The 230,045-nt window shown below is 70.2% G+C and carries 207 protein-coding genes, 2 tRNA genes, 6 pseudogenes and 2 riboswitches (2 of these 217 only partly in view); of the genes and pseudogenes, 125 read left to right on the top strand and 90 right to left on the bottom strand.

What is annotated here, in order from left to right:
• The 5 genes in view from paaA to paaE are tightly spaced (at most 14 nt apart) and all read left to right on the top strand, a layout consistent with a single transcriptional unit that may run on beyond the window.
• Positions 1-655: the 3' portion of a 1,2-phenylacetyl-CoA epoxidase subunit PaaA gene (gene paaA, locus QRX50_RS48590; protein WP_285969794.1), read on the top strand. It extends 356 nt beyond the left edge of the window; 655 of the gene's 1,011 nt are visible here — the last part of the coding sequence; the start codon falls outside the window, past its left edge; its stop codon occupies positions 653-655.
• On the top strand, positions 652-936 hold the full coding sequence (gene paaB, locus QRX50_RS48585) for a 1,2-phenylacetyl-CoA epoxidase subunit PaaB (RefSeq protein WP_285969793.1): 285 nt from the start codon (positions 652-654) through the stop codon (positions 934-936). Before paaA ends, paaB begins: the two co-directional genes overlap by 4 nt.
• A 14-nt stretch (positions 937-950) precedes the next feature.
• The gene (paaC, locus tag QRX50_RS48580; RefSeq protein WP_285969792.1) at positions 951-1,808 is read left to right on the top strand and encodes a 1,2-phenylacetyl-CoA epoxidase subunit PaaC; all 858 of its coding nucleotides are present in this window, start codon (positions 951-953) and stop codon (positions 1,806-1,808) included.
• Positions 1,802-2,293, top strand: coding sequence for a 1,2-phenylacetyl-CoA epoxidase subunit PaaD (paaD, locus tag QRX50_RS48575; RefSeq protein WP_285969791.1), 492 nt, complete (start codon positions 1,802-1,804; stop codon positions 2,291-2,293). The genes paaC and paaD overlap by 7 nt, the downstream gene beginning before the upstream one ends.
• Before the next feature lies 1 nt (position 2,294).
• Positions 2,295-3,371, top strand: coding sequence for a 1,2-phenylacetyl-CoA epoxidase subunit PaaE (paaE, locus tag QRX50_RS48570; protein ID WP_285969790.1), 1,077 nt, complete (start codon positions 2,295-2,297; stop codon positions 3,369-3,371).
• Here the strand turns inward: paaE and QRX50_RS48565 are convergent, their stop codons facing one another.
• From QRX50_RS48565 to QRX50_RS48555, 3 genes are all read right to left on the bottom strand, one after another.
• On the bottom strand, positions 3,372-4,475 hold the full coding sequence (locus QRX50_RS48565) for an adenylate/guanylate cyclase domain-containing protein (RefSeq protein ID WP_285969789.1): 1,104 nt from the start codon (positions 4,473-4,475) through the stop codon (positions 3,372-3,374). It abuts the gene before it with no gap.
• Positions 4,476-4,478: 3 nt separating this feature from the next.
• Positions 4,479-4,928, bottom strand: coding sequence for a universal stress protein (locus QRX50_RS48560; protein ID WP_285969788.1), 450 nt, complete (start codon positions 4,926-4,928; stop codon positions 4,479-4,481).
• A 589-nt stretch (positions 4,929-5,517) separates the two neighbouring features.
• Positions 5,518-6,687, bottom strand: coding sequence for a coiled-coil domain-containing protein (locus QRX50_RS48555; protein WP_285974757.1), 1,170 nt, complete (start codon positions 6,685-6,687; stop codon positions 5,518-5,520).
• Between the two features lie 251 nt (positions 6,688-6,938).
• Here QRX50_RS48555 and QRX50_RS48550 point away from each other — a divergent pair, with 251 nt between their 5' ends.
• A complete protein-coding gene (locus QRX50_RS48550) occupies positions 6,939-7,307 on the top strand; it encodes an SPW repeat domain-containing protein (RefSeq protein ID WP_285969787.1) in 369 nt (122 codons plus the stop codon).
• Between the two features lie 10 nt (positions 7,308-7,317).
• Complete coding sequence (locus QRX50_RS48545; protein WP_285969786.1) at positions 7,318-7,896, top strand: TetR/AcrR family transcriptional regulator; 579 nt, start codon at positions 7,318-7,320, stop codon at positions 7,894-7,896.
• A 213-nt stretch (positions 7,897-8,109) separates the two neighbouring features.
• Here QRX50_RS48545 and mce read toward each other — a convergent pair whose 3' ends face one another.
• A complete protein-coding gene (gene mce / locus QRX50_RS48540; RefSeq protein WP_285969785.1) occupies positions 8,110-8,568 on the bottom strand; it encodes a methylmalonyl-CoA epimerase in 459 nt (152 codons plus the stop codon).
• 139 nt (positions 8,569-8,707) lie between these two features.
• Here mce and QRX50_RS48535 point away from each other — a divergent pair, with 139 nt between their 5' ends.
• Positions 8,708-9,898, top strand: coding sequence for an acetyl-CoA C-acetyltransferase (locus QRX50_RS48535; protein ID WP_285969784.1), 1,191 nt, complete (start codon positions 8,708-8,710; stop codon positions 9,896-9,898).
• Between the two features lie 67 nt (positions 9,899-9,965).
• Here the strand turns inward: QRX50_RS48535 and QRX50_RS48530 are convergent, their stop codons facing one another.
• Complete coding sequence (locus tag QRX50_RS48530; RefSeq protein WP_285969783.1) at positions 9,966-10,976, bottom strand: trypsin-like serine peptidase; 1,011 nt, start codon at positions 10,974-10,976, stop codon at positions 9,966-9,968.
• A gap of 124 nt (positions 10,977-11,100) precedes the next feature.
• Here QRX50_RS48530 and QRX50_RS48525 point away from each other — a divergent pair, with 124 nt between their 5' ends.
• Positions 11,101-11,811, top strand: coding sequence for a peptidylprolyl isomerase (locus QRX50_RS48525; protein ID WP_285969782.1), 711 nt, complete (start codon positions 11,101-11,103; stop codon positions 11,809-11,811).
• Between the two features lie 191 nt (positions 11,812-12,002).
• On the opposite strand, the gene QRX50_RS48520 is transcribed toward QRX50_RS48525, so the two are convergent.
• From QRX50_RS48520 to QRX50_RS48470, 11 genes are all read right to left on the bottom strand, one after another.
• Entirely contained in the window at positions 12,003-13,634 is a 1,632-nt protein-coding gene (locus tag QRX50_RS48520; protein WP_285969781.1) for a monocarboxylic acid transporter, read from the bottom strand.
• A complete protein-coding gene (locus QRX50_RS48515) occupies positions 13,631-13,990 on the bottom strand; it encodes a DUF485 domain-containing protein (RefSeq protein ID WP_285969780.1) in 360 nt (119 codons plus the stop codon). The genes QRX50_RS48520 and QRX50_RS48515 overlap by 4 nt, the downstream gene beginning before the upstream one ends.
• A 71-nt stretch (positions 13,991-14,061) precedes the next feature.
• Complete coding sequence (locus QRX50_RS48510) at positions 14,062-15,804, bottom strand: sodium/solute symporter (protein ID WP_285969779.1); 1,743 nt, start codon at positions 15,802-15,804, stop codon at positions 14,062-14,064.
• A 121-nt stretch (positions 15,805-15,925) separates the two neighbouring features.
• Complete coding sequence (locus QRX50_RS48505) at positions 15,926-16,276, bottom strand: DUF485 domain-containing protein (RefSeq protein ID WP_285969778.1); 351 nt, start codon at positions 16,274-16,276, stop codon at positions 15,926-15,928.
• Between the two features lie 115 nt (positions 16,277-16,391).
• Complete coding sequence (locus QRX50_RS48500; RefSeq protein WP_285969777.1) at positions 16,392-17,147, bottom strand: LytR/AlgR family response regulator transcription factor; 756 nt, start codon at positions 17,145-17,147, stop codon at positions 16,392-16,394.
• A complete protein-coding gene (locus tag QRX50_RS48495) occupies positions 17,144-18,208 on the bottom strand; it encodes a sensor histidine kinase (protein WP_285969776.1) in 1,065 nt (354 codons plus the stop codon). The genes QRX50_RS48500 and QRX50_RS48495 overlap by 4 nt, the downstream gene beginning before the upstream one ends.
• A 106-nt stretch (positions 18,209-18,314) precedes the next feature.
• Positions 18,315-19,313, bottom strand: coding sequence for an ABC transporter substrate-binding protein (locus QRX50_RS48490; protein WP_285969775.1), 999 nt, complete (start codon positions 19,311-19,313; stop codon positions 18,315-18,317).
• Positions 19,314-19,356: 43 nt separating this feature from the next.
• Positions 19,357-20,400 (bottom strand): ABC transporter permease, encoded by a 1,044-nt coding sequence (locus QRX50_RS48485; RefSeq protein ID WP_285969774.1) that lies wholly within the window; start codon positions 20,398-20,400, stop codon positions 19,357-19,359.
• The gene (locus QRX50_RS48480) at positions 20,397-21,161 is read right to left on the bottom strand and encodes an ATP-binding cassette domain-containing protein (RefSeq protein WP_285969773.1); all 765 of its coding nucleotides are present in this window, start codon (positions 21,159-21,161) and stop codon (positions 20,397-20,399) included. The genes QRX50_RS48485 and QRX50_RS48480 overlap by 4 nt, the downstream gene beginning before the upstream one ends.
• A gap of 5 nt (positions 21,162-21,166) precedes the next feature.
• Positions 21,167-22,204, bottom strand: a complete 1,038-nt coding sequence (locus QRX50_RS48475; RefSeq protein ID WP_285969772.1) for a class I mannose-6-phosphate isomerase — start codon at positions 22,202-22,204, stop codon at positions 21,167-21,169.
• On the bottom strand, positions 22,201-23,184 hold the full coding sequence (locus QRX50_RS48470) for a LacI family DNA-binding transcriptional regulator (RefSeq protein ID WP_285969771.1): 984 nt from the start codon (positions 23,182-23,184) through the stop codon (positions 22,201-22,203). Before QRX50_RS48470 ends, QRX50_RS48475 begins: the two co-directional genes overlap by 4 nt.
• Before the next feature lie 322 nt (positions 23,185-23,506).
• Between QRX50_RS48470 and QRX50_RS48465 the strand changes: the two genes are divergently transcribed.
• The 3 genes from QRX50_RS48465 (at position 23,507) to QRX50_RS48455 (ending at position 29,892) form a co-directional block, all read left to right on the top strand.
• The gene (locus QRX50_RS48465; RefSeq protein WP_285969770.1) at positions 23,507-26,743 is read left to right on the top strand and encodes a GH92 family glycosyl hydrolase; all 3,237 of its coding nucleotides are present in this window, start codon (positions 23,507-23,509) and stop codon (positions 26,741-26,743) included.
• A gap of 75 nt (positions 26,744-26,818) precedes the next feature.
• Positions 26,819-29,218 (top strand): GH92 family glycosyl hydrolase, encoded by a 2,400-nt coding sequence (locus tag QRX50_RS48460; RefSeq protein ID WP_285969769.1) that lies wholly within the window; start codon positions 26,819-26,821, stop codon positions 29,216-29,218.
• Between the two features lie 302 nt (positions 29,219-29,520).
• Positions 29,521-29,892: a DUF3817 domain-containing protein gene (locus QRX50_RS48455; protein ID WP_285969768.1), complete on the top strand. Its 372-nt coding sequence runs from the start codon at positions 29,521-29,523 to the stop codon at positions 29,890-29,892.
• Between the two features lie 148 nt (positions 29,893-30,040).
• Here QRX50_RS48455 and QRX50_RS48450 read toward each other — a convergent pair whose 3' ends face one another.
• Positions 30,041-30,541 (bottom strand): MarR family winged helix-turn-helix transcriptional regulator, encoded by a 501-nt coding sequence (locus QRX50_RS48450; protein ID WP_285969767.1) that lies wholly within the window; start codon positions 30,539-30,541, stop codon positions 30,041-30,043.
• Positions 30,542-30,628: 87 nt separating this feature from the next.
• On the opposite strand from QRX50_RS48450, the gene QRX50_RS48445 reads away from it, so the two are divergent.
• Positions 30,629-30,934 carry a thiamine-binding protein gene (locus QRX50_RS48445; RefSeq protein ID WP_285969766.1) on the top strand — a complete coding sequence of 102 codons (306 nt, stop codon included), beginning with the start codon at positions 30,629-30,631 and terminating at the stop codon, positions 30,932-30,934.
• 4 nt (positions 30,935-30,938) lie between these two features.
• Here QRX50_RS48445 and QRX50_RS48440 read toward each other — a convergent pair whose 3' ends face one another.
• Complete coding sequence (locus tag QRX50_RS48440) at positions 30,939-31,343, bottom strand: hypothetical protein (RefSeq protein WP_285969765.1); 405 nt, start codon at positions 31,341-31,343, stop codon at positions 30,939-30,941.
• 165 nt (positions 31,344-31,508) lie between these two features.
• Here QRX50_RS48440 and QRX50_RS48435 point away from each other — a divergent pair, with 165 nt between their 5' ends.
• A complete protein-coding gene (locus QRX50_RS48435; RefSeq protein WP_285969764.1) occupies positions 31,509-32,438 on the top strand; it encodes a tetratricopeptide repeat protein in 930 nt (309 codons plus the stop codon).
• 87 nt (positions 32,439-32,525) lie between these two features.
• Positions 32,526-33,272 (top strand): SDR family NAD(P)-dependent oxidoreductase, encoded by a 747-nt coding sequence (locus QRX50_RS48430; protein ID WP_285969763.1) that lies wholly within the window; start codon positions 32,526-32,528, stop codon positions 33,270-33,272.
• 86 nt (positions 33,273-33,358) lie between these two features.
• Here the strand turns inward: QRX50_RS48430 and QRX50_RS48425 are convergent, their stop codons facing one another.
• Entirely contained in the window at positions 33,359-34,783 is a 1,425-nt protein-coding gene (locus QRX50_RS48425; protein ID WP_285974756.1) for a neutral zinc metallopeptidase, read from the bottom strand.
• Between the two features lie 98 nt (positions 34,784-34,881).
• On the opposite strand from QRX50_RS48425, the gene glgP reads away from it, so the two are divergent.
• Entirely contained in the window at positions 34,882-37,425 is a 2,544-nt protein-coding gene (glgP, locus tag QRX50_RS48420; RefSeq protein WP_285969762.1) for an alpha-glucan family phosphorylase, read from the top strand.
• A gap of 104 nt (positions 37,426-37,529) precedes the next feature.
• Here the strand turns inward: glgP and QRX50_RS48415 are convergent, their stop codons facing one another.
• Together QRX50_RS48415 and QRX50_RS48410 are read right to left on the bottom strand one after the other, a co-directional pair.
• Positions 37,530-37,925, bottom strand: coding sequence for a rhodanese-like domain-containing protein (locus QRX50_RS48415; RefSeq protein ID WP_285969761.1), 396 nt, complete (start codon positions 37,923-37,925; stop codon positions 37,530-37,532).
• Positions 37,922-38,467 (bottom strand): cysteine dioxygenase, encoded by a 546-nt coding sequence (locus tag QRX50_RS48410; protein WP_285969760.1) that lies wholly within the window; start codon positions 38,465-38,467, stop codon positions 37,922-37,924. The genes QRX50_RS48415 and QRX50_RS48410 overlap by 4 nt, the downstream gene beginning before the upstream one ends.
• 328 nt (positions 38,468-38,795) lie before the next feature.
• On the opposite strand from QRX50_RS48410, the gene QRX50_RS48405 reads away from it, so the two are divergent.
• From QRX50_RS48405 to QRX50_RS48385, 5 genes are read left to right on the top strand one after another with little or no spacing between them, the layout of a single operon-like run.
• Positions 38,796-39,608: an ABC transporter ATP-binding protein gene (locus QRX50_RS48405; protein ID WP_285969759.1), complete on the top strand. Its 813-nt coding sequence runs from the start codon at positions 38,796-38,798 to the stop codon at positions 39,606-39,608.
• 55 nt (positions 39,609-39,663) lie between these two features.
• Positions 39,664-40,443, top strand: coding sequence for an enoyl-CoA hydratase/isomerase family protein (locus QRX50_RS48400; RefSeq protein ID WP_285969758.1), 780 nt, complete (start codon positions 39,664-39,666; stop codon positions 40,441-40,443).
• Positions 40,440-41,405, top strand: coding sequence for a class I SAM-dependent methyltransferase (locus QRX50_RS48395; RefSeq protein ID WP_285969757.1), 966 nt, complete (start codon positions 40,440-40,442; stop codon positions 41,403-41,405). The genes QRX50_RS48400 and QRX50_RS48395 overlap by 4 nt, the downstream gene beginning before the upstream one ends.
• Position 41,406: 1 nt before the next feature.
• Positions 41,407-42,603: a THUMP-like domain-containing protein gene (locus QRX50_RS48390; protein ID WP_285969756.1), complete on the top strand. Its 1,197-nt coding sequence runs from the start codon at positions 41,407-41,409 to the stop codon at positions 42,601-42,603.
• Positions 42,604-42,657: 54 nt separating this feature from the next.
• Positions 42,658-43,419, top strand: a complete 762-nt coding sequence (locus tag QRX50_RS48385) for an HAD family acid phosphatase (protein WP_285969755.1) — start codon at positions 42,658-42,660, stop codon at positions 43,417-43,419.
• A 53-nt stretch (positions 43,420-43,472) separates the two neighbouring features.
• Here QRX50_RS48385 and QRX50_RS50220 read toward each other — a convergent pair whose 3' ends face one another.
• From QRX50_RS50220 to QRX50_RS48360, 4 genes are all read right to left on the bottom strand, one after another.
• Complete coding sequence (locus tag QRX50_RS50220) at positions 43,473-45,038, bottom strand: EamA family transporter (RefSeq protein WP_353074077.1); 1,566 nt, start codon at positions 45,036-45,038, stop codon at positions 43,473-43,475.
• Positions 45,039-45,139: 101 nt separating this feature from the next.
• Positions 45,140-45,535 (bottom strand): MmcQ/YjbR family DNA-binding protein, encoded by a 396-nt coding sequence (locus QRX50_RS48370; RefSeq protein ID WP_285969754.1) that lies wholly within the window; start codon positions 45,533-45,535, stop codon positions 45,140-45,142.
• A gap of 372 nt (positions 45,536-45,907) precedes the next feature.
• Positions 45,908-46,537, bottom strand: coding sequence for an SAM-dependent methyltransferase (locus tag QRX50_RS48365; RefSeq protein WP_285969753.1), 630 nt, complete (start codon positions 46,535-46,537; stop codon positions 45,908-45,910).
• A 2-nt stretch (positions 46,538-46,539) separates the two neighbouring features.
• The gene (locus QRX50_RS48360) at positions 46,540-47,544 is read right to left on the bottom strand and encodes an NAD(P)/FAD-dependent oxidoreductase (protein WP_285969752.1); all 1,005 of its coding nucleotides are present in this window, start codon (positions 47,542-47,544) and stop codon (positions 46,540-46,542) included.
• Between the two features lie 90 nt (positions 47,545-47,634).
• On the opposite strand from QRX50_RS48360, the gene QRX50_RS48355 reads away from it, so the two are divergent.
• The 3 genes from QRX50_RS48355 to QRX50_RS48345 are packed head-to-tail and all read left to right on the top strand — an operon-like array spanning position 47,635 to position 49,112.
• Positions 47,635-48,228, top strand: coding sequence for a helix-turn-helix domain-containing protein (locus QRX50_RS48355; protein WP_285969751.1), 594 nt, complete (start codon positions 47,635-47,637; stop codon positions 48,226-48,228).
• A 31-nt stretch (positions 48,229-48,259) separates the two neighbouring features.
• Positions 48,260-48,667 carry an ArsR/SmtB family transcription factor gene (locus QRX50_RS48350; protein WP_285969750.1) on the top strand — a complete coding sequence of 136 codons (408 nt, stop codon included), beginning with the start codon at positions 48,260-48,262 and terminating at the stop codon, positions 48,665-48,667.
• Positions 48,618-49,112: an SRPBCC family protein gene (locus QRX50_RS48345; RefSeq protein ID WP_285969749.1), complete on the top strand. Its 495-nt coding sequence runs from the start codon at positions 48,618-48,620 to the stop codon at positions 49,110-49,112. The genes QRX50_RS48350 and QRX50_RS48345 overlap by 50 nt, the downstream gene beginning before the upstream one ends.
• Positions 49,113-49,316: 204 nt before the next feature.
• Here the strand turns inward: QRX50_RS48345 and QRX50_RS48340 are convergent, their stop codons facing one another.
• The 6 genes and pseudogenes from QRX50_RS48340 to QRX50_RS48320 all read right to left on the bottom strand — a co-directional run bounded on the left by QRX50_RS48340 (position 49,317) and on the right by QRX50_RS48320 (position 53,154).
• Complete coding sequence (locus QRX50_RS48340; protein ID WP_353074076.1) at positions 49,317-49,829, bottom strand: SDR family oxidoreductase; 513 nt, start codon at positions 49,827-49,829, stop codon at positions 49,317-49,319.
• Positions 49,830-49,899: 70 nt separating this feature from the next.
• Positions 49,900-50,037, bottom strand: a pseudogene (locus QRX50_RS50215) (SDR family NAD(P)-dependent oxidoreductase); the annotation flags it as partial.
• Between the two features lie 116 nt (positions 50,038-50,153).
• Entirely contained in the window at positions 50,154-50,975 is an 822-nt protein-coding gene (locus tag QRX50_RS48335; protein WP_285969748.1) for a helix-turn-helix domain-containing protein, read from the bottom strand.
• Positions 50,976-51,180: 205 nt separating this feature from the next.
• On the bottom strand, positions 51,181-51,537 hold the full coding sequence (locus tag QRX50_RS48330) for a GatB/YqeY domain-containing protein (protein WP_285969747.1): 357 nt from the start codon (positions 51,535-51,537) through the stop codon (positions 51,181-51,183).
• Between the two features lie 84 nt (positions 51,538-51,621).
• Complete coding sequence (locus QRX50_RS48325) at positions 51,622-52,524, bottom strand: carboxymuconolactone decarboxylase family protein (RefSeq protein ID WP_285969746.1); 903 nt, start codon at positions 52,522-52,524, stop codon at positions 51,622-51,624.
• Positions 52,525-52,542: 18 nt separating this feature from the next.
• Complete coding sequence (locus QRX50_RS48320) at positions 52,543-53,154, bottom strand: TetR/AcrR family transcriptional regulator (protein ID WP_285969745.1); 612 nt, start codon at positions 53,152-53,154, stop codon at positions 52,543-52,545.
• 84 nt (positions 53,155-53,238) lie between these two features.
• On the opposite strand from QRX50_RS48320, the gene QRX50_RS48315 reads away from it, so the two are divergent.
• Both QRX50_RS48315 and QRX50_RS48310 read left to right on the top strand, forming a co-directional pair.
• Positions 53,239-53,898 carry a TetR/AcrR family transcriptional regulator gene (locus QRX50_RS48315; protein ID WP_285969744.1) on the top strand — a complete coding sequence of 220 codons (660 nt, stop codon included), beginning with the start codon at positions 53,239-53,241 and terminating at the stop codon, positions 53,896-53,898.
• A 52-nt stretch (positions 53,899-53,950) separates the two neighbouring features.
• Positions 53,951-55,551, top strand: a pseudogene (locus QRX50_RS48310) (FAD-dependent oxidoreductase).
• 3 nt (positions 55,552-55,554) lie between these two features.
• Here QRX50_RS48310 and QRX50_RS48305 read toward each other — a convergent pair.
• A complete protein-coding gene (locus QRX50_RS48305; protein ID WP_434533393.1) occupies positions 55,555-56,634 on the bottom strand; it encodes a C40 family peptidase in 1,080 nt (359 codons plus the stop codon).
• A gap of 374 nt (positions 56,635-57,008) precedes the next feature.
• Entirely contained in the window at positions 57,009-57,956 is a 948-nt protein-coding gene (locus tag QRX50_RS48300) for a nucleoside hydrolase (protein ID WP_285969742.1), read from the bottom strand.
• A 53-nt stretch (positions 57,957-58,009) separates the two neighbouring features.
• Here QRX50_RS48300 and QRX50_RS48295 point away from each other — a divergent pair, with 53 nt between their 5' ends.
• Positions 58,010-58,765, top strand: coding sequence for an acyltransferase (locus tag QRX50_RS48295; protein WP_285969741.1), 756 nt, complete (start codon positions 58,010-58,012; stop codon positions 58,763-58,765).
• A gap of 118 nt (positions 58,766-58,883) precedes the next feature.
• Here QRX50_RS48295 and QRX50_RS48290 read toward each other — a convergent pair whose 3' ends face one another.
• Both QRX50_RS48290 and QRX50_RS48285 read right to left on the bottom strand, forming a co-directional pair.
• On the bottom strand, positions 58,884-60,218 hold the full coding sequence (locus QRX50_RS48290; RefSeq protein WP_285969740.1) for an APC family permease: 1,335 nt from the start codon (positions 60,216-60,218) through the stop codon (positions 58,884-58,886).
• Positions 60,215-61,096 carry a carbon-nitrogen hydrolase family protein gene (locus QRX50_RS48285; RefSeq protein ID WP_285969739.1) on the bottom strand — a complete coding sequence of 294 codons (882 nt, stop codon included), beginning with the start codon at positions 61,094-61,096 and terminating at the stop codon, positions 60,215-60,217. Before QRX50_RS48285 ends, QRX50_RS48290 begins: the two co-directional genes overlap by 4 nt.
• 77 nt (positions 61,097-61,173) lie before the next feature.
• Between QRX50_RS48285 and QRX50_RS48280 the strand changes: the two genes are divergently transcribed.
• The 3 genes from QRX50_RS48280 to QRX50_RS48270 all read left to right on the top strand — a co-directional run bounded on the left by QRX50_RS48280 (position 61,174) and on the right by QRX50_RS48270 (position 63,851).
• Entirely contained in the window at positions 61,174-61,899 is a 726-nt protein-coding gene (locus QRX50_RS48280; RefSeq protein WP_285969738.1) for a FadR/GntR family transcriptional regulator, read from the top strand.
• Positions 61,900-61,999: 100 nt separating this feature from the next.
• Entirely contained in the window at positions 62,000-63,460 is a 1,461-nt protein-coding gene (locus tag QRX50_RS48275) for an alpha/beta fold hydrolase (protein ID WP_285969737.1), read from the top strand.
• A gap of 46 nt (positions 63,461-63,506) precedes the next feature.
• Entirely contained in the window at positions 63,507-63,851 is a 345-nt protein-coding gene (locus QRX50_RS48270) for a nuclear transport factor 2 family protein (protein ID WP_285969736.1), read from the top strand.
• A 45-nt stretch (positions 63,852-63,896) separates the two neighbouring features.
• Here QRX50_RS48270 and ilvA read toward each other — a convergent pair whose 3' ends face one another.
• Complete coding sequence (gene ilvA / locus QRX50_RS48265) at positions 63,897-65,153, bottom strand: threonine ammonia-lyase IlvA (protein WP_285969735.1); 1,257 nt, start codon at positions 65,151-65,153, stop codon at positions 63,897-63,899.
• A gap of 192 nt (positions 65,154-65,345) precedes the next feature.
• Here ilvA and QRX50_RS48260 point away from each other — a divergent pair, with 192 nt between their 5' ends.
• Positions 65,346-65,645: a hypothetical protein gene (locus QRX50_RS48260; protein WP_285969734.1), complete on the top strand. Its 300-nt coding sequence runs from the start codon at positions 65,346-65,348 to the stop codon at positions 65,643-65,645.
• On the opposite strand, the gene QRX50_RS48255 is transcribed toward QRX50_RS48260, so the two are convergent.
• Positions 65,640-67,067: a short-chain fatty acyl-CoA regulator family protein gene (locus QRX50_RS48255; protein WP_285969733.1), complete on the bottom strand. Its 1,428-nt coding sequence runs from the start codon at positions 67,065-67,067 to the stop codon at positions 65,640-65,642. The genes QRX50_RS48260 and QRX50_RS48255 overlap by 6 nt on opposite strands.
• A gap of 229 nt (positions 67,068-67,296) precedes the next feature.
• Between QRX50_RS48255 and aceA the strand changes: the two genes are divergently transcribed.
• Entirely contained in the window at positions 67,297-68,586 is a 1,290-nt protein-coding gene (gene aceA / locus QRX50_RS48250) for an isocitrate lyase (protein ID WP_285969732.1), read from the top strand.
• 65 nt (positions 68,587-68,651) lie between these two features.
• Positions 68,652-70,259 carry a malate synthase A gene (gene aceB / locus QRX50_RS48245; RefSeq protein ID WP_285969731.1) on the top strand — a complete coding sequence of 536 codons (1,608 nt, stop codon included), beginning with the start codon at positions 68,652-68,654 and terminating at the stop codon, positions 70,257-70,259.
• Between the two features lie 492 nt (positions 70,260-70,751).
• On the opposite strand, the gene QRX50_RS48240 is transcribed toward aceB, so the two are convergent.
• The gene (locus QRX50_RS48240) at positions 70,752-71,285 is read right to left on the bottom strand and encodes a TetR/AcrR family transcriptional regulator (protein ID WP_285969730.1); all 534 of its coding nucleotides are present in this window, start codon (positions 71,283-71,285) and stop codon (positions 70,752-70,754) included.
• Positions 71,286-71,379: 94 nt separating this feature from the next.
• Between QRX50_RS48240 and QRX50_RS48235 the strand changes: the two genes are divergently transcribed.
• Positions 71,380-71,838: a nuclear transport factor 2 family protein gene (locus tag QRX50_RS48235; RefSeq protein ID WP_285969729.1), complete on the top strand. Its 459-nt coding sequence runs from the start codon at positions 71,380-71,382 to the stop codon at positions 71,836-71,838.
• A 58-nt stretch (positions 71,839-71,896) separates the two neighbouring features.
• Positions 71,897-72,679, top strand: coding sequence for a class I SAM-dependent methyltransferase (locus QRX50_RS48230; protein WP_285969728.1), 783 nt, complete (start codon positions 71,897-71,899; stop codon positions 72,677-72,679).
• 51 nt (positions 72,680-72,730) lie between these two features.
• Here QRX50_RS48230 and QRX50_RS48225 read toward each other — a convergent pair whose 3' ends face one another.
• Together QRX50_RS48225 and QRX50_RS48220 are read right to left on the bottom strand one after the other, a co-directional pair.
• Entirely contained in the window at positions 72,731-73,309 is a 579-nt protein-coding gene (locus QRX50_RS48225; protein WP_285969727.1) for a metallophosphoesterase family protein, read from the bottom strand.
• Between the two features lie 152 nt (positions 73,310-73,461).
• Complete coding sequence (locus tag QRX50_RS48220) at positions 73,462-74,094, bottom strand: phosphoribosyltransferase (protein WP_353074075.1); 633 nt, start codon at positions 74,092-74,094, stop codon at positions 73,462-73,464.
• 276 nt (positions 74,095-74,370) lie between these two features.
• On the opposite strand from QRX50_RS48220, the gene QRX50_RS48215 reads away from it, so the two are divergent.
• On the top strand, positions 74,371-74,499 hold the full coding sequence (locus tag QRX50_RS48215; RefSeq protein ID WP_285969726.1) for a hypothetical protein: 129 nt from the start codon (positions 74,371-74,373) through the stop codon (positions 74,497-74,499).
• Positions 74,500-74,511: 12 nt separating this feature from the next.
• On the opposite strand, the gene QRX50_RS48210 is transcribed toward QRX50_RS48215, so the two are convergent.
• Entirely contained in the window at positions 74,512-75,765 is a 1,254-nt protein-coding gene (locus tag QRX50_RS48210) for a glycosyltransferase family 4 protein (RefSeq protein ID WP_285969725.1), read from the bottom strand.
• Positions 75,766-75,844: 79 nt separating this feature from the next.
• On the opposite strand from QRX50_RS48210, the gene QRX50_RS48205 reads away from it, so the two are divergent.
• Positions 75,845-77,647, top strand: a complete 1,803-nt coding sequence (locus tag QRX50_RS48205; RefSeq protein ID WP_285969724.1) for a glycoside hydrolase family 2 protein — start codon at positions 75,845-75,847, stop codon at positions 77,645-77,647.
• Positions 77,648-77,724: 77 nt separating this feature from the next.
• On the opposite strand, the gene QRX50_RS48200 is transcribed toward QRX50_RS48205, so the two are convergent.
• Genes QRX50_RS48200 through QRX50_RS48190 form a run of 3 tightly spaced genes read right to left on the bottom strand, consistent with a single transcriptional unit; the run spans position 77,725 to position 80,531 of the window.
• Entirely contained in the window at positions 77,725-78,213 is a 489-nt protein-coding gene (locus tag QRX50_RS48200; protein WP_285969723.1) for a glutathione peroxidase, read from the bottom strand.
• 15 nt (positions 78,214-78,228) lie between these two features.
• Positions 78,229-79,761, bottom strand: coding sequence for a 1,4-alpha-glucan branching protein domain-containing protein (locus QRX50_RS48195; RefSeq protein ID WP_285969722.1), 1,533 nt, complete (start codon positions 79,759-79,761; stop codon positions 78,229-78,231).
• A complete protein-coding gene (locus QRX50_RS48190; protein ID WP_285969721.1) occupies positions 79,758-80,531 on the bottom strand; it encodes a class I SAM-dependent methyltransferase in 774 nt (257 codons plus the stop codon). Before QRX50_RS48190 ends, QRX50_RS48195 begins: the two co-directional genes overlap by 4 nt.
• 53 nt (positions 80,532-80,584) lie before the next feature.
• Here QRX50_RS48190 and QRX50_RS48185 point away from each other — a divergent pair, with 53 nt between their 5' ends.
• Complete coding sequence (locus QRX50_RS48185) at positions 80,585-81,010, top strand: hypothetical protein (protein WP_285969720.1); 426 nt, start codon at positions 80,585-80,587, stop codon at positions 81,008-81,010.
• Here the strand turns inward: QRX50_RS48185 and QRX50_RS48180 are convergent.
• Complete coding sequence (locus QRX50_RS48180; RefSeq protein ID WP_285969719.1) at positions 80,991-81,827, bottom strand: DegV family protein; 837 nt, start codon at positions 81,825-81,827, stop codon at positions 80,991-80,993. The two genes, QRX50_RS48185 and QRX50_RS48180, sit on opposite strands and share 20 nt — an antisense overlap.
• Before the next feature lie 243 nt (positions 81,828-82,070).
• On the opposite strand from QRX50_RS48180, the gene QRX50_RS48175 reads away from it, so the two are divergent.
• The 4 genes from QRX50_RS48175 to QRX50_RS48160 all read left to right on the top strand — a co-directional run bounded on the left by QRX50_RS48175 (position 82,071) and on the right by QRX50_RS48160 (position 85,710).
• The gene (locus QRX50_RS48175; protein WP_285969718.1) at positions 82,071-82,856 is read left to right on the top strand and encodes an electron transfer flavoprotein subunit beta/FixA family protein; all 786 of its coding nucleotides are present in this window, start codon (positions 82,071-82,073) and stop codon (positions 82,854-82,856) included.
• Positions 82,857-82,884: 28 nt separating this feature from the next.
• Positions 82,885-83,844, top strand: a complete 960-nt coding sequence (locus QRX50_RS48170) for an electron transfer flavoprotein subunit alpha/FixB family protein (protein WP_285969717.1) — start codon at positions 82,885-82,887, stop codon at positions 83,842-83,844.
• 163 nt (positions 83,845-84,007) lie between these two features.
• Positions 84,008-84,790 carry a GNAT family N-acetyltransferase gene (locus QRX50_RS48165; RefSeq protein ID WP_285969716.1) on the top strand — a complete coding sequence of 261 codons (783 nt, stop codon included), beginning with the start codon at positions 84,008-84,010 and terminating at the stop codon, positions 84,788-84,790.
• Complete coding sequence (locus tag QRX50_RS48160) at positions 84,787-85,710, top strand: lysophospholipid acyltransferase family protein (RefSeq protein WP_285969715.1); 924 nt, start codon at positions 84,787-84,789, stop codon at positions 85,708-85,710. Before QRX50_RS48165 ends, QRX50_RS48160 begins: the two co-directional genes overlap by 4 nt.
• Before the next feature lie 525 nt (positions 85,711-86,235).
• Here the strand turns inward: QRX50_RS48160 and QRX50_RS48155 are convergent.
• Complete coding sequence (locus QRX50_RS48155) at positions 86,236-87,141, bottom strand: NADP-dependent oxidoreductase (RefSeq protein WP_285969714.1); 906 nt, start codon at positions 87,139-87,141, stop codon at positions 86,236-86,238.
• A gap of 149 nt (positions 87,142-87,290) precedes the next feature.
• Here QRX50_RS48155 and QRX50_RS48150 point away from each other — a divergent pair, with 149 nt between their 5' ends.
• From QRX50_RS48150 to mnmA, 4 genes are all read left to right on the top strand, one after another.
• A complete protein-coding gene (locus QRX50_RS48150; RefSeq protein WP_285969713.1) occupies positions 87,291-88,577 on the top strand; it encodes a helix-turn-helix transcriptional regulator in 1,287 nt (428 codons plus the stop codon).
• Between the two features lie 45 nt (positions 88,578-88,622).
• The gene (locus QRX50_RS48145) at positions 88,623-89,993 is read left to right on the top strand and encodes an MFS transporter (protein ID WP_285969712.1); all 1,371 of its coding nucleotides are present in this window, start codon (positions 88,623-88,625) and stop codon (positions 89,991-89,993) included.
• 64 nt (positions 89,994-90,057) lie between these two features.
• The gene (locus tag QRX50_RS48140; protein ID WP_285969711.1) at positions 90,058-91,254 is read left to right on the top strand and encodes a cysteine desulfurase family protein; all 1,197 of its coding nucleotides are present in this window, start codon (positions 90,058-90,060) and stop codon (positions 91,252-91,254) included.
• A gap of 3 nt (positions 91,255-91,257) precedes the next feature.
• Positions 91,258-92,349, top strand: coding sequence for a tRNA 2-thiouridine(34) synthase MnmA (gene mnmA, locus QRX50_RS48135; protein ID WP_285969710.1), 1,092 nt, complete (start codon positions 91,258-91,260; stop codon positions 92,347-92,349).
• A gap of 9 nt (positions 92,350-92,358) precedes the next feature.
• Here the strand turns inward: mnmA and QRX50_RS48130 are convergent, their stop codons facing one another.
• The 4 genes from QRX50_RS48130 to QRX50_RS48115 form a co-directional block, all read right to left on the bottom strand.
• On the bottom strand, positions 92,359-93,642 hold the full coding sequence (locus tag QRX50_RS48130; protein WP_285969709.1) for a DUF222 domain-containing protein: 1,284 nt from the start codon (positions 93,640-93,642) through the stop codon (positions 92,359-92,361).
• A 162-nt stretch (positions 93,643-93,804) separates the two neighbouring features.
• The gene (locus tag QRX50_RS48125) at positions 93,805-94,257 is read right to left on the bottom strand and encodes a GNAT family N-acetyltransferase (RefSeq protein ID WP_285969708.1); all 453 of its coding nucleotides are present in this window, start codon (positions 94,255-94,257) and stop codon (positions 93,805-93,807) included.
• Positions 94,258-94,312: 55 nt separating this feature from the next.
• Positions 94,313-95,356, bottom strand: a complete 1,044-nt coding sequence (locus QRX50_RS48120) for an MBL fold metallo-hydrolase (RefSeq protein ID WP_285969707.1) — start codon at positions 95,354-95,356, stop codon at positions 94,313-94,315.
• A 106-nt stretch (positions 95,357-95,462) separates the two neighbouring features.
• Complete coding sequence (locus QRX50_RS48115) at positions 95,463-96,167, bottom strand: LURP-one-related/scramblase family protein (protein ID WP_285969706.1); 705 nt, start codon at positions 96,165-96,167, stop codon at positions 95,463-95,465.
• A gap of 131 nt (positions 96,168-96,298) precedes the next feature.
• On the opposite strand from QRX50_RS48115, the gene QRX50_RS48110 reads away from it, so the two are divergent.
• Genes QRX50_RS48110 through QRX50_RS48095 form a run of 4 tightly spaced genes read left to right on the top strand, consistent with a single transcriptional unit; the run spans position 96,299 to position 100,778 of the window.
• Positions 96,299-97,336, top strand: coding sequence for a methionine synthase (locus QRX50_RS48110; protein ID WP_285969705.1), 1,038 nt, complete (start codon positions 96,299-96,301; stop codon positions 97,334-97,336).
• 46 nt (positions 97,337-97,382) lie between these two features.
• Complete coding sequence (locus QRX50_RS48105; protein WP_285969704.1) at positions 97,383-98,105, top strand: hypothetical protein; 723 nt, start codon at positions 97,383-97,385, stop codon at positions 98,103-98,105.
• Positions 98,106-98,116: 11 nt separating this feature from the next.
• A complete protein-coding gene (gene ligA, locus QRX50_RS48100; protein WP_285969703.1) occupies positions 98,117-100,294 on the top strand; it encodes an NAD-dependent DNA ligase LigA in 2,178 nt (725 codons plus the stop codon).
• A complete protein-coding gene (locus QRX50_RS48095) occupies positions 100,287-100,778 on the top strand; it encodes a GNAT family N-acetyltransferase (RefSeq protein ID WP_285969702.1) in 492 nt (163 codons plus the stop codon). Before ligA ends, QRX50_RS48095 begins: the two co-directional genes overlap by 8 nt.
• Before the next feature lie 435 nt (positions 100,779-101,213).
• On the opposite strand, the gene QRX50_RS48090 is transcribed toward QRX50_RS48095, so the two are convergent.
• Positions 101,214-101,867, bottom strand: a complete 654-nt coding sequence (locus tag QRX50_RS48090; protein ID WP_285969701.1) for an ACT domain-containing protein — start codon at positions 101,865-101,867, stop codon at positions 101,214-101,216.
• Between the two features lie 221 nt (positions 101,868-102,088).
• On the opposite strand from QRX50_RS48090, the gene gatC reads away from it, so the two are divergent.
• The 4 genes from gatC to QRX50_RS48070 are packed head-to-tail and all read left to right on the top strand — an operon-like array spanning position 102,089 to position 105,923.
• Positions 102,089-102,388, top strand: a complete 300-nt coding sequence (gene gatC, locus QRX50_RS48085) for an Asp-tRNA(Asn)/Glu-tRNA(Gln) amidotransferase subunit GatC (RefSeq protein WP_285969700.1) — start codon at positions 102,089-102,091, stop codon at positions 102,386-102,388.
• Positions 102,385-103,902 carry an Asp-tRNA(Asn)/Glu-tRNA(Gln) amidotransferase subunit GatA gene (gatA, locus tag QRX50_RS48080; RefSeq protein ID WP_285969699.1) on the top strand — a complete coding sequence of 506 codons (1,518 nt, stop codon included), beginning with the start codon at positions 102,385-102,387 and terminating at the stop codon, positions 103,900-103,902. Before gatC ends, gatA begins: the two co-directional genes overlap by 4 nt.
• Positions 103,899-105,404: an Asp-tRNA(Asn)/Glu-tRNA(Gln) amidotransferase subunit GatB gene (gatB, locus tag QRX50_RS48075; protein WP_285969698.1), complete on the top strand. Its 1,506-nt coding sequence runs from the start codon at positions 103,899-103,901 to the stop codon at positions 105,402-105,404. The genes gatA and gatB overlap by 4 nt, the downstream gene beginning before the upstream one ends.
• A complete protein-coding gene (locus QRX50_RS48070; protein WP_285969697.1) occupies positions 105,405-105,923 on the top strand; it encodes a hypothetical protein in 519 nt (172 codons plus the stop codon).
• A 650-nt stretch (positions 105,924-106,573) separates the two neighbouring features.
• Here QRX50_RS48070 and QRX50_RS48065 read toward each other — a convergent pair.
• Positions 106,574-107,788 carry a PQQ-dependent sugar dehydrogenase gene (locus QRX50_RS48065; protein ID WP_285969696.1) on the bottom strand — a complete coding sequence of 405 codons (1,215 nt, stop codon included), beginning with the start codon at positions 107,786-107,788 and terminating at the stop codon, positions 106,574-106,576.
• A gap of 58 nt (positions 107,789-107,846) precedes the next feature.
• Between QRX50_RS48065 and QRX50_RS48060 the strand changes: the two genes are divergently transcribed.
• Together QRX50_RS48060 and QRX50_RS48055 are read left to right on the top strand one after the other, a co-directional pair.
• Positions 107,847-108,755 carry a 2-hydroxyacid dehydrogenase gene (locus QRX50_RS48060; protein WP_285969695.1) on the top strand — a complete coding sequence of 303 codons (909 nt, stop codon included), beginning with the start codon at positions 107,847-107,849 and terminating at the stop codon, positions 108,753-108,755.
• A 66-nt stretch (positions 108,756-108,821) separates the two neighbouring features.
• Positions 108,822-109,394 (top strand): DoxX family protein, encoded by a 573-nt coding sequence (locus tag QRX50_RS48055; protein WP_285969694.1) that lies wholly within the window; start codon positions 108,822-108,824, stop codon positions 109,392-109,394.
• Between the two features lie 168 nt (positions 109,395-109,562).
• Here the strand turns inward: QRX50_RS48055 and ilvD are convergent, their stop codons facing one another.
• Both ilvD and QRX50_RS48045 read right to left on the bottom strand, forming a co-directional pair.
• Complete coding sequence (gene ilvD / locus QRX50_RS48050; RefSeq protein WP_285969693.1) at positions 109,563-111,407, bottom strand: dihydroxy-acid dehydratase; 1,845 nt, start codon at positions 111,405-111,407, stop codon at positions 109,563-109,565.
• A 72-nt stretch (positions 111,408-111,479) separates the two neighbouring features.
• Entirely contained in the window at positions 111,480-112,016 is a 537-nt protein-coding gene (locus tag QRX50_RS48045; protein ID WP_285969692.1) for a PH domain-containing protein, read from the bottom strand.
• 333 nt (positions 112,017-112,349) lie between these two features.
• Here QRX50_RS48045 and QRX50_RS48040 point away from each other — a divergent pair, with 333 nt between their 5' ends.
• From QRX50_RS48040 to QRX50_RS48025, 4 genes are all read left to right on the top strand, one after another.
• Positions 112,350-114,254, top strand: a complete 1,905-nt coding sequence (locus QRX50_RS48040; protein WP_285969691.1) for an acetolactate synthase large subunit — start codon at positions 112,350-112,352, stop codon at positions 114,252-114,254.
• The gene (gene ilvN, locus QRX50_RS48035; RefSeq protein WP_285969690.1) at positions 114,251-114,757 is read left to right on the top strand and encodes an acetolactate synthase small subunit; all 507 of its coding nucleotides are present in this window, start codon (positions 114,251-114,253) and stop codon (positions 114,755-114,757) included. The genes QRX50_RS48040 and ilvN overlap by 4 nt, the downstream gene beginning before the upstream one ends.
• Positions 114,758-114,808: 51 nt before the next feature.
• Entirely contained in the window at positions 114,809-115,822 is a 1,014-nt protein-coding gene (gene ilvC, locus QRX50_RS48030) for a ketol-acid reductoisomerase (RefSeq protein ID WP_285969689.1), read from the top strand.
• A gap of 110 nt (positions 115,823-115,932) precedes the next feature.
• On the top strand, positions 115,933-116,208 hold the full coding sequence (locus tag QRX50_RS48025; protein WP_220237610.1) for a DUF397 domain-containing protein: 276 nt from the start codon (positions 115,933-115,935) through the stop codon (positions 116,206-116,208).
• 21 nt (positions 116,209-116,229) lie between these two features.
• On the opposite strand, the gene QRX50_RS48020 is transcribed toward QRX50_RS48025, so the two are convergent.
• Both QRX50_RS48020 and QRX50_RS48015 read right to left on the bottom strand, forming a co-directional pair.
• The gene (locus QRX50_RS48020; RefSeq protein WP_285969688.1) at positions 116,230-117,123 is read right to left on the bottom strand and encodes a nuclear transport factor 2 family protein; all 894 of its coding nucleotides are present in this window, start codon (positions 117,121-117,123) and stop codon (positions 116,230-116,232) included.
• Between the two features lie 79 nt (positions 117,124-117,202).
• Positions 117,203-118,543, bottom strand: coding sequence for an ankyrin repeat domain-containing protein (locus QRX50_RS48015; RefSeq protein ID WP_285969687.1), 1,341 nt, complete (start codon positions 118,541-118,543; stop codon positions 117,203-117,205).
• Between the two features lie 1,173 nt (positions 118,544-119,716).
• On the opposite strand from QRX50_RS48015, the gene serA reads away from it, so the two are divergent.
• From serA to QRX50_RS47975, 9 genes and pseudogenes are all read left to right on the top strand, one after another.
• Positions 119,717-121,315: a phosphoglycerate dehydrogenase gene (gene serA, locus QRX50_RS48010; RefSeq protein ID WP_285969686.1), complete on the top strand. Its 1,599-nt coding sequence runs from the start codon at positions 119,717-119,719 to the stop codon at positions 121,313-121,315.
• A gap of 271 nt (positions 121,316-121,586) precedes the next feature.
• Positions 121,587-124,928 carry a S8 family serine peptidase gene (locus tag QRX50_RS48005; RefSeq protein WP_285969685.1) on the top strand — a complete coding sequence of 1,114 codons (3,342 nt, stop codon included), beginning with the start codon at positions 121,587-121,589 and terminating at the stop codon, positions 124,926-124,928.
• A gap of 291 nt (positions 124,929-125,219) precedes the next feature.
• The gene (locus tag QRX50_RS48000; RefSeq protein ID WP_285969684.1) at positions 125,220-126,260 is read left to right on the top strand and encodes a 3-isopropylmalate dehydrogenase; all 1,041 of its coding nucleotides are present in this window, start codon (positions 125,220-125,222) and stop codon (positions 126,258-126,260) included.
• Positions 126,261-126,388, top strand: a riboswitch (cobalamin riboswitch). It begins immediately after the preceding gene.
• A 1,007-nt stretch (positions 126,389-127,395) separates the two neighbouring features.
• Positions 127,396-127,788, top strand: a complete 393-nt coding sequence (locus tag QRX50_RS50210; RefSeq protein WP_353074073.1) for an iron chelate uptake ABC transporter family permease subunit — start codon at positions 127,396-127,398, stop codon at positions 127,786-127,788.
• Positions 127,785-128,395, top strand: a pseudogene (locus QRX50_RS50205) (FecCD family ABC transporter permease). The gene QRX50_RS50210 and the pseudogene QRX50_RS50205 overlap by 4 nt, the downstream one beginning before the upstream one ends.
• Positions 128,388-128,555 (top strand): hypothetical protein, encoded by a 168-nt coding sequence (locus QRX50_RS47990; RefSeq protein WP_285969683.1) that lies wholly within the window; start codon positions 128,388-128,390, stop codon positions 128,553-128,555. Before QRX50_RS50205 ends, QRX50_RS47990 begins: the two are co-directional and overlap by 8 nt.
• 347 nt (positions 128,556-128,902) lie before the next feature.
• A complete protein-coding gene (locus tag QRX50_RS47985; RefSeq protein WP_285969682.1) occupies positions 128,903-129,553 on the top strand; it encodes an ABC transporter substrate-binding protein in 651 nt (216 codons plus the stop codon).
• A 210-nt stretch (positions 129,554-129,763) separates the two neighbouring features.
• The gene (gene cimA, locus QRX50_RS47980; RefSeq protein ID WP_285969681.1) at positions 129,764-131,386 is read left to right on the top strand and encodes a citramalate synthase; all 1,623 of its coding nucleotides are present in this window, start codon (positions 129,764-129,766) and stop codon (positions 131,384-131,386) included.
• Positions 131,387-131,654: 268 nt separating this feature from the next.
• On the top strand, positions 131,655-132,428 hold the full coding sequence (locus QRX50_RS47975; protein ID WP_285969680.1) for a fumarylacetoacetate hydrolase family protein: 774 nt from the start codon (positions 131,655-131,657) through the stop codon (positions 132,426-132,428).
• A gap of 1,258 nt (positions 132,429-133,686) precedes the next feature.
• Here QRX50_RS47975 and QRX50_RS47970 read toward each other — a convergent pair.
• Complete coding sequence (locus tag QRX50_RS47970; protein WP_285969679.1) at positions 133,687-134,928, bottom strand: FAD-dependent oxidoreductase; 1,242 nt, start codon at positions 134,926-134,928, stop codon at positions 133,687-133,689.
• Positions 134,929-135,271: 343 nt separating this feature from the next.
• Between QRX50_RS47970 and QRX50_RS47965 the strand changes: the two genes are divergently transcribed.
• The 3 genes from QRX50_RS47965 to QRX50_RS47955 all read left to right on the top strand — a co-directional run bounded on the left by QRX50_RS47965 (position 135,272) and on the right by QRX50_RS47955 (position 136,404).
• The gene (locus QRX50_RS47965) at positions 135,272-136,108 is read left to right on the top strand and encodes an HAD family hydrolase (protein WP_220237619.1); all 837 of its coding nucleotides are present in this window, start codon (positions 135,272-135,274) and stop codon (positions 136,106-136,108) included.
• Positions 136,109-136,158: 50 nt separating this feature from the next.
• A tRNA-Gln gene (locus tag QRX50_RS47960) sits at positions 136,159-136,230 on the top strand.
• A 101-nt stretch (positions 136,231-136,331) separates the two neighbouring features.
• Positions 136,332-136,404, top strand: a tRNA-Glu gene (locus QRX50_RS47955).
• A gap of 2,673 nt (positions 136,405-139,077) precedes the next feature.
• Here the strand turns inward: QRX50_RS47955 and QRX50_RS47950 are convergent.
• The 3 genes from QRX50_RS47950 to leuC all read right to left on the bottom strand — a co-directional run bounded on the left by QRX50_RS47950 (position 139,078) and on the right by leuC (position 141,978).
• Positions 139,078-139,680 carry an HU family DNA-binding protein gene (locus QRX50_RS47950; RefSeq protein ID WP_285969678.1) on the bottom strand — a complete coding sequence of 201 codons (603 nt, stop codon included), beginning with the start codon at positions 139,678-139,680 and terminating at the stop codon, positions 139,078-139,080.
• A gap of 241 nt (positions 139,681-139,921) precedes the next feature.
• Entirely contained in the window at positions 139,922-140,524 is a 603-nt protein-coding gene (gene leuD, locus QRX50_RS47945; RefSeq protein ID WP_285969677.1) for a 3-isopropylmalate dehydratase small subunit, read from the bottom strand.
• 26 nt (positions 140,525-140,550) lie between these two features.
• Positions 140,551-141,978, bottom strand: coding sequence for a 3-isopropylmalate dehydratase large subunit (gene leuC / locus QRX50_RS47940; protein WP_285969676.1), 1,428 nt, complete (start codon positions 141,976-141,978; stop codon positions 140,551-140,553).
• 143 nt (positions 141,979-142,121) lie between these two features.
• On the opposite strand from leuC, the gene QRX50_RS47935 reads away from it, so the two are divergent.
• The 3 genes from QRX50_RS47935 to QRX50_RS47925 all read left to right on the top strand — a co-directional run bounded on the left by QRX50_RS47935 (position 142,122) and on the right by QRX50_RS47925 (position 145,167).
• On the top strand, positions 142,122-142,823 hold the full coding sequence (locus tag QRX50_RS47935) for an IclR family transcriptional regulator (protein WP_220237623.1): 702 nt from the start codon (positions 142,122-142,124) through the stop codon (positions 142,821-142,823).
• Positions 142,824-143,076: 253 nt separating this feature from the next.
• A complete protein-coding gene (locus QRX50_RS47930) occupies positions 143,077-143,607 on the top strand; it encodes a cysteine dioxygenase (RefSeq protein WP_285969675.1) in 531 nt (176 codons plus the stop codon).
• Positions 143,608-144,498: 891 nt separating this feature from the next.
• On the top strand, positions 144,499-145,167 hold the full coding sequence (locus QRX50_RS47925) for an HU family DNA-binding protein (protein ID WP_285969674.1): 669 nt from the start codon (positions 144,499-144,501) through the stop codon (positions 145,165-145,167).
• A 2,144-nt stretch (positions 145,168-147,311) separates the two neighbouring features.
• On the opposite strand, the pseudogene QRX50_RS47920 reads toward QRX50_RS47925, so the two are convergent.
• The 3 genes and pseudogenes from QRX50_RS47920 to cofC all read right to left on the bottom strand — a co-directional run bounded on the left by QRX50_RS47920 (position 147,312) and on the right by cofC (position 151,439).
• Positions 147,312-148,264, bottom strand: a pseudogene (locus QRX50_RS47920) (NUDIX hydrolase).
• Complete coding sequence (locus QRX50_RS47915) at positions 148,261-150,750, bottom strand: RNA degradosome polyphosphate kinase (protein WP_285969673.1); 2,490 nt, start codon at positions 150,748-150,750, stop codon at positions 148,261-148,263. Before QRX50_RS47915 ends, QRX50_RS47920 begins: the two are co-directional and overlap by 4 nt.
• 56 nt (positions 150,751-150,806) lie before the next feature.
• Positions 150,807-151,439 carry a 2-phospho-L-lactate guanylyltransferase gene (gene cofC / locus QRX50_RS47910; RefSeq protein WP_285969672.1) on the bottom strand — a complete coding sequence of 211 codons (633 nt, stop codon included), beginning with the start codon at positions 151,437-151,439 and terminating at the stop codon, positions 150,807-150,809.
• A gap of 112 nt (positions 151,440-151,551) precedes the next feature.
• On the opposite strand from cofC, the gene QRX50_RS47905 reads away from it, so the two are divergent.
• From QRX50_RS47905 to QRX50_RS47895, 3 genes are all read left to right on the top strand, one after another.
• Positions 151,552-152,256, top strand: a complete 705-nt coding sequence (locus QRX50_RS47905; RefSeq protein WP_285969671.1) for a lysophospholipid acyltransferase family protein — start codon at positions 151,552-151,554, stop codon at positions 152,254-152,256.
• Positions 152,256-153,281 (top strand): NAD(P)H-dependent glycerol-3-phosphate dehydrogenase, encoded by a 1,026-nt coding sequence (locus QRX50_RS47900; RefSeq protein ID WP_285969670.1) that lies wholly within the window; start codon positions 152,256-152,258, stop codon positions 153,279-153,281. Before QRX50_RS47905 ends, QRX50_RS47900 begins: the two co-directional genes overlap by 1 nt.
• Positions 153,282-153,469: 188 nt before the next feature.
• Entirely contained in the window at positions 153,470-153,949 is a 480-nt protein-coding gene (locus QRX50_RS47895; protein WP_285969669.1) for a cysteine dioxygenase, read from the top strand.
• Positions 153,950-153,955: 6 nt separating this feature from the next.
• Here the strand turns inward: QRX50_RS47895 and QRX50_RS47890 are convergent, their stop codons facing one another.
• The 7 genes from QRX50_RS47890 to QRX50_RS47860 form a co-directional block, all read right to left on the bottom strand.
• Entirely contained in the window at positions 153,956-154,954 is a 999-nt protein-coding gene (locus QRX50_RS47890) for an asparaginase (RefSeq protein WP_285969668.1), read from the bottom strand.
• Positions 154,955-154,963: 9 nt separating this feature from the next.
• The gene (locus QRX50_RS47885) at positions 154,964-155,785 is read right to left on the bottom strand and encodes a class I SAM-dependent methyltransferase (protein ID WP_285969667.1); all 822 of its coding nucleotides are present in this window, start codon (positions 155,783-155,785) and stop codon (positions 154,964-154,966) included.
• Positions 155,782-156,159, bottom strand: a complete 378-nt coding sequence (locus QRX50_RS47880; RefSeq protein WP_285969666.1) for a VOC family protein — start codon at positions 156,157-156,159, stop codon at positions 155,782-155,784. Before QRX50_RS47880 ends, QRX50_RS47885 begins: the two co-directional genes overlap by 4 nt.
• Positions 156,160-156,235: 76 nt before the next feature.
• On the bottom strand, positions 156,236-157,678 hold the full coding sequence (locus QRX50_RS47875; protein ID WP_285969665.1) for an outer membrane protein assembly factor BamB family protein: 1,443 nt from the start codon (positions 157,676-157,678) through the stop codon (positions 156,236-156,238).
• Between the two features lie 174 nt (positions 157,679-157,852).
• Complete coding sequence (locus QRX50_RS47870) at positions 157,853-158,611, bottom strand: FAD:protein FMN transferase (RefSeq protein ID WP_285969664.1); 759 nt, start codon at positions 158,609-158,611, stop codon at positions 157,853-157,855.
• Positions 158,611-159,018, bottom strand: a complete 408-nt coding sequence (locus QRX50_RS47865) for an FMN-binding protein (protein ID WP_285969663.1) — start codon at positions 159,016-159,018, stop codon at positions 158,611-158,613. The genes QRX50_RS47870 and QRX50_RS47865 overlap by 1 nt, the downstream gene beginning before the upstream one ends.
• A 10-nt stretch (positions 159,019-159,028) precedes the next feature.
• Positions 159,029-160,384: a ferredoxin reductase family protein gene (locus QRX50_RS47860; protein WP_285969662.1), complete on the bottom strand. Its 1,356-nt coding sequence runs from the start codon at positions 160,382-160,384 to the stop codon at positions 159,029-159,031.
• Between the two features lie 139 nt (positions 160,385-160,523).
• Between QRX50_RS47860 and QRX50_RS47855 the strand changes: the two genes are divergently transcribed.
• On the top strand, positions 160,524-161,225 hold the full coding sequence (locus QRX50_RS47855) for a response regulator transcription factor (RefSeq protein WP_285969661.1): 702 nt from the start codon (positions 160,524-160,526) through the stop codon (positions 161,223-161,225).
• Positions 161,222-162,676: a sensor histidine kinase gene (locus tag QRX50_RS47850; protein WP_285969660.1), complete on the top strand. Its 1,455-nt coding sequence runs from the start codon at positions 161,222-161,224 to the stop codon at positions 162,674-162,676. The genes QRX50_RS47855 and QRX50_RS47850 overlap by 4 nt, the downstream gene beginning before the upstream one ends.
• Here the strand turns inward: QRX50_RS47850 and QRX50_RS50200 are convergent.
• Positions 162,648-163,348 (bottom strand): annotated as a pseudogene (locus QRX50_RS50200) (pyridoxamine 5'-phosphate oxidase family protein). The gene QRX50_RS47850 and the pseudogene QRX50_RS50200 sit on opposite strands and share 29 nt — an antisense overlap.
• Positions 163,349-163,437: 89 nt before the next feature.
• Between QRX50_RS50200 and pdxR the strand changes: the two are divergent.
• The gene (pdxR, locus tag QRX50_RS47835) at positions 163,438-164,808 is read left to right on the top strand and encodes a MocR-like pyridoxine biosynthesis transcription factor PdxR (protein ID WP_285969658.1); all 1,371 of its coding nucleotides are present in this window, start codon (positions 163,438-163,440) and stop codon (positions 164,806-164,808) included.
• An 825-nt stretch (positions 164,809-165,633) separates the two neighbouring features.
• A complete protein-coding gene (locus QRX50_RS47830; RefSeq protein ID WP_285969657.1) occupies positions 165,634-166,731 on the top strand; it encodes a D-alanine--D-alanine ligase family protein in 1,098 nt (365 codons plus the stop codon).
• A gap of 46 nt (positions 166,732-166,777) precedes the next feature.
• Here QRX50_RS47830 and QRX50_RS47825 read toward each other — a convergent pair whose 3' ends face one another.
• Complete coding sequence (locus tag QRX50_RS47825; protein ID WP_285969656.1) at positions 166,778-167,302, bottom strand: hypothetical protein; 525 nt, start codon at positions 167,300-167,302, stop codon at positions 166,778-166,780.
• A gap of 391 nt (positions 167,303-167,693) precedes the next feature.
• On the opposite strand from QRX50_RS47825, the gene QRX50_RS47820 reads away from it, so the two are divergent.
• Positions 167,694-169,043 carry an MFS transporter gene (locus QRX50_RS47820; protein WP_285969655.1) on the top strand — a complete coding sequence of 450 codons (1,350 nt, stop codon included), beginning with the start codon at positions 167,694-167,696 and terminating at the stop codon, positions 169,041-169,043.
• On the opposite strand, the gene QRX50_RS47815 is transcribed toward QRX50_RS47820, so the two are convergent.
• Positions 169,024-169,569: a DUF3515 domain-containing protein gene (locus QRX50_RS47815; protein ID WP_285969654.1), complete on the bottom strand. Its 546-nt coding sequence runs from the start codon at positions 169,567-169,569 to the stop codon at positions 169,024-169,026. The two genes, QRX50_RS47820 and QRX50_RS47815, sit on opposite strands and share 20 nt — an antisense overlap.
• Before the next feature lie 19 nt (positions 169,570-169,588).
• The gene (locus tag QRX50_RS47810; RefSeq protein WP_285969653.1) at positions 169,589-169,822 is read right to left on the bottom strand and encodes an Lrp/AsnC family transcriptional regulator; all 234 of its coding nucleotides are present in this window, start codon (positions 169,820-169,822) and stop codon (positions 169,589-169,591) included.
• Between the two features lie 138 nt (positions 169,823-169,960).
• On the opposite strand from QRX50_RS47810, the gene QRX50_RS47805 reads away from it, so the two are divergent.
• The 5 genes from QRX50_RS47805 (at position 169,961) to QRX50_RS47785 (ending at position 173,519) form a co-directional block, all read left to right on the top strand.
• On the top strand, positions 169,961-170,923 hold the full coding sequence (locus QRX50_RS47805; protein ID WP_285969652.1) for a thiamine-phosphate kinase: 963 nt from the start codon (positions 169,961-169,963) through the stop codon (positions 170,921-170,923).
• 10 nt (positions 170,924-170,933) lie between these two features.
• Positions 170,934-171,407 carry a GNAT family N-acetyltransferase gene (locus tag QRX50_RS47800; RefSeq protein ID WP_285969651.1) on the top strand — a complete coding sequence of 158 codons (474 nt, stop codon included), beginning with the start codon at positions 170,934-170,936 and terminating at the stop codon, positions 171,405-171,407.
• Positions 171,408-171,423: 16 nt separating this feature from the next.
• Positions 171,424-171,954, top strand: a complete 531-nt coding sequence (locus tag QRX50_RS47795; RefSeq protein ID WP_220237650.1) for a gamma carbonic anhydrase family protein — start codon at positions 171,424-171,426, stop codon at positions 171,952-171,954.
• A 31-nt stretch (positions 171,955-171,985) separates the two neighbouring features.
• Positions 171,986-172,663 (top strand): uracil-DNA glycosylase, encoded by a 678-nt coding sequence (locus tag QRX50_RS47790; protein WP_285969650.1) that lies wholly within the window; start codon positions 171,986-171,988, stop codon positions 172,661-172,663.
• 64 nt (positions 172,664-172,727) lie between these two features.
• Complete coding sequence (locus tag QRX50_RS47785; RefSeq protein WP_285969649.1) at positions 172,728-173,519, top strand: alpha/beta fold hydrolase; 792 nt, start codon at positions 172,728-172,730, stop codon at positions 173,517-173,519.
• A 72-nt stretch (positions 173,520-173,591) separates the two neighbouring features.
• Here the strand turns inward: QRX50_RS47785 and rpmB are convergent, their stop codons facing one another.
• On the bottom strand, positions 173,592-173,783 hold the full coding sequence (gene rpmB / locus QRX50_RS47780; protein ID WP_091623274.1) for a 50S ribosomal protein L28: 192 nt from the start codon (positions 173,781-173,783) through the stop codon (positions 173,592-173,594).
• A gap of 133 nt (positions 173,784-173,916) precedes the next feature.
• Between rpmB and QRX50_RS47775 the strand changes: the two genes are divergently transcribed.
• The 3 genes from QRX50_RS47775 (at position 173,917) to QRX50_RS47765 (ending at position 178,444) form a co-directional block, all read left to right on the top strand.
• Positions 173,917-175,512, top strand: coding sequence for a DAK2 domain-containing protein (locus QRX50_RS47775; protein ID WP_285969648.1), 1,596 nt, complete (start codon positions 173,917-173,919; stop codon positions 175,510-175,512).
• A 2-nt stretch (positions 175,513-175,514) separates the two neighbouring features.
• Positions 175,515-177,668 (top strand): ATP-dependent DNA helicase RecG, encoded by a 2,154-nt coding sequence (recG, locus tag QRX50_RS47770; RefSeq protein ID WP_285969647.1) that lies wholly within the window; start codon positions 175,515-175,517, stop codon positions 177,666-177,668.
• Positions 177,669-177,868: 200 nt separating this feature from the next.
• The gene (locus QRX50_RS47765; RefSeq protein WP_285969646.1) at positions 177,869-178,444 is read left to right on the top strand and encodes a GNAT family N-acetyltransferase; all 576 of its coding nucleotides are present in this window, start codon (positions 177,869-177,871) and stop codon (positions 178,442-178,444) included.
• Between the two features lie 900 nt (positions 178,445-179,344).
• Here QRX50_RS47765 and QRX50_RS47760 read toward each other — a convergent pair.
• On the bottom strand, positions 179,345-179,983 hold the full coding sequence (locus tag QRX50_RS47760; RefSeq protein WP_285969645.1) for a TetR/AcrR family transcriptional regulator: 639 nt from the start codon (positions 179,981-179,983) through the stop codon (positions 179,345-179,347).
• 31 nt (positions 179,984-180,014) lie between these two features.
• On the opposite strand from QRX50_RS47760, the gene QRX50_RS47755 reads away from it, so the two are divergent.
• The gene (locus QRX50_RS47755) at positions 180,015-181,232 is read left to right on the top strand and encodes an erythromycin esterase family protein (protein ID WP_285969644.1); all 1,218 of its coding nucleotides are present in this window, start codon (positions 180,015-180,017) and stop codon (positions 181,230-181,232) included.
• Here QRX50_RS47755 and QRX50_RS47750 read toward each other — a convergent pair.
• Both QRX50_RS47750 and QRX50_RS47745 read right to left on the bottom strand, forming a co-directional pair.
• Positions 181,229-182,226: pseudogene (locus tag QRX50_RS47750) on the bottom strand (IS481 family transposase). The gene QRX50_RS47755 and the pseudogene QRX50_RS47750 overlap by 4 nt on opposite strands.
• Positions 182,227-182,341: 115 nt before the next feature.
• Positions 182,342-182,665: a DUF4288 domain-containing protein gene (locus QRX50_RS47745; RefSeq protein ID WP_285969643.1), complete on the bottom strand. Its 324-nt coding sequence runs from the start codon at positions 182,663-182,665 to the stop codon at positions 182,342-182,344.
• Positions 182,666-182,803: 138 nt separating this feature from the next.
• On the opposite strand from QRX50_RS47745, the gene QRX50_RS47740 reads away from it, so the two are divergent.
• The 3 genes from QRX50_RS47740 (at position 182,804) to QRX50_RS47730 (ending at position 188,175) form a co-directional block, all read left to right on the top strand.
• On the top strand, positions 182,804-183,736 hold the full coding sequence (locus QRX50_RS47740; protein WP_434533221.1) for a S8 family peptidase: 933 nt from the start codon (positions 182,804-182,806) through the stop codon (positions 183,734-183,736).
• A gap of 142 nt (positions 183,737-183,878) precedes the next feature.
• Entirely contained in the window at positions 183,879-187,256 is a 3,378-nt protein-coding gene (locus QRX50_RS47735; protein ID WP_285969641.1) for a pyruvate carboxylase, read from the top strand.
• A 121-nt stretch (positions 187,257-187,377) separates the two neighbouring features.
• Positions 187,378-188,175 (top strand): arginase family protein, encoded by a 798-nt coding sequence (locus tag QRX50_RS47730; protein WP_285969640.1) that lies wholly within the window; start codon positions 187,378-187,380, stop codon positions 188,173-188,175.
• 150 nt (positions 188,176-188,325) lie between these two features.
• Here the strand turns inward: QRX50_RS47730 and QRX50_RS47725 are convergent, their stop codons facing one another.
• The 4 genes from QRX50_RS47725 to QRX50_RS47710 form a co-directional block, all read right to left on the bottom strand.
• A complete protein-coding gene (locus tag QRX50_RS47725; RefSeq protein ID WP_285969639.1) occupies positions 188,326-188,712 on the bottom strand; it encodes a GntR family transcriptional regulator in 387 nt (128 codons plus the stop codon).
• Positions 188,713-189,435 carry a hypothetical protein gene (locus QRX50_RS47720; RefSeq protein WP_285969638.1) on the bottom strand — a complete coding sequence of 241 codons (723 nt, stop codon included), beginning with the start codon at positions 189,433-189,435 and terminating at the stop codon, positions 188,713-188,715.
• A gap of 162 nt (positions 189,436-189,597) precedes the next feature.
• Positions 189,598-190,593: an LLM class flavin-dependent oxidoreductase gene (locus tag QRX50_RS47715; protein ID WP_285969637.1), complete on the bottom strand. Its 996-nt coding sequence runs from the start codon at positions 190,591-190,593 to the stop codon at positions 189,598-189,600.
• 868 nt (positions 190,594-191,461) lie between these two features.
• The gene (locus QRX50_RS47710; RefSeq protein WP_285969636.1) at positions 191,462-193,582 is read right to left on the bottom strand and encodes a HelD family protein; all 2,121 of its coding nucleotides are present in this window, start codon (positions 193,580-193,582) and stop codon (positions 191,462-191,464) included.
• Positions 193,583-193,703: 121 nt separating this feature from the next.
• Here QRX50_RS47710 and rsmD point away from each other — a divergent pair, with 121 nt between their 5' ends.
• The 15 genes from rsmD to QRX50_RS47635 all read left to right on the top strand — a co-directional run bounded on the left by rsmD (position 193,704) and on the right by QRX50_RS47635 (position 204,497).
• Positions 193,704-194,270: a 16S rRNA (guanine(966)-N(2))-methyltransferase RsmD gene (gene rsmD, locus QRX50_RS47705; protein ID WP_285969635.1), complete on the top strand. Its 567-nt coding sequence runs from the start codon at positions 193,704-193,706 to the stop codon at positions 194,268-194,270.
• A 52-nt stretch (positions 194,271-194,322) separates the two neighbouring features.
• Positions 194,323-194,805, top strand: coding sequence for a pantetheine-phosphate adenylyltransferase (gene coaD, locus QRX50_RS47700; RefSeq protein WP_285969634.1), 483 nt, complete (start codon positions 194,323-194,325; stop codon positions 194,803-194,805).
• A gap of 215 nt (positions 194,806-195,020) precedes the next feature.
• On the top strand, positions 195,021-195,734 hold the full coding sequence (locus QRX50_RS47695) for a ribonuclease domain-containing protein (protein ID WP_285969633.1): 714 nt from the start codon (positions 195,021-195,023) through the stop codon (positions 195,732-195,734).
• Positions 195,735-195,903: 169 nt separating this feature from the next.
• The gene (locus QRX50_RS47690) at positions 195,904-196,632 is read left to right on the top strand and encodes a DivIVA domain-containing protein (RefSeq protein ID WP_285969632.1); all 729 of its coding nucleotides are present in this window, start codon (positions 195,904-195,906) and stop codon (positions 196,630-196,632) included.
• A 68-nt stretch (positions 196,633-196,700) separates the two neighbouring features.
• Positions 196,701-197,318, top strand: a complete 618-nt coding sequence (locus QRX50_RS47685; RefSeq protein WP_285969631.1) for a YceD family protein — start codon at positions 196,701-196,703, stop codon at positions 197,316-197,318.
• 75 nt (positions 197,319-197,393) lie between these two features.
• On the top strand, positions 197,394-197,576 hold the full coding sequence (gene rpmF, locus QRX50_RS47680) for a 50S ribosomal protein L32 (RefSeq protein ID WP_220237671.1): 183 nt from the start codon (positions 197,394-197,396) through the stop codon (positions 197,574-197,576).
• A gap of 14 nt (positions 197,577-197,590) precedes the next feature.
• Entirely contained in the window at positions 197,591-198,346 is a 756-nt protein-coding gene (rnc, locus tag QRX50_RS47675) for a ribonuclease III (RefSeq protein WP_285969630.1), read from the top strand.
• A gap of 48 nt (positions 198,347-198,394) precedes the next feature.
• Positions 198,395-199,258, top strand: coding sequence for a bifunctional DNA-formamidopyrimidine glycosylase/DNA-(apurinic or apyrimidinic site) lyase (gene mutM, locus QRX50_RS47670; protein WP_285969629.1), 864 nt, complete (start codon positions 198,395-198,397; stop codon positions 199,256-199,258).
• A gap of 51 nt (positions 199,259-199,309) precedes the next feature.
• The gene (locus QRX50_RS47665; protein WP_285969628.1) at positions 199,310-199,741 is read left to right on the top strand and encodes a helix-turn-helix domain-containing protein; all 432 of its coding nucleotides are present in this window, start codon (positions 199,310-199,312) and stop codon (positions 199,739-199,741) included.
• Positions 199,742-199,744: 3 nt separating this feature from the next.
• Positions 199,745-200,287 carry a hypothetical protein gene (locus QRX50_RS47660; protein ID WP_285969627.1) on the top strand — a complete coding sequence of 181 codons (543 nt, stop codon included), beginning with the start codon at positions 199,745-199,747 and terminating at the stop codon, positions 200,285-200,287.
• Positions 200,284-201,480 carry an MAB_1171c family putative transporter gene (locus tag QRX50_RS47655; RefSeq protein ID WP_285969626.1) on the top strand — a complete coding sequence of 399 codons (1,197 nt, stop codon included), beginning with the start codon at positions 200,284-200,286 and terminating at the stop codon, positions 201,478-201,480. Before QRX50_RS47660 ends, QRX50_RS47655 begins: the two co-directional genes overlap by 4 nt.
• 102 nt (positions 201,481-201,582) lie before the next feature.
• Complete coding sequence (locus tag QRX50_RS47650; protein ID WP_220237677.1) at positions 201,583-201,906, top strand: PadR family transcriptional regulator; 324 nt, start codon at positions 201,583-201,585, stop codon at positions 201,904-201,906.
• Entirely contained in the window at positions 201,903-203,168 is a 1,266-nt protein-coding gene (locus tag QRX50_RS47645; protein ID WP_285969625.1) for a DUF1700 domain-containing protein, read from the top strand. Before QRX50_RS47650 ends, QRX50_RS47645 begins: the two co-directional genes overlap by 4 nt.
• Positions 203,169-203,349: 181 nt before the next feature.
• Positions 203,350-204,099, top strand: coding sequence for a DddA-like double-stranded DNA deaminase toxin (locus QRX50_RS47640; RefSeq protein WP_285969624.1), 750 nt, complete (start codon positions 203,350-203,352; stop codon positions 204,097-204,099).
• Positions 204,087-204,497 (top strand): Imm1 family immunity protein, encoded by a 411-nt coding sequence (locus QRX50_RS47635; RefSeq protein ID WP_285969623.1) that lies wholly within the window; start codon positions 204,087-204,089, stop codon positions 204,495-204,497. The genes QRX50_RS47640 and QRX50_RS47635 overlap by 13 nt, the downstream gene beginning before the upstream one ends.
• Positions 204,498-204,578: 81 nt before the next feature.
• Here QRX50_RS47635 and QRX50_RS47630 read toward each other — a convergent pair whose 3' ends face one another.
• A complete protein-coding gene (locus QRX50_RS47630) occupies positions 204,579-205,100 on the bottom strand; it encodes a YflT domain-containing protein (RefSeq protein WP_285969622.1) in 522 nt (173 codons plus the stop codon).
• Positions 205,101-205,324: 224 nt separating this feature from the next.
• On the opposite strand from QRX50_RS47630, the gene QRX50_RS47625 reads away from it, so the two are divergent.
• The 11 genes from QRX50_RS47625 (at position 205,325) to QRX50_RS47575 (ending at position 218,459) form a co-directional block, all read left to right on the top strand.
• Positions 205,325-206,692, top strand: coding sequence for a glutamine synthetase family protein (locus QRX50_RS47625; protein ID WP_285969621.1), 1,368 nt, complete (start codon positions 205,325-205,327; stop codon positions 206,690-206,692).
• Entirely contained in the window at positions 206,673-207,413 is a 741-nt protein-coding gene (locus tag QRX50_RS47620) for a gamma-glutamyl-gamma-aminobutyrate hydrolase family protein (RefSeq protein WP_285969620.1), read from the top strand. The genes QRX50_RS47625 and QRX50_RS47620 overlap by 20 nt, the downstream gene beginning before the upstream one ends.
• A gap of 5 nt (positions 207,414-207,418) precedes the next feature.
• The gene (locus QRX50_RS47615) at positions 207,419-208,777 is read left to right on the top strand and encodes an aldehyde dehydrogenase family protein (RefSeq protein WP_285974752.1); all 1,359 of its coding nucleotides are present in this window, start codon (positions 207,419-207,421) and stop codon (positions 208,775-208,777) included.
• Between the two features lie 5 nt (positions 208,778-208,782).
• A complete protein-coding gene (locus QRX50_RS47610) occupies positions 208,783-209,550 on the top strand; it encodes a 3-oxoacyl-ACP reductase (protein ID WP_285969619.1) in 768 nt (255 codons plus the stop codon).
• A 132-nt stretch (positions 209,551-209,682) separates the two neighbouring features.
• Positions 209,683-210,144 carry a hypothetical protein gene (locus QRX50_RS47605; RefSeq protein WP_285969618.1) on the top strand — a complete coding sequence of 154 codons (462 nt, stop codon included), beginning with the start codon at positions 209,683-209,685 and terminating at the stop codon, positions 210,142-210,144.
• An 82-nt stretch (positions 210,145-210,226) separates the two neighbouring features.
• Positions 210,227-210,320, top strand: a riboswitch (glycine riboswitch).
• Positions 210,321-210,458: 138 nt separating this feature from the next.
• Positions 210,459-213,290, top strand: a complete 2,832-nt coding sequence (gene gcvP, locus QRX50_RS47600) for an aminomethyl-transferring glycine dehydrogenase (protein WP_434533391.1) — start codon at positions 210,459-210,461, stop codon at positions 213,288-213,290.
• 6 nt (positions 213,291-213,296) lie between these two features.
• Positions 213,297-214,403 (top strand): glycine cleavage system aminomethyltransferase GcvT, encoded by a 1,107-nt coding sequence (gcvT, locus tag QRX50_RS47595; protein ID WP_285969616.1) that lies wholly within the window; start codon positions 213,297-213,299, stop codon positions 214,401-214,403.
• A gap of 14 nt (positions 214,404-214,417) precedes the next feature.
• Complete coding sequence (gene gcvH / locus QRX50_RS47590; protein WP_285969615.1) at positions 214,418-214,795, top strand: glycine cleavage system protein GcvH; 378 nt, start codon at positions 214,418-214,420, stop codon at positions 214,793-214,795.
• Positions 214,796-216,070 (top strand): serine hydroxymethyltransferase, encoded by a 1,275-nt coding sequence (gene glyA / locus QRX50_RS47585; RefSeq protein WP_285969614.1) that lies wholly within the window; start codon positions 214,796-214,798, stop codon positions 216,068-216,070.
• The gene (lipA, locus tag QRX50_RS47580) at positions 216,067-217,071 is read left to right on the top strand and encodes a lipoyl synthase (RefSeq protein WP_285969613.1); all 1,005 of its coding nucleotides are present in this window, start codon (positions 216,067-216,069) and stop codon (positions 217,069-217,071) included. Before glyA ends, lipA begins: the two co-directional genes overlap by 4 nt.
• A 17-nt stretch (positions 217,072-217,088) precedes the next feature.
• On the top strand, positions 217,089-218,459 hold the full coding sequence (locus QRX50_RS47575; RefSeq protein ID WP_285969612.1) for an L-serine ammonia-lyase: 1,371 nt from the start codon (positions 217,089-217,091) through the stop codon (positions 218,457-218,459).
• Between the two features lie 702 nt (positions 218,460-219,161).
• On the opposite strand, the gene QRX50_RS47570 is transcribed toward QRX50_RS47575, so the two are convergent.
• Together QRX50_RS47570 and QRX50_RS47565 are read right to left on the bottom strand one after the other, a co-directional pair.
• Positions 219,162-219,383 carry a hypothetical protein gene (locus tag QRX50_RS47570; RefSeq protein ID WP_285969611.1) on the bottom strand — a complete coding sequence of 74 codons (222 nt, stop codon included), beginning with the start codon at positions 219,381-219,383 and terminating at the stop codon, positions 219,162-219,164.
• Complete coding sequence (locus QRX50_RS47565) at positions 219,380-219,979, bottom strand: ArsR/SmtB family transcription factor (protein WP_285969610.1); 600 nt, start codon at positions 219,977-219,979, stop codon at positions 219,380-219,382. The genes QRX50_RS47570 and QRX50_RS47565 overlap by 4 nt, the downstream gene beginning before the upstream one ends.
• An 85-nt stretch (positions 219,980-220,064) precedes the next feature.
• On the opposite strand from QRX50_RS47565, the gene QRX50_RS47560 reads away from it, so the two are divergent.
• Positions 220,065-220,772: a FadR/GntR family transcriptional regulator gene (locus QRX50_RS47560; protein WP_434533220.1), complete on the top strand. Its 708-nt coding sequence runs from the start codon at positions 220,065-220,067 to the stop codon at positions 220,770-220,772.
• Positions 220,773-220,833: 61 nt separating this feature from the next.
• A complete protein-coding gene (locus QRX50_RS47555; RefSeq protein WP_434533219.1) occupies positions 220,834-222,813 on the top strand; it encodes a transglycosylase domain-containing protein in 1,980 nt (659 codons plus the stop codon).
• 50 nt (positions 222,814-222,863) lie between these two features.
• Here the strand turns inward: QRX50_RS47555 and QRX50_RS47550 are convergent, their stop codons facing one another.
• Both QRX50_RS47550 and QRX50_RS47545 read right to left on the bottom strand, forming a co-directional pair.
• Positions 222,864-223,520 (bottom strand): O-methyltransferase, encoded by a 657-nt coding sequence (locus QRX50_RS47550; protein ID WP_285969609.1) that lies wholly within the window; start codon positions 223,518-223,520, stop codon positions 222,864-222,866.
• A 262-nt stretch (positions 223,521-223,782) separates the two neighbouring features.
• Positions 223,783-224,610, bottom strand: a complete 828-nt coding sequence (locus QRX50_RS47545) for an ABC transporter ATP-binding protein (protein WP_285969608.1) — start codon at positions 224,608-224,610, stop codon at positions 223,783-223,785.
• A gap of 126 nt (positions 224,611-224,736) precedes the next feature.
• Between QRX50_RS47545 and QRX50_RS47540 the strand changes: the two genes are divergently transcribed.
• Positions 224,737-226,074 carry an aminotransferase-like domain-containing protein gene (locus tag QRX50_RS47540; RefSeq protein WP_285969607.1) on the top strand — a complete coding sequence of 446 codons (1,338 nt, stop codon included), beginning with the start codon at positions 224,737-224,739 and terminating at the stop codon, positions 226,072-226,074.
• Between the two features lie 4 nt (positions 226,075-226,078).
• On the opposite strand, the gene QRX50_RS47535 is transcribed toward QRX50_RS47540, so the two are convergent.
• Positions 226,079-227,857, bottom strand: a complete 1,779-nt coding sequence (locus tag QRX50_RS47535) for a hypothetical protein (RefSeq protein WP_285969606.1) — start codon at positions 227,855-227,857, stop codon at positions 226,079-226,081.
• A gap of 306 nt (positions 227,858-228,163) precedes the next feature.
• Complete coding sequence (locus QRX50_RS47530; RefSeq protein WP_285969605.1) at positions 228,164-228,367, bottom strand: hypothetical protein; 204 nt, start codon at positions 228,365-228,367, stop codon at positions 228,164-228,166.
• A gap of 193 nt (positions 228,368-228,560) precedes the next feature.
• Between QRX50_RS47530 and QRX50_RS47525 the strand changes: the two genes are divergently transcribed.
• A complete protein-coding gene (locus tag QRX50_RS47525) occupies positions 228,561-229,787 on the top strand; it encodes an NAD(P)/FAD-dependent oxidoreductase (RefSeq protein WP_285969604.1) in 1,227 nt (408 codons plus the stop codon).
• 3 nt (positions 229,788-229,790) lie between these two features.
• On the opposite strand, the gene QRX50_RS47520 is transcribed toward QRX50_RS47525, so the two are convergent.
• Positions 229,791-230,045: the end of a T6SS phospholipase effector Tle1-like catalytic domain-containing protein gene (locus QRX50_RS47520; RefSeq protein ID WP_285969603.1), read on the bottom strand. Its footprint extends 789 nt past the window's final position; only the last 255 of its 1,044 coding nucleotides appear in the window; its start codon lies off the right edge, out of view — the gene reads right to left on this strand; it ends in the stop codon at positions 229,791-229,793.

The following is a 230,045-nucleotide window of genomic DNA, read 5'->3' as shown; positions in this document are numbered from 1 at the left end:
GCTGACCTTCGCCGACGTCGGCGTGATCGGCTGGCTGGTCGACGGCGCCGCGATCTGCAACCAGGTGCCGCTGTGCCGCAGCTCGTACGGGCCGTACGCGCGGGCGATGATCCGGATCTGCAAGGAAGAGTCGTTCCACCAGCGGCAGGGTTTCGAGCTGCTGATGACGATGATGCGCGGCACGCAGCAGCAGCGGGACATGGTGCAGGAGGCCGTGAACCGCTGGTGGTGGCCGTCGCTGATGATGTTCGGCCCGCCCGACGCCGAGTCGCCGAACACCGCGCAGTCCATGGCGTGGAAGGTCAAGCGGCACACCAACGACGAGCTGCGGCAGCGCTTTGTCGACATGTCAGTGCCGCAGGCGGAGGCGCTGGGCGTCACGTTCCCGGACCCGGACCTGCGCTGGAACGCTTCACGGGAGCACTACGACTTCGGGGCGGTCGACTGGGACGAGTTCAAGAACGTGCTGCAGGGCAACGGTCCGTGCAACAAGACGCGCGTTTCTCATCGAAAGCAGGCGCACGACGAGGGAGCCTGGGTGCGGGAAGCTGCTGTTGCGCATGCTGCCAAATCGCAGTTGGGGGGTCCAGGGGGGCTCGCCCCCCGGCCGGGGCCTGGGGCTCGGCCCCAGAACACAGAGGAGGGTTCGCTGTGAAGCACGATTGGCCGTTGTACGAGGTGTTCGTGCGGGGCAAGCGCGGGCTGAACCACGTGCACGTGGGCTCGCTGCACGCGGCGGACGACCAGATGGCGCTGCACAACGCCCGTGACCTGTACACGCGGCGCAACGAGGGTGTCTCGATCTGGGTCGTCCGTGCCGACGACATCACCGCGTCCTCGCCGGACGAGAAGGACCCGTTCTTCGCGCCCAGCGGCGACAAGGTCTACCGGCACCCGACGTTCTACGACATTCCCGACAACGTTCCGCACATGTAAGGGGATGTCCTGCTGTGTCTTTTGACAACGTCTATGAGGCCATCACCGATGACAACGACGCCCGGTGGGCCTTCGGCACCGGCTTCGCAGACCCGCTGTCCGGTGTGGACATCACGGTGCCCACGGGCGTGGACGCCGCTGAGCTGGCCGCGTACTGCCTGATGCTGGGCGACGACGCGCTGGTGTTCTCCCACCGCCTGCAGGAGTGGGTCACGAACGCGCCGGAGCTCGAGGACGAGGTGGCGATCGCCAACATCGGCCTCGACCTGCTCGGCCAGGCCCGGCTGCTGCTGGCGCGCGCCGGCAAGGCCGACGGCACCGACCGCTCGGAGGACACGCTCGCGTTCCTGCGGGCCGAGCACGAGTTCCGCAACGTCCGCCTCGCCGAGCTCGGTGGTGGTCACTTCGGGCACCTGATGGCCCGCCTGCTCGTGTTCTCCACTTGGCGGCTGGCGTTGCTGCAGCAACTCGAGTCCAGTGTGGACCCGGTGCTCGCGGCGATCGCGGCCAAGGGCGTGAAGGAGCTGGCCTACCACCGCGACTACGCGGCGCAGTGGGTCGTTCGGCTCGGCGACGGCACCGCGCTGTCGCACGAGCGGATGCAGGAGGGCCTCGACGCGGTGTGGCCGTACGTCGACGAGCTGTTCAAGACGCACTCGCTGGAGCTGGTGGACGCCGCTTCGCTGCGGCCGGAGTTCGACGTCGTGCTCGACCAGGTGCTCGCCGCGGCCACGCTGGAGCGGCCGACTTCCGGGGCCGTGGCCGGCGTGTCCGGGCGGACCGGACGCGACGGGATCCACACGGAACAGATGGGCTTCCTGCTGGCGCAGCTGCAGAGTGTGGCGCGAGCGATGCCGGATGCGACATGGTGAGCCCGCTGGCCGTGGCAGCCACCGTGACGGACCCGGAGCTGCCGATGCTCACGCTCGCCGACCTCGGCGTGCTGCGCTCGGTGTCCGAAGAGGACGGTCGCGTGACGGTGGCCATCACGCCCACCTACACCGGCTGTCCGGCCATGGACACCATGCGCGACGACCTGGAGCACGCGCTGCTCGGCGCCGGCTACTCGGACGTCGAGATCCGCACGGTGCTCGAACCGGCGTGGACCTCGGACTGGATCTCGGCCGACGGGCGCCGCAAGCTCGCCGAGGCCGGCATCGCGCCGCCGGGTGCCGCCCCGCAGCGGGCGAGTGGACCGGTGCCGCTCACGTTGTCACCGCCCGTGTCGCGCGTCGCCTGCCCGCACTGCGGTTCACTCGACACCGAGGAGCAGTCGCGGTTCAGCGCCACCGCGTGCCGGGCGCTGCGCCGCTGCCGCGCGTGCCTGGAACCGTTCGAACACGTCAAGGAGATCTGAGTTGACCAGCACGATTTCCCGGCGCACCGGCTTCCACTCCCTGCGGGTGGCCGACGTCGAGCGGCTGTGCGACGACGCGGTCGCCGTGACCTTCGACGTGCCGGAAGAGCTGGCCGAGACGTTCGCCTTCGCGCCCGGCCAGTCGCTGACGCTGCGCCGCACCGTCGACGGCCGCGACGAGCGCCGGTCGTACTCGATCTGCGCTCCTGCGGGCCAGCGGCCGCGCGTGGGCGTGCGCCTGGTTCCCGAAGGTGTGTTCTCGTCGTGGCTCGTGCAGGACGTCCGCCCGGGTGACGTCGTCGAGGTCTCCGCGCCGACGGGGACCTTCACGCCGGATCTGACCGCGGGCGGTCACCACGTGCTGATCGCGGCCGGTTCGGGCATCACGCCGGTGCTGTCGATCGTCGCGTCGCTGCTCGCCACGCCGGACGCCACCGTCACTGTACTGTACGGCAACCGCCGCACGGACACGGTGATGTTCGCCGACGAGCTGGCCGATTTGAAGGACCGCTACCCGGCGCGGCTCGAGCTCATCCACGTGCTGTCGCGGGAACCGCGCGAGGCCGAGCTGTTCACCGGCCGCCTCGACGCCGACAAGCTGCGCGCGCTGTTCGGCTCGCTGGTGCCGGTGGAGTCGGTGGACCACTTCTGGCTGTGCGGTCCGTTCGGGCTGGTCACGGGCGCGCAGGAAGTGCTGGCGTCCCTGGGGGTGCCGGAGTCGAGTGTCCATCAGGAACTGTTCTACGTGGACGACGTGCCGCCGGAGCCGGTCAAGCACGTCGATCCGGCGGTGGCCGGCGCCGCGTCGGAGGTCACGCTGATCCTCGACGGCCGTTCGACGACGATGAGCCTGCCGCAGGAATCGTCCATTCTGGACGGTGCGCAGAAGTTCCGGCCGGACCTGCCGTTCGCGTGCAAGGGCGGGGTGTGCGGCACGTGCCGGGCGCGCGTGACCGACGGTGCCGTGGACATGCGGCGGAACTTCGCGCTGGAGAAGGCCGAGGTGGACGCGGGGTTCGTGCTGACGTGCCAGTCGCATCCGGCGAGCGAGCGCGTGACGGTGGACTACGACGCTTGATCAGCGCTTGCGACGCCGGCGCCGGGAACCCAGCGTGAGATCTTCGGGACCGTCCGGCTCATCGGCGGGACGGATCGTCTCGGGCAGCCCCATGGCCTCGGCCGCGCGCTCCTGCGCCTCCGCGAACTTCCCCGACGGCCCGTCCTGCGCCCGCCGCAGCACCGAGGTCCGTAGCCGGTTGTATCCGCGCACGGCGACGGGCCGGCGTGACCGCAGCTCGTACTCCGGCAGGGGCTCCAGCTCGGCCGCCAGCTCGCGGTCGACGAGCACAGTGCCGGGGCGGGCGACGGACGTGAGCCGCGCGGCGAGGTTCACCACGGAGCCGTAGACGTCGCCGAAGCGGGACAGCACCCGCCCCGAAGCCAGCCCCGCGCGGACGGCGGGCAGGTCGTCCGACGCCGACGCGCGCTCGGTGAGGGTGAGGGCGATCTCGGCGCCCGAGCCGGGGGAGTCGGTGACGAAAAAGACCTCGTCGCCGATCATCTTCACGATCCGGCCGCGGTGGTCGGCGATCACACCCGCGGCCAGTGACTCGAACGCGTCGAGCACGTGGCTGAGCTCGTCCTCGTCGACCTCGCGGGTCATTTTGGTGTAGCCCACCATGTCGACGAAACCGACGACCTGCGGCCGCGCCTCCAGGTCCTCGTCGGTGGCGAACGCGCGCCCGGCGTACGCCACGAGGTGGCGGCGCCACACGAAGCTCTGCACCTGCTCCAGCTCGGGCAGCAGCCGCGCGACGAGCTTGGTGACCTGGCTGTCGTCGAGGCCCGGTTTTCCGGCGATGAGCGACCACAGCATGTGCACCTGCCACTCGGCCAGGCGCGACAGGTGCTGGCCGAGCGCGCGCGTCACGGCGACCTCGAGGTTGCGCGCCACGAGCCCGGACGCGATGAGCTGGTCGGCCGTGCGCATGGCGGCGACGTCGGCGTCGGTGAACACCACCTCGTCGTCCTCGGCCGCCGCGAACCCGAGAGCGCGCCACAACCGGCGCGAGCGTTCCTCGGGCACCCCGGCCTTTTCCGCGACCTCCAGGCGGGTGTACCTGCGCGGCCCGCCGAGGAGGAGCTTCTCGAGCTGGTGCTGCACCTCAGAGGATTCGGCCACGGCTCAGGTGGTGTGCACGATCAGCACGTCGACACCCGACTTGCGCGCCACCTCCGCCGGCACCGAGCCGAGGATCCGCCCGGCGAGCGTGTTGAGGCCGCGGTTGCCCACCACGAGCAGGTCGGCCGACGTCTCGTGCACGACCTTGCGCAGCGCGTGCACCGGCTCACCGGTCATGGCGATGGTCTCGATGTCCTTCGCCCCGGCCTTCACAGCCCGATCACGCGCGCTCTGCAACGTGTCCTCCGCCGGCGCCGACCCGACAACCTGGTAAGCCTCGTCGCCGAGCTCGTCCTGCGCCTGCTCCACGTCGTGCTTACTGGCGGGGTAATACGCGCACACCACGACCAGCTTCGCCCCGGCATCCGCGGCCACCCCCGCCGCCCGATCCACCGCGGCGAACGACGAGTCCGACCCGTCCGTCCCCACCACCACGGTCCGATAGACAGCCATCCGAAACCTCCCGGCGATCCCGAATCGGGGCGCCTGGCGCCCCGCTTGTCGGGGGAAGGTTACTCGCGAGTTGGCTCTCCCGCCGTTCGCCTCGGCTCCGCCGGGGCGAACGGCGGGATCGCTGTGTTGTCTGCCTCGGCTCCGCCGAGGCGTGCGAGATCGCCTCGCAGCCGGTGTGGGGAGCGAGCGGTCGGATCGGCCTGGCGGCCGATCGCACCGCTCGCTCCCCACACCGGCGCGATCTCGCGCTGTGGTCGCCTATAGGGCCCGGTGGTTCGGTTCGAATGCTGGTGCGGTCTTGCGTGGTGGCTGCTGCCGGGAGAGCTGGCCGGTTTGCGACGCGTTGGCTTCGCTCCAGGCCGAGGTTTCGCCGGTCAGGCCCGGTTGCGCTGGCGGACGTGGGTCGGTGGTCGAGACCGAGCGCCAGCGGCGGTCAAAGGCGGCGTCGGCGCGTGGGGCCCCTTGAGTTGCTCAAGGGAAGAACTTCGTGGGTGCGCCGTCGGCCGGGCATCAGCGCGAGCGCGCTGACCACGAAAACAATCGAGCCGCGGCTCGACTGGATCTGGAGGTTGCTTGCCTTCGCCGAAGGTCAGTCGCCGGTGGGTTTGTGGGACTGGCCGGATGAGGACTGGGCCTTCGGCTTGGGGACGTCGCTCGTGCGGAGGCGGACCGTCTTCTCGACGTCGCCTTCGGCGGAGCCCGAACCCGAGCCTGAGCGCGAAGCAGCGGGAGCAGCGGCCGCGACCGGAGTCTTCGGCTCGGTGGAAGCCTTGATGTCCGTCGGCACCAGCGTGTCCGTCTCGCCGAGCACGTGGTGGGCCTCGGCCAGCACCGTGCGCGCCTGTCGGACCTGTTCGGCCAGGCTGGTCCGGACGTTGCGCAGCGCCTCGACGCGTTCGTTGGCCTGGGTGATGCGGCGGTTCGACTCGTCGGTGGCCGTGCGGACGCGGCGGCGGGCCTCGTCGGCGGCTTCGGCGAGGCGGGCGTTGGCCTCGGTGATCGAGTCCTGCTTGCGCTTGTTCGCGTCGGCGACGGACTCGCGCTGGCGGCGCTCCATGTCGGCGCGAGCCACTGTTTCTTCTTCGAGCACCTTGGCGCGGATGGCGGCGGCGTCCTCGGCGGCTTCGCGCACGCGGCGCTCGGCTTCGGCCTTCGACGCGGCCTCCTGCTCGGCCAGCACCCGCATCGCCTCGGTGCGGCGGGCGGCCATGGCGATCTCGAAGTCCTCTTCGACCTGCGTGCGGCGGGCCTCGGACTCCGCGTCGAGCTTGTTGCGCTCGGCCTCGGCCTTGTCGGTGATCGACTTCGCCTCGGCGCGGGCGTCCTCGAGGACCTTGCGGTGCTCGGCTTCCATCTCCTTGCGGCGCAGATCGAGCTCGGTGAGCAGCTGCTCGTACCGAGCGCGCATGGCGCTCGCGTCGGTCTCCGCCTTGGCGCGGATGTGGCCGGCCTCGGCCTCGGCGCGTGCCCGCGTGTCGGCGGACTCGTCCTGCGCCAGGCGCAGCATCCGCTGCAGGCGCTCGGACAGGCCCTCGACGCTCGTCGGCGGCTGCGCCAGCCGGTCGACCTGCCCGCGCAGGTCGGCGATCTCACCGCGCGCGATCTCCAGCTGCCGGGCCAGATCGCCCGCCTGGGCGATGGCGGCGTCGCGGTCGCCGGTGAGCATCTTCAGGTCGGCGTCCAGCCGTTCCAGATGTTCGTCGACCTGCGCTCGGCTGTACCCGCGCTTCGCCACGTCGAAGCCGGCTCCCAGCGGCACAAGCTCCCGTTCCTCGCCAAGGCTCATGGCCCTACCGTAGCCGCTGCGGGGTCACGGACGGGTGAGCACCCACGGTGTCCCGACGAGCCTGCGCCGAGCGGCGGAACACAGTAGCCCGATGGCTGAAAACCACGCCGGAACCGGTTGTGCGCAACTGTGACCCACAGACCTTGACCGGCCGGCCAATCAAGGCGCATGATCGACGCACGGAAACATCCTGAACAGCAGGTTCTCTGCGGAGGTGAGCACGAATGAGTGAAGTCTCGACGCGCGCCTGGACCCGGCCCCACGACTGGGCCGAGGTCGTCATCGGTGTTGTCGCCGCTCTTTCACCCCTTTGGCTGAGCACGGACACGATGACGATGTGGACGATGGTGATCCTCGGTGCGCTGATCGCCATCGACGGCCTGGTGTCGCTCGCGGTGCCCGGTGCCGTCTACGGCGAGGGCATCCAGATCGTCCTCGGGGTGTTGCTGTTCCTCGCGCCGTGGGTGATGGGGTACACCGAGTTCAACGGGGCGTCCTGGACGTCCTGGGTCGCCGGTGCGCTCACGATCATCGCCGGCGCCGCCGCGATGCCGATGGCCACCGCCGCCCACCGGACGGCGATGCCGCACTGAAGGAGCTGACATGACGGATGACTCGGCGAAGGAGCGGATCCTCTGCGCGGCTGAAGCGCTCTTCGCCGAGTCCGGCTTCGACGCCACCCCGACGTCCCGCATCGCGGAGCGCGCCGGGGTGCCGAAGGGTCTGGTCCACTACTACTTCCGCCGCAAGTCCGACCTGCTGGCGGCGCTGGTCGCGCGGCTGCCCGACGAGAACATCGAGCCCGCCGCGGTGGTGGTGCCCGGCGACCTCGCCGGGTCGCTGCGCCGGCTCGTCTCGGAGCTCGACCGCCGCTTCACCGGCTCCCTCGGCCTGTCCCACCTGCTCTGGCGCGAGGCCGACACCCACCACGTCGTGCGCGACGCGCTCGGAGAACGCTTCCAGCACCTCGTGCGCCTCGTCCGCTCGGTGATCGTGGGCGCCACCGGCGGCCGCCTCGCCGTCGCCGACCTCGACAACGCCTCGGGCCTGCTCGCCCGTGCCGTCACCCACCGCCACGCCACGGCCCGCCACTCCGGCGACGACCGCCCCGCCGAGTTCGACGGCGAGCTCACCTTCTTGGCCAACGCGTTGTCGGCGAAGGCGAAAACTCGCGAACCCTAGTGTGCTCCCGGACGAGGTCGTGCCTGGACGGGATCTGTCCGGCACGGGCATCCGCGTGCCGTTCCAGAGGACGGTCTGAGGAAGCCGCCCTGTCTTGGGCAGTTCGAGCAGGGCCTCGGTGAATTGGTCGAGCGGGATGGCGACGAACTCGTCGACCCGCTGCCGGCCTCCAGCAGCCAGGGCCGGGCGTCGCGCGCCCAAAACCCGCGAACCCTAGTGCGCAGCCGGCTCCACCAGCTCCACCAGCACACCACCGGCATCCTTCGGGTGCACGAAGTTCACGCGGCTGTTCGACGTCCCCCGCTTGGCGTCGTCGTACAGCAGCCGTAGGCCCTGCTCGCGCAGTGCGGCCGCGGCTGCGTCCACATCGGACACCCGGAAGGCGAGCTGCTGCAGGCCGGGACCGTTGCGGCCGAGGAACTTCGCGATCGTCGAGTCGTCGCGCAGGGGCGCGAGGAGCTGAATCATCGTCTCGGTGCCCGCGGTGCCGGGCGCGCGCAGCATCGCTTCGCGGACGCCCTGCTCCTCGTTCACCTCTTCGTGCGCGACCTCCAGGCCGAAGTGCTCCTTGTGGAACGCGATCGCTTCGTCGAGATCGGGAACCGCGATCCCGACGTGGTCGATCGCGGTCACGAACGGGGTGAGCACGGCTTGGATGGACTCAGTGTTCATGGGGGCAGGATAAGGGTCACCACCCTGGTGAAGCCCCCTGAAAACCAACGTGCGCCCCCTCACACTGGCTCCATCAAGAAGCCGCGGGCCCGGGTACAGTCGTGAGACTGTAGGTGTTCAGAATTCTTGGGAGGACGACGTGTCCGGTTCCGTGATCCTGGGTGCGGCCCGTACCCCCATCGGGCGGCTGCTCGGCTCGCTGAAGGACTTCACCGGTGCGCAGCTCGGCGGCATCGCGATCAAGGCCGCGCTGGAGCAGGCCGGGGTTTCGCCGTCCGAGGTCGAGTACACGATCATGGGCCAGGTCCTCACCGCGGGCGCGGGCCAGATCCCGGCGCGCCAGGCCGCGGTCGCCGCGGGCATCTCGATGGACGTCCCGGCGCTCACGATCAACAAGGTGTGCCTCTCGGGCCTCGACGCCATCGCGCTCGCCGACCAGCTCATCCGTGCCGGCGAGTTCGACCTCGTCGTGGCCGGTGGCCAGGAGTCGATGACGCAGGCGCCGCACCTGCTGCCGAAGTCGCGCGGCGGGTTCAAGTACGGCGACGTGACGATGCTCGACCACATGGCCTACGACGGCCTGTTCTGCGCCTTCGACCAGGTCGCCATGGGCGCCTCGACGGAGAAGCACAACGCCCGCTACGGCATCACGCGCGAGCAGCAGGACGAGTTCTCCGCGCGCTCGCACCAGCGCGCCGCCGCCGCCATCGAGGCCGGCTTCTTCCGCGAGGAGATCGCGCCGGTCACCATCCCGCAGCGCAAGGGCGACCCGATCGTCTTCTCCACCGACGAGGGCGTCCGCGCCGACACCACCGTCGACGGCCTCGCCAAGCTGCGCCCCGCCTTCGCCTCCGACGGCACCATCACCGCCGGCTCGTCCTCCCAGATCTCCGACGGCGCCGCGGCCGTGATCGTCGCCAGCCCCGAGAAGGCCGCCCAGCTCGGCCTCACGCCCCTGGCCGAGATCGGCGCCCACGGCGTCGTCGCGGGCCCCGACGCGTCGCTGCACGAGCAGCCGTCCAACGCCATCCGCAAGGCCCTCGCGAAGGCCAAGCTCGACGTCGCCGACCTCGACCTGGTGGAGATCAACGAGGCGTTCGCCGCGGTCGGCGTGGTGGCCGGCGAGAAGCTCGGCCTGGACCCGTCGAAGGTCAACGTCAACGGCGGCGCCATCGCCCTGGGCCACCCGATCGGCGCCTCGGGCGCTCGCCTGGCGGTGCACCTCATCCACGAGCTGCGCCGCCGCGGCGGCGGCCTCGGTGCTGCCGCGCTGTGCGGCGGTGGCGGCCAGGGTGACGCGCTGCTGCTGCGGGTTCCGGCGGCGAAGTAGTTCCTGGTTTCGGCTGAAGGCCGGGCAGCCCGTTGTGGCTGCCCGGCCTTCGTCGTCTGCGGCTGCGTCAGGCGTGCTGTGCCGCTTCGAACAACGGTTTCGTCACCGCCGTGCTGAACTGCGGCCCCACGAGGTACCGCGTGCAGCCGTCGGTCGAGCCCAGAGCGCACGGGGTGCCGGTCGCGTCGAAGAAACCCGCGTGGGTGTTGTCGCCGACGACGGTGCCGACGCCGGTGGTCGCGTCGAAGTCGCGCACGCGGGGGCCGCCGCTGGAGCCGCCACCCATGATGCACGCGGTGCCGTACTGGTCGGGGGAGTCGGGGGCGTCCGCGGTGCCCACCCAGTGGCGCGCGGGGCCTTCACAGAACGCGAGGCGCGCGCCCGTGTACTCGGGCAGGCCTTCGCGCGCAGGGTCGGCCGAGGCGCGGGGGTAGCCGAACTGGTGGACGTCGGCGTCGCCGGGCAGGTCGAAGCCGATCTTCTGCGCCGCGTCCACCTTGTCCTGCAACGAGGTGCCGTCCGCACCGGGGTTGAGGACCACGAAAGCCTGGTCGAAGGTGTCGAACTTCTGCGCGTCGATCTGGTCGTTCGCGAGCCACGAGCTGTTCGCGACGCCGAAGCGGCCGACGAACTTCCCGTACGGCGTCTGCCCGTCGTGGTAGCCCGGGACGAACATCGAGTGGGCGTTCCACTGGTTGTCCTCACCGAGAAGGTCGGTGTTGTTCACGCAGTGCCCGGCCGTGACGACGGTGCTGCCGTTCGCGCTGTCCACCACGGTGGCCGTGCAGCTGGAATCCTCGCCGTGGTCGGTGAAGAACAGCCGGCCGACCGTCTTGGCCACGGCGTTGTCGGTGGTCCAGGGCGCGCCGTCCGGGCCGGCGGTCGCCGGGTTGTCCGACGACGGCTGCGTGAGCGCGTTGATCCGTTCGGGGGCCCAGTAGTCGAGCACGGCCTGCTGTTCGGCCGCGGACACGGCCAGGGGCTGCACGACCGGTCCGGTCGCGGCGGACGCGACGGCGGGCAGCGCGAAGGCCACCGCGGCGGCCGCCACCGCGCTGAGGAAGAGGCGAGTGATCATGACCCGGGACGCTAGGGAACAGTTGTCAGGAGCCCGTCAGCGTTTCGTGAGCGCCAGACTTTCGCGGGAAGCCGAATGGTCCGGACCGTTCGTATACTGCCCTCCTCACCGGGAGGGATACCGCATGAAGAGGCTCCTCGTCACCACACTGGCCGTCGGCGCGCTGTGCGCCGCGTTCACCCCGGCCGCGCAAGCCGCGTCGCCGACCGCCACCCACGGCGCCTGCCAGTACACGGAAACGCCCGACGAACCCGCCGCCCGTCCCGTGCCCCTGCCGCCCGACCCGCAGCACACCCCCGACCGCGGCAAGGTCGACGTCCCCGTGATCACCAACCAGGGGCTGCTGCCGCTGAAACTCGACCGCGCCGAAGCCCCGTGCACGGTGCAGAGCTTCCTGCACCTGGCCCGCCACGGCTTCTTCAACAACACGACCTGCCACCGCCTCACCGCGTACCCGACGCTGCAGGTCCTGCAGTGCGGCGACCCCACGGCCACCGGCGAAGGCGGCCCGGGCTACCGCTTCCGCGACGAACTGCCCACCGACCTGCCGCCGTCGACCACCAACCCGTCGGGCCCGGGCCGGATCTACTCCCGTGGCCTGGTCGCCATGGCCAACGCCGGTCCGGACACCAACGGCTCCCAGTTCTTCCTCGTCTACGGCGACTCCACCCTGCGGCCCGACTACACCGTGTTCGGCACCGTCGGCCCCCTCGGCCTGCGCACCCTGGACCGGGTCGCCGCCGGCGGCATCCAGCCGAACGAGGACGGCACCACGGTCGACGGAACGCCGGTCCGCAAGACCGATCTGGAACTGGTGCTGCCACTCGGCTTCTAGCTCGAGACTTGTCGCAGCGCCCGCACCGCACCGCCGCGGGGTTGGCCGGACGGTGCTCGCGCTCGTCAAGTGCGTCTACCCGATCACTGCTCGCAGACATCCTGGGCGACCTGGCCGCCGGGAAACTGCCGTACTGAACCAAAAAGCGGGCCGGGACCAAACCGGCCCCGGCCCGCTCGAAGCACACAACCTCAGTGCTTCACAGCCTTCTCCGCACCCACACCCGTGAGGGCACGGACCTCCATCTCCGCGTACTTCTTCTTGTTGCGTTCCTTCGACAGCACCGTCCCGAGCCAGCCGAGCAGGAAAGCGGCTGGAATGGACACCAGGCCCGGGTTGTCGAGCGGGAACCAGTGGAAGTCCACGCCCTGGAGCATCGACGGGCTCTTGCCCGTCTTCGCGTCGATCGGCTTGCCGGACACCGCCGGCGAGAAGACGATCAGCACGATCGAGATGATCAGGCCGCCGTAGATGCTCCACAGGGCGCCCTGCGTGTTGAACCGCTTCCAGAACAGCGAGTACAGGATCGTCGGCAGGTTGGCCGAGGCCGCGACGGCGAAGGCGAGCGCCACGAGGAACGCCACGTTCTGCCCGTTGGCCAGGATGCCGCCGATGATCGCGACCGCACCGATCACCACGGCGGTGATCCGCGCGACGCGCACCTCCGAGCCCGGCTTCGTCTTGCCCCGCTTGATCACGTTCGCGTACACGTCGTGGGCGAAGGAGGCCGACGCGGTGATCGTCAGGCCGGCCACCACAGCGAGGATCGTGGCGAACGCGATCGCCGAGATCAGGCCCAGCAGCACGGGCCCGCCGAGGGTCAACGCCAGGAGCGGTGCCGCCGAGTTCACGCCACCCGGGGCGGCCTTGATGTCGTCGGGCCCGACCAGCGCGCCGGCGCCGTAGCCCAGCACCAGCGTGAACAGGTAGAACACGCCGATCAGCACGATCGCCCAGACCACCGAGCGGCGGGCGTCGCGGGCGGTGGGCACGGTGTAGAAGCGCATCAGCACGTGGGGCAGGCCCGCCGTGCCGAGCACCAGCGCGATGCCGAGCGAGAAGAAGTCCAGTTTGGACGTTCCCGTGGCGCCGTACTGCTTGCCCGGCCCGAGCAGCGTCTCGCCGGCCGCACCCGCCTTGTCGACGGCTCCCTGCAGCAGCGACGAGAAGTTGAAGCCGTACTTGGCGAGCACCCACAGCGTCATCACGAGCGCGCCGATGATAAGCAGCGCCGCCTTGATGATCTGCACCCACGTGGTGCCCTTCATGCCGCCGATGAGCACGTAGGCGATCATGATCACGCCGACGATGGCGATGACCACCGACTGCGCGGTCTTGCCCTCGATGCCCAGCAACAGGGCGACCAGGCCACCGGCGCCCGTCATCTGCGCCAGCAGGTAGAAGAACGACACGATCAGCGTCGAGATCGCCGCCGCGGCGCGCACCGGGCGCTGCTTCATGCGGAACGCCAGCACGTCGCCCATCGTGAACCGGCCGGTGTTGCGCAGCAGTTCCGCGACCAGCAGCAGCGCGACCAGCCAGGCGACGAGGAAACCGATCGAGTAGAGGAACCCGTCGTAGCCGTAGATCGCGATGGCGCCCGCGATGCCGAGGAACGAAGCGGCCGACAGGTAGTCACCGCTGATCGCGATGCCGTTCTGCGGGCCGGAGAACGCGCGTCCGGCGGCGTAGTAGTCGGACGCAGTCTTGGTGTTGCGGCTCGCGCGGAACACGATCACGAGCGTGATTGCCACGAACACCGCGAAGATGATGATGTTCAGCGTCGGGTTGCTGCCTTCGACGCCTGCGGCGAGGGTGCTCATTCGGACTCCTTCGCGGCCGGGTTCTCGATGTCGTCGCGGATCCGCTTGGACAGCGGGTCGAGCCTCCGGTTGGCGTAGCGCACGTACAACCACGTGATGAGGAACGTCGACACGAACTGCAGCAGGCCGAACAGCAGGCCCACCGTGAAGTTGCCGGCGATCTTCGTGCTCATGAAGCCGTGGGCGTAGTCCGCCAGCAGCACGTACAGCAGGTACCAGATGAGGAACAGCGCGGTCATCGGGAAGACGAAGGTGCGCAGGCGGTGGCGTAGCTGCCTGAACTCAGCGCTCTCCTGGACTTGCTCCCAGTCCATGTCCGGCGGGTCACCGGGCAGGTCGGTGTCGGTGGGACTCATCGTCACTCCCTCGCGACGCTGCGAATTGTGGTCCGCGCCACAGTAGGGAGGCTTGCGCCGGGGAGGAAGCGTCAGCGGTTCAAACGCCGGGCGACACGACGAACGGTTGACGAGCGGTACACGGGTGCGGACGAATGGGGCGGCTCCGGACCGGGCGCTCGCTCGTCGAGGTGCAGGCGGAGCATCGCCGCGCCGGCCCAGGACGGCGGGCGGCCGCGCAGGGAGACGGCCGCCATCACGCCGAACGCGAGGGGTACCGACCAGGGTGCCGGTTGTGACACCAAGATCGCCACCCAGCCGTCGAGCCGCGGCCCGGCCAACGAGAAGAGGATCGAGCCGGACGACGCGACGAGCCCCGTGACCACGCCACTGATCGCGCCCGCGGCCGTGAGCCGCGGCCACCAGATGCCGAGCACGAGCAGCGGGCAGAACGTCGACGCGGCGACGGTGAAGCCCCACGTCACGAGCACCCCGGCGTCGAGCTGCGCCGACGGGAGCGCCAGCACCACCATCGCCGCCGCGACGAACACCACGGTCACCCGCAGCCGGCGCAGGCCGCCGGGCATGAGGTCGTAGGCGATGGCGCCGGACATCACCAGCAGCAGCCCCAGCGACGTCGCCAGGAACGCCGCGAACGCGCCCGCGGTGAGCAGCGCCGTGAACAGCTCGCCGGCCCAGCCGGTGTCCACTTGCGCCGGCAGCGCGACGACGACCGTGTCCGTGTCTCCGGAGAGGTAGATCTCGGGCACCAGCACCCGTCCGAGCACGCCGTAGACGCCGGGGAACAGGTAGAACACGCCGAGCAGCGCCACGGTGATCGCGGCGGTCCGGCGGGCGGCGCGGCCGTCCGGGCTGGTGTGGAAGCGCATCAGGATGTGGGGCAGGCCCATGGTGCCGAGCATCGTCGCGATGAGCACGGCCCACGTCGCCAGCAGCGGGTAGCCCTTTTCGACGTCGAGCAGCGGCCGCTGCCAGTCGGGGCCGCCGAGCGCCGCGCCGTCGCTGACGTCGGGCACGGGCGCGTTGGTGGCGAAGACCAGGCGCTCTCCACTGTGGATGGTCAGCTCGCCCGGCGCGAGCGTGCGCGGCCCGGTCGCGGTGACGATGGTGGTGGGCTCGCGCAGGACCACGGTCACGTCGTGCTCGAAGTCCACCGGCGTTTCGTGCGTGAAGCGGGTGAACTCGACGGGCGTGAGCGCGGCGTCGCGGTCGGCGTCGCTCACTTGCAGCACGAGCCACAGGGCGGGTACGAGGAACAGCAACAGCTTCAGGAAGAACTGGAACGCCTGCACGTACGTCGCCGCGCGCATGCCGCCGAGCGCGAGCGTGACGCTCACGGCTGTGCCGGCGATGACCACCCCGACCCAGTACGGCGTGCCGCCCACGGCCGTGAGCACCAGCCCGGCCGTGCGGAACTGCGGGACGACGTAGATCGTGCCGATCACCAGGACTACGACCGCCGCGATCCGCCTGAGGGCGGGTGAGGCCAGGCGCGCCTCGGCGAAGTCCGGCACCGTCAGCGCTCCGGACCGCCGCATGGGTGCCGCGACGAGCACGAGCATCGCGATGTAGCCCGCCGTGAACCCGACCGGGTACCACAGCGCGCCGACGCCGTCCTTCACCACGAGCCCCGCCACCCCGAGGAACGACGCGGCCGACAGGTACTCCCCGGACACCGCCGCGGAGTTCACGAACGGCGAGATCCGCCGCGACGCCACCAGGAAGTCCGACGTCGTGCGCATCGCGGCCACCCCGCGCACGCCGATGAGCAGCGTGATGAGCACGACGGGCGTCACCGCCAGCGCGAGGTCCATCAGCGCACCCCGCCCTTCTCGGCGCCCTGCGCCCCAATGCGGCGTTGGGTGCGCTGAACGCACCGAACGCCACATTGGGTGCGCTGGGCGCAACCAACGCCACATTGGGGGAGGGGCGGGGTCACCGGTCGTCCTCGGCCTTCTCGGCGCGTCGCAGCTGCCAGCGCGCCAGGCCGGCCATCACGGGGTAGGGCAGCAGCGCGATCATCAACCAGGACAACGGGATGCCCCACACCCGCACCGCGTCCAGCCCCGGCGCCACGGCGAAGACCACGGGCAGCCCGAGCACGAGCGCGAACATGGCGACCAGTGCGGGAATGCCGCGTTTGCGCTGCGTGCGGTAGAGCACGGCGGCGCGCTCGGCGTCGGAGGCCCTCAGCCGGGGCATCCGCCACCGCCCGCGCGCCTGCCTGCGGGAGCGGGCGAGGCGCGTCTGCGGGCTCATCACGGCGACCCGCCGGACCCGGCTCACCGGACCGCCCTCGTCAGCCCGGTCCGCCTCGACGAGGTCCGCGGCAGCGCGGCCCGCACCAGCACAGCCGTCGCCGGCGCCGCCCTAACCAAGACAGCCCTCACCAAGACGCGCCTCACCAAGACGACCCCAGCTGCCCCTGCTGCGCCGCCTCCAGCAACCGGTCCCGCAGCTCCCGCGCGTGCCGCCGGCTCACCGGGACGTCTCCGACGGGCGTGTGCGCCAGCAGCCCGCCCGTGGTGTCGCTGCGCAGCTCCAGCACGGCGGACACCGAGAGCAGATAACCCCGGTGCACCCGCGTGAAACCGGTTCCCTCCCAATACTCCTCGAGCCGCGAGATCGGCATGCGCACAAGGTGCACCCCACCGCGGGTGTGGAGCCGGACGTAATCCCCGTGGGCCTCCACGAACAACACGTCGTCGCGGCGGACGTACCGCGTGCGCCCGCCCGCGTCGACCGGGAGGGCGGCCATCGCGTCGGGCGCCGCGCGCTGGGCCTCCGAAGGCGCCATGCGCACGACCTTCGCCAACGCGGCCGCCAGCCGCTCCGTCCGCACCGGCTTGAGCAGGTAGTCCACCGCGCCGATGCCGTACGCCGCCACGGCATGGCCGTCGTGCGCGGTCACGAACACGATCACCGGCGGCTCCGACAGGCGAGCCAGCAGCGTCGCCAGCTCCAGCCCGTCGAGGCCCGGCATGGAGATGTCGAGGAACACCGCGTCGAAGTGGTCCGCCTGCAAGAGCTTCAGCGCGTGCAACGCATCACCGGCGCCCACGACCTCGCCGACCTCCGGGGCCTCGCGCAGCATCCGGCACAGCTCGTCCAGCGCCGGCGGCAGGTCGTCGACGGCCAGCACCCGCAGCCCGCTCACGGCAGCACCCCCGGCTGGAACCGCGGCACCCGCACGACCACACGCGTGCCGGCACCCACTTCCGTCTCCACGGTCAGCCCGTACCAGGCGCCGTAGACGTTGCGCAGTCGTCTGTCCACATTGGCCAGACCGAGGCCGCCGCGAGAGCCGTCGGAAGCCCTCCCTGCGAGGATGTCAGCGGCCAGCTTCGGGTCCATGCCGACCCCGTCGTCCTCCACGCTGATCACGCAGTCGTTCCCTTCCGCCTGCCCGTGGACCTGCACCAGCCCGGTGGTCGTGCGCGGCTCGATGCCGTGACGGATGGCGTTCTCCACCAGCGGCTCCAGCACCAGGTACGGCACGGCCACCGCCAGCACCTCCGGCGCCACGCGCACCTGCACCTTCAGCCGCTCGCCCAGCACCGCGCGCTGCAGCGCCAGGTACGTCTCCACCGCGCGGAACTCCTCGGCCACCACGGTGTACTCGCCGTGGCGCGCGAGGCTGTAGCGCGTGTAGTCGGCGAAGTCGAGCATCAGGTCCCGTGCCCGGTCCGGCTCCGAGCGCACCAGCGAAGCGATCACCGTGAGCGCGTTGTACACGAAATGCGGCGACATCTCCGCCCGCAATGCCCGCAGCTCGGCCTGCGCTGCCTGGTCCGCCGACGCCTCCAGCCGCCCGCGTTCCAGGGCTTGCACCACGACGTCGGCCGCCTGCCGGACCACTTCCGAACCCCGCGCGCCCACCACGAGCAGCGCGCCCGCCAGCTCGTCGTGGACGTGCAGCGGCACCGCTTCCACCCCGTCGACGGAAGCGGGCTCCTCGCTGTGCAGCACCTCGTCGAGCACGTGGGCCACGGTGGCGTCCGGCCCGGGCCGGCCCGACCACAGCAGCGAGCCCGACAGGTCCGTGAGCCCCAGCCCGGCCACGCCGAACAGCCGCCGCAGCCCGTGGGCCGCGCGCCGGACGTGGGTGCCGGCCAGCCCGTCGATGAGGTCGTCGGTGATCTTGCGGGCCGCGGCCAGCACCGGTACCGGGTCGGCGCGCGCGGCGGCCCGCCACGGCAGCCGGACACCCTCGGTCATCGGCGGCCTCCCCTCGGCGACGGAGTCTGGGGGTGTAGATCCTAGCCCCGAACACGGCGAAGGGGACTTTCCGCGCGGGAAAGTCCCCTTCGAGAACGCGAGGAACTCAGCAGTTCTGCTTGTAGAAGTACTTCGAGTTCGCGTCCATGTCGTCCTTGGTGATCGAGTGCAGATCCGCGGTCAGATTGCGCGTCACGGGCTTGCCTTCCAGCGCCGCCACGGCCTGCTGCACGCCCTGGGTGCCGATCGCGGCCGGGTCCTGGGCGATGAGCGCCTGGTACTCGCCCTTCTTCAAGCCGTCCACTTCGGACGGGCTGGCGTCGAAGCCGACGAGGTTGACCTGGCCGATCTTGCCCGCGTTGCGCAGGCCGGTCGCCGCGCCCTCGCCGGTGTTGAGGTTGGTGGCGAAGATGCCGATGAGGTCCGGCGTCGAGGCCAGCGCCGCCGTCACCTTGGACGCCGCCTGGTCCGGCTCGTTCTGCGTGAACTGGATGCCGGCCGACTTGAGGTTCGGGTGGTTCTTCAGCTCGTCCTCGAAGCCCTTCGCGCGCGCCGCCGTGGTCGACGTACCCGCGATCGTGTCGAGGATCAGCACCGAACCCGGCTTGTCGCCCGCGAGCTTCGCCATGGTCTGCGCGGCGAGCTTGCCGCCCGCCGTGTTGTCCGACGAGATCGACGACGCGGCCACGCTCTTGTCCTGCAGCGACGTGTCGACCTCGACGATCTTCGTGCCGCGGTTCTTCACCTGCTGGATCGGCGCGAGCATCGCCTGGTCGTCGGTGGGCGCGATGAGCAGGGCGGCCGGCGGGTTCGAACCCAGCGCGTTGACGATCGTGGTCTGCATGGCGGCGTCGAACTTCTGCGGCGCCTGCGTGGTGAGCTCGTAGCCGAGCTTCTTGGCCTCGTCCTGCGCGCCGCACTGCATCGAGATGTAGAACGGCTCCGCCTGCACGCCCGGCACCAGTGTGAGCTTCTTGCTGGTGATGGTGTTGTTCGACGTGTCGCCCGAGCCGCTCTGGCCCACCTGTCCGGAGCCGCACGCCGCCACCAGCGAAGCAGCCGACGCCAGCGTGCCGGCCGCGATCAGGGTCTTGGTCAGTTTCATCGTCAGCACCTCTTTGTACTCTCGGAAACCGATGGGAGGGGATTCAGCGGGAATTGCGGTGCTTCCGGCGTCGCTGGTCGAACCAGACGGCCGCGATCAGCACCGCGCCGACCGCGATCATCTGCCAGAAGTCCTGCACGTGAATGATGTTGAAGCCCTTCTTCAGCACGGCCGGGATGAACACGCCGATCACCGTGCCCAGCACCGTTCCGACACCGCCGAAGAGGCTCGTACCGCCCATCACCGTGGCGGCGATGGCGTTCAGGTTGTCCGTGGAGTGCGACGCGACCGTGGTCGACGAGTAGTAGGCCAGCGAGAGGAAACCGGCCACCCCGGCCAGGAACCCGGTCAGCGTGTACACCTTGAGCAGGTGAGCGGTCACGCCGATCCCCGAGCGCCGCGCGGCTTCGGCGTTGGAGCCGATCGCGAAGGTGTAGCGGCCGAACTTCGTGGTGTGCAGCAGCCACGCGCCGATCAGCGTGATCACCGCCGCCACCAGCACGAGGTTCGGGATCCCGCCGAACGACGTGCCGTAGCCCAGGGTCTTGTTCAGCGCGGTCGGCACACTGCGCACGTCCGAGCCGCTGCCGAGCAGCAACGCCGCGCCGAGCGCCGCGCCCAAGGTGCCGAGCGTGACGATCAGCGGCGGGATGTCCGCCACGGCGATGAGCCAGCCGTTGATCAAGCCCCAGATCGTGCCCGCGATCACCGCCGCGACCAGCCCGACGATGATCACGCCCCAGCCCGCGTTCGTCGCGTTGCCACCGCTGAGCGCTTCCATCGTCTTGCCGGCGACCATGCCGGAGAAGATCAGCACGGACCCGACGGACAGGTCGATGCCGGAGGTGATGATCACGAACGTCATGCCCACCGAGAGCACCAGCAGCACCGAAGTCTCGATCAGCGTCGTCTGGAGCGTGAACAGCGTCGCGAACTCGGCCGGCGCGAGCGCCGTGAACACGATGATCAACGCCAGCAGCACCAGCGCGATCCAGAACGTGTTGGCGCCCACCAGCCGCTTGCCCAGCGGCACCTTGCCGAACCCACCGTCCACAGTGGTCTGGATGTCCTTCGTGGGCGTGCTCATGCCGCCTCCTCCTGAACGAGGGCGCCGGTCATGGCCGCCACGAGGTCTTCGAGCTTCGTGTCCCTGCCGACGAACCGAGCTACGCGCTTGCCGAGCCGCAGCACCTCGATGCGGTCGGACACCGACAGCACCTCGGGCATGTTGTGGCTGATCAGCACCACGGCGATGCCCTTGTCCCGCACCTTCTTGATCACGTCGAGCACGCGTTCGCGCTGCACCACACCCAGCGCCGCCGTCGGCTCGTCCATGAACACGACCTTCGACGCCCACACCACCGACCGCGCCACGGCCACGCTCTGGCGCTGCCCGCCCGAAAGCGAGCCGATGGGCACGTCGGTGCTCTGCAGCGTCACACCGAGCCGCTGGAACTCCGCCACGGCCTGGCGGCGCATCTCCGCCTTGTCGAGCATGCCCAGTTTGCCGAGGAAACCCTTGCGGTGGATCTCCCGGCCCAGGAACAGGTTCGCCGCCGGGTCGAGCTCCGGTGCGACGGCGAGGTCCTGGTACACCGTCTCGATCCCGAGCCGCCGCGCGGTCACGGGGGAGTCGAGCCGCACTTCGGAGCCGTCGAGCAGGATCCTGCCGGACGTCGGCTGCTCGGCGCCGGAAAGGCACTTCACGAGCGTCGACTTGCCGGCACCGTTGTCGCCGATCAGGGCCGTGACCTCACCCGCGCGGGCCTGGAAGGAAGCGCCGCGAAGGGCTTCCACCGAGCCGTAGTGCTTCGTGAGGTCCACCGCGTCCAGCAGGATCTCGCTCATGGGGCCTACCTCTTCTCGGGTGCGGGCGGGCGGCAGCGGATCGCGGTGAGCGTGCCCGACGCCTCGACCTGCCCGGCATCGAACGGCACCACGTAGGTCTCGCCCTTGGCCAGGGAGAACTCGCCGCCGTGTTCCGTGCGCAGCGTGCCGGCGCCGTCGAGCACCACGAGCACCGCGAACGACGGGTCGAGCGCCAGCGAGCTGCCGGTCAGCTGCACGCGGTCGGCGCGGAAGAACTCGTCCGACCCCGCGGCGAGCAGGTCCACCGAGGTGTCCTTGTCGTCGGCGGTGTGCGTCACGATCGTGGTGAGCCGTTCGGCGTCCCAGCCGGACGTGTCGAGCGCGTCGAGCGCGGTGTCGAACCCGAGGCCGAGGTGGCCCTTCTCCGGCGAGGCCAGGAAGTCGCGCCACTCGATCGTCAGCGAGAAGTCGGTGGGCTGCTGCAGCTCCACCACGAACACGCCTTCGCCGATCGCGTGCGGCAGGCCCGCCGGGATGTACACGGTGTCGCCGGCCTGCACGGAAACGCTGTTGAGCGCGCCCAGCATGCTCGGCGTGTCCTGCTCCCGCGTCCACTCGGCGACGGTGTCCTTGCTCAGCGTCTCCTTGAACCCCGGGTACACCCGCGGGTCGTCACCGTAGGTGCCGATCACGATCCACGCCTCGGCCTTGCCGAAGTGCGAGTCGAAGTGCTGCTTCGCGAACGCGTTGCTCGGGTGGAAGTGCACGGGCAGCCGCTGGCCCGCGTCGAGCAGCTTCACCAGCAGGCCGGTGGAGTCGCCGAGCTTGGCCACGTGCTCGGCGCCCAGCCACGCCTCGGCGTTCTCGCGCACGGCGTCGCGCAGCCAGACGCCGCTGGGCAGCTTCGTGAGGCCGTTGGTGTCCTGGCCGAACATCGTGGTGACGGAGCCGACCCAGTCCTCCGGGCCGAACTTCGAGTCCGTACCGGTGGCACCGCGCAGCGCGGCGATCGCGTCGCCACCGCGGTAGAACTGCGGCGGCTGGTTGGCCGGGAGCCGGATCGGTTCGAGGTGCGTGCTCACGGGGCGACCTCACCGGAACCACGGGCTACGAGATGCACGGGCAGGACTACCTTTCTGGGTGCGGACTGATCCCCCTGGATCCGCGCGAACAGCAGTTCTGCCGCCGCGTGCCCCAGGGCGCTGACGTCGTGGGCGACGACCGTCACGGGCGGGTCCAGCAGGTCCGCCAGCTCGAAGTCGTCGAAGCTCACCATCGCGGGCCGGTGCTCGGCGTGGGACAGGGCGCGCAACAGGTGCACGGCCACGCGGTTGTTGCCCGCGATCACCGCGGTCGCGGCCGACGGACCCGACAGCAGCGTCGCCACGGCGTGGGCGATCGTCTCGGGCGTGGGCGTGCGCATCACCACGAGGCTCTCGTCGTAGGACACACCGTTGCGCACGCAGCCTTCGCGGAAGCCGCGCAGACGCTCGGCCGCGGTGAAGATGTCGGGGCTGTCACCGAGGAACGCGATCCGGCGGTGCCCGTGCCGCACCAGGTGCGTGACCGCGTCGATGGTGCCGCCGAGGTTGTCGACGAGCACGGTGTCGGCCACGATGTCGCCGGCCGGGCGGTCGAGGAACACCACCGGCGTGCCCGCGCGCATCTCCGGTACGAGGTAACCGTGCTGCATGCCCGCCGGGACCACGAGGATCCCGTCGACCCGGCGCGCGCAGAACTCCAGCGCCAGCTCGCGTTCGCGGTCGGAGTTCTCCTCCGACGAACCGGTGAGCACGTGGCGGCCGAACGACGTGGCGATGCGCTCCACCGCGCGGTTGAGCTCGGAGTAGAACGGGTTGCCGACGTCTTCGACGATGAGGCCGATCGTGCCCGTGGTCGAGCCGCGACGCAGGTTGCGGGCGCCGAGGTTGCGGCGGAACCCGAGCTGCTCGATGGCCGCCACCACGCGCTCGGCGGTGTCGGGGTGCACCGCGGGCTCGTCGTTGACCACCCGGGACACGGTCTTGATGCTGACGCCGGCGAGCCGGGCCACATCGCTCATCGTGGCCCGTCGGCTCGCCGGGCGGGGAAGCCCGTCCGCTTCCCGGCCATGAGGAGACAACGTTGTCATAGTGGCGCAGATTGCACACCAAAGCCCGGGTCGCTGTCAATGCCCGCTTCGCGCCGAATGGGATTCAGCCTGCGAAAGTTGTGAGGCAGATGGCTGATCACCGTGTCCGGAACCAGACAGGCTTCCACGCACGACTTGACGTTTTCGTGAACGATTGCCCAAGGTTGCCCGCATCGACGGTGTGCGCGACAAGGTTGTCATCCCACTCCTCCGCGGCCCTGACGGCCGAGTCGCGCCGACGACTGGAGAGGCGATGGCGATGGCGCGAGCGCGCTGGAGAGCCGGACTGATCTTCCTGACCACGGCGGTGGTGGCGGCGGTCGCGCCGGCCACCGCGGCCGTGGCCGCGAAAGCCCCGGACACCGATTTCGCGAAGTGGGTGAACCCCTTCGTCGGAACTCGGCCGGGTGGCGAGGACCACGGCACCGGTGGTGGTGCCGGCAACACGTTCCCGGGCGCGGTGGCGCCGTTCGGGATGGTGCAGTGGAGCCCGGACACGGTGAAGTCGCAGCCGGGTGGCTACTTCTACGACGACAACGCCCTCACGGGCTTCAGCCTCACGCACCTCTCGGGTGCGGGCTGCTCGACGTACGAGGACATCCCGTTCATCCCGTACGTCGGCGAGGTCAGCACCTCGCCCGCGACGGACCCGGGCCACTACACGTCGAAGTTCAGCCACGACAACGAGCACGCCACCGCGGGCGAGTACGACGTCACCCTCGACAGCGGCGCGAAGGTCGAGCTGAGTGCGACGCAGCGCACCGGCTCCGCGCGCCTGACCTACCCCGCCGGCGCGTCCTCGACGCTGCTGGTCAACACGTCCGGCTCGGTCAACGGCACCGACGACGCGTCGATCACCATCGGCAAGGACACCATCAGCGGCTGGGCGACCAGCGGCCGCTTCTGCGGCGCGCAGAACACCTACCGCGTGTACTTCTCCGCCAAGTTCGACACCCCGTTCGCCTCGACCGGCACGTGGAAGAACGGCGCGGTGACGCCCGGCAAGACGTCGGAGACCGGCGGGGCTCGCGCGAAGGTGGCGCAGCCCAACGGCGTGAACGCCGCCATCGCGCGCCCGGCCAAGGCCAAGACGCAGGACACCACCGTGAGCGGCCCCGGCAGCGGCGGCTACGTGAGCTTCGCGAACCTCAACGGCGCGCAGGTCAACGTGCAGGTCGGCCTGTCGTTCGTGTCCGTGGACGGCGCGAAGGCGAACCTGAAGGCCGAGAACAACGGCAAGAAGTCCTTCGACCAGATCGCGGCGGGCGCGCGCAAGGCGTGGAACGACCAGTTCGGCAAGGTCGCGGTCAGCGGCGGCTCCGACGCGGACATGACCACGTTCTACACGTCGCTGTACCACTCGCTGATCCAGCCGAACGTGTTCTCCGATGTGGACGGTTCCTACCCGGGCTTCGACGGCCGGATCCACAAGGCGGACAAGGGTCACGCCATGTACACCAACTTCTCCGGCTGGGACATCTACCGTTCGGAGATCCCGCTGCTGGCCACGATCGATCCGGCCCAGACGTCGGACATCGTGCGCTCGATGATGGCCTACGCCGAGCAGGGCGGCTCGTGGGACCGCTGGACCGTGGCCAACGACTACACCGGCGTGATGAACGGCGACCCCTACCACATCATCGTCTCCAGCGCGTATGCCTTCGGCGCGCGTGACTTCGACGCCCAGAAGGCGTTGCTCCTGATGATCAAGGGCGCCACGCAGCCCACCCAGGGCTACACCGAGCGGCCCGGCCTCGCCGACTACCAGCGCCTCGGCTACGTGCCCGGGGCCGGCGCGGACACGCTCGAGTACACCAGCGCCGACTTCGCGATCGCGCAGTTCGCGAAGCGCCTCGGCGACAGCGCCACCTACACCACGTTCATGAAGCGGGCGCAGAACTGGCAGAACCTCTACAACCCGGGCACCGGGCACCTGCAGCCGCGCAACGCCGACGGTTCGTTCGCCGGTACGTACGACCCGGCCAGCTCGCAGGGCTGGGTCGAGGGCAACGGCGCGCAGTACGAGTGGATGGTGCCCTACGACCTCGGCGGCGTCGTCTCGGCGTTCGGCGGCGACACGGCGACCCAGTCGCGGCTGGACACCTTCTTCACGCAGCTGAACGCGGGAACGCAGGAGCCGTTCGCCTTCATGGGCAACGAGCCGAACTCCAACGCGCCCTACGTCTACTCGTACGCGGGTGCCCCGGCCAAGACCCAGTCCATCGTGCACCGGTCCATGGACGAGCTCTACAACCCGCGTCCCGAGGGCCTGATCGGCAACGACGACCTCGGCCAGATGTCGGCCTGGTACGTGTGGTCCGCGCTGGGTGTCTACCCGGAGATCCCGGGCCGTGCCGAGGTGCTGCTGTCCACGCCGCGGTTCGAGCACGCCGTGCTCACGACCGGCGCGGGAAAGAAGATCACGATCAACGCGCCGGGCACCGGTGACTACGTCGGCTCGTTGAAGGTCAACGGTGGCGCGGCCGCGAAGTCGTGGCTGCCCGAGGCCTTGATCTCGACGGGCGGCACGCTCGACTTCACCCGCTCGGCCACGGCCACCCAGTGGGGCGCCGCGGCGGCCGATGCCCCGCCGTCGTTCCGCGAGCAGGAGAAGCCGAGCCTGGCGTTCGCCAACCCGGCCCGCGTGGTGACCCCGGCGGGCTCGACCGCGACGGCGAGCGTCGGCGTGCAGGACCTGTCCGGCACCGCGAAGACGTGGACCTACACCGCGGGCAGCGCCGACGGCATCACGCTGTCGCCGGCGTCGGGCTCGGTCGCCGTGCCGGCCAACGGCAAGGCGCAGGCCACGGTCAACGTGACCGTTCCCGCGGGCACCGCCGACGGCGCCCGCCGCATCCCGGTCACGTTCTCCGCGCCGGGGCTGGCGAGCACCGAGGCCGTGCTCACGGTGCTCGTGGGGCAGCCGGGCAGCTGGCTGGCCACAGTGGACAACGCCGGCATCTCGCCCGACTCCGACTCGACGAAGGCCAACTTCGACGGCGGCGGCTGGAGCTACTCGGCCGACGCGCTCGCCGCGGCCGGCGCCAAGCCGGGCGGCACGGTGACGAGCGACGGCCTGAACTTCACCTGGCCCTCGTTCCCGGCGGGCGACCCCGACAACGTCGTGGCCAACGGCCAGAAGGTGACCGTGACCGGCTCGGGCCGGCTCGCACTGCTCGGGTCCGGCTCCAACGGCAACGCGCAGGGCACGCTCACCGTCACCTACACCGACGGCACCACGTCCACCGCCACGGTCGGCGTGTCCGACTGGACGCTCGGCGGCGGCGGTGCGCAGCCGTCGTTCGGCAACCGGATCGTGCTGTCCACGCCGTACCGCAACGCTTCGGGCACCGACCCGCAGCAGATTCGCACGATGGTGTTCGGCACCGCGCCGATCACCCTCGACGCCGGTAAGACGGTGGCGAGCGTGACGTTGCCGTCGAACGTCAGCGGTGGCGTGATGCACGTGTTCGCCATCGCCGTCGGCTGATCTTCGCCAGTCCGTGTTCCGTGGAGGGCGCCCGATGAGGGAGCCCTCCACGGACCCGTTTCCGGAGGGACCTCGATGAGGAGCAGAACACTGGCGGGCGCGGTCGCGCTCGCCGTCGTGGCGGCCGGCCTCACGCCGGTGACCGCCTCGGCCCGACCGGCCGACGCGCTGGAGTCGGTGAACACGTTCATCGGCACGCAGGACGAGGGCAACACGTTCCCCGGCGCGTCGGTGCCGTTCGGCATGACGCAGGTGAGTCCACAAACGACCCACTACGCCGGGTACCTCTACACCGACACCGCGATCCGCGGCTTCGGCCACTTCTTCCTGTCCGGCGCGGGCTGCTGGGAGCAGGGCGGCCTGGTGTCCACCCTGCCGACCACGGGCGACGTCGGCCCGGGCGCCGCCTTCGACACGACCAAGCCCACCACGTTCGACAACGCGAACTACGCCGCGCCCTACACCCACGACGGCGAGGTCGGCAAACCCGGCTACTACAAGGTGCACCTCACGGGCTACGGCGGCGTCGACGTGGAGACCACGGCTTCGACCCGCAGCGGCGTCGAGCGCTACACGTTCGACAAGTCCGGTCCCGCCAACGTGTTCGTGAACGTCGGGCAGGCCAATGCCAAGGAGCCCGTGACCGGCAGCAGCGTGCGCGTGGTCGACGACCACACCATCGCGGGCACGGTCGAAGCGCAGGCGTTCTGCGGCGGCAAGGCCTACACGACGTACTTCACCACGAAGTTCGACAAGCCCTTCACGAGCTACGGCACCTGGTCGCCCACCGGCGGCACGCCCGGCAGCAAGACTTCGGAAGGCGGCGCGGGCCTGCGCGGCGCGTGGCTGACCTTCCCGAAGGGTGACCAGATCACCGCCACCACCTCGATCTCCCAGGTGGACGCCCACGGCGCCGACGTGAACCTCGCCGCCTCGCGCGTGCGCCCGTTCGAAGCCGTGAAGGCCGACGCGCAGCGCACGTGGCGCCAGGAGCTGTCCAGTGTGGACATCACCGGCGGCACGCCCGACGAGCGCACGGTGTTCTACACCTCGCTCTACCACGCGTTCCTGCAGCCGCTGACCGCCAACGACGCCGACGGCCGTTACTACGGCTTCGACAAGAAGATCCACCGTGCGATCGGCTGGACGTACTACGACTTCTTCTCGCTGTGGGACACCTACCGCAGCCAGAACCAGCTGCTCGCGCTGCTGAAGCCCGACCGGGCCCGCGACATCGCGAAGAGCATCCTCGCGATCCACGAGCAGGGCGGCTGGTTGCCGCGCTGGGCGTATGCGAGCCAGGAGACGAACACCATGACCGGCGACCCGGTCACGCCGTTCCTGGTCGACCTGTGGCGCTTCGGCGCGCTGAAGGGCGACGAAGTCGAGGCCTATCAGGCGTTGCTGCAGAACTCGCAGCAGATCCCACCGGCGTCGTCGCCGTTCCAGGGCCGCTCGGGCAACGCGAGCTACCAGGCCGACGGGTTCGTGCAGTACGACCCGAACTTCCCGAAGAAGGGCCAGGACACCGACCCGAACCACGGCGCTTCGGCCACCCTCGAGTACGCGCTCGGCGACTGCTCGCTCTCGGCGATGGCCGCCGCGCTGGGCAAGAAGCAGGACGCGGCCGCGTTGGCCGCGAAGGGGCGCACGTACCAGACGCTGTGGGACCCGACCGTGACCGACCGCGGCTTCACGGGCTTCTTCCGCCCGAAGGTCACTGGCGGCGACTGGTTCACGCCCGCGGGCCAGCCCTACAGCCCGCAGAGCCAGGACGGTTTCCACGAGGGCACCGCCTGGCAGTACCAGTGGCTCGTGCAGCAGGACGTGCCCGGCCTGCTGAAGGAGATGGGCGGCGCCGACAACACCCACCAGCGCCTCGACGACTTCTTCGCCTACGACGACCTCGTGAAGGACCCGGCGAAGACTGTCCGGGAGGAATGGGTCGTGGGGCCGTACTCCTACTACAACCAGTTCCGCTACAACCCCAACAACGAACCCGACCTGCACTCGCCGTGGATGTACACGCTCACCGGCCAGCCGTGGAAGACCTCCGCGGTAGTGCGCGCGGCCCACACGCTGTTCACGAACGCCCCCAACGGCGTCACGGGCAACGACGACCTCGGCACCATGTCGGCGTGGTACGTCTTCAGCGCGCTCGGCCTCTACCCGGCCGTGCCCGGTACCGGGAACTTCGTGCTCAACGCGCCGCAGTTCGCCAAGTCCGTGCTGCACCTGCAGAACGGGCGTTCGGTCACCATCAAGGCGCCGGGCGCCGACGGGGCGAAGCTCCAGTACGTCCGCGGCCTGAAGGTGGGCGACGGGTGGCAGGCGCGGCCTTCGGACACGTCCTACGTGAGCGTCGAGCAGCTGCGGCGCGGGACCACACTGGACTTCACGCTGACCGCCGACGCCACGCAGGCCACGTGGGCAACGTCACCTTCGTCGGCGCCGCCGTCACCTTGTGCCGGTTAGTGTCCGATTGAGGACTATCCGTGAAGGCTCTTTCCCGGAATGCGAGACCGGGAAGGGGCCTTCACGGTTTTCCGGGCATTTCCCCACCGATCCCGACAGTGGTTCAGACCATATTCGGGAGGGTCCGTGAGGATAGTCACGGGCCCCGGTGTTCCGGTGAGGGCCGTCACGCCTCACACTGGTGTCATACGCGTCCGACAGTGCTGTTGACGTCAAGCGGGTAGTCCCCCTTGGACAGTGCACCGGACGCGTTTTTGTGTGTGCAGGCAGCACGCACCCGTGTGACGCACAGGAGGAAAGTCGTGTCCAGCAAGGCCGCTCTCGTGTTCCGCGTGGCCGCAGTCGCCGAAGCCCTGTCCTGGGCCGCGTTGCTGATCGGGATGTTTCTCAAGTACGTCGTGCACTCCTCCGGTGAGGGCGGCGTTCCCGTCATCGGCATGGTCCACGGCGTGATCTTCGTGCTCTACGTCGTGGTCTCCCTGTCCGTCGCCAAGCCGCTCGGCTGGCGCCCGAAGACCCTGGTGCTCGCGCTGCTGTCCAGCATCCCGCCGCTGTTCACCTGGATCTTCGAGAAGTGGGCCCTGCGCAACGGCCGCCTCGACGGCCCCCAGCGCCTCACCCACGGCGGTGTCGGCCTGTTCGAGGTCCGCGTGCCGGAGACCGTGAACGCCTGAGTTTCCCGCTTTCGACGGGCCCGTACGACCTCGTGTCGTGCGGGCCCGTTCGCGTTTGCCCGGCCGGTGTTCGCCAGGTCGTGCGATGTCGGGCTGTGCCGGCCTCGGCGCCGCTGAGACGATCGCGGCCGCCTTGCCGCCGGCGGGACTATTCGCTGAAGTCGCCCGACGAGCGGCGGACCTTGGTGAGCAGGTCGGTGAGCTGCTCGACCTGCCGCTCGGTGAGCCCCGTGAGCCCGAAGTCGATGCCCGTCACCGCGGCCGTCGCGGCTTCGCGGCGCGCGCGGCCGTCGTCGGTGATCTCGACCAGCGTCGTGCGGCGGTCGGTGGGGTGCGGCACGCGTTTCACGAGCCCGTCGCGCTCGAGGCGGTCGACTATGTTGGTGACACTGGTGGGGTGCAACTGCAGCCGTTCGCCCATCACTCGCATCGGCAGCCGCGCGTTGCGGGCGAAGGTGAGCAGCACGAGCGCCTCGTAGCGGGCGAACGTGAGGCCGTGCGGCTTGAGTGAGCCGTCGACCGCCGACTGGATGATCTGTTGTACCCGCATCAGTCCGGTGACCGCGGCCATGGTTCCGGCGGGACCGATCCGGTCCTCCCAGAGCTCGGCCGCACGGGCGATCGGGTCGAACGGCAGCGGTCGGTTCATGACAAACGAAGTTACCAGCGGGTACCCGGAAGACGGCGATCGCCCTGTTCAGCCGCCATTGTTTTCCCTCGACGAAAGGATCCCGACATGATCGTCGCGTTCAGCGTGAGCCCCTCCGGCGGCGACCCGGACGCGGGCGTGAGCGAGGCCGTCTCCCGCGCCGTGAAGGTCGTCCGCGACAGCGGGCTGCCCAACTCCACCAACGCGATGTTCACGAACGTGGAAGGCGAGTGGGACGAGGTGATGGCCGTCGTGAAGCAGGCCGTGCACGCCGCGGGGGAGGGCTCGGCGCGCGTCGGCCTCGTGCTGAAGGCCGACATCCGCCCGGGCTACGACACCGGCCAGCTCACCGCAAAGGTCGACCGCGTGGAAGCGCACCTGCGCGAGGGCTGAGCGGCTACGGCAGCGGCGGGGTGAACGCCACGGTCCACCGGCCTTCCTCCCTGGTCACTGCCAGGGAGTAGGTGAACCGCGACCCGTGCGTCACCCCGCTGACCACCGCGCGGGTCGGAGCGTGGTCGTCGGGGACGAGCTGCACGGCGATGTCGCGCACGTCCTCTTCGCCGAGCACGGCCACGTAGTCGTCGGCGAAGTCGGAGGCGCCCGAGCCCGGGTAGTCGAGCAGCTCTTCGAGCTCACCGGAGTCGCGGGCGACCAGGGCGCCGCGCAGCGAATCACGCAGTGCGACGGGCGAGGGCGCGCCCGGGTCCGGCTGGTTCGCGATGAGCACCGTGATCGCCACGACCCACGCCACACCCACCCCGACGGCCACCGCCACGGTGACGTTGCGCCGGCTCAGCATCACGGCCTCCCTGATCTTTCCGCCGTGAGCATGCACGAGCCGGGCGCTCCTGCCAATCGCGGCGCGAGTGCGCCACCCGGGCACCGGCGGTGAAATGTCCTGCCGCCTCGTGCCAGGATGGAGGGCGTGACACACCCACGCGGATCTGCAGCGAACTCAGCGGCCATGTCCGCCGCACTGTCCGGCGCGGTCGACCTGTCCGCGCTCAAGGCCCGGGCGGAAGCGTCCCGGAGCCAGCCCTCCGCGCCGCCTGCGGGTGCGGCGCCGGCCGGGGGCGGCGCGCCGCCGTCGGACGTCATCATGGATGTGACGGAAGCCACGTTCCAGACCGACGTCGTCGAGCGCTCGCTCAACCAGCTCGTGCTGGTGGACCTGTGGGCCGACTGGTGCGGCCCGTGCAAGCAGCTCAGCCCCGTGCTGGAGCGCCTCGCCACCGAAGCGGCCGGCGCGTGGGTGCTCGCCCGCGTCGACGTGGACGCCAACCCGCGCATCGCGCAGCTGTTCGGCGCCCAGTCGATCCCGACCGTCGTCGCGATCGGCGGCGGCCAGCCCGTGGACGCGTTCTCCGGCGCCCTGCCGGAGCCCGAGATCCGCAAGTGGCTGGGCGCGCTGCTCGACGCCCTGCGCGACAAGCTCCCCGGCACCCGCGCCGCCGAGGAGGTCCGCGGCCCGATCGAGGAGCCCGAGGACCCGCGCTTCACCGAGGCCGAGGAAGCCTTCGAACAGGGCGACTTCGCCGCCGCGCAGGCCGCCTACGAGCGCATCCTCGACGCCGAGCCCGCCAACGAGCTGGCCAAGAACGCCCTGGCCCAGGTCAAGTTCACCGCCCGCGCCGAAGCGGCCGACCCGGACGCCCGCTCCAAGGCCGACGCCGACCCGTCGAACCTCGACGCCCAGCTCGCGGCCGCCGACCTGGAGATCGCGGAGCAGGACGTGGACGCCGCGTTCAACCGCCTGATCGACACCGTCCGCCGCACCGCCGGCGACGACCGCAACCGCGTCCGCGAACACCTGGTCGCGCTCTTCGACCTCTTCGACCCGGCCGACGAGCGCGTGATGAAGGCCCGCCGCAACCTGGCGAGCGCCCTGTTCTGAGCCGTTCCACCACGAAGGCCCCCGATCCGTGATCGGGGGCCTTCGTCGTGCAGCGGCGAACGATCATGACCCGCTACGCTCGCGGACATGAGCAGCTCCGGCCTGCGGGGAAAAACCGCCCTGGTCACGGGTGCCGGCCGCGGGCTGGGCCGCGCCCTCGCCCTGGGCCTCGCCGAACGCGGCGCCGAAGTCGTCCTCGTGGCTCGTTCCGAAGCGGAACTCGCGAAGACGGCCGAGCTCGCCGCCGGCCCCACCCGGGTGGTCCCGGCCGACCTCGGCAGTCCCGCCGAAGTCGCCGCGCTCGTGCAGCGGACCGGCTCGGTCGACGTGCTGGTCAACAACGCCGCCGTGACCCGGCCCGTCGCCCCCACGGCCGAGGTCGACCCGGCCGACTTCGCCGCCGCGCTCGCCACCAACCTCACCGCGCCCATCACGCTCACCATCGGCGTGCTGCCCGGCATGCTCGCCCGCGGCTGGGGTCGCGTCGTCAACGTGTCCAGCGGCGCCGCCACGCACCCCGGCTCGCTCATCGGTGGCAACGCCTACACCACGACCAAGGCCGCGCTGGAAGCCCACAGCCGCAACCTCGCCGCGGAGCTCGCGGGCACGGGCGTGACCGTGAACATCTACCAGCCGGGCATGATCGACACCGCGATGCAGACGGACATCCGCGGCGACCTCGGCCGTGGCCTCGCCGAGCCCGTCCGCCGCGGGTTCGCCGACGCGTACGAAAACGGCGTCCTCATCACCCCGGAGGTCTCTGCGGCGGGATTGCTCGACCACCTGCTCGACGACGACAACGGTGTCACCTGGAACGCGCCCGGGTTCGGCTGAACTCCAGCCGACGGAGTTTCCAGCATTCCTGGAAACTCCGTCCACGCTGATTTTCCAGCCCAGGTGGAAAACCCGCCGCCGGACGGTCAGCCGTACTGCTTCGAGCACACCGCGGAACCCTCGAGATACCCCCGCCGCAGCGACTCGACGCGGTCGAAACCGCTGTCCGGGCGCTTGCCGTTCACATCCGCCGACACCAGGCCCTCCGGGCGCAGCAGGTCGGCGATGGCCTCGTCGAGGTCGCCGGCGGACAGGCGCAGCGAGCCGGGCCGGTTCGTGAACGCGGCCCAGGCTCCGACCAGACACGACGTCCGCAGCCCCGCGTTCGGGTTGTCCAGCGAAGCCCCCACGCCCTTCTGGATCCCCATCGCGTAGCGCGACGCCACCTCCGCGAACGCCGCGAAGTCACCCAGCCCCGTGCTCTGCTGCCCGGACGCCTCGGCGTCGGAGTCCACGGGCTGCGCCAGCGCGGTGAGCCGCGAAACGTCGATGTTCACCGTGTTGTCCGAAGGGCAGTACGACGCGGGCGGCGTCGACGGCCCACCCGAGCAGCTGCCGCTCCCGGGCACGATCGTCGGCGCCTTCACGCCCGCACCACCGAAGGCCGAGTCCAGGCTCTTCTTCAGCAGCGACAGCGTCTGTTCGGAGATCTTCGCGTCGCCCTTGCCCGTGTCCTTGCTGTCGAACGGCCGCTCCGTCAGGCGCGCCTGCACGTTCTGCGCGTTCATGCCCGCGCACTCCTTCGGGCCCTTCTCGAACCCGGACTGGAACGCGAACGTCCGGTCGAACGCCGTGCCGTGCGCCTGCCGGTCGGTGGCGCTCGTGCCGGCCTGGTCGCGGATGAAGAACATCGCGGCCATGATCTGGTCGAGGCCCTCGGCCGTCGATACCTGGTAGTACTTGCTCTTCCCCTCGGCGACCCAGCGGAAGTAGCTGCCCGCGAAGCAGTCGGCTTGCTGCTCCTTCACCACGCTCGGCGTGCTCTTCGTGATGCCGGCCTTCGACCCGAGCCGGTACTGGATCGCGTGGCCGAACTCGTGCGCCAGCACGGTGACCACCGACATCGGCCCGAAGCGCTGGCGCAGCATCGGCAGCAGCACGCCGCGGTCCCAGGCCACCGAGTCGTCGGCGGAGCAGTAGAACGCGTTCACGAGCTTCTTCACGCTGCCGCACGCGGTCTGCTCGGTGTCGGTGTGCGAGTCGTAGGACAGCAGCGACGTCACGGGCTTGAAGTCCTGCCCGAAGTCGGTCGGCAGCGCCTCGCCCCAGTACGCCTCGACGTCGGCGATCGCGGCCGTGGCGAGCTGGTCGTCCTGGCCGCCCTCGGCGTTCTTCACGGTCAGGTTCGGCTTCGGCGCGCCGCTCTTCAGGCCGCTGTCGAAGTGGGTCACCGGCAGGCCCGCGACGTTGCCGGCCCCGGGCGTCACCGGTCCGGCCGAACTGTCACCGCACGCCGCCGCGCCCAGCGCGGCCACCACCGCGAGCGCCAGCAGCGCTCCCCCTCGCCTCATCACGCCCGGGACCCTACCCAGCGGGTCTGCCCGATGTGAGCGTTATCCCCGAACGGGTCGCGAGCGCTGGGACCGGCGGCCCGATATGGTCGCTGACCATGCGTGCTGTCCGCCGGTTCACCGTCCGAGCCAGCCTGCCGGAATCGCTCGCGGGCCTTGGCGCGCTCGCGACGAACCTGCGCTGGACGTGGCACCCACCGACTCGCGACCTGTTCGCGTCGATGGACGCCGAGCTCTTCGACTCCATTCGCGACCCGTTGCGGATGCTCACCGCCCTGCCGCCCGAGCGCCTGGACGAGCTGGCCGTGGACGAGGACTTCCTGAGCCGCACGCACGAGGCCGCGGCGGGGCTGGAGCAGTACCTCACCGAGCCGCGCTGGTACCAGCGGCGCACCGACGAAGGCCTGCCCTCGGCCGTCGCGTACTTCTCGATGGAGTTCGGCGTCACCGAGGCCCTGCCCAACTACTCGGGCGGCCTCGGCGTGCTCGCGGGCGACCACCTGAAGGCGGCTTCGGACCTCGGCGTGCCGATGGTCGGCGTCGGGTTGCTCTACCGGTCGGGCTACTTCCGCCAGAGCCTGTCGCTCGACGGCTGGCAGGTCGAGCACTACCCGGTGATCGACCCCAACGCGTTCCCGCTGGAGCTGGTGACCGACGGCGGCCGCGCGGTGCTCGTCGAGGTCGCCATGCCGGGCGGGCGCACGCTGCACGCGCAGATCTGGCGCGCCCGCGTGGGCCGCATCCCGCTGCTGCTGCTCGACACCGACATCGAGGACAACGACGAGGACCTGCGCCCGGTCACCGACCGGCTCTACGGTGGCGACGCCGACCACCGCATCCGCCAGGAGATCCTGGCCGGCATCGGCGGCTTCCGGGCCGTGCGGAAGTTCTGCGAGCTCACCGGCCACCCGCAGCCGAACGTCTTCCACACCAACGAGGGCCACGCCGGGTTCCTCGGTCTCGAGCGCGCCCGCGAGATCATCCAGGCCGACCGCCTCGGCTTCGACGAGGCGCTCCCGGCCGTGCGCGCGGGCACGGTGTTCACCACGCACACGCCGGTGAGCGCCGGCATCGACCGGTTCCCCGTCGACCTCGTGCAGCGCTACTTCTCCGACGGCCGGCTCGTGCCCGACATCGACGTGCGCCGCGTGCTGCAGCTGGGTGCGGAGGACAACCCGGGGCTGTTCAACATGGCCCACATGGGGCTGCGGCTCGCCCAGCGCGCCAACGGCGTCTCCGAGCTCCACGGCCGCGTCACCCGGCGCATGTTCTCCCGCCTGTGGCCAGGTTTCGACGACGACGAGGTGCCGGTCTCGTCCATCACGAACGGCGTGCACGGGCCCACGTGGGTCGCGCGCGAGCTGAGCGCGCTGCTGGGCGGCAACCACGACGAGTTCGGCCACGAGGGCCGCACGCCGGACAGCTCGCTGCGCGACGGCGTCACCGACCAGCAGCTGTGGGCGCTACGCCGCGAGCTGCGGGAGAAGCTCGTGGCCGAGGTGCGCCGGCGTGTGCGGGCGGCGTGGATGCAGCGCGGCGCGTCGGCGCTGGAACTGGGCTGGACGGAGCGCGTGTTCGACCCCGACGTGCTGACCGTCGGCTTCGCCCGCCGCGTGCCCACGTACAAGCGCCTCACGCTGATGCTGCGCGACCCGGATCGCCTGCGCGCGCTGTTGCTCGACGAGAAGCGGCCGATCCAGATCGTGATCGGCGGCAAGTCGCACCCCGCCGACGAGAACGGCAAGCAGCTCATCCAGCAGATCGTGCGGTTCGTCGACGACCCCGCCGTGCGCCACCGCATCGTCTTCCTGCCCGACTACGACATGTCCATGGCCCGCTACCTCTACCGCGGCTGCGACGTGTGGCTCAACAACCCCGTGCGGCCGCTGGAGGCGTGCGGCACCTCGGGCATGAAGTCGGCGCTCAACGGTGGCCTCAACCTCTCCATCCGCGACGGCTGGTGGGACGAGTGCTACGACGGCTCCAACGGCTGGGCCATCCCGACCGCCGACGGCGTCACGGATCCCTTGCGCCGCGACGACCTCGAAGCCGCCGCGCTCTACGACCTGCTCGGCCAGCAGATCGCGCCGCTCTACTACGACAAGGACGCTTCGGGCGTCCCGTCCGGCTGGCTGTCCATGGTCTGGCACACGCTGGAAACGCTCGGCCCTCGCGTGCAGGCGTCGCGGATGGTCCGCGAGTACGTGGACTCCGGCTACCTGCCCGCGTCACGCATGGTCGCCGCCGCCGTCGGCAACGGGTACGTCGGCGCGCTGTCGCTCGCCGACTACCGCACCAAGCTCGAGGTCTCGTGGCCCCGCGTGCGGATCTTCGACTCGGAGCTGCTCTACGACCACACCGCAAGGCTCGTCGTCGGCACCGAGGTCGCCGTCCGCGCCCGCATCGACCTCGCCGGCCTGAACCCGTCCGAAGTGGACATCCAGGCCGTCGTCGGCCAGGTCGGCGACGGCGACGAACTCACGGACACCGTCACGGTCCCCATGCACGGCGACGGCATCGGCGCGTTCTCCGCCTCCCTGCGCCTGCCGCGCGCGGGCTCGGTGGGCTACACGGTGCGGGTGCTGCCGAAGCACCCCCTGCTGGCGAGCCCGGCGGAGCTGGCCCGAGTCGTCCTCGCCTGACCCGGAGCGGCCCCAATGTGGCGTTCGATGCACTCAACGCACCGAACGCCACATTGGGTGCGCTGGACGCACCGAACGCCACTTCGGATCGCGCGGAACCGCCGTCACGGCACCGCCGGCGACCCACCCTCCACCACAGGCAACCCCGCCTCCGCCCACGCCCGGAACCCACCCGCGAGGTCCGTAGCGTTCTTCAACCCCAACCGCTGCAGATCCGCCGCCGCCAGGCTCGACGAGTAGCCCTCGTTGCACACCACGATCGCCGTCGTGTCAGGAGTCACACCCGGCAGCCGCCAGTCGCTGTCCGGGGCGAGCCGCCATTCCAGGTGGATCCGCTCGACGACCACGGCGCCGGGGATCTCGCCCTCGGCGGCGCGGTTGGCGTGCGGCCGGATGTCCACGATCAGCGCGCCTTCGGCCTGCAGCGAAGACGCGCGCTCCGGCGAAACCCGGTCCAGGGAGGACCGGGCGCCGGCGAGGAAGTCGTCGATCGAGCTCATCGGCCGAGTATGACCGGCAGCGGCGGGATTTCGCCGGGCACGTCGGCCAGCGACGCGTACTCGCGCGTGGCCACCAGCGGCGGCGAGTACGCGTGGACGCTGGCGGCCGGCTCGTCGCCGAGGCCGGTGACCTGGTGCGCGCGCCCGGCGCCGAAGCCGATGACCTCGCCCGCCTTGTGCGTGCGGCGCCGGATCGGGCCGCCGGGGTAGCGGTATTCCTCACCCAGTTCGCCCTGCAGCACGGTGAACGAGCCGGCCGCGCCGCCGTGGTCGTGGGGCTTCGTGTGCTGGCCGGGCAGCCACGACAGCAGCCACAGCTCCAGCCCGTCGGTGAGCGCGAGCCGCGCCCACCAGCGGCCTTGTTCGTCGAAGCGCAGCACCTCGCGCAGGCTGGAGGTGAGCTCGGTGGTCACGGTCTTCGTGAGGTCGGCCAGCTCACGCGGGGTCCACAGCAGCCGCTCGGGCTGCAGCAGCTGCGCCAGCAGCGGATCGGTGAGACGGGGGTGGATCTCGAAGTCGGGACGGGTGATCAATGTGGTCAACGCGGGTGCTCCTCAAGCAGGGGTGACGGCTGGCAAGACGGCACAGCGCGGCACGAAACCCGCGTTTCAGCAGGCGCGCCGCGCTCGCTTACACCCGCACGAGGCCACGAGGAGCAGGTCGATCGTGCGCCGGCGCCAGAACGAGCCCCGGGCTGCGGGGACGGCGGCGGACGCGGACCTGGACACGTCACCGATCGTGCCACAGCGCGCGCTTTGTACGCTGCTTCGTCCCATCCGCTGGACGCCGTCGCGGGGGCACACGCGCGCGGGTGCGTTGTCAACCCCGGGCGGGTGCGGACGCGCGCGCGTGGACGGCCACAATGGGCTCGTGAGCGAGCCGATCCTGCCCAGCGACCTAAACGACCTCGTGGTGCGGATGTCCGGTGTCGGCGTCCGCCGCAGCGGAAACGACCTTCTCGCGGACCTCGACTGGAGCGTCGAACTCGACGAACGGTGGGTCGTGCTCGGGCCCAACGGCGCGGGCAAGACGACCCTGCTGCGGCTGGCCGCCGCGGAGCTGCACCCCACCGCCGGCACCGTCGACCTGCTCGGCGACCGCATCGGCCGCGTGAACATCTTCGACCTGCGCCCCCGCATCGGGTTCACCTCCGCCGCCATCGCGCAGCGCATCCCGGGTGACGAGCGCGTGGAAGACGTGGTGGTGAGCGCCGGCTACGCCGTGATGGGCCGCTGGCGCGAGGCTTACGACAGCCTCGACCTCAACCGCGCCGCCGAGCTGCTGGGCACGCTCGGCATCGCGCACATGGCGAAGCGCACGTTCGGCACGCTGTCCGAAGGCGAGCGCAAGCGCGTGCTGATCGCGCGTTCGCTGATGACCGACCCGGAGCTGCTGCTGCTCGACGAGCCGGCCGCGGGTCTGGACCTGGGTGGGCGTGAGGACCTCGTGGCGCGGCTGTCCGACCTCGCGATGGACCCGGACGCGCCGGCCATGGTCCTCGTCACGCACCACGTCGAGGAGATCCCCCCGGGCTTCACCCACGCGTTGCTGCTGCGCGACGGGCACGCCGTGGTCGCGGGCCTGATGGACGACGTGATCACGAGCGAGAACCTGTCGAAGACGTTCGACCAGGACCTGGTGCTGCAGCGTTCGGGCGAGCGGTTCTTCGCCCGGCGCCGGTAAGTTCGGGCGTACCGGCCGGTAGCCTGCCGGCATCCGTCAACGAGGAGGAAGTCGCGTGGGAGAGTTCGTAAACCTCGAGGTCGAGGCCGGGGTCGGCACGATCCGCCTGAACCGGCCGCCGGTCAACGCGATCAACAACCAGCTGCAGACCGAGCTGGCCGAGGCCGCGCGCGAGGCTTCGAACCGCCAAGACGTGCGTGCGGTGATCCTCTACGGCGGCGAGAAGACCTTCGCCGGCGGCGCGGACATCAAGGAGATGGGCGACCGCACCTACCCGGAGATCTCGAAGTTCGGGGCCGAGCTCACCGCGTCCTGCTCGCTCGTCGCGGCCATCCCGAAGCCGGTCGTCGCCGCCATCACCGGCTACGCCCTCGGCGGCGGCCTGGAGCTGGCGCTCACCGCCGACTGGCGCGTGGCGGGCGACAACGTGAAGGTCGGCCAGCCGGAGATCCAGCTCGGCATCATCCCGGGCGCCGGCGGCACGCAGCGGCTTTCGCGCCTGATCGGCCCGAGCAAGGCCAAGGACCTCATCTACACCGGCCGGTTCGTGAAGGCCGACGAAGCGCTGAAGCTCGGCATCGTCGACGAGGTCGTCGCGCCGGACGACGTGTACGCCGCCGCGCACAAGTGGGCCGCGCAGTTCGTGAACGGTCCCGCCGTGGCGCTCAAGGCCGCCAAGGCCGCCATCGACTCGGGCCTCGACGTCGACCTGGCCACCGGCCTGAAGATCGAGACGCAGCTGTTCACGGCGCTGTGGGCGACCGAGGACCAGAAGAACGGCATGAAGTCCTTCATCGAGAACGGCCCCGGCAAGGCCACTTTCGAGGGGAAGTGACGGCCGTGACCGACCCGGCCCCGAACCCGCACGCCACGGCCGACGAGGTCAAGGCGGCCTACGACGACCCGAAGCTCGCCAATGTGCTCTACCACGACTGGGAAGCCGGGACGTACGACGAGAAGTGGTCGATTTCGTACGACGAGCGCTGCATCTCGTATGCCACCGACGTGTTCAACGCCGTCGCGGGCGAGGACGGCCAGCCCTACACCCACGCGATGGAGCTGGGCAGCGGCACCGGGTTCTTCCTGCTGAACCTCATGCAGGGCGGCGTCGCGAAGAAGGGCTCCGTCACCGACCTTTCGCCCGGCATGGTGAAGGTGGCGCTGCGCAACGCGGAGAAGCTGGGCCTCGACGTCGACGGCCGCGTGGCCGACGCGGAGCGGATCCCGTACGAGGACAACACTTTCGACCTCGTGGTGGGCCACGCCGTACTGCACCACATCCCGGACGTGCGCCAGGCGTTCGGCGAGGTGTTGCGCGTGCTGAAGCCCGGCGGGCGGTTCGTCTTCGCGGGTGAGCCGACCAAGGTCGGCGACTTCTACGCGCGCAAGCTGGGCCAGATCACCTGGTACCTCACCACGCGCGTCACGAAGCTGCCCGCGCTGAACGGCTGGCGGCGCCCGCAGTCCGAACTGGACGAATCCTCGCGCGCGGCGGCGCTGGAAGCCGTGGTGGACATCCACACCTTCGACCCGTCCGAGCTCGAGGGGATGGCGCGCGGCGCCGGTGCGCAGGACGTGCGCGCCGTGACAGACGAGTTCTCGGCCGCGTTGGCCGGGTGGCCGATCCGCACGTTCGAGGCCGCGGTGCCTCAGGAGAAGCTCACGGTCAGGTGGCGCATGTTCGCCTACCACCTGTGGCTGCGGCTGTCCGCTTTGGACAAGAAGGTGCTCGCGAAGGTGCTGCCGCGTGAGCTGTTCTACAACGTGATGATCACCGGGACCAAACGGCCTTCCTGAGTTGGCCTACGGTTTCTCGCTCGACGACGTCGCCTTCCTGCGCTCTGCCGCGGGACGGGCGGCGCTCGCCGACTGCGCGGCGCTGCCGCTGACGGACGCGTCCCGCATCACCGACGTCGCCGCCGTGCGCCGCTCGGTGGGGGAGCGGTTCGCCGCGGCGGTCCTGGAAACGGTGGTGCTGCGGCGGAAATCCGCGCTGAAGCTCGTGGACGCGGACTCGTGGCTGTTCACCGGCGACGCCTTGCAACAGGCGAGCGCGACGGCGGTGGCGCGGCACCGGGCTTCCCGGCTGGCCGGCCGCGATGTGCACGACGTGACGTGCTCAGTCGGCGCCGACCTGGTGGAGCTGGCGCGGGTCGCGTCTCGGGCGCTGGGGTCCGATGTGGACCGTGTGCGGCTGGAGATGGCGCGACACAACGCTTCCGCCGCTTCGGTTTCGGTCGGCGTGGTGCAGGCCGACGCATTGCGGCCCGTCAGCCGGGACACGGTTGTGGTCGCCGACCCGGCCCGCCGCGACTCGGCCGGGCGTCGGACCTGGAAACCGGCCGACTTCCTGCCGCCGCTGGACGAGCTCGTTGACGCCTACGCCGGACGCGCTCTGTCGGTGAAGTGCTCGCCAGGCCTGGACTTCGCCATCGCGCCGTGGGCCGAGGAGGTGGAGCTGGTCTCCCTCGACGGCCACGTCCGCGAGGCCTGTCTGTGGCGGGGCTTGAACACCGGCGTCTCCCGCCGCGCCACGGTGTTGCGTTCGGACGGTACTCAGTGGACGGTCACCGACACCGAGCCGGACGACCTGCCTGGTTCGCCGCCGGGGGAGTGGATCGTCGACCCGGACGGCGCCGTCGTCCGCGCCGGCCTCGTCCGTCACTACGCGGCGCGCCACGGCCTGTGGCAGCTGGACGAACGCATCGCGTACCTGACCGGTGACACCGCGCCTCCGGGTGTGCGCGCCTTCCGCGTGCTGGAACACGGCCCGTACAGCGAAAAAGCCCTGCGCGCCACGCTGAAGCGCCACGACGTCGGCCGTCTGGAGATCCTCGTCCGCGGCCTCGACATCGACCCGGACGCCTTGCGCCGCCGCCTGAAACCGCGGGGTGGCGCCGAGTCCACTGTGGTGCTCACGCGCATCGGCCGATCGCCGGTGGCCTTCGTCTGCCGCGCCGAACGCATCCCTTCGGAGGGTTCTCCTGAGGCCTGAGGTGGCGTAGATTTCGGGCGCACTTAACCTGAAGTTCACCTTGGAGGGGTCGCCGTGTCCCGTTTTCCCGTCTTGTTCAAGCTCGCCGCCGCCGCGGCGATCGGCGCCACCGTCGCGGGTGGCGCGACCGCGCTGGCCGGCTCCGACGCCGTGACGGCCGCCCACGGTCGGGAGCCGGCGAACATCGGCCAGGTCAAGAACGACGTGAAGGCCTACTACGGCGACTACCTCGACGCGTCGGGCAAACACCACTACTCGGACTCGAGCCGGTTCGTCACCGACACCAAGCGTGTCGTGGCCGACTCGAAGCGCTACCTCACGCAGAAGCTCGGCACGGTGAAGAGCCCGGCCATTGTGCTCGACGTCGACGACACGTCCGAGGTCACCTACGGCTGGGAGGCCGACAACGACTTCGGGTTCGACCCGGTCAAGCAGCAGCAGGCGATCGACAACGGCACGTTCGTGGCCAACAAGCCCGTGCTGGAGCTGGCGAACTGGGCCGCGCAGCGCGGCGTGAAGGTCTATTTCCTGACGGGCCGCAGCACCCCGCAGGGCCCGCAGTCGCTGAAGAACCTCGCGAACGAGGGCTACCCGGCCCCGGCGGGCGCGTTCTTCAAGCCGGCCGGCACGGCGCCGGACTACCTGCCGTGCGGCCTGACCTGCACCACGATCCAGTACAAGTCGGGCACCCGCGCCCACATCCAGGCGACGGGGGCCCACATCGTACTCAACCTGGGGGACCAGTTCAGTGACCTCGAGGGCGGTTACGCCGATCACCCGGTCAAGCTGCCGAACCCGATGTACTACCTGCCCTGACGGTGTAAACCCGGCCTGGGCGTCCTCAGTGGACACCCAGGCCGGGCCACCGGTCAGCCGTTGTACCCGGAGAAGATCTTCGAGAACTCGTAGGGCTGCTGGGAAACGTTGGTGCAGCGGTAAAGCGCGCCGTTGCACGCGTTCGCGTCGCGGCCGGCTTCCCAGAACGACAGCATGCCCAGGTGCACGCTCTTCGCGAAGTTCACCACCGCGGTGGCGTCCTTCTGGTAGAAGATCTCGTTCTGCGAGTCGTTGACGCCCAGCATCGGCGTCAGCCCGACCTTCTTCCACGCGGCCGCGTCCGACAGCCCGAAGATGGACTTGAGCTGCGCCTGCGTCGCCTTGGCGGCCGAGATCGCCTTCGCTCCTTGGTCGCCCGCGCCCTGGTAGTAGTCCATGGCCATCACGTTGACCAGGTCCAGGTTCACGCCCGCCGCCTTGGCGGCGTTGACCACACCGAGGCCGTTGCTGTCGAGCCCGTTGGGCAACGCCGGCAGCGTCAGCGAGATCTTCAGGCCGGGGTTGTTGTTCTGCACGGTTTTGAGCGCCTGCGACCGCCGCTGGATCGACGCCGTGTCGGCCACGGCGGCCCCCTCGATGTCGAGGTCGATGTACTTCAGGCCGTACGCTTTCACCACCGCGTCGTACTCCGCCGCGAGCGACGACACGCTGCTGCACGCCTGCGCCAGCTCAATCCCCGACGCACCACCGAACGACACCTTTACATCACCCCCGCCCGACCGGATCTTCGCGATCTCATCCGCCTGCCACGCCGAGCGCGGGTCATACGCGTTGAACCAGCTGGCCTTGCACCCGGCGCCCGTCACGAACCCGAGCGTGAACCCCTTCGCCCCACCCTTCGACGACATCGTCGAGAGCACCGGCGTCGGCCACGCCCCCATATCCACATACGGCGCCACCGGCACCGGCGACCCAGCCGCCGCGGGCGCCGCTGACACCGCACCCGCCGGCGCAGCCAACCCAGCGGCCACCGCCGCCAATCCACCCAACGCGGCAATCAACTTCCGGGGAGAGGGGAGCCTCATGGTGAAACCTCCACAGCGGGGACCTGGAGAGCGGGGAAACCTTGTCCAAATGGTATAGACCAATAACGTGACTCGGGCCATACGCCATTCGGATGCCACACTGTCCCGACCACCGGCAACGCTGCCGCTGACCTGCGCTTTCCGTTCGGGCCACCCGTCCGCCCAGCTCCGCCCCGACTCCGCCGACATCCGCCGCAGCTCTATCCGAGCTCTCCCCGCTCGGCTCCCGCTCCCCCCGGCGTCCTTCGCTCGGCAACTCCGCGCCCGCTCGACGGCCTTCGCAGTCAGTCCGCGCGCGTCGCGGCTTCGGCCGCATGTCCATTCGGGCCGCAGCGCGAACGGCACCACGTTGCACAACAACGCCGCGACCGTCAGCCGTCCCCACGTCGTCCGGTCTCGGGGCAGCTTCTGCCGCGCCGCCATCGCGATCCCGGGCAGCACCAGCGACCCGAGCGCGCACCGGATCACCGTCACTACTGCTGGCGAAAAGCCTTCGAGGGCGAGTTTGATCCACAGGAACGTCGAGCCCCAGAGCGCGGCCAGCGCCGCCATCCGCACCACGGTGCCGCTCATCCGCGCTCCCCCCGATCGGTTCGCTTTCCACGCTGCCCCAGCCCCGATTGACAGGGCAGGTGAAAGATCTTGGACGAATCGTTAAGGAGGGCTGGACAATGTCAGCCGGTGCCGCGCTCCTCCAGGTACTGCTTCCCGACCTTCTTCGGCACCCGGCAGAGCCACCCTTCGACGAGTGCCTCGTCAAGCGTCGCCAGATCGATCTCGGCCAGCCGCACGAGCACGGCCGGGTACCCGTCGAAGTGCGGCGTGGTGAAGAAAACGCCCGGCTCGTCCGCCAGCAACGCCTCCTTCGCCCCGACGTCCGGCACCCGAACCGCCAGCACGTCGCCCTCCGGCGCCGCGTCCCCGAGCGCGTCGATATCGGTCTTTCGCAAGGGTCGCTCCCACGCGTACGCCTTGCCCTTCACGCCCCACGACCGCGCATCCCGCTTGACGACCAGCTCCGTCCCCGGCAGCCGTGCCCCCAGTCGCGCCACGTCTTCCCAAGTCGCCATGCCGCCAAGGCTAGCCCGGCCGCCCCCGCTCGGCGCCGTTTCGGGCTTCCACCAGCTATTCGCCACTCACGGGCGAACACCTCGCCGCCCAACGGCGAGCGACGGCGCGACCCGTCGCCACTGAAAGTCGAGCGGTGCGACCTGTCGCCATGCACTGGTGAATGCCGTGGCCGCCCAGCGGCGAATCGCGCGAGCTGTCGCTACTGAACGGCGAATGGTGCGACCTGTCGCCATGCACTGGCGAATGCCGTCGCCGCTCACCGGCGAATCGCGCGAGCCGTCGCCACCGCACGGCGACAACCGCCATTCACCGGCGAAACCTGGCCGGACACCCGTCGCCACCCAATGGCAACAGGCGCCCGACCAAGGAACTCACTGCTTCCGCGCCACCAACACAGTGTCGCGAATGGACACTTCGTGCCCCTCGATCACGTTTGCCCGCTCCCGTGCATCGGTCACCACGGACTCCCACGACTCGTCCAACGTCGCCGCCACATCCTCCGCCAGGAAGAACATGTCCGGCACATTCGGCCGGTGCGCGGCGCCCTCCACGTCCGTCGGGTGGTGGCCGACGATGAGCAACGTCCCGCCCGGCGCCACCGCGTCCGCGAGCCGCGCGAAGATCGGGACGCGCTGGGCCGTCGGCAAGTGCAGGAAGTGCGAAGTGACGAGGTCGTACTTCTCGTCCGGCACCCACGTCGTGAGGTCGGTCGTCAGCCACCGGATCCGGTCGCCCAGGCCCAGCTCGGCCGCCTGTGCCGCACCCCGGTCGAGGGCGGTGGCCGCGAAGTCCGCGGCTGTCACGCGCCAGCCGTTCTGCGCGAGCCACACCGCGTCGCCGCCTTCGCCGGAGCCGGCGTCGAGCGCGCTGCCCGGGCGCAGGCCGGCGACTTCCGTCACGAGCTGCGCGTTGGGCCGCCCGCTCCAGATCGCGGGCTTCGACCGGTACCGCTCGTCCCAGGAATCCTGGTCGAACGGGACTTCTTCGTGCTGCTCAGCCATCGTCACACCCCGTGTTTCGTCGAGTCGCCGACCAGCGCGGCAACCTGCCGTTCCATGTCGTGCGCGAAAGGGTCCCGCGCCCGTCGTACGTCCTCGGCGACGAGATCGCCGTTGATCATCGCGCCGGCCGTCAGCCCGGCCGCCGCGGACACGACCACCTGCGACTTCATGTCGGTCACGTTCCCGGCCACCCACACCCCGGGCACCGAGGTGGCGCCGTTCGCGTCCGCCGGCACCGAACTGCCGATCACGTGCCCGTCGACCTCCAGTTCCACCGGCTCCAGCCCCAGCGACACGAGCACGTCGGCCCGCGCCGTGAACCGCGGCGCGATCACCACGGCCTCCCGCGCCACCACCTCACCCGAGCGCAGCACCACGCCGGTGAGCGCGTCGTCCTCCACCCGAAGTGCCGTCACCTCGCCGCCGACGATCCGGATCCCGCGCGCGGTCAGCTGCGCGATCTGCTCCTCGTCGAACGCAGCCGTGTGCCGGAAAACGACCACGTCGTCCGACAGCTGCCGCCACATCAGCGCTTGGTGGACGGCCATCGGGTTCGTCGCCAGCACGCCGATCGCCTGGTCGCGTGCCTCCCAGCCGTGGCAGTACGGGCAGTGCAGCACGTCGCGGCCCCACCGCTCGGCGACGCCCGGGATGTCCGGCAGTTCGTCGACGAGCCCCGTCGCCACTAGGAGGCGACGCGCTCGCGTGGTCCTCCCATCGGCGAGGGTCACGACGAACCCCCCGCCGTCCAGCGCGGCGGCCGAGGTCACCGCCCCGGCCACGATCTCGCCCCTGTACCCGATGACCTCTTCACGCCCGGATGCCAGCAGCTCGCCGGGCGGCGTGCTCTCGCGGGCGAGGTAGTTGTGCACGTGGCCGGCCGGAGCGTTGCGTGGCTCGCCGGCGTCCACCACCAGCACGGAACGCCGTGAGCGCGCCAGCGCCACCGCGCCGCTGAGGCCTGCGGCACCGCCGCCGACCACCACGACGTCGTAGTTCTCGTTCACCTGGTCCTCCTGTAGTTCGTCCCTCCCCTCGGACTATGCGCAGAAGTCGCCGACTTGACAAAAGTGTTTGCCGAAGTAGCAAATGGAGGCATGGACGGTGAACTCCCGGACGTTGACGGCGTCCTCGAATCGGTGGGTCCGCGGCTGCGCGCGCTCCGCCAGCAGAACAGCGCCACACTCGCCCAGCTGTCGGAGACCACCGGCATCTCCGTGAGCACGCTCTCGCGCCTCGAATCCGGGCAGCGCAAGCCGACGCTCGAGCTCCTGCTCGCCCTCGCGCGCGCCCACCAGGTGCCGCTCGACGAGCTCGTCGGCACCGCGCCGACCAGCGACCCGCGGCTGCACACGAACTCCTTCGTGCGTCACGGCATCACGTTCTTCCCGCTCACGCGCCGGCCCGGCGGGCTGCGCGCGTACAAGCAGATCTTCCCGCCGCACTGGCCCGACACGGACCCCGATCCGCGCGTGCACGAGGGGTACGAGTGGGCCTACGTCCTTTCCGGCCAGTTGCGGCTCATCCTCGGCGAGCACGACGTGATCCTCAAACCGGGTGAAGTCGTGGAGTTCGACACGCACGTTCCGCATTGGTTCGGCAACCCCGGCGACGTGCCGTGCGAGGTTCTCGCCCTTTTCGGACCACAGGGGGAGCGGTTCCACGTCCGCGCCCGTCCGGCGCCCTCTTGACACATACCCATATGGGAATACGATAGTCGGCGTGGCACGAGCAGCGACGACGACCGACGTGTTCAACGCCGTGGCCGAACCGCGGCGACGGGAGATCCTCGATGTGCTCGCCGGTGGCGAGTACCCCGTCAACGACCTCGTCCGGCTGCTCGGCATGGGGCAGCCGCAGGTGTCGAAACACCTGCGCGTGCTGCGCGAAGTGGGTGCGGTCGACGTCCGGGACGAAGGGCGTCAGCGCTTGTACCGGCTCAATGGCCGCGCCCTGAAACCGATCCACGACTGGGTTCGGCAGTTCGAGCGCTCCTGGGAGGAGCGGTTCGAGCTGCTGGACTCCGTGCTGGAGGAACTCGAACACACCGACGACCGATCCACGGGCGAGGAGAGCGACCATGACCGAGACGACAACGGGCACGGCGAAGGTGACCCTGCCGGCCGATGACCAGATCCTGATCACCCGCGAGTTCGCCGCCCCGCGGCGCCTCGTCTACCGCGCGTGGACCACGCCCGATCTGGTCAAGCGCTTCTGGGCGGGCCGCCGTGGCACCATGCGGTCCGTCGAGATCGACCTGCGCGTCGGCGGCCGGTGGCGCTACGTCCTCGACGCCAACGGTGGTTTCGAGGTCGCGTTCCACGGTGAGTACCGCGAGATCGTGCCCGATGAACGCCTCGTCAGCACCGAGGTCTACGAAACCCCCGGCGCGTCCGACGACGACGCCGCCATCACCACCACGACCTTCGCCGGCTCGGGCGACCGCACCAGCCTGTCGATCCTCATGGAGACGGGCAGCCGCGAGGTCCGCGACGCCATCATCGAGTCCGGTATGGAGGGTGGCATGCAGGAGCAGATGGACCTGCTGGAGGAGCTGGCCGCGTCCCTGGCCTGATTCGCGGACTTGTTCTGCGGCAACGGGTTCTGCTCGGGCCGGATCCGGTGTCGCGGCGGGACCCGCCGTGCTGGATGGGCACGACCGGTCCCTTCGCGCCCGCTCGGCACGACAGGTCCCGCCGCGCAGGGATTGGCACGACGGGCCCCGCCGCGCCGGATCGGCACGACGGACCCCGCCGCGCCGGGAGGGTTCCGCAACGGCTCAGGTCTGGGCCGTCGGCCGCACCACGATCTCGTTCACGTCCACCGCCGCCGGCTGGCTCACGGCGTAGGCGATGGCGTCCGCGATAGCCGAAGCCGGGATGCCCAGCTGCTCGCTCGCCGCGCGCGCCGCCGCCTGCGTCTCGGGATCCCCGCCCTGGCCGGCGAGCTCGGAGTGCGTGAAGCCCGGGCTGACGATGGTGACACGGACGTTCGTGTTCTCCTGGCGCAGGCCTTCGGAAAGCGCCCGTACCCCGAACTTCGTGGCGCAGTACACGGCCGCCGTCGGGTCCACGCGCAGGCCGGCCGTCGACGCGACGTTCACGATGTGGCCCCCGGTTTCGCCCATCAGCGGCAACACGGCGGCGATCCCGAGCAGCGTGCCGCGCAGGTTCACGTGGATCATCCGGTTCCAGTCGACGACGCGGAGCTTGTCCAGAGTGGACAGCGGCATCACGCCGGCGTTGTTCACGAGCACGTCGACCCGGCCGTGGCTCCCGTGCGCGGCCGTCACGAACGCGCGCGCTCTCCAGACTGGTCACGTCCAGTTGCCGGAAATCGGCGTTGCCGCCGTTCGCGCGGATCTTCTCCGTGAGCGCCGCGAGCCGGTCGGTGCGGCGGGCGCCCAGGACGACGTGGTGACCGTCGGCGGCCAGGCGCAGGGCGGTGGCCTCGCCGATGCCGCTGCTCGCGCCCGTGATCAGCGCGATCTTGCCGTTCATGCGTACTCCTCGTGAGGTCTGCGCGGTCGTGGGGACCGTCGTGACCTCGAGGCTGCCCGCGGCGAAACGCTTCCGGAAGGACGCCGTTGCCTAGGTGTGGCACACCCTGGCTGAGCTCACCGCGGCCGGCCGGCCAGCGCGGGCAACGACCCCAGCAACGCCAGTGCGTCGGCGCTCGCGCTGTCCGGCTCCGCGATGCCCACCAGCAGGTACTGGCCGGACGCGTCGCGCACGTCGAACGTCTGGTAGTCCAGCACGAGCCGACCGACGGCGGGGTGGTGGAACGTCTTGCGCGTCCCGGCGAGCCCCTTCACACCGTGGTTTCGCCACAGAACGGCGAATTCCTCGCTCGTGGCCAGCAGCTCGTCCACGAGCTCACCGACCTCCTCGCGGTCGTAGCCGCTCGCGAGCCGCAACGCGTCGACGGCGCTGGCCACGATGTCGTCCCACTCCACGAAAAGCTCGCGCGCCGCCGGGTTGTGGAACAGCGTGCGCACCATGTTCGCCGGCTTGCCGACGGGGGACAGGAGCGCGTCGGCGAGCGCGTTGGTCGCCAGCAGGTCGAGGCGCCGATTGGTGACGTATGCGACCGCGTTGGGAAAGGTGCCCATGAGCCGCAAGAGCTGGGGGGAGACGTCGTCGCGCCGGTGCTCGGCTACCCGTGGCACGAGGCCGGCGAGACGGTAGGCGTGCCAGAGGCCATCGGCGTTCAGCCGCAGCGCCCGCCCGAGCGCGTCCAGGACCGGCCCGGACGGGTTGCGCTCACGCCCCTGCTCGAGGCGCGCGTAGTAGTCCGCGCTGACGCCCGCCAGCACCGCGACCTCCTCGCGCCGCAGCCCGCTCACCCTCCTCGGGCCATGACCGGTCACGCCCGCGTCCTCGGGCGCCAGCCGGGCTCGCTGCGCACGCAGGAAATCTCCCAGCTCGTTGCCGCTCACGTCACCACGGTACCGGCCGCTCAGACTTCCCAACGGTGCTGTCCACGCGGTATCACCGCAGGCAGATCAGCCTTCGGGCCTCGTGGACGACCCCACGGCGAAAGGGAAGCCGACGTGACCGGCAAACGGCTGGTGCTGTTGCCGGAAATCGGCGACACCGAGGTCAGTGCCCATTTCCGCCCCGCGGCCGTCGCCGGATCCGACCTCAGGAGGCCGGCTCCAGGTGCTCCCTCAGCACGTCGGCTTCCGCGCGCAGCCGCTCCGCGGCCTCGGTCCGGCCGAGCCGCTCGTACTCGTCCGCGGCAGTCGTGCGCTCGAGCACCTCGTTCTCGACGATCGACCGCAGGTCGGCTTCCGTCAGCTCACGACGCTCGGCCTCCGCGGCGCCGACGCCCAGCGCCGCACCCACGACGTGGTCCGTCCCGGTCCCCGTGGACAGCTGATCGACCGGCACGGCCTCGGCGTTGTCGATCGCCGCCAGTGCCGAGCGCAGGGCGGTGGTGGCGACGCGGTCGCGGTTCTTGAGTGCCGTCTTCAGGCCGGCACGAAGGCTGGCGCGCATAGTGCGGATTCCATCCGGGAGTCGGAACGAACGAATCCGACGCTAGCAGCCGACCACCATGTCAAGCGCGCCATTTCCGCGCCTTCACCCCGCGCGGACACCCGAAAACGGGAACGTCCCGCCACCCGAAATCGTCACCGATCCGGTGAACACGTCGCCGTCGACTGTGCCTACCACACCGATGTCGAACCGCGCTGGATCGGTCACCACGGCGGTGAAGTCCAGACGGTGACCGTCGACACCGCCCGACACGATGGGGACCGTCACGCCCAGCTGAGTGTCCACGATGGACCCAGTCACGCCGTCGTCCCCGGTTTCGAGGTCCAGCACCAGCTCTTTGCTCCCCGCGGGGTGCGTGAAGGTGATGTGCCACGTTCCGTCGACGCCGGTTTCGCCGCTGAACGGCAACGCGTCGGCCACGACCGGTCCCGCCGCGACCATCGGCGCCACGCGCTCGCCCAGCACCGGCTGCCCCGGCTTCACCTCAACGCCCGCGGAGTTCAGGAACCCCGCCATCATCCGGTAATAGCCGACGAGGAACAGCACCTCGAGGATCGTCGCCTCATCGAGCGTCGACGCGAGAGCCGCCCACGTTTCGTCCGAGACGAACGCCTCGGCGCACAACTCGTCGGCCGCGCGGAGCACCGCGTCGTCCCCGGGCGGCCACACCGCGGCCGGATCCGACAGCGCGTTGATCTCCTCTGCCGTCGCGCCGGCGCCGAGCGCGGCGGGCACGTGGTTGGCCCACTCGTACGGCGCTTCACACCGCAGCGCGACCCGCAAGATCACCAATTCCCGGACCCGCGGGTGGAGCTTGCCTCGAGACAGCAGGTGTTCGCCGAGACCCGACGAAGCCTTCATCAACGACGGGTTCCGCGCGAGCACCCGGATCACCTCGTCGGCACCGAGTTTCGCGAGCTTCTGCTCCTCGGGAGCCAGTTCCGCCAATGGAAGCGGCGTGATCCGGGCATGGGTCGCATGAGGCATGACAGGTTCCTCCCAAAGTCACCGATGCCGCTCGATCCCGTCGAGCGCCTTTCGCGCGTCGTCGGCGCTGAGCATCGGGTGTGAATAGAGGTCGATCAGGGCGCGTGCGAGCAGCACGTCGCCCTCGGGGCTGAACACGTCGACACCCATGGCGCGCGACACGTGCTCGTGCAGCACCGTGATCGACAGCGCCATTGCGGTACTCACCGCCGCCCGCACTTCGGGCGCGACGTCCGGCGCGTCCGGCCGCGTCCGATCGACGTCGGCGAGCCACCGCGCCCCCAGCCGCACCATCTCGTCGAACAACGGCGCGGCACCGCCGTCCACCAACGCCCGCGCGAGGTACGCCTGGTACGGCCCGACGGCGATCCGCGCGGCCGCCACGTGATTGCCGCCCGCGCCCGCGAGCGCCTGATCGTTGAGGCGGTGGATCAGCTTCACCAGATGGGCGTCGCACGCCTCGCGCAACGCCTGCTTGGACCCGAAGTGGTGCTGCACCAGGCCCGACGAGACGCCCGCCGCCTCCGCGATGCCACGGATCGTCGCGCCCTCGAACCCGTGCTCGCCGAAGAGCTGCATGGCCGCGTCGCGGATCCGGGCGCGCGCCGTCCGATCGTCGGGTTCGGCCACGGCATCCTCTCGCTACACAGTTGTGTAGTCGACTATACGCTCGTATAGTCGGACCGAGTGACCGAACGGTGCGAGACTGCGCCCATGGCTGAGACAGCACCAGGCCGGCCGGGCCGTCCCGCGCGCTGGTCGCGCGACGACATCGTCGAGGCGGCCGGCCGGATCGTCACGACCGAGGGCGTCGACGCGCTGACCATGCGCCGCGTCGCCCGCGAGCTCGGCTGTTCCCCGATGGCGCTCTATCGGCACGTCCGCGACAAAGACGAGCTTCTGTTGCTCCTGCTGGACCACACCGCCGCCACGCTGCCCCGGCCGACGCTGCCGGAAGACGCGCGCCGGCGTTTGGTCGTTTTATGGCGACAGCTGCACGACGCCCTGGCGGAGCACCCGTGGGTGGTCGGTGTGCTGGCGCAGGGCGACCTGGCCGGCCCGTCCGTGTTGTGGCTGGTGGAGGAGATTCTGGCCGGGTTCGTCGCCTCCGGTCTCGCTCCCCGGCAGGCCGCCGCCGCGTACCGGATCGTCTGGCAGTACACGGTGGGCGTGCTGACCATTCGCCACGCGACGACGACGCACGCGGCCGAGCGTGACCAGGACGCTCCGCAGGTGCAACGCACCATGGTCCTCGACGCCCACCCCGAGGAGCTTCCGTTGATCTCGTCCCTGGCCGGCGAATGGCCCCACGCCTGGGACAACTACGCCGCAGGCCTCGACGCCCTGCTGGACGGCCTCCTCCCGCGCGCTTGACATCATTCTCCCAGATTTGTGTACTAGTACGCAAACCTGAGAGGTGTGGTCCATGAGAGACAAGACGGACGTCGTGGTCGTCGGCTCGGGCGCCGCAGGGCTGGCCGCCGCGTTGGCTGCCGCCGGCCGCGGCGAGGACGTGGTCGTGCTGGAGGCGTCGCAGCGCTGGGGTGGGTCGACGGCGGTGTCCGGCGGCCAGGTCTGGGCGCCGAACAACCATTGCAGGCCGAAGCCGGCTTCGCCGACAGCGAGGACGAGGCTCTGGCCTACTGCGGCGCCGCCGCGCCCGGCCGCGATCCGGAGCTGGTCGAGACCTTCGTGCGGTCCGTGCCGGCGGCGGTCCACTTCGTCGAGGAAAACAGCCCGATCCGCTTCACCGTGGTCCATGGCTACCCCGACACGTTCGCCGAGCTCCCCGGCGGCAAACCCGCCCGGCACCTCGAGGCTCGGCCGCTGAGCATCGACGGCCTCGGCGCGCCCGACGAGCTCCTGTGGCCCCCGCCGTACGGCGCGGCTGTGCTCACCAACGACGAGTTCTTCGAGCACCGCATGTTCGCCGGCGGCACGCCGCCCTTCGAGCTGATGGAGCGTCGGCTCGCCGCGGGGGAGGTCGCGCTCGGCGCGGGTCTTGTCGTCGGGCTGTTGCGCGGCTGCCGGGCCGCCGGCGTGGAACTGGTCCGTGGCTGCCGTGTGCGACGGCTGATCCGGACCGACGGACAGATCACCGGCGTCGAGGCCGAACGGGACGGCGCCCCGTGGCGGCTGCACGCGCGCCGCGTCGTGCTCGCGACCGGCGGGTTCGAGCACGATCCCGACCTGCGGTCACAGCTGCTCGCGGGCCCGCTCAGCCACCCTGTCACCCCGCCTGTCCAGCACGGCGACGGCCTGCGGCTGGCCGCCGACGCCGGGGCGCAGTTGTCCCGCACTGGCGAATACTGGTCCTGGCCCGCCTTCCAAGCACCCGGCCGGAGCTGGCCCGACGACGCCGCCACCCCGCAGGCCCAGCTCGTGATGGCCGAGCGCTACCTGCCGCACGTGATCTGGGTGAATGCGGCCGGCCGGCGGTTCGTCAACGAGGCCAGCCACAACTGCGCAGGCGCCTTTGCCGAGCTCGACGCCAACACCCACCGCCCGCGCAACCTCCCCGCCTGGGCGATCGGCGACGCGCAGTTCCACGCCCGCTACCCCGTCGGCGGCGTGCCGCCCCACCAGCCGCTACCCGATTGGCTTCCCAGCGCCGACAGCCTCGACAAGCTCGCCACTCAGGTCGGCATCGACGCCGCCGCACTGCAGGACACCGTCAGCCGCTTCAACGCGGCCGCCGACGCCGGCCGCGACGACGACTTCCACCGCGGCGAAACGGCCTACGAACGCGCCTTCGGCGACGCCACCGCGGCCCACCCCAACCTCGGCACGGTTTCCGAACCGCCGTTCTTCGCGCTCCCCGTTCACGCGAGCGCGGTCGGCACCAAGGGCGGAGCCCGCACCGACCACCGCGCCCGCGTGCTCGACTGGACCGGTCAGCCCATCCCCGGGCTGTACGCGGCCGGCAACGCCGCCGCGGCCGTCTTCGGACCGGGCACCATCGCCGGCGGCATCACCATCGCGTCGGCCCTGACCTGGGGTTGGATTGCGGGGACCGACGTGCCGTGACTGTCAGGCCGTTGGTCGCCCAGCGCCGGCGTAGTCGTCGCCGGGCTTGCGGTACGGGTGCACCTGCACGGCCTGGCCCGTCTGCGGGGCGTCGATCATCTGCTGGTTGCCGATGTAGAGGCCGACGTGGTGGATCTTGGTGGTGGGTTCACCGTAGAAGATCAGGTCGCCCAGCTGGGGTTCACTCACGTGGGGGACGCTGTGGAACTGCGTGTCCGCCGTGCGCATGAGCTTCACGCCCGCGCTGCCGTACGCGGCCGTCGTCAGGCCAGAGCAGTCGAAGCCCGGATCCGGGTCGCCGCTGCCGTTGCCGCCCCAGACGTAGGGAAGGCCGATCTGGTCGATCGCGAAGTCGACCGCGCTCAGCACGGCGGGGTTCGGTGCCTGGCTGCCCTGCCCGACGGTGCCGTAGACGTTCACCGTTGCCAGGATCCGGTGCAGCGAAACGGGCGCGCCCTGCAATGACGAAACGGCGTTCCACCAGTCCGTCGCCAAATCGCGGCCACCCGCGCACAGCGCGTGGCCCGCGGTGAGGGCGGCGTCGTCGATGTTCTGCGGATCGGGCTTGCCACCCGACGCGCTGCGCTGCCACTTCGACCACACCGCCGGCGCCAGCTGCATCGGCCCGGACGCGTTGGCCGTCGACACGACGCGGCCGTAGAAATCGCGAACCTCGACGGTGCCCAGCGGCTTGGCCAGCTCGCCGTTGGTACCGACGTGGTTGCCCTGCGCGCGCCCGTGGTCGCTCGCGACTTTGCCGATGGCCGCGAGCGTCACCCACGACAGGTGGCACGCGGGTTGTTCCTTGGTGAGCGTGACGGTCGCCTCCGCGTACCCCGTCATCGCCCGCAGCGGGATGTCCAGCCACTGGCTCGTCTTCGACGCCCACGCGTCGAACTCGCTGGGCTGCGGCACGTTCGGCTGCGTCGTCGGCACCACCGCACTCGACGCGGCCACCGACGGCACGGGCGCCTGCGCCGGCGACGAGGCCTCCGCGGCCGTCGTCGCCGGCTGCCCCGACCCCGGCGCGAACTGCACGGCCACCACCAACGCCGCGACAGCCACGACGACCGCCGCGACCACCACAACCGCCCGCCCCCGCCGCGACTTCCGCTTCCCGACCTGGGGCTTCTCACCGTCGCCACTCAGCGGCGACACGTGCTCCGTCATCGCCGCGGAGAACGGTGCCAACGGCTCAACCGGACCCGAAAACTCGCGCCCGACCTGGCCGTCGCCACTGACGAGCGACGATTCGCCGGTCGCTGAACCATCGCCGGTGACCGGCGATGCGGTGGTGGTCTGGTCGTCGCCCCTGGCCGGCGACTCGGCGCCGCCCGGGTTGTCGCCACTGATCGGCGAAGGTCCACTGACCTGGCCGTCGCCGCTCGGTGGCGAAACCGCGTTCTCGTCGTCGCCACTCATCGGCGACGGCTGCGAACCCTCCGACGGCCCCGCCATCACCGACCCCCGGCAAGTCTCGAAAGCACGAACTCCCGCAGCCCGTCGAGGTCGGTGTCGACCGCGACCTCGATCGGCCGTCCGGTCGGATCGATCGGCAGCGCCCGGCGGTCGACGAGGGTCATGCCGCGCGCGGGCCCCGCGGTCACGTCGATGTCCACCGGGTAGGTCTCCGTCCGGAGAATCCCGGGGCTGATCGCCTCCGCGACGGCCACCGCGTCGTGCATCACGATGCCGTCGAAGCCCAGGACCTGCCGGTAGTGGGCGAGGTAGTCGGGCGTCAGCCCGTCCAGCGCTCGGCCCAGTGGCCCCGACGCGGCGAGCTTCGCCAGCCACGCGCTGTCCACGGCGCAGCGGTGGGTGAGGTCGAGGGGGACCATCACGCACGGCACGTCGTCCTCGGCGATCACGCGGTGCGCGGCCTCCGGGTCCGCCCAGATGTTGAACTCGGCGACGGCCGTGCTGTTGCCGCGCGCGACGCCGCCGCCCATCAGCACGATGCGCGAGATCTTCGACTTGATGCCCGGGTGCGCGGCGAGCAGCGCGGCGATGTTCGTAAGCGGTCCGATCGGCGCGATCGTCACCGGTTCGTCGGACGCTTCCAGCAGCGAGACCATCAGCCCCACGGCGTCCAGCGACTCCAACGGCCGCGTCGCCTCGGGCAGCGAGCCGGCGTGACCGGAGAGCCCGTCGTTGCCGTGGACGTGGCTCGAACCGCGCTTGTTCAGGTGCACCAACGGCCGCGAAGCGCCGGCGGCGACCGGCACGTCGGGGCGGTCGCACAGCTGAAGCAGGCGCCGGGCGTTGGCGGTGGTGCTGGTCAGCGGCACGTTGCCGAAGACCGTGGTCACCCCCAGCAGCTCGACGTCGGCGGAAACCGCCGCCAGCGCGATCGCGAAAGCGTCGTCGACACCGGGGTCGGTGTCGATGATCAGCTTGCTCCCCATCCGTGCTCCCCTTGCCTGTGGCGGGCGTCCCCGCACAGGTTACGGTCAACGGCATGACGTCGATGTGGGGTGCGCCCGCGTTGTCCCGCGTGCGCGCCTGGCGGCGGGCCCGGCGCGACCCGCACCAGGCGAAGTTCCTGACGCGCGACTCGCTGCGTTGGGTTTTGCGCAATCGGGCGTACACGCCGTGGTACCTCGTGCGGTACTTTCGCCTGCTCAAGTTCCGGCTCGCCAACCCCCACATCATCCTGCGCGGCATGGTGTTCCTCGGGAAGGACGTGGAGATCCACTGCCGCCCCGGCTACGGGCGGCTCGAGATCGGCCGCTGGGTCCACATCGGTGACGGAAACGCGATCCGCTGCCACGAAGGGTCCCTTCGCATCGGCGACAAGTCCGTGTTCGGGCGCCAGAACGTGATCAACTGCTACCTGGACATCGAGCTCGGCGCCGCCACCCTCGTCGCCGACTGGGTCTACATCTGCGACTTCGACCACGTGACGGCTGACATCCACGTGCCCATCAAGGACCAGGGCATCGTGAAGTCGCCGGTGCGCATCGGTCCGGACACGTGGCTCGGCACGAAGGTCAGTGTCCTCAAGGGAACGCGCGTCGGCCGCGGCTGCGTGCTCGGCGCGCACGCCGTGGTCCGCGGCGACATCCCGGATTACTCCATCGCGGTGGGCTCGCCCGCGCGCGTGGTGCGCAACCGCCAGGACGACTACGCCGCCGACGCCGCCCGCCGCGAAGCCGTCGCCGACATGGCGCGCAAGGCGAACAAGGCCCTGCAGAAGACGCTCGGCGAGAGCTGAAGGTTTCGCCACTCAGCGGCGACGCCCTGGTTGTCGCCGCTGAACGGCAACGACCCCAGCCGTAGCCATGACTTTCGCCGCTGAACGGCAACCCGTAGCCATTCAGCGGCGAAACTCGTCACTCCTCGAACGACATCTCCGGCGGCGGCCGGCGGAACCCACGCGTCAGCACGACGAGGTAGACGATCCCGATCCCCAACCACACCAGGCCGAAGGTCAGGGCGAGCCCGTCGAGGTTCACCAGCAGCCACAGGTCCACCAGCGCACCGATCACCGGAGCGACCATCCACGTCAGCACGTTGCGTGAAGTCGTGTGCCGCGTGCGGATCCAGGTCGCGATCACGCTCACGTTGACCATCGTGAAGGCCGTGAACGCGCCGAAGTTGATGAACGACGTCGACGTGGTCACGTCCAGCGCCAGCGCGATCAGCCCGACGACGCCCGTCAGCACGATCGCGAACGCCGGCGTGTTCAGCTTCGGCTGCAACCGGCCGAAGACCCGCGGCAGCACGCCGTCGCGGCCCATCGCGAACATCAGCCGAGACGCGCTGGCCTGCGCGGCGATGCCCGACGCGAACTGCGCCACCACCAGCCCCGCCAGGAAGAACGCCCCGAACAGCGAGCCACCGATGTGGCGCGCGATCTCGAACGCGGCCGACGACTCGTCGTCGAACCGGAAACCCGGGTGCACGAGCTGGGTGACGTAAGCGAGCACGATGAACACGCCGCCACCGATGAGGGCAGTCAGCAGGATCGCGCGCGGGATCGTCCGCTTCGGCTCCACGGCTTCCTCTGTCAGCGTCGTCACGGCGTCGAAGCCCAGGAACGAGTACGCGGCCACGGCGGCGCCGCCCGAGATCGTGCCGAACGTGCTGCCCGGGTGGAAGAACGGGTCGCTGCTCGCCACTGAGTGGCCATCGGCGAGCACCTGCTTGAGCGAAAGCACCAGGAAGAACACGATCACCAGCACCTGGAAGGCCATGAGGACGAAGTTGGCCTTCTCGGCGATCTTGATGCCCAGCACGTTGAGCAGGGTCGTCAGCGCGATGAACGCGATCAGCCACAGCCAGCTCGGCACGTCGGGGAACTGCGCCGACAGGTACGCACCACCGATCAGCCAGATCACCATCGGCAGGAAGAAGTAGTCGAGCAGCACCGCCCAGCCGACGAGGAAGCCGAGCCGGGAGTCGATGGCCTTGCGCACGTACGTGTAAGCGGAGCCGGCGACGGGGTGCGTCGCGGCCATCTTGCCGTAGCTCGCGGCGGTGAACAGCATCGCGACCAGTGCCACGACGTACGCCGACGGCGTTGTGCCCGCGGTCGTCGTCGCCACGACGCCGAACGTGCCCAGGACGATCAGCGGCGCCATGTACGCGAGTCCGAAAAGGACGACACCGGGCAGCCCGAGCCGTCGTTCGAGCTTGGCTCCGGGGGTCACCTTCGTGGTGCTCATCGGGCTCCTTCTCCTCGCGGACGCCACCGGTCCGGCTCGATGCGGCCCCCGTACAGGGGGAGTTCCAGCGGTTTGTCACCCGGCGTGAACTGGTCCCACATCCGGTTGACGCCAGCGGTCCCTTCGCGACGGACGCGGGCGACCTCGTCCAGGTCGACCGTGCTCGCGAGCACGCCGGACGCGTCGCCCGGCAGCTCGCCGAGCACGGTGCCCTCGGGGTCGACCAGGATGCTGTCTCCTACCCCGACGGGCCCGGCAGTATTCACGCTCGCCACGAAAACCTGGTTGGTGATCGCGTTGGCGCGCGCGAGCACGAGCTCCTGCGCGCGGTCGGGCGTGGTGGTCTGCACCGGGTTGAGCACGAGCTCGGCGCCGAGCCAGGCGAGGTGGCGCGTGACCTCGGGGAACCAGGCGTCGTAGCAGATCGAGAAGCCGATTCGCCCCTCATCGGCGAGATCGGCGACCACGAAACGGTCACCCGGGTCATAAGGCTCATACGGCCGCCACGGGAACACCTTGCGGTAGCTGCCGGCCAGCTCGCCTCCAGGGGAGAAGACAAGGGCGGTGTTGAACAGTTCGCCGTGGTCCCCGCGTTCGCAGACGCTGCCCGGCGAAAGCCACACGCCGAGGTCGCCGGCCAGCTGGGCCAGTTCACGGGTTCTCGGGCCTTCGAGCGGCTGCGCGGCGGCGTTGAGTTGCTCGGTGCGTTCGGCAGCGGTCCCTTCGACCCCGCAGAGGTGTAGCTCGGGAAAGGCGACGAGTCGGGTTCCAGGGTGTTCGGCCAGCACGGTTCCGACCTGGTCCGCGAACGCCGCGACGGAGTCGGTGTACGGGCGCGGTGGCAGCTGTGCCAGCGCGATCGGCAGGGGGCGGGGCATGCGCCGAAAAATAGTCCATCTTGCTCACTTAAACAATAGTGCTCACTTTGAGATGTTTTATTCGGTAGGGTCTCCGCATGACTGCCGACCTGGGTTCGCCGGCGCTGACGGGCATCCGGCGCCTGTCCGCGCTCGACACGGTGCGGGCCCGCATCGCCCTGGCGATCGAGCTCGGCCTCCTGCGTCCGGGGGAGCGGTTGCCGCCCAACGGCGAAATCGCTCGTGCGCTGGGCGTCGGCGACATCACCGTGCGCCGGGCTCTTGTGTCGTTGTGCGAAGACGGCGTGCTCGTGCGCCGCCGTGGCCGCAACGGCGGCACGAGCGTGGCCCCCGACGCGCCGGCGGGCCGGGTCGGCGCGGTGAGCGCGTACCGCGAGTCGTCGGACGAGGTCCACGACCTGATCGACCACCGGCTGGTGATCGAGGCGGGGCTGGTCCAGCTGGTCGCCACGCGGCGAACCGAGGAGGACGTCGAACGGCTGCGCGACCTCGTCCGCCGCATGGACGAAGCCGCCGGGTGGGCCGAGTTCCACGAGCTCGACGCCGAGTTCCACCTCGCCGTGGCCGCCTCGGGCGCGCCGGCGGCGGCGGTGAAGCAGTACGAACTCGTGCTGCGCGAGCTGTACCGCTTCTACCTGCCGTACCGGATGTCGGCACTGCGGGCATCCAACCGGGAGCACGAGGTGCTCGTCCGCGCCATCGCCACGCGCAACCCCGACGAGGCGGCGATCATGACCCGCGCCCACGTCGGGGATCTGCACCGGACGATGTTCGTCGGTCTGCCGGACGTGTCAGGTTCCTGACGCGCGACGGTCCACTACGGACTGATCCCGGCTCATCGGTGACGCACATCAGCCGATCGGCTGATCCGAGTCATCGCGCGCGGGCCCGATGATCATCATCATGCCGAAGTTCCGTTTACTCGTCCCGGTTGTCGCGGCCGTCGCGATGGTCCCCCTCGTGCCGGCGCTCGCGTCCGCGCAAGGGCTGGACTGGAAACCCTGCGTGTCCATCGCGAAAGGTTGGGACGCCGACGACCAGCGCACCGAGTGCGCGATGGTGACCGTGCCACTTGACTACTCCGACCCCGGCGGCCGCACGATCGACATCGCCGTCAGCCGAATCCGCGCGACGGGCACACGCACGGGCGCGATCGTGTTCAACCCCGGCGGCCCGGGCCAGTCGGGCATGAAGATGCCGCTCACCATGTCGGAGAGCAAGGCGTCCGGCCTGCTGGAGCACCACGATCTCATCGGCTTCGACCCGCGCGGCGTCGACTACAGCACGAGCCTCCAGTGCGACGAGGACGACGCCCAGCCCGACCCGTCGTTGTCCGAAAAGGACCAGGCGCGGTTCCTCGCCGACCACAAGGCCGCGGCCAACGCGGCGTGCTTCGCGAAGGACCCCGCGCTCGTGAAGTCGTTCACCACGCCCAACATCGCCCGCGACGTCGACCGAATCCGCGAAGCGCTGGGCGAACAGAAGATCGGCTACTACGGCGTCTCCTGGGGCACCGCCCTCGGCGCCGAGTACCGGACGCTCTTCGACAGCCATGTCGACAAGATGCTGCTCGACTCCGTCATGCCGCCGGAGCTGAGCGTCACGACCATGGACGACGACCAGGCCGCCGCGGGGGAGAACACGTTCCGGGAGTTCGCCGCGTGGGTCGCGCGCTACGACTCCGTCTACCACTTCGGCGGCATCGAACCGCAGGTCGAGAAGGCTTTGCTCGACCTGCGCGCCGAGCTCGCCGCGCACCCTCGCACCGGTCCTGACGGTTCGCCACTGAACGGCGAAACCGTCAACCAGTTCTTCGCCTACCCGCGCCGCCAGTGGGTCGAGGCCGCCGGCCAGCTCGCCGCCATCCGTGACGGCGGCACTCCGCCGGCACAGCCCGACGCCGCGGTCGCGCCGAAAACCGGCTTCGGCTGGGACACCGAACGGACCGGTGGCAACTTCTTTCAGCAGAACGCCCTGCTCTGCAACGAATCACCCAGCCCCCGCGACTTCGACACGGTCTGGCAGCACCGCGTCGACCGCATCAAGGCCAACCCGGTCGCGGGCTCGTTCGGCATCTACGAACAGATGTGCGTCGGCTGGCCCGTGCCCGCGACGCACTGGCAGTTCAGTGCCGGCAAGAGCCCGCTGCAGCTCGTCGGCCATGCTTTCGAGCCGGTCACGCCGATCGGTTGGGCTCTCGCCATGCAGCGGCGAATCGGCGGTTCGCTCATGACCATCGAGGACGACGCCCACGGCTCGCTCTCGAGCCTGCCCTGCGCGGCCGCGGCCGTGACGTTCTTCGACACCGGCCAGACGACCACACAGTCCTGCCCCGGCGAGCCGATCCCGGCACCGAAGGCGTAGCCGCCGAACGGCGAAACCCACGTGACGCCGCGGATACCCTCACCTCGTGAGCGAGATCCTGCGGCGTCACGTGGCCGCGTTCAACAACCGCGACGTCAGCGCTCTGCTCGCGGGTTTCACGGACGACGCCGTCTGGGTCACGGGCACGACGGTCGCCCGTGGCCGCGCCGAGCTGGCCGACCTTTTCGAGAGCGCCATGACCCGGCTCCTGCCGACGCTGACCATCGACGAGATCCTGCTCGACGGCGACCGCGTGGCCGCCCAGCTGACCGAGCGGCTCACCCACGACGGCGAGGAGCGCACCTTCCCGATCGCCGCGTTCTACCGCGTTCGCAACGGCTGCATCGCTGCTGCCAAGATCTATCGCGAAGGCAGCGCAGAACTCGCCTGAACCCCATTGCCGTTCAGCGGCGAATGCTTCTGACCTGCGGAAACGTCAGAGCAAGAAGTGGAACAGCGGGCTTCCCGGCTCCACCTGCTCGACCTGCAGCGGGCTCGCCTCGAGCCGCTTGAGCAGGCTGGGCAGCTCGGCCGGCCGCGGGATCTCGATGCCGATCAGTGCCGGCCCGAGCTCGCGGTTGTTGCGCTTCACGTACTCGAAGCGCGTGACGTCGTCCTCCGGTCCGAGGATCTCGTCGAGGAACCGCCGCAGCGCGCCCGGCTCCTGGGGGAAGCTGACGAGGAAGTAGTGCTTCAGCCCTTCGTGCATCAGCGAGCGCTCGAGGATTTCGCTGTAGCGGCTGACGTCGTTGTTGCCGCCCGAGACGATGCAGACCACCGTCTGCTCGGGTTCGACCAGCACCGTGGTCCCGAGCGCGGCCGAGGCCAGCGCACCCGCGGGCTCGGCGATCACACCGTCCGCCTGGTACATCGCCAGCATCTCCGTGCACACCGCGCCCTCGGGCACGGACGTGAGCTCGGCGCCGCTGTCGCGCACGAGCGGGTAGGTCACGCCGCCGGCCTCACGGACCGCGGCGCCGTCCACGAACGAGTCCACCGCGTCGATCCGCACCGGCTCGCCGGCCTCCAGCGCCGCGGCCATGCACATCGCGCCGGCCGGCTCGACGCCCACGACGCGGATTTCCGGGTGCCGCTCACGCACCCACGTCGCGATGCCGGCCAGCAGGCCACCGCCGCCGACGGGTACCACGAGCACGTCCGGGACGAAGCCGAGTTGGTCCACGACCTCCAGCGCCACCGTGCCCTGGCCGGCGACGGTGCGGGGGTCGTCGAAAGCGGGTACGAGCGTCGCGCCCGTGCGCTGGGCGTCTTCGTTGGCGGCGGCGAACGCGTCCTCGTACGTCTCGCCGACGACGATCACCTCGATGTGCGCGCCGCCCAGCGTCGCGATGCGCTCGCGCTTCTGCCGCGGCGTGGTGCCCGGCACGTACACGCGGCCGTTCGCCCCCAAACGGCGACACGCGTACGCCACGCCCTGCGCGTGGTTGCCGGCGCTCGCACACACGACGCCGCGCGAGCGCGTGGCCTCGTTGAGCTGCACGATGAAGTTGTAGGCGCCGCGGATCTTGTACGAGCGGACGGTCTGCTGGTCCTCCCGCTTGAGCCACACCCGCGCGTCCACGCGGGACGAGAGCCGGGCGTTCGGCTCGAGCGGCGTCCGGGTGACCACACCCGTGAGCCGCTCGGCGGCCTGTTCCACCATCTGGGCACTGACGGTATCGATCCGTTGCACGATCGTTGAATGTACTTCCCGCTCATCGTGACGCCCGAGGCGGTGCGGGCGGCAGCTTGCGGTCAGCTGCCACCGAGCGTCGGGGGAACGGCCTAACTTGCGCAGCCATGAACGTTTCGGACGAGCCGGGCCGGCCGGCCTCGGTCGCTTGCCGCCGCCTTCTTCATCGGCCAGATCGCGGTGCTTGTGGCCATGGGCGCACAGCCGTCGGCGTCGGGTGGCATCGGCTTGCTCGCTGTCCCCTGGTGCCTGGCGCTCGCGTATTCAGTGGTGCGGCTCTGGCTCGGCGGGCGCTGGGGCCGGATCACGCTCACCGTGCTCACGATTCCTTCGCTGCTGCCCGGCTACACGGCGGTGAGCGCCCTGGTGGACGGCCACGCCCTGCCGAGCATCGGCGTCCTCGATCTCATGGTCGGCGTGTTGCCACTCATCGGCGTCGTGCTCGCTTACCTGCCCGCCTCGAACACCTATATCCGCCTCCGCAGCTCATGAACTCTTCGGCACCGCCGGGTACGGGACGAACGTGCTGGTGTTCTCGTCGACCGTCAGCGGCTTGCCGATCGCGGGGAACGCGCGCTGTGAGCACGCCGGGCGTTCACAGACTTTGCAGCCCATTCCGATCGGCGTCGCCGCGGCGGGCTCGTCCAGGTCGAGGCCGGTGGAGTAGACGAGCCGGCCCGCGTGCCGGAGTTCGCAGCCGAGGCCGACGGTGAACGTCTTGCCCGGGCTGCCGAAGCCGCCGATGTTGCGCGAGACCGTGCGCGCGACCCAGAAGTAGCGTTTGCCGTCGGGCAGGGCCGCGATCTGTGTCAGGATCTTGCCAGGCGAAGCGAACGCCTCGTAGATGTTCCACAACGGACACGCGCCACCCACTCGCGAGAAGTGGAACCCCGCGGCGGACTGGCGTTTCGACATGTTCCCCGCCCGGTCCACGCGCACGAACGAGAACGGGATACCCCGCTGCTTCGGCCGCTGAAGTGTCGAAAGCCGGTGGCACACCGTCTCGAAACCGACGCCGAAGTGGTCACACAGCCGCTCGATGTCGTAGCGGAACTTCTCCGCCGTGGCCAGAAAAGGGCCATACGGCAGGATCAGCGCGCCGGCGAAGTAGTTCGCCAGGCCCACGCGCGCCAGCGTCCGCGCGGCCGGCCCCGAGAACGCCCACGAGTCGGCCAGCTCGGTGATCAGGTCGTCGTACTCCAGCAACGCGATCTGCGAAGCCATCCGGAACGCCTGTTGCCCCACGCGCAAGCTCGGCGCGAGCCGCAACACACGGGTCGCCGGCTCGTAACGGTGCTGCTGACCTGCGGCTTCGTTCAACCCCTCGCTCGTCACCTCCACGCCATAGCGCTGCCAGAGGCGATCCTTCAGCGATGTGAGCGCCGAGCCTCGGCGCAACGGGATCTCCTCCGCCATGCGTTCGGCGCGCTCGTCGAGCTCCGCGACGTAGTTCTCGCGCTCGTAGAAGAAGTCGCGCACCTCTTCGTGCGGCAACGCCGCGGCGGCGCTGCCGTGCAGGCCGAGGCCGTTTTCCGTGGTCAGCGCGACCGTGCTCTCCACGGCGTTGCGGTAGCTGCGGTGCAGCTTCACCAGCGCCTGGGCGATCGAAGGCAGGTTGGAGGCCAGCTCGTTGAGCTCGCTCATGGTCACCTCGACGCCGACGACCTCGTCGAGCAGCGCCTCTTTCACGTCCGCGACCAGGCGAGACGTGTCGTTGTTGGCGAAGAACTCCGTGTCGACGCCGAACGCCTGCGTGATCCGCAGCAGCACCGGCACCGTCAACGGCCGCGAGTTGTGCTCGATCTGATTCAGGTAGCTGGGTGAGATCTCGAGCACACGAGCGAGGTCGGCCTGGCTCATCGAACGGCTCTCACGGAGATGCCGTAGCCGCGCCCCGGCGAAAGTTTTGTCCATCGCTCCTCCGATCGGCCGGAAGGTTTCCGGCCCTGAACGATTACGTGAACGATCAAGGCCGTGGATTTTCACCCTGGTTGCCAACCAGTGATTCGCAAGCTTTGCAAGATGCTACGCATCATTCACATAAATTGGCAAATTGGAGCTATGGACCGCCTTTTCGTGCTCGTGTCAGGGTCGTAACCAGGCAAGGCGAGCAATCGCAAACTTCGCAACACGGGAGAGTCCGATGACCGAGCAGGCCAAGCAGCTCGACCAGGCGGCGGCCGAGCTGGCCGAGCAGTGGAAGACCGACCCCCGCTGGGCGGGCGTCCAGCGGACCTATTCCGCCGCCGACGTGGTGAAGCTGCGTGGCTCCGTCGTCGAAGAGCACACGCTCGCCCGTCGCGGTGCGGAGCGGCTGTGGGAGCTCCTGCACACCGAGGACTACGTCCACTCGCTTGGCGCGCTCACCGGCAACCAGGCCGTGCAGCAGGTCCGCGCGGGCCTCAAGGCGATCTACCTGTCCGGCTGGCAGGTCGCGGCCGACGCCAACCTGGCCGGCCAGACCTACCCGGACCAGAGCCTCTACCCGGCCAACTCGGTCCCGGCCGTCGTCCGCCGCATCAACAACGCGCTGGGCCGCGCCGACCAGATCAACTGGGCCGAGGGCAACACCGACATCGACTGGTTCGCGCCGATCGTCGCCGACGCCGAGGCCGGTTTCGGTGGCCCGCTGAACGCGTTCGAGCTGATGAAGGGCATGATCGCCGCCGGCGCCGCGGGCGTGCACTGGGAGGACCAGCTCGCGTCCGAGAAGAAGTGCGGCCACCTCGGCGGCAAGGTGCTGATCCCGACCAAGCAGCACGAGCGCACCCTCAACGCCGCCCGCCTCGCCGCGGACGTGCTGAACGTGCCGACCCTCGTCGTCGCCCGCACCGACGCGCAGGCCGCGACGCTGCTGACCAGCGACGTCGACGAGCGGGACCAGAAGTACCTGACCGGCGGTCGTACGGCCGAGGGTTTCTACGAGGTCAACAACGGCATCGAGCCCTGCATCGACCGCGGCCTGGCCTACGCGCAGTACGCCGACCTGCTGTGGATGGAGACGTCCACTCCGGACCTCGAGATCGCCCGCAAGTACGCCGAGGCGATCAAGGCCGAGTACCCGGACCAGATGCTGGCCTACAACTGCTCGCCGTCGTTCAACTGGAAGAAGCACCTCGACGACGACACCATCGCGCGGTTCCAGCGCGAGCTCGGCGCCATGGGCTACAAGTTCCAGTTCATCACCCTCGCCGGCTTCCACGCGCTGAACTACTCGATGTTCGACCTGGCCCACGGCTACGCCCGGGAAGGCATGACCGCCTACGTCGGCCTGCAGGAGCGCGAGTTCGCCTCCGAGGAGCGCGGCTACACCGCCACCAAGCACCAGCGCGAGGTCGGCACCGGTTTCTTCGACCTGGTGTCCACGGCCCTGAACCCGGAGAGCTCGACCACGGCGCTCAAGGGTTCGACCGAAGAAGACCAGTTCCACTGACGTTCCCGCGGGCCGGCGACCCGGTCGCCGGCCCGCCCCCCTTCTTTCCCTCGCGGAGGTACGAGATGGCCGACAAGCTGAACTACCGCATCGAAATCACCGGCCCCACCGGTGACCGGTTCGCCGAGATCCTCACCCCGGCCGCGCTGGAGTTCGTGGCCAAGCTCGACAACGCCTTCGCCGGACGCCGCCGCGAGCTGCTCGACGAGCGCCGCCGCCGTCGCGAGCGCGTGCAGACGGGGGAGGAGCAGCTGGACTTCCTGCCGGAGACGCGCCGAATCCGCGCCGACGACGGCTGGCACATCGCGCCGCCGGCGCCCGGTCTCGAGGACCGCCGCGTGGAGATCACCGGCCCGACGGACCGCAAGATGACCGTCAACGCCCTGAACTCCGGCGCGAAGGTCTGGCTCGCGGACTTCGAGGACGCGACTTCGCCGACGTGGCACAACATCGTCGACGGTCAGCTGAACCTGTTCGACGCCATCCGCCGCAACATCGACTTCACCACCGAGTCGGGCAAGCGCTACACGATCGGCGAGGACCCGGCGACGATCGTCGCCCGCCCGCGCGGCTGGCACCTGGTGGAGAAGCACATCCGCATCGACGGTCGCCCCCTGTCGGCGAGCCTGGTCGACTTCGGGCTGTACTTCTTCCATAATGCGCGCCAGCTGATCGCGCGCGGCAGCGGCCCGTACTTCTACCTGCCGAAGCTCGAGAACCACCTCGAGGCGCGCCTGTGGAACGACGTTTTCCTGTTCGCGCAGAACGAACTCGGCATCCCGCGCGGCACCGTCCGCGCGACGGTGCTGATCGAGACGATCACCGCGGCGTTCGAAATGGACGAGATCCTCTTCGAGCTGCGTGAGCACGCCGCCGGCCTCAACGCGGGGCGCTGGGACTACATCTTCAGCGTCATCAAGAACTTCTCCGAGCACGGCGCCGACTTCGTGCTGCCGGACCGCGCGCAGGTCACGATGACGGTCCCCTTCATGCGCGCCTACACCGAACTGCTGGTCCGCACGTGCCACCGCCGTGGTGCGCACGCGATCGGCGGGATGGCGGCGTTCATCCCGAGTAAGGATCCTGACGCCAACGCGACGGCGTTCGAGAAGGTCCGCCAGGACAAGGAACGCGAGGCGGGCGACGGGTTCGACGGCTCGTGGGTCGCCCACCCCGGCCTGGTCCCCGTCTGCCGCGAGGTCTTCGACAGCGTGCTGGGCGGCTGGCCCAACCAGCTGGGCCGGCTGCGTGAGGACGTCGACGTCACCGCCGCGGACCTGCTCGACGTCGCCTCCGCCGGCGGCGAGGTGACGGAGGCCGGCGTTCGCGCCAACATCAACGTTGCCCTGCGCTACATCGACTCCTGGCTGCGCGGCACGGGCGCCGCCGCGATCCACAACCTCATGGAAGACGCCGCGACGGCCGAGATCGCGCGGTGCCAGGTGTGGCAGTGGATCCGCAACGGCACGAAGTTCGCGGACGGCACGGCGTTGACGCGCGAGCTGGCGGTCGAGTTCCTGGACGACGAGTTCGAGTCGGTCCGCGCCGACCTGCCCGCCGGCCACCGCCTCGACGACGCCCGCGCCATCTTCACCGAGACCGCCCTGGGCGAGAAGCTCCCGGGCTTCGTCACGACCAGCGCCTACGCCCGCCACCTGTGCGACGCGCGGTGACTACGCTCCGGCCGCCCCTGACCTGACCGGGGCGGCCGGTTTCCCCGCACCGCTTTGGGACGGTGCGGCGAGACGGGTCCGGTGGCGGAGGCTCCCCGCCACCGGACCCGGGTTTTGTCTGTTGCCGTCCAGCGGCTACGTGCTGGTGGGTGGCGGTTTTGGTCTGTCAGGCCGTGGGTCGCGATGGCTCTGTTGCCGCTGATCGGCGACACGTTCCTGGGCTGCTGTTTCGCCGTGCCGGGGCGATCGCCGGTGCGTATCCGTTGGGACAGGACGGCTTGCCTTTGAGCGGCGACATGACCCCAGTGCCCTGATCTGCGCCCGCAGCAACGCCGCGCGGCTGGGCCTCGCCGGCCGGATCGACGTGCCCGACGCCTGCCTCTACCCCGAGGGGTGAGCGGACCTCGTCGTCTGCAGCCGACGAACGTGCCGGTTGCCGTTCAGTGGCGACGGCCCGAGTGGCCGCCCATCGGCGAATTCAGGGGCGCCGGATCAGCGTCGCGCGGCCAACAGCGTCGCGGCGGCCGCGCGGGCCGTGCCGGCCTCGCCGGGGTCGCCCTTGATCGCGGCGAGCACCGTGGCCCCCTCCATGAGGGAGAAGAGCTGGTCGGCGAGGTCGTCGTCGGCGACCAGTCGGCGCAGGTACGCGCGCACTTCGTCCTTGTGGTTGTGGATGGCCGCGGCGACGACCGGTGCGAGCGTCCCGAACTCGCCGAAGGAGTTCACGAACGCGCAGCCCCGGAAGTCGGGCTCGCTGAACCACTCGTGCAGCCAGTCGAAAACCGCCAGCGGGTCGTCGCCCCGCGCGGCGACGAACTCGCGCAGCGACCGGCGCCAGCGTTCATCTCGCGTGTTCAGGTAGGCGGCCACGAGGTCGTCCTTGGAAGGGAACACCTGGTAGAGCCGCTTGAGCGAGACGCCGGAGCGGCTGCGCACGGCGTCCATACCCACGGATTGCACGCCCTGGGCGTAGAACAGGTCTTCGGCGGCCTCGAGTAGCCGTTCGGTGGCTTCCGCGGTGTTCACGTCGTGTCCCTCTGGTGTGGAGAATTAACGTTCTCTATGCTAGCCGACACCAGGGAGAACGGACGTTCTCCCGCGATCCGCGCAGGAGCCCGCCATGACACCGCGTCCGCCGTTCCCGCCGTTCGACGAGAACACCGCCCGCCAGAAGGTCCAGGCCGCCGAGGACGCCTGGAACACGCGCGACCCCGAGAAGGTCTCCCTCGCCTACACCGAGGACTCCGTGTGGCGAAACCGCGACCAGTACGTCGTCGGCCGCGCGGAGATCGTCAAGTTCCTGACCCAGAAGTGGGAGCGCGAGCTCGACTACGCGCTGCGCAAGGAACTGTGGGGCTTCCGCGGCAACCGCATCGGCGTGCGGTTCCAGTACGAATCGCACAACGCCGAGGGCCAGTGGTTCCGCAGCTACGGCAACGAGCTCTGGGAGTTCAGCGACGAAGGCCTCATGCGCCGCCGCGAGGCGAGCATCAACGACCGCCCGATCGCGGAGAGCGAACGCTGGATCTTCGGCAAGCGCCCGGAAGCCGAGCACGGCAAGGAATTCCCGATCTTCTGAGCCTCGGCCGTGAGCGAACGCGCGTGATTTCTCCCTGAAGTGCCGCCAGGATTCAGCCATGGGCCTGGGATTCAGCGGAGAAGTCACGGAGTTCTACCACCGCTACCGCCGCGGCTACCCGACGGCGGTGTTCGACGCGATCACCGCCGAGTTCGCCCTGGCCGGGGACGACGTGGTCCTCGACCTCGGGTGCGGCACGGGCCAGCTCGCCGTGCCGATGGCCGCGCGGGTCCGCGCGGTCGCGGGCATGGACCCCTCACCCGACATGCTCTCGCGCGCCCGCCGTGCCGCGGCCGACGCCGGCGTGACCAACGCGTCGTGGCTCCTGGGCGGCGACACCGACGTCACGTCGCTGAATTCCCTGCTCGACGGGCTCGGCGTCGTCACCATCGGGCAGGCTCTGCACTGGATGGACCACGCGACGCTGTTCGCCGCCGTGAAGCCGATGCTCCGGCCGGGCGGCGGCATCGCGGTGGTCACCAACGGCGTACCGCTGTGGCTCCAGGACAGCGACTGGTCGCGAGCGCTGCTCGGCGTGCTGTCCGACTGGTTCGGCCAGCCCCTCACCGCAGCCTGCGGAACGGACGACGCCAGCCAGGACCGTTACCGCGCCGCCCTGGCCGGCGCCGGTTACGACGTCGGCCTCCGCACCGTCGAGTACGCCGGCGACCTCACCGCGGCCGAGATCATCGGCGGCGTCTACTCGGCCATGGGCGAGGACGAGTTGCCACCCAGCGGCGAACGGCCGGCCTTCGAGGACCGCATCCGCTCGGCGATCGAGCCCCACGCGCCGTTCCGCGAACCGGTGCGCGTGACGATCCTGACCGGCCGCGTGCCCTGAGTCTTGTCGCCACTGAGTGGCAACAGGTGCCCGGTGGCAGGTCTTGGCTGTTCAGAGGCCGGTTTCCGCGGGGCTTCCGAGCTCGGCCAGCTCGGTGGTGACGGCGTCGAGGTGCAGGGGGCGAAGGTCGTTGACGTCCATTCCGACGTTCAGCTGCCGGCCCCGCTTGCGCCACGCGCTGTGGACGTGACCGTGCAGCAGCCACAGCCCCTCGTCGGGCAGGCGGTACTGCGACCCGCGGTCCTCGCCCACATGGTCGCCTTCGTACGGGAAATGGCTGAGCAGCACGTTCTGCCCCGCGATCCGGCGGCGCGCAAACGCTTGCACCGTGGCGAAATGCTCCAGCCACGCGCGTTGGTGCCGATGCGCCTGGCGCAGTCCGGGCCACGGCTCGTCGTGGTTGCCGGTGATGAGGTGAATCTGGCCGTTCAGCTGCCGGAGCGTGTCGGAGAACCGCGCCAGCCGGCCCATGCCGACGTCACCCAGGTGCCACACCTGGTCGCCCGGCCGCACGGTGGCGTTCCACCGCTCGACCACGAACGCGTCGTGCTCGGGCGGTGTCTCGAACCCGCGCAGGCCGGCCACGAGCTGGTGGTCGAAGTGGGTGTCGGCGGTGAACCAGACGTCCATGATCGGGCTGCTCCTCGTAGTCGACGTCGGCCCATCGCCGGGGTGGCGAGGTACGCATACCTTGCGCCCTGAACCTCCCATCGTGCCAGGGATTTTCGCCGTTCGACGGCGATTGTTACTGTCCGTTGTGGATAGTGGGATGAAGGTCCCCTTCATTCCTTCCCGAGGAGCCTGACCACGGTCGCGTCCGACACCTGGGTGAAGTCGACGTACCAATGCCCCACGGCGCTGAATCGCCTCGGCGCGGCGACAGCGATGAACTGGTCCACCTCGCCTTCGAACTCGGCGACGGCGTCCGGCGCGCACACCGGCACGGCCAGCACCACGCGCCGCGCGTCGCGGAGGTCGCGGACGGCGGCCATCGCGGTGACGCCGGTTGCCAGTCCGTCGTCGATCACGAGCACGTCGTGGCCGGCCACCGCCACCGGCGGGCGCCCGTCGCGATAGGCCGCCAAACGGCGACGCGCCTCGGCTCGCTCGCGCGAACACGCCGGTTCCATCGCCTTCGGCGTGAGCCCGAACGCGCGCAACGCCGACATCGAGTAGTAGGGCGGCCCCTCCGCCGTCACTGCGCCGACACCGAACTCTTGCCGCCCGGGCGCCCCGATCTTCCGAGCGACCACGACGTCCAGCGGAGCTCCGAGCGCCTGGGCGACCTCGGCCGCCACCGGCACGCCCCCGCGCGGCAACCCGAGCACGACGGGCTCGACCCACGGCTGCCTGGCCAGGATCCGCCCGAGTCGCCGGCCGGCGTCGATCCGGTCGTAGAACAATCTCCTCACCACGGTCGCGCCACCAGCCAAGGCGCGACGGCACGCAGATTGTTCAACAATCCATGGGCCGAAAAAGCTGGCGCACGACGCATCCCGACGACAGCCGGAACGAGCCCGGCCGCGTGGTCGATGAGCGGCGACACCATGCGTTCCACATTCCCGCGACGAAGCCGGACGAACCGGTCACTCGCCGCGTTCGGGTAGGCCTATCTGCTGCTTCCCCTATTCTTTCGCACGCGGCGACGGACGGATGCTTCGAACACCCCACCGGATATCCACGGATCCGTCATGACCAGCAGATCCAGAGCCGTCGTCGCTGCTTTGCTGGCCGTTTTCGCCCTCGGTCTCACCGCAGCGTCGGTGGTCTCGGCGCCCGAGCAGGCGTACGCCGCCTGCGTCCGGCCCTGCCACTTCTGACGGCGGGCCCACTCAGAGTTCGAACGCGTTGCCCGTCGCGATCTTCGGGCGTCCCAGCTCGATCGGTTCGCCCATGCGCGCACGCCGGTAGACCTCCACGGTCGCTTCGGCGATGCGTCCCCAGTCGAAGTCCGCCCCGAGGCGCGACTGGGCCGCTCGTGCGCGCCGGGTCGCGGCGGCGGCGTCGCCGAGGACGGTCGTGACCGCCGTGGCCAGACCCGCGACGTCGCCCGGTTCGAACGCCAGGCCCGTCTCCCCGTCGACGACCACCTCGCCGAGGCCACCCGCCGTCGACGCGACAAGGGGCGCTTTCGCGGCCGCGGCCTCCAGGGCGACGATCCCGAACGGCTCGTACCGGCTCGGCAGCACCACGGCGTCCGCCGCGGCCAGCAGCGCGCGCAGGTCACGGTCGGGCAGGTGACCGACGAAGTCCACCGCGCGGCGAATCCGCAGCTTGCGCGCCTGCGCGACCAGCTCGTCGTGGTGTCGCCCCTTACCGGCGACGACCACGCGCGTGCCCGGGAACTGGCGACGAATGCGGGGCAGCGCGGCCAGCAGGTCCTGCACGCCCTTCTCCCACTCCAGCCGACCAAAGAACAGCAGGAACGGCGCGCCGTCGGGGCTGTGTCGTTCCCGCATCTTCGCCACTTCGGCGGCCGAGACGCGCCAGCTGCGTTCTTCGATGCCGTTGTGGATCACGGTGACTTCGGCGGCCTCGATCTCGAACAGGTGCGCCACTTCCTTGCGCATCGCCTGCGAGCACGTGATCACGGCGTCGGCGCGGTTGGCCAGCCACCACTCGACGGAATGCACCTGCTGGTTGAGCGGGTGCGAAAGCCAGCCGGAGTGCCGGCCCGCTTCGGTCGCGTGGACGGTGCCTACGAGCGGCACGCGCGCGGCCTCGGCGATGGCGATCGCGGGGTGGGTCACGAGCCAGTCGTGCGCGTGGACGACGTCGGGCTGCCACGTGCGCAGCAGGTCCTGCGCCGCGCGGATCATGGCGTGGCCCATGGCGAGCGTCCAGGCGACGAGGTCGCGTTCGAACGTCAGGTGCATGGGGTCCTCGGCCACGCGGATCAGCCGCACGCCCTCGACGTCGCGGTCGCTGCGCGGGTGCGTCGACGCGTCGGTGCCGGCCTGGTGGCGGCAGAGAACCACCACGTCGTGGCCCTGCTGGGCGAGGTGCCGAGCCAGCGCGTGCACGTGCCGGGCGAGCCCGCCGATGACCACGGGCGGGTACTCCCACGACAGCATCAGCACGCGCATGGGCAGAGGTTACTCGCCAGTCGCTTCCGTCGGGCGGCCCGGCTGTCGCCGCCTCCGATCTCTGTCACCATCGGAGGTGATGACTTCCAGCCAGCCCGAGTGGCAGCGCGCGGACCCGCCCCTGACGACGCCGTGGACCGACCTCGTCAGCCGCTCCAACGTGCTCCCCGAGTACCCCAGACCGCAGCTGAGGCGGCCGCGGTGGCTGAACCTCAACGGCGTCTGGGACTACGCGGGGTGGCCGTCGTCGCCCGAGGAACCCCGGCCCGTCGGCTACGGGGAGCGCATCTTGGTCCCCTTCGCGCCGGAATCGGCACTCTCCGGAATCAACCGGCGCGACGAGGTCCTCTGGTACCGGCGGCTGTTCGAGATTCCCGACGACTGGCGTGGTGAACGCGTGCTGCTGCACTTCGGCGCGGTCGACCAGACAGCGAAGGTCTGGGTGAACAACCAGCTCGTGGTCACCCACGAGGGTGGCTACACGGCGTTCGCGGCCGACGTCACCGATGCGCTGCGTGCGTCCGGGCCGCAAGAGCTGACCGTTCGCGCCGAGGACCGCACCGACATCGCGCCGTTCCCGCTCGGCAAGCAGCGCAACGCGCCGGGGGGCATTTGCTACACGCCGACGTCCGGGATCTGGCAGACGGTGTGGCTCGAGCCGGTGCCATCCGGCCGCATCGAGGACCTGCAGATCACTCCGGACCTCGCGGGCTTCACTGTATTTCCCCAGGCCAAGGGCGGTGATCAAGTCGAGCTGAGCGTTTCGCCACCCAGCGGCGACGAGATCGTCAGCGTCCGCGGGGCCGCCGGCACGCGGCTGCGGGCGGACGTCCCGGTGCCCCACTGGTGGACTCCCGACGATCCGTATCTCTACGACCTCACCGTGCGCCTGCTCGACCACCACGGCGACGTGCTCGACGAGGTCACCAGCTACGGCGGACTGCGCACCGTGGAGCTCGTCCCGGATTCCGCCGGCCGTCCCCGCGTCGCCCTCAACGGGCGGATCACCTTCCTCCACGGCCCGCTCGACCAGGGCTATTGGCCCGACGGCGGCTACACCGCGCCCACCGACGACGCCCTGCGATTCGACCTCGAAAAGACGAAAGAGCTCGGCTTCAACTGCGTCCGCAAGCACGTGAAGGTCGAGCCCGCGCGTTGGTACCACTGGACCGACCGGCTGGGCCTGGTCGTCTGGCAGGACATGCCGTCGCTGGTGGTGTCGTTCGACGGGCCGCCCGGGCCGGCGCCGGACCCGGTGCCCGAGGGCAAGGAACGCTTCGAGGCCGAGCTGCGCGAAATGGTGCGGCTGCTGCGGAACGTGCCGTCGATCGTCGCGTGGGTGCCGTTCAACGAGGGCTGGGGTGAGTTCGACACGGCGCGAATCGCCGAGGTCGTGAAGGAGCTCGACCCAACTCGCCTCGTCGTGGCCAACAGCGGCGTGAACTGCTGCTTCTCCCGTACCGACACAGGCGCCGGCGATGTCTACGACGACCACACGTACGTCGGCCCCGGCGAGCCGCGCGTGCAGGACCACCGCGCGCTCATCGACGGTGAGTACGGGGGCCTCGGGCTCGTCCTCGACGACGACGGCTGGCCCGGCCCGCCCAACGCGTACGAGATGACCGCTGACGCCGATCACCTCACGCGCCGTTACGCGGAGCTCAGCAACCGACTGGAGTCCCTGGTCGGCGAATGGGGCCTCTCCGGCGCGATCTACACCCAGACCACGGACGTCGAAAACGAGGTCAACGGCCTGCTCACCTACGACCGCCGCGTGACCAAACTCGATGCGGACGTCGCGACCGCCCGCAACCGCGCGGTCATCACCTGCGGCTCGTTCCCGGCCGTCGAAGCCGCCCAGGAGCCACAAAACCCCAGCTAGAGACGTTTCGCCGCTGAACGGCGACACGAAAAAGCGGGAACCCCAACGGAGTCCCCGCCCTTCGCCGGCCGTGAAAATCAGGCAGGCAGCACGGCCTCGATCGCCTTCACCACGGTGTCGTCCTCGGGCTCGGTCCGCGGACGGAACCGGCCCACGACCTCACCGTCGGAGTCGATCAGGAACTTCTCGAAGTTCCACTGCACGTCGCCGGCTGCACCCTCGGCGTCAGCGGTCTGGGTGAGCGTGGAGTACAGCGGGTGACGGTCGTCGCCGTTCACCTCGAGCTTCTCGAACAGCGGGAACGTGACGCCGTAGGTGGTGGAGCAGAACGTCTGGATCTCGTCGGCCGTCCCGGGCTCCTGGCCGGCGAACTGGTTGCACGGGAACCCGACGACGGAGAAACCCTTGTCGCCGTAGCGTTCCTGCAGCCGCTCCAGGCCGGTGTACTGCGGGGTCAGGCCGCACTTGGAGGCGACGTTGACCACCAGCAGCGCCTTGCCGCCGAGCGCGCCCAGGGTGGTGTCATCACCCGAGAGCGTCTTCAGCGGGATATCGCGAATGCTCATTCCTCGGTGTCCCTTTCACTTGTGTGGCAGCAGCTGTCGTGCGTCCAGCTGTCCGAACGGTCCATCGGCGCGGCGGTACTCCGCCGCGAGCTCGTGCCCGCGGGCGTGGTCGCCGGAGCGCAGCAGCCCGGCGAGCTCGTCGAAACGCGAGGCGTGCACGCGGGCGCGCCGGCGCGCGTAATCCGCGGCGGAGTCCTTGGTGACCATGAACGCCCAGTCACTCGACAACGCCAGCATCGCCTCCGCGACGGCCTGATCGGCCACGGTGTCGCGAGCGGTCCCCCCGTGCTCTCCGAAGTGCCCGGAAACGAGGTCCAGCAAGCGTTTCTGCAACGCGGTGTTGTCCTGCACCATGTCGGCCACCTGCTCGCCGTCCCAAACGCGCCAGTCCTTGCCCGAGCCCCACGACGACGCCGGCAGGTCGATCGGCGCCCCCACATGGCCGGCCTCCAGCGCGCCCTGCAGCGTCGTCACGCGCACACCCACCTCGGGCAACGCGCGCAGCACCCCCTCGAGCCACGCGGGACCCTCGTGCCACCAGTGCCCGAACAGCTCCGTGTCGTACGCCGCGACCACAAGCGACTCACGTCCGTGCTGCTCCCGCAGCGAACGCAGCCGCGCGACGACCGTGTCGACGAAGTCCTTCACGTGCGTACCGAGCACGCCGGCCGCCAGCGCCGGGTCGTACGGCGCCTTCTCATGCGGCGGCACCTGCTTGCCGGTGACGCGCGAAGCCTTCAACCCCACTTCGTGCGCCCACGTGTGGAAATCGCGGTACGCCGCGTGCCCCGGGTAGCCGGCTTTCGGCGACCAGACCCGGTACGTCACCTCGAGATCGCGCCCGAAACACACCACGTCCGACGAGCCGACCGTGCGCGCCGTCGACGTGTCGCCGTGCAGCGACGGCCCGTCGACGAGGAACCGCTGCACGCCCGCCGCGGCGTAACCCCGTTCCATCCCGGGCTCGTAGCCGCATTCCGGCGCCCAGATGCCCTCTGGCCGCCGCCCAACGCGCAGCTGCGCATCGGCCAGGCCTTCGCGCAAAGCGAACGCGCGGACGTCCTCGTCCAGCAACGGCTGAAACGGGTGCGCGAGCGGCCCCCCCAGCAGTTCGATCGTGTCACTGTCCACAAGTGACCGCAGGATCGGCGAGAACCCGTGGCGCCAGCGTGTCTCCAGCTCCTCCGTCGCGCGCACGGCTGTCTGGTGCTCGGCCGCGGCCAGGTCGCGCAGGAGCGGGTCGCCGCCCCACAGCGTCGACGCGTGCCGCGCGCGCAGCTGCCAGTCGCCGAGCCAGTCGTGGCACGCACGGATCGCGTACGGATCGTCGAGCTGCGCCGCGAGCACGGGCGTCATGCCGAGCGTCAGGACCTCGCGTCGCCCCTCAGCGGCGAAACGCTGCAGCAGGTCGACGACCGGCAGGTACGAATGCGCCCACGCCTGGTAGAGCCACTCCTCGCCGACGGGCCAGCTGCCGTGGTGCGGCAACCAGGGCAGGTGGCTGTGCAGGACGAGGCAAAAAGTGCCTTCCGAGGCAGGCGGAGTCACGGGCGCACCGCCACCGCGACCAGGTCGAGGCTCGCGTCCAGGTCGTCACCGCGGACGGAGAAGTCCTCCGCCCCGATCGCCGCGACGTCGGTGAGCAACCCCGCCGGCCACACGGCCTGCCCGGGCAGCGAGCCCATCACCACCTCGAGCTGCGCGTCGATGATCGAGCCGCCGTACGCGCGTTCCAGCTCGCGCAGCCGTTCCCCGTGATGCAACCCGTGTAGCGATTGGACGACGAACCCGGCGGCGCGCAGCAGACCGTCCAATTCGGACGGTGCGAGCTCCCGGGTGTGGTAGGGGTTCAGCGGCGTGTCGGAGTCGGGCGTGAACGTCAGCCGGTTCGGCGTCGTGACCAGCATTTTCCCGCCCGGCCGCAGGACGCGGAAGCATTCGGCGAGGAACCCGTCCTGGTCCCACAGGTGCTCGATCACCTGGAAGTTCGCGACCACGTCCACGGATTCGCCGCTCAACGGCAAATATGCGAGGTTCGCGCGCGCCACCGCGACGTCCGGGTACCGGCGCGCGACGTGTTCCGTCGTCGGCACGTCGTAGTCCAGCGCCAGCACGCGCCGCGCCGTCTTCGCGATCAGCCCCGCGCCGTACCCCTCGCCGCAGCCCGCCTCCAGCACCGTCGCGCCGGCGCAGTGGGGGAGCAGAGCGACGTAGGCGGCTTCGTGGCGACGGAACCAGTAATTCTCCTCGGGGATGCCGGGGACGGTCCGTTCGCCGGTGAGGTGCAGTGCCTCGGCCCGGGTGGCTGCGTTGGTCACCTGCGCGACCCTAGCGCGTGTCACGTTCCCGACCGCCGTCTCGTTCCAGCCCCATGCAACGGACCCTCACGCGCGTACTGCTGGTGCTGCTCGGCGTCGTCACGGCGGCGACGGGGCTGTGGCCACTTCTGTGGCCCCTGGGCTTCTACCAGGACTTTCCCGGCTTTCGGCACGGCTGGGTCAGCATGGACGGAGCGTTCGACGAACACCTCATCCGCGACTTCGGCGCCCTCAACCTGGCCCTGGCGGCGACGCTGATCGGCGCCGCCGTGATCGGCACCACAGCCGTCGCGCGCCTGGCGGCCGTGGCGGCGCTGCTGTTCGCGGTGCCGCACTTCGGCTACCACCTCGGGCACGTCGGCCACTTCGCGACAATCGACCAGGTAATGATCCTTTCAACGCTCGCGCTGAGCGTGGTGGTCCCCCTCGTGGTGCTGTTCGTCCCCGGGCGGCGAGAGGTCAGGTCGGCGACACCGTGATGCTCAGCGCGCCCGGGCCGACGTGCGCGCCGATCACCGTGCTCGCGTCGCCGACCACGACGTCCGTGATACCGGGGATCCGGTCCCTCAGACGCCGGACGACCTCGGTCTCGTCCGAGCCGAAGCGCGTCACGGCGACGTCCACGCGTTGGTCGCCCGCGGCCTTCACCGCGAGGTCCACCAGACGGTTCATCGCGCGTTTCGCGCCGGGAACGCGCGCCAGCGGCGAGACTTCACCATTACGGACAGTGAGTAACGGCTTGATCGAGAACGCCGTACCCACCAGCGACTGGGCGGCTCCGACGCGTCCCGTGCGCCGGAGGTACTCGAGCGTGTCCACGTAGATCAGCTCGGTGGCGGCGCGCACGCGGCGCTCGGCGGCCTCGAGCACGCGCGCGAGCTGACCGCCGGCGCCGGCGACGCGCGCGGCCGACACCGCTGCGTAGCCGAGGCTCATGCTGGCCGTTCCGCTGTCGATGATGTGCACGGGGATCCGGACCTGCTGCGCCGCCTCGCGCGCCGCCTGCACGGTGTCCGAAAGGCGACCGGAGATGTGCAGGCTGACGATGGCGGACGCGCCGCGCGCGGCGGCGTCCTGGTACGTCCAGAAGAACGCACCCGGGTCGGGCGGCGAGGTGGTGACGTTGTGGCCGGACTTCATGGCGGCGATGAGCTCGTTGCGGTCGAACCGGTGTTCGTCGTCCGTCTGATCCCCGACGTGCAGCTGAACCTGCACCACGCCGATGCCCCAACGGGCGGCGAGTTTGTCGGGCAGGCACGAGGTCGAGTCCGTGACTACGGCGATGTGCGCGGGCATGGTGCGGGAGGTTAACGCCTGTCGGCCTACTGCCAGTAGCCCACCGTTGGTCCGATCGGGCGAGCGGTGTGCTGGACGGGTTAACCGGCGGACTACCGGGACGATGGTCTCAAAAGATTGCTCATCCAGGTGAATGCCGTCACCTCGGCGGGTCTCCCCGCCTGAATGGCCCTAATCTACCGGCCAGTAGAGCACTGTCCCGCGGCCGAGAGCCGGCCCCAACCGGGAGGTCGAAGAAGACCCATGACGAACATCGTTGTCCTGGTCAAGCAGGTACCGGACACCTACTCGGAGCGGAAGCTCTCCGGTGCCGACAACACACTTGACCGCGAATCCGCAGACGCCGTGCTCGACGAGATCAACGAGAAGGCCGTCGAAGAGGCGCTGAAGATCAAGGAAGCGGGCGAGGGCGAGGTCACTGTGATCTCCGTCGGACCCGACCGCGCCACCGACGCCATCCGCAAGGCGCTGTCCATGGGCGCCGACAAGGCCATCCACGTCTCCGACGAGGTGCTGCACGGCTCCGACGCCATCGCCACCGCCAAGGTGCTCGCCGCCGCGATCCGCAAGGTCGAGGGCTTCGACCTGATCATCGCCGGCAACGAAGCGTCCGACGGCCGCGGCGCCGCCGTGCCGGCGATCGTCGCCGAGCTGCTCGGCCTGCCGCAGCTGACCTACGTGCGCCAGCTGACCGTCGAGGGCACCAGCGTGAAGGCCGACCGCGAGACCGAGGACGGCATCACCCACCTCGAGGCGAACCTGCCCGCGCTCGTGAGCGTCGGCGAGAAGATCAACGAGCCGCGTTACCCGTCGTTCAAGGGCATCATGGCCGCGAAGAAGAAGCCGGTCGAGACGTTCACCGTCGCCGACCTCGGCATCGACGCGGGCGAGGTCGGTCTCGCCAACGCGTGGTCCACCGTGCTCGAGTCGTCTCCCAAGCCGCCGCGCACCGCGGGCGAGAAGGTGGAGGACGAGGGCGACGGCGGCACCAAGGTCGCCGAGTACCTGGTCGCGCAGAAGCTCATCTGAGACACGGTTTCGAGGAGGATCACGAAAAATGGCTGAAGTACTCGTCCTCGTCGACCACGTCGACGGTGATGTCAAGAAGGTCACGCTCGAGCTGCTGACCGCCGCCCGCGCGCTGGGTGAGCCCTCGGCCGTCGTCGTGGGCCCCACGGGCACCGCGGCCAAGGCCAAGGAAGCGCTCGCCGGCCACGGTGCCGCGAAGATCTACGTCGCCGAGGGCGACGACGCCACGAGCTACCTGGTGACCCCGAAGGTCGACGTGCTGACGAAGCTCGCGGAGCAGGCTTCGCCGGCCGCCGTGCTCGTCGCCGCCAGCGCCGAGGGCAAGGAGGTCGCCGCGCGCGTCGCCGTGCGGCTGGGCTCCGGTCTGCTCTACGACGCGGTGGGCGTGAACGCCGACGGTTCGGTGGACCAGTCCATCTTCGGTGGCGCGTTCTCCGTGAAGTCCAAGGCGGCCAAGGGCACGCCGGTGATCTCGGTGCGTCCGGGCGCCGTCGAGGCCGAGGCCGCCGACGGCGCTGCCGCCGAGGAGACCGTCGAGATCCCGGCGCAGGACGCGGCGAAGTCCGCGAAGGTGACCGGCATCGAGCCGATCGTCGGTGGCGACCGTCCGGAGCTCACCGAGGCGTCGATCGTCGTCTCCGGTGGCCGTGGTGTCGGTTCGGCGGAGAAGTTCGACGTCGTCGAGAAGCTGGCCGACTCGCTCGGCGCCGCTGTCGGCGCGTCGCGTGCGGCGGTCGACTCCGGCTACTACCCGGCGCAGTTCCAGGTGGGCCAGACCGGCAAGACGGTGTCGCCGCAGCTGTACATCGCGCTCGGCATCTCCGGCGCGATCCAGCACCGCGCCGGCATGCAGACGTCGAAGACGATCATCGCCGTCAACAAGGACGCCGAGGCGCCCATCTTCGAGATCGCCGACTTCGGCATCGTGGGCGATCTGTTCAACGTCGCGCCGCAGCTGACGGAGGCCGTGGACAAGCGCAAGGGCTGACGTATTTCCGCTCCGAAGGCCGCTGGGCGATGTACCGCTCAGCGGCCTTCGGCGTTCTCTGGACCCTGAGAAAAGCCTGAGAACCTGCAATTAACTCAACGTGCACTAATCGGTCATCGATTGGCACTCTCCGCGGTTTCCAGGTCGCAGGTACACAGTGTTCATGACGTCGTCTCAGCTCCTCGTCAGCACTGATCAGGCGGGTGTCGAGCTCCCGGCCGATGCGCCGAGGTACTCCCTGCTCGTGGCCCACGCGAACGAAGAAGTGCTCGCCGCGCAGAAGCTGCGGCACCAGGTTTTCGCCGAGGAGATGGGGGCCCACCTCAATTCCCTGAAGCCCGGCCTCGACGTCGACTACTTCGACGAATTCTGCGACCACCTCGTGGTGCGCGACGACAAGACCGGCGACATCGTCGGCTGCTACCGCATGCTGCCGCCGGAGCGCGCTTCGCAGGCCGGCAGCCTCTACTCCGACAGCGAATTCGACCTGACGGCCCTTTCCGGCCTGCGCTCGACGCTCGTGGAAACCGGCCGCTCCTGCGTGCACCCGGACCACCGCAGCGGCGCCGTCGTGAGCCTGGTGTGGGCGGGGATCGCGCGGTACATGCTGCTTTCCGGCCACCGCTACCTCGCCGGCTGCGCGTCCGTGCCACTGAGCGACGGCGGCAGTTACGCCGCCGGCGTCTGGGATGTGTTGCGCGCCAAGCACTACTCCGACGAGACGCGCCGCGTTTCGCCGCTGCACCCGTGGGATTCCGACTCTGTCGTCCGCCCCGACCGCGCCACGCTGCCGCCGCTGATCAAGGGCTACGTGCGGCTCGGCGCCGAGGTCTGCGGCCCGCCGGCGCTCGACGAGGACTTCGGCGTCGCCGACTTCTTCGTGCTGCTCGACCTGCACAAGATCGACGAGCGTTACCTCAAGTTCTTCCTCGGAGTGCAGGTATGAGCCACGCCTGGATGCCGACGTCCCCGTGCGGCGACGGCTGCCTCACCGAGGGTGCCGCCACGGTCTCGTTCCCGCGTCGCGTGCTGCGCTTCGCCTCGGCGATCGGCGTGGTTCTGGCGGCCCTGCTGACGGCGCCGCTGCTGCTCGTGCTGCGCGGCCGGGGCCAGGAACGCCTGGTTCGGACCATTTTCCGCTCGGTGCTGCGCGCGTTCGGAGTGAAGCTGATCGTCCAGGGCGGCGCCGATTTCCTCGCCGCGCCCGCCGGCCGCGGCGCGCTGGTGGTGAACAACCACATCTCGTGGCTGGACATCGTCGCCATCAACGCGCTGCGTCCGATGCGCGCCCTCGCGAAGGTCGAGATCGGCTCCTGGCCGGTCCTCGGCACCCTCGTCCGCCGCGGCGGCAGCATCTTCCTGGACCGCGAACGTCTCCGCACGCTGCCCGACACCATGACCGAGCTCGCCGACGCCCTGCGCTCCGGTTCGCTCGTCAACGTCACCCCCGAAGGCACCACGTGGTGCGGCCTCGCCTCCGGCCGCTTCACCACGGCCACCTTTCAGGCCGCCATCGACGGTGGCGTGCCCGTCCGCCCCATCGCCTTGCGCTACCGCCTCGCCGACGGCCGCGAGACCAGCATGCCGGCCTTCATCGGGCCGGAGTCCCTCATCGCCTCCCTGCGGCGAGTGGCCTCGCTGCGCGGCTTGGTCCTCGAGGCGCACGTCTGCCCGGAGATCGCCCCGGGTCGTGCGGAGGATCGCCGCTCGCTCGCCGCCCTTGCGGAGGCCTCCGTGCACTCGGCTCTTGGGACGGTCCGGATCCCGGTCCAGGGCCGCCGTCGGGTGTCTCCGGCTCCTGCGGCGAAGGTTTCCGTCGAGACGGCCACGGCGCGCCCGGTTCACCGAGCCGGCTCTATCGCTTGACCTGCAGGTTCGCGGGTGTCGCCGCTCAGCGGCGACACCCGCGAACCGCTGTTTGCTCCGACGCGATGCTCGCGTTGCCGTCGCCACTGGATGTCGCCATTGAGTGGCGAAACCCGGTGAGCCCCTTCGGCCGGCCTCGGATCCGTGCTGGCCGCCGCGCACCGAACCCGCCCCGGCCGCCCACTGACCGACCTCCTGACGCAGTCCGATCGCCGTTCGCACGTCGTCGCCACTGAGCGGCAAATCCGTGCACGGGCTAGCCCAGTCAGCCACAGCGCCCCTAGCCCGGGAACGGCCTGTCCTGCGCGTCGCCACTCAGCGGCAACGTCGGCGGGCGCCCCTCCAGCCAGCCTCCGGAGAAGACCTCACCAACCGACCCGATACCGTCGTCTTTCAGCGGCAAAACTCTCTGACCAGGCAATTATGCCAAGAAATCGGCTTGATGATCGAAGACCTCCACACGATCAGGTGGAGCTCGTCTCAACCGAACCACTGCCCGGTTGAGACGGCCGACCGCATGGATCGTCAGGAAACGACGATCGTGATCTTCCCTCCCGGATGCCCCGCCTGGCTCTCCTCCTGTGCGGCCGCGGCCTCCTCCAGCGGGTAGCTCTTGCCCTGCGCGATCTGCAGACCGCGTCCCGCGTACTCGACGAGCTCCCCCAGCACCTCCGGCTTCTGGTCGTCCGCGCCACCGGCCGAGAACGGCAGCCCGAGCTCGAACGCGGCCCCGTCCGCGATGGTCACCACCCGCTCCTTCGACCCGCGCAGCTCCACGGAGTCCGGCAGCACCCCGTGACCCGACGCGTCGAACACCGCGTCCACCGGCCGGTCCGCCGCCTCGCGGACGCGCTCCGGCCACCCGTCGCCGTAGAGGACGGGGATGGCGCCGAGCGACTTCACGTCGTCGAGGCTGCGTTGCCCCGCCGTGCCGATGACAGTCGCACCGAGTGCGACGGCCGCCTGCGTGGCGAAGCGCCCGACGGTGCCGCTCGCACCGTGGATCAGCAGCAGGTCGCCGGCCTTGACGTCCAGCAGCCGCAGGACGCGTAACGCCGTTTCGCCAGCCACGGGTAACGCCGCTGCGTCCTCCCACGACAGGCTGGCCGGCTTACGGGCGACGGCCTTGGCCAGCGCGTATTCCGCGTAAGAGCCGGTGGTCGACCACCCGAAGACCTCGTCGCCGACGGCCACCGTCGCGCCGTCGCCCACTGCGTCCACGACGCCGGAGAACTCGGCGCCAGGGATCTGCGGGCTCTTCGGCGCGGAGCCCTTGGCCATGGCGCCGCTGCGGACCTTCCAATCGATGGGGTTCACGCCCGCGCGTCGCACGGCGACACGGACCTGCCCGGGGCCGGGTTCGGGCAGCGGGACGTCGCTGAGCTGCAGGACGTCCGGGCCGCCGTACGCGGCGAAGGTGATGGCTCGCATGGTTCCTCGTACTCTCCTTCGATTCGGGACGGTCGTTCGTCCTGCTTCGAGTCAACTGTCCCGCGTCGCGATCCGAACCGCTCGGACGAGTAGCGTTCACTAGCCGGAAGAGCAGGACCGGTCCCTTCGTACACGCCTACCGTGGACACATGGACGCCTCCTGGACGAACCCGGCCCACGTGCTCGACGTCGCCGTGCGCGTCATCTCCGCGCCGCGGCCCGAGATGCTGCCGCGCTTCTCACAGGAGCTCGCCGCTGTGCTGCCGCACCGCGCGGCCGCCATGCAGACGGGCGACTGCCCGCGCAGCCCCTTCAAGGTCACCGGCGACACGACCATTACCGGTGCCGTGACCAGCGCGGAGCTGGACCACCTCGCCGAGCGCGCCATCCCGGGCGAGGCCGTGGTCCTCGACGGTGTGCTCGCCGGCGCCGAACGTCGCCTGATCCTGCTCACCTCTCGTCCCGCGATCGGCAACGGCGCGGTGATCGCCCTGGTGCCATCCGATGACGAGCCGTCTGTCGAGACATTGGGACTCGCGGCCCGCCTGTGGCATCTGACCAGCACCGACGCCGGTCAACGCGCCGTCGACCCCGGCCCCGACGTCCTCGCCAGTAACCTCGCCGCCGCGGCCGCACGCGCCCAGACCGTCACAGACCTCGGCCAGACGCACGCGGCCACGCTCGTCGCGCTCCTGGCCGTCCTGCGCTCGGGCCGGCTCGGCGACGCGGCCGCGCGCCAGACCGCGACCGACCTGGCTGCTCGCGCGCTCCTCGACCTGCGCGCGGTGGCTGACCGTGACCAAGCGTTGTCCGCGGAGTCCGCTCGCGCCGCGTTCAGCGTGCTCGCCGACCAGCTTTCGCCAGTGGTCGGCCACGCCGACGTCGCCGTCGACCTCGTCGCCCCCACCGACAACCGCCAGCTGCGGCAGGACATCGCCCACACAGCACGCACCGTCACGCGCGGCCTGGTCATCGCCGCCCTCGACCGCCCGGGCACGACCCGCATCCGCGCTTCCTGGCGCCTCGACGGCGCCGCCCTCCGCATCACCGTCCGCGACGACGCGCCGGACATCCCCGACGTCGTCCTCGACCCGGGCCTCACCGAACGCATCACGCCGCTCGGCGGCAGCTGGGAGGTCGACGCCGTCCCGGGCTGGGGCGCGACGATCACCGCCGCGCTGCCGCTGGACACCGTCGAACCGCCCGAGCTGCGGCCGCTCGACCGGCTCAACGCGCGGGAGGTCGAAGTCCTGTCGGGCATTTCGCAGGGGCTGCGCAACCGTCAGATCGCGGCGCAGCTGCAGCTCAGCGAGCACACGGTGAAGTTCCACGTGCGCAACCTCCTCGAGAAACTCGAGGTCAGCTCCCGCGGCGAGGCCGCCGCGCTCGCCCGCGACCTGAGGCTCGACCCGGTGGCGGTGCACCGGACCGCGTGAAATCGGCTTGACCTCCACAAGGCTGGAGGTTGCAGGCTGTCGATCATGAGCCGGATCGTCGATGCCCAGCCACAGCCCCGAAGAAGCGTGCTGTGGAGCCGCGAGCACCGGCTCACGACGATCGGCTTGTTGCTCGTGGTCACGTTGGTGGCCTTCGAAAACATGGGCGTCGCCACGGCCATGCCCACGCTCGTCGCCGAGCTGCACGGCCTCGCGCTGTACTCATGGCCGTTCACGACGTTCCTGATCGCCAGCGTCGTCGCGACCGTCCTGTCCGGCCGCATGGGCGACCGCCGCGGCCCGGCACCCGCGCTCCTGGCCGGCCCGGCCCTGTTCGCCGCGGGCCTGGTGGTGGCGGGGACCGCAACGTCCATGCCGACGCTCCTGGCCGGCCGCGCTCTCCAGGGTCTCGACTCGGGCTTCCTGCTGGTTGCAGTGTCCCTGCTCATCGCCCTGACGTTCACCGACCGCGAACGCCCCGTCATCTACGCCGCGAACGCCGCCGCCTGGGTCCTGCCCGCCGTGATCGGCCCCTCGGTCGCTGGCCTGATCACGGTCAGCATCGGGTGGCGCTGGGTGTTTCTCGGACTGGTTCCGCTGGTCGCCATCGGTGTCGCGCTGCTGGTCGTCGTCGTCCGCGGTTTGCCCGACCACGTCCCGGCGGCGGAGGCGCGCCGCGCTGGCGTTGTCCCGGCAGTCATCGCTGCGCTCGGTGTTGCCGCCTTGACGTGGGCCGCTCAGCACCCGTCGCCTCTCGCCCTCGCCTACGGCGCCGTCGGACTCGTGGCCCTCGGTTTGGCGCTTCGAAAACTTCTCCCCACGGGCACTTTGACGTTCCGCCCCGGTCTGCCCACCGTCGTCGCCTCCCGCGCCCTCCTTTCCGGCGCCTACGCCGGGATGGAGGCCTACCTGCCCCTCACGATGAGCGCCGTCCACGGCTACGGCCCCGCCCTGGCCGGCTTGCCGTTGACGATCACCGCCCTCGGCTGGTCGGCCGCGTCCGGGCTTCAGGGGAGGTTCCTGGACTGGTCCCGCGAAGCGACGCTCCGCATCGGCTTCGCCCTGGTCGCCGCGGCCTTGGTGGGCTTCGGGTTTGTCGCGCTGCCCTGGTGCCCCGCCTGGCTGGCCTTCGTGATCTGCGCCATCGGCGGCGCCGGAATGGGCATTGCCATGCCCGCGATCTCCGTCCTCCTGCTCCGCTACTCCCCAGAAGGCGAACGCGGCTTCAACACCTCCGCGATGCAGCTGGCCGACTGGGTCGGCTCGGCCCTGCTCATCGGCCTCGGCGGCGTCCTGCTCGCTGTGGTCGCGTCGGCCATCCACCCATCTCCGGCGATGGCGATCCTGGCCGTCGCCCTCGTTCTGCTCGCTTCGCTGGGAGTTCGAGTGACCGGCCGATGGCCGCAGAAGGTGTGACAGGCCACTTCCGGGCCCAGGGTGGACTTCGTCACGGGCTGGAGCGGACTACCCTGATGTGGCGATGACCTATCTCGACCATGCGGCGACCACTCCGATGCTGCCCGAAGCCGTAGCGGCGATGACCGATGCTTTGTCCACCGTGGGCAACGCCTCCGCGCTGCACTCTTCGGGACGTCGTGCGCGCCGCGTCGTGGAGGAATCCCGCGAGATCATCGCCGAAGCCCTGGGCGCCAGGCCCTCAGAAGTGATCTTTACCGGCGGCGGCACGGAGAGTGACAACCTCGCCGTCAAGGGCATCTACTGGGCCCGCCAGAGCGCTGACCCCGGTCGCCGCCGCATTCTGTGCAGCGTCGTGGAACACCACGCCGTCCTCGACACCGTCGAATGGCTCGAGTCCCAGTGCAGCGCCGAGATCACCTGGCTTGAGGTCGACGACCAAGGCCGAGTCTCGCCTGCCACCTTGCGCGCCGCTATCGAGTCCTCGCCCGAGACCGTCGCCCTCGCGACGGTGATGTGGGCCAACAACGAGGTCGGCAGCATCAATCCGATCGCGGAGCTCGCCGCCATCTGCGCCGAGCACGGCATCCCGTTGCACACCGACGCGGTCCAGGCTGTCGGTGCCGTGCCGGTCAACTTCGCTGACAGCGGCGCGTCCGCCCTGACCCTGACGGGCCACAAGCTCGGCGGCCCGTACGGCGTCGGTGCTCTCCTCCTCGGCCGCGACACCGAGTGCACCCCGGTTCTCCACGGTGGGGGCCAGGAACGCAGCGTGCGCTCCGGCACTCTCGATGTCCCGGCCATCGTCAGCTTCGCCGCGGCTGTCCGCGTGGCGGCCGAGAGCCGCGCCGAATACGCGGCGCGCGTCGAGAAGCTCCGCGACGAACTCATCGAAGCCGTCCAGCGCGAGATCCCCGACGCGATCCTCAACGGCGGTCGCGGCGAGCGTTTGCCCGGCCACGCCCACTTCACGTTCCCCGGCTGTGCCGGCGACAGCCTGCTGATGCTGCTGGACGCCAAGGGAATCGAATGCTCCACCGGCTCGGCCTGCACTGCGGGAGTAGCCCAGCCGAGCCACGTGTTGCTGGCGATGGGCGCCGACGCCGCGGCCGCGCGCGGCTCCTTGCGTTTCTCGCTGGGCCACACATCGACGCTGGATGACGTGACCGCGCTCGCGCGGGAGATCGGTGGGGTCGTCAGCCGGGCGCGGCAGGCAGGACTTGCCGGCATGCGCAAGCAGACCCAGAAGCAAGAGGTGTAAGCGATGCGGGTACTGGCTGCTATGAGTGGAGGAGTCGACTCGGCCGTCGCCGCGGCGCGAGCGGTTGACGCCGGCCACGACGTCGTCGGCGTGCACCTGGCACTGTCCGCGAAACCAGGCACGCTGCGCACGGGTTCGCGAGGCTGCTGCACCATCGAGGACTCGCACGACGCCCGCCGCGCAGCCGACATCCTCGGGATCCCCTTCTACATTTGGGATTTCGCCGAGCGTTTCACCGAAGAGGTCGTCGAGACGTTCGTCGGCGAGTACGCGGCCGGCCGGACGCCAAACCCGTGCGTGACCTGCAACGAGAAGATCAAGTTCGAGGCGTTGCTGGAGAAGGCAATGGCGCTCGGCTTCGATGCGGTGGCCACTGGCCACTACGCACGCCTCGCGACGGTTGATGGCGAGCTTGAGCTTCGCCGGAGCGCCGACGAGGGCAAGGACCAGTCATACGTGCTGGCTTCCCTTACGCCTGAACAGCTCAGCCACGCGATGTTCCCGCTGGGCGACTCGTGGAAGTCGGACGTTCGCGCCGAGGCGGAGCAGCGTGGCCTTTCGGTGGCTCACAAGCCGGACAGCCACGACATCTGCTTCATCCCCGACGGCGACACCAAGCAGTTCCTCGAGAACCGGCTGGGGCAGCGACCGGGTCAGCTCGTCGACGCGGAGACCGGAGCTGTTCTCGGGCAGCACACGGGCGTGCACGGGTTCACTGTCGGCCAGCGCAAGGGCCTCGGCATCGACGCGCCGGCCACTGACGGGCGGCCCCGATACGTCCTTTCGCTCGAGCCTGTTTCGGGCACGGTGAAGGTCGGGTCGTCGACCGGCCTTGGCGTTGACGTGATCGAGGCCGACCGGGCGATCTGGCCCAGCGGGCGGGCGCTCGACGGTCCGACCGAATGCGTCGTGCAGGTTCGAGCGCACGGCGGCATCGCTGGAGCGGTGGCCGAGGCCGACGGCGAGCACGTCAGCGTCCAGTTGCGAGAGCCGCTCCGGGGTGTTGCTCCGGGACAGGTCGTGGTCTTGTACCGGCCGGACGCCGGTGCCGGCGATCTCGTCCTCGGCAGCGCGAAGATTTCCAGCACGCGCTGACTTCGTCGCTCAAGCCCCCTTGCGCGTCTCCATGGGCTGCTTGACCTGCTGGTCAGGCTCGTGAAGCGGCGGCGGAATGCTCTCGACTTTCTGGCCGGTCGGCGTCGTGATGACGAGCTTTCCGTCATCGATGACTTGATACTTCCAATCGGCTCGGTTCTTGAGGCGCCGGTGGCGGATGCAGTAACTAAGCGTCTCGTCGGCGTCGGTCGCCGAATCGGCCTTCGTCGGCGTCGGCTCGATCAGGCAGTTGTGTGCGGGCCGCGGGCAACCGGGCTGACGGCACTCGCGATCCCGGGCCCGCACGAACTCTTCGACGTCGATGCTCGGCCGGTAACGGAACTTGCCGACTTCGATCACCTGCCCGGTGAGGGGGTCGGTGATGATTCGCCGCAGCGTTGTGTCTGGACCGGTCGCGATATGCCGGGCGACCTCGGCCGAAACGTGGCCGTGCCCGGCCATCTCGGCTGGGTCGTCGTTGAGCCCCAGGTACGTCTGGAGATCGACGTACAGGTAGACCTCGGCCTGCTCGGCGACACCGCCCTTGTCCGTCAGCAGGAGGTCGAGCGCGACATCCGCGCGCAGCTGGTCGAGAGTACGGTTCTCGTCGCCTGTCTTGAGGGCCCGGGCGATTTTGTCGATACGGAGATAAGCGGCAGTGGCCTTCTCTGTTGGTGCGTTGTCGATGGACAGCTGCGAAATGCCCTCGGACTGGTGATGCAGCGCGGTCCGGCGTTCGGCACGCCGTTGCGTGACGCGGTTCGCCGCGCCTTCGGGGTCGGTCTTCATCGCGGCGTACGCGGTGGCTTTGCGGATCTGCGTCGGATTCTTATCGGACAGGCGGTCTTCCAACATGGTGTCGACGATCCGGGCGTGGTGATCGGACAGCCACACGGTGCCCTCAGTGACCTTCATGGCGCGATACAGGTCGACGAACCCACTGTCCATCAGGCGAAACGTCCGCGGAAGCCGGTTCGCGAGCGCCTCGGCCGCGGAAATCATGGCGCCGGCTCGGTTGTCTGTGAGGTGCAAGGTCAACGCGACCTCGGACGCGAGCTCACGGGCGTCTGATCTTCGTCTTCGCAGGCTGGCGAGGCAGTGGAGTTGAAGCGCCTGAAGTCGGGCGATCTGCTGACCCGCGTCTTTGGCCACCTGCATGAGTTGCCCTGTCTGCAAGCGTTCGAAGATCTCGAGATTCGCTTGCATGGCACGGAGAAGGAAGTCGAGATCGACGGTTTCGGGGGTGTTGTTGGAATCGTCGGCGGCTGTGGTCGCCGACTTCGATTTGGTCATGGTGGCGACGATACGCATCAGCTGGTGCGTGGTCATCAAAACGGCACGAACGGGCCGCTCGCGCACTTTTCTTGGCCTCACCGTGGATTCGTGGCAACCTGGAGTCGTCGGGCGTCCCCGCGGCCAAGGGGGGACTGTTCTGAATGGACAGTTGGAGAAGGGTCAGAGGTGCAGCTTGAAACCGGTGTGGCTGGCCACGAAACCGAGTCGTTCATAAAACCGGTGCGCTGCGGTCCTGGAAGTGTCGGAGGTGAGCTGCACCAGGGCGCATCCGCGCCGGCGGGACTCGTCGATGGCCCACTGGATGAGGTCTCCGCCGAGCCCGGCGCTTCGGTGGTCGCTGCGGACCCGCACCGCTTCGATCTGCCCACGGAGGGCGCCCTGACGAGCGAGACCGGGGATGATCGTCAGTTGCAGCGTCGCCACGGGTTCGTCGTTCGACGTTGCCACGACCAGAAGTTGTTGCGGGTCGCCGTCGATGGCTTCGAACGCGCGAAGGTAGGGCTCGAGGTCGTCGGCTGAGTCCCTGGTCGCGCCGAGCTGGTCGTCGATGAGCATGCGCACGATGGCTTCGACGTCGTCGCGGCGGGCTTTCCTCACGGTGATACCGGGCATGGTGATCAGTATTCCAGCGTGGCCGTTGTGGTTGTCGCCGCTGTCGCAGGGCCGATCAGCTTGTTCGGTAGTGGCGCACTCCGTCGACCTGCTGGACCGTCAGCTTGTTCTGCGACACCAAGAGGTCGAGGTGCGCACCCGTTTCGAGGACGGCGAGCATCTGGTTGAACGCGTCCATTTCGGACAGTTTCCGGCCACGTCGAGTCCAGCCCAGCCGGCTGGCGGTCTCGAAGGCGGTGCTGGCTCCGGCGTCGACCTGGGCGGCCATCGTCTCGAGGCGCTGGCGGTGGTGTTCGAGCAGTTCGTCGATGCGTTTGTGCACGCTGTCCGCGACCGGGCCGTGGGCCGGCAGCATGCGCTGGTCGGGCAGGCCGCGGACCAGGCGCAGTGAGTCGAGGTAGTCGTTGAGCGGCAACTCGGCCGGCACCGGCTGGAAGCCGATCGACGGCGTGATGTGAGGGAGGACGTGGTCGCCCGAGAACAACAGGCCGGCGGCATCGTCGAGGAAAACGACGTGGCCGGTGGTGTGGCCAGGGGTGTGGACCACTTCGAGCTCGCGGTTCGGCAGGACCTGGCGGCGGCCCGGAGTGAGCCACTCGTCGGGGTCCTCCCACAGGTCGAGGTCGGTGCGGCGGGGGACATCGGCGAACATTCGCCCCAGAGCGGCGATGACCTCGTCGGCGCCTGAGTGGCGAAGGAGCTCGATCTGGGCGTGCATCGGAAGCTGGTCCGGGTCGGCGGTGACCTTCAGCGAAGGTTCCTCCAGCTGGCCCAAGGAGATCTTGTTGCCGAATTCGCGGCGAAGGGCGACGGCCTGCGTGTAGTGGTCGCGGTGCACGTGGGTGACGAGGAACTCGCGCACGTCACCGAGTTCGGCGCCGATGCCTTTGAGTGCCTCGGCCAGGAGCTGGCGCGCTTCGGTGAGGGCCCAGCCGGAGTCGACGAGGGCGAGGGTGGTGCCGTCGGTGACGGCGTAGACGTTCACTGCGCGGAGGGCGTCGTTCGGCAACGGCAACGGGATCCGGTAGACGCCGGCGGCCACTTCGTAGACCCCGGGTTCTGTCCAGTTCCGGTTGCTGTCTTCGGGCAACGGCTCCACGGCGACCTCCGTCCAGGCAGGACTCCGGCGTCCCGGCCTTTTGCCTCACATTGGGCCGTCGCTGCCGCGGTGTCCACCTGGGCGGCCTGAGACAACGGTCACGTGCTTACGCCGTTTGGCGGGTGAGGGCTGTGTCGATCGTGAGCGTTGTGGCGACGACCATGCTGGCCAGGGGTTCGGGCAGCTGGCGTGGGATTTCGACGAGGTAGGTGTCGCCGGCGATCGGCGAAGGCGAGGACTGCGGGCGACTGACGCGGGCGACCTCGGCGTCGGCGTGGTTCCTGATGGCTACGTCCCACGCTTGGGGGCCCGTCGCGGCGACGCGGCCGACTGTGCGGCCGTCGACGACGAAGGTGAATCGAGTCTCGTCCTGGGTGCGGGCGGGGATGATTTCGCCGATCGGGGTTTCGTCGGCGCGGGTGACGACGAAGCGAGTGCGCAGTTCCCTGGCCGGTCTCGCCACTTTCAGCACCGTGCTGTGGTTCGCGTCGCGGACTTCGAACTTGTGGGTGACGTACTGGTCGTATTTCGGCAACAGGCGGGCGGCCTTGTGCAGGAAGCCTTGGCTGACGTCGGCCACTCCGCCGACGCGGGTGCCGTCGCGGTCGAAGACGCTGTACTCCTCGGTGGCCTCGACGACCTCCGCGCGTCGGCTGACGATGAGGACCGCTTCGGTGAACAGGGTCCCGCCGAAGGAGCGGCCCGGGTAGCGGCGTTCGGGGATGCGCGGCTCGTCGTCCCACCGGCCTAGCCGGGTGGGACTCACCTCGTCGGGGTGCCGGCCCGGCGGTGGTGGCGAGGAGCTCGTCATGGCCATCCAGAGTATCGCTGTCTCCGCGAATTCGGTGCTGGCAAAGGGATATGCGGCGAATGTCCGGCTCACTCGGGTGACCCGGCGAGGGCGGTGGGAGGCTTCGGGGTGGGTTCGGCGAGAATTCGCCCGTGACTGAACGAGCTTGGCCCGACGGCGCGGCCACCGCGATCGGCTCGATGCCCGGGGCGGACCCGGCCGAGGCGGCCGCCGTCGTGTTCGGCGAGCTGCCCGACTTCCCGCACCTGCCGGAGTTGCCGGGGCGTGGGGTGGGGGCCGACATTCTCGGTCGCACCGCGGCGTTGCTCGTGGACCTGGCCGTGGAGGTGGTGCCGAGCGGGTACCGCGTCGCGGGGCGGCCCGGGCACGATCACCGGCGAGGGCGGGACCTCTTGCAGTGGGATCTCGACGCTGTGCAGGAAGCGCGTGAAAACACCGGCGTCGTGCCGCCGGTGTTCAAGACGCAGGTGGCCGGGCCGTGGACGCTCGGCGCCGGCATCGAGCTGCCGCGCGGGCATCGTGTGCTCACCGATCGTGGCGCGTTGCGGGACTTCGCGTCCTCGCTGCTGGACGGCCTGGCTCAGCACGTCGCAGAGCTGAAGGCGCGCATCGGGGCGCCGATCGTCGTGCAGTTCGACGAGCCGTCGTTGCCGGCGGTGCTTGCCGGGAGCCTGTCGACGCCGTCGGGCTACGGGAACGTGTCGGCCGTGCCCGAGCCGGAGGCGCGGGAGCTCCTGTCGACCATGATCGAGGGAGTGCGGGCGATCACGGACCAGCCTGTCGTCGTGCATTGTTGCGCGCCGAAGCCGCCGCTCGCGCTGCTCAGGGCCGCCGGCGCGGACGCCATCGCGTTCGACGTCACGCTGCTCGGCAAGCCGTCGGCCGAGACGCTGGATGCGATCGGCGAAACGTGGGACAGCGGCACGTCGCTGTTCCTCGGCCTCGTCCCGGCGACAGACCCTGGCACGCGCCCGACGCTCAAGGACATCGCCGACCCCGCGTTCAGGCTCGTGGACCGCCTCGGTTTCAACCGGTCGATCCTGGTCGAACGGGCTGTCCCGACGCCGACCTGTGGGATGGCCGGCGCGACGAACGAGTGGATGCGCCGCGCACTCGCCCTCACCCGCGACCTCGGCAAGGCCTTCGTGGAGCCGCCCGAGACGTGGTGAGCGCGCGGTAGCGTGTCGGGCAACGATCGACAACGGGGGATGTTCCATGGGCCTGTTCCGCCGCCGCGCTTCCCGCGCCGACATCGACAACGGCACCAAAGCCGCGCCGCCCGACCCGCGCACTCCGTGGCCGGCTCAGCCCGTGCCGTCGGACGTCGAGACGGCCGCGGCGAAGTTCTGGGAGGGCTGGTTCGAGCTGCTCCCCGTGGTCAACGCGGCCTTGGGTGACCGCGAACCACACCGCGTCGAGCACGATCTCTGCGTGCTGGTCGAGGCCCTGCACCCGCGGCTGCACTTCTCCCTGGAACGTGGCCGGCAGGCCATCTACGCCCTCGTGGTCACCGGTCAGGAAGACCCGGAGCTGCGGCCGTTCACCGACGCCTGGAAGGCCGCTGCCCCGCCGGACGACGCCATCTGGGAGCACCACGACTCCGTGCCGCCGGTCCCGGACCCGACCGAGGTCACGGTGAACCTCGGCGACCACCGCATCTCGCTGGCCGACGTGCGCGTCGTCGCGCAGGTGGACGAGGACGTGGTCGACGTGGCCGTCTACCACCCCGCGCTGGCCGACCTCGAGCCGGCGGCGCGCACCACCATGACCTTCCTCCCGCTGGACGCCACGCTCGGTGAGCGCGTCGCCGCCGAACGGCTACGCCGCGTCGAGACCGCGGAGACCGAACCGGAGGGCACGATCAGCCTCCTGCAGCTCCGTGACCTGGTCCGGGGTCTGAACGGGCAAGAGGACGAAACTGTCGGCACCTCCGGCTAGGGTTACCACCCGTGAGCAGCGACCTTCCCCACGACCAGTTGGCCGCCCCCGCCGAACCGGCAGTGGCGGCCCAGGACGTCACCGACGTCCCCGCCGACGTGCGCGAACGCCACGGCGCCCTCGCCGAGGACGTCCGCGGGCACCAGTTCCGTTACTACGTGCTGGACTCGCCCATCGTGTCCGACGGTCAGTTCGACGCGCTCCTCGGCGAGCTGCAGGCGATCGAGGCCGAGTACCCGGCGCTGGTCACGCCGGATTCGCCGACGCAGAACGTCGGCGGCACGTTCTCCACCGAGTTCACTGCGTACGACCACCTCGAACGCATGCTGAGCCTGGACAACGTCTTCGACACCGACGAGTTCCTCACCTGGGTGGAGCGCGTCGAGAAGGAGATCGGCTCCGCGGAGTACCTGGCCGAGCTGAAGATCGACGGCCTGGCCATCAACCTCCTCTACGAGGACGGCAAGCTCACGCGCGGCCTCACCCGCGGCGACGGTCGCACGGGCGAGGACGTCACGCTCAACATCCGCACGCTGGAGCAGGTCCCGGACGAGCTGACCGGCACCGACGAGTTCCCCGTGCCCAAGCTCATCGAGGTGCGCGGCGAGGTTTTCTTCCGTGTCGAGGACTTCCTGGAGCTCAACGCGAAGATGGTCGAAGCGGGGAAGCCGCCGTACGCGAACCCGCGCAACACGGCCGCGGGGTCGTTGCGGCAGAAGGACCCGCGCATCACCAAGGAACGCCGGCTGCGGCTGATCTGCCACGGTCTGGGCAAGCGCGAGGGCTTCGAGCCGGTCACGCAGTCGCACGCCTACGACGCGCTCGTGGCGTGGGGTCTGCCCGTTTCGCCGCACACGCGCGTGCTGCACACGGCGAAGGAGCTCACTGACCACATCGCGTACTGGGGCGAGCACCGGCACGACGCCGAGCACGAGATCGACGGCGTCGTGATCAAGGTCGACCAGGTCGCGCTGCAGCGCCGGCTGGGCACCACTTCGCGCGCGCCGCGCTGGGCGATCGCCTACAAGTACGCGCCGGAAGAGGCGATCACGACGTTGCTCGACATCCAGGTGGGAGTCGGGCGCACGGGGCGCGTCACGCCGTTCGCCATCACGGAGCCGGTGAAGGTCGCGGGTTCGACGGTGGCGCGCGCGACGCTGCACAACGCGGAAGAGGTCAAGCGCAAGGGCGTACTGATCGGCGATCGCATCGTGATCCGCAAGGCGGGCGACGTCATCCCCGAGGTGATGGGACCGGTCGTCGACGCGCGAACGGGTGACGAGCGCGAGTTCGTCATGCCCACGCACTGCCCGGAATGCGGCACGGAACTCGCCTACCAGAAGGAAGGCGACAAGGACATCCGCTGTCCGAACACCCGCTTCTGCCCCGCGCAGCTGCGGGAACGGCTGTTCCACCTGGCCGGGCGCGGCGCGTTCGACATCGAGGTGCTCGGGTACGAGGCGGCCGTCGCGCTGCTCGACGCGCGCGTGGTCGCCGACGAGGGCGACGTGTTCGACCTCAGCGAGGACGCGCTGTCCGAGGTGGAACTGTTCCGCACCAAGGCCGGCGACCTCTCGGCCAACGCGCGCAAACTCCTGGCGAACCTCGACGTGGCGAAGGACCGTCCGTTGTGGAAGGTGATCGTCGCGCTGTCGATCCGCCACGTCGGGCCCACGGCGGCGCAGGCGCTGGCGCGCGAGTTCGGGTCGATCGAGCGCGTCGAGGAGGCGAGCGAGGAGGAGCTGGCCGACGTCGACGGCGTCGGGCCGACCATCGCGCACGCCGTGCAGGAGTGGTTCGAAGTCGACTGGCACCGGGAGATCGTCGAAAAATGGCGACGTGCCGGCGTGCGAATGGAAGAGGAGCGCGACGACTCGATCCCGCGCCACCTCGAGGGGCTGTCGATCGTGGTCACGGGCTCGCTCGACGGGTTCTCCCGCGACGAGGCCAAGGAAGCCATCATGGCCCGCGGCGGCAAGGCGGTGGGGTCAGTGTCGAAGAAGACGGCGTTCGTCGTGGCGGGCGAGGCGCCGGGGTCGAAATACGAGAAGGCCGTGCAGCTGAAGGTGCCGGTGCTCGACGAGGACGGCTTCCGCGTGCTGCTGGATCGGGGTCCGGACGCGGCTGCCGAGGTGGCGCTGGACACCGGCACCGACGAGGAGGCGGACGAAGAGTCCTCCGATGGGTGACGTCGAGATCAGGCCGCCGCTGGCCGAGGAGCTCGCGGCGGTGGGGGAGCTGACGGTCGAGGCGTACCGCCTGGACGGCCTGCTTTCCGACCAGGTCGGGTACGAGAACGCGCTGCGCGACGTCGCACACCGGGCGGAGCACGCCGAGCTGCTGGTGGCTGTCGAGGGCGACGCGGTCCTCGGGACGGTCGCGGTGGTGCGACCGGGCACCTCTTACGCGGAGATCTCGCGTGAGGGTGAGCTGGAGTTCCGGATGCTGGCCGTCACCGGTTCCGCTCGTGGGCGTGGGATCGGCGAGGCGCTCACTCGGGCGGTGCTGGAGCGGGCGCGGGAGCTGGGGTTGGGGAAGGTCGTGCTGAGCAGTCTCGATCGGATGCGGACGGCTCATCGGCTGTACGAGCGCATCGGGTTTCGGCGGTTGCCGGAGCGGGATTGGCAGCCGTTTCCGAACGTCAGCTTGATCGCGTATGAGTACGATTTATAGGGTGTTTCGGCTGTTCAGGGTCTTTTGCCGCTGAGTGGCGACGGTTTGGGCGGGGCACGATCCGAGCGTTCGAACGGACGTGGGCAAGGTCGAGCGCGGCGATGGATCTCGGGTAGTCGCGGGGGGATGGGGCTCTCGACAGCGAACCCGCGTCGGCGACGGCGACGGCCGGACGAGCGGTCCGAGCGCCGTGAGGCCATGGTTAGCCGGCTCATGGTGTTGCCGCTCATCGGCGACACCACGGATCGGTGTCGCCGATGAGCGGCCGTGCTCGCGTGTGGATTGGTCGGCGCTTCTCGGCTGGGGCGTCGTTGCCTCTCAACGGCGACTCCACCGGGCGGTTGTAAAGCCGGCCTTGGCGGGACCGTCGCTCGACGAAGGAAGCCGTCGCCGTTCTGCGGCGAATACCAGCTCAGCGGACGAATCCGGGGCCGCTCAGCCGTCCAGGACGACGGCGACGATGCCGGCGAAGTGCGCCAGCCGGGCGACCTCCGCGGCGCGGAAGTTGGGCCCACCCGGCCGGGCCACGAGAAGAGCCTTGCCCGGTTTGCCCAGCGGCGTCGCCGCGAGCTCCGTGCCCAGCTCCTTCCACGTTTCCGGGATCCAGTCCTCTTCACCGTCGAGGACGGTGGCGCGCTCCAGCGGCAGCCAGGGCAGGTCCGTGAACGGGTTCTCCGGCGCCGCGCTCGACGAAGCCAGCCGGCGGGTGCCCGATTCCCGGTGCTCCACGACGACGGCCCAGCCGGCGCGGATGATCTTCGGCACACCCTCGGCCAGCAGATCCAGCCCGGACTTCGGCTGCGCGGCGATCTCCTCCACGAGCTCCAGCTCGCGGTGGGTGTCCAGAATCCCGGCGTACGGCCGGACGGCGTCGACCTCGACGCCTTCGATGCTTTCGGCCGCGGTGATGAGGGCGTCCGGCAGGCGGCCGGACGGGAGTTCGACCACGAGGTCGTCGATGGCGACCCCGCCGCCACGCTCCACGACGTCGACGCTGAGGATGTCGGCGCCGACCGTGCCGAGCGCCGTCGCGACGGCGCCGAGGGTGCCGGGGGAGTCCGGAAGCTGGACCCGCAGCAGGAACGACACCACACGCCCCTCTCGCCTCAGGCGTTCCGCCTTGTCGCGGAACGCGGTAACCGGGCGCCGATTGTGACAGACCGGGTACTGCTTGGGGACCGCTGTCCGGCGAACGGGACACCCCGGGTCGCGGCAGGTCCGGCCATAACCCGGTCGAGCCGTCCGGCGCCGCCACCATAGACTTGCAGCTTCCGACCGCACCCGCACAGCACACCCCGGGAGTCACCCGCGTGCCCAACATTTCCCGAGACGAGGTCGCGCACCTCGCCAAGCTGGCCAGGCTGGCCGTCACCGATGACGAGCTGGACGTCTTCGCGGGCCAGCTCGACCAGATTCTGGACTCGGTGGCGAAGGTGAGCCAGGTCGCCGCGGCCGACGTCCCGCCGACCTCGCACTCCGTGCCGCTGACGAACGTCTTCCGCGAGGACGAGATCCGCCCCTGCCTGACACAGAAGCAGGCGCTGGCCGGCGCGCCGGCCGCCGAGGAGGGCCGGTTCCGGGTGCCGCGGATTCTGGGAGAAGAACAGTGAGTGAACTCGTCAAGCTGACCGCTGCCGAGCTGGCGGCGAAGATCCACGCGCGCGAGGTCTCCGCGGTCGAGGTCACCCAGGCGCACCTGGACCGGATCGCCGAGGTCGACGACCACGTCCACGCGTTCCTGCACGTCGACACGGAAGGCGCGCTCGGCGCGGCCAAGTCCGTCGACGAGAAGCTGGCCGCGGGGGAGCAGCCTGCGTCGTCCCTGGCGGGCGTGCCGCTGGCGCTCAAGGACGTGCTGACCACCGAGGGCATCCCCACCACGTGCGGTTCGCGCACGCTGGAAGGGTGGATCCCGCCGTACGACGCGACCGTCACGCGTAGGCTGCGCGAAGCGGGCATCGTCATCCTCGGCAAGACGAACATGGACGAGTTCGCCATGGGCTCGTCCACGGAGAACTCCGCCTTCGGTCCCACGCACAACCCGTGGGACCACGCCCGCATCCCGGGTGGTTCGGGTGGTGGCTCGTCGGCGTCGATCGCGGCGTTCGAGGCCGCGCTGGCCATCGGCACGGACACCGGCGGCTCGATCCGCCAGCCGGGCGCCGTCACCGGCACGGTCGGCGTGAAGCCGACGTACGGCGGCGTTTCGCGCTACGGCCTCGTCGCCTTCTCGTCGTCGCTCGACCAGGCCGGTCCGTGCGCGCGGACGGTGCTCGATGCCGCGCTGCTGCACGAGGTCATCGCCGGGTATGACCCGATGGACTCGACGTCGATCGACGCACCGGTCCCGCCGGTCGTCGCCGCGGCGCGCGAGGGGGCCAGTGGTGACCTCAAGGGCGTGCGCGTCGGTGTGGTGAAGGAGTTCGCCGGCGACGGCTATCAGGCCGGCGTGCTGCGGTCGTTCCAGGCCGCCGTCGAGCAGCTCCGCGCACTGGGCGCCGAAGTGGTCGAGGTCTCGTGCCCGCACTTCGTCTACGCCCTGCCCGCGTACTACCTGATCGCGCCAAGTGAGGCGTCGTCCAACCTCGCGCGGTTCGACGCGATGCGCTACGGCCTGCGCGTGGCCGACGACGGCACGCACAGCGCCGAAGAAGTCATGTCCCTGACCCGGGAAAAGGGCTTCGGCGCCGAGGTGAAGCGCCGCATCATGTTGGGCACCTACGCGCTTTCGTCGGGCTACTACGACGCCTACTACGGCTCGGCCCAGAAGGTGCGCACGCTCATCACGCAGGACTTCACCTCCGCGTTCGAGCAGGTGGACGTGCTCGTGTCGCCGACCACGCCGACCACGGCGTTCAAGATCGGCGAACGCGTGGACGACCCGATGGCGATGTACCTCGCCGACCTCTGCACCATCCCGTCGAACCTCGCGGGCAACGCCGCCATGAGCGTCCCGAGTGGACTGTCCGACGAGGACGGCCTACCGGTCGGCCTGCAGATCATGGCCCCGGCGCTCGCCGACGACCGGCTCTACCGCGTCGGCGCCGCCTACGAGGCCGCACGCGACGCCGCCGCCGGCGGGTCGCTCGTGCACAAGGTCCCGGAGCTGGGAGGAACGAAGTGACTGCCGTGGCCGAGTTGATGGACTACGCCGAGGTCGTCGAGCGCTTCGACCCGGTGCTCGGGCTCGAGGTCCACGTCGAGCTCAACACGAAGACGAAAATGTTCTGCGGCTGCGTCAACGAGTTCGGCGGCGAGCCGAACACGAAGACGTGCCCCACTTGCCTCGGCCTGCCCGGTGCGCTGCCCGTGGTGAACGGCAAGGCCGTGGAGGGCGCGATCCGCATCGGGCTGGCGCTCAACTGCGAGATCGCCGAGTGGTGCCGCTTCGCGCGGAAGAACTATTTCTACCCGGACCAGCCGAAGAACTTCCAGACCTCGCAGTACGACGAGCCGATCGCCTTCAACGGCTACCTCGACGTCACGCTCGACGACGGCGAGATCGTGCGTGTGGAGATCGAGCGCGCGCACATGGAGGAGGACACCGGCAAGTCGCTGCACATGGGCGGCGCGACCGGCCGGATCCACGGCGCGGACTATTCGCTGCTCGACTACAACCGCGCGGGCGTGCCGCTGATCGAGATCGTCACGAAGCCGATCGAGGGCACCGGCGAGCGGGCGCCGGAGGTGGCGCGTGCGTACGTTTCGGCTCTGCGCGACCTGCTGAGCGCGCTCGACGTGTCCGACGTCCGCATGGACCAGGGGTCCCTTCGCTGCGACGCGAACGTGTCGCTGATGGACAAGGACGCCACCGAGTTCGGTACGCGCACGGAGACGAAGAACGTCAACTCGCTGCGCAGCGTCGAGCGCGCGGTGCGGTACGAGATGACGCGTCAGGCGGCGATTCTCGCCGGCGGTGGTTCGATCAAGCAGGAGACGCGGCACTTCCAGGAGGCCGACGGCACCACGTCCGGCGGACGCACCAAGGAGACCGCCGAGGACTACCGGTACTTCCCGGAGCCCGACCTGGTGCCGATCGCGCCGTCGCGTGAGTGGGTCGAACAGCTGCGCAAGACGCTGCCGGAGATGCCGGCCGAGCGGCGCAAGCGGATCCAGACCGAGTGGAACCTGTCGGACGAAGCGTTGCGTGACCTGCTGAACGTCGGCGCCGTCGACCTCGTCGCGGCGACGGTCGAGGCCGGCGCGAAGCCGGACGAGGCCCGCGGCTGGTGGGTCAACACGCTGGCGCAGGAGGCCAACACGCGCGAGGTCGAGCTCGCCGAGCTGGCGATCACGCCGGTGCAGGTGGCCGAGGTGATCGCCCTCGTGTCCTCGGGTGAGCTGACGAACAAGCTCGCCAAGGAGGTCGTGCAGGGCGTCCTCGCCGGCGAGGGTTCGCCGCGCGAGGTGGTGGACAAGCGCGGGCTGAAGGTCGTTTCCGACGACTCCGCGCTGATCACCGCCGTGGACGAGGCGCTGGCCGCACAGCCGGACGTCGCCGAGAAGATCCGCGGCGGCAAGGTCGCCGCGGCGGGCGCGATCGTCGGCGCGGTCATGAAGGCCACCAAGGGCCAGGCCGACGCGAAGCGCGTGCGCGAGCTCATCATCGAGCGCGTCGGTTCCTGAGTGGCGTTCTCCGTCAAACGCGTCACGTGGCGCGAGTGGCTCGGTCTGGGGGCCGGGCTGCTCGCGCTCGTGGCGGTGTTTCTTCCCTGGACGGTTCTCACCGCCGACACAGCCACGGCCGACGTTCGTGACGCCTTCAACTCCCTGCCCCACGACGACGTCGTGCGCTCGGCTTGGCATTCGGACTTTTTCTCGTGGTTCCCACCGTTGGTTCTGGTGGTCGTCGGCCTCGCGGTGGTGTTCTTCGGGCAGGTCAGGAAGGTCCGGGTCAGCGGCTTGCCGCACCTGTGGCTGGTCGCGGGGCTTGCCGCGTTGCTGCTCATGGTCATCGGCTGGACGACACTGGACTGGGTCTTCGACAGCGACCAGAGGGCGTTCCTGGAAACCGCCGGCGTGATGATCAACCCGGGGGTCGGTCGGTACGTCGCGCTGCTCGCCGTGCTGGTGTCGATCGCCGCCTCGATCCTGGACATCCGGGCGGCCCGCGCCGAAAGCCGGGCGCCGCGCTATCGCCGTTGAGAGGCGAAACCGCCGTTGCCTCGCAATGGCGACGATCTGTTCGCCCCTGAGCGGCAACGCGATTCGCCTCTGAACGGCGACTGCCGGCTTGCCTTGGAACGGCACCCGGGATTTGCCACTGAGCGGCGACTGCCGCCGCTTCTGGAGCGCAACGCGATTCGCGTCTGAACGGCGGCTGCCGCTTCGTGTGAGACGGCACCCGAGATTGGCCGTTGAGCGGCGACTGCTGCTCCAGTTGTGAACGGCAACGCGATTAGCCGCCGAACGGCGACTGCCGCTTCGTCAGGAAACGGCAACCGGGATTTCGCCACTGAGCGGCGACTGCCGCTTCGCCAGGAACCGCAGCCGGCATTCGCCCCTCAACCGCGACTGCCCGGCTCGCCTCGGAACGGCGACCACGATTCGCCGCTGATTGGCGACCGGGCTGAGTGACGACCACAGCGGCGCCGAGGTCCGGCGCTGCATCGCCGCCGAGCGGCGAAAGATTCCAGCCACCGAGAGGTGGCCTGAAGTCCGGGGCGTTCGACGGTCGACGGCGACGCGCTCGAGCGGTCGGCTCAGACAACGAGCGGGGTGAGGACCAGCCGGCAACCAGCCGTCGCCGCTCAACGGCGACAACCCAAAAAACCAGGTCAGACCGGATCCGAACCTCAGTCCTTCCCCGGACCGCCGTCGGTTTGGACGATCGTGATGAGGACGACGCGGTCGTCGCTCGAGACGGGTTTGCCGCCGTCTTTGTTGGTGGTGCCGGCGACCGCCAGCTGGGGGCTGATCATGCTCATGGCGGCAAGGCGGCCGTAGGTCGTGGGGGGCTTGCCTTTGCCGTCGAGGCTGACACCGGGTTTGCCGGTGACGGCGCCATCCGGATTGACCGGCAGGTTCTGCAAGCCGACGGACGACGCGATGCTCAGCTCGCCATCCAAGTCGGAGAAGTCGGCGCAGCCCCGGACGCCCGGCTTGTCCTGCCAGGTCCACGCGGGCGTCGACAGCGCCTGGCCCGCCTGGACGCGGTACAGCGCGTCGGGGCCGGCGGTCTGGTCGGTGACCCACACGCGCTTGCCGTCGGGGGACGTGCAGAGGCCGCCGGGGGCGTGCAGGCCCAAGGCGTACACGGCGGAGCCCGCGGTCGGGTTGCCGGCGGCAGGGCCGCCCGATGTGTCGATGCGCAGCACCTTGCCCGCCAGCGACTTCGGGTCGGCGGCGGACGCGGGATTGCCCGCGTCGCCCGTCGCGACGAGGAGGGAGCCGCGGCCGTCGCCGATGAGGGCGCCGCGGTTGCCGGTCGCGCCCTTCGGGATGCCCGTGAGCACCGGCTTCGGGGGCTGGCCCTTCGCGAAGCGCACGATGCGGTTGTCGGTCGCCGTGGTGATGTAGGCGAACACCAACTGGTCCTCGACGTAGCTCGGCGACAGCGCCAGCGAGGTCAGGCCTCCGTCGCCCGTGGCGACGACGTCGAGCTGCTCGAACGGCGTCGCGTCGCGGCCGGCAGTGGCGAGAACCACGCGGCCCGATTTCCGTTCACCGGCGAGAGCCGCGGGTGTGGAGCCGTCGCCCGGGAGGCCGGCGACGGCCGCGACCGTGTCCAGGCACGTGGCGATCACGGCCTTGTCGAAGTCCTTGCACCCCTGCGGCGGGGGGATCGACGTCGGCGACTGCTGTTGACCGCCCTGGCCCACGCCGCCTGGGTCGTCGCCGGACGGGTCGCCCGGGTCCTGGACCTGCGGCGGCGACTCGGGGCTGGGCACCGGGGCGGCGCTGAACGACTGTCCGGCCGCGGTGTCGTCGAACCGCGCGCAGCCCGACAGCAGGAGTCCGCCGGAGGCGAGGAGGGCCAGCGGCGCCGACCACCGGTACCGGGTACGCATGATGCTCCAGCCTAGGTGCCTCCGCGTGAGCGCGGAGTAAGTGGCTAACGTGGCGATCATGACGCTGACTGTGCTGGTCCCCGACGACGAGGGCGTCGAGGCGCTCTCGGAGCTCCCGATGGTGCAGGCCGTGCGCTACCAGTGGGGCGACCCCGTGCCGCCTGAGGCCGCGAAGGCGGAGGTTCTCATCCCCGGCCGTCATCCGGCGGGCGACGAGCTGTGGCGCGAGCTGCCGAACCTCAAACTCGTCCAATTGCTTTCCGCCGGCGCCGAGGACTGGGTCGGCAAGCTCCCCGACGGCGTCCTGCTCTCCACCTGCCGCGGCGCCCACGGTGGCAGCACGGCCGAATGGGTCGTCGCCGTGTTGCTGTCGATGTACCGGAAGCTGGACGTCTTCGCCGACGCCCACCGCGAACGTCACTGGGAACGCCGCTCCGCCGAAACGCTCCAGGGCCAGCACGCGCTCATCGTCGGCGCCGGAGATCTCGGGCGGCAGCTGCGGCGCCGGCTCGAACCTTTCGACGTCCGCTGCACGATGGTCGGCATGTCGGCGCGCGACGGGGTCCACGGCGTCGCCGAGCTGCCCGAGCTGTTGCCGCACCACGACATCGTGGTGCTGATGGTCCCCCTCACGTCGCGCACCCGGGGGATGGTCGACGCCGAGTTCCTCGCCGCGATGCCCGACGGCGCCGTGCTCGTCAACGCCGCGAGGGGACCGGTCGTGCGCACCGACGCGCTGCTCGCCGAGCTCACCGCCGGCCGCCTGCGCGCCGCGCTCGACGTGACGGACCCCGAGCCGCTGCCCGCCGACCACCCGCTGTGGCACGCGCCGGGCCTGCTGCTCACGCCGCACGTCGGCGGGGCCGTCGCCGGCGTGCGGCGACGCTCATACGCCGTCGCCGCGGCCGAGATCGCCCGGTACGCGGGCGGCGAGCTGCCCGACAACATCGTCCACGGCGAATACTGACGCGAAGGGCCCCTGACCTCGGCGCGCTCGCTCGCGGCCGGGGTCGGTATCCCCTACCCTTCGCGCGTGACCAGTCAAGGGGATGACTACCAGACCGGCCTGCTGTCCGGGGTCGAGGACTCGACGAGCCACGACGACGAAGTGCGCCAGGGCGGCCTCGGCCTCGGCCTGCTGATCCTGCGCGTGGGGCTGGCCGTGATCGTGGGGGCCCACGGCCTGCAGCACCTGTTCGGCGCGTTCGGCGGACCCGGGATCACGGGGTTCGCGCACGTGCTCGAGACGTTCGGGTACCACAAGCAGACCACGCTGCTGTCCTGGATCACCGGCATCGTCGAGCTCGGCGGCAGCGCGCTGCTGCTCGTGGGCCTCTTCACGCCGCTCGCGGCCGCCGGCATCCTGGGCGTCGCCGCGAACGTCGTCTTCGCGAAGTTCCGCGGCGGCTTCTTCGAGGGTGATGGCCGCGGCTGGGAGTTCGAGCTCCTCATCGGCATCGTCGCGCTCGCCCTGATTTTCACCGGCGCCGGGCGTATCTCCCTGGAGAGGAACACTCCGTGGCGCAGGCGGCCGCTACCCCTGGGCATCGTCTCGCTGTTGCTGGCCGCGGCGGCGTCGGTGGTGGTCATCGTTTTGGCGCGCTGACCTGCGGTTCGCCACCCAGCGGCAACAGACGAAAGGGCCGTTCACCCGCACCGCGGTGGACGGCCCTCGCTGATCAAGAACCGCCGTCGTCACTCAGCGGCAACAAAACGAAAGAGCCGCCCACCCCAGGTGGACGGCCCTCCGTCACTCAGAAACGCGAGCGAAGACTCACTTGTTCGGGTCCCGCACCGCACCCGTGTCGGCCGAGGTCGCCATCCGGGCGTACGCCCGCAGCGCCGCCGTGATGGGGCGCTGACGGTCCTTCGGCTGCCACGGCCGCTCCGCGGCTTCCATCTTCGAGCGGCGCTCCGCCAGGATCTCGGCGTCGACGAGCAGCTCGAGGCGCCGCTCGTGGATGTCCAGCACGATGCGGTCGCCGTTCTCGACCAGGCCGATCAGACCGCCCGCCGCCGCCTCCGGGGAGATGTGGCCGACGGAGATGCCCGACGAACCGCCGGAGAAGCGGCCGTCCGTGATCAGCGCGCACTTCTTGCCCAGGCCCGAGCCCTTGAGGAACGCGGTGGGGTGCAGCATCTCCTGCATGCCCGGCCCGCCGGCAGGGCCCTCGTAGCGGATGACCAGCACCTCGCCCGGCTGGATCTCCTTCTTGAGGATCGCCGACACGGCCTCCTCCTGGCTCTCGAGCACCCGCGCCGGGCCCTCGAAGTGCCACAGGTCCTCGTCGATGCCGGCGGCCTTGATCACGGCGCCGTTCTCGGCGAGGTTGCCGCGCAGGATCGCGAGGCCGCCGTCCTTCGTGTACGCGTGCTCGACGTCGCGGATGCAGCCGCCCGCAGCGTCGGTGTCGAGCGACGACCAGCGGTTCTCCGTGGAAAACGCCTTGGTGGTGCGCACCCCGCCCGGCGCCGCGTGGAACAGCTCCACCGCCTTCTCCGACGGAGCCGAAGCGCGGATGTCCCACTCGTTCAGCCATGAGTCGAGGTCGGGGGAGTGGACCGAGTGGACGCCGGTGTTGAGCAGGCCACCGCGGTAGAGCTCGCCCAGGATGGCGGGGATGCCGCCGGCGCGGTGGACGTCTTCCATGTGGTAATCGGAGTTCGGCGCCACCTTCGACAGGCACGGCACGCGGCGGCCGATTTCGTCGATGTCGCTGATCGTGAAGTCGACCTCGCCCTCCTGCGCGGCGGCGAGGATGTGCAGCACGGTATTGGTCGAGCCGCCCATGGCCATGTCCAGCGCCATGGCGTTCTCGAACGCCTCGCGGGTGGCGATCGAGCGGGGCAGCGCCGACTCGTCGTCCTCGCCGTACCAGCGCTTGCACAGGTCGATGACCGTGCGCCCGGCGCCGGAGAACAGCTCGCGGCGCGCGGCGTGCGTGGCCAGCGTGGAGCCGTTGCCCGGCAGAGACAGGCCCAGCGCCTCGGTGAGGCAGTTCATGGAGTTCGCGGTGAACATGCCGGAACAGGAACCGCAGGTCGGGCACGCCGAACGCTCGACCTCGGACAGCCCGTCCTCGTCGACCTCGCTGCTCGCCGACGCGGCGATCGCGGTGATCAGGTCGGTGGGCGCCTGGGCGACGCCGCCGACGACCACGGCCTTGCCGGCCTCCATCGGCCCGCCGGAAACGAACACGGTGGGGATGTTGAGGCGCATGGCGGCGTTGAGCATGCCCGGCGTGATCTTGTCGCAGTTGGAGATGCAGACGAGGGCGTCGGCCTGGTGCGCGTTGACCATGTACTCCACGGAGTCCGCGATGATCTCGCGCGAGGGCAGGGAGTAGAGCATGCCCGAGTGGCCCATCGCGATGCCGTCGTCGACGGCGATCGTGTGGAACTCGCGCGCGATGCCGCCGGCTTCCTTCACGGCCTCGGCGACGATCTCCCCGAGGTCCTTGAGGTGCACGTGGCCCGGCACGAACTGCGTGTAGGAGTTGGCGATCGCGACGATCGGCTTGCCGAAGTCGCTGTCGGTCATCCCGGTCGCGCGCCAGAGCGAGCGCGCGCCCGCCGCGTTGCGGCCGTGGGTGGTGGTCCGGGAACGGAGGTGCGGCACGGCATTCTCCCAGGTCAGAAGGCTGGTCCAGGCGGAGTCACGAGATCGCTCCGCAAACTGGTCCTACCAATTCTACTCACTGGGTTCGGCCGCGGAACCGCCGGTCTCGGCGGGGGCGGCCCCTGGAGCCTGTTCTGGGGCCTTCTCGGCCGGCTTCGCGGCGGCATTTTCAGCGGCGGGCTTCAGCTCTTCGTCACTCAGCACACCCGAGGGGTCCTTGATCTTCCCCTCGCTCACGAGCGCGAGCACCGGAAGGTGACGCGTCCTCACTGTGGGCAACGTGACCTGCGTGTCGTCGCCCAGCACGGCACGCACGCGCGCCTTGCCGGTGATGGCGAGTCCCTTCAGCGCCGACCACGGGAGGTCGCGCTTGCCGAACACCGTCCGCACGGCCAGACCCTCGCGCGTCGCCGTCGTGCGCGTGCGCACGACGAAGACGAACAGCGCGATCGGGAAGATGTACAGCCATTGCAGCCCGTTGATCTCCCCGAGTGCGATCGGTGTCACACACACGGTCAGGAGCGCGATCGCCATGTACGCCGTGCTGGGGATCTTGAACACGGCCTTCCGGCCTTCGTCCGCGCGCTGGTCCTGCTCTTTTTCGGCCACCAATGAATGGTGCACCGCGTCTCCGGCGTGCTTGCGCCCGGGTCGCGGGGCCGCCCAGAGAGCAGTACTGGTGGTCCAGCATGCGGAACCGCCGTCCCGCAGAGTTGACACTCGCGCGGACGCCGGTCTAACGTCAGCGCCGTGACAACGCAGACCGGCCTCGTACTTCCTCAGCGCGTCGACGCTTAGGAAGAGTCCGCTGCGTCGACGCGCGACCCTCGTGCGACCTTACGGTCGGCGGGGGTTTTTTGTTGCGTAGAACCGGATTCCGACCGGCTGTACGGCCACAGACAACCCGAACGAGTGACACCGAGAACCCACGAGGCAGAACCGATGACCAGTGCCACGTCGCGCAGCGACGCGAAGCCCGGGCCGACCGCGCCCGGTGTCCCCGGAGCACGTCCGAAGCCGGCGCCGCCGGCGGGAACCCCGGTAAGGGTCACGGGCGCGCAGTCGCTCGTCCGCTCGCTCGAGGCCGTCGGCGCCGAAGTCGTCTTCGGCATTCCCGGTGGCACCATCCTCCCGGCGTACGACCCGCTGCTCGACTCCACCAAGGTCCGCCACGTCCTCGTCCGCCACGAGCAGGGTGCCGGGCACGCCGCCACCGGCTACGCCCAGGCGACCGGCAAGGTCGGCGTCTGCATGGCGACGTCGGGCCCGGGCGCCACGAACCTCGTCACCCCGCTGGCCGACGCCAACATGGACTCCGTGCCCGTCGTGGCCATCACGGGGCAGCAGTCGCGCGCGCTGATCGGCACCGACGCGTTCCAGGAAGCCGACATCTGCGGCATCACCATGCCGATCACCAAGCACAACTTCCTCGTCACCGATCCGGCGGAGATCCCGCGGACCATCGCCGAGGCGTTCCACCTCGCGCTCACGGGCCGACCCGGCCCGGTGTTGGTGGACATCCCCAAGGACGTGCTGCAGGAGATGACCTCGTTCTCCTGGCCGCCCGAGATGCGCCTGCCGGGTTACCGCCCGACGCTGCGCCCGCACGGCAAGCAGGTGCGCGAAGCCGCGAAGCTCATCGCGAACGCGCGCCGGCCCGTCCTCTACGTCGGCGGCGGCGTGATCAAGGCCGAGGCGTCGCAGCAGCTGCTGGAGCTGGCCGAGCTGACCGGCATCCCGGTCGCCACCACGCTGATGGCGCGCGGCGCGTTCCCCGACTCGCACCGCCAGCACGTCGGCATGCCGGGCATGCACGGCTCCGTCGCCGCGGTCGCGTCGATGCAGCGCTCCGACCTGCTGATCGCCCTCGGCGCCCGCTTCGACGACCGCGTGACCGGCGCGAAGTCGTCGTTCGCGCCCGACGCGAAGGTGATCCACGCCGACATCGACCCGGCCGAGATCTCCAAGAACCGCAAGGCGGACGTGCCGATCGTCGGCGACTGCAACGAGATCATCGGCGAGCTGATCGCCGCCGTGAAGGCCGAGTTCGAGCACGGGCACCGGCCGGACCTCACCGACTGGTGGACGCAGGTCGACTCGTGGCGCGACACCTACCCGGCCGGTTACGAGTGGCCCGACGACGGTTCGCTGTCGCCGCAGTACGTCATCGAGCGCATCGGCGAGCTCGCCGGTCCCGACGCGGTCTTCACCGCCGGCGTCGGCCAGCACCAGATGTGGGCCGCGCAGTTCGTGAAGTACGAGAAGCCGCGTACGTGGATCAACTCCGGTGGCCTCGGCACCATGGGCTTCGCCGTGCCGGCGGCCATGGGCGCGCAGTTCGGCCTGCCCGACACGCAGGTGTGGGCGATCGACGGCGACGGCTGCTTCCAGATGACCAACCAGGAGCTCGCCACGTGCGCCATCGAAGGCGCGCCGATCAAGGTCGCCGTGATCAACAACGGCAACCTGGGCATGATCCGCCAGTGGCAGAACCTCTTCTACTCGGAGCGGTACTCCAACAGCGACCTCGGTACCCACAAGCACCGCATCCCCGACTTCACGCTGCTGGCCGAGGCCCTCGGCTGCGCCGGGCTGCGCTGTGAAACCAAGGAGGACGTCGACGCGACGATCCGCCGCGCGATGGAGATCAACGACCGCCCCGTCGTGATCGATTTCGTCGTGGGGAAGGATGCCCAGGTGTGGCCGATGGTGGCCGCGGGCACCGGCAACGACGAGATCATGGCCGTCCGCGGCATCCGGCCGCTGTTCGACGACGACGAGGTTTCGCGGGAAGCCGTCGAGACCCTCGAAGCCGTCGAAGCCGCCGCGGAAGGAGAAGACCGATGACCGTCCACACATTGAGCGTGCTGGTCGAGAACAAGCCCGGCGTGCTCGCCCGGGTGTCCGGCCTGTTCTCCCGCCGCGGTTTCAACATCGAGTCCCTCGCCGTGGGCCCTACGGAAAACCCCGAGGTGTCCCGAATGACGATCGTGGTTGCCGTTGAAGAGCTACCGCTCGAACAGGTGACCAAACAGCTCAACAAGCTGGTCAACGTGATCAAGATCGTTGAGCTGGAACAGTCCGGCGCGGTGCAGCGTGAACTGCTGCTCGTGAAGGTCCGGGCCGACGCGACCGTGCGCAGCCAGGTCCTCGAGACCGTCCAGCTCTTCCGCGCCAAGGTGGTGGACGTGTCCCCGGAGGCGCTCACCGTCGAGGCGACCGGGACATCGGACAAGATCGGCGCACTGTTGCGCATGCTCGAGCCGTACGGCATCCGTGAGCTCGTGCAGTCCGGCATGGTCGCGGTGGGTCGCGGGGCCCGCTCGATCACCGCCACCTCGCCCCGCTGATTCTTGAGAAGTCGATTCTTCAGCAGTAACCCGAAAGGAAGCAGTACCCCCATGGCAGTGGAAATCTTCTACGACGACGACGCGGACCTTTCGATCATCCAGGGTCGCAAGGTCGCCGTGATCGGCTACGGCAGTCAGGGCCACGCCCACTCGCTGAGCCTGCGTGACTCCGGTGTCGACGTCCGCATCGGCCTGCCGGAGGGGTCGAAGTCGCGGGCGAAAGCCGAGGAGCAGGGCCTGCGCGTGCTGAACGTCGCCGAGGCCGCGGCCGAGGCCGACCTGATCATGATCCTCGCGCCGGACACGAAGCAGCGCTTCATCTACTCCGAGGACATCGCGCCGAACCTGAAGGACGGCGACGCGATCTTCTTCGGCCACGGCTTCAACATCCGCTACGACCTGATCAAGCCGCCGGGCAACGTCGATGTCGCCATGGTCGCGCCGAAGGGCCCGGGTCACCTCGTGCGCCGCCAGTTCGTGGACGGCAAGGGCGTGCCCTGCCTGATCGCGGTGGAGCAGGACGCGACCGGTGGCGCCCAGGCGCTGGCCCTGTCGTACGCGGCGGCCATCGGTGGTGCGCGTGCGGGTGTCATCAAGACGACGTTCACCGAGGAGACCGAGACCGACCTCTTCGGTGAGCAGGCCGTGCTCTGCGGTGGCGCGTCGGCGCTCGTGCAGACGGGCTTCGAGGTGCTGACCGAGGCCGGTTACGCCCCGGAGATCGCCTACTTCGAGGTGCTGCACGAGCTCAAGCTGATCGTCGACCTCATGTACGAGGGCGGCATCGCGCGTCAGCGTTACTCGATCTCCGACACCGCCGAGTACGGCGACCTCACCCGCGGCCCGCGCGTGATCTCGCCGGCGGTCAAGGAAGAGATGAAGAAGATCCTGGGCGAGATCCAGGACGGCACCTTCGCGCGCGAGTGGGTCGCCGAGGACGAGGCCGGGCGCCCGAACTTCATCAAGCTCGAGGAGCAGGGCAACCAGCACCCGATCGAGGAGACCGGCAAGAAGCTGCGCGCCCTCATGTCGTGGGTGGACCGCCCGATCACCGAGACCGCCTGATCGTCTTGTGATCGTTCGAAAGGCCCCCTCATCCGCAGGCGAGGGGGCCTTTTCGGTGGTTTCGCCGTTCAGCGGCGAGACCGGTCGAGGCGGCTCGATACGCTGGTGTCATGAGTGATCAGCCCGTCGACGACAAGGCGCACATCCGGCACGAGCTGGACCTCACCGACGCCCCTTGGATCAGGGCCGAGCCTGAAGGCGTCACGCTCGAGGACTGCGTGGAGTACGCGTTCGTGCCGCACACCGACGGCGTCACGTACGTCGCGATGCGCCAGTCGTCCAAACCGGACGGCGTGGTGCTCGTGTTCACGCCGTCGGAGTGGGACGCGTTCGTGAAGGGCGTCCGCGACGGTGAGTTCGACCTGCCCGAGGACCTCGAGGCCTGAGCCCCCTGAGCCCCCTGAGTCCTAGGCGGTCACGCGGTCGAGCAGCTCCGGGAGCCGGCCGGTCGCGGCCGCGAGCGCCGGGTGGTCGCCGTAGTCGCGGGACTCGACGATCTCCCCGTCGCGCACGCGCAGCGCGAAGATGTTGTTGACGCGGAACGGCGTTGCGCCGAGTTGCCCCTCGTAGGCGAATTCGCCGATGAGCACCTCGGGGTCGGTGCCCTGGTGGGTGACGAGATCGGTGGCCTGCATGCGGATGCCGATCTCCCCGGCCAGCGCGAAGTGCGTGCGCAGGTCTTCGCGGGACTTCAGCGCGGGCGCGCCCGGCAGGAACGGGTGGCGGACCTCGGTGACCTCGGCGTAGAGGTCGGGCAGCTCCGACCAGCGCTGGTCGGAAACTCCGTAACAGAGCCGTTGGAACACGCCCAGCGGGCTCTTGCGGTCGGCGAGCCGCGCCGGCCGCGGCTGGACCGGGCCGGGCTCGTGAGGCGGAACCTGCGCGTACGCGTCGGTAAGGCCGGCCACCGCGCCCTGGACGGCGGCCATGCGCAGGTAGTCGTGGTAGTCGCGGCTGTGGACGATCAGTCCGTCGCGCACGCGCAGCACCTGGATGTTGTCGGTCTCGGTCTTTTCGCCGCTGAGCGACGATTCCACCGTGTACCGGTACTCGGCGACGATCACCTCCGGGTCCGTCGTCTCGTGGACGACGACGTCGCTCGCCGACAGCCGCAGCGTCGTCCCCGAGCCGCCCACGAACCGCTCGTGCACCGCTTCCCGCCCCTCGATGCGGCCGGAGACAGGGATCGCGGTGGGGTGCTCTACGACGGTGTTCTCCGCGTAGAGCTGGGATAGTTCGTCGAACCGGCCGGCGGTGATGCCCTCGGAGAGCCGCTCGAAGACCTCTCGGGGTGTGGTCATGGTTGTCCTCCCAGTGGATGAAACGGAGTCCATAGTCCGTCTCGCCGAATTGACGATGCGGACTACGGACTCCGCTTGTCTATCGGGCGTTCGCCAGCAGGTCGCGCGCGGCGGGGCTGTCGCACGCGTCGGCCCAGCCTTCGGGGGTGGAGTTCCAGAGGCCGTCGCGCGCGTCGAGGTCGGCGCCCGCCTGGACGAGGACCTCGATGACGTCGAGCCGGTTGTTCTGCGCGGCGAGGTGCAGGGCGGTGATGCCGACGCCATGCCGCGGACCGCCGAAGGTCCCGACGCGGTTCACGTCCGCGCCCAGGTCCAGCAACGTCCGCACGGCGGCGACTTTGCCCTGCGCGGCGGCCCAGGTGAGGGCGGTGCCGCGGTAGACGTCGGCGTCGAGGTCCGCGCCGCGCTCGGCGAGCGTGCGCAGAGCGTCGGAGCGGTCGTTGCGCGCTGCCCAGCCGAGGGCTTCGTCGAGGATCTCCCGGGGATCGTCGCCGGGGCGCCACAGGGGGAAACCACTGTGGGGCCGGTAGAACTCACGGTGCGCACCCGCCGCCGGCGCGAGTGTCCCGTTCGGACGGACGAGCTCGTCCAGCAGCTCGACGTCCCCGATACCCGCTGCGACACGGAGGTTGCGAGGGGACCGCTCGCGCGTCGCCAGTTTTTCGGCCACGGTCCGGTTTCCCCAGAACAACGCGACGACGAGCGGAGTTCCGCCGTCGCCGCGCGCCGACACGTCGAGTGGCGCGCCGGCGTCGAGCAGCAGGTCGGCGAACAGTGGCAGATTGCTGTGGGCGGCCTGGTGCAACGGGGTCCAGCCGTGGGCGTTGCCCCGTGCGGGATCGGCGCCGCGTTCGAGCAGGATGCGCGCGAGCCGTTCGTCGCAGGTGGCGCCGGCCATGCCGAGGAGGTCGTTGCCGTTGGTGCCACGCGCGTGGACGAGCTCCGGGAACTCGTCGACCACCGCCGCCAGTCCGTCGACGTCCCTCGCCTCCAGGAGGCGAAACGCCCACGCGAACGGCTCACCACTGTCCGCCAACGCCGCGACGTGCTCGCGCAACCCGCGCCACGACCCGAACCCGTGCTTCTTGGCGACGACCGTCCGCGCGCCCTCACGCGTCAACGGCTGCCGGTGACGCGCGAACGCCTCGCGCGCCCCGGCCGTCCCGTCCTCGGCGGACGCGAGCAGCCCGAGGGCGCGTTCGCTGTAGTACTCGGTGTCGACGTGGTAGGCGTGCTGCAGGTTCGGTCCGCCCTCGGCGACGCGCCGGACGTACGCCTGCAACTTCGGCCAACTCGGAAACCCGTGCCCGCGCGCGACGCGGAACTGCGCCTCGGACAACTTGATCGACTCGGCGCGCGCCAGCTCTTTCGCGCGTTTGCGCAACTGGGCGAGATCGGGTTTTGCCGGCAACGTGGCCATGGGGGAGTCCTTTCTTCCCTCGGTTCGCCCGTGGTCCGCCGGCACCGGGCAGGGAAGAAGGCGCACGCACCGCACTTCACTTCGGGGGTGGGCTCAGCCCTTTCCGCGGACGGGACGCAGCCCTCACCGCGCCTCGCCACTGTACCGCCCGCCTGCCTTCGTTTCGTCCCTCAGCGGCGACGCCGGTGGTCGCCGGGCGTGGTCGTGGTGGGCGCTGGGTTGGGGAAGGGATGAAGGTCCCCTTCATGCATTGCTCGGTCATTGTGGGTGCCGAACTACGGGTGAAGGTCCCCTTCATCGCAGTCGGGTCAGGAGCGCGCCGTCGAAGGAATGAAGGTCCCCTTCACGCACCGCTGGATCACTGTGGGTGCCGCACCGCTGATGAAGGCCCCCTTCATCAGCAGTCGCGTCACGTGCGCGCCGCCGAAGGAATGAAGGTCCACTTCGCGCGCTGGCGACCACCGATGGTTGACCGGGAGTCGGTGAAGGGACCCTTCACCCGTTGCTGGCAGCGGTGCAGCCTGTGAAGCGATGACGGGACCCTTCATCCCGCCCTCGACTGCGGTGGGTGTTGGGGGTGACGTGAAGATCCCCTTCATCCGGCCGAGAAGGCGTGAAGGAGACCTCGACGCACCCGGTGCGCCAGATCGCCGTGCGCGGAAGGGATGAACGTCCCCTTCATCCGGCCGAGAAGGCGTGAAGGCGACCTTCATGCACTCGGTACGCCGGATCGCCGTGTGTCCGAAGGGATGAAGGTCCCCTTCACTCCCAGCCTGTGCCCGCGCCACAGATCCCCGAACGAATGAACATCCCCGCCACCCACCCGAGCACCATCACGTAATAAATCCCTTTCACCCCAATCGCCCCAACCTCATCACACCGTCGCATCCCACCAGGTGGAACGCACAAAACGCCCCACCCACCGCACCCCGACCGCCACCACCCCCGCGCCGTTTTCCTTGCCGCAAACCCAATCCCCACCCCCGCCACCCACCCCGACCCCGACACCGCTGACCGGCCCGGCGATCGAGTTTTCGCCGGATTACGAGCGAGTTAACAACGCGGGCAGCACCGGGGACTCCAACCGGGCTAAACTCCCGCCCATCCGGGCACAACGGCGTGCGCCGTAGGAGAGCGTCCTCGATTTCGTGACCAGATAGTGGGAGCCGCATCGTGACCAAGCCCAGCAAACCCGTCGTCCTCATCGCGGAGAAGCTCGCGCCTTCCGTGCTGAGTGTGTTCGGTGACGAGGTAGAGGTCCGGCATGTGGACGGCACGGACCGTCCCGCGCTGCTGGAGGCGGTGAAGAGTGCCGACGCGCTCCTGGTGCGATCCGCCACGAAGGTCGACGCCGAGGTACTCGGTGCGACCACGCAGCTCAAGGTCGTGGCCCGCGCCGGTGTCGGGCTGGACAACGTCGAGGTGCCCGCCGCCACCGAGCGTGGCGTGCTGGTGGTCAACGCCCCGACGTCGAACATCGTGTCCGCCGCCGAGCACGCCGTGGCGTTGCTGCTGGCCGTGGCCCGCCGGGTGCCGGCCGCCGACCAGAGCCTGCGCGGTGGCGAGTGGAAGCGCAGCTCGTTCTCGGGCGTCGAGCTCAACGGCAAGACCATCGGTGTCGTCGGCCTCGGCAAGATCGGCCAGCTGTTCAGCCAGCGTCTCGCCGCGTTCGGCACGAAGCTGATCGCGTACGACCCCTACGTCTCGGCCGCCCGCGCCGCGCAGCTCGGCATCGAGCTCGTGCCGCTCGACGAGCTGCTGGCGCGCGCCGACGCGATCTCCATCCACCTGCCGAAGACGCCGGAGACCAAGGGCCTCATCGACGTCGAGGCGCTCAAGAAGACCAAGCCGGGCGTGATCATCGTCAACGCCGCGCGCGGTGGCCTGATCGTCGAGGAGGCGCTGGCCGACGCGATCCGCAGCGGCCACGTCGGCGGCGCGGGCATCGACGTGTTCGTCACCGAGCCCACCACCGCCAGCCCGCTGTTCGAGCTGCCCAACGTGGTCGTCACCCCGCACCTGGGCGCGTCCACCTCAGAGGCGCAGGACCGCGCGGGCACCGACGTCGCCCGTTCCGTGCTGCTGGCGCTGCGCGGCGACTTCGTGCCGGACGCGGTGAACGTCTCGGGCGGCGGCGCCGTCGGCGAGCACGTGCGGCCGTACCTGTCGCTCACGCAGAAGCTGGGCACGGTGCTCACCGCGCTGAGCCCGAAGGCGCCGACGTCGGTGACCGTCGAGGTCAAGGGCGAGCTGTCCAGCGAGGACACCTCGGTGCTGCAGCTCGCGGCGCTGCGCGGAGTCTTCGCCGGTGTCGTCGACGATCAGGTCACGTTCGTCAACGCGCCGCGGCTCGCCGAGGAGCTGGGCGTGCAGGTGGACCTCGTCACCGAGACCGAGAGCCCGAAGTTCCGCAGCCTCGTCACGGTGCGTGCGGTCCACGCGGACGGCGCCACACTGACCGTGTCCGGTTCGGTGACCGGCAAGGACGAGGTCGAGAAGATCGTCGAGGTCAACGGCCGGCACTTCGACCTGCGCGCCGAGGGCAACGTGCTGCTGCTCGAGTACCCGGACCGCCCGGGCGTGATGGGCCGCGTCGGCACGCTGCTCGGCGAGGCCGGCATCAACATCGAGGCCGCGCAGATCAGTCAGACCACCGACGGTTCCGACGCCGTGATGCTGTTGCGCGTCGACCGCCACGTGGACAGCAACGTCCTGGAGCCGATCGGCGCCACCGTGGGTGCGCACACGATCCGCGCGGTGGACTTCAACTAGTCCCGCCTGTTTTTCGAAAGCCCCTTTCCCCGTCCGAGTGGCGGGGGAAGGGGCTTTCCTTTGTGGAGTCCCCCAGACGGGCAACATTCGTATAACGGAGCATTTTCGCCACGAAAGTAGGTGTATCGGGCAGCTAGGTTCTGTGCCGCGAGGCAGAACCACGCGCCGTGAGAGCACGGTGCGGCGCCGGTGCTCACCTGTCGGGGGTGGTTGATCGGGGAGCGCCAGGCAGGTTCGCGATCCAGGCCTCGAGTAAAGGGGTTGGGTACTCATGAGCAGATCCCGGTTGCCCGGGTGGGCTGCGCGTTCGACGGCTGCCGTGTCCGCGGTGGTCCTGGCCGCGGCCGTCTCCGCCGCGTCGGGCGCGTCGGCGCAGGGTGCGCCACTCGCCGACCCGGTCGCGCCGGCCAAGGTCGCCGCCGCGGGGTTGCAGGGCAAGATCTCGCCGCGGCTCGACGCCGCGCGGGGCAAGATCACCGCGTTCGTGGAGCTGGCGAAGAAGCCGGCCGTCGACGCGTTCAACGCCGAACAGGGCAAGGGCACCGGCAAGGAGAAGGCCAAGCAGGCCGCGCGTGCCGCGAAGGCGGACGTCGCCGCCGCGGTGAACTCCGTCGTCGGGCAGCTCAAGAAGGCCGACGCGGGCACGAAGCTGGTCACGCAGACGTCGAACGCCGTCGCGGGCGCCGTGGTGACCGCCGACGCGGCGAAGATCCGTGAGCTCGCGAAGCGTCCCGACGTCGTTTCGGTGCGCACGGTCGTGCCGAAGACCAAGAACAACGCCAGCGCCGAGCAGCTCACCAACACGCTCGCGAGCTGGCAGCAGACCGGCAAGTTCGGTGACGGTATTCGCGTCGGCGTGATCGACGACGGCATCGACTACACCCACGCCGACTTCGGCGGCCCCGGCACGCCCGAGGCCTACCAGGCGGTGGACCGGACCAAGCCGTCGCCGCTGTTCCCGAGCGCGAAGGTCGTGGGCGGCACCGACCTCGCCGGCGACGACTACGACGCCGAGGGCAAGACCGGCTCGCCGACGCCGAAGCCGGACCCCAACCCCATCGCGTGCGGCGAGCACGGCACGCACGTGGCCGGCACGATCGCGGGCTATGGCGTGAACGCCGACGGCACCACGTTCATCGGCAACTACAAGAAGCTGAACAAGAAGCAGCTCGACGCCATGCGCATCGGCCCGGGCACCGCGCCCAAGGCCCTGCTCTACGCGATCAAGGTGTTCGGCTGCACCGGCTCCACGAACATCACGTCGCAGGCGCTCGACTGGGCGCTCGACCCCGACGGCGATGGTGACTTCACCGACCACCTCGACATCGTCAACCTGTCGCTGGGCAGCGACTTCGGCGCGCCGGACGACCCCGACTCGCTGTTCGTGCGCAAGCTCGCCCAGAACGGCGTCCTGCCGGTCCTCGCGGCGGGCAACGGCGGCGACCTCAACGACGTCGCGGGCTCGCCGGGCAACACGCCCGAGGCCCTCACCGTCGCCAGCAGCCGCGACGCCGGCGAGCTGAAGGACGCCCTCGAGGTCACCGCCCCGATCAAGGGGCAGCAGCCGGGTCAGTACAGCCAGGACTACGCCGGCTACGACACGCTCGACCTCACCGCGCCCGTCGTGCCGACCTCCGCGGCCAACAACGCGGGCTGCGCCGCCTTCTCGGCCGAGGACAAGGCCAAGGTCGCGGGCAAGATCGCATGGCTGGAGTGGGACGACAACGACGCCACTCGCGCCTGTGGTTCCGCCGCGCGCGCCAACAACGCGCAGAGCGCCGGGGCCAAGGGCGTGCTGCTGTCGTCCACTTTGGAGCACCCCGCCGCGGGCATCGCGGGCAACGCGGGCGTGCCGATGTTCCAGCTCACCGGCAAGGCCACCGCGGCCGTGCGCCCCGGCCTGACCGCGGGCACGTTGACGGTGCGTTTCTTCGGCGCCGGCCGGGCGAGCCTGCAGACCACGGACAAGACCATTGTGGACACCCCGAGCTCGTTCACCTCGCGTGGTGGCCGTGGCCCGTCGGTGAAGCCGGATGTCACGGCGCCCGGTGACACGATCACGTCGGCGTTCCGCGGCAGCGGCAACGGCCGGCTGTCGATCTCGGGTACGTCGATGGCCACGCCGCACACCGCGGGCATCACGGCGCTGGTCCGCCAGACGCACCCCGACTGGAACGTCGAGGAGGTCAAGGCCGACGTCGTGGGCTCGGCCGCGCACGACATCACCGACGGCGCTGGCCACACCTACGCGCCGCAGCGCGTGGGCACCGGTCGCATCGACGCGAAGGCCGCGCTGGACAACCAGGTCCTCGCCTACGTGCAGGACGACCCGGGTGCGGTGAGCGTCACGTTCGGCACCGTCGAGGCGGCGGGACCGGTCACGCTCTCGAAGACGATCAAGGTCGTCAACAAGGGCACCTCGCCGGTCGAGTACTCGGTGGCGTACGAGGCCGTGAACTCGCTGCCCGGCGTGCAGTACACAGTGGACAAGAGCTCGGTGAAGCTCAGCCCGCGCGGGGTCGCGACGGTGAAGGTGACGCTGAAGATCACCGACCCGAAGGCGCTGCGCAAGGTCATGGACCCGACCATGGAGGCCGCGCAGGCCGGGCTCGCCCGGCAGTTCGTGGCCGACGCTTCGGGCCGGGTCGCGTTCACCCCGAAGAACGGCGCCACGGTGCCGCTGCGGGTGGCCGTGTACTCGGCGCCGAAACCGGTCGCGGCCATCACGACGCCGGCCGGCGTGCACTTCGGCGCGAGCCAGAACCAGGCCGTGCTGAACCTCGGCGGCAAGGGCATCGACCAGGGCACCGGCGCGCAGCGCTACCGCTCGCTGGTCAGCGTGCTGGAGCTGCAGGCCGAATCGGCGCAGCTGCCGGAGTGCGGCGCGGGCGTCTCGTCCGACTGCACGCTCAACGGCACCGCGAAGGGCGGCGACCTGCGCTACATCGGCGCGGCGTCGACGGCTCCGCTCGCCAAGGCACAGGGCGAACCGGAGAGCGCCATGCTCGCGTTCGGCCTCACCACCTGGGGCGACTTCGCGAACCTGGGCAGCAACACGATCCCGTTCGTCGACTTCGACACGACGGGTGACGGCAAGCCGGACTTCGAGACCTTCGTGACGAAGGCGACGGGGACCGACGTGCTCCTGGCGGCGACGGTGTCGCTGACGCAGCCGGGCAACCCGACGGTGGATCTGGAGGCCGTCAACGGTCAGCTCGGCGACGTGGACACCAACGTGTTCGACACCAACGTGATCGTGCTTCCGGTCGGCATCGCCGCGCTGGGCATCGACCCGAACGAGGTGTCGCACCGGATCAGCTACACCGTCGGCACGGCGGGGTACTACGTCGCGCCGGGCAGCACCGACGGGCTGATCGACTTCGTCGGCACGCCGATCTCGTTCGACGCGCTGGCGCCGGCGTTCTCGGTGCAGGGCGGCGGTGACGCGGCCCTCGGCTACGTCGCCAAACCCGGCACCCAGCTGGTGGTCAACCGCAACGCGGCGGCCGTCGCCGGTGACAAGCCGAAGGGCCTGCTGGCGATCGAACACCACAACGCGGCCGGCTCGCGCGCGGGTGTCGTGCGGATCGAGTCGGCGGTGACGCGGCCGTGAGGTGAGGCCCCGTCACCCGGCCAGACGGGGTGACGGGGTCCTCCGATCGGGGAAGGCGGGTCTCGCTGGTCACGTTCCCCGAATAGCGTTGATAGGGGGCTTCTCGGGTCGTTGTGACCCGGGAGGCCCCTTGCCTTTCACCCGTTCAGGTGTCTCACCCTGCGGGAGGATGCGGCATAAGGGTGGTGCGGCTACGGCGTCTTGTCTACGGCCGGTAACCTTCCGCTGCTGGCGTTTTCTTGCGGATGGGCCATCGGTGCGTTCGGTGGCCTGGTCTACGGAGGTGTGTGGATGCGGCTCGCGGTGATCCCAGGTGACGGGATCGGGCCCGAGGTGGTCTCCGAGGCGCTCAAGGTGCTCGGTGAAGTAGCACCGACGGCGGAGATCACGAACTACGACCTCGGTGCCGCGAGGTGGCACTCGACCGGGGAACTGCTCCCCGAGTCGGTGCTCGGCGAGCTGCGTCAGCACGACGCGATCCTGCTCGGCGCGGTCGGCGACCCGACGGTGCCCAGCGGCATCCTCGAGCGCGGGCTGCTGCTGCGCCTGCGCTTCGAGCTCGACCACCACGTGAACCTGCGCCCGGCGCGCCTGTACCCGGGCGTGCGCGGCCCGCTGGCCGACGCCGGCGAGGTCGACATGGTCGTGGTGCGCGAAGGCACCGAAGGCCCGTACACCAACAACGGTGGCCTGCTGCGCAAGGACACCGAGCACGAGGTCGCCACGGAGGTCAGCGTCAACACGGCGTTCGGCGTCCGCCGCGTCGTCGCCGACGCGTTCAACCGCGCCGAAGAGCGGCCGCGCAAGCACCTCACGCTGGTGCACAAGACCAACGTGCTCGAGTACGCCGGGTCGCTGTGGTCGCGGATCGTCGAGGAGGTGTCGCTGGAGCACCCCGACGTCACAGTCGCGTACTCCCACGTCGACGCCGCCACGATCCACCTGGTCACGGACCCGTCGCGCTTCGACGTGATCGTCACCGACAACCTCTTCGGCGACATCATCACCGACCTCGCGGCCGCCGTCACCGGCGGCATCGGCCTCGCGGCCAGCGGCAACCTCGACATCACGCGCCGCAACCCGAGCATGTTCGAGCCGGTCCACGGCAGCGCCCCCGACATCGCCGGCCAGGGTCTCGCCGACCCGACGGCCGCCGTGCTCTCGGTGTCGCTCCTGCTCGACCACCTGGGCCACAAGGAGGCCGCACGCCGCATCGAGGCGTCGGTGGCCTTCGATCTGGCCACGCGCGACCAGGCATCGCCCGGCACCACCCAGGCGATCGGCGACCGGCTGGCCGCGCTCGTCTCGTCGAACGTGCGCAACGTCAGCTGACGTTCTTGTTGGAACCCCCGCCGCGGAAGCCGGTCGAAATCCGGCGCTGACCCGCAACGGTAGGCCCGCGGTCTGTGCACTCGCAGACCGCGGGCGAGCCCGACACCGGCGGTGGTTCTCGCACCACCCTCGTCCCTCCCGTCGCGGTCTACGGGAGACGACACCCCTCTTCTCCTTGGCGTGGCTGCCGTCTTCGTTGTGGGACCCTTGAGCAGATCGAGTCCTGCCGGTGCCACCCCGAAGTTCTCGTCGTCCGACGATCCGGACTCTTCGCCCTCTTTCTCCGCACCTTCCGAGGGGTCGCCTCCGGTGTCGCCGGCCAACGGCGAATCCTCGCCCGGCGACTCTGGCCTCGCTGAGTCGTCGCTGGTGGGGCCCGCCACGGGCGTCGCCATTCAGCGGCGAGCCCAAGCTTGGCGACAGATTCGCGGATGCCTCACCGTCGGCCGGCCCGGATTCGGGCGAGGCTGATCCGCCCGCCGGAGGCCCGGACCCGCCGTCCCCGCCGTCGCCGAAAAGCGGCGAGCCCAAGCCTGGCGAAAGGTCCGCTGATGTCTCGCCGCCAGCCGGACCCGACTCGTAAGAGTTCGATCCGTTCACCGAAAGCCCGCACCCGTCGCCGATACGCGGCGAACTCTCCTGCGGCGACCCCGCCGGGACTAACCAATCTTCTGACGGGGCCGTTGCCGCTGTCGCCGATCAGCGGCGAATCCGAGCATCTCGGCCGAGGCGCCGATGAGTCGTCGTCGGCCGGAGCCGACGCCGTCGGTTCTCGCCCGCCATCCGGCGCTCCGAACCGGCTGCCCCGGCCGTGGCCGTTGCCGGCTGATGGCGAATCCTCACACGGCAACGCTGTCCCGGTCGGCCCGCCTCCGGTGGGTCGACGCCGGTGTCGCCGTCCAGCGGCGAGTCCGAGCATGGCAACGAAGCCGCAACGACTTCGCCGCGAGCCGAGCGCGACACCGCCGAGCAAGGTCCGCCAACCGGAGCTCCGGACGCGTCGCCCAACGCGTTGCCGATAAATGGCGAATCGCGTCCCCAGCACAAATCCGCTGGTGGAAGCGAACTCTCGCGGGACGGAAAGCCCCAGCGGGCCGCACCCGATTCACCGAAGCGCAGACGCGTCGGACCCATCGTGGTCGGTCTGATTGCGGTTTTGCTGCTCTCCATTGTCCTGGCAGTCGGCATCGGGATGGTAGCCGTGCCGATCACCCACACGTGGGAATTTCTGCGAGCCGGCCTCTTCGGCCGCACGATCCGCGCGGCGGACGTCGGTCAGTACCGGATCATCTGGGACATCCGGCTGCCGCGGGTGGTGCTCGCGGTCGTGGTGGGCGCGGGGCTGGCGACGGTGGGCGTCGCGATCCAGGCGATGGTGCGAAACGCGCTCGCGGAACCGTTCGTGCTCGGCATCTCGTCCGGGCCTTCCGTGGGCGCGGCCGCCGTGACGTTGTTCGGGGTTTCGCGTCGCTCGGGATCTACGCGCTGTCGGCGGGCGCGTTCCTGGCCGCGCTCGCCGCGACGGTGATCGTCTACCTCGTTGCCCGCACGCGGCAAGGCCTCACGCCGCTGCGACTCGTGCTCATCGGCACGGCGCTGTCCTACGGGTTCTTCGCCGTCACCACGGTGCTCGTCTTCCAGGCTCCCAACGGCGAAGCCGCGCGTTCCGCCCTGTTCTGGCTCCTGGGCAGCCTCGCCGGCGCCAACCTGGGCTAATTGCCCGTCGCGGCGACCGTCGTGGTCGCGGGGACCGTTCTCCTCCTGGCCCTGGCCGGCCGACTCAACGCGTTGGCGATGGGCGACGAAGCGGCGACGACCCTCGGTGTCGACGTCGTCAAGCTGCGGTCGTCGTCTGCGCGGTGATGACGGGTGTGCTCGTGGCCGTCAGCGGGGCGATCGGCTTCGTCGGCCTGATCCTGCCGCACCTCGTCCGGCTCGTGGTCGGCGCCGATCACCGGCGAGTGCTCGCCGTCGCTCCGCTCGCCGGCGCGGTTTTCCTCGTGTGGGTGGACGTTGCCGCGCGGGTGCTCGCGGCGCCGGAAGAACTCCCGATCGGCGTGCTGACGGCGGCCGTCGGCGTCCCCGCGTTCCTGCTGTTGATGCGGCGGCGCACCTATGTGTTCGGAGGTGAGTGAATGGACCTCTCGCTCCACGGAGTCGGTGTCGAGGTGGCCGACCCCCGATCTGCTGGCCGAGGTGTTCGGCGTGCGCGCCCACGTGGTGACGCACCCGGTGACCGGCCGGGCACGGCTGTTGTTCGACCGGCTCGAGTCCGAGGAGGACAGTCAGGCGTAAGACGGTCGCGATGGTCCTGGTGGCCACGCTCGCCGTGACCGGCTGTGGTGCTCAAGTGTCCGAAGGGGACAGTGGTGCCGCTCCGGCGGGGTATCCCGTGACGGTGACCAACTGCGGTCAGCCGCTCACCGTCCGAGAACCGCCGTCGCGAATGGTCACCAACGACATCGGCATCACCGAGCTGATGTTCGCCCCTCGGCCTCGCCGACCGGATGGCCGGCTATGTCGTCGACAAAGGGCAGTCGGGCGGCGTCGCGTCTTCGCCGTGGAAAGCCGAATTAACGAAGGTGCCCAAGCTCGCCGAGAAGATCAACCGTGAAGTCGTGTAGGGCGCCGGCGCCGACCTGGTGTTCGCGGGCTGGAACTACGGCTTCTCCGAGCGCACCGGCTTCACCCCCGACACGCTCACGCAGGTAGGCATCCAGAGCTACCAACTCACCGAAGCCTGCCGCAAAGGCGTCGGCAAGCAGCGCGGCATCATACCTCCGCTCGACGCGCTGTACACCGACCTGCGCAACCTCGGCAAGATCTTCGGCGTCAGCGACCGTGCGGAGAAGCTGGTGAAGCAGTACAGCGACCAGGTCGCGGCCGTCACGAAGGCCGTCGCCGCTCAGGGGCAACGGCCCAAAGTGTTCCTCTACGATGACGGCCGCGACCAGCCGTTCACGGCCGCCCGCAACGCCGGCCCCGACGAGATCATCACCAAATCGGGCGGCACCAACATCTTCTCCGACGTCGACGACGGCTGGACCACCGTCAGCTGGGAGGCCGTCGTCCAGCGCGCGCCCGACGTCATCCTCATCAATGACTACGGCGGCGAGGTGGGCACTGTCGCCGACAAGGAGAACTTCCTCCGCTTGCAGCCCGGCTTGCGCGACATCCCGGCCGTGAAGCAGGACCGCTTCTTCGCGTTGCCGTACGCCGCTCTGGTGGAGGGGCCGCGCAACGCTTCGGCCGTGCAAGCGTTCGGCGCGTATCTGGCTGGAGTGCTCCGTTGATCGGCTCCCAGAAAGTGGGAAGCTCCGCCCGGCACTTGGATGCCGCGCGGAGCTGTGGCATCATGCAAACCATGACCGCCATCTCGATCATTATCGCCGAGCGCGCCGGATAGACGCTCCACAAGAGCTTCCGGCGCGCAACCTCTCGCACCCATGCGGGAGGTTTTTTTGTTGCCAGAAACAGGTTCTGCCCCGCCACAAGGAGACACCGTGACCCGCACGGAGCCCGCCGAAACGCCCCTCGGTGACGCCTTTCACCTCTACGACACCACCCTGCGCGACGGCGCCCAGCGCGAAGGCATCACGTACTCCGTCACCGACAAGCTCGCCGTCGCGCGGCTGCTCGACGAGCTCGGCGTGGGCTTCATCGAGGGTGGCTGGCCGGGTGCGTTGCCGAAGGACACGGAGTTCTTCGCGCGGGCAGCGAAGGGTGAGCTGGAGCTGAAGCACGCCGTGCTCGTCGCCTTCGGGTCGACGCGCAAGGCGGGCACCCGCGCCTCCGAGGATCCACAGGTCCGCGCGCTGTTGGATGCCGAAGCGCCCGTGGTCACCTTGGTGGCGAAATCCGACCTGCGGCACATCGAACGCGCGCTGCGCGTCGACGTCGACGAGGCGTGCGCCATGGTCCGCGACACCGTCGCGTTCCTCACCGGCGAGGGCAGGCGCGTGTTCCTCGACGCCGAGCACTTCTTCGACGGGTATGCCTTCTCACCCGACACCGCGCTGCGAGTACTCGACGCCGGTGCCTGCGCCGGCGCGGACGTCCTCGTGCTCTGCGACACCAACGGCGGCCAGCTGCCGCTCGGCCTCGCGGAGACTGTGCGCGAGGTCAAGGACAAGACCGGGTTCCGTTTGGGAATCCATTGCCAGGACGACACTTCCTGCGCCGTGGCGAACTCCGTCGCCGCGGTGCAGGCCGGCGCGACGCACGTCCAGTGCACCGCGAACGGTTACGGGGAACGCGCCGGCAACGCCGACCTGTTCGCCGTGACGGGAAACCTCGTGACCAAGCTCGGCATGGAGGTCCTCCCGATCGGAGGTGCCGCCGAGCTCACCCGCGTCTCCCATGCGCTTGCCGAAATCGCGAACCTCGCACCCGACACCCACCAGGCCTACGTCGGGTCGTCGGCCTTCGCCCACAAGGCGGGGCTGCACGCGAGCGCGATCAAGGTGGATCCGTTGTTGTACAACCACATCGATCCATCTTCAGTCGGCAACGGCATGCGGGTACTGGTCACGGAGATGGCCGGCAGGGCCAGCCTCGAGCTCAAGGGACGTGAACTCGGGGTCGACCTTGCCGGCCGGCCCGAAGCGCTGACGAACGCGGTGCGCAAGGTCAAGGACCTCGAAGCCGAGGGCTGGTCCTTCGAGGCCGCCGATGCGTCGCTGGAGTTGTTGCTGCGCCGTGAAGTCGAGGACGTCTCCGGTGAGGAGCCGGTGACGCCGCCGTTCCACCTGGAGTCCTACCGCGTCGTCCTCGACCACCGGTCCGACGGCGAGGTCGTTTCGGAGGCGACGGTGAAGGTCCACGTGAACGGCCAACGCGTCATCGCGACGGCCGAGGGCAACGGCCCGGTGCACGCGATGGACGCCGCCCTGCGGGAAGCGCTCAGCCCCCACCTGTCCTGGTTGGACGCCGTGGAGCTGTCCGACTACAAGGTGCGCATCCTGCCGAGCAACCCGGGCACCCACGCTGTGACCCGTGTCCTGCTCGAATCCAGCGACGGTGAGCGGGAATGGACCACTGTCGGTGTGCACGGGAACATCGTGGAGGCGAGCTGGATGGCGTTGTGCGACGCGCTCGTCCACAAGAGCCTCACGGCTCGCGTCTGAGATCGGCGGCTCCTTTCTGCCGGGTTCGTCGGTGGGCTGTGTCGAAGGGGTGCGTCGATGGCTGTGCGGTCAGGGTGACGCATGGCCGGCGTGGTCGTCGAGGATTTCGGGTGAGAAAGCGGGCGAACGGACCTCTCGTGCACTTGGCGGCGATCGATCCGCAGGTCGCGGCTGGTACGAGAGGCCCATTCGCTCCAGGACGGCGCGAAGGGACCGTTCGCGCCGCCGGGGGCGAGCGTCTCGGCGGCGGCGTACGTAGACTGACCGGGTGCGTCTAGCCCGTATTGCTCATCCCAGTGGTGGTGTCGCGTTCGCTTCGATCGAGGGCGAGGGCGACGACGCCCAAGTCCTGGAGATCGCCGAGCACCCGTTCGGCCAGCCGAACTTCACCGGCAAGCGGTGGCCGCTCGCCGACGTCCGCCTGCTCGCGCCGATCCTGCCGTCGAAGGTCATCGCCGTCGGCCGGAACTACGCGAAGCACGCGGCCGAGTTCGGCAACGAGGTGCCCGCGGCGCCGATGCTGTTCATCAAGCCGTCGACCACGGTCATCGGCCCGAAGGTGCCGATTCGCCGCCCGCGTGACGTTGGTCGCATCGACTTCGAGGGCGAGCTGGCGATCGTCATCGGCCAGCCGGTGAAGAACGTGTCCGCAGACCGAGCGGCCAGCGCGATCCTCGGCTACACGGTGGCCAACGATGTGAGCGCCCGCGAGCTCCAGAAGTCCGACGGCCAGTGGGGCCGCGCGAAGGGCTTCGACACTTTCTGCCCGCTCGGCCCGTGGATCGAGACGTCGATCGATCCGTCGGACCTGGCGCTGCGCAGCGAGGTCAACGGCGACGTCAAGCAGGACGGCCGCACGTCCGACCTCGTGCACAAGGTACCGGAGCTGGTCGAGTTCATCTCGGGCGTCATGACGTTGCTGCCTGGCGACATCATTCTGACCGGCACGCCCGAGGGCGTCGGCCCGATCGTCGACGGCGAGTCGGTCTCGATCACCATCGAAGGCATCGGCACCCTGACCAACCCGGTCCAGGACATCTGACTTCGGTTCGGCCCGAGGCCCGCCGGCCGTTCGCCCCTGAATGGCGACGGCCGGTGGGCCTCCGTATTTCCGGGGTGGTGACTGACGTCACCGGCTCGTGTTCGGTTGGGCTTTCGCCGTTCGGTGGCGACAGTGCCTGGGCCTTCTTAGTGGGCTGGGGCTGTTGCCGCTGAGTGGCGAACGCCTGGGGCGGCAGGTCGCTGCTGGTTTTCGGCTGCTGGCCGCGGCGACGGCGGGTGCCGCCACTCAGCGGCGACGCTCGGCGGTCGAGCCTCGCGGTCCGGTCTGGCGGGGTGTTGCCGCTCAACGGCGACAGCTTGGCGGGCGGGTGAAAGTAGTCGTGGGGCTTGGAGTTGACCGATGACTGAGCCTCGCGCCGAGTCGAGGTGGGCGTTGCCGCTCAGCGGCGACACCTTGGCTGGGAGGAAAAATGGCCGCTGAGCTGGGAGGCGTCGGCCCGCTGAGGTCCGCGGCGCGGTTGGGTTGAGCGCGGACGCTCCGCAGCGGCAGCTTGGCGGGCGCGGGAAAGCGGTCGCTGGGCTGGGCCTCGCCTGGGTGACCAAACCTCGCGGCAGGGTCGGCGTGGGCGTTGACTCTCAGCGGCGACACCTTGGTCGAAGGGGCAGCGGGTCGCTTGCTCGGAGGCATTGGACGATTGAGCCGGAATGTCACTGGGCTTGGCGACGATCCGGTGATCGCACTTCGCAGGATGGGCGGGGTCGGTGTTGCCGATCGGTGGCGACGCCCTGGTCGGCGGACAAAGGTGTGTTGTGCTCGAAGTCGCTCGGCGATCGAGCCGCGATGCGCGGTGTGGCTGGGCGTTGCCGCGTGGTGGAGACACCTCGGTTGGCGATGAGAAGCGTCGCCGAGTTTGGTGTCGGCTTCGCGATCGAGCTTCGCGGCACGGTGGGGGAGCAGTGTCGCGCAGTGGCGATGCGCTGCCGGCGAGTGGACGCAGGGTGGCTGGATTGGTGTCGTCGTTTTGTGGCGACACGGAAGTTGGCGTGGGCGGGTACGCGTCGCTGCTGGGTGGCGGAGTGGATCGGTCTCGCCGCTGCTGGGTGGCGGTTCAGTGAGCTGGTGTGCGGCGTCGCGGAGCTGGTGGGGGTTGGACGAGAGCGCCGCCGCGCTCGTGATGCGCGGCGGCACTTCGGTTGCAGTTGCGGTTGCGGGCCATCGAGGGCCAGTCGGTTGGGTGCGGACTTGTTGTGTGGCGTGGTGGACGCGGCTGGGCGGCGCGGCCGTTGACCCCGAGTGGCTATTTCTTCCCGGCCGGTTCCATCGCGCGCCGGGCGAAGGCCGGGGCGTGCTCGGGGCGGAAACCCAGGCCCAGCAGGCGCGCGGGGATGTAGGCGAGTTTTGGGAAGCGCGCGAAGAGGGCGATGAGCTGGGGAGGCGGCCCGTCGCGGTGGCCGGCCATGACGGGGCGCATCACGGCGCGGTGGAGGAGCCGTTGCAGGGTCTGGACGGCGATCGTCGGGAGTAGGCGGCGGGCGCGGACCTTCGCGAGGTCGCCTTCCGAGGCGAGGCCGCGGAGGAGGGAGTCGGCCAGGAGGGTCGCGGCGGCGACCGCGTCCTGGACGGCGAGGTTGATGCCGACGCCGCCGACGGGCGACATCGCGTGGGCCGCGTCGCCGATGCAGAGGAGGCCGTCGGCGTGCCAGCGGTGCAGGCGGTTGAGGCGGACGTCGAGGAACTTGATGTCGTCCATCGTCTCCAGTTCGTCGACGCGGTCGGCGAACTCTGGGCAGACTTCGACGACGTTGCGGCGGAAGGCCTCGATGCCGGCGGCGCGCAGGTCTTCGCCCTTCGGTGCGAGGTAGGCGATTTGGTAGTAGCCGTTGCGAGGCAGCGGCACGGCGAACCGCCGGTGGTTCATGCGCGGCATGAGCATTGAGCCGGCTTCGCCTTCGTGGCGGGAAAGGCGGAACCACCAGACGTCGAAGGGGCAATCGAACTCCCGCGGCTCCAGGCCGCCCGAACGGCGCGCGAGCGACCAGCGCCCGTCGGCGGCGATGACGAGGTCGGACTCGAGTTCGCCTTCGGTGCCGTCGGCAGTGCGGTAGCGCACGCCCGTGACGCGGCCACGCGAGCGGAGCAGGCCGGTCATCTCCGTCTCGAGGCGGAGGGTGAAGGTCGGTTCCTTCTGCGCCGATTCGGCGAGCAGGTTGAGCAGGTCCCACTGCGGGACCATCGCGATGTAGGGGTGTGGAACGTTCAACAGTGACAGGTCGGCGAGCTTCATGAGGCCGCCGTCCTCAGTGGGGAAGCCAGCTTCCCTCAACTCGCTGTGCGGGATGGCGTCGAACTTTTCGCCCAGTCCGAGCTCGTCGAGCAACGTGAGGGTGGACGGGTGGACCGTGTCGCCACGGAAGTCGCGCAGGAAATCGGCGTGCTTCTCCAGCACAGTCACCTCGACGCCCGCCCTCGCCAGGATCAGGCCGGCGACCATGCCCGCAGGTCCGCCGCCGACGACCACGCAGCGCGTGTGCTCGGTCATCTGACTCATCTCCCTCTTTTCATCACCCGTTGAATAGAATCAGGATGCACCCGGGGCGGGCCCACGTCAAGTGGTCGGTGCGTCACGGTGCTGACTGTCCACTGAGGACTCGTGCATGCGAAGAGGTGCCCTTTTGTGCGCGGTTTCGTGGCAAGGTGGCCGCTTGAACCGTTTCACTGGCATCGCACGAATCGGTTCACTCACGCGGTTGGCCGGATTCCCGTGTCGTAACCGGATCAGCACTTTCCACGCACTGGGAGTAGACGCGGTGCGCCGGGTCAGTGGAGCGGCAATCACCTTTTTGGCCGCGTTGCGAACGCGGTGAGTGCCCTAGCCTCACTGGGTGGATTTCGCCGTGGCACCCCCGACCCCTTCGCGAACCGCCCCTCCGGCACCTGTCGGACCCGAACCTTGGGCGCCTCCGGAACTGCGTCTGGTCTGCCTCGACATCGATGACACGTTGATCGACTGCACCGCCGCGATCCGCGTCAGCCTCCACGCGCTCACCGGCCGCAGCGACCTTTGGCCGTTGTGGGACTTGATCACCGAGGAGCACGTGGCGCTGGTCGTCGCCGGAAAACTCGGCTACGACGTGATGCACCACCGGCGCACCGAATGTTTCCTCGCCGAGCTCGGCATCTCCGCGGATTCGGCGCAGGTGACCGCCTTCGAGGCGCGCCGGCGCGACATCCTCGCCACGTCGTGGCAACTGTTCGACGACGTCCTGCCCTGCCTCGAGTGGCTGCGCGCCGCGGGGCTGTTGCTCGCGGCCGTGACGAATGCCTCGGGCGCGCATCAGCGCCGCAAGATCGCGGACCTCGGCCTGGCGCCGTTCTTCGACCACGTGGCCATCGCCGGCGAGATCGGCGTCGCGAAGCCCGACCCTGTGATGTTCCACTCGGTGTGCCTCGGCTTGGGCTGCGACCCGGCGCAGACCGTGCACGTCGGCGACAAGCTCGACACCGACGCAATCGGCGCGTACGACGCCGGCCTCGGCGCCGTCTGGCTCGACCGTGACGGGACCGGTCGCACCGGCGAACGCGCACCCGCTGGTGTACACACGGTCACAACCCTCGACGAGCTGCCTGAGCTGCTGGTTTCCGAGTACGCGACCGTCGGCGTCCCCGTCCAGCGCGCGGCGGGGACCCCCGCTGCGCAGCTGCGCGGCAGCGTGCTCTAGTATTTATCTCCGTGCGGTGCTGAACCGGCCGAGCCGGGAAAGCGCCTCACTGGGGTATGGTGTAATTGGCAGCACGACTGGTTCTGGTCCAGTTAGTCTAGGTTCGAGTCCTGGTACCCCAGCTGCGGAGAGTGACCCCCCTGCAGGGCGAGAAATCGCCTCTGGTAAGTTCTCTCCAGCAAGAAAAACAGAATAACTCCCCGGAAACGGGGAAAGATCCTAAGCCCCCGTCGTCTAGCGGCCTAGGACGCCGGCCTCTCACGCCGGTAGCGTGGGTTCGAATCCCATCGGGGGTACAGTTAATCGCCGCCCAGGTTCCGCAGTTGCGGACCTGGGTTTTTGGCATTTCTGGGGTTGGTTGATTTCGGGGGCTGAGTAGGGCCCGCTGTTCTGTGTTGGCGGGTGTCTACACGGGACTGTTTGTGGCGGTGGGGTGGCGGCTCGGGTCTTTGGTTCGGAGAGGCCGACCGCCGCCGGGCAGTGGGTGTTGCTCATGGACGCGGTGGGTCGCGACCGGGCGGGATCTGCACGCGGGCCATGGGCCGCCGGATCTTTGTCTCGGTAGGGACGCGGCTGATGGCTTGGGTAGCGGAGCCGTTTCGGGGCGGACCGTCAGGTTCTTGATCTGGGGGAGTGGCGGGCTTTGTGGCCGCCGTGTTGTGTCTGGTGAGGGATACTGGTTGGTTTTCGCCAGAGCCAGAGCCAGAGCCAGAGCCAGAGCCAGAGCCAGAGCCAGAGCCAGAGCCAGAGCCAGAGCCAGAGCCAGAGCCAGAGCCAGAGCCAGAGCCAGAGCCAGAGCCAGAGCCAGAGCCAGAGCCAGAGCCAGAGCCAGAGCCAGAGCCAGAGCCAGAGCCAGAGCCAGAGCCAGAGCCAGAGCCAGAGCCAGCGGCTGCTCAGTTGGAGGAGTGCCAGTCGGCTGCGACGGTGGGCTTCCTTGCGCTGGTCGGGCGTAGGGCTGCGAGTGCAGCTGGGGTGCGGGGTTGGCTGGGTTGTTGGCTGCGCCGGGGCGTTCTGGCGGTTGTGGCGTGGGCGGTGGGTGGCGAGGAACCCTGCTCGGCGCGACGAACGACCTTGGGCGAGTTTGCGGGCTTGACAGCAGGGATGGTGGCGGCCCGGTTCTTGGTGCGCGGGGATGGTCCACGCTGTGTGCCGGCGGGTGGGCGCGGGCTTGAGGAAGCGGTATTGCCTGCGCGGCGGTGATGGTGGCGTTGGGGCTGGCTTGTGTGGGCGGCGTGCCCGTGTGGCCGAGGGTTCGATGCTTGGGGACGGCGAGGTGGAGTTGGTGCCGAGGGTGATGGCGCTGCCGGAGCCTCGAGTCGGAAGCGTGCCGGTGGGGCCGCTCGATGCTGAGTGTCAGTGCCAGTGCCACCTGGGCAGGGAATTGGGATAGGTGGTGTCGCCGGTGAGTGGCATGGGTGAGTTGGGTGGGAAGTGGAATGTGGGGCCTGTCGATGGCTGTGCCGAAGCGTGGGATGAGGAATCGGGATAGGCGGTGCTGCTGGCGTTTGGCGTGGGTGACCTGTCGGAGAGGCGGCGCAGGCGGGGCCGGTCGAAGCGGGGTGATGGAGGGGCGCGGGGCGGCGGCGGTGATGTGGTGATGGTGGTGGTCCGGGTGCTCTGTGTGGGAAACGGGCTGGGCAGAAGCGTCTGATGGAGTGCGCTGACGCGTGGGAGAGAGCTTCTGGCAGGCGGGGCGGTGGTGTCGGTGCCTCGTGCGTGAAGAGGGCCGATTGTGCTGGGGCGGGCCTGGTGTGGCGGTGTTTGCCGGTGAGTGGCGATGGGCGGGCGGGGCGCGTTGCGCGCGAAGGGTGCTGAGCAGGGCTGGCCGCGATGCGGTGGAAGGCAGGGCAGCGGCGGTACTACCGGTGGGCGGTGATGGTGGAGGGTCTGGGTCTGTGCGCGAAGCGAGCTGGGAGACCGGTCGATGTTGTGTGCCGGGGCGGGGGAGGGAGCGTCGAGGAGACAGTCTCGACGGTGAATGGGGATGGGTGTGAGGGCGGCGAAGATCGTTTCGGTGATGGTTGGGGATGGTGTTGGCGGAGGCCTCAGGCAATGGCGATGCCTCGTTGAGTGGAACTGATTGGCGGATCGAACATTGTGAGGAAAGTCGATTCGGATTGGCTGATATGGCGGCAGCGGGGGAGAACTGTGTCGGGGAGAGTATTGAGTGCGGAGTGATTGTGGCGATGGGGGAGTTCGGGGCTGATCGCTGTTGAGGGACTGAGAAGACGCGTGTAGCGAATGCGGCGCGGATCTGATGGATGAGACTCGCGGTGGGCGAGGATTCGTCGCGGAGGCAGGGACGTGGGCGGGCTGGTGAGGTCTGGCTTCACCAGCGAGGCACAGGACAGAGGTCCGTGGTGCCGTGCGGCAGGCCGATGTGGGGCAGGCGGGGCCGACGGGGCAGCGAGGCAGGGCAATCGAGTCCGGAGTTGTGATGCCGTGCGGCAGGCCAAAGGCGGCCATGGCCGGACCGAGACTGGCGGCAGGAAGGAGCAGTCTCATCCGTGGCCGGGATGTCGTGCGGCAGGGTGAGAGCGACGGCGGCGGTGAGGTGTCTTGTCCGGGGTCGTGTTGCGGTGTGGCAGGCCGGTGTGCGGCGGGGTGGTCCGGGCGCGAGTGGTGAGGGTGTCTGGTTTGGGGCTGGGGTGCGCTGCGGCAGGGTGATGTGCGGCAGGGTGGAACCGGCGCGGGCGGTGAGGGTGCCTCGTCCGGGCCGCATTGCGGTGCGGCAGGCCGATGGCAGGCGGGGCCGGCGCAAGGACGAGAGGGAGTCCCGTCCAGGGCTGTGTTGTCGTGAACTGGAGTGACATCAGGTCAGTTCGGTGCTGGGTCCCGTTGCCGGACAGACGGGATCGGCCGGAGCCACCGGCGGGCGAAAGAGCCCGGACATGCGGCAGGGCCCCGTCCCGGGTTGGGAGGGGGCCCTGCCGTGAAGTGCACGTCCTGGCGTGAGCGCCGGGGTGGTGCTACTTCTTCTTCGCAGCGCTGGTGCGCCTGGCCGCCGGCTTGGCAGCGGTCTTCTTCGCGGCCGGCTTGGCGGCGGCCTTCGTCGTGGCGGCCTTGGTCGCCGTGGCCTTCGCGGCCGGCTTGGCAGCGGCAGCCTTGGTGGTGGTGGCCTTAGCGCGCGAGGCGGCCGGCTTGGCGGCGGCGGTCTTCGTCGCGGTGGCCGGCTTCGCGGCCGTCGCGCGGGTACGAGTCGTGGTGGAGCGCGTCGCCGCGGGGCGGGTGGCCGTGGTGCGCGAGGCGGTCGCCGTGGTGGTGCGCTTGACGGCGGTGGCCTTCGGCAGCTTCTTCGTGCCGGAGATGACGTCCTTGAACGTCGTGCCCGCGCGGAAGGCCGGCACGTTGGTCTTCTTCACCCGCACCGTCTCACCCGTGCGCGGGTTACGCGCGGTCCGGGCGGCACGGGCACGCTTCTCGAACACACCGAACCCGGTGATGTTCACCTTCTCGCCCTTGTTGACCGTCCGGATGATGATGTCGACGAGACCGTCGACGGCCTCCGAAGCAACCTTTTTGTCGCCCAGACGCTCCGACAGCGCCTCGATCAGCTGGGCCTTGTTGGCCATTCCAGTCCTCCAAGAAGAACTCTTCGTCCACGGCCACGTCGGCCGACTTAGCGCCCACGGTATTACCAACGCAGCACAAATTCCAAACGGCGCGCGGAATTTTCCCTTGCAGGAGGAGTGGTTCCGCCTCCCGAGGGACCCTTCCGGGGCCGGGGGAGGTGCCGTTTGGTGCGGGTGAAGAGGCTTGCCGCGGGGGCACGGATTCCCTTTCCGAGCAGGGAATCCGTACCCCGGGCGAGGGCTAGGAGGCCGTGATCGGGGTGGTCACGGGCTTCCAGGAGGGCCGGGTCGATTCGAACTCGGTGATCTCTTCGGCGTGGCGCAGGGTGAGGCCGATGTCGTCGAGCCCTTCGAGCAGGCGCCAGCGCACGTAGTCGTCGATCTGGAACGGCGCGGTGAAGTCCTTGGCCCGCACGGTCTTGGTCTCGAGGTCGACCGTGACCTCCGTGCCGGGCTCGGTCTCGAGCAGCTTCCACAGCAGTTCGACGTCCGACTGCTCGCACTGGGCGGCGACGAGGCCGCCCTTGCCGGAGTTGCCGCGGAAGATGTCGGCGAAGCGGGCGGCGATCACGGCGCGGAAGCCGTAGTCCTTGAGCGCCCACACGGCGTGCTCGCGCGAGGAGCCGGTGCCGAAGTCGGGGCCGGCGACCAGGACGCTGCCGCGGTCGAAGGGCTCCTGGTTGAGGATGAAGTCGTCCTGGTTGCGCCAGGCGGCGAACAGGCCGTCCTCGAAGCCGGTGCGGGTCACACGCTTGAGGTAGACGGCCGGGATGATCTGGTCAGTGTCCACGTTGGACCTGCGCAGCGGCACCCCGATGCCGGTGTGCTGGGTGAACGGTTCCATGGTGGGAGCTCCTGTCTCGGGAAGGGTCAGACGGTGGCCAGGTCGGCCGGGGACGAGAGCGTCCCCCGCACGGCCGTGGCGGCGGCCACGAGCGGCGACACCAAGTGCGTGCGCCCGCCCTTGCCCTGCCTGCCCTCGAAGTTGCGGTTGGAGGTCGACGCGCTGCGCTCGCCGGGGGCGAGCTGGTCCGGGTTCATGCCCAGGCACATCGAGCAGCCCGCCTGCCGCCACTCGGCGCCGGCCTCGGTGAAGACCTTGTCCAGGCCCTCGTCGATGGCGGCCTGGCGCACGCGCATGGAGCCGGGGACCACGAGCATCCGCACGGACTCGGCGACCTTGCGCCCGCGCAGCACCTCGGCGGCCGCGCGCAGGTCCTCGATGCGGCCGTTGGTGCACGAACCGAGGAAGACGGTGTCCACCGCGATCTCGCGCAGCGGCGTGCCCGGAGTCAGGTCCATATAGGACAGGGCCTTCTCGGCCGAGGCGCGCTCGTTCTCGTCGACGATCCGGGCCGGGTCGGGCACCGAGGCGCCCAGCGGCAGGCCCTGGCCCGGGTTGGTACCCCAGGTCACGAACGGGGTGAGCTCGTCGGCGTCGAGATGCACCTCGGCGTCGAACTCGGCGCCCTCGTCGGTGCGCAGCTCACGCCACGCGGCCACGGCGGCGTCCCAGTCGGCGCCCTGCGGCGCGTGCGGACGGCCCTTCAGATACTCGAAGGTCGTCTCGTCCGGGGCGATCATGCCGGCGCGCGCGCCCGCCTCGATCGACATGTTGCACACCGTCATGCGCGCTTCCATCGAAAGCGCTTCAATGGCCTTGCCGCGGTACTCGAGCACGTAGCCCTGCCCGCCGCCGGTGCCGATCTTGGCGATGACGGCGAGGATGATGTCCTTCGCCGTGACGCCCGGCTTCAGCTCGCCGTCGACGGTGATCGCCATCGTCTTGAACTTGCGCAGCGGCAGCGTCTGGGTGGCGAGCACGTGCTCGACCTCCGAGGTGCCGATGCCGAAGGCCATCGCGCCGAACGCGCCGTGGGTGGAGGTGTGACTGTCGCCGCACACCACGGTCGTGCCGGGCTGCGTGAGCCCCAGCTGCGGGCCGATCACGTGCACGATGCCCTGCTCGACGTCACCCATCGGATGCAGCCGGACACCGAACTCCTTGCAGTTGCGGCGAAGGGTGTCGACCTGCGTGCGCGACACCGGGTCCGCGATCGGGAGGTCGATGTCGACGGTGGGGACGTTGTGGTCCTCGGTCGCGATGGTGAGGTCGGGACGGCGCACGGGCCGCCCGGCCAGCCGGAGTCCGTCGAACGCCTGCGGGCTCGTGACTTCGTGCACCAGGTGGAGGTCGATGTAGAGCAGGTCCGGTTCGGCACCTTCGCCTCGGCGCACGAGGTGGCTGTCCCACACCTTCTCCGCCAGCGTGCGGGCCTTGCCGGTCGGGCTGGTCATCTCCGGCTCCTTCCAAGGGGTTGGCCGGGAGCAAGGAACTCGGGCGACGTCCTAAGGCGGGGCGAGCCACGTCACGTGCGTAGCTCGAGTTCGTTTTTCCCAGATTCTGGACTTCCCAAACTGCGGGAAGTTAGTATCGCGTCGTGGGACAGCATAGCGGTATCGGAGTACTGGACAAAGCCGTGGCGGTGCTGCAGGCCGTCGCCGAAGACCCCTGTGGGCTGGCGGAACTCTGCACACGCACGGGACTACCGAGGGCGACGGCGCACCGTCTCGCCGTCGGTCTCGAAGTGCATCGGTTGCTGCGCCGGGGACCGGACGGCCGCTGGCGCCCGGGCACCGCGCTCGCCGAGCTGGCGGGCGGCTCGACCGACCCGTTGCTCGACGCGGCGAGCTCGGTGCTGCCGAAGCTGCGCGACATCACGGGCGAAAGCGTGCAGCTGTACCGGAGGGACGGCGTGCAGCGCGTGTGCGTCTCCACGGCCGAGCCGCCGAGTGGCCTGCGCGACACCGTGCCGATCGGCTCGCGCCTGCCGATGACGGCCGGCTCGGGCGCGAAGGTCCTCGCCGCGTGGTCGGATCCGCACACGCAGCGCACCATTCTCGCCGAAGCCGTGTACGGCGAACGCACTCTGCTGGAAGTGCGCCGCCGCGGCTGGGCGCAGAGCGTCGCCGAACGCGAACCCGGCGTGGCGAGCGTCTCGGCGCCCGTGCGGGATTCGTCGGGCACGGTCGTCGCGGCGGTCTCGGTTTCCGGGCCCATCGAACGCATCGGCCGCAAACCGGGCGCGCGCTGGGCCGCCGATCTGCTCGCCGCGGCGGACGCGCTCCAAGAACGGCTTTGACGCTCCGCTCCCGCTGACTCCCACCACTCTCCACCTCAGGCCGCCTCTCCTCCGGGGGAGGCGGCCTTCTTTTCGGCGGTGACGCCGAACAGCCGTTCACCAAACGACTGTTGGCCGCGAACCTGTGCCGCTCATCTGAGCCGGCCGAGAATCCGGCCGTCGCCTTCACGAGCGCACGACACCGGTCGATGGCACCCTGTCCCCACTTCGCGGCCCGACCGGCCGCGACCCTCCCAGGTGGACGGAGCCCTTCATGACCGAACTCACCGACCTGATCCTCGCCGCCCGACGCGCCGGCCGCGCCCCGGACCCGGCAGCCGCTCTGCTGCGGCTGCAGCGGGAGGTCGCCGCGTCCGCCGCCGAGGTCCTCGGCTGGCTGCCCGGCTCCGGGGGCGACGAGCACGTGCTCCACGCCGAGCCGACGCTGACGTTGCTGCGGGTCGAGATCGGGCCCCGGACGGAGTACCCGCCGCACGACCACCTCATCCCGGCGTGCATCGCCGTGCTCGAGGGCCGGGAGACCAACACCTTCTATCGCGCGGACGGCTCGGGCCTCACCGGCGCGGGCGAGATCGACACGGCAGCCGGCTCCGTGCTGCCGATGGACGAGCGCGTGATCCATTCGGTGGCCAACCGGACCGGCGAGTGGTCCGTGGCGCTGCACGTGTACTTGGGGGATCTCTTCCAGCTGTCGCGGACGATCTGGGACCCGGCCACCGGCGCGCCCGGGCCCTACAGCGACGAGCGGTACTTCGCGCTCGCCCGGACCACCGCCCCCGCCTGACAGTCCTGAGTGGACAGATTACCCTGCCCCTGACCTGCTGATCCCTGACGGCGCTCCGGCTGGCACTGCTAGTCCGTGCTTCTGGCCGGGGCGCTTTTCGGTGCGTTCGCGGGCCCTCTTGAGGGGCTCGTGTATCCGTGCCGAGCGGTCTTTCCCTCACTGAGTGAGCCGGGTGCCTCAGGTCAACCGCGGGGATCGGGTGTGGGCCCGATCCCCATCCCTGACAGGGCTTCGGGCGGCCGAACCGTCGTTCACCGCGGCGCCACCCGCTCGGCCGAGTGCCGCCTGCCCTTGCGTCACACGGAACGCCGGTCCGGGGCCTTCGCCGGTCACACGCTTGGCCGAGTCGTCACGCGACCGGACCCCTGCCGCGCACCCGTTGCCGCTCTTGGGGGCTCTGCTTTGTCGGGTTTCGGGGCCGGCTCCGGTCCGCCTGCCGAGTCCTTTGCCACCCAACGGCCGTCGCCGCCGCGGAGTGATCGAACCCCGCCGCGGCAGGGGTTCCGACCCTCCCCGGAGGAGCCCTGCCCCCCGTGCCGGGTCGCCGCGCACCCGGATTCGCGACGATCGTCGGGCCGTCGTTCGTCAGTCCGCAAAGGACACTCAGGGACCCGGGGCAAGATCGCCCTCCGCCACTGGAGAAGCACGGGGTGAGGGTGGCGTCCGGGCCAAAACCGCTGGTAGAGCCTCACTCCATGCGAACAATCGAACACAAGAGCGAATAAAGTGGTGCCTATTCCGACCGTTCCTGAGTGCTTCGAAAGGGCGGACCGCAGACACGCCAACGGAAAAACCGAGGGTCCCGTTTGGACTTCTCCACGTTATGGGTAATACTATTGAAGAGTTCGGCCGACGTGGCCGTGGACGAAGAGTTCTTCTTGGAGGACTGGAATGGCCAACAAGGCCCAGCTGATCGAGGCGCTGTCGGAGCGTCTGGGCGACAAAAAGGTTGCTTCGGAGGCCGTCGACGGTCTCGTCGACATCATCATCCGGACGGTCAACAAGGGCGAGAAGGTGAACATCACCGGGTTCGGTGTGTTCGAGAAGCGTGCCCGTGCCGCCCGGACCGCGCGTAACCCGCGCACGGGTGAGACGGTGCGGGTGAAGAAGACCAACGTGCCGGCCTTCCGCGCGGGCACGACGTTCAAGGACGTCATCTCCGGCACGAAGAAGCTGCCGAAGGCCACCGCCGTCAAGCGCACCACCACCGCTACGGCTGCCACCGCCTCCCGCGCGACCACCACGCGTGCGACCGCGGCGACCGGCACGCGTGCGGCTGCCTCGCGCACCACGGCGACCCGCCCGGCCACCACGCGCTCCACCACGACGCGTACCCGCGCCACCGCCGCGAAGCCGGCCGCTGCGACGAAGACCGCCGCTGCCAAGCCCGCCGCGACGCGCGCGAAGGCCGCCACCACCAAGGCTGCCGCTGCCAAGCCGGCCGCCAAGGCCACGGCGACCAAGGCCGCTGCCGCGAAGCCGGCCGCTGCCAAGCCGGCCGCGAAGAAGACCGCTGCCAAGCCGGCGGCCAAGCGCACCAGCGCTGCGAAGAAGAAGTAACACCACCCCGGCGCTCACGCCGGGACGTGCACTTCACGGCAGGGCCCCCTCCCAACTCGGGAGGGGGCCCTGCCGCATGTGTGGGGTAGTGGGATGCGGTGTTGTGCTTCGGGTCTGACCGGCTGGGGAATGTTCGGCCGGGCGGGGAACGGTGCGCTTCAGCTGCCTGGCTTGGTCGCCCGGTTGCGGCTGACAGCGATGCCCCTCGCACCTTCGGCCTGCAGGATCGCTGCACTGCACAGGAATGGCGAGGCCTGCGAACCTCTTCGGCTCGGAGCGCAGAACAGCGGACAAGAACGCGCTGCCGCATTAGTCGAGAACTCGCGACGAACAGGGCGGCCGCCCCCACGCTGGTGGAACAGGGTCGGGCGCCGGCCGGCGATCGGGGCTGTCCTGCGTGCTCCGGCAGGACGGCTGCCGCGCAAGCAATCGCAATGCCGGGGCAAACAACAGCCGGCGCACCTGCGGTAGATCGCTGCAGCACTCGGGCCCCGCTCACTGCCGGAGCACGGCGCGGAGGAGCGCGGGGCGGCAATCAACTTCCGGCTTCCTATCAGCAGAGTGAGGCCTCGACCTCGGGCCGGTAGCTCTGCCACACAGGGGGATGCCGGGATGGGAATCACGCCAGGGGGATGAGGCAGCGGGCGTCCGCAGGAGATCACGACGGTGCCCTGCCACGCGCTCTTGATCCGCAGGACGCCCGAGGCGCGATGCGCCGAAAATGGTGCGCTACCTGCACGTTCGCGCGCTTGGCTTGCGACGGATTGGGTACGTCGTGGTGGAGCGGCGAGGCCCGGACGATTCTCCTGCATCTCTACGGGGGCGGTCTTGGTGCTGAGCGGAAATGGCTGGAGTGGTCGGGCTCGGCGCTTGCGGGAGGCGGCGGTGTGGCCTGCTGGGTGGCGAATGGTGGTGCGGTGGAAGGGCGGAGAAGCCGTGCCCTTCGCGGGCGGCGGGCTGCTGTGGCCCGGGGGAAGTGGCGCACAGCCCGGTGTTCGCTCTGGCCTGGACTGAGGGAGGGGCTGGCAGGGCTGGAGCGACGAGGGCGCCGGGCTGGACTTTGCCGCACGTTGTCGAGTGCCTGTGGTGTGAGGGCGTAGTCGCGCATAGCTCGGTGTTCGCTCAGGCCTGGACTGTGGGAGAGGCTGGTGGGCCGGAGCAACAGGGCGCCAGCTTGGGCCTTGCCGGATGTTGTCGGGTGCCTGTGGTGTGCGGGCGTGGTGGCGCATAGCTCGGTGCTCGCCCTGGTCTGGGATGGGAAAGTGGCTGGCGGGCCAGCGACGGGGTCGCCGGCTTGGATCTTGCCGGATGTTGTCGGGTGCCTGTGGTGTGCGGGCGTGGTGGCGCATAGCTCGGTGCTCGCCCTGGTCTGGGATGGGAAAGTGGCTGGCGGGTCTGAGCGACGGGGTCGCCAGCTTGGGCCCTGCCGCATGTTGTCGGGTGCCCACGGGGTGTGGGAGCAGTCGGGCACAGCCTGGTGTTCGCTCTGCTCTGGGCTGTGGGAGGGGCTGGCGGGGCCGGAGCGACGAGGGCGCCGGGCTGGATCTTGCAGCACGTTGTCGGGTGCCTCGGTGTGGGGAAGTGGTGGCGTTCGCCGCTTCGTGGTCGGCAGGATTTCCGCGGGGGCGGAGAGCGGGAATGGCGGGGCCGTCGGGTGGATCGACTGCGGGGCAACGCATCCGGGACCCGGTCAGCAGATGTGGCCTGGAGCTGCGGATTCACACCCAGCGGGAAGCGAACAAGGCTCAGCCGAGACCGTTGCTGCAGCAGGGAGTCCCGGGCGTGGGAGCGTCGCTGGGGCGACGAAGGCCACAGAACAATGGCGGGTTCGGCAGCATCAAGACCAGCAGCCCATGGCGAGCCTGAGCACCCCTACCGGCGGCCGACGAAGCAAGGCGAGGTGAAATTTCACCCCGCCCCCCGACCCCCGAGTGCTTGATCCGCCGTTCGGGCGGACTTGTGTACCCATAGCCGGCGACCCCGGCGGGAATAGCCATCTCTATAGAATCCCCACCCCCGGCCATCCCGCGAATAGCGACCTGCCCACTTTTCGAGCCCATTCGAACACCGCCATTCCCCGAAACGCGGAAGGCCTCCCCGGCGGCGACAACGGCCGGCGGGGAGGCCCGAACACAAGAACTGCGTCAGTGCCGTGACGGGGCGGGCGCGGGCAACGGCGTCGGGTAGTAGTCCGCGCTTGCCAAGCGCGGGCCGACGTCGCCGGCCGGGGGAGGAAGGAAAGGACCCAGAGGGAGCCTTTCTTGCTGGGTACGACACCTCTGCGGGCGGCGGCGAGCTCGGTGCCGTCGCGGTCGGCCAGTGCGCTGATCAGGTCCGGGATCACGCCGCCCTGGCTGGCGATCAAGGGGGTGCCCCCGCCGCCGGCGATGGCGAGGAGGCGGGCGATGCCGAGGACCGGGTCGGGCCAGTAGCCCTCTTCCGACAGGAGGTTCTCGTGGCGCACGTCGACGCCCAGGTCCTCCGCGACGCCGCGCACGGTCTGCACGCAGCGAAGCCGTGGGGCCGAAAAGACCCGGTCCGGGCCGAAGCACGGCAGCAATTCCCGCAGGGCCTCGGCTTGGCGCTGGCCGGCGTCGGACAGGGGGCGCAGGTCGTCGTCGCCGGTCCAGTCGTCGCGTTTGCCCGCCTTGGCGTGGCGGACGAGCAGCACGGTGATCAGCGACACCGGCAGCGCGCAGAACTCGCGCAGCACGCGCACGTCGGTGTCGCGCGTGAGGAGCCGCTCGGCCGCGAGCGCGTCGAGCCAGCGCACCTCGTCGACCTCGTCGTTGGCCAGGAAAGTCCCAGACACGGCTTCGCCGCTGAAGTAGTCGACGGTCTTCTTCAGCACGCCACCGCCGCTGCGGGCGGGCACGTCGTACACGCTCTGCGCGATGTGGCGCCCGAGCACCACGCGGTAGCCGGTTTCCTCCCACACCTCCCGCACCGCGGTGGCGGCGAGGGTCTCACCCGAATCGACCTTGCCCTTCGGCAATGACCAGTCGTCGTACCGAGGCCGGTGCACCAGGGCCACCTCGAACCCGTCGCCGGCGCGGCGCCACAGCACCGCACCGGCTGCGCGGACGTCCACGCTCATCCGGCGGCCCCGTGCAGCTTGGCGAGCTCGACCTGGTGGTCACGCACCTGCGAACCGGCGCCGGGGGAGGGCTGCCATTCGCCGCTCGCCGTGAGGACCCAGCACCGCGTGGTCGGGTCGAGCGCCGAGTCGAGCACGGCGTCGAGTTGCTGCGTGAGCTTCGTGTCCTTCACGCGCACCAGCGCTTCGATGCGGCGGTCGAGGTTGCGATGCATCATGTCGGCGCTGCCGATCCAGTGCGTGCCGCCCGCGCGGAAGTGGAACACCCGCGAGTGCTCCAGGAACCGGCCCAGGATCGAGCGGACGCGGATGTTCTCCGACAGCCCCTCGACACCCGGCTTCAGCGCGCAGATCCCGCGCACCACCACGTCGACGGGCACCCCGGCCTGCGAAGCGTGATACAGCGCGTCGATCACCTGCTCGTCGACGAGCGAGTTGCACTTGATGCGGATCCCGGCGTCCTGTCCGGCGCGCGCGAGCTCGATCTCCTCGCCGATCGCGCGCACGATGCCGCGGCGGATGCCGTGGGGCGACGTGAGGATCGTGCGGTAGGTGTCCTGCCGCGAGTAGCCCGTGAGCACGTTGAACAGGTCGGTCACGTCGGCGCCGATGCTGGGGTCGGCGGTGAACAGGCCGATGTCCTCGTACAGGCGCGCGGTCTTCGGATTGTAGTTGCCGGTGCCGATGTGGCAGTAGCGCCGGATGGTCGAGCCTTCCTGGCGCACGATCATCGACACCTTGCAGTGGGTCTTGAGCCCGACGAGGCCGTAGACCACGTGCACGCCCGCGCGCTCCAGCGTGCGCGCCCACGTGATGTTGGCCTGCTCGTCGAAGCGCGCCTTGATCTCGACCAGCGCGACGACCTGCTTGCCGGCCTCGGCGGCGTCGATCAGCGCGTCGACGATCGGGGAGTCGCCCGACGTGCGGTAGAGCGTCTGCTTGATCGCCAGCACCTTCGAGTCGGCCGCGGCCTGCTCGATGAAGCGCTGCACGCTCGTGGAGAACGAGTCGTACGGATGGTGCACCAGCACGTCGCCCTCGCGCAGCGTCGCGAACACGCTCTTGGGCGTCTCGCGCTCGCCGAACGCCGGGTGCGTCGCCGGCACGAAGGACCGGTCCTTGAGCTCCTTGCGGTCCACACCGGACAGCTGGTGCAGGCAGGTCAGGTCGAGCAGGCCCGGCACCTCGACGACGTCTTCCGGGTCCACCTCGAGCTCGCGAAGCAGCAGCTCGAGCATGTGCTCGCTCATGTCCTCGGCGACCTCGAGCCGCACGGGCGGGCCGAAGCGCCGCTGCGCGAGCTCGCGTTCCAGAGCCTGCAGGAGGTCCTCGTCGCGGTCTTCCTCGACCTCGAAGTCGGCGTTGCGGGTGACGCGGAACACGTGGTGCTCCGTCACCTCCATGCCGGTGAACAGCTCGCCCAGGTGCGCGGCGATGAGCTCCTCCAGCGGCAGGAACGTGGCCGTGCGACTGGTGCGTTCGGTCTCGACGCGCATGAGGCGCGGCACGTTGCTCGGCACCTTCACTCGGGCGAAGCGCTCCGTGCCGCCCTGCGGGTCGCGCACCGTCACCGCGAGGTTGAGCGACAGGCCCGAGATGTACGGGAACGGGTGCGCCGGGTCGACGGCCAGCGGCGTGAGCACCGGGAAGATCTGCTCGGAGAAGTAGCTCGACAGCCGCAGCTGGTCGACGCCGGCGAGGTCGGCCCAGCCGACGAGCTGGATGTCCTGCTTCGCGAGCTCCGGGCGCAGATGGTTCTCGAACGCGCCGATGTGGCGCTCCACCAGGTCCTGGTTGCGCTTGGCGATGTAGTCCAGCTGCTCGCGCGGGGTGAGGCCGTCGGCGCTGCGCACGGACAGGCCGGTGTCGTCGCGGCGCTTCAGCCCGGCCACGCGGACCATGTAGAACTCGTCCAAATTGGACGCGAAGATGGCCAGGAACTTCGCCCGCTCCAGCAGCGGCTGCGACTCGTCCTCGGCGAGGGCGAGCACCCGCGCGTTGAAGTCGAGCCAGGACAGCTCGCGGTTGAAGTACCGGTCGTCGGGCAGCGTTTCGACGGCGGTCGGCGCGGCGGAAGTGACGGCGGGCGGGGCCGAGGGCACGCCGCGGAAATCGTCGCCCGAGGCGTCGAGCGCGGCCGTCGTGCGCCGGGTCGCGGGCCGGGCCGTCTCCGGGGCGGCCACGGCCGTGGCCGCTGTGGTCTTGCGGGCCCGCGAGGTTTTCACCGGCGCGGTTTTCGGTTCGCTCTTGGCGGTCTTGGCCTTGCCGGCGGCATTGGTGCCCGCCTTGGCCGCGGTCGCGCGGGCGGCCGTGGTCACCGCGTCCGCGGAAGCGACGCTCTTGCCCGGAGTCGTCTTCTTCGCTGCGCTGGTGTGTCGTGCGGGGCTTCCAGGCGCCTCAGCTTTCGCCGCGCTGGCCCTGCGCCGCCGGGCGGGCTGTCCGTTCCGGGCGGATGTGCTGGCGTCGTCTGTGCTCACGATGCCCATTGTTCACTACGAAGCAGCAGATTGCGCAGACCGCGGTGAAGGTCAAATGAACACCTTCAGCCCAATGGGACGGTTTCGTCGGGCAGCAGCGCCGCCGTGCGTTTGCCGACGCCGAGCACGCGCACGTGTTCGAGATCGTCCGAAGTGTCCACGTCGCTGCGCAACGACACCATCGCCCCGGCCAGCGGGACGGCTCCGGATTCGGTGTGCCGCTGGGCGGAAGCGGCGCCGAACCGCGGGTCGAGCGGCGCGCCGGGAGCCGACAGCAGCAGCGTGGTGCCCGTGCCCTGGTGGTCGGCGACGAACGCGCGCCGCCCCGCCGCCTCGGCCAGCGCGGCGGCGAAATCACCCGCGCGCAAGGCCGGCAGATCGGCCTGCAGGGCGCCGACGATGCCGCCCGGCTCGCCGTCGCGCAGCAGAGCCGCACCGTGACGCAGGGCTTCGTTCAGCCCGCCGTCGCCCGGTTCGGCCACCAGCTCGACGCCCAGACCGGCCAGTTCGGACACCGCCGCCGGGTCCGCGGCCACCACGAGCACGCGCCGCACTCCGGCCACCGAAGTGACCGCCGCCAGCGTGTCGTAGGCCAGCGCCAGCACGAGTTCGGCGTGCTCCGCCTCGACGACCGCGCCCCGCAGGCGCGACTTGCCCACGCGGGGGTGTTTCAACGGCACGACCAGGTCCACGTCCACCTGTCCATCTTTACCCGAAAGCTCCGCGGTGCGTGGTGAGCGCACCCTCCCTGGACTGCGTGAACCCGGGCGCGGCAGGATCTGGCGGAGTGGATCGTTCGGAGGAGGAGACTTGGCACGGCGTGAGAAGGGCGGCTTCTGGGTGGGGTTGGCCGCGTTCGTGTTCTACCCGCTGACCCGCATCGGGAAGCGGTCGTACCTCGGCGCGGAGAAAATTCCGCGCCAGGGCCCGGCAGTGCTCGTGCTGAACCACATCTCCCACCTCGACCCGGTGGTGGACGCGGTGTTCGTGCACCGCCAGAAGCGCGTGCCGCGGTTCTTCCTCAAAGACAGCCTGCTCAAGGTCCCGGTCCTGGGGAAGATCGCGACCTCGTCGGGCCAGATTCCGGTGTCGCGCAAGTCCAGCGCGGCGGGCGACAGCCTCCGGGCCGCGCACGAGGCGCTGGCCGAGGGCAAGATCGTCGTGATCTACCCCGAGGGCACGATCACGAAGGACCCGGCCGGCTGGCCCAAGGAGTCGTTCACCGGTGTCGCGCGGCTGGCGCTGCAGAACGACGCCCCGGTGATCCCGATCGCGCGCTGGGGCACCAGCCAGATCTACAACGGCTACACGAAGAAGTTCACGCCGTTCCCGCGCAAGACCGTGACGCACCTGATCGGCGACCCGCTGGACCTGTCGGCCTACGAGAACGCCAACCCCCGCAGCGCCGCGACGCTGCGGGAGGTCACCAAGCTGATGATGGACGAGGTCACCCGGCTGCTGGGCGAGATCCGCCACGAGGAGCCGCCTGTGAAGAAGCCGGAGGACGGCGCCTGATGGCCGCCTTCGCCACCGACGTCCAGCGGGTGACGGTGCTCGGCGCCGGCTCGTGGGGCACGGCGTTCGCCAAGGTCCTCGGCGACGCCGGCCGCGACGTGACCATGTGGGCGCGCCGCGAGTCGGTCGCCGAGGAGATCACGACGCGGCATTCGAACGAGTCCTACCTGCCCGGCACCCGGCTGCCCGAGCGCATCACGGCGACGGCCGATCCGGCGGCCGCGCTCGAGGGCGCGCAGGCCGTGGTCCTCGGCGTGCCGAGCCAGAGCCTGCGCAAGAACCTCACGGCGTGGCAGCCGCTGCTGCCGCCCGAGGCCATCCTCGTGAGCCTGGCCAAGGGCGTGGAGCTGGGCACGCTCAAGCGGATGAGCGAGGTGATCGCCGAGCTGGCGAAGGTCGACGCGGGCGAGATCGTGGTCGTCTCCGGGCCGAACCTGGCCCGGGAGATCGCCGCGGCGCAGCCGGCCGCGGCGGTGCTGGCGTGTGCGGACCACGAGCGCGCGGTGGCGATCCAGCGGGCGAGCTCGAACCAGTACTTCCGCCCGTACACCAACACCGACGTCGTGGGCTGCGAGCTCGGTGGTGCGTGCAAGAACGTGATCGCGCTCAGCTGCGGCATGGCCGCGGGCCTGGGCCTCGGGGCCAACACGATGGCGACGCTGATCACCCGCGGCCTCGCGGAGATGGCACGCCTGGGCACGAAGCTCGGCGCCGACCCGCTCACGTTCGCGGGTCTCGCCGGCGTCGGCGACCTGGTGGCCACGTGCTCGTCGCCGCTGTCGCGCAACCGGACCTTCGGCGAACGGCTGGGCCGCGGCGACACGCTGGAGCAGGCGCAGGCCGCCACCGGCGGGCAGGTCGCGGAGGGGGTCGCGTCGTGCTCGTCGATCCGCGAGCTGGCGCGCAGCCTGGGCGTGGACATGCCGATCACCGACGCGATGCACCGCGTCTGCCACGAGGGTGTGGACCCGCGCCAGGCCGGCGCCGAGCTGCTGGGGCGTTCGCAGAAGCACGAGTGGAGCTGATCTCCCAGGGGCTGGGAAACGGTTGACCGCCGGGGCCGGCGCTGGTTCGCTGTCGGCGTGACGATGTGCCTGATGACCGCGCGGCCGGGGTCCTGTGACCTCCGCCCGGTCATGCCGTCGTGTCGCTGTTGTCGGTGACCTCAGCCCCGGCCCAGCTTTTTCCGCCTTTTCTCCTGCGAGGAACGACCATGTTCGCCGTCCCGGACAACACCCTGCTGCGTCCCGAGAACCCCGCTCTGCGCCACCCCGTGCGCGTCGCCCTCGAGGTGGCCGCCGACCGCGGACGCTGGGCGAACCTTCTGCGTTACGACCCCGACGAGCGCTTCTCCGCGCTCGTGGAACGCGGTGCCGGCCAGGAGGTCTGGCTGCTGAGCTGGCTGCCCGGCCAGCACACCGACCTGCACGACCACGAGTTCTCGACCGGCGCGTTCACGGTCGTGTCGGGCCGGCTGACCGAGACCGTCGCGCGCCGTTCGCCCGACGGCCGCGCGGTCACCGAGGTGCACGCGCTGGCCGCCGGGCAGTCGCGCGTGTTCGGGCCCGGGTACGTGCACGAGGTGCGCAACGACGGGCCGGACCCGGCGATCAGCGTGCACGTCTACCGCGACGGACCGCGCGCGATGCGGCCGTACCACCTCGACCCGCTCGGTGGTCCGGTCCGGGACTGAAAACGCTCAGCGGTCCAGGTCGCCGCGCAGGCGGAACTCCTGCTCGACGTGTTCGCGCGAGGCACCGCTGGCGAGCAGGATCTGAAGCAGGACGCGGGCTTTGCGGGGGTCCAGCCAGCCCGCCATCGTCGCGCCGAGGCGGATCAGGCTCGACTCGGAGCCGTGGAAACCGTAGGTGGCGCGGAACGTCGTGCCCGCGCCGGTGCGTGACGCGACGACGATCGGCACCTTCGCGTCGGCGATCACGTCGGCGGTCCCGCACGAAACGTGGCCGACGCCGTTGGCCGCCACGACCACCCCGCGGGCGCCGCCGCCGAGCACGAGCTTGAGCAGCTCGCCGGAATCCGAGATGCCCGCTTCCACCAACGGAACCAGCGCCGAGAAGTCGGCGCTTTCCACCGGAAGGGCGGACGGACGTCCGCCGGCCGGGTGGAAGTAGTGCACGGCGCGTTCCGCGACGAGCCCGAGCGGTCCCGCCGGGTTCGAGGAAAACGCTTCGAGGTGGCTCGCGTGTGCCTTGCGCACCCAGCGGGCCGAGTGCACGTCGTCGTTGAACGCCACCAGCGCACCGCGCCCGCGGCTGCGAGGTTCGGCCGCGACGGTCAGTGCCGCCAGGAGGTTCGCGGGACCGTCCGCGCTGGGCAGGCTCGGGTTGCGCATCGCCCCGGTGACCACCACCGGCACGTCGTGGGGCCAGGTCAGCTCGAAGAAGTACGCCGTTTCCTCGAGAGTGTCCGTGCCCTGCACCACGACGAGTCCCGCCGCGCCCGCCGCCACCTGCTGCAGGCCCCATTGGCGTGTCCGCAGCAGCGTCTCGTAGTCCATCGACGCGCTGGAGATGCCGGCGAGCGTGGCCGCCGTGACGTCCATCGGCAGGTCGGTGCCGAGGTCGCCGAGCAGGTCCTCGGCGGTCAGCCGAGGCACCACCCCGGCTTCGATCGAGCGGCCAGGGGCCATGGAAATGGTGCCGCCCAGCGCGGCGACAGCGACAAGAGCACGAGTCATGCCCGCACTCTAGGAAACCTTCGCCGCCTGCAGGGTGTAGCTCGCCGCGAGGCGCCGCGGGTTCTCGCGCAGTCGCCATTCGCCGCCGTCGACCTGGTGCATTTCGTGCGGCAGCGCATTCCACGGCACGGTGTCGTGTTCGGTGAACGCGGTGAGCGTGAGGCCGTTTTCCAGCAGCGCCGTGATGATTTCGCCCAGTGAGTGGTTCCACGAGTGCGTGGTGGTCTTGGTGAGCGGATCGTCGGTGTCGACGTAGGTGGTGTCGTCGTCCCACACGAGCGGTTCGGCGTGCTCGAAGTAGTCGTATTTCGGCCCCGCGCGCTCGGCTTCGTCGTCGAGCCCCCACAGCATCGGGTGGCCTTCGCGCAGGAACAACCGCCCGCCCGGCTTCAGCAACCTCGCCACGACCGTGGCCCACTCGGCGATCCGCGGCAGCCAGCACAGCGCGCCGATGCCGGTGTAGACGAGGTCGAACGTGCCTTCGCCGAACACGTCGACAGCGTCGTAGGTGTTGGCCTCGTGGTAGTCGATCTCCGCGCCGACGCTGTCCGCGAGCCTGCGCGCTTGCACCAGCGAGCCGGGGGAGAGGTCGAGGCCGGACATCCGCGCGCCCAGGCGGGACAAGGAAAGCGTGTCCGTGCCGATGTGGCACTGCAGGTGCACGCCGCGCAGGCAAGAGACGTCACCGAGACGCGGGAGGTCGAACCGCACGACGTCGCTGAGGTACTCGGGGTCCGTGCGGAAGCGCTCGAAGCCGTAGTACTCGGACTTCGCGTGCACCGCCGCGCGCTCGTCCCAGTTGGCGCGGTTGAGGTCGAACGAGTTGGTCACTTCGCCGCTTTCTCGGCCTTGCTGCGCAGCACGCAGAACTCGTTGCCTTCCGGGTCGTGCAGCACGGCCCAACCGGTGCCGTCGGGTCGGCGCTGGTCGTCGAACATCGTCGCGCCGGCGGCGAGCAGGCGCTCGACCTCGGCGTCGCGCGGGCCTTCGGGAGTGAGGCACAGGTGGATGCGGTTCTTCACGGTCTTGGTCTCGGGCACGCGGATGAACAGCAGCGTGCCGCCGTGGTCGAGCTCGATGCCGACCTCCGGGTCGCCCGGCTCGTCCTCGTCGGCGACGGGCCGGCCGAGGACGCCGCTCCAGAACTGGGCCAGCGCATACGGATCGGCGCAGTCGAAGGTGGTGTTCTCGACGATGGACGGCATCTGCACCCCTCGCTCGGTCGGTCTGGCCGCAGTCTGCCCGAAAAGACCGGTCTCGCGCGAGGCGGTTTCGCCGCCGTCAGCTGGGGAAGCCGACGACCGGCGCGGGTGTGCCGCCGGACGTGCTACGCGCCAGGACGATCGCGCCCGGCGCCGGCACGAGCCGCAGGTCCGACAGCGAGCCCGAGCCGTCCATCCGCACCACCCGGCTGGTCGGCGCGCTGCCGTCGAAACCCTGCACCAGAAGGGTCAGGTCGCGGCCCGTGTCCTGGCACGCGCGCAGGTAGGTGTGCGGGGTGGTGGCGTCGGCCGAGCGCACGGGGCAGGCGCCGAGGTCGATCGGATACGTGGTGCCGGTTCCGGGATCGAGGGCCTCGGCGGACGTCTTTTCCTGTTCGATCACGGGAATCGGCCCCACGTCCGTGCGGACCCACCGCGTCGCGTCCGGCTGGGCCAGCAGCCGGCCGGTCTCGGTGTCGAACAGGCCGTTGAGAACCGAGCCGTCGGCGGCGGCGCGGCCGACGAGCCGCAGCCACACGACGGCGCCGTCGGTGGTGGTGGCCGGCGAGAGGTCGAGCCGTTCGTCGTCGGGCCCGGTGGTCTCGACCACGTGGCGCCAGCGTTCGTGACCCGTCACCTCGTCGAGCGCGACGAGTCCCGCGGAACGCCCGCACTCCAGCGCGGCGAGCACCACGGTCCGGGCTTGCGCGGGCAAGGTGTACGGGTTCAGGCAACCGGCCGGCGCGGACCAGCGCCAGAGCTCGTCGCCGGTCCGGAGGTCGAAGCCGGCGTACGCGTCGTCGCGGATGGTCAAGGTCTTGGTGCCCACCAGGATCTCGCCGGTCTCGACCAGGACCGACGGCACCACGCGGTCGAAGCGCGCGGTGCCGGTGTCGGCGTCGAGGACGACCACCAGGTCGTTGCTGCTGTCGGTCTTCGACGCGAAAGCGGCCACGACCGTGCGCCGGTCGGCGGACGCGAGCAGCGCGTGGACCCGGGCGCCGGGCCGGGCGTAGGACCAGTCGCGGCTGCCGTCGAGCCCGTCGAGCGCCGTCACCGAACCGTCGGCGGCCGCGACGACGACCCCGTGTCCCGCGGCCACCATCGCGCTCACGTCGGCCGGTGGCTGCCAGGACCACTGCCGGCCGCCGGGCTTTTCGGCCACGGGTTCGGAGGTCAGGTTCGGCACGCCCTGGGTCGTGCTCGCGGTGGCGGCCCGGTCCGCGACGAACGGCGCTGCCACCCCCGCGGCGAGCACCACGAGAGCCACCAGCACGCCGGCGGGACGGATCCGCCACGACGTGGCGTCGAACAGCCCGATCGCGACCCCCACCGCACCCACGGCGAGCACCGGGGTGTCCAGGCCGGGCACGCCAGCCCGCACGTCGAGCACCAGCCGCACCACGGCGGCCACGGCGGTGGCGATCCCGAGGACCGCCGCCACGATTCGCACCTTGCGCGACCGCGCCAGCCCCAGCGCCGCGGCGACAACCGCCCCGGCGACGAACCACAGCAGCCCCACACCGCTCGCTCTCGTCGCGCCCCCCCGACAAGAACGGCGCGACCACCACGCACACCACACCGGCAACCGTCGTCAACCGCAGCACGTTCAGTACGACGCGGCTCGCCGGTCCGCGTTTCACCGCCACCGTGAACATCCGGTGACAACGACATCACGCCGGCACTGGTCAGAATCTCACCGAGTGCACTGTGGACACTCGGGACAGGCGAGCGCGAGGCCGGGGGAACGGTGGACGCGCCGCTGGGCGTCGACGATCAGCACGTCGCAGCCGGGTTGCTCGGCCGCCCAGGCGATGCCGTCGGCGCCGAGGGCGAACGCGGCGGTGGCCAGCGCGTCGGCGTGCGTGAGGTCTTCGGCGACCACGGTGACGCTCAGCAGGCCGGTGGCGGGCAGGCCGGTGCGGCCGTCGAGCACGTGGGTGCCGCGTTCGTACGCGGCCGAGGTGGCGACGGCGCCGTCGCGAGAGGCGACCACGGCGCACACGGCTTCGGGCTGTTCGGGGTGGCGGATGCCGACGCGCCACGGCCGTCCGGGCTCCGGCTCGCCCGCGGTGACGACGTCGCCGCCGGCGTTGAGGCAGAACCGCCGAGCACCGGCTGCGTGGAGGCGATCGGCGGCGCGCTGCACGGCCCAGCCTTTGACGACGGCGCACGGGTCCAGGCCCCGGCCGGGCAGGCGGGCGGAGAAGGCGCCGCCGGAGAGGTCTTCGTAGTACGCGCAGAGGCCGAGCACCTCGTCGAGGTCCGCGCTGAGTTCGGTGGTTTCGCCGCGGTCGTAACGGCAGACCTCGCTGCCGGAGCGAAACGGGCTGAAGCGGGCGTCGACCTCGCGCAGCCACCGGAACGCGTCGGCGACGGCGCCGGTGAAGTCGCCTTCGTCGCGCAGGTCGAGCGACACCGGCAGGCCCATCACCTGCTCGACGTGCGTGGCCATCACGAGCCCTTCGCGTCGAGCGCCGCCTGCAGCGACTTGATGTACGACTCGCTGGTCTGGGTCGCACCCGAGACGGTGTCGATGTCCGCGCTCTGCGCTTGCAGGGCTTCCTCGCGCAGCAGCGGGATCGCGTCGACGCCGCGGCCGCTGTCGGGCTGCTGCACGAGGGTGACGTCGGTGATCCGGCTGCCGGAGAAGGACACCTGCACCTGCACGGTGCCGAACTCGGTCGACTCGGCGCTGCCCTGAGTGGTCACGGCGCCGGAACCGGCCGAAGTGGACGGTGCGGTGCTGACCTGCGGGGCACTCGTGGCGGTGGTGCTGCTCGTCGCCGGCGTCGGGTCGAACCGCCACACGGCCACGAACCCGGCGATCGACAGCGCGACCACGAAAATCGTCTTATTCATCGGAAGCTCCTCACGCGGCCAGGCTGAAGCGTTCGGCGTGGACCTGGGTGCCGGGCACCCGCAGCTCCCGCAGGCTGCGCAGCACGGCCGACGTCATCCCGGGCGGACCGCACACGAACACATCGCGGTCACCGATGTCCGGCACCAGCGCGTGGAGCGCGGCGGGACCCAGCACGGGACCGTGCGGGCCGTGCAGATCCGACGGTCCACTGAGGACGTGCACGACCGCGCCCCGCGTCTTGGCGAGTGCGTGCAGCTCGGGGAGAAGCACGGCGTCGGCCGGTGTCCGCACGCGGTAGAGCAGCACGACGTGACCGCTCACGTCTTCGAGCAGGGCGCGGATCGGCGTGATGCCGACGCCGCCGGCGACCAGCAGGGCGTTCGGTCGTTGCTGGTGGATGGTGGTGAAGGCGCCGTATGGGCCTTCGGCGAACACGCGCGTGCCGATCGGCAGGGACCGCAGGCTCGCGCTGGAGCTGCCGACGGCCTTGGCGGTGAGCCGCAGCGTGCGGCCGTCGGGCGCGGCCGAGAGGGAGAACGGGTTGGCCTGCCACCAGCGCTCACGCGTGAGGAAGCGCCACAGGAAGAACTGCCCCGCGCGGGCCGGCAGCCGGTCGAGGTCGCGGCCGGTCATGTAGACGGACACGGTGTCGGGCGACTCGGGTACCACGGCGACCACGCGCAGGCGGTGCCGCAGGTTCCGTCGCAACGGCAGGAGCACGCGCCCGGCCAGCACGGCCAGACCCGCGCCCAGCCACAGCGTCCACCAGTACGCGCGGGCGGCCGGGTGGCTCGCGAACGACTGCCCGACGGCGATCTGGTGCGTGAAGGCCAGGACCACGGCAGCGTAGGTGTAGAGGTGTACGAAATGCCACGTCTCGTAGGCCATCCGCTTGCGCGCGAAGCGGGCGGAAGCCGCGCCGACCACGAGGATGAGCGCGAACGCGACGATCGCGCGCAGGATCCCCTCGGTGGTGTTGGCCAGCTGCACCAGCTCGTCGGCCGCGTTCGTGCGCTCGATGCCCGCGTAGCCGACGACCACCAGCACGACGTGGGCGACCAGCAGCCACAGCAGGCTGAAGCCCGTCCAGCGGTGCCACGACGTGAGCCGGTCCATGCCGAGCCGGCGGTCTAGCCACGGCAGGCGCGCGACGAGCAGCAGCTGCACGGCCATGGCCTGCGCCGCGTAGATGCCGGCGAGGCGCCCGGCGCTGATCAACGGGTCGTCCGACAGGTCGCCGAGGGCGAAGAACACCGTGGCGAGCATCACGTTGGCTGCCAGGAACGCGAAGATCCACGCCTTGGCGACCACGCGGGGCGCCACCGCCGGGCGGGGCGGGACGGCGATCGGGGTCAGGACACTCACGGGGAATCCCTTCGGCTCGGGTGTCACGAACGCCAGCGTCGCCGCGGAACCTGTGGCGGATCTGGGCGGAACCTGTCGACTGGCTGTCGGCCGGGCGCTCCGCTCGCGCGCCCGCGCGGTGGTCACGGAGGATGGTGGGGTGGACAACCCGAACCCGGTGCGGCTGCTCGTCGTCGACGACGAACCGCACATCGCCGATCTCGTCGCGACCGTGGCCCGCTACGAGGGCTGGCAGGCCGTGACCGCGGGCTCGGGCGCGGCCGCGCTCAGCCGCGCGGCGGAGTTCGGGCCCGACATCGTGGTGCTCGACCTGATGCTGCCGGACCTCGACGGGTTCACCGTGCTCGACCGCCTGCGTGAACACGGCAACGCCGTGCCCGTCGTCTTCCTGACGGCGAAGGACGCGACCGCCGACCGCATCGCCGGCCTCACACGCGGAGGCGACGACTACCTCGTGAAGCCATTCTCCGTCGAGGAGCTGATGGCGCGGCTGCGGGCGGTGCTTCGCCGGAGCATCTCTGTGCCGCAGGCGCCGCGCACCGCAGTGTTGCGCGTGGCGGACCTGACGCTCGACGAGGACACGCGCGAGGTCCGCCGCGGCGATCGGCTCGCCGAGCTGACGCCGACCGAGTACGAGCTCCTGCGGTACCTCATGCGCCGTTCGCCGGCCGTGGTCACGAAGGCGCAGATCCTCGACCACGTGTGGGAGTACGACTTCGGCGGTCGGTCCAATGTGGTCGAGCTGGTGATCTCGCACCTGCGCCGCAAGCTCGACGACGGCGCCGAACCGCTGATCCACACCGTGCGCGGCGTCGGCTACGTCGTGCGGGCGGGCCGGTGAAGCGGCTGCGGCGCTGGGCTCGCCGCTGGTACGCCGCATGGCGCGCGTCGCGGCTCGGCACGCGGCTGGCGTTCGGGCTCGGCGCGCTGGCGCTGGTGGTCTTCGCGATCGTGGGGACCGTCACGGTCGGGTTCATGCACGGTTACCTCGGCCGTCGCCTCGACGAGCAGCTCAAGACGAGCCAGGTCGCGCAGGTGCCGGGGCTGCGCAGCTCCCACGGCAACCCGGAAATCGTCTACTCGTGGTTCTCGGCGGTGTTCGAGGTCGACCGCGGCGTGGCGACGCCGCAGCCCGGCAGCAACTTGCCGACGGACCTCACCCCGCTCGCCGATGTCGCTTCCGACGCGACTGGCGGCGACGTGTTCCGCACGGTGTACCTCCACGGCGCCGGGCCGTATCGCGTCCGCGCGTGCCCGGTCGCGACGGATTCCGCCGGCCGCGGAACGGTGTTGCTGAGCGCGGCGCCGCAGGCGGACCTGGACAGCACGGTGCGGCAGCTGGTGCTGGTCGAGGTGATCGCGTTTCTCATCGCGCTGGCGATCCTGGTCGTGGCGGGACGCTTCGTGCTGCGCCGCGGCCTGCGACCGTTGTCGGACATGGCGGGCACGGCGCACGACATCGCGTCGCACGACCTCACGGGGACGGCGAACCTGCCGGTGCGCGCCCCGGGCGAAGGGGGCGGCGCCGAGGTGGCGGAGTTGCGCACGGCGTTCAACGTGATGCTCACGCACATCGAGTCTTCGCTCGCCGCGCGGACGGCGGCCAACGAGCGCCTTCGCCGGTTCGTGGCCGACGCGTCGCACGAGCTGCGTACGCCGCTCACGTCGATCCGGGGCTATGCCGACCTTTTCCGTTACGCGGCGGCGAACGAACCCGAGGAACGCGAGGCGCACCTGGCGAAGATTCGCGAGGAGACGGCGCGGATGAGCGTGCTCGTCGACGATCTGCTGCTGCTCGCGCGCCTCGACGCCCACGACGCGGAGCCGCCGGTGCGGCCCGAACGGGTGGACGTTGTCCTGATCGTTTCGGGCGCGGCGGATGCGTTCCGGGTGGGGCGGCCGTCGCATCCGCTTTCGGTGGCGCCGGGTTCTTCCGCACCGGTCTTCGTCGACGCGGATCCGGTGCGGCTGCGGCAGATTTTCGACAACCTGCTGGCGAATGCGGCCGTGCACACGCCTTCGGGGACTCGGGTGGGGCTGTCGGTGTCCGTGGTGGATTCTCGTGCGGTGATCCGGGTGGAGGACGCCGGGCCGGGGATCGCGCCGGAGGATCAGCTGCGGATCTTCGACCGGTTCTTCCGCGTCGACAACTCACGCACGCGGTCGGCCGGCGGCACCGGTCTGGGCCTGTCCGTGGTGCACTCGCTGGTGGTGGAGCACGGTGGGACCGTCGACGTCGCGAGCCGGCCGGGCCGGACCGTGTTCACCGTGCAGCTACCTCAGGCTGGGTGACGCGCCCGGCGACGTGCTCGGGCACGCTCCAGCCGTCGGCCAGGTCGGCGGAGGGCTCGGGCTCGCCGAAGACGGTCCTGACCGGGAGGACGCCGGCCCAGGCCGCGTTGGCGCGCACGTCTTCCGGCTCGTCGTCGGGGCCTTCGGCGCGCAGCTTCACCGAGGCTTCGGTGAGGTCGAGTGCGAGAACGGAGACGGCGGCGAACTCCTTCGCGTTCACCCCGCGCGCGTGGTCCCACGAGCCGGGGGAGAGGTGGTCGGTGAGCAGGCGCAGGGCGTGGAGCTTCGTCGCGGTCGGTGATGAGGCGCGCGCGGCCGAGGATGACGGCGCTGCGGTAGTTCACGGAGTGGTTGTTGACCGAGCGGGCGTAGACAGCCTCAATTCAAAACAGCTGTCGAGCTGTGTTTGATCGGCGCTGTGACGGTGACGTAGACGTCCAGGTCCTGTGTCGCGGTGCGCAGACTGGCCGCGCCCGTGGAACCATGCAGGTAGAGCGTGTCACCGTCGCGGCCGTAGCCGGTGGGCAGCACGAGCGGCGTGCCGTCGCGGACGAGGCCGAGGTGGCAGATCAGGGCCTCGTCGAGCACGGCGTGCAGCGTCGCGCGATCGGTGGCGGCGCGGTTCTTCTTGCGGCCGAGGGTCGTGCGGGGGGTCGGCGAGAGCCTGGTCATATCCGCAGTGTCGCCTGGGTGAGTGGACGTGTTGAACGGCCACTTCTTCTACACTTGGGAAGTCCACTTTTCTCGGTTCGGAGGTTTCGTTGTCGTACGCCGACACCGCGCTGCCGGTGAGCCTCGACCGTGAGGTGAGCACGCCGCTGGCCGTGCAGCTGGCCGACGCCCTGCGCGAGGCCGCCGCGAGCGGGCACCTGCGCGGCGGCGACCGGCTGCCGTCCACCCGCGCGCTGGCCGAGCGGCTCGGGGTTTCGCGCACGGTGACCTCGGCCGCGTACGAGCAGCTGCACGCCGAAGGTTGGATCGCCGGGCGCCACGGCTCCGGCACGTACGTGACGACACCGCCGACGCGCGCGGCCGCATCGGTGTCCCCGGCGGGACCGCTCGCTCCGGAACCCGAGACGGCGCCCGTACTGGATCTGACGCCGGGCACGCCGTGGGCGGCCGGTCTGGACCGCGCAGCCTGGCGCCGCGCGTGGCGGGCGGCGGCCGACCCGGAGCCGTTGGTCCGCGCCCACCGCGCCGGCCTGCCCGAGTACCGCGCGGCCGTTTCGGAACACCTGTTGCGCCACCGCGGTCTGGCCGCCGGCTCGGTCCTGGCGACGGGCGGCACGACGGCCGCCGTCGTCGAGCTGGCGGCCGCGGTGCTGCGGCGCGGCGCGGTCGTGGCCTTCGAGGAGCCGGGGTACCAGCGGGCCGTGCAGGCGTTCCGCTCCGCGGGACTGACGGTGGTGGGCGTGCCCGTCGACGAGGAGGGCCTGCGCCCCGACGCCATCCCCGCCGGCGCGCGGGCGGTCTATTGCTCGCCGGCGCACCAGTACCCGATGGGCAGCCGCATGAGCGCGGCGCGCCGCGTGGAGCTCGTGGAACGCGCCCGCGCCGACGGCATGCTCGTCATCGAGGACGACTACGACGGCGAGCTCCGCTTCGACGTCGCCCCACTGCCCATGCTGGCTGCCCTCGCGCCCGACGTCGTCGTCCACCTGGGGACCACGAGCAAGATCCTCACCCCCACGCTCGGCGCCGGCTGGCTCGTGGCGCCCTCGTCGGTCGCCTCGGCCGTCCTCGCCTACCGCGACCTCACCGGCACCCGCCCCTCCCCGGCCGGCCAGCGCGTGCTGGTGGAACTCGCCCGCCACGGCGACCTGGGCCGCCACCTGCGCAAACTCCGCCGCGAACTCGCCGAACGCCGCTCGCTGCTCTCGGCCGCCCTCACCTCTTCCGCCATCCCCATCCTCGGCGACGACGCCGGCGCCCACCTCGTGGTCCCGTTTGACTCCGCCGCCCGGGAAACCCGCTGCTTGGCCGAGGCCGAACACCAGGGCATCCGGCTCGACGGGCTGGCCCGCCACTTCGCCGGAACGCCCACGGTGCACGGGGTGGCGCTCGGGTACGCGGGCTGTTCGCGGGAGGCGTTGGTGAGTGCGCTGCCGGCTTTGGTGGGCTTGCTTCGCTGACCGACGGCCTCGCCGAGCCTGCCGCACCGCGCGACCGGTCCAGCGACACCTCGGTCGTCACACTCGGCGACGCGGGCCTCGAGGCGACGGCGACAGAGTTTCGTGGCGGACCGCGAGGGGCCTGGGCTTCTCCGCTTGCGGTGACGAGCGGCGTGTCGCGTGCGCGGTCCAGTGGCACCTCAGCCATCGCGCTCGGCGACAGGGGCCTCTCGCGCGAGGTTCTCGTGCCGACACCGACAGCGACGAGTCCAGCTTCGCTGACCACGAGAGCCGGGTTTCGGCGGCGGCGCCGATCGCACCGCGCCGCCGGTTCGATGAGCACCTCGGTCGTCACGCTCGGCGGCGGGGATCTCTGTCTCGCGAGGCTGTGGCGACGGCCCTGGCGGGTTTGCTTCGCTGACTGGGGGCCGGGTTTTGCCGCACGAGGGCACGAGCAGCGTGTTGCGCGAATGGTCCTTTGGCGCCGTCGCCGGTTGCGCTCGGTGGTGAGCAAGCCCGGCCGATCGGAGCTCCTCGTCGCGGCCCGTTTGTCGCAGCGCTGCCCACCCGGGAAGTACCCCGGACTGCCGACTCGAGGCGTGACCGGCGTCCAGCGCGAGCGGACCTACCGCGCCCGCCGTGCAACGCGACCGGTCCACTCGGGCAACCCACCACGAAGCGCCCGTAACCGCAACTACGACAGGCGGCACCGCCACCGGACCGACCACCAAGCACCTGATCATGCCCAACCCGCACCCACCACCCCCGCCGGCGGACCGACCCTGGGACCCGTCGCAACGCCGGGTGCGCGCCGTTCGCCGTGGTCACCCGGTACGGTGAGCGACCATGAGTGCTGAGAAGATCCGTGTGGCGGTCGTGTTCGGCGGGCGCAGCAGCGAGCACACCATCTCGTGCCTGTCGGCGGGCAGCGTGATCGCGAATCTGGATCCGGAGCGCTACGAGGTGCTCCCCGTGGGCATCACCCCGCAGGGTGGCTGGGTGCTCGGCACCGGCGACCCGAGGGAGCTGAGCATCCAGGGGCGCGAGCTGCCGACGGTCGAGTCCGGCCGCGCGCTCGTGCTGGCGGGCGACGCGACCAGCCGCGAGCTGCGCACGGTCGACCCCGGGCAGGCGACCGAGGTGCTCGGCACCGTCGACGTGGTCTTTCCCGTGCTGCACGGCGCGTTCGGCGAGGACGGCACGATCCAGGGCCTGCTCGAGATGGCCGACATTCCCTACGTCGGCCCGGGCGTGCTGGCCAGCGCCGCCGCCATGGACAAGGAGTACGCGAAGAAGCTCCTCGCCGCGGAGGGGCTGCCGGTGGGCACGTATGCGGCGCTCCGTCGTGGACAGTCCACTTTGGCTCAGGACGACCGGGAACGCTTGGGGCTGCCCGTTTTCGTGAAGCCCTCGCGTGCGGGATCGTCCGTGGGCATCTCGCGCGTCACCGACTGGTCCGATGTGGACGCCGCCATCGAGCTGGCCCGCCGAACCGACCCGAAGGTGCTCGTGGAGGCCGCCGTGGTCGGGCGTGAGGTCGAGTGCGGCGTGCTGGAGTTCCCCGACGGCCGCGTGGAAGCCTCGCTGCCGGCGGAGATCCGCGTGCTCGCCGAAGGCGAGGACGCCTGGTACGACTTCGAGACCAAGTACCTCGGCGAAGACGCCGAGCTGGACATCCCGGCCAAGCTCGACGACGCCCTCACCGACCGCCTGCGTGCCATGGCCGTCGAGGCGTTCCGCGCGCTCGACTGCCAGGGCCTCGCGCGCGTCGACTTCTTCGTCACCGAAGCCGGCGACCTCGTGATCAACGAGGTCAACACCATGCCCGGCTTCACCACGAAGTCCGCCTACCCGAAGATGTGGGAGGTCACGGGCGTCGACTACAGCACGCTCCTGTCGACCCTCATCGACACCGCCATCGCCCGCGGCACCGGCCTTCGCTGACCCCACACAGGGTCACCCGCTCGGGTGACCCTGTGTGGTCAAGTGATCAGGGGATCGACTTACCCAGCGCGAGCAACGCCGCCGGCGTCAGGAACGTGTAGAGCGACGTGAGGGTGAGGATCCCACCGAGCACCTTGCCGGGCAGCTTGCCGTAGGTCGTCGCCGCCACCGCGAGGAACGCGACCAGCCACACCACGAGGATCGAGTGCAGCATCCAGCTGCCGTCGAAGAACTTCCACCACAGCAGTGGCACCACAGCCACCGGCACGGCCAGGTTGCCGATCGGCCGGAGGTCCAGGCCTCGCACGAGCGCCACCCCCAGCGCGGTGAAAAACGTGCCGTAGAACGTGACGATTCCGGCCAACGGGATGCCCGTCGCGGGCGGCGCCGTCGCGATGATCACGGCGGCTTGCAGGAGGTCCACGACGCCGGCGAGCAATGTCACCCAGCCGACCGTGGTCAGCGGATTCGGACCGTCCTCGACGGGTTTGGCGCCGATCCCGAGAAATGCCAAGCCGTTCAGCCAAACGGCGAGTCCCGAGACGACGAAGATCACGGTTATCGGCGGCACTGGTGATTCCTTTCCGAGGCGGAATTCGGCGCGCGACAGTTTCACTCGGCGCGCCACGGGTCGAAAGGCCAAGTGGTACAACGAGAAACGGCCGACTCGGAGCTGCGGCGATCAGAGTCGGATGGCAATTCGAATGGCGAAGAAAAGAAACCTCCTGACATTCTCGGCCTGATATCACGGAGAATTTCACCGGCGCGGCATTTCCCGATGATGTCGCCCGGAACAACTTGGTGTTTCCGTTGTTTCCAGCCGATGAACAACCGGCGAAACGGACAGCGCCACAACCGCCGAACCGGCGAACGTCCTCACCCACTACAGTGATCATCCGGTGGCACCGGGTGACGCCGACGTGGCCCGCGCGGCACGCCCAGGCCAGGGCAGGAGGCAACGCGTGCAGATCGCATCCCGGCTCGACCGGCTCCCGGTCACCCGCCGGCACCGGTACTTCGTCGCCGTGGTGGGGGTGGCGACGTTCTTCGACCTCTACGACCTGTTCCTCGCGGCCACGATCAGCACCGTGCTCACGAAAGAGTTCGGCGTCACGGCCGACGCGCTGAAGTACGTGCTCGCGTCGGCGTTCGTCGGGGCGTTCGTGGGCGCGGTCTGCCTGGGCAAGCTCGCCGATCAGCTCGGCCGGCGCCGCGCGTTCCTGCTCACGCTCGGCCTGTACTCGGTCTTCACGCTGCTCGGTGCCTTCAGCACCGACGTCTGGATGCTCGTCGTCTGCCGCTTCATCGCCGGCATCGGCATCGGTGCGGAGCTGCCCGTCGCCGACGCCTACCTCGCCGACCTGCTGCCCGCCCGCGCCCGCGGCCGCGCCACCGCCTGGGCGTACACGCTCGGCTTCTGCGGCGTGCCCGCCGCCGGCTTCCTCGCGCGGGCGCTGGCCGGCCATTCGCCGCTCGGCGTCAACGGCTGGCGCTGGCTGTTCGTGATCGGCGCGCTCGGCGCGGCGGTCGTGTGGAGCCTGCGGTTCACGCTGCCCGAATCACCTCGCTGGCTCGCCGCTCGCGGGCGAGAAGCGGAAGCCGACGAGATCGTCCGCAAGCTCGAAGCCTCCGCGCCGCAACCGCTCCCGGAGCCCGCGCCAGAACCGCCCGCCCCGGAACCCGTGCGGTTCTCCGCGCTCCTGCGCAAACCGTGGGCGCGGCGCACGTCGATGCTCTACATCTTCCAGCTGCTGCAAGCGTTCGGCTACTACGGCTTCGGCTCGCTCGTGCCGATCGTGCTGGCCGCCAAGGGGTTCAGCCTCGTGAACTCGCTGACGTTCAGCGCGCTCACGTTCCTCGGTTACCCGATCGGCTCCGCGCTCTCGATCCCGATCATCGAACGGATCGAGCGCAAGTGGCTGATCGTCGCGAGCGCCGCGGCGATGGCCGTGTTCGGGCTCGCGTTCGGCTTTTCGACGGCCGGCGTCGCGATCGCGGTGTTCGGCTTCTGCTACACCGCCGCCAGCAACGTGTTCTCCAACGCGTTCCACACCTACCAGGGCGAACTGTTCCCGACATCGCTGCGCGGCACGGCCGCGGGTTCGGCCTACGCGCTCTCGCGCCTGGCCACCGCGGCGATGCCGTTCATCCTGCTGCCGGTGCTGCAGACGCAGGGCGCCGCGACGATGTTCGCCGTGGTCGCGGTCGCGATGGTGGTGCTGATCGTCGACGTCGCCGTTCTGGGGCCACGCACGACGGGCGACTCGCTGGAGGCGATCGCCGCCCGGACGGTCAGAACTTCAGAGGTTTGACCGGCAGCTTCGCGTTGACGGTGTCCGACACCGTCTGCAGCGGGCCGGTCCCGGCCGAGTCGGGGACGGTCAACGCGACGTAGACGTCGCGGTCCACCACGTACCAGGTGGCCGCGGCGTCTTCGGTGACCTGTAGCCACTGCACGCCGTTGACCACGCGCAGCTGCGCGGTGGGGGTGAGCTCCGGCGGCCGGTCGAGCCCGCACCGCAGCACGATCGCGTCGCCGTCACCCCAGGCGACGGTGGCCTTCGGCGCGGGCTGGGCGAGCGTGCGCCGGGCGAGGTCCTGGCCGTTGGACTTCAAGGTCGCAGGCAGCGCGTCGACGACCGTGGTGCACGCCGGCGTGGTCGCCTGAGGGGCGGGAACGGCGACGAGGGGGAGCGGTCCACTCGCGACGCCCTCGCCGCTGAGCGCCGATTTCTTCGTCACCGCGAAGAAGGCGACCACCACGGCCAGCGCGACCACGAGCACGGCCGCGACCACGAGGACCACCCGCGGGGGTGCGCCGGTGTCGGAATCTGCCACCCCCGAAGTGCACCACGTCTCAGAGGTGGACCACCGGGCAGGTCAGGGTCCGCGTGATCCCTTCCACGTTCTGCACCTTCGCGACCACGAGCTGCCCCAGCTGGTCCACGGTGTCCGCGGTCGCGCGCACGATCACGTCGTAGGGACCGGTGACATCCTCCGAGCTGGTGACGCCGGGCACCCCGGAGATCTCCGCCGCCACCGCGGCCGCCTTGCCGACCTCGGTCTGGATGAGGATGTATGCGTGGACCACGGCGTGCCCTTTCGTCGGTAGCGATGGAGTCGAGGTAGGAACGGTGTAGGCAACGTATCGCCAGCCCCGGGAAAAACCTAGGGGATCCGACTGTCGGTGGTCGAGGCTTCGCACACGGAGAGAAACAGGAGGTGACCGGTGTCACCGGACGATGGCTCGGTGGCCGGGACGGGCGAGTTCGCGCTGATCCAGGCGGTCACCAACGGGCGTCGCCAGCCGGCGACCACACTGCTCGGTCCCGGCGACGACGCGGCCGTGGTGGCAGCGCCTGACGGCCGCGTGGTGGCGACGACGGACGTGCTGGTCCAGGGCGTGCACTTCCGCCTCGACTGGTCGAGCCCCGAGCAAGTGGGGCGCAAAGCCGTGGCGGTGAACCTGTCGGACGTCGCGGCCATGGGCGCGAAACCGACCACGGTCCTCGTGGGTTTCGCGTGCCCACCGGACACTCCCGCCCAGGTCGTGACGGAGATCATGAACGGCATGTGGGCCGAGGCGACCCGCGGCGGCGTCGGGGTGTCCGGCGGCGACATGGTGAGCGCCGATCAGATCGTGATCAGTGTCACCGCGCTGGGGGACCTCGAAGACCGCGAACCCGTGACGCGCTCCGGTGCCCGGCCCGGCGACGTTCTCGCCGTCTGCGGGCGGCTCGGCTGGGCCGCGGCGGGATTGGCCGTGCTGCGGCGAGGGTTCCGTTCGCCGGTCGGGGTCGTGAACGCGCAGCGCTGCCCGGAACCGCCGTACCCAGCCGGGCCGCAGGCGGCGCTGGCCGGCGCGACGTCGATGATCGACATCTCCGACGGGCTGCTCGCCGACCTGGGGCACATCGCCGCGGCGTCGGACGTCGGGCTCGACGTGCACACCACGGACCTCGAGATCTCCACGCGGTTGCAGGAAGTCGGCACCGCGCTCGGCGCCGACCCGCTGCGCTGGGTGCTCACCGGCGGCGAGGACCACGCGCTCGCGGCCACGTTCCCGCCGTTTGACGAACTGCCCGAGGGCTGGCGCAGGATCGGCGCCGTGACGATGCCGGGATCCGGCGTGACCGTGGACGGCAAGGAGTACGGCCACGAAGGCGGCTGGGAGCACTGGCAGCAGCACTAGGCTCTCGCCCGTGGAGATCCGAGCGGTCGCCTACGACCACCCCGACGCGACCAAGCTGATGGCGGAAGTGCAGCTCGAGTACGTGCGCCGCTACGGCAGCGAAGACTCGACGCCGATGGACCCGGCGCAGTTCGCGCCCCCGCGCGGACTGTTCCTCGTCGGCTACCTCGACGACGTGCCCGTGGCCTCCGGCGCGTGGCGCGCGCACGACGGGCCGGCGCCCGCGTTCGGCCCCGGCGACGTGGAGCTGAAGCGGATGTACGTCGTGGAATCGGCGCGGGGCAAGGGTTTCGCTCGCGCGATGCTCGCGGAGCTGGAACGCACGGCCGTCGCGGCGGGGCGGCGGCGGGCCGTGCTGGAGACGGGTACCGAGCAGCCGGAGGCGATCGCCCTCTACCGTTCGTCGGGCTACACGGAGATCCCGGGTTTCGGCGTGTACAAAGACGAGCCGGACAACCGGTGTTTCGGCAAGAACCTCGTGTGACCAACGGGAGACGGCTTTGGCGATCTACGCGCTCGGTGACCTCGAACCCTCGATCCACCCGGACGCCTACGTCCACCCCGACGCCACCGTGATCGGCGACGTGCGCATCGGCCCGCGCGCCTCCGTGTGGCCGCAGACGGTGCTGCGCGGCGACCACGGCTACATCGAGATCGGCGAACGCTCCAACGTGCAGGATGGCTGCGTGCTCCACTGCACCAAGCGGCACCCGACGATCCTCGGGCCGTCGTCGGCGATCGGCCACGCCGTGCACGTCGAGGGCGCGGTGATCGGCACCGGCTGCCTCATCGCGTCGGGTTCGGTGGTGCTGAACGGAACCGTGATCGAGGACGGCGGAATGGTCGGCGCGGGCGCGGTGCTGTCGTACAACTCGCACGTGGGGCCCGGCGAGATCGCGCTCGGCGTGCCGGCCAAGGTGCGGCCGAACAAGTCGTTCTCCGCCGAGCAGATCGCCACGGTGGTCGACTCGTACGTGCGCCGCGGGGCGCGGTTCCGCGAAGAGCTTCGGCGGCTCGACCCGCCACGGTGACGCCGCTCGCACCGCGCTAGGCTCGCGGGCCGTGACCGCACGACCGCTGAACGAGATCGTCGAAGCCGGCTGGGCGCAGGCCCTCGAGCCCGTGGCCCCGCAGGTCAGCGCGATGGGGGAGTTCCTCCGCGCCGAGATCGCGGCGGGCCGCACCTACCTGCCGGCGGGTGAGCACGTGCTGCGGGCGTTCAAGCAGCCGTTCCACGACGTGCGAGTGCTGATCGTCGGCCAGGACCCGTACCCGACGCCGGGCCACGCAGTCGGCTTGAGCTTCTCGGTGGCGCCCGAGGTCCGGACGCTGCCGAAGAGCCTCGTCAACATCTACAAGGAGTACGCCGAGGACCTCGGGCACCCGTTGCCGACCAACGGCGACCTCACCCCGTGGGCCGACCAGGGCATCCTGCTGCTCAACCGCGCGCTGACGGTGCAGCCCGGCAAGCCGAACTCCCACCAGGGCAAGGGCTGGGAGCAGGTGACCGAGCAGGCGATCAAGGCGCTCGCGGCCCGCGACGAGCCGATGGTGGCGATCCTGTGGGGCCGCAACGCCCGCAACCTGCGGCCGATGCTGGGCGAGATCCCCTGCATCGAGTCGGCGCACCCGAGCCCGCTTTCGGCGCACAACGGCTTCTTCGGCTCGCGGCCGTTCAGCCGCGCGAACCAGCTGCTGGCCGACCAGGGCGCGGCGCCGGTGGAGTGGAAACTTCCCTGAGCCCGTCCGGTCGCGGCCGGCGGCTCCGACCTCCAAGGTGAGAACGACACCCAGGAGGACAGTCATGACCACCACCGTCACTTCCGCCGACGGCACGCCGATCGCGTTCGACACCTACGGCGCCGGGTCACCGGTGCTGCTCGTCGGCGGCGCGGTGAACGACCGGACGACCGTGGCCGCGCTCGCCGTCGTGCTGGCCGAGGCCGGGTTCCAATGCGTTGCCGTTGATCGGCGAGGCCGAGGTGAAAGCGGGGACGCGCCCGTCTACTCGGTGGAACGCGAGCTCGACGACCTGTCGGCCGTGATCGACGCGGTCGGGGGCGCGACAGCGGTTTTCGGCCATTCGTCGGGCGCGATCCTGGCGCTCGAAGCGGCGGCGCGGGGGCTGCCGATCACGAAGCTGGCCGTGTACGAGCCGCCGTTCATTGTGGACGCTCAGCGGCCACGCCCTGGTGAGGACCTCGCGGATCGGCTCAGTGCTCTCTTGGCCGACGGCGACCGTGACGGCGCCGTGGAGCTCTTCCTGACCGAAGGCGTCGCCGTCCCGCCCGAAGGTGTGGCGGCGATGAAGGGCCAGCCCGTGTGGGATTGGTTCGCCGGTTACGCGCACACGCTGCCCTACGACACCACCGTGACCGGTCCGGGTGCGCAGCTGCCCGTGGACCGCCTGGCCGCCATCGCCGTCCCAGTGCTCGTGCTGTCGGGTGGCGCCGGCGAAGCGTGGATGGGCGCCGCGGCTCGGGCCGTCGCCGAGACCGTGCCGCACGCCCGTTACGAGTCGATTCCCGGGCAGGACCACGGCGTGCTCAACGCGCCTGAATCGCTGCGCCCGGTGCTGACCGACTTCCTGAGGTGACAAAAATGGCGAGTGCTCACCGAGCACTCGCCATTCAGCGGCAATCGGGCGCCCTCACGAGCGCCCCCTACCTCAACCTCGGACGACCTTGCCCGCCTTGATGCACGAGGTGCACACGTTGAGGCGCTTGCGCTGGGACACGCCGATCTTGGCGTGCACAGTCTGGATGTTCGGGTTCCACCGGCGGTTGGTACGCCGGTGGGAGTGCGAGACCGACTTGCCGAAGCCGGGTCCCTTGCCACAGACGTCGCACACGGCAGCCACGTCGAACTCCTCTGGATATGGGACAAAGAATGGCGCCCAGACCAGCTGGGCAACTCGTCCATAGTAACTACTCGTCTCGGGCGGGTCGCCGCGGGGTCGATACGCTCGCGGGGACCGGCGAGGAGGTTACGGGGTGCGGGTGCTGGACGTGGCAGCGGTGGCGGCCTGGTCGGCGGCGTGCGTGCGCAGCCTGGAGGTGCTGCGCCCGGCGATCAACGGCATCAACGTGTACCCCGTCGCGGACTCCGACACGGGTTCGAACCTGCTGCACACCATGACGGGCGCTCGCGACGCGTTGGCCGCGGCGGAGCCGTCCGGCGTGGCCGAGGCACTGACCGTGCTGGCGAAGGGCGCCGTCGCCGCTGCGCGCGGCAACTCCGGCGTGATCATTTCCCAGGTCGTGCGGGGAATCGCCGACTGGGCGGCCGACGGCGGCGATCTCGACGGCGCCGGGCTCGCGGCCGCGCTGGCCCACGCCGACCGGATCGCCACGGGCGCGGTGAGCCGGCCCGTCGCGGGGACGATGCTGACTGTGTTGCACGTCGTGGCCGCGGCCGTCCAGGAGGACACGCGGCCACTGGCCGAGGTCGCCGCCACCGTCGCCGCGGCAGCCGCGGCCGCGTTGGAGGAGACGCCCAAACAACTGCCGGCCCTCGCGAAAGCGGGGGTCGTCGACGCCGGCGGGCGAGGTCTCGTCGCCGTGCTCGACGCGCTGGCCGGCGTGATCAGCGGCACCGTCACCCAGCCCGAGCGAGAGCTCACGACCACCGTCGAGGCGCCTGCTGCCGCCGAGCCCGCGCCGTACGCGTGGGAGGTCATGTACCTGCTGGACGGCGTCGAGGAGGCGCGGCTGCCGGCGTTGCGCAAGGAGCTGAGCGGCTTCGGCGACAGCGTCACGGTGGCCGGCGACGGTTCGGGCAGCCACGCGGTGCACGTCCACTGCGCCGACATCGGCGCGGCCATCGAGGCCGGACTGGAGCTGGGCCGGCCACGTCGGATCCGCGTCGAGCCGCTGCTCACCCCGATGCCGATCGAGCCCGGCGGCGGGCTGGACCGGTCGGTAGTGGCCGTGGTCCACGGCGGAGGGCTGGCCGAGCTGCTGCGGGCCGAGGGCGTCGCCGTGCTGGCCGTGCCCGACGGCGGGAAACCCGGCGTCGAGGACATGATCGGGCTGTTCAACGAGGCCGCGGGCCGGCACGTGACGGTGCTGCCCGGCGGTCTCGACCTCACGGCCGCGGCCGACGCGGCGGCGGGCCACGCGATGGCCGGCGACCGCGAAGTCGTGGTGATCCCCTGCACTTCGCCGGTGCAGGTGCTGGCCGCGCTCGCGGTGCACGACGAGGGCCGTCGGGTCAACGACGACGTCGTCGCCATGGCCGAGGCCGCCGCGGCGACCAGGCGTGGCGAGGTGCGGATCGCGGGCGAGGAGTCGCTAACCTGGGTGGGCCGGGCCCAGTCCGGCGACGTGATCGGCCTGGTCGACGACGAGGTGGTGCTGATCGAACCGGCGCCTGCTTCGGAGACGAACCTCGTCGCGGCCGCGATGAGCGTGCTCAACCGGATGCTGACACTCGGCGGCGAGCTGGTCACCGTGCTGAGCGGGGCCGGCGCCCCGCCGGGCGTGACCGCGGAGCTCGCCGAGCAGCTGCGGCTGGAGCACCCCGAAGTGGAGTTGACGAGTTATGCCAGTGGCCAGGCCGGAGCCGTGCTGCTGATGGGGGTCGAATAGAAATGGCCGGGTTGCGCGAAAAGCTGCCGCTGCTGCTGGGCGCGAAGACGGCGAAAGCGCTGTCGGGCGCGCTCGACATCGAGACCGTCTCCGACCTGCTGCGCCACTACCCGCGCCGCTACGCCGAGCGCGGTGAGCTCACCGACATCGCCGGCCTGGAGCTGGGCGAACACGCGACCGTGCTGGCGCGGATCGAGAAGATCAGCAAGCGCCGCATGAAGTCGCGCAGCGGCACGATCCTCGACATGGTCATCACCGACGGGAAACGTCGGCTGGCCTGCGCGTTCTTCAACCAGGCGTGGCGTGAGAAGGAACTGGCGCCGGGCAAGACCGGCCTGTTCGCGGGCAAGGTCACCGCGTTCCGCGACACCCTGCAGCTGGCCAACCCGGAGTACGAGCTGCTCGACGCCGAGCGTGAAGCCGAGGCCGTTGACAACTTCCTGGCCGAGATCATCCCCGTGTACCCGGCGGCGCAGGGCATGCCGACGTGGTCGATCGCGAAGTGCGTGCGACAGGTCCTCGACGTGCTGGAGGTCGATGCCGACCCGATGCCCGCCGACGTGCTGAAGCAGCACGGGCTGCCCGGTCTCGAACGGGCATTGCGCGGCATCCACCGGCCCGAGGACTGGGCGCACCTGGAGACCTCGCGCCACCGCCTCAAGTGGGACGAGGCCATGGCCGTGCAGCTGATTTTCGCGCAGCGGCGGCATTCCGCGGTGTCGCGCCCGGCCAAGGCCAGCCCGCACGCCGACGGCGGGCTGCTCGACGCGTTCGACAAGCGCCTGCCGTTCGACCTCACCGCCGGCCAGCGCGCGATCGGCGAGGAGATCGCCGCGGACCTCGCGACCGAGCACCCGATGAACCGGCTGTTGCAGGGCGAGGTGGGTTCCGGCAAGACCGTGGTCGCGCTGCGGGCGATGCTGCAGATCGTCGATTCGGGGCGACAGTCGGCGATGCTCGCGCCCACGGAGGTGCTGGCGGCGCAGCACGCGCGTTCGCTGCGGGAGATGCTCGGCGAGCTCGGCATGGCGGGCGAGCTGGGGGCTGCGGAGAAGGCCACGCGCGTGACGTTGCTCACCGGCTCGATGGGTGCGAAGGAACGCAAGAAGTCGCTGCTGGAGACGGTGAGCGGCGAGGCCGGGATCGTCGTCGGCACGCATGCGCTGATCCAGGACACGGTGCAGTTCGCCGACCTCGGGTTCGTCGTCGTCGACGAGCAGCACCGCTTCGGGGTGGAGCAGCGCGACGCCCTGCGCTCGCGCGGTTCGGACTCCACGTCGCCGCACGTGCTGGTGATGACCGCGACGCCGATCCCGCGCACGGTCGCGATGACCGTGTACGGCGACCTGGAGACGTCCGCGCTGCGCGAGATGCCTGTCGGACGCTCGCCGATCAAGACGACCGTGGTGCCCGTGGCGGAGAAACCCGCGTGGCTCGACCGGGCTTGGGAGCGCGTGCGCGAGGAAGTCTCGAAGGGGCACCAGGCGTACGTCGTGTGTCCGCGCATCGGCGACGAGCCCCCGTCGGACAAGAGCGACAAGCGCCCGCCGCTCGCGGTGCTGGACGTCGCGCCGGAGCTGGCGGGTGGGCCGTTGAAGGGCCTTCGCGTGGCGGCGCTGCACGGCCGCATGCCTGCGGACGAGAAGGACGCTGTGATGCAGGCCTTCGGCGCCGGCCAGATCGACGTCCTCGTGGCGACGACCGTCGTCGAGGTCGGCGTGAACGTCCCCAACGCCACCGCAATGGTCATCCTGGACGCCGACCGCTTCGGCGTGAGCCAGCTGCACCAGCTGCGCGGCCGCGTCGGCCGGGGCAGTGTGCCGGGCCTGTGCTTGCTGGTGACGGAGACGTTGGACGGCACCTCGACTCGCGAACGCCTCGCCGCCGTCGAGTCCACCACCGACGGCTTCGAACTCTCCCGCCTGGACCTCGAACTCCGCCGCGAGGGCGACATCCTCGGCGCGGCCCAGTCCGGGAAACGCTCGGGCCTGAAACTGCTGTCGCTCCTGCGCGACGAAGACGTGATCACCGAGGCGCGCGCCCAGTCCCAGGAAATCGTGGTGCGCGACCCGACGCTCTCTTCGTACCCTGGCTTGGCCCAGATGGTGTCCGATGTGGTGGACATGGAGCGCGCGGAGTACTTGGAGAAGAATTGACGGCTTCGGAGTCTTCGGGTCGTTCGGCGGGTTTTGGCGCTGATACGCGCGGTTCTCGTTCGGGCTCTGGGTCTGGCTCCGGGGCTGTGCGTGCTTCGGGCTCTGGTGCTGTGGCGTCGTCGGTCTCCGGGTCTGGCGCCGTGACTTCGTCGGGCTCTGGCTCCGGGGCTGTGCCGTCGTCGGGCTCCGGCTCCGCCGCTGTGACTTCGTCGGACTCTGCTGCTTCCGGCCCGGCGACCACACCTGCCTCGGCTGCGACCGTCCGCCCGGCCCTCGTCGCGGACGCCTCCGGCATCGCCCGCGTCCACGTCGGCTCCTGGCAGGCCGCCTACGCCGGCCTCCTCCCCGCCGACTTCCTCGCCGGCCTCTCGGCGTCCCGCCGCGAAGCTTTCTGGACGGAGAACCTGGCCGCCCCGGCACCCCGCCACACCGTCCTCGTCGCCGAAACCCCCGACGGCACCATCGCCGGCTTCGCCGCCTCCAGCCCCAGCCGCGACGAGGACGCCACCCCCGACACGGGCGAACTGGCCTCGATCTACCTGCTGCCCGAGTTCTGGAGCCAGGGCTTCGGCCGCGCCCTCCACACCCTCGCCCTCACGGCCCTGGCCACCGACTTCCCCACCGCCACCCTCTGGGTCCTCGCCGGCAACACCCGCGCCCGCACCTTCTACGAACGCACCGGCTGGACCCTCGACGGCCGCACCAAGGTCGAATCCGTCGCGAACGGCACGGTCACCATCGAGGAAGTCCGCTACCGCACCTCTCTTCAAGGCTGACGGTTTCGCCCCTCAACGGCAATCGCGGTTCCACCCTGGTCAGGACCTCAACGCTCGGTGAACTGAGCCGTCAGACTCCCGCCCGCACAACGAGCTCCACCACCCGCTTGCCCGCGACGTCACCCGCGAGCCGCAAGATCGCCGGCCGGTCGTAGAGGGAATTGGCAGCGCTGTGCTCGGCAAGCGCGCGTACATGTCGGCATGATCTCTGTAGATCTCGTGATCACCGGACACTTGCCGAGCCTTCGATCGCCGTCGGCCCCCACGTGGCGCCGTTAGGCCAACGGCCGGCGACGGCGCCTCCGGACCACCTCGCGCCACCGTCCGCGCGTCATCCGCTTGGTGCGGCTGTCTGACGATGCTCCCCACCGACAGGCGACCTGCTCGCTCTGCCGCGCGCCTGTGCCCCCGGACTGTCCGGCAATCGATCTCGGTTTTCCGCAGCGGTGCAGAGAAGCCGGATTCCCATCGCTGCGCGGGCTGCCCTGCCCCGACGACAAAGGAACGATCACCGCGGGCCGCAACTCGTCGCCACTAACCGGCGACACCAAGGTCCAGCTGCAATTCCGCGTCTTCACCCGTCGACCCTCACGAAACGTCGGCCCGCGCCTCCTCCGCCTTGGCCGCCCGCAGACAGAGGCCAAGCCCTCCCAGAAAACCGCGCCCCCGCTCGTCGAGTGCCGCACATACATCCCAGCCCTCGCGGCCGCAGAGAGGTCAAGCCCGATCTCCGCGCTCCTGCGCGCCGAGTCCCGCACGAACACCCCAGCCCGCACCTGCGCAGCAGCAGCAGCCGCCGCGGCGAGAGTTCACGCCCCGAATTCCCCGGCCCCGCCCGCCGAGCCCCGGACAAAGGCCCCAAGCCCGTGCCGCCGCCGCAGCTGCCTCCGCGGCGAGAGATCATGCCCCCGATTCCGCGCCCCCACGCGCCGAGTCCCGCACGAACACCCCCGCCCGCGCCGCCGCCGCGGCTGCCTCCGCCGCCACCCGGGCGTCAGCCGCCGTCACCGGCTCCCGGGAGATGAACAGCCGGTAGAAGATCGGCCCGCTCGCCACTCGCACCACCTCCGCCGCGTCGGTCCCGGCCGGCACCTCGCCGCGTGAGATCGCCCGCGTGACCATCACGGCCGAGCGCCCGTGCCGGTCCTCGTAGAACGCGTGCAGCGCCTCCGCCGCGCGCGGGGAGTGGAAGGCCGCCAGCACCGACGCCGTCGGGAGCTCGCGCAGTCCGGGCTCGGTGAAGTACTGCACGAGTTCCAGCAGCGTCTCCGCCAGGTCGCCCGCCAGCGAGCCGGTGTCGGGCGCCGTCCACGGCTGTTCGGTGCCCAAGCGCAGCGCGGCGGCCACGAGCCCGTCCCTCGACTCCCAGCGGCGGTAGATCGTCGTCTTGTGCACGCCCGACCGATCGGCGACCGCGTCCACCGTCAGGTTCGTGAAGCCCTGCTCCGCGAGCAGGTCGAGCGTCGCCTGCAGCACGGCCAGGCGCGTCCGCTCCGTACGCCCACCCGGTCGGCGGGTTCCGGCCATTTCGCTTGCCAAGTGCTACTCCAGTTGCGTTAGTGTGCCCAGTATGCCAGACCTCGACTTCCGCACCCCGTTCATGCCCGAAGACGTCTCGCCCATCGCCGACCTGGTCGGAGACGCGCGCATCGTCGCGATCGGGGAGAACAACCACCACATCCGCGAGTTCGGCGAGCTGCGCAACCGGCTGCTCCGTCACCTCGTCGAGGAACGCGGCTTCACCGTGCTCGGGTTCGAGTCGGGGTTCGCCGAAGGTGAGCTCGTCGACGGCTGGCTGCGCGGCGCCCCCGGCGACGTCGCCGAAATCGGGCGAGACGGCTTCACCTTCTCCCTCGGCGACTCGCCTGAGGCGCACGACATGCTCACGTGGCTCCGCGGCCACGGCGGCATCCGCTACGCCGGCCTCGACGTCCCGAGCTCCGGCGGCTCACCCGTGCCCGCGCTGAAGGCCGTGCAGCGCTACCTCGAGGAGGTCGCCCCGGACGTCGTCTCGCTCGTCGAGGCCGGCCTCACCGCTTCGGAGCCGTACGCGTCCGTCAGCAGCGCCGTCGCCCCTGGTCGTTACGCGGCGATGGCTGCCCCCGCACGCGACGCCGCAACGGCGGCCTTCGCCGCCCTCCTGGCCCACCTGGAGTCGCTGGCGCCCGTCTACTCGCAGCGGCGCGACCGGGACGCTCACGCCATCGCCGAGCACCACGCCCTCGGCGCCCTGCGCATCGACATGTACCTGCGCGAGCTGGCGGCCATGATGGCCGGGGTCGCGCCGTCGATGCAGAGCTCCTCGCGCGACACATACATGGCGTCGACCGTGAAGCTGCTTCGCCGGCTACACGGCGAAGGCGCGAAGATCGTCGTGATGGTCCACAACGGACACCTCCAGCGCGTCCCCTTCGCCGCGGCGCCCGGCATGGTCTTCCCCTCGGCCGGCACGCACCTGGCCGCCGAGTTCGGCGACGACTACTTCACCCTCGGCGTCACCGCCGGCACCGGGACCACCAGCGGCCTCACCCCGGACGAAGGCGAACGCCTCGGCTTCCGCGTCCACACCGAAGAGCTGCCGCCGCCGGCCGACGACAGCGTCGAAGCCACTCTCGCCGGCTCCGACGCCTGCCTGGTCGACCTGCGTGCCAACCGCGTGAAGGGCGTGGCGGGTCCGACGAGCATGCGCCACGCCCACCTGTTCACCCAAGTCGACGTCGTCCAAGCCTTCGACGGCCTGGTCTACCTGCCGACGATGTCCGTCAGCGACCATGTGGACAAGGCCTAGTTGTGATGTTCAGGCAGGTTGGTTAGTCGGGTGATGGGTGGGTGGCCTCCGAGGGCGGAGTGGGGTCGATGGTGATTGTAGAAGTGAAGCCAGCCTGGTAGGGCTGCTCGGCGTTGCTGGTCGCGGGTGTAGAAGCGGGCGTAGGCCCAGCCGTCGGCGAGGGTGCGGTGGAAGCGTTCGATTTTGCCGTTCGTTTGGGGCCGGTAGGGGCGGGTGTGTTTCGGTGTGATGCCGAGCTCGGCGCAGGCTTGATGCCAGGCGTGGGAGCGGTAGGCCGAGCCGTTGTCGGACAACACACGCTCGACGGCGACATGGTGCTGGGCGAACCAGGCGACGGCGCGGTGCAGGACACCGATCGCGGTGGCGGAGGTTCATCGGTGCAGATTTCTGCGTAGGCGACGCGGGAGTGGTCGTCGATGACGGTGTGCAGGTAGCTGATGCCGGGGCGGGGTTCGTAGCGGTGGTTGCGTCGGCCGGTGCGTTTGGCGGTGGCTTCCCGGTTGCGTTTGCCCTGACCGCGTCCGACGAAGCGGTGGCCACCGCCGTCGGGAATGTTGCCGAACTTGGTGACATCGACATGGATCAGCGAGCCGGGGTGGTCGTGTTCGTAGCGGCGCAACGGCTCGCCGGTGACCCGGTCGATGCGGGAGAGGCGGTTGATCCGGCAGCGCACGAGCACCGCGTGCACCGTCGAGGCCGGTAGTCCTGTCCGGCCGGCGATCTGGACGGGGCCGAGCCGGTGGCGCCACCGCAATCGTGCGATCCGGCGCACGAGTGTGGGTGCGGTCTTGGTGGGGCTGTGGTGCGGGCGGCTGCTGCGGTCGGTCATGCCGCCTGGGCCTTCGTCGCGGTAGCGGGTGGCCCATTTCTTTGCGGTGGGCGCGGCGACCATGAACATTTTCGCTGCGGCGGTGTAGGTCCATCCGTGGTCGACGATCAGACGGGCCAGCCGCAGACGAGTGATCGGGGTCAGCGTGGCGTTAGGGTGGGACACGAGGCCCTCCAGCTGGTGAAACGGTTCCTAGGCAGTTCCACTTCACAACCGGAGGGCCTCACCTGTCAGGTGACACCACCCTCGAACTGCTGAACAACGTCCCCGGACATCACACCTAGTTCGTCATCAGCGGTTCGAATCGCCGGTAGGCGGCGAAATCGCGGAAGTGCCGGGAGTACAGGTCGGCGTCGCGCGTGAGGTCGTCCTCGAGGGCGCGCGCGACGTCGACCACTCGCTTGCAGCGCACTGTGATCAGCTCGCCCTGCTCGTTGCGGTGGCTGCCCGTCTCGCCTTCGACGCGCCGGGCGACGGCTTCGCGAGCGGCTTCCTCGCTCTGGGCGTACACGAGCACGAAGTCTTCGCGGTACAGCGGTTCATACGTGGGCGAATCGCTCGTTGCCTCGTAGAGGACAACGGCGACGTACGCGTTGGCACTCATCGTTCCCCCTGGATTCGATCCATGATCACTTTCACCGCCCACCCGCGAGCGAGCAACCGGATTTCGAGTCCAAACACGGACCAGCCCATCGTGTGACGTCGAGTTGCCGTCGGCCCGCCCCCGGGATACGACGCAGGAATGCGGAACCGAACGGCTCGTGGTCTTTTTTCGGCGACAATGGCGTTCCTGCTGGTGGCGGCGGGAAACTCGCCCGCGCTCGCGGCCGGCGGCACACAGGTCAACCCCCCGAGCTGGGCGCTCGACCGGATCGACCAGAGGACGGGACTCGACCAGAAGTACCGCTACGAATCCGACGCCGCCGACGTCACCGTCTACGTGATCGACAGCGGCGTCGACGCCAAGCACCCCGACTTCCAGGGTCGCGTCCAGCCGGGCAAGGACTTCCTGACGACCGGCGCCGACACGTCCGACACCAACGGCCACGGCACCCGCGTCGCCGGTATCGTCGCCGGGCGCAGCTACGGCGTCGCCAAGGCCGCGCAGATCTTCCCGGTCCGCGTGCTCGACAAGGACGGCGGCGGCTCCACCGACAACATCATCGCCGGCATCAACTGGGTCGCCCAGAACGCCCACCAGCCGGCCGTCGCCGTTCTCGGCATCGGCGGCGTCGCCAACGAGCAACTGGACAACGCCGTCGCCGGCCTCGCCGCGGTGATGCCGACTGTCGTCCCCGCGGGCGAAGGCGGCGAAGACGACAGCCAGATTTCGCCGGCGAGGGTCCCGTCCGCGCTCACCGTCGCGGCGAGCGACGTGCAGGACCAGGTGGCGACTTTCTCGGACTTCGGGACGCCCGTCGACCTCTACGCGCCGGGCGTCGACATCCCGGCGCCGATCGCGGGCTCGTCGGAAGTCGGCACGTTATCGGGCACGTCGATGGCGGCGGCTGTCGTCGCGGGCGCCGCCGCCGTCTACCGATCCCAGCACCCGGACACCGCGCCGGCCGACGTCGACAAGGCGTTGGTGCAGGCAGCGACCCCGGACGTGGTGAAAAACGTGCCGTCCGGCACAGCCAACCGCCTGCTGTGCACCCTGGCCCCGCCCACGTCCTGACTGTTGCGGTGAGCCTGAGGTCCCCGCATCATGCACGCAGGTCGGCGCGCATGATGTCCATCACTTGGACTTCAGCTCCCGGAGGGCGAGAAAAACCGGGTAACGTGCCTTCACTACCGATCCGAAACGGGAAGGACCGGGCATGTTCCGCAAGGTGCTGGTGGCCAACCGCGGTGAGATCGCGATCCGAGCGTTCCGCGCAGGCTACGAACTGGGGGCGGGCACGGTTGCCGTGTTCCCGCACGAAGACCGCAACTCGCTCCATCGGCTGAAGGCCGACGAGGCCTACGAGATCGGGGAGCCCGGCCACCCGGTGCGCGCCTATCTCTCCGTCGAGGAGATAGTCAAGGCCGCCAAGAAGGCGGGTGCCGACGCGGTCTACCCGGGTTACGGCTTCCTGTCGGAGAATCCGGACCTGGCGCTCGCCTGTGAGCAGGCGGGGATCACTTTCGTAGGCCCGAGCGCCGAAATCCTCGAGCTCACGGGCAACAAGGCGCGCGCCGTGAAGGCCGCGCGCGAGGCCGGCGTGCCGGTGCTGGGTTCGTCGGAGCCCTCCAGCGACGTCGACGCACTGGTGGCCGCCGCCGACGACCTCGGTTTCCCGGTGTTCGTCAAGGCCGTCGCCGGCGGTGGTGGCCGCGGCATGCGGCGCGTCGAGGACCCGGCGATGCTGCGCGAGTCCATCGAAGCCGCGGCCCGCGAGGCCGAGTCGGCGTTCGGCGACCCGACGGTGTTCCTCGAGAAGGCCGTGGTCGAACCGCGGCACATCGAGGTGCAGATCCTCGCCGACGGCGAGGGCAACGTCATCCACCTCTACGAGCGCGACTGCTCCGTGCAGCGTCGCCACCAGAAGGTGGTCGAGCTCGCGCCCGCGCCGAACCTCGACCCCGAGCTGCGCGACCGCATCTGCGCCGACGCCGTGCGTTTCGCGCGCCAGATCGGCTACCGCAACGCCGGCACCGTCGAGTTCCTGCTCGACCGCCAGGGCAACCACGTGTTCATCGAGATGAACCCGCGGATCCAGGTCGAGCACACGGTGACCGAGGAGGTCACCGACGTCGACCTCGTGCAGTCCCAGCTGCGCATCGCCTCCGGCGAGACGCTGGCCGACCTCGGCCTCTCGCAGGACAAGATCTACCTGCGCGGCGCCGCGTTGCAGTGCCGCATCACCACGGAAGACCCGGCCAACGGCTTCCGCCCCGACACCGGCATGATCAGCGCCTACCGTTCCCCGGGCGGCTCCGGCATCCGGCTCGACGGCGGCACCGCGTTCTCCGGCACGGAGATCAGCGCCCACTTCGACTCGCTGCTCGTGAAGCTCACCTGCCGCGGCCGCGACTTCAAGACCGCCGTGGGCCGCGCCCGTCGCGCCGTCGCGGAGTTCCGCATCCGCGGTGTCTCCACGAACATCCCCTTCCTCCAGGCGGTGCTCGACGACCCGGACTTCCGCGAAGGCCGCGTCACCACGTCGTTCATCGAGGAACGCCCGCACCTGCTCACCGCCCGCCACTCGGCGGACCGCGGCACGCGCCTGCTCACCTACCTGGCCGACCAGACGGTGAACCGCCCCCACGGCGAGCGTCCGCGCACTCTCGACGCGACGGCGAAGCTGCCGAAGCTGCCCGCCGACGTGACACCGCCGGACGGCTCGAAGCAGAAGCTCACCGAGCTGGGCCCGGCCGGCTTCGCCCGCTGGCTGCGGCAGTCGCCGATGCTCGGCGTCACGGACACGACCTTCCGCGACGCCCACCAGTCGCTGCTCGCCACCCGCGTGCGCACGAAGGACCTGCTGGCGGTGGCCCCGGTCGTCGCCGCGACCGTGCCACAGCTGCTGTCCCTTGAATGCTGGGGTGGTGCCACCTACGACGTCGCCCTGCGCTTCCTGGCCGAGGACCCGTGGGAGCGCCTCGAACAGCTGCGCAAGGCCGTGCCCAACATCTGCCTGCAGATGCTGCTGCGCGGCCGCAACACCGTGGGCTACACGCCGTATCCCACCGAAGTGACGCACGCGTTCATCGAGGAAGCGACCGCCACCGGCATCGACATCTTCCGCATCTTCGACGCCCTTAACGACGTCGAGCAGATGCGGCCGGCCATCGAAGCCGTGCGGGAAACCGGCACCGCTGTCGCCGAAGTGGCGCTCTGCTACACCTCCGATCTGTCCGATCCCAACGAAAATCTCTACACGCTCGACTACTACCTCAAGCTGGCCGAGCAGATCGTCGGCGCCGGGGCGCACATCCTGGCCATCAAGGACATGGCGGGCCTGCTCCGCGCACCGGCCGCCGCGAAGCTCGTGACGGCGCTGCGCAAGGAGTTCGACCTCCCCGTGCACATCCACACGCACGACACCGCGGGTGGCCAGCTGGCCACCTACCTCGCCGCCATCCAGGCCGGCGCGGACGCGGTCGACGGCGCCGTCTCGTCCATGGCCGGCACCACCTCGCAGCCCTCGCTCGGCTCGATCGTCGCGGCGACCGACCACTCCGACCGCACGACGGGCCTCGACCTGCAGGCGATCGGCGACCTCGAGCCCTACTGGGAGAGCGTGCGCAAGATCTACGCGCCGTTCGAGGCCGGCCTCGCGTCGCCCACCGGTCGCGTGTACCACCACGAGATCCCGGGCGGCCAGCTCTCCAACCTGCGCACGCAGGCGATCGCGCTGGGCCTCGGTGACCGCTTCGAGGACATCGAGGCCATGTACGCCGCGGCTGACAAGATCCTCGGCCACCTCGTGAAGGTCACGCCTTCGTCCAAGGTGGTCGGCGACCTCGCGCTACACCTCGTGGGGGCCGGCGTCTCACCCGCGGACTTCGAGGCCGAGCCCAACAAGTTCGACATCCCGGACTCCGTGATCGGCTTCCTGCGGGGCGAGCTCGGCGACCCGCCGGGCGGCTGGCCGGAGCCGTTCCGCACCAAGGCTCTGGAGGGCCGTTCGGAGGCCAAGCCCGTGGCGGAACTGTCCGAAGAGGACCGCAAGGACCTCACCGAGAACCGGCGCGGCGCCCTGAACCGGTTGCTCTTCCCCGGCCCGACGAAGGAGTTCGAAGCCCACCGCGAGGCCTACGGCGACACGAGTGTGCTGTCCAGCAAGGACTTCTTCTACGGTTTGCGCCCGGGTGAGGAGTACGCGGTCGACCTGGAGCCCGGCGTCCGGCTGCTCATCGAGCTCGAAGCCATCGGTGAGGCCGACGAGCGCGGTGTGCGCACGGTGATGTCGACGCTCAACGGCCAGCTCCGGCCGATCCAGATCCGCGACCGTTCCATCGCCTCGGAAATCCCCGCGACCGAAAAGGCCGAGAAGGGCAACCCGAAGCAGATCGCTGCGCCCTTCGCCGGTGTGGTGACGCTGCAGGTGGCGGAAGGCGATCAGGTCGCGGCCGGCGCGACCGTGGCGACGATCGAGGCCATGAAGATGGAAGCTTCGATCACCGCGTCGGCGGCGGGCAAGGTCGGGCGGTTGGCGATCACCTCCGTTCAGCAGGTCGAGGGCGGGGACCTCCTCATCGTGCTCGAGTAGCGCCCCGCGGCGCCAGTCTCGACCGTCGCGAACGGTCCATTCGCGCCATCACGGCGCGAATGGACCGTTCGCGCCGTCTCGGGCTCGTCTTGCCGGCCGTCGCCGCGCTAACGTCGGGCACATGCTGATCAACGCGGTGCCGCAGTGGCAGGGCGCGATCGGCCCCCGGGCACGGGGACTGGTCGAGGGCTGCCTCGCGCTTTCCGAGCTGGCCGGGCACGTCCTGGGCCTGCCGGTGCACCACATCCACCAGGACCCCGAAACCTCCGACGTGGTGTCGGGCGTCGCCAACCGGGCCGTGCTCACGGGCACGAACCGAGGGGCGCAGCTCGCCGCGCTCGAAGCACCCGGCGGCCCGGTCCTGACGATCGGCGGCGACTGCGGAGTCGAACTCGTGCCGATCGGCGTCGCGCGGTACCGCTACGGGCCGGCGCTCGGCGTCGCCTGGTTCGACGCGCACGCGGACCTGAACACGGCGGCGTCGTCACCTTCGGGCGCGTTCCACGGCATGGTGCTGCGGTCGCTGCTCGGCGAAGGCGACGAGCAGTTCGCGGCGAACCCGGCTGTCGAAGCCGGCCGGGTGGCCTTGTTCGGAGCGCGGACTTTCGACGCCCCGGAGGAAGAGGCCATCGGCCGGGGTTTGGCTGTGCGCACCGACGATGCCGCCGCGACGTTGCGCGAGTCCGGCGCCGAGCAGGTGTACCTGCACCTCGACCTCGACGTGCTGGACCCGGCGTCGTTCGGCGGCGTCAACTACCCGGAGCCCGGTGGGCTGACGGTCAGCGAGCTTGTCCGGGCGATCGATGCACTGTCCGAAATGGACGTCATCGGCGCGGGGATCACGGAGTGCGTGGGCACGGAGCTCGAGGTTCTCGAGCCCGTGATCGCCGCGGTGGGGAGGGTGCTGCTCCAGGACTGAACCCGTTTGCCCACAGGCGGATTCCGCTTCCGCGGTGATCTTCGCCCCGGTGCGCGACCACGAGTGAGTACGGCCAGGAGGAGGTGCGCCCGAGCCGTATCGGAGATGGTCTGCGAAATGGCGAACTGTTCGCCGGCCGGGGATCGGCGACTACTGCTGGTCTTGCGGAACGTCGCTGAGGGCCGCACGCGCGGCGTCAATGGCTTCTTTCGGATCGACACCCAGCTCCCGGACGCGTTGGGCGTACTCGGTGGCAGCGTCGCGGAGCAGTGACTCGCGGTCCGGCCGCTCGGCCGAGCCGGTGACGACTGTTCCCTTCGCCCGAGCCGTGGTCACCCAGCCGGCAGCCTCGAGTTCGCGGTAGACGCGGGCGATCGTGCCGGAGGCGAGCCCGAGGTCTCGGGCCAGCTGACGGATCGGTGGCAGCCGGGCGTCGACCAGTAGTGCGCCGGTGCCGATCGCGCGGACGATCTGGTCGTGGACCTGACGCCAGGGCGCGACGCCGTTGTCGGCGTCGACGGTCACTCGCAGCGGCATCTACTTCGCCGCCGCGGTCGCGGGCAGTTTCCGCGGCGGCGTGGCGATCGCGATGAACGCGGCGAGCGTGACGACGAACGCCAGAAACGACGGCAAGTTGCCGCCGGGCCAGGCGGTCGTGGCGCACATGCCCGTGGCGAGCCCGAGTGCGACGCGCGCGCTGCGGCAACGCAGCGCGAGGTCGACGTCGGGATCTCCCGCGGCCGGCCGCCGGACGGCGAGGAGCACCACGCCCCACGCGACGGCGGTGGCCGCGACGGTGATGCCGAACAGCGTCCATTCGCCGATCACGGCGAGGTGGATCGCGGCGGCGAGCGCGGCCAGCGCGGTGACGATGATCGCCCACAGCGGCGCGAAGTCGAGGATGCCGCGCGGCGCCAGCACGGCCTCGCGTCGCGTGCTTGGCGATGGGCGTTGCGCGAGCACTTCGGCGATCAACCCGCCGAGGAGGAGCACGGGCATGATCGCGCTGAGGTCGTTGGCGTTCGCGAAGTCCGCCGCGCCCGGGATGAACGGGAGGCCCACGAAGAGCCACGGATACCAGAACCTGCGGCGGCGCAGGTAGAGCACGGCCACGGACACCTGATCCGGGTTCGCGTCCGGCAAGCCCCATTTGGCGAGCAGGCGTGCGCCCTGCCGTCGGCCTGGCCAGAGCGCGACCAGGATGATCAGGCCGAACAGCCCGCACAAGATCGCGACGCCGACCATGGAGTCGAGGTGCATGGTGTGATCCCCCTGTCTTGTATCAAGTGAATGATACAAGATGGATGGGTGCCGTGCACCACGCAGTCCGCGTTGCCGTTGAGCGACGACGCGGAGTTCGTTGCGGGGAGCGGAAAAGAAAAATCCCGGCCACCCGGGCCGGGATCTCTCTTCCGCGTGCCGTCAGTTCTTGAGGTCTGCCACGATCTCGTAGGAGCGCACGCGGTCTTCGTGCCCGTGGACCATGGTGGTGACCATGAGCTCGTCGGCGCCCGTGTCGGCGAGGAGCTGGTCGAGTCCCTTTCGGACGGTCTCGGGCGAGCCGATGATGCTCGACCCGAACCGGTCGGCGAGGAACGCGCGGTCCATCTCGCTGTACGGGTACTCGGCGGCTTCTTCGGGCGTCGGCAGCGCGATGGGGCGGCCGCGGCGCAGGCTGAGGAACGTCAGCCCGCTGGGGCCGGCCAGGAACTGTGCGCGCTCGTCGGTCTCCGCGGCGACCACGGACACGCCGAGCATCACGTGCGGCTCGGCCAGCGTCTCGGACGGGCGGAAGTTCTCGCGGTAGAGCTGCACGGCCGGCAGCGTGTTTTCGGCCGCGAAGTGGTGCGCGAAGGAGAACGGCACACCGAGGCGGCCGGCCAGCTGCGCGCTGAAGCCGGACGAACCCAGCAGCCACAGCGGCGGCTTGTTGCCCTCGGCGGTCACGGCGTTGACGCCGCGCGCCGGGTCGGTCTCGAAGTACTCGAGCAGCTCCATCAGCTGCTCGGGGAAGTTCTCGGCGGACAGGCCGCCGGGGCCGCGCAGTGCGAGCGCCGTGCGCTGGTCGGTGCCGGGCGCGCGCCCGATGCCGAGGTCGATGCGGTTCGGGTGCAGCGCCTCCAGCGTGCCGAACTGCTCCGCCACCACGAGCGGCGCGTGGTTGGGCAGCATGATGCCGCCCGACCCCACGCGGATCGATTCTGTGGCGTCGGCGACGGTCCCGATCAGCACCACCGTGGCCGAGCTGGCGATGCCCGGCATGTTGTGGTGCTCGGCGAGCCAATAGCGGCGGTACCCCAGCCGCTCGGCGTGACGGGCGAGGTCGATGGTGTTGCGCAGCGCTTCGCCGACCCCGTGCCCGTCCGAGACGGGGGAGAGGTCGAGCACGGACAGCGGGACGTCAGGCAGAGAACTCACGATGAGCAGTAACGCACACGGCGCCTGTTCCCTTCCCGGCGAGCCAGGGCCGGCCGGCGTTCGGCCGGGATCGGGCGCACCGACGGCTCGCCGCCGGACGGCGACGGTTTCGCCACTCGGCGACGCACCGACGGTTCGCCGCCGGGCGGCGACGGTTTCGCCACTCGGCGGCGAACCCGTGGTCAGGCCGGGGGCCGGGCTTGTGCCACGGTCAATTCGGGTGGGTGGCCTCAGCCGGCGGGCCGGGTTCGGTGGTGCAGGTCTCGGTCGCGGCGGCGGGCGCGGCCTTGCCGATCAGTGGCGAATCCGGGACACGCCGTGTCGCCGGCAGCTGCCGGCGACACGGCGCGGGCGTGGCGGAGCCGGCGGGCGTGGCCTGTTTGTGGCGAGCCTCATGCTCAGGCGAAGGGGTGCGAGTCCCTGGTGGGCGCGAGGCACGCCTGGCCGACACGGCGCTGGTGGTCGAGGGCCGTGTCGGCCCAGCCGGGCGTTCGGCGTCTGGGTCGCGCGGGTGTCGCCGATCAGCGGCGAACGGCACTGGCCGACCCCGGCCGCGGCCGTGTGGCCGGGGTCGGGGTCGGTCGCCGATCAGCGGCGAACTGGCGCTGACCCACCCCGGCCGAGGCGTGGGCCGGCCAGTGCTTGTAGGGCGGGGAGCGCGGCGGGTGCGGGACCCGAGAGCGGGGCCGACAGGGCGCGCGGCTCGTCGAGTAGGGCGATGTCGACGACCGACGAGCCGCGCGAACGGTCGGCGAAGTCGGCGGCGAGGAGGGAGATCTCGTGGCGGTTGAGCACGCCTTCGCGGCCGCGGAGAGGCGCTCGTCGCCGAGACCGACGCCCGTCGCCGTTGAGGGGCGACGGGCGGGGGTCAGGTGGTGGGCAGCCAGTCCGGATTGGAGGCCAGGACGATGAGGTGCTGGGTCGCCCGGGTGAGGGCGACGTAGAGGACCCGGCGGCCCGTCGAGGATTCCGTGACGAGGTCCATGGGTTCGACGAGTACGACGGCGTCGTACTCGAGGCCCTTGGAGTCGAGGCTGCCGACGACCTTGAGGCGTTCGTCGGTCTCGTCGGTGAACCAGGCGGTGACCTCGGGGACGCGGTCCATGGCCGTGATGACGCCCACGGTGCCCTCGACGGAGCCGAGGAGTTCCTTCACCGCGGCCTGCGTCGCGCCTTCCAGAGCGCCGGCTTCGACGGGGCGGACCTCGGGTTCGATGCCGGTGGTGCGGACGGCGCGGGGGAGCTCGTCGGCCTGGGCGTGGCCGGTGACGACCTTCGCGGCGAGGTCGAAGATCTCCGCGGAGTTGCGGTAGTTGGTGCGCAGCGTGAAGCGGCGGCGGGTGGTCTTCACGCCGAAGGCCTGGTCGCGCGCGGCGGCGGCCTCGTCGGGATCGGGCCAGGAGCTCTGCACCGGGTCGCCGACGACGGTCCAGCTGGCGTACTTGCCGCGGCGGCCGACCATGCGCCACTGCATGGGGGAGAGGTCCTGGGACTCGTCGACGACGACGTGGGAGTACTCGTCGTAGTGCTCGGGCCGGTGGGTGCCGCCGCCGGTGCCGCGTTCGGGCTCGGCATCGAGGACGGTCTGGCGCCGGCGCCGCTTGGGCTCGGGGCCGACGAGGACGCGCAGCTCGTCGAGCAGCGCGACGTCGGCGACGGACCAGCCGCGCGAACGGTCGGCGAAGTCGGCGGCGAGGAGGGAGATCTCGTGGCGGTTGAGCACGCCCTTCGCGGCCGCGGCGAGGCGCTTCTCGTCGCCGAGCCACTTGAGGATCTGCGCCGGGTACAGGACCGGCCACCAGACGACGAGGAAGCGGTGGAACTCGATGCGCTCGCCGAGGTCGGTGATCAGCTCCGCGCGGTCGAGCTGCTTGCCGTCCTGCTTCGCGTATTCCTCGGCCTTGTCGGCGAGCGCGCCCAGCAGCAGCTCGGCCGTGCGCACGCGCGCCCGGTTGGGGGGAGCGCCCTGGGTGTGGGCCTTGCGGCGCACCTTCTCCAGCTCGCGCGCCGAGAGCTTGAGCACCTCGCCGCGGTAGACGATGCGCATCTCCTGCGGCGATTCCGGCGGCGTGTCGCGCAGCGCGCGCAGCAGCACCTTCCGCATGCGCAGCGAGCCCTTGATCGCGGCGAGCGCGGAGGTGTCCTGGCGCGTGGCAGCGAGACCGTCGAGCACCTCGCCGAGGGCGCGTAGCTCCACGTTCGTCTCGCCCATCGACGGCAGCACCCGCGAGATGTAGGTGGTGAACACCCCGGACGGCCCGATCACGAGCACGCCGGCGCCCCCGAGCTGGCGGCGGTGGCGGTACAGCAAGTACGCGGCGCGGTGCAGGGCGACGGCCGTCTTGCCCGTGCCCGGGCCGCCGGTGATCTCGGTGACGCCGCGCCACGGCGCGCGGATGACCTCGTCCTGTTCCTTCTGGATCGTGGCGACGATGTCGCGCATCTTCTCGCCGCGGGAACGGCCGAGCGCGGCCATCAGCGCGCCCTCGCCGACGACCTGCATGTCCTCGGGCACGGCGTCGGGGATCAGCACGTCGTCGTCGACGTCGAGCACGTTCTGGCCGGAGCAGCGGATGACGCGGCGGCGCACCACGTCCATCGGCTCCTCGGCCGTGGCCTGGTAGAACGCGGCGGCGGCGGGCGCGCGCCAGTCGGTGACGAGGTTGTCGAACTCGTTGTCGCGGATGCCGAGGCGGCCGACGTAGATGTGGTCGCGGTCGAGGTGGTCGAGCCGGCCGAACACGAGGCCCTCGTACTCGGCGTCGAGCGTCTGGAGGGTCTGGTTGGCGTGGAAGACCATCATGTCGCGTTCGAAAAGCATCGAGGCCTGTTCGAAAATCGCCTCGCGCTGGGCGCCTTGCCCCAGCTCGTAGCCCTTCGTGCGCATCGCCTCGGCCTGTACCCGCAGCTCGGCGAGCCGGGTGTAGACCCGATCCACGTGGGCCTGCTCGACGGCGATCTCCGCCCGTCTCACCCGGGGTTCCGACACGCAACGCTCCTAAACGACTCGATGCCTCACGAGGGCGAAGAACGACTCTACGCGCCCGCGCGCGCGAGGTTCAGTAAGTCCTGCCCAACGCCACACCGCGACGTTCGGCGAAGATGGCGGGGTGACGAGGATCGTGGCGGGGAAGGCAGGCGGCCGGCGGCTCAAGGTGCCGCCCAAAGGCACCCGCCCGACGTCCGAACGCGTGCGCGAAGCCCTGTTCAACGCACTCGAAGTGGCCGGTGAGCTCGACGGTACCCGCGTGCTCGACCTCTACGCCGGCTCCGGCGCCCTCGGCCTCGAAGCCCTCTCCCGCGGCGCCGCCGACGCGTGGTTCGTCGAGGCCGACCGCCGCGCGGCCGACGTGCTGCGCGGCAACGTCGGGGCGCTGGGCCTGGGCGGCACCGTCCGCGCCGCGCCCGTCGAGGCCGTGGTCGCCGCGCCCGCGCCGGCGCAGTTCGACGTGGTGCTCGCCGATCCGCCCTACGCCGTGGACGCCGCAGCGCTCGGCTCCGTGCTGGCCGCGCTCGACGAAGGCGGCTGGCTCGCCGACGGCGCCCTGGTGGTGATCGAACGCGCCGCTCGTGACGGCGCGCCCGACTGGCCCGGCGCCTACACGCCCACGCGCGACAAGAAGTACGGCGACACCGCACTGCACTGGGCCGAGTACACGCGTCGCGCGCAGGTGTGACGCAGCAGTCACGAAGTGCGCGCGCAGCGTCGCGGCTTGGTAGCGTCCGCGCATGCGGCGTGCGGTCTGTCCCGGTTCCTACGATCCGGCCACCAACGGACACCTCGACATCATCGAGCGGGCCTCCTTCCTCTTCGACGAGGTAGTGGTCGCGGTGGGGGTGAACAAGAGCAAGAAGGGCCTCTTCGGCGTCGAGGAACGGCTGGAGATGCTGCGCGAGATCACCGCGAACCTCCCCAACGTGCGCGTGGACTCGTGGCAGGGCCTGCTCGTGGACTACTGCCGCGAGAACGACATCGCGGCCGTCGCCAAGGGCTTGCGCTCGGTCAGCGACTTCGACTACGAGCTGCAGATGGCCCAGATGAACCGCGAGCTCACCGGCCTCGAGACCCTGCTGATGGCCAACAACCCGGTCTACGGCTTCGTCTCCAGCTCGCTGGTGAAGGAGGTCGCGGCGCTCGGCGGCGACGTCGAGCGGCTCGTGCCGCCGGTGGTGTTCGAACGGCTGCGCAAGGTGTTCCCGCACCAGGGCTGAGTTCGTTCCCGGACAAGGTCCGGTGAGTTCCGAACAGGACGGGTCCGTTCTCGACCAGGATCCGCCTGGTCGAGAACAAGAACCGAGCGGTCTCGCACGTTCACCCGGCGCATTCGCCCGAACGGGTGGCGACCATCGTCGGGACTTCGGGGAACGCTCGAAGCTGTTCACTTGACGGCAGCCTCGCGACCATCCGATCGGGTTACGGTCCGAAAATGGCCAACCACCGTTCGCGCTTAGCGACCGTCCTGTTCGCGCTGCTGGTCGGATTCCTCGGGCTGGGCACCGCCGCGGTCGCGGCGCCCGCTGCCCCGGCGGCGCCGGCGTCCGTGCTGCAGAACTCCTGCGGCAACCTGTCGGGCTTCTCGCACACGTCGCTGTCCTCGCTCCCCGCGGAGGCGACGACGACCTACAACCTGATCCAGAAGGGCGGGCCCTTCCCGTATCCGAAGAACGACGGCGTCGTCTTCGACAACCGCGAGGGCATCCTGCCGTCCTGCGCTTCGAGCTACTACCACGAGTACACGGTGCCCACGCCCGGTGCGAGCAACCGCGGCACGCGCCGGATCATCACCGGTCAGGGCGGCGAGTACTTCTACACCGGTGACCACTACGAGACCTTCAAGGTCATCGACGTCAACGGTGGTGGCGGCGGCGACACCGGCTCCTGCGGCGACCTCTCGGGCCTGGCGAAGATCGGCTACTCCACCCTGTCCTCGGCCGCGAAGTCGGTCGTGAACCAGGTGCGCAGCGGCGCGACCGGCCAGACCTACGAGAACCGCGAGGGTGTGCTGCCGGCCTGCGCCGCGGGCTACTACCAGCTGTTCCCGGTGGGCACCAACGACCGCGTGATCAAGGGCAAGGGCGGCGAGCTGGCCTACACGCCGGACCGCTACTCCACGTTCAAGAGCATCGACCTCAACTCCTGACGCCGCTGTTCCTCCCGTGCCGCCCCACCCGCGCCGGGTGGGGCGGCACGCTGCGTCAGAAGCCGTTCGCGAGAGGACACGCCCAGTCCGGCGCGCGTTCACCGGTTCAGGCCGGCAAGCGGGCAGACTGATCGGTAGCGAACGGGGATTACTGCTTGAGGGAGTGGCCGTGTACCGGGTTTTCGAGGCACTCGACGAGCTCGTCACGATCGTCGAAGAGGCCCGCGGGGTGCCCATGACGTCCAGCTGCGTCGTGCCGCGCGGCGACGTTCTCGAGCTGCTCGACGACGTCCGCGACGCGCTGCCCGGCGAGGTCGACGACGCCCAGGACGTGCTCGACAAGCGCGACGACCTGCTGCACGCCGCCCGCAAGGAAGCCGGCGAGACGGTGGCCGGCGCCAACGAAGAGGCCGAGCGCACGGTGTCCGACGCCGCGTCGGAGGCCGAGCGGATCCTCGCGGACGCGCGCGCCCGCGCCGAGCAGATGATGGGCGACGCCCACAACGAGGCCGAGCGCATGGTCGCCGCAGGGCAGGCCGAGTACCAGAACCTCACCGACCGCTCCCGCGCCGAGTCCGAGCGCATGATCCAGGCCGGGCGCGACGCCTACGAGCGCGCCATCGAGGACGCCCGTGCCGAGCAGACGCGGCTCGTCTCGCAGACCGAGGTGGTCCAGGCCGCGCACGCGGAGTCGGCCCGCATCGTCGACGAGGCCCACGCCGAGGCCGACCGCCAGCGCGTCGACTGCGACGCGTATGTGGACGGCAAGCTCGCCGAGTTCTCGGAGCTGCTCGCGACCACGCTGCGCACCGTCGACTCGGGCCGCAACCACCTGCGTTCGCCGGTGAACCTGGGCGGCACCGGCGGCCGTCCGACGCTGTACGACTACCAGGTCTGACCTTTCGCGGGAGTGACGCTCGGCACCAGCGCGAAACCACTGGCGCACACTGCGTACCCTGGTATGCGATGTCAGAGAACCCTGCCCAGAACACCCGCCCCGCACAGCTCGACGACAAGAGCCCGTGGGTGGTCGACACCCGTGAGCTCGGCCGCCACGCCGGCCTGAGCCGCGAGGTGCGCCGGAGCGTGCCGCTCGAGGCCGCCCTCGGCGTGCCCGATGTCATCTCGCTCGAGGCCGGCTCCGTCCTCAAGCTCGACCTGCTCCTCGAATCCGTGGTCGAGGGTGTGCTGGTCAGCGGCACCGCGAGCGCCACCGCCACCGGCACGTGCTCGCGCTGCCTCGACCCCCTCACCGAGGAGATCGAGGTCGACCTCACCGAGCTGTTCGCCTACCCCGGTTCGGCCACGGAGGAGACCACCGACGAGGACGAGATCCCGCGGCTGGTCGACGACCGGATCGACCTCGAACCGATCGTCCGCGACGCCCTGGTCCTGGCGCTTCCCCTCGTGCCGTTGTGCGAGGAAGACTGCGCCGGACTCTGCACCGAATGCGGCGTCAAGTGGGCCGATCTCGAGCCCGGACACGGGCATGAGAAGATAGACCCTCGGTGGGCCGCGCTGGTCGAGCGATTCGACGAGAACGCGGGCGAAAAGCCTGCGCACGGCTCCGGAGAGCAAGCCTGACGAGCGTCCAGCTCGATCCGGGAGAAGTCAGTTCGGCTCGTGAACGCGGGCAGACAGTCTGAAGGAGATCTACTCGTGGCCGTCCCGAAGCGGAAGATGTCGCGATCCAACACGCGCGCGCGCCGCAGCCAGTGGAAGGCGGCTCCGGTTCAGCTGGTGCCCTGCTCCAACCGCGCCTGCCGTCAGCCGAAGCTGCAGCACATCGCGTGCCCGACGTGCGGCCAGCACAACGGCCGCCAGGTCGTCGAGCCCGCCTGATCGGGCAGCCGACCATGGGGGGTAAGTCCGCCGGGGGACCCGCGGCCGATCCCACAACACTGCTCGAGGCGCTCGGGGTCGAATTCGACCCCGAGCTCCTTCGGCTTTCGCTGACCCACCGCTCGTACGCGTACGAGAACGGTGGGCTCCCGCCCAACGAGAGGCTGGAGTTCCTCGGCGACGCGGTGCTCGGCCTGGTCGTCACGGACCACCTGTACACCACGCACCCGGACCTGCCGGAAGGCCAGCTCGCGAAGCTGCGCGCCAGCGTCGTCAACATGCACGCGCTGGCGGGTGTCGCCCGCGGGCTGGGTGAGGGCGGCCTTGGCGCGCACCTGTTGCTGGGCAAGGGCGAAGAGCTCACCGGCGGCCGGGACAAGGCGAGCATCCTCGCCGACGGTCTCGAAGCCGTGATCGGTGCCACGTACCTGGCCCACGGCATCGAGGTCGCGCGCAAGCTCGTGCACCACCTCTTCGACGGCCTGCTGGCCGAGGCGCCCCTGCGCGGGGCCGGTCTCGACTGGAAGACCAGCCTGCAGGAGCTCACGGCTTCCTCCGGTCTCGGCGTGCCCGAGTACCGCGTGGAGGACACCGGTCCGGACCACCGCAAGGAGTTCACCGCCACGGTGCTCGTCGCGGGCCGTCCCTTGGGCAACGGTTCCGGCACCACGAAGAAGGAAGCCGAGCAGAAGGCCGCCGAAACGGCGTGGCGCGCCCTCTCCGAAGAGCTGGGCGACGGCTCCGACGGCTCGGCGAAGTCCGAAGGCTGACGCCCTGCCGGTCCGGAACTGTCGTACCGGACGGGCAGAATGGACGCCATGCCCGAACTTCCCGAGGTCGAGGTCGTGCGCGCCGGCCTCGCGGCCCACGTGGCCGGTCGCACCGTCAGCAAGGTCGAGGTCCTGCACCCGCGCGCCATCCGCAGGCACGCCCTCGGCGCCGAAGACTTCACCGGCCGCCTGGCCGGGGTCGTGATCGAAGCCGCGCGCCGACGGGGCAAGTACCTGTGGCTGGAGCTGTCGCACGGTGAGGCCGTGCTCGCGCACCTCGGCATGAGCGGTCAGATGCTGGTGCAGCCCGAGGGCACGCCCGACGAGAAGCACCTGCGTGTCCGCGTCCGTTTCGATGACGACGGTCCGGAGCTGCGATTCGTGGACCAGCGCACGTTCGGCGGCCTCGCGCTCGACGAGCTCGCCGACGTCGAGGGTGACCTGCTGCCCGCCACCATCGCCCACATCGCGCGCGACCCGATGGACGCGCGGTTCGACCCGGCGGCCGCCGTGAAGGCGTTGCGCTCGCGGCGCACCGAAGTCAAGCGCGCACTGCTGGACCAGACCCTCGTCTCCGGCGTCGGCAACATCTACGCCGACGAAGCCTTGTGGCGCACCAAGTTGCACGGCACCCGGCCCACCGACAAGCTCACCAACGCCCAGGGGACCGCGCTGCTGGCCGCGGCCGGCGAGGTGATGAACGCCGCGCTCGCCGTCGGCGGCACGTCCTTCGATGCCTTGTACGTCAACGTGAACGGGCAATCCGGGTACTTTTCGCGTTCGCTCGACGCGTACGGCCAGGAAGGACTACCGTGCCGCCGGTGCGGAACAGCGATCCGGCGGGAACCGTTCATGAACCGCTCGTCCTACTCCTGCCCGAAGTGCCAGCCGCGGCCCCGCAGCTCGCGTTGATGCGTCGGTCGAGGCGATAAACTAGGATGAACGCGGCGGAAGAGGAGCAGCATGACGGAGCCGGACAGATCGTCGCTGGCCGACAAGATCGACCAGCTGTTCCACGTCGTGCGCCGGCCCGACCGCGAGCAGTACAGCCACGAAGAGGTCGCCCGCGCGTGCCGTGAGGCGACGGGGGAGAGTTTCTCCACCACGTACCTCTGGCAGCTGCGCACCGGTCGTCGCGACAATCCCACGAAGCGTCATCTCGAGGCGCTCGCGCAGTTTTTCGGCGTTCCTCCGGCATACTTCTTCGACGACGAGCAGAGCGTGAAGATCGCGGACGAGCTGGCGTTGCTCGGCGCCTTGCGCGACGCCGGTGTCCGCGACGTGGCGCTGCGGGCCATCACGCTCTCGCCCGACGGGCTGGACACGATCAGCGACATGATCGACGCGATCGCCCGGAGGGAGGCCGCGCGAAGCGGCGTGAAGAGGGAGGACTGAGCGGTGGCGGACGGGCGGCGCGAGCTGTGGCGACGGTGCCGTCGCCTGGCCGAGGCGCCGGCGCTGCCCGAGCCCTTCGACGCCGCCGAGTTCGTGGCGGGCATCGCCGCCGGTCGCGGCCGGCCCATTGAGCTGATGCCGGTCAACGCGCCGTCCGGCGGGCCGTGCGGCCTGCTGATGAGCACCGCGCGAGCCGACTACATCCTTTATCCCACCAACACCACGGCCCTGCACCGGCGCCACATCCTGCTGCACGAAGTGGGCCACCTGCTGTGTGGGCACGTCGGGTCCGACGCGGGCGCCGAAGGAGCGGCCATCGACACCGCGGTGAGCCGCGCGTTGATGCCCAGCCTCTCGCCGGAGCTGGTCCGCCGCGTGCTGGGGCGGACGACGTATTCGGCCGTGGAGGAGCAGGAAGCGGAGCTCGTGGCGTCGCTGCTCGCCCAGCGGGTGGCGAAGGTGCAGGCACCACGGCCGGAACCGGACAGCGGTATGGCCCGCATGGACGACATGTTCGGCGGCCGCCCGCGCCGCCGGAACCCGTGACCGAGACGCTGGCGTACCTGGCCTGCGTGCTCGGGTTCGCCGGCTTCGGCGTGAAGCTGCTCGAGGCCGGGCGCGACCAGCCGGCACGCACGCTGTGGTTCCTCGCCGGGTTCGGCATCTGCATCGCGCTCGGCATCACCGACGGCATGCCGGCGATGGACGTGTTGGCCGGCCACCACCGCTGGTACGCCGAGTACGCGCCGCTGGCCGGCGACCTCGCCAAGTTCGGCGCGATCGGGTTCACGGTCGCGTTCACGCGCTCGATGCGCTTCGGCGCCGACGCGCGCCTGGGCCGGCACGCGGTGCTGTCGTGGTTCGTGATCGTGGTGGAGATCGTGCTGTTCACCCTGGCGGGCCCCGATCGCGCGGGCGACGAGACGGTCGTCGCCGCCCAGCGGCGACCGTTTCTGGTCGCGTACGAGCTGGTGTTCGTCGTGTACGGGGTGCTGAGCCTGACGCTCGTCGCGGTGTTCTTCGCGCGCTTCGCCACGCGCGCCCGCGCGGGTTCGCTTCGCACAGGGCTGTGGCTGATCTTCGCCGGAGTGGTGGCCGCGGTGGCGTGGACGCTGTGGGACCTCGACGACGTGGCCGCCCTCATCGCGAATGGCCGCGTGGAGGCGACGGAGGACCTGCCGGCCACGGTGCTGGGAGCGGCGTGTGTGGTGCTCGCGGCGGCAGGGTCGACGTTGTCGGTGTGGGGACCGTCGCTCGCTACGCCGTTCCGGTGGCTGCGCGCCTACCGCGGCTACCGCCGGATCGAGCCACTGTGGACGGTGCTGTGCGACGCCGTGCCGGGCATCGCCCTGGATCCGGCGAGCGGGCTCGGGCGCGGGGCCGAGTTCGCGCTGTACCGGCGCGTGATCGAGATCCGCGACGGGCACCTCGCGCTGCGGCCGTACTTCGACCCGGACTTGCCTGCACGCGTGGTGGATCGCGCCCGCCGCGACGGTGTGCCGCCGCGCCGGGTGGCCGCGACCGTCGACGCCGCCACGCTCGCCGCGGCCCTCGTCGCGCGCGAAGCCGACCACCGGTTCCAGCCCGACGACGCCGACGCGCCCGTGAGCCGGGCCGTGGCCGCCGACGTGAGTGCGGAAGCCGCGTGGCTCGTCGAGGTGACACGCGCGTGGCGGCGCTCGGCTCTGGTGGCCGACGTGCGGCGCGAAACTCGGCGTGAGCTGGGCGTTCCGGCCTGATCTTCACCTCCCCGCGCGGACGGTTTCCGCCGAATGGCCGTCCGCCGTGCACACTACTGCGCAATGCGTGGTACCGTTCCAAGCGCAAGACTGGAGGGTGCCGTGGAGATCAGTCAGCTGCTCAAGGGAGTGCTGGACCTGGCGGTGCTGGCCGTGCTTCGCGAAGACGATGGGTACGGCTACGACGTGCTCCGAAGACTTCGCGTGGCCGGCCTGGAGGAAGTGGGGGACGCTTCCGTCTACGGCACGTTGCGCCGGCTGTACAAGGCCGGGTTGCTGACGTCGTACGTCGTGCCGAGCGAAGAGGGCCCGCACCGCAAGTACTACAGCCTGAACGAGCCGGGGAGAGCGCGGCTGCAGGAGTCGGGGAAGACGTGGGCGAGTTTCGCGTCGACGATGAACGGTCTACTGGGAGAGGCAGCATGAGTACCGAGAAGCCCACCGCGGTGCGCGTGTACCTGGCGAGGGTCCGCACCGCGCTCGCCGATCTGCCCGCGGGGGAGATCGAGGAGATCCTGGAGGACGTCCGGCCGCACCTGGCCGAGATGGAAACCGAGCTGGGGGCCGACGCGCGCGTCGAGCAGCTCATCGAACGGCTCGGCTCGCCGGAGAGCTACGCGGCCGAGCTGCGAGCGTCCGGGGGTTATCCGGCGGCGCCCGCGGGGGCCGAAGGAGTCGCGGCCGTGCTGGCGCCGGCGAAGACCCCAGGTCTGTTCGGGGCGCGCTTTGCCTTGTGGGGCTTGGTGTTCTGCGCCGCGGGGCTCGCGTTGTTCGCGTTCGCGGCGGCGGTGAGCCTGGACCCGGACGTGTTGCTGGGGCTGCTGCTCCTGGCGCCGGTGTTCGTGGTGAGCCTGCTGTTCCTGTTCAACCGCGGCATTTCGGCAGTGCTGGAGCTGCCCGAGGTGGTGCGGGCGCGGGAGTCGGTGCGGTCGTGGCACGACAATCGTCAGGGGGACAAGACCTTCGCGTACCTGCGTTCGCTCAAGCCCGCGTGGTGGGTCGTGTGCGCGGTGGCGCTGGTCGGGTTCGGCCTGCTGCTCATGGTGCGGCACTCGTACGCGGTGTTGTTGCTGCCGTTCCTCATCGCGGCCGCCGCGGCGGTGGTCTGGGCCGGCCCGAAGACGGCCAATGACCGGAGGCTGCTGTGGATCGCGGTGCCGGTGTCGGCCTTCGTGATCGGCGGGGCGTTCGGCGGCTTCGGCGCGGCGATCGACCTGATCACGCACCGCACGTACTACCCGGACACGACGTCGTACTCGTCGCCGTCCACGGACACCTACGGCAATCAGCAGCTGCGGTACGGGAACGAGGACGTCGACAACGTCTACGCCTTCGACGCTTCCGGCAAGCCGCTCACGGACGTCTACCTCTACGACGACCAGGGCCGGCCGCTGACCGTCACGCGCTACGGCTGCGAACAGGACACCGGCACCCGCTCGAAGGTCGGCGAGGACAACCGCTTCCCGCGCCCGCACCTCGTCCAGGGCGTGCAGGACGGCAACGGCAACCGCGACGGCTACAACGGTTACCTCGGGTATTGCCACGAGGAGGCCGGGGTGCCGTTCGCCGCGGCGATCCCGAAGCCGGTGACTCCGTCGAGTGCTCCTTCCAGCGCACCGGCCAAGCCGACTTCGTCGGCTCCGGCGAAGCCGACTTCGCCGACCAGTCCTGCTCCGCCGACCAGGTAGAGCGTGCGAGGGGCCGGGGGAGCAGAGGTCGGGGCTGCTCCCCCGGTTCCGTCTTGTGAGTGACGTCGTCTTGGCTTGGGGACACGGATGATGTCTCTTGGTTGAGATGGCTCCCGGAGGCGCGAGAACGCGGGGCCTTCTGCTGCCGTGATCTTGGGCAGGCCAAGGGGGTGGCGCCGCGGTGTCGGTCGAGGAGCTGGTCCAGAGCGTCGCGGCGGTCGTGGGGAAGATCGCGACAGCCCGGAAGCATCTTCTGCGGGCGCGCCAGTCGGTTGAGGAAGCCGGTCAGGCGTTGACACAGGCGAGGCAAGGCTCGCACGCCCGTGAGGTGGGCCAGGCGCTGCGCGTGCTGAGCCAGTCCGGCCAGGGCATCGCCACAGCAGACCAATTGGCAGGCCTGGCGTCGGCGAAGCTGGAAGGCTACGTGGCCCGGCTCGCCGAGGCCGGGGTCGGGGCCAGCGGAGGGGTTGCCGACAGGTCTGCGGGGGCTCCGTCGCCTCAGCCGCAGCCTGGCGGCAGGGGATGGCGCGAGGGCTTGGTGGAGAAGCTGCGTCAGGAGCTTCCGCCACCGGTAGTTCCGCGGACGGGGCAGAAGACCGTGGGCCGGTGGTTCGCGCCCGGTAAAACCGGTACGGCGCTCATGAGCGGTCACGACGACAGAGCGGGTCGGGTGAACGAGATCCTCAAAGACGCAGGGTGTCCGAAGCGGCCGCTGACCGCGGCAGCGGATGTTGAGCTCAAGCTGGCCGCCGAGATGCGGGACGACGGCATCATGGACGCCACACTGGTCATCAACAACACGCCGTGTACGGGAAAGACGAGCTGTGACGGGCTGCTGGGCATAGTGCTGCCTGAGGGCAGCACGCTGACGGTCTACGGGACCGACGGTTTCATGAAGGTTTACGAGGGAGGCGCCAAGTGGCAGTCGTGAAAGCCTGGTACGACCCGGGCCAGGCTGAGCCGTTCGAATTGGCCGAGCCTGCTGAGGTCGATGCCCTGCTGGACCGCATGGTGTCCGAGGCGACTGCGGCTCCGGTCGGCGTGGTCGCCGAGCTGGCTCGGGAGGACAGGGACCGGTGGTCGATTCTCCAGTTCGGTGTGCGCACGGAAGGTGTCGGGTTCGTCGGCTACATGGGCAAGGATGAGACAAGCGTCATCAGTGCGAGCGGCGCGATGTCGTCGGAGCCGGTGGCCTACGACTACCAGGCTCATGAGCGCGAGGTGCCGAGCCATGCGGAGGTTTCGTGGCAATCGGTGCGTCAAGCGGTGCACGACTACGTGGCTTCTCGCGGTGCACGTCCGGGTGGGGTGACGTGGCAGGAGGTCTGAGCCTCCGCGGCGGGAACACCGGGCAAAAAGAACTCGGGCGCCCGGGTTCGAGACCCAGGCGCCCGAGCTTCGGGAGCTACGTCAGCGGCCGAAGGCCGAGCGGGCGGCCAGGTCGGCGAGCAGCGCGCGGCCCTTTTCGGCGTTGCGGGGCTGCGACAGGACGTCGTAGCGCTGGGCGACGAGCTGGCTTTGCGAGACGAAGCCGCGCTTGTTGCGGTTGGCGGCGTAGCCCAGGGCGCCGAACAGCAGGTTGAAGGCGATGCCCGCGACGAGGCCGATGACGATGGACAGCAGGCCCGCGGCGGGGTTGAGCAGGCTGAGCACCAGGCCCAGGAACAGGCCGAACACCGCGCCGGACATGGCGGCGCTGCTGAGGATCTTGCTCCAGCTCATGCGGCCGGCGATGCGCTCGACGAGCATCGGCTGGATGCCGACGATGGTGACGTCGTTGATGGGGAAGTCGGTCCCCGCGAGGTGGTCGACCGCCTTCTGTGCCTGCTCGTAGGACTCGTAGGAGCCGATCGGCCAGCCTGTCGGCATGGTCGGGAGCTGCGGCCGCGCCTGCTGCTGGCTGATCGTGGACTGCGTGAATGCTTCTGTCATCCCTCTCACCTCTCTTGTCCAGTTCAACGCCCGAGACGGCGCGTTTGGTCCCGCACCCCCACGATTCACAGATTCTTCTCAGCCGGGCAAGCCGGACATACGAGGCTCTTACGCTGCGCTTACGTAATGGACTCCAAGAATACCTTTGACCGGATTGACCCCGCGCGCACCGGCCGGTAGGAAGAACCCGCAAAGGATCCCATCCAAACCTTTGGGGCGGTGCCATGGTTGGCAGGCGAGGGATGCTCACGCTCGACGCGCTCCGTGAGCAGGTCGCGGCGGGCACGATCGACACGGTGCTGGTCGCGATCACCGACATGCAGGGCCGGCTCCAGGGCAAACGCTGCTCGGCCGAGTACTTCCTCGAAGAGGTCGTCGGCCATGCCACCGAAGCGTGCAACTACCTGCTGGCCGTCGACGTCGACATGAACACCGTGGACGGCTACGCGATCTCCTCCTGGGACGCGGGCTACGGCGACTTCGTGCTGCGCCCCGACTTCACCACCCTTCGCCTCGTCCCGTGGCAGGAGGGCACGGCGCTGGTGCTCGCCGACGTCGAGCGCGTGGACGGCGGTGGCCCCGTCTCGGTGTCGCCGCGGCAGGTGCTGCGCCGGCAGCTGGAGCGGCTGGCCGACAAGAAGCTGCAGGCGTTTGTAGGCACGGAGCTCGAGTTCATCGTGTTCGACGACAGCTACGAAGCCGCGTGGGACAAGCGCTACCAGGGCATCAAGCCGTCGAACCAGTACAACGTGGACTACTCGATGCTCGGCACCGCGCGCGTCGAGCCGCTGCTGCGCCGTATCCGCAACGAGATGGCGGGCGCCGGCCTGTACCCCGAGTCGGCCAAGGGCGAGTGCAACCCCGGCCAGCAGGAGATCGCGTTCCGCTACGCCGCGGCGCTCACCACGTGCGACAACCACAGCGTCTACAAGAACGGCGCCAAGGAGATCGCCGCGCAGGAGGGCAAGAGCCTCACGTTCATGGCGAAGTACAACGAACGCGAGGGCAACTCCTGCCACATCCACCTCAGCCTGCGCGGCACGGACGGGTCAGCGGTCCTGCCCGGCGACGGCGACCACGGCTTCTCGCCGCTCATGGAGCACTTCCTCGCCGGACAGCTGGCCGCGCTGCGCGAGCTGACCTACTTCTTCGCGCCGAACATCAACTCCTACAAACGGTTCGTACGCGGCAGTTTCGCGCCGACGGCCGTCGCGTGGGGCACGGACAACCGCACGTGCGCGCTGCGCGTGGTGGGTCACGGTGATTCGCTGCGCGTGGAGAACCGCGTGCCGGGCGGGGACGTGAACCCGTACCTCGCCGTCGCCGCGCTCATCGCCGCCGGCCTGCACGGCATCGAGAACGAGCTGCCGCTGGAGCCGGAGTTCACGGGCAACGCGTACGGCTCCGACAAGCCGACCGTGCCCACCACTTTGGGTGAAGCCGCGGACGTGCTGGCGGGCAGCCGCATCGCGCGTGAGGCCTTCGGCGACGATGTGGTGGACCACTACCTCAACGCCGCCCGCGTGGAGCGGGAGGCGTTCGAGAAGGCCGTGACCGATTGGGAGCTCATCCGTGGCTTCGAACGTCTCTGAGCACACCGCCCGGAAACCCGTCATCGGGCTGACCACCTACGTCGAGCAGGCCAAGTTCCTCGCCTGGGACACGGAAGCCACGCTGCTGCACCGGGTTTATGCCGACTGCGTCGTGGCCGCCGGGGGGATTCCGGTGCTGCTGCCGCCGTTGACGGACGCGTACGCGAGCCTCGTCGACCGCGTGGACGGGCTCGTGCTCACGGGTGGTGCCGACGTCGAGCCGGAAAAGTACGGCGCCGAGCCCCACCCCGCCACGTACACGCGCCCGGACCGCGACGCCTTCGAGTTCGGCCTGTTCGAGGCGGCCCGCGAGGTGCGCAAGCCCGTGCTCGGCGTGTGCCGCGGGCTGCAGGTGATCAGCGTCGCCCTCGGCGGCACGCTCACCCAGCACCTGCCCGAGTCCCTCGGCGACACCGCGCACCAGCCGGCGCCCGCGACGTTCGGCACCAGCAGCATCACCCTCGTCGACGGCACGCGCGCCGCCGCGTTGCTCGGGCCCGAGACGAAGGGCCACTGCTACCACCACCAGGCCATCGACCGGCTCGGCGCCGGCCTGGTCGCGTCCGGGCACGCCGCCGACGGCACCGTCGAGGCGGCCGAGCTGCCCGGCGACGAGTTCGTGCTCGGGGTGCAATGGCATCCCGAGCAGGACACCGACGACGTCCGCCTGTTCCGGGCCCTGGTCGTAGCAGCAGCCGAAGCAGCAGAGGAGCGCAAGTGACGAGGATGTTCGACGTGATCAACCCCGCCACCGAACAGGTGGTGCGGTCGGTCGCGCTCACGAGCGCCGAAGAGACCGACGCGGCGATCGCCCGCGCCCACGCCGCGTTCCCAGCCTGGCGGGCCGTCGCCCCCGGTGATCGCGGGCGGCTGCTGCGCCGCTTCGCCGACGCCGTCGAGGCCGATATCGAGAACCTCGCGCGTCTGGAGGTGATCAACTCCGGCCACACGATCGGCAACGCGCGCTGGGAGGCGGGCAACGTCCGCGACGTCCTGAACTACTACTCCGCGGCCCCGGAACGCCTGATCGGGCAACAGATCCCGGTACCGGGCGGGGTCAACGTGACCTTCCACGAGCCACTCGGCGTGGTCGGCGTGATCGTGCCGTGGAACTTCCCGATGCCCATCGCGGGCTGGGGGTTCGCGCCGGCGCTCGCGGCCGGCAACACCGTGGTGCTCAAGCCCGCGGAGCTCACGCCGCTCACGGCGATCCGCCTTGGCGAGCTCGCGCGCGAGGCCGGCCTCCCCGAGGACGTGTTCCAGGTCCTGCCGGGCAAGGGTTCGGTGGTGGGGCAGCGGTTCGTGGACCACGCGCTGGTGCGCAAGGTCGTCTTCACCGGCTCCACCGAGGTCGGCAAGCAGATCATGGCCGGCTGTGCTGCGCAGGTGAAGCGCGTGACGCTCGAGCTGGGCGGCAAGAACGCCAACGTCGTGTTCGCCGACGCTGACCTGGAGAAGGCCGCCGCGACCGCGCCGTACGGGGTGTTCGACAACGCCGGCCAGGACTGCTGCGCGCGTTCGCTGATCCTGGTGCAGCGCAGCGTCCACGAGCGGTTCATGGAGCTGCTGGAGCCGGCCGTGCGGGGTGTGGTCGTCGGCGATCCCGGCGAGGACGCCACGGAGATGGGTCCGCTGATCTCCGCGGCGCACCACGCGAAGGTGTCGTCGTATGTCACTGCCGCGACACCTGTTGCGTTTCGCGGCAGCGCGCCCGATGGGCCGGGCTACTGGTTCGCGCCCACCGTCGTCACGCCGGCGAGCCTGGCCGACCCGCTGGCCGCCGACGAGATCTTCGGCCCGGTCGTGGCCGTGGTCCCGTTCGACGACGAGGCCGATGCCATCCGCATGGCCAACCACACCGACTACGGCCTGTCCGGGTCGATCTGGACGCGCGACGTCGGGCGGGCGTTCCGCGTCGCGCGCGGGGTGGAGTCGGGGAACCTTTCGGTGAACTCGCACTCGTCGGTGCGGTACTGGACGCCGTTCGGCGGGTTCAAGCAGTCGGGTCTCGGCCGTGAGCTGGGGCCGGACGCGCCGACGGCCTTCACCGAGACGAAAAACGTTTTCCTGGGCACGGAGGAATGAGAGAGATGGTGCAGCGTTTCGACGGCCGCGTCGCCGTGATCACGGGCGGGGCCAGCGGCATCGGCCTCGCGTCGGCGCGCCGGCTGGCGAGCGAGGGTGCGAAGGTCGTGATCGGCGACCTCACGCCCGAGCAGGGCAAGGCGGCGGCCGACGAGGTCGGGGGCCTGTTCGTGCAGGCCGACGTGACCGATCCCGAGCAGGTCGAGGCCCTGTTCGCCGCGGCCGTGGACCAGTTCGGCGCGGTCGACGTGGCGTTCAACAACGCCGGCATCTCGCCGCCCGAGGACGACTCGATCCTCACCACGGACTTCGCGGCGTGGGAGCGCGTGCAGCGCGTGAACCTGACTTCGGTGTACCTGTGCTGCAAGGCCGCGTTGCCGCACATGCAGCGCCAGGGCAAGGGCTCGATCATCAACACGGCGTCGTTCGTGGCCGTGATGGGCGCGGCGACCTCGCAGATCTCCTACACCGCGTCGAAGGGCGGGGTGCTCGCGATGAGCCGCGAGCTGGGCGTGCAGTTCGCGCGGGAGAACATCCGCGTCAACGCGCTGTGCCCGGGACCGGTCAACACGCCACTGTTGAAGGAGCTCTTCGCGAAGGACCCGGAACGCGCGGCGCGGCGGCTGGTGCACGTGCCCGTCGGCCGGTTCGCCGAGCCGGAGGAGATCGCCGCCGCGGTGGCGTTCCTGGCCAGCGACGACGCCAGCTTCATCACCGCGTCGCAGTTCCTCGTGGACGGTGGCATTTCGGGCGCGTACGTCACTCCGCTTTAGACACTCGCGCGCAACGTCACCGGGACGGGTTGATCTTCCGCCTGTTCCGGTGGCGACGCCCCCTGTCCGGTTTCGCGGTGGGTAGACCGGAACCGAGGCGACCGGTCCGGTCGCCCGGTCCGGGAGGGTGCCATGCCGATCCGTGAAGCGTCTCCGATGCTGCAGGAGGTCGCCGACCTCTGCGAACTGTGCCGGGTGCGATGCGAACGGGCGTTCGCGCGGCGAGCCGAGCCGGCCGAATCCGGCAGCGAACTGGCCACGATGGGACCGGTCATGCTCGCGGCGGCGTCGATGTCGCGGCTCTGCGCCGACACGCTCGACCGGTGCTCCGGCATGGCCGCCGAGGTCGCGATGGTCCGCATGTCCGTGAAGGCGATGTGCGGCGAGGCCGCGCGGCTGCTGTCGCTGTGCGCCCAGTCCTGCCTCGGGACCGACGACGAGGAGCTGCGCGACCTCGCCGTGCTGCTCACGCGCTGTGCCGACTTGTGCGCGCTGCTGGCTGGTCCGCCGAAGATCACGAAGGTCTCCCTGACGCTCCCCGCGCAGACCCGTCACCTGCGGACCTTCAGCCGCGGCTCGGCGGGTGTGGCGTGAACCGTCCGAGGTAGACTGGCATGCAAAGCGGCAGGTACGGTAGCCGCGAGTACTCGCACACACAACTGAACACCGGGCCGTTCGAGCAGGAGCGGGAGAGCCCCCATGAGACCGGTGGGGCACCGAAGGAGCAAACTCCCCGGAATCTCTCAGGTACCCACTACCGCTTCACGCGAGGCCACTCTGGAAAGCAGGCGCACCCGCGCCTCACCCAAGGTGAAAGCCGCGCTGCGCGGTGAAACTCTCAGGTGCCCATGACAGAGGGGGAGTTCCCAGCGCACCGCTGCGCCCGGTGCCCGGCCCGAGGAGCTCCCATCACCTCCACACCGTTCGACGCCCGCCACATCGGCCCTGCTGAGGCCGAGCGGGCCAAGATGCTCGCCGAATGCGGGTACGGAAGCCTGGATCTCCTCGTGGAGGCGGCTGTCCCGTCCGCCATCCGCACCACCCGTGACCTGAACCTTCCCGCCGCGGCGTCCGAAGAGGAAGCCACCGCGGAGCTGCGCGCGCTCGCGGCCCTCAACCGTCCGATGACGCAGATGATCGGCCTCGGCTACTCCGACACCGTCACGCCGGGCGTGATCCGCCGCAACGTGCTCGAGAACCCCGCGTGGTACACCGCTTACACGCCGTACCAGCCGGAGATCTCGCAGGGCCGGCTCGAAGCGCTGCTGAACTTCCAGACGATGGTCGCCGACCTCACCGGCCTGACCACGGCCAACGCGTCGATGCTCGACGAGTCGACCGCCGTCGCCGAGGCCATGACGCTGATGCGGCGCTCGTCGAAGTCGAAGTCCAACGTGCTCGTCCTCGACGCCGAGTGCCTGCCGCAGACCATCGCGGTCGTGCGCACGCGCGCCGCCGCGCTGGGCATCGACGTGCAGGTGCGCGACCTGCTCACCGGGCTGCCGGAGGAGTTCTTCGGCGTCGTCGTGCAGTACCCCGGCGCGTCCGGCGTGCTGCGGGGCCGCGGCTTCTACCACGCCATTTCCGAGGCCGCGAAGGCCGCGGGCGCCCTGTACACGGTGGCCGCCGACCTGCTCGCGCTCACGCTGATCACCTCGCCGGGCGAGTTCGGCGCCGACGTCGCCGCGGGTTCGACGCAGCGCTTCGGCGTGCCGCTGGGCTACGGCGGCCCGCACGCGGGCTACCTGGCCGTGCGCGCCGGGCTCGAGCGTTCGCTGCCGGGCCGGCTGGTGGGTGTTTCGGTGGACGCCGACGGGAACATGGCGTACCGGCTCGCGCTGCAGACGCGTGAGCAGCACATCCGTCGCGAGAAGGCGACGTCGAACATCTGCACCGCGCAGGTGCTGCCGGCCGTGCTGGCCGCGATGTACGGCGTGTACCACGGCCCGGACGGCCTGAAGGCCATCGCGACCCGCGTGCACGAGCTGGCGGCGGGCTTCGCCGCGGCCCTGCGCGACGGCGGCGTGGAGGTCGTGCACGAATCGTTCTTCGACACGGTCGTCGCGCACGTTCCCGGCCGCGCCGCCGAGGTCCACGCGGCCGCGCGCGAGGCGGGCATCAACCTCGGGCACGTCGACGCCGACCACGTGCGCGTGGCCTGCGACGAGGTCACCCGGCCGGACACCCTCGCGCAGGTGCTGCGCGCGTTCGGCGTCGACGCCGAGTGGACGGCGGCGCAGGCGCTGCCGAGCGGCATCGTGCGCGAGAGCGGCTTCATGGCCCACGAGGTGTTCAGCACGCACCGCTCCGAGACGTCGATGCTGCGCTACCTGCGCAGGCTCGCCGACCTGGACTACGCGCTCGACCGCGGCATGATCCCGCTGGGCTCGTGCACGATGAAGCTCAACGCCACCACCGAGATGGAGCCGATCAGCTGGCGCGAGTTCGCGGGCATCCACCCGTTCGCGCCGGCCGAGGACGCCGAGGGCTACCACCGGCTCGTGGCCCAGCTGTCCGGCTGGCTCGCCGAGGTGACCGGCTACGACCAGGTTTCCCTGCAGCCCAACGCCGGCAGCCAGGGTGAGCTCGCGGGCCTGCTCGCGATCCGCGGGTACCACCACGCCAACGGCCAGCCGGAGCGCGACGTCTGCCTGATCCCGTCGTCCGCGCACGGCACCAACGCGGCTTCCGCGGTGCTCGCGGGCATGCGCGTGGTCGTGGTGAAGTGCACCGACGAGGGCAACGTCGACCTCGAAGACCTGCAGGACAAGGTGGACACTCACCGCGAGACGCTCGCGGCGATCATGGTCACCTACCCGTCCACGCACGGCGTGTACGAGCACGGCATCGAGCGGCTCGCCAAGATCGTGCACGACGGCGGTGGCCAGGTGTACGTGGACGGCGCGAACCTCAACGCGCTGCTGGGCCTGGCGAAGCCGGGCGAGTTCGGCGGCGACGTGTCGCACCTGAACCTGCACAAGACGTTCTGCATCCCCCACGGCGGTGGCGGCCCCGGCGTCGGCCCGGTCGCGGTGCGCGCGCACCTCGCGCCGTACCTGCCGAACCACCCGCTGCTCGACGCCGCGGGCCCGGCCACCGGCGTCGGCCCGATCAGCGGCGCGCCCTACGGTTCGGCGTCGATCCTGCCGATCTCGTGGGCGTACGTGCGCATGATGGGCGCGCCCGGTCTCACGGCGGCCACGAAGGTCGCGGTGCTCGCGGCCAACTACGTCGCCGCCCGGCTCTCGCCGCACTACCCGGTGCTCTACACCGGGCAGGACGGCCTGGTCGCGCACGAGTGCATCCTCGACCTGCGCAGCATCACCAAGGACACCGGCGTGACCGTCGACGATGTCGCGAAGCGGCTCATCGACTACGGCTTCCACGCGCCGACGATGTCGTTCCCGGTCGCGGGCACGCTCATGGTGGAGCCCACCGAGAGCGAGGACCTCGGCGAGATCGACCGCTTCTGCGCGGCGATGATCGCCATCCGGCACGAGATCGACGAGGTCGCGGCCGGCCGCTGGACCGCGGAGACGAGCCCGCTGCGCGCCGCCCCGCACACCGCGGAGACGCTGGTGGGCGAGTGGACGGCCGACTACGACCGTGAGCTGGCGGTGTACCCGGCGGGTGTGTCGCGCAAGAACAAGTACTGGCCGCCGGTGCGCCGGATCGACGGGGCGCGCGGTGACCGCAACCTCGTCTGCTCCTGCCCGCCCCTCAACGCGTACGAAGGCTGAGATCCGGTGCCTGAATCAACACAGTCTCGAGAGACTTCCCTGCACGCCGTCCACAAGGGACTCGGTGCGCTGTTCACCGACTTCGCGGGCTGGTCGATGCCGGTCCGCTACGCCAGTGAGCTGGCCGAGCACAAGGCCGTGCGCGAGGCGGCCGGGCTGTTCGACCTGTCGCACATGGCCGAGATCCACGTCCGCGGCGCGCAGGCCGCCGACGTGCTCGACTACGCGCTGGTCGGCAATCTCACTGGCGTGAAGCCGGGCCGCGCCCGCTACACGATGATCTGCGACGCCGACGGCGGCGTGCTCGACGACCTGGTCGTCTACCGGCTCGCCGACGAGGAGTACCTGGTCGTGGCCAACGCCGGCAACGCCGACGTGGTCGCCGAGGCGCTGGCCGAGCGCGTGGCCGGGTTCGACGCCGTGGTGGAGAACCGGTCCGCGGACACCGCGCTGATCGCCGTGCAAGGACCGCGCGCGGTCGACGTGCTGGCGGCGGCGACCGACGCGGACCTGGGCGCGCTCAAGTACTACGCGAGCGTGCCGGTCGTGGTGAAGGGGCACGAGGTGCTCCTGGCCCGCACCGGCTACACGGGTGAGGACGGCTTCGAGCTGTTCGTGCCCGCCGCCGAGGCACCCGCGTTGTGGCGCATCCTGACCGAGGCCGGCGAGCCGCACGGGCTCGTGCCGTGTGGCCTCGCGTGCCGCGACACACTGCGGCTCGAGGCGGGGATGCCGTTGTACGGCAACGAGCTCACGCGGGAGCTCAACCCGTTCGCCGCCGGTCTGGGGCGCGTGGTGAAGTTCGAGAAGCCGGGTGATTTCGTGGGCCGGTCCGCGCTGGCGGACCTGGCCAAGGCCGACGTTCCGCGGGTGCGGGTCGGGCTGCGTGGCGCCGGCCGGCGAGCACCGCGGCACGGTTATGCCGTGCTTTCCGGCGACGTTTCGGTGGGCGACGTGACCAGTGGTGCCCTTTCCCCGACGCTGGGTTACCCGATCGCCATGGCCTACGTCGATCGGGCGTACGCCGAGCCCGGCACGAAGCTTTCCGTCGACATCAGGGGCAGGATCGAGCCCGTCGAGGTCGTCGACCTGCCCTTCTACTCCCGAGCCTAAAGGACCCAGATTCCGTGAGCATTCCCCAGAACCTGTCCTACACCAAGGAACACGAGTGGCTGTCCGTCGTCGACGGCGTCGCGACCGTCGGCATCACCGCCTTCGCCGCCGAGTCGCTCGGTGACATCGTGTTCGTGCAGCTGCCCGCCGTGGGCGGCACGGTGACCGCGGGCGAGGTGTTCGGCGAGGTCGAGTCGACGAAGTCCGTGAGCGAGCTGTACTCGCCGGTGAGCGGCGAGGTCGTCGAGGTGAACGAGACCACATCAGACACCCCCGAGGTCGTGAACTCCGACCCTTACACCGAAGGATGGCTCCTGAAGGTGCGGCTCACGGGCGACGTCCCGGAGCTGCTCGACGCCGCCGCGTACGCCGCGCTCACCCAGGAGAACTGAATGACGACTTTCGACGCTCACCTGTCCGATGTGGACCCGGAGGTCGCGGCGGCCGTGGCGGCGGAGCTGGATCGCCAGCAGTCGACGCTGGAGATGATCGCGTCGGAGAACTTCGCGCCCGTGGGTGTGCTCGAGGCGCAGGGTTCGGTGCTGACCAACAAGTACGCGGAGGGCTACCCCGGCCGCCGCTACTACGGTGGCTGCGAGTACGTCGACGTGGTCGAGCAGCTGGCCATCGACCGGGCGAAGGCGCTGTTCGGCGCCGAGCACGCGAACGTGCAGCCGCACTCGGGCGCGCAGGCCAACGCGGCGGCGATGTTCGCCGTGCTGAAGCCGGGCGACACGATCCTCGGCCTCGACCTGGCGCACGGCGGCCACCTCACGCACGGGATGAAGATCAACTTCTCGGGCAAGCTCTACAACGTCGTGGCCTACCACGTCGACAAAGAGACCGGGATCGTCGACGTCGCCGAGATCGAGCGCCTGGCCGTGGAGCACAAGCCGAAGCTGATCATCGCGGGCTGGTCGGCCTACCCGCGTCAGCTCGACTTCGCGGAGTTCCGCCGGATCGCGAACCTGGTCGACGCCCGCCTGATGGTGGACATGGCGCACTTCGCCGGCCTGGTGGCCGCGGGGCTGCACCCGTCGCCGGTGCCGCACGCGGACATCGTCACCACCACCACGCACAAGACGCTGGGCGGCCCGCGCGGCGGCCTGATCCTGTGCCGTGAGGAGCTGGCGAAGAAGATCAACTCGGCTGTGTTCCCCGGTCAGCAGGGCGGGCCGCTGGAGCACGTCATCGCGGCCAAGGCCGTGGCGCTGAAGATCGCGGCGAGCGAGGAATTCCGTGAACGGCAGGAGCGCACGCTCGAGGGTTCGCGGATCCTGGCCGACCGGCTGTCGCGTTCGGACTGTGCCGAGGCGGGCGTGCGCGTGCTCACCGGGGGGACCGACGTGCACCTGGTGCTCGTGGACCTCGTGCAGTCCGCTTTGGACGGTCAGCAGGCCGAGGACCGGCTGCACTCCGTGGGGATCACGGTGAACCGCAACGCGGTGCCGTTCGACCCGCGGCCGCCGATGGTCACCTCCGGCCTGCGCATCGGCACGCCGGCGCTGGCCACGCGCGGGTTCGGCGCGGAGGACTTCGCCGAGGTCGCCGACGTGATCGCCGAGGCGCTGAAGCCGGACTTCGACGACTCCGTGGCGCAGACGCTGCGCGGGCGCGTGGAACTGCTGGCGAAGAAGCACCCGCTGTACTCGGACCTGTCGCGATGAGCGCGCAGCCCGAGGGGCGGAAGTTGCTGCGGCTCGAGGTCCGCAACAGCGAGACGCCCATTGAGAAGAAGCCGTCGTGGATCAGGACGAAGGTGCGGATGGGGCCGGAGTTCACCGAGCTGAAGGGCTTGGTGCGCCGGGAGGGCCTGCACACCGTCTGTGAGGAGGCGGGCTGTCCCAACATCTACGAGTGCTGGGAAGACCGCGAGGCGACGTTCCTGATCGGCGGGGACCAGTGCACGCGTCGCTGCGACTTCTGCCAGATCGACACCGGGAAGCCGGCCGCGCTGGACCGCACGGAGCCGCGGAAGGTCGCGGAGTCCGTGCAGGCCATGGGTTTGCGGTACTCGACCGTCACGGGCGTCGCGCGGGATGACCTGGCGGACGGTGGGGCTTGGCTGTACGCGGAGACCGTGCGGCAGATCCACGAGCTGAACCCGGGTACGGGTGTCGAGCTGCTGATCCCGGACTTCAACGCGGATCCGGCGCAGCTGGCCGAGGTGTTCGGGTCGCGGCCGGAGGTGCTGGCGCACAACGTGGAGACGGTGCCGCGGATCTTCAAGCGGATTCGTCCCGGTTTCCGCTACGCGCGTTCGCTGGAGGTCATCACGAAGGCCCGCGAAGCCGGTCTGGTGACGAAGTCGAACCTGATCCTCGGCATGGGCGAGACGCCCGACGAGGTCGAGCCCGCGATGCGCGACCTGGTCGAGGCGGGCTGCGAGATCCTGACGATCACGCAGTACCTGCGGCCGTCGCCCCGGCACCACCCTGTGGACCGCTGGGTGAAGCCGGAAGAGTTCGTGGAGCACTCCCAGGCGGCCGAGGCTCTCGGATTCGCCGGTGTGATGGCAGGTCCGCTGGTGCGCTCCTCGTATCGCGCCGGACGGCTTTACGCGCAGACCAAGGCCCACCGTGGCGAGGAACTGCCGGAGAACCTGGCGCACCTCGCCGCCGAGGGTCCCGCCGCGCAAGAGGCCAGCTCGCTGCTGGCCAGACACTAGAGGGAAGGGGCGGGTCAATGGCGATCAGCGTCTTCGATCTGTTCTCGATCGGCATCGGGCCGTCGAGCTCCCACACGGTCGGTCCGATGCGGGCCGCGCGGACCTTCGTGGACGGTCTCGTCGACGAGGGCGTGCTGGACCGCGTGACGCGGGTGCAGGCGGAGCTGTTCGGCTCGCTCGGCGCGACCGGGTTCGGGCACGGCAGTGACAAGGCCGTGCTGCTGGGGCTGTCGGGGGAGCGTCCGGAGTCGGTCGACACCGAGACGGTGCCGTCGCGGGTTGCTTCGATCCGGTCGTCGGGGCGGTTGCTGCTCGGTGGCGTCCGGGAGATCTCGTTCGACGAGGATGTCGACTTGACGATGCACCGGCGCAAGTCGCTGCCGGCGCACCCGAACGGGATGGTGTTCCGGGCCTTCTCCGGTACTTCGGAGCTGCGGTCGCGGACGTACTACTCCGTGGGCGGCGGTTTCGTGCGCGACGAGTCGTACGAGACGGACGCGGTGTTCGTCGAGGACTCGACGCCGGTGCCCTACCCGTTCCGCACGGGCGGCGACCTGCTCGGCCACTGCGCGGCGACGGGGCTGCCGATCAGCGAGATCATGCTGGCGAACGAGCTTTCGTGGCGTTCTGCTTCGTCGGTTCGGGCCGGCTTGCTGGAGATCTGGGACGTGATGGCCGCGTGCGTTTCGGCGGGCATCGCGCACGAGGGCGTGCTTCCGGGCGGCCTGAAGGTCCCGCGGCGCGCCAAGGCGTTGCACGACAAGCTGATCGCCGAGGACGGCGTCGGGGATCCGTTGTACGCCATGGACTGGGTCAGCCTGTACGCGCTGGCGGTGAACGAGGAGAACGCCGCCGGCGGCCGCGTGGTCACGGCACCGACGAACGGTGCCGCGGGGATCATCCCGGCCGTGCTGCACTACTACCAGCGGTTCATCCGCGGCTCTTCGGACGACGGCATTGTCACGTTCCTGCTGACGGCGGGGGCGCTCGGCTCGATCCTGAAGCAGACCGGGTCGATCTCGGGTGCGGAGGTCGGTTGCCAGGGTGAGGTCGGTTCGGCCTCGGCCATGGCGGCGGCCGGGTTGACCGAGGTGCTGGGCGGCTCGCCGGCGCAGGTCGAGAACGCGGCGGAGATCGGTGTCGAGCACCACCTGGGTCTGACTTGTGACCCGGTTGGCGGGCTGGTGCAGATCCCGTGCATCGAACGCAACGCCGTGGGCGCCTCGAAGGCGATCCACGCCGCCCGCATGGCCATGCGCGGCGACGGCAGCCACGTGGTGACCCTGGACAAGGCGATCAAGACGATGCGCGAGACCGGGGCCGACATGTCGGTGAAGTACAAGGAGACGGCGCGCGGTGGGTTGGCGGTGAACGTCATCGAGTGCTGAGGTGCTCGTTGGTGTTGGTTGGGTGGGGCCGTTCGGAGGGCGAACGGTCCCATCTTGCTTTTTCGGTGACTGGCTGGGCTGTTTGCGCTGAGGCCGGTGTTGCCTCGCGGCGCGCGAGCGGTCCTTTCGCTGGGCGAACGGTCCCGCTCGTGCCGGTGAGTGGCGGTGCGCGCTCGATCCGGTGCGCACGTGTCCTTTCGCTGGGCGAACGGTCCCGCGTTGCTCGGATGGTCGCCGGTGGTGCGGGTGGGCGGTATGGGGACCTTCGTTGGGCGAACGGTCCCATCGCGCTGGCGTGAGCGATGGCGCGTAGTGGGTCTGGCGCTCATGCGCCTTTCGCCGGGCGAAGTGTCCCGCGACTCGGTGGTCGCCCGTGGCGTGGGTGCGGTAGGGACCTTCGCTGGCCGAACGGTCCCGTTCGTGCCGATGTGAGCCATGGCGCGGGTGGATTCGGTGCTCACGCGGCTTTCGCTGGGCGAACGGTCCCGCCGCGGCTGGGTGGGCGCCGGAGTCGTGGGTGGGTTGTGTGCGGCGGAGGCCTTCGCCGGGCGAAGGGACCCACCGTGGAGAGGGACCTACGTGGAGAGAGGAGTGGCTGCAGTGAAGGCACGAGGCCGGGCGCGGGGTGGACGGTTTCCATAGGGAACCGACGCCTGAAGCGAAAGGTCATCTGTCCTTAGTGGACCAACGCCCGAACAGTTCTCAAGCCGGCAAGGTGATCTGCGGCCGTCGACCTCGGTCGGTCACCAACCTCAGGCCCGTCTGGACCAGCAGCCAGCCCAGGCGCTGGCGGGCGGTGACGGTGGCCGTCGGCAGCGTGCGGGGCAGCGCGGCGGCGGCCGTGGCGCGGTGGCGAGAAGCCGCGGTGCGGAGTTCGGACTGGCGTGCGGCGACGAGGTGTTCCGTGACGTGGTGCGGAATCATGGTGTCCCGAGGGTGTCGGTGGGTTCTTCGGGGTGGGCGGTGCGCGGGAAGGCGGCCCAGTGGGCGACGACGGCGTCGTCGCCCGGTCGGCTCGGGCGGCGGTAGCGGTCGACCACGGCGATGATCTCGTCGCTCATCCGGCGGGTTTCCTCGGGGGTCAGGGAGAGGTGTTCGCTGGTCATGGTGGCGTTGTGTTCCCACCGGTCCAGCCACCGCGGCAGCTGGGCGACGAACTGTGCTTCCTCTTGGTGGCGCTGAACAACCAGCTGGTGCAGGACCGTCGAGATCGGGCCGGCGAGCTCCGGGTCGCGGACGAAGTCGCCGGTGCGGATGGTGGTGTAGTCCTGGGCGGCCTTCCACCAGCGTTCGCGTTTCGAGCCCCGGTCAGGGTCCTCCGTGACGAGGCCGGCGTCGGCGAGCTGGCGCAGGTGCCAGGACGTGGTGCCGGAGCTCTCGCCGACGCGCTTGCCCAGGCCGGTGGCCGTGGCCGGGCCGTCCTGTTCCAGCAGGTCGAGCAGCCGCATCCGCAGCGGGTGGGCGAGCGCGCGCAGGGTGCGTGCGTCGAGGATCCGTTCGGTGCGGTCGGCGGAGCTCATGAAACACAAACTACACCGCAGAGGATTCTTTGCAAATAGATCTCTGCAATCGCGCGGGCTTAGACTCGCCATCGTGGAGACGTCGGTGGCTAGCGCGAACGAGGCGCTGTTCCGGCCGGTGCGCGCGGGCAACGCGTTCGAGGAGACCGTCGAACGCCTGCTGCAGGCCATCCGCCTCGGCGTGGTCGGCGCGGGGGAGCGGCTGCCCTCGGAGCGTGAGCTGGCCGAGCGGCTCGGGGTGAGCCGGGTGACGCTCCGGGAAGCGATCCGCGCGCTGGCCGACGCGGGTTACGTGGAATCACGAAGGGGCCGTTACGGCGGCACGTTCGTGAACGAGAACCTGCCCGAGCCGGCGCAGAGCAAAACCCGGGAGATCGACGCAGCCGCCTTCGAAGACGCGCTGTGCCTGCGCCACGTGCTCGAAACCGGCGCCGCCGAGGCCGCTGCCGCGCGGACGCTCAGCCCGGCCGACCGCCAGCACCTCAAGACCACGCTCGCCGAAGCCGCGGCGGCCGATCTCGTCGACTACCGGCGCAAGGACTCGCGCCTGCACCTCGCGATCGCCGAGGTCACGGCGTCGAGCTCGCTCACCACGGCGATGGCCGACGCCCGCACGCGCGTGAACCAGCTGCTCGACTGCATCCCCCTGCTCGAGCCCAACCTGGAGCACTCCAACGCCCAGCACGAGGCGATCGTCGACGCCATCCTCGCCGGCGATCCGGTGGCCGCGCGCCACGCGATGGCCGAGCACATCGAGGGCACGGCGTCGCTGCTGCGGGCCTTCCTGTCGTGACCCGCCGTCAATTTCTCACCGAACCGCACAACCTTTTCACCCGTCCGGCCGTCGTCCCATCGTGCTACGCGACACGGATGCCGAGACGGACGGAGCCACCAGCAGTGTCACGAACGAGCAGCCCGACGATCCCCGCGCCCGTCGCCGCCGCCGGTGGCGCAAGATCCGGCGCATCGCGTACGGCTGCTTCGGCGTCTTCGTCGGCCTGCCGCTGATCGCGTTCTGGGTCGCCTACCTGCTGATGGACGTCCGCAGCCCGCAGGACGTGCTCGCCTCGCTCGACAAGACCGTGGTGCTGAAGTACTCCGACGGCAGCGAGCTGCTCAAGGTGCTGCCGGCCGACGGCAACCGCTCCTTCGTGCCCTACGACAAGGTGCCCGCGAAGCTGCGTGACGCGATCATCGCCACCGAAGACCCGACGTTCTGGGACAACGAGGGCTTCGACCCCACCGGAATCGGCCGCGCGTTTCTGACCGGTGTCGGCGGCGGCTCGGGGATCACCCAGCAGTACATCAAGAAATCGACCGGCGACGACGACGCGACGCTCGGGCGCAAGCTGCAGGAACTGGTGCTGGCCACGAAGATCACGCAGCAGCAGAGCAAGGAACAGATCTTCACCAGCTACGTGAACATCATCTCCTTCGGTCGCGGCACGTTCGGCCCGGCGGCCGCGACGAACGCGTTCTTCGGCCGTCCGCTCGACGACTCCATGACCTGGAGCGAAGCCGCGTTTCTGGCCGGGATGATCCAGTCGCCCTCGGTGCACGACCCGGCCGTTTCGGGCGACGCGCACGCGGCCAAACGCTGGACGTACGTGCGCGACAAGCTCGTGCAGCGCGGTTACGTCAAGCCTGCTGACGCCGCCACGATGGCCTACCCCGGCAAGGAAATCCTGCCGCCTTCGGAGACGCGCGCGAGCGTGACCTACGACGAGTACCACGTGAAGCAGCAGGTGCTCAGCGAGCTCGAACAGGACGGGTTCCCGCTTTCCCGCCTGCAGCAAGGGAACCTGGTCGTGCAGACCACACTCGACCGCAAGGCGCAGGAGTCCGCGCGCTCGACGCTGGCCGACCGGCTGAAGGGCGAGCCGAAGGAGTTCCGCGGCGCGCTAGTGTCCGTCGATCCGGCCACCGGCGCGGTGCGTGCGTACGACGGCGGCGACAACGGCGTCCGCGACTACGCCGGCACGGAACACGCGGCGGGCTCGGCGTTCTACCCGTTCACGCTCACCGCGGGCGTGCGCGCGGGCGTCTCGCCGGACGAACCCGTGGCCGCGCCGGGCGCGATCGACTTCCTCGGGGAGAACTTCGAGTACCCGCAGAAGTGCCCGTCCACGTGCACCTTGCGCACGGCCATGACCTCGGGCGCCGACACGCCGTACATCGGGCTGGCGAAACGCGTCGGCGCCGACGCGGTGAGCGCCGCGGCCCGCGACGCGGGCATCGCGGAGGCGGTCGACGGCTCGCCGACCCTGCGCGAGAAGGACGGGTTCCTGATCGGCTCGGGCATCGCGGTCGGGCGGTATCCGTTACGGCCCTTGGACTTGGCCGGTGCGTACGGGACCTTCGCGGCCGACGGGATGCGCGTGGCGCCGCACCTCGTGGACAAGGTGCTCACCCAGGACGGCAGCGTCGTGTGGCAGCACGACGACGAGCCGCACCCCGCGTTCTCCGACGACGCCGGCGTGAGCGCGAAGATCTCCGCCGAGGTCACGAACGTGCTGCAGACCTTCCTGCCCGACGGCCGCCCCGCCGCCCTGCGCACGGGCGAGTTCCAGCACGGCAACTCGTCGGACAACCAGGACGCCTGGGCGATCGGCTACACCCCGCAACTGGCCACGGCCGTCTGGGTCGGCTCCGACGACGGGCGGCGGCTGTTCGACGCGCAGGGGCGGAAGCTGATGGGTTCGACCGTGCCCGCGGACATCTGGCGAACGTTCATGGTGCAGGCGGAGCAGGGACAGCCGATCGAGGGGACCGGCGGGGTCGAGCCGCGGTTCGCTCCTCCGCTCGCGAAGCAGACGGCGCCGCCCGGTCGCTGATCGTTCGTGGAGGGCGCCTTTCACGGGCGCTCTCCACGGAAACGATCAGGTCAGCGCACGCGGGCGAGGACGAAACCGTCGTAACCCTTGTCGCCCACCGTCTGGATGGCGGTGGCGTCGAGGCGGTCGTCGCCGGTGAGTGCCTCGAACATCTCGCGCACGCCCCGCACGGACGGATCGGTGCTGGCGGCCTCGAGGACGGCCCCGTCGCGGACGACGTTGTCGACCACGATCGTGGTGCCCGGCCGGGACAGCCGCACGGCTTCGGCGACGTAGGGCGCGAGGTTGGCCTTGTCGGCGTCGATGAAGACGAAGTCGAACGGGCCCGTGAGCGTGGGCAGGGTGTCGAGAGCGGCGCCGACGCGGATGTCGGCCACGTCGGGCCCGAAGCCGGCGCGGTCGAGGTTCGTCCGGGCCACGGCGGCGTGTTTCGGGTCGTATTCGCAGGTCACCAGCGTGCCGCCGGGTGGCAGGGCGCGGGCGAGCCAGATCGTGCTGTAGCCGCCGAGCGTGCCGATCTCCAGGATCGAGCGGGCGCCGGCGGTGACGGCCAGCAGGTGAAGCAGCTTGCCCTGCGTGGGCGAAACGGCGATGGCCGGCAGGCCCGCCGCGCTCGACTCGGCGAGGGTGGCGTCGAGCACCGGGTCGGCGGGGAGCAGGGCTTCGGCCAGGTAGTCGTCGACTGCGGTCCAGAGTTCGCGGGTCATGGCACCTCCAGCACCAATCTAACCGAGGACCGCAGGTGCGGCGGCGACGCGGAAACCGCCTTGCGTGGCGTCGGGCGATACGTGGCACTGCGGCCGGTTCCCGGGGCCGCCGCGCTCCGCGGGCGAGGTGGCCTTTCCCGAACTGGCCTCGGAAGGCCGCCTGCCGGCGCCCGGATCGTTCATCCCGACGAACCCGACTTCGCTCGTCCCGACCGGGGGAAGAGCAACATCGGCGTGCCGAACCGCTCGCCCAGGTGCGCGGCTACGCCGCGCGCCGGCCCGACTTCGGGATCACCAGCGGGGTGCCGGTTTCGGGGCATGGCATGACGCGGCACGGCAGTTCGAAGATCTTCTCCACGTTCTCCTCCGTCACGACCTCGTCGGGCGCGCCGGTGGCGAGCACCTGGCCGTCGCGCATGGCGATCATGTGGGTGGCGTAGCGGGCGGCGTGGTTGAGGTCGTGGAGCACGGCGACGAGCGTGCGGCCCTGTTCGGCGTGCAGCTGGGCGCACAGGTCGAGGATGTCCATCTGGTGCGCGATGTCGAGGTAGGTCGTGGGCTCGTCGAGCAGCAGCAGGTCGGTCTGCTGGGCCAGGGCCATCGCCATCCACACGCGCTGGCGCTGCCCGCCGGACAGTTCGTCCACGAGCCGCTCCGCGAGGTCCGAGACGCCGGTGGCTTCCATCGACTCGGCGACCACGGCGGCGTCGTCGCGAGACCACTGGCGCAGCAGGCGCTGGTGGGGGTAGCGGCCGCGCGCGACGAGGTCGGCGACGGTGATGCCGTCGGGCGCCACGGAGCTCTGCGGCAGCAGACCGAGGCGGCGCGCGACCTCCTTGGCGCCGTAGCTGGAGATCACCGAGCCGTCGAGGTAGACGGAGCCCTTGCGGGGCTTGAGCATCCGCGCGAGCGCGCGCAGCAGCGTGGTCTTGCCGCACGCGTTGGGGCCGACGATGACCGTGAACGACTTGTCCGGGATGACCACGCCGAGGTCTTCGGCGACGGTGCGCCCGTCGTACGCGAGGGTCAGTTCCTCGGCGTGCAGCCGGGGCTCGGTCCGCGTCGGTGCTTCCGCGATCGTCTGTTCCACACAGGTTAGGCTAACCTAGCGACCCTCGTTCGGGGAGTTCCCTGGGTCGCATTCGCCGAACGTGACCAGCCGGTGTCATCATGCGGACGGGGTTCTGTGCGGTTCACGGCGTAAGCGAAGGTGACGATGGACGACTACCGGGTCGTCGCGGACGAGCTCGCCGCCGACATCGAAGCGGGCCGGCTGAGGCCGGGCGACCGCCTCCCGCCGCAACGCCGGTTCGCGCGCGACCGAGGCATCGCCGGTTCCACCGCCGCCCGCGTCTACGGCGAGCTGATCCGCCGCGGCCTGGCGGTCGGTGAGGTCGGCCGGGGCACGTTCGTGCGGGCCGCGCGCCCGGCGCCCGAGCCCGCACTCGCCGAACCCGGCGACGCGCGCGTGAACCTCGAACTCAACTTCGCCGTGTTGCCGAGCCAATCCGCGAAGCTCGCGTACGCGCTGGAGCCGCTGCTTCGCGCCGACGTCTTCACCGACGCATTGCACCCCGTCGGCGCCGCGGGGACGAAAGCGGTGCGGGAAGCCGCGGCGGGAATGTTGTCCCGTGGCAGCTGGACACCCGACCCGGCGACGGTTCTGCTCACGGGCAACGGCCGCCAGGGCATCGCGGCGGCGATCTCCGCGTTCGTGCCGCTGGGGGAGCGGCTCGCCGTCGAAGCGCTGACGTACCCGGTGGTGAAGGCGCTGGCCACGCGCTTGGGCGCCGAGCTGGTGCCCGTCGAAACCGACGCCGACGGCCTCGTCCCGGCCGCGCTCGAAGCCGCCCACGCGGCGGCGCCCGTGCGCGCGTTGTACGTGCAGCCGACCCTGCACAACCCCCTCGGGCCGACGATGTCGCCGACGCGTCGCGCCGAGCTGGCCGACACCGTGCGGCGCCTCGACCTGCCGGTGATCGAGGATGGCATCTACACGTTCCTGCGCCCGGACGTCGAACCGCTGGCCGCGCTCGCGCCCGAGCGCACGGTGTTCGTCGACAGCCTGTCGAAGCGGGTCGCGCCCGGTCTCACCGCGGGGTTCGTGGTGGCGCCGGCGGCGTGGACCGCGCGGCTCGCGGGCGCCGTCCGGTCGGGCGGCTGGGGTGCCACGCGGTTCGCGATGGAGGCCGCCACGCGCTGGATCACCGGCGGTGCGCTGGCCGAGGTCGAGACCGCGAAGCGCGCCGACGCGGCCGAACGCGCCGCCATCCTCGACGAGCGCCTCGCCGGGTTCACCGTCGTCGGCGATCCGGCCGCGTACCACCGCTGGTGGGAGCTGCCCGAGCAGTGGCGCGCGGAGACGTTCGTCGCCGCGGCCGCCCGGCACGGCATCGCGTTGTCGCCGGCGGCCTCGTTCGCCGTGCTGCCGGGTCACGCGCCGAACGCCGTGCGGCTCGCGGTTTCCGCGCCCCCCAAGGAAATCCTCGCGGCCGCGCTCGACGTGCTCGCGACGCTGGCGGCCGGATCACCCGACGACACGGTGCCGGACTGACGACTCAGCGCACCCACTTGCCGACGAAACTCCCGCACGCCACCGGTTGTCCGGTGAGCCGCGCGCGCAATGCGTTCTCCAGCCCCAGGTAGTCGACGATCGGGGCATCGGCCCCGACTTGAGCGGGCACCGGGCCGCCTTGGGCCAGTGTCTTGTTCGGCACGGTCTCGAACAGCACCAGGTAGTCGCCTTCGTGATTCAGCTCCGCCGCGGTGTCGAGCATGCGCTGTGGCGCGTCGCCGACGATCTCCAACGGCAGCGGCCACTCCAGCGGGAACGGGTTGCGCAGCCCGAAAACCGGGTAGGCGAACGGGTTGTCGGGCAGCACGGCGACGCGCGAAGCCGGGTAGCGCTGGAGGCAGTCGCGGATCTGGGCGACGTAGGTGTAGGTCGAGGGATTCGTGCGGATGCCGCGCATGGCCGGGCTGACCGTGCCGAGGTCGGCCGTGAGCTTGTCGTGCGACAGGTCGAGGTACGCGGCTTCGTCGTGGTGCGCCACGACCGCCCAGCCGCACAGCACCACCGCGGTCAGGCCCGCCGTCGCCGTCAGCCACGTGCGGCGCAGCACCGGCGAGAGGTCCGGCAGCACGAAACCCAGCAGCAGCAACGCCGTGAGCGCGAGCGAGCCGGTGAGCAGCGTCGGGGTGTCGTTGCCCCAGGAGAGGCTTGTCATGAAGCCCGTCGCGAGCACGAGCAGCCCCGCCCAGGAAACCTTGCGCCGCACGGTCGCGTGGACCACGACGGCGACGGCGAGGATCCACCACAGCACGTCGGCCCAGCGCGACGAAGCCGTGAACCGCCCGTCGACCACGGTCCACACCACCGCGGCCGCGCCGCCGAGCGCGAGCAGCCACGACACCACGCGCCCGGCCGCGCCGAGCCGGTCGCCGGCGAGCCGGAGCACCAGCAGCACCGCGGCGATCGCCGCGAAGAACGTGAGCTCCCGCACCGGCGGGCGCAGCAGCACCTGCGGGTCTTCCAGCCACAAGCCGAGCAGCCGTTCGCCGTACGCGGGCACGCCGCCCGTCAGCTGGCCGACCATCTCGCCGAAGCCGCCGCCGATGCTCACCCAGGCCACGTAGGCGATCCCGAACGCGCCCAACGCCAGCACGTCACCCGGCAGGCGGCGAAGCCGGTTCGGGTACCACAAGGTCCAGACCAATCCGATCACCGCGGCGAGCACGAAGCTCTGCTTCACGAAGACCGCCGCACCCAGTAGTGCCAGCCCGCCGAGCCGCGCGTACGGGTTTCCCTTGCGCAGACCCGAATCCAGGGCCCACGCGCCGCACGCGGTGAGCGTGATCCCGTCGACGGTGTGCCACGCCATGAGCGGGAAGCCGTTGAGGTTCAGCAGGGCCGCCGCCGCGACCAGCGCCGTCAGGCCCGGCCCCCACGACAGCACCGGCCGCCGCGTCACGAGCACGGCGAACGCGATCGTCGTCAGGGCGATCTGCACCATCGCGAGGCAGCTGGACGCGAAGAACAGCGGCCCGGGCAGCGCGAAGTCGACCACGTGCAGGATCGCCGACCCGAGCGGCCGCGCGGAGATGATGTCGGCGTGCGGCACTTCGCCCTGCAGCACCCGCCACGCCTGCGCGAGGATGAAACCCTGGTCCGACGGGTGGAACCCGAACCGGCCCACGCGCAGCTCCGTCGCCATCGCGAGCACGAGCACCCACGCGGCATGCGCACCCCACCGCAGCGCGACCCGCCGCCTGATGCTGTCGGCCGCAGGCAGCGTCGCACCGGCGACGTCCACGCTGTCCGTTTCCCTTCCACGCACGGTCTGGACAGCGATCGTAACCGGCCTGGCGAACCCACCCGGGCCGCGGTGAGCCAGCCGCGGCGACACCAGTCCAGGCGCTCAGCCGTGGCGGCGAGGAGGAGGCCTGTCGGGGGAGGCACTGCAGACCGGGGGCGATTCCGGCATCACACGCTAGACCAGGTGGGTGACCACAGCGCGAGATCGCGCGGGCGTGGGGAGCGAGCGGTGCGATCGGCCGCCAGGCCGATCCGACCGCTCGATCCCCACACCGGCTGCGAGGCGATCTCGCACGCCTCGGCGGAGCCGAGGCAGAAAATACTGTTATCACTCCGGGTGCTGCGCCACGACCACCACGGCGTCGCGCAGCGCGGCCCTCAGCCGTCCGACGTCGAGGGGACCGAGCACGGCCGCTTCGCCCGGCGGAGCCACGAGCACGATCTTGTCGTCGCTGCTCACGAACACCGTCACGTCCCTGCGCCTGCCCGCCAGATCCCGGCAGCCGATGGACCACTCGTCCCGGTCTGTCACGGCTCTCGCCCTCCCGATTCCGCGTCGCGGTCGTGCTTCGTGCGGCGGTGGGACGGACGCCTCACGCGGGTCTTACGCGGGTTCACCCGAATTGCCTACCGACGGGTTCTCCGGGCGAGTTCACCTGGGATGTGCCGTCCGGGCGACGGGAGTAGCGTCCGGGCGGCAGGTGGCGGGGACTCGGGAGGTCGGGATGGCACAGCCGAGCAAGATCGTGATCGTCGGGGCCGGTCTCGCGGGGGCCTCGGCCGCCGCCGGGGTGCGCGAGAAGGGCTTCGGTGGCGACGTGCTGCTGATGGGTTCGGACCCGCACCGGCCCTACGAGCTGCCGCCGCTGTCGAAGGGCGTGCTGCTGGGCACCACCGACGAACCCGATTGGGTGCACGAAGAGGGCTTCTACGCCGCCCACGACATCCGGCTCACCTCCGACCTCACGGCCACACGCCTGGAACTCGGCGCACGCCTGGTCCTCGACGACGCCGGCGGCGAGCACCGCTTCGACCGGCTCGTGCTCGCGACGGGTTCCCGCCCGCGACCGCTGACCGCGCCCGGCGGCAACTTCCCGGGCCTCTACACCCTGCGCACGCTGGACGACTCGCTCAGCCTGCGCACGGCATTCGTCGACGCCCGGCGCGTGGTGGTCATCGGCGCCGGCTGGATCGGCACCGAGGCCGCGGCGGCCGCGCGCTCGCACGACGCGGACGTGACCGTGGTGGCGCCCGGGCGCCGGCCGCTCGGCAAGGTCCTCGGCCCCGAGGTGGCCGAGGTTTTCCAGTCCCTGCACGAAGAACACGGCGTGCACTGGTGCCTGGGGGAGCGCGTCGCGGAGGTCACGGGTGACCCGAGCGGCGTACGCGGCGTGCGATTGCAGAGCGGCGAGGAGCTGCTGGCCGACGTGGTCCTCGTGGCCGTCGGCGCCGCCCCGCGCGTGGAACTCGCTCACACGGCGGGCCTCGAGCTGACGGACGACGGCGGCGTCGCGGTCGACGCGGGCCTGCGCACGGCCGCCCCGGACGTCTACGCCGTCGGCGACATCGCGTCGCACTTCCACCCGCGCTACGGCCACCGCGTGCGCGTCGAGCACTGGGCCACCGCGCGCACGCAGGGCGCCCACGTGGCCGGGAACCTGCTGGGGGAGAACGAGCCGTACCTGGATTCGCCGTACTTCTTCTCCGACCAGTACGACCTCGGCATGGAGTACCGCGGCCTCGCCGACCCCGGCCACGACCGCCTCGTCGTCCGCGGCGACCTCGCGGCGCGCGACTTCACGGCTTTCTGGGTCGGCGCCGAAGGCGAGGTGCACGCCGCGATGAACGTGAACCAGTGGGACGACGGGGATGCGTTGCAGCGCCTGGTGGACGGGCGGATGAAGGTGAGTGACGAGGAGCTGAAGTCGGGCAACCTCGCCGATGTCGGGTAAGGCTCAGACCTCAACCGGAATGACCAGCCCGTCCAGTGCCAGGTACCCCACCAGGTTCGGCGGCGCGTAGTCGGCCGCGAGCTTGTGGCGGGTGACCGCGCTGGAGGCGACGAACTCGTGCTTCGGGTCCGTGGTCCCGATGCCGCGTGTCACCGAGGGCAGGAGGCGGTAGAAGCCCCTGCGGGACGGGAACATCGGACCCAGGGCGTCGGGTTCGCACGGGAAGTCCGGCAGGAGCGCGAGGCCGTTGAGCGCGGC

Source organism: Amycolatopsis sp. 2-15, assembly GCF_030285625.1.
GTDB lineage: Bacteria > Actinomycetota > Actinomycetes > Mycobacteriales > Pseudonocardiaceae > Amycolatopsis > Amycolatopsis carbonis.
Note: the sequence above shows the minus strand (reverse complement) of the source record. Positions and strands in the feature narration are given on the sequence as shown.

Coding starts and splice junctions, on each gene's coding strand:
- QRX50_RS48355 (WP_285969751.1), top strand. CDS start 47,635: ATGGACGGTGAACTCCCGGACGTTGACGGCGTCCTCGAATCGGTGGGT.
- QRX50_RS48000 (WP_285969684.1), top strand. CDS start 125,220: ATGCGGCTCGCGGTGATCCCAGGTGACGGGATCGGGCCCGAGGTGGTC.
- QRX50_RS47880 (WP_285969666.1), bottom strand. CDS start 156,159: ATGCCGTCCATCGTCGAGAACACCACCTTCGACTGCGCCGATCCGTAT.
- QRX50_RS48465 (WP_285969770.1), top strand. CDS start 23,507: ATGGCGATGGCGCGAGCGCGCTGGAGAGCCGGACTGATCTTCCTGACC.
- QRX50_RS47625 (WP_285969621.1), top strand. CDS start 205,325: ATGGTTGGCAGGCGAGGGATGCTCACGCTCGACGCGCTCCGTGAGCAG.
- QRX50_RS47740 (WP_434533221.1), top strand. CDS start 182,804: ATGCGGAACCGAACGGCTCGTGGTCTTTTTTCGGCGACAATGGCGTTC.
- QRX50_RS47900 (WP_285969670.1), top strand. CDS start 152,256: ATGGCCGCCTTCGCCACCGACGTCCAGCGGGTGACGGTGCTCGGCGCC.
- ilvN (WP_285969690.1), top strand. CDS start 114,251: ATGACCGTCCACACATTGAGCGTGCTGGTCGAGAACAAGCCCGGCGTG.
- QRX50_RS48275 (WP_285969737.1), top strand. CDS start 62,000: ATGCCGAAGTTCCGTTTACTCGTCCCGGTTGTCGCGGCCGTCGCGATG.
- lipA (WP_285969613.1), top strand. CDS start 216,067: ATGAGCGCGCAGCCCGAGGGGCGGAAGTTGCTGCGGCTCGAGGTCCGC.
- QRX50_RS48150 (WP_285969713.1), top strand. CDS start 87,291: ATGGACGCCTCCTGGACGAACCCGGCCCACGTGCTCGACGTCGCCGTG.
- QRX50_RS47540 (WP_285969607.1), top strand. CDS start 224,737: ATGGACGACTACCGGGTCGTCGCGGACGAGCTCGCCGCCGACATCGAA.
- QRX50_RS48125 (WP_285969708.1), bottom strand. CDS start 94,257: ATGCCCGGTATCACCGTGAGGAAAGCCCGCCGCGACGACGTCGAAGCC.
- QRX50_RS48345 (WP_285969749.1), top strand. CDS start 48,618: ATGACCGAGACGACAACGGGCACGGCGAAGGTGACCCTGCCGGCCGAT.
- QRX50_RS48365 (WP_285969753.1), bottom strand. CDS start 46,537: ATGGCTGAGCAGCACGAAGAAGTCCCGTTCGACCAGGATTCCTGGGAC.
- QRX50_RS47755 (WP_285969644.1), top strand. CDS start 180,015: ATGCCAGACCTCGACTTCCGCACCCCGTTCATGCCCGAAGACGTCTCG.
- QRX50_RS48510 (WP_285969779.1), bottom strand. CDS start 15,804: ATGGACCTCGCGCTGGCGGTGACGCCCGTCGTGCTCATCACGCTGCTC.
- QRX50_RS47695 (WP_285969633.1), top strand. CDS start 195,021: ATGGCCAACCACCGTTCGCGCTTAGCGACCGTCCTGTTCGCGCTGCTG.
- QRX50_RS48210 (WP_285969725.1), bottom strand. CDS start 75,765: ATGCGCGTGCTGATGCTGTCGTGGGAGTACCCGCCCGTGGTCATCGGC.
- QRX50_RS47950 (WP_285969678.1), bottom strand. CDS start 139,680: ATGGCCAACAAGGCCCAGCTGATCGAGGCGCTGTCGGAGCGTCTGGGC.
- QRX50_RS48435 (WP_285969764.1), top strand. CDS start 31,509: ATGTCCGCCGCACTGTCCGGCGCGGTCGACCTGTCCGCGCTCAAGGCC.
- QRX50_RS47970 (WP_285969679.1), bottom strand. CDS start 134,928: ATGACCGAGCACACGCGCTGCGTGGTCGTCGGCGGCGGACCTGCGGGC.
- QRX50_RS47830 (WP_285969657.1), top strand. CDS start 165,634: ATGAGTGCTGAGAAGATCCGTGTGGCGGTCGTGTTCGGCGGGCGCAGC.
- QRX50_RS47890 (WP_285969668.1), bottom strand. CDS start 154,954: ATGACTCGTGCTCTTGTCGCTGTCGCCGCGCTGGGCGGCACCATTTCC.
- QRX50_RS48170 (WP_285969717.1), top strand. CDS start 82,885: ATGGCTGAAGTACTCGTCCTCGTCGACCACGTCGACGGTGATGTCAAG.
- QRX50_RS48285 (WP_285969739.1), bottom strand. CDS start 61,096: ATGCCCCGCCCCCTGCCGATCGCGCTGGCACAGCTGCCACCGCGCCCG.
- QRX50_RS47865 (WP_285969663.1), bottom strand. CDS start 159,018: ATGAATAAGACGATTTTCGTGGTCGCGCTGTCGATCGCCGGGTTCGTG.
- mce (WP_285969785.1), bottom strand. CDS start 8,568: ATGAACACTGAGTCCATCCAAGCCGTGCTCACCCCGTTCGTGACCGCG.
- QRX50_RS48160 (WP_285969715.1), top strand. CDS start 84,787: ATGAGCCACGCCTGGATGCCGACGTCCCCGTGCGGCGACGGCTGCCTC.
- QRX50_RS47895 (WP_285969669.1), top strand. CDS start 153,470: ATGTTCGCCGTCCCGGACAACACCCTGCTGCGTCCCGAGAACCCCGCT.
- QRX50_RS48495 (WP_285969776.1), bottom strand. CDS start 18,208: ATGACCGAGGGTGTCCGGCTGCCGTGGCGGGCCGCCGCGCGCGCCGAC.
- QRX50_RS48525 (WP_285969782.1), top strand. CDS start 11,101: ATGAAGAGGCTCCTCGTCACCACACTGGCCGTCGGCGCGCTGTGCGCC.
- QRX50_RS48290 (WP_285969740.1), bottom strand. CDS start 60,218: ATGAGCACCACGAAGGTGACCCCCGGAGCCAAGCTCGAACGACGGCTC.
- QRX50_RS48175 (WP_285969718.1), top strand. CDS start 82,071: ATGACGAACATCGTTGTCCTGGTCAAGCAGGTACCGGACACCTACTCG.
- glyA (WP_285969614.1), top strand. CDS start 214,796: ATGACGACTTTCGACGCTCACCTGTCCGATGTGGACCCGGAGGTCGCG.
- QRX50_RS47565 (WP_285969610.1), bottom strand. CDS start 219,979: ATGAGCTCCGCCGACCGCACCGAACGGATCCTCGACGCACGCACCCTG.
- QRX50_RS48205 (WP_285969724.1), top strand. CDS start 75,845: ATGACTTCCAGCCAGCCCGAGTGGCAGCGCGCGGACCCGCCCCTGACG.
- QRX50_RS48295 (WP_285969741.1), top strand. CDS start 58,010: ATGACGTCGATGTGGGGTGCGCCCGCGTTGTCCCGCGTGCGCGCCTGG.
- QRX50_RS47870 (WP_285969664.1), bottom strand. CDS start 158,611: ATGGCCACGCACGTCGAGCAGGTGATGGGCCTGCCGGTGTCGCTCGAC.
- QRX50_RS48185 (WP_285969720.1), top strand. CDS start 80,585: ATGCAACGGACCCTCACGCGCGTACTGCTGGTGCTGCTCGGCGTCGTC.
- QRX50_RS48095 (WP_285969702.1), top strand. CDS start 100,287: ATGGGTGACGTCGAGATCAGGCCGCCGCTGGCCGAGGAGCTCGCGGCG.
- QRX50_RS47570 (WP_285969611.1), bottom strand. CDS start 219,383: ATGATTCCGCACCACGTCACGGAACACCTCGTCGCCGCACGCCAGTCC.
- QRX50_RS48445 (WP_285969766.1), top strand. CDS start 30,629: ATGATCGTCGCGTTCAGCGTGAGCCCCTCCGGCGGCGACCCGGACGCG.
- QRX50_RS48020 (WP_285969688.1), bottom strand. CDS start 117,123: ATGACCACACCCCGAGAGGTCTTCGAGCGGCTCTCCGAGGGCATCACC.
- QRX50_RS48165 (WP_285969716.1), top strand. CDS start 84,008: ATGACGTCGTCTCAGCTCCTCGTCAGCACTGATCAGGCGGGTGTCGAG.
- QRX50_RS48280 (WP_285969738.1), top strand. CDS start 61,174: ATGACTGCCGACCTGGGTTCGCCGGCGCTGACGGGCATCCGGCGCCTG.
- QRX50_RS48450 (WP_285969767.1), bottom strand. CDS start 30,541: ATGAACCGACCGCTGCCGTTCGACCCGATCGCCCGTGCGGCCGAGCTC.
- QRX50_RS47605 (WP_285969618.1), top strand. CDS start 209,683: ATGCCGATCCGTGAAGCGTCTCCGATGCTGCAGGAGGTCGCCGACCTC.
- QRX50_RS48325 (WP_285969746.1), bottom strand. CDS start 52,524: ATGCCTCATGCGACCCATGCCCGGATCACGCCGCTTCCATTGGCGGAA.
- QRX50_RS50220 (WP_353074077.1), bottom strand. CDS start 45,038: ATGAGCGGCACCGTGGTGCGGATGGCGGCGCTGGCCGCGCTCTGGGGC.
- QRX50_RS47785 (WP_285969649.1), top strand. CDS start 172,728: ATGACCACCACCGTCACTTCCGCCGACGGCACGCCGATCGCGTTCGAC.
- aceA (WP_285969732.1), top strand. CDS start 67,297: ATGACCGAGCAGGCCAAGCAGCTCGACCAGGCGGCGGCCGAGCTGGCC.
- QRX50_RS47930 (WP_285969675.1), top strand. CDS start 143,077: ATGACCGAACTCACCGACCTGATCCTCGCCGCCCGACGCGCCGGCCGC.
- QRX50_RS48200 (WP_285969723.1), bottom strand. CDS start 78,213: ATGAGCATTCGCGATATCCCGCTGAAGACGCTCTCGGGTGATGACACC.
- QRX50_RS48440 (WP_285969765.1), bottom strand. CDS start 31,343: ATGCTGAGCCGGCGCAACGTCACCGTGGCGGTGGCCGTCGGGGTGGGT.
- QRX50_RS48145 (WP_285969712.1), top strand. CDS start 88,623: ATGAGCCGGATCGTCGATGCCCAGCCACAGCCCCGAAGAAGCGTGCTG.
- QRX50_RS48545 (WP_285969786.1), top strand. CDS start 7,318: ATGACGGATGACTCGGCGAAGGAGCGGATCCTCTGCGCGGCTGAAGCG.
- QRX50_RS48025 (WP_220237610.1), top strand. CDS start 115,933: ATGAGTGATCAGCCCGTCGACGACAAGGCGCACATCCGGCACGAGCTG.
- QRX50_RS47610 (WP_285969619.1), top strand. CDS start 208,783: ATGGTGCAGCGTTTCGACGGCCGCGTCGCCGTGATCACGGGCGGGGCC.
- QRX50_RS47550 (WP_285969609.1), bottom strand. CDS start 223,520: ATGACCCGCGAACTCTGGACCGCAGTCGACGACTACCTGGCCGAAGCC.
- QRX50_RS47575 (WP_285969612.1), top strand. CDS start 217,089: ATGGCGATCAGCGTCTTCGATCTGTTCTCGATCGGCATCGGGCCGTCG.
- QRX50_RS48180 (WP_285969719.1), bottom strand. CDS start 81,827: ATGCCCGCGCACATCGCCGTAGTCACGGACTCGACCTCGTGCCTGCCC.
- QRX50_RS48260 (WP_285969734.1), top strand. CDS start 65,346: ATGGGCGCACAGCCGTCGGCGTCGGGTGGCATCGGCTTGCTCGCTGTC.
- QRX50_RS47720 (WP_285969638.1), bottom strand. CDS start 189,435: ATGCACCTCGACTCCATGGTCGGCGTCGCGATCTTGTGCGGGCTGTTC.
- QRX50_RS47915 (WP_285969673.1), bottom strand. CDS start 150,750: ATGGGCATCGTGAGCACAGACGACGCCAGCACATCCGCCCGGAACGGA.
- rnc (WP_285969630.1), top strand. CDS start 197,591: ATGGGGGGTAAGTCCGCCGGGGGACCCGCGGCCGATCCCACAACACTG.
- QRX50_RS48560 (WP_285969788.1), bottom strand. CDS start 4,928: ATGGCTGTCTATCGGACCGTGGTGGTGGGGACGGACGGGTCGGACTCG.
- QRX50_RS47735 (WP_285969641.1), top strand. CDS start 183,879: ATGTTCCGCAAGGTGCTGGTGGCCAACCGCGGTGAGATCGCGATCCGA.
- QRX50_RS48425 (WP_285974756.1), bottom strand. CDS start 34,783: ATGAGGCGAGGGGGAGCGCTGCTGGCGCTCGCGGTGGTGGCCGCGCTG.
- QRX50_RS47725 (WP_285969639.1), bottom strand. CDS start 188,712: ATGCCGCTGCGAGTGACCGTCGACGCCGACAACGGCGTCGCGCCCTGG.
- ilvC (WP_285969689.1), top strand. CDS start 114,809: ATGGCAGTGGAAATCTTCTACGACGACGACGCGGACCTTTCGATCATC.
- QRX50_RS48330 (WP_285969747.1), bottom strand. CDS start 51,537: ATGCGCGCCAGCCTTCGTGCCGGCCTGAAGACGGCACTCAAGAACCGC.
- QRX50_RS48215 (WP_285969726.1), top strand. CDS start 74,371: ATGACCAGCAGATCCAGAGCCGTCGTCGCTGCTTTGCTGGCCGTTTTC.
- recG (WP_285969647.1), top strand. CDS start 175,515: ATGGCCGGGTTGCGCGAAAAGCTGCCGCTGCTGCTGGGCGCGAAGACG.
- QRX50_RS48040 (WP_285969691.1), top strand. CDS start 112,350: ATGACCAGTGCCACGTCGCGCAGCGACGCGAAGCCCGGGCCGACCGCG.
- QRX50_RS48490 (WP_285969775.1), bottom strand. CDS start 19,313: ATGAAACTGACCAAGACCCTGATCGCGGCCGGCACGCTGGCGTCGGCT.
- QRX50_RS47925 (WP_285969674.1), top strand. CDS start 144,499: ATGGCCAACAAGGCCCAGCTGATCGAGGCGCTGTCGGAGCGTCTGGGC.
- QRX50_RS48415 (WP_285969761.1), bottom strand. CDS start 37,925: ATGAGCTCGATCGACGACTTCCTCGCCGGCGCCCGGTCCTCCCTGGAC.
- QRX50_RS47630 (WP_285969622.1), bottom strand. CDS start 205,100: ATGACAGAAGCATTCACGCAGTCCACGATCAGCCAGCAGCAGGCGCGG.
- QRX50_RS48430 (WP_285969763.1), top strand. CDS start 32,526: ATGAGCAGCTCCGGCCTGCGGGGAAAAACCGCCCTGGTCACGGGTGCC.
- QRX50_RS48015 (WP_285969687.1), bottom strand. CDS start 118,543: ATGGCCACGTTGCCGGCAAAACCCGATCTCGCCCAGTTGCGCAAACGC.
- QRX50_RS48485 (WP_285969774.1), bottom strand. CDS start 20,400: ATGAGCACGCCCACGAAGGACATCCAGACCACTGTGGACGGTGGGTTC.
- aceB (WP_285969731.1), top strand. CDS start 68,652: ATGGCCGACAAGCTGAACTACCGCATCGAAATCACCGGCCCCACCGGT.
- QRX50_RS48530 (WP_285969783.1), bottom strand. CDS start 10,976: ATGATCACTCGCCTCTTCCTCAGCGCGGTGGCGGCCGCCGCGGTGGCC.
- QRX50_RS47665 (WP_285969628.1), top strand. CDS start 199,310: ATGACGGAGCCGGACAGATCGTCGCTGGCCGACAAGATCGACCAGCTG.
- QRX50_RS48140 (WP_285969711.1), top strand. CDS start 90,058: ATGACCTATCTCGACCATGCGGCGACCACTCCGATGCTGCCCGAAGCC.
- QRX50_RS48225 (WP_285969727.1), bottom strand. CDS start 73,309: ATGGACGTCTGGTTCACCGCCGACACCCACTTCGACCACCAGCTCGTG.
- QRX50_RS47745 (WP_285969643.1), bottom strand. CDS start 182,665: ATGAGTGCCAACGCGTACGTCGCCGTTGTCCTCTACGAGGCAACGAGC.
- leuC (WP_285969676.1), bottom strand. CDS start 141,978: ATGACCAGCCCGACCGGCAAGGCCCGCACGCTGGCGGAGAAGGTGTGG.
- QRX50_RS48230 (WP_285969728.1), top strand. CDS start 71,897: ATGGGCCTGGGATTCAGCGGAGAAGTCACGGAGTTCTACCACCGCTAC.
- QRX50_RS48520 (WP_285969781.1), bottom strand. CDS start 13,634: ATGAGCACCCTCGCCGCAGGCGTCGAAGGCAGCAACCCGACGCTGAAC.
- QRX50_RS48105 (WP_285969704.1), top strand. CDS start 97,383: ATGGGCCTGTTCCGCCGCCGCGCTTCCCGCGCCGACATCGACAACGGC.
- coaD (WP_285969634.1), top strand. CDS start 194,323: ATGCGGCGTGCGGTCTGTCCCGGTTCCTACGATCCGGCCACCAACGGA.
- QRX50_RS47685 (WP_285969631.1), top strand. CDS start 196,701: ATGTCAGAGAACCCTGCCCAGAACACCCGCCCCGCACAGCTCGACGAC.
- mutM (WP_285969629.1), top strand. CDS start 198,395: ATGCCCGAACTTCCCGAGGTCGAGGTCGTGCGCGCCGGCCTCGCGGCC.
- leuD (WP_285969677.1), bottom strand. CDS start 140,524: ATGGAACCGTTCACCCAGCACACCGGCATCGGGGTGCCGCTGCGCAGG.
- mnmA (WP_285969710.1), top strand. CDS start 91,258: ATGCGGGTACTGGCTGCTATGAGTGGAGGAGTCGACTCGGCCGTCGCC.
- QRX50_RS48300 (WP_285969742.1), bottom strand. CDS start 57,956: ATGGGGAGCAAGCTGATCATCGACACCGACCCCGGTGTCGACGACGCT.
- paaD (WP_285969791.1), top strand. CDS start 1,802: ATGGTGAGCCCGCTGGCCGTGGCAGCCACCGTGACGGACCCGGAGCTG.
- QRX50_RS48460 (WP_285969769.1), top strand. CDS start 26,819: ATGAGGAGCAGAACACTGGCGGGCGCGGTCGCGCTCGCCGTCGTGGCG.
- QRX50_RS48005 (WP_285969685.1), top strand. CDS start 121,587: ATGAGCAGATCCCGGTTGCCCGGGTGGGCTGCGCGTTCGACGGCTGCC.
- QRX50_RS48480 (WP_285969773.1), bottom strand. CDS start 21,161: ATGAGCGAGATCCTGCTGGACGCGGTGGACCTCACGAAGCACTACGGC.
- QRX50_RS48130 (WP_285969709.1), bottom strand. CDS start 93,642: ATGACCAAATCGAAGTCGGCGACCACAGCCGCCGACGATTCCAACAAC.
- QRX50_RS48470 (WP_285969771.1), bottom strand. CDS start 23,184: ATGAGCGATGTGGCCCGGCTCGCCGGCGTCAGCATCAAGACCGTGTCC.
- QRX50_RS48255 (WP_285969733.1), bottom strand. CDS start 67,067: ATGGACAAAACTTTCGCCGGGGCGCGGCTACGGCATCTCCGTGAGAGC.
- QRX50_RS48155 (WP_285969714.1), bottom strand. CDS start 87,141: ATGCGAGCCATCACCTTCGCCGCGTACGGCGGCCCGGACGTCCTGCAG.
- QRX50_RS48065 (WP_285969696.1), bottom strand. CDS start 107,788: ATGCGTACCCGGTACCGGTGGTCGGCGCCGCTGGCCCTCCTCGCCTCC.
- glgP (WP_285969762.1), top strand. CDS start 34,882: ATGCGTGCTGTCCGCCGGTTCACCGTCCGAGCCAGCCTGCCGGAATCG.
- QRX50_RS47645 (WP_285969625.1), top strand. CDS start 201,903: ATGAGTACCGAGAAGCCCACCGCGGTGCGCGTGTACCTGGCGAGGGTC.
- QRX50_RS48115 (WP_285969706.1), bottom strand. CDS start 96,167: ATGACGAGCTCCTCGCCACCACCGCCGGGCCGGCACCCCGACGAGGTG.
- QRX50_RS47730 (WP_285969640.1), top strand. CDS start 187,378: ATGCTGATCAACGCGGTGCCGCAGTGGCAGGGCGCGATCGGCCCCCGG.
- QRX50_RS48235 (WP_285969729.1), top strand. CDS start 71,380: ATGACACCGCGTCCGCCGTTCCCGCCGTTCGACGAGAACACCGCCCGC.
- QRX50_RS47615 (WP_285974752.1), top strand. CDS start 207,419: ATGTTCGACGTGATCAACCCCGCCACCGAACAGGTGGTGCGGTCGGTC.
- QRX50_RS47525 (WP_285969604.1), top strand. CDS start 228,561: ATGGCACAGCCGAGCAAGATCGTGATCGTCGGGGCCGGTCTCGCGGGG.
- QRX50_RS48060 (WP_285969695.1), top strand. CDS start 107,847: ATGACGCTGACTGTGCTGGTCCCCGACGACGAGGGCGTCGAGGCGCTC.
- QRX50_RS48315 (WP_285969744.1), top strand. CDS start 53,239: ATGGCTGAGACAGCACCAGGCCGGCCGGGCCGTCCCGCGCGCTGGTCG.
- QRX50_RS48550 (WP_285969787.1), top strand. CDS start 6,939: ATGAGTGAAGTCTCGACGCGCGCCTGGACCCGGCCCCACGACTGGGCC.
- QRX50_RS48370 (WP_285969754.1), bottom strand. CDS start 45,535: ATGGCGACTTGGGAAGACGTGGCGCGACTGGGGGCACGGCTGCCGGGG.
- QRX50_RS48515 (WP_285969780.1), bottom strand. CDS start 13,990: ATGAGTCCCACCGACACCGACCTGCCCGGTGACCCGCCGGACATGGAC.